The organism is Streptomyces sp. NPDC006174 (genome assembly GCF_040614075.1).
GTDB lineage: Bacteria > Actinomycetota > Actinomycetes > Streptomycetales > Streptomycetaceae > Streptomyces.
Genome location: NZ_JBEXTJ010000006.1, coordinates 227,528 through 455,281, shown reverse-complemented (window position 1 = coordinate 455,281; position 227,754 = coordinate 227,528). Strand labels below are relative to the sequence as shown.

Below are 227,754 nucleotides of genomic sequence, written 5' to 3'. Positions count from 1 at the left end.
CAGCGGCAGCCGGTACGCCACCCACTCGGAGGTGTAGCCAGCACCACCTCCGCACCTGGTGCCGGCCCCTGGTGAACGGGGGTTCCGACGGCTGGGGCGGATCGGGCCCGGTCCCTAGATTCGAGGCCTTCCGACGCTCAGCTCATCTATTCCTGGGGGAGAATCCGCATGAAGCGCGACGGCATGAAGCGCGACGGTACGAGGCGCGACGGTACAAGGCGTGACCGCACGAGACCTGAGGGCATGAGGCAGGGCTGTGCGAGGCGCAACCTCGCGGCACGCGTCGGTGTGTGGAGCACACACCACCGTAAGACGGCCGTTCTCGGCTGGTTGCTCTTCGTCGTGCTCGCCGCCGGCATCGGCGGCGCGACCGGCATGGTCGAGATGTCCGACGCGGAGAACGGCGCCGGCGACTCCGCCCGCGCCGAGCAGATCCTCCAGGACGCCGGTCTCGCCAAGCCCGCCAGCGAACTGGTCATGGTCTCCGCTTCCGCCGCCGGTGACTGGAAGGCTGCGGCCGAGGCCCTGACCGACGCCGTACGCGACACCGGCGAGGTACGCGATCTGGCCCCGCCCGTCCCTTCCGCCGACCGCAAGGACGCCCTGATCACCTTCGCGATGAGAGGCGACGCGCGGACCGCACCCGACCGGGTCCAGCCCGTCCTGGACGCCGTCGCGGCCGTGGCGAAGGAGCACGGGAGCGTCGAGATCCACCAGTTCGGCGAGGCCAGCGCCGGCAAGTGGCTCGGCGACCTGCTGGCCGACGACTTCCGGCGGGCCGAGTTCACCGCCGTACCGCTCGCCCTCGGCATCCTGCTCGTCGCCTTCGGCGCCGTCGTCGCGGCCCTGCTCCCGGTCGGCCTCGCGCTCACCGCGTGCCTGGCCGCCTTCGGCCTGCTCTCCGTCGCCAGCCACCAGCTGCACCTGTTCCAGACGACGTACTCGGTGATGTTCCTGATGGGCTTCGCCGTCGGCGTCGACTACTGCCTCTTCTACCTGCGCCGCGAGCGCGACGAACGGGCGGCGGGCCGGGACGCCGAGACCGCGCTGCGGATCGCCGCGGCCACCAGCGGCCGGGCGGTGCTCGTCTCCGGGCTGACCGTGATGGTGGCGATGGGCGGCATGTTCCTGTCGGGGCTCCTGCTGTTCAAGGGCTTCGCGCTCGCCACGATCATCGTCGTGTTCATCGCCATGCTCGGCTCGGTGACCGTCCTGCCCGCGCTGCTGTCATGGCTCGGCGACCGGGTCGACGCGGGGCGCATCCCGTTCCTGAACCGGCGCGCGCGCCACAACGGCCAGGGCAGCGGCCGCATCGTCGGCCGGGTCCTTCGCCCCGTCCTCACCCGGCCCCGCCTCTTCGCCGTCGCCGCCACCGTCCTCCTCCTCGGCCTGGCCGCCCCCGCGCTCGGTATGAAGACCGAAACCCTGGGCCTGGAGAAGCAGTTCGGCTCCGACTCCGCACTCTCCGTCGCCCACCGCACCATCACCGAGAGTTTCCCCGGCGGCCCCGCCCCCGCACTCGTCGTCGTCCGGGCCCCCGACATCACCGCCCCGGACATCGGCAAGGCCCTCGCGGGCTTCGACGACGTCACCGTCCACCGCGCCGAGAACGTCGCCGAGATCGAGATCCCCCTCCCGAACGGCACCGCCGGCCTCACCCACCTCCGCGAGCAGCGGCTGCCCGCCGCCTTCACCGGCACGGGAGCGGAAACGTACGTCACCGGCGAGACCGCCTCCTCCGTCGACTTCAACGACCAGCTGCGGCGCGGCATCGTGCCGGTCTTCGCGTTCATCACGGCGGTGACCTTCCTGCTGATGCTGTTCTGCTTCCGCTCCTACGTCATCGCCGTCACGTCCATCGTCCTCAACCTGCTCTCCGTGGCGGCTTCCTACGGCGTGATGACCGCCGTCTTCCAGCACGGCTGGGGCGCCTCGCTGATCGGTTCGGAGGGGGTCGGCGCGATCGAGGCGTGGATGCCGCTGTTCGTCCTGGTGGTCCTGTTCGGCCTCTCCATGGACTACCACGTCTTCGTGGTCTCCCGGATCCGCGAGGCGCGCGGCGCCGGACTGGACAACCGGGCGGCGATCGAGACCGGCATCCGTCGCACGGCCGGAGCCGTGACCGGCGCGGCGGCGATCATGGTGGCGGTCTTCGCGGTGTTCGGCACGCTCTCCATGCAGGACATGCAGCAGATGGGCGTCGGCCTCGCGGTGGCGGTGCTGCTGGACGCCACCGTCGTACGGATGGTGCTGCTGCCCTCCGTGATGCTCCTCCTCGGCGAGCGCAACTGGCGTACACCGAGGGGCCTTTCGCGGCTGCCGAGCCTGGAGGACGGTGAGCCGGACCAGAAGGCGGAGGCCACCCCCGTACCTCAGAAGGTGTGACACGCGGGGACGGCCCCGGACCGCGGTACGAGACCGTGGTCCGGGGCCGCCGGATGCGTAACGGGCCGGTCAGGGAGTGTACTTGTACCCGACCCGGCGGACCGTCTGGATCGAACGGCGGTGCTCCGCACCGAGCTTGCGGCGCAGCCGGGCGACATGGACGTCGACGGTGCGCCCGTCGCCCACGTGCCCGTAGCCCCACACCGTCGTCACCAACTGGTCGCGCGTGTGCACCCGGTGCGGGTGCGCCACCAGGTGGGCCAGCAGCTCGAACTCCAGGTACGTGAGGTCGAGCGTGACGCCGTCGACGGAGGCCGTACGCCGCGTCGAGTCGATCCGGACCGGCCCGGGCGCCGCCGCCTCCTCGGCCGGCTTCGGCGCCGGCTGCCGGGCGAGGGACGCGCGGCCCTGCCGGTCGAGCTGGCGGCCGTGCTGCGAGGCGGCGACCGCACCGGCGAGCGCCGGCTGCTGGTCGGCCGGTACGAGCACCAGGTAGCCGATCATCGGCGGCTGGCCCGGAAGCGCCGGCAGCGTGTGCTGAGGGGCCGGCAGCCAGGTCGCGCCCGGCGGCAGGAAGTCGGCCACGTCGGAGAGCCGGGCGACCTCGTCGCGGTCGACGGCGCGCAGACGGTGGCGGTTGGGGGAGAGGGAGCGAGCGGTGGGGTTGGCCGCAGCGGGCGCCGGGGAGGCTGCGGTGGCAGCGGAAGCGGCGGAGAAAGTACGGGTGTTCGCCATGGAGGGTCAGCTCTTTCGCGCGAGGAGTCGTCGAGGACGGACTTACGTCGTGCGCGCGGACCGAAGGCCGGGGTGAGCGGCTTTAGAGGGCCTGCGCGTTCCACGCGCGGCAACACACCCGGTCGAAATCATGGTGCTGACGGGAAGGCCAGAACGGCTCAAGGTCGCTGCGACCCGACGCGATGTACTGGAAGCTGGCCATGGCTCCATTGAAGCAGACATTGCGGCAGTGCATCAGACTCCTCTCACCCGTCGATACGGCCTCTTGGCGTTACCTTCCTCACGCTGCGTTTTTTCTTGCTCACTTTTCCTTCCTCCGGTCTCGAACGAGCGGGGAAACACACGGAAAAGGGCCCGCCGGTGTGAACCGGCGGGCCCTTGGGACATCCGTGGCGTCGGGATCAGACCTGGTCGGCCTTCTCCAGCGCGGTGCAGCAGGTGTCGACGATGAGCCGCGTGACGACGTACGGGTCGACGTTGGCGTTCGGCCGGCGGTCCTCGATGTAACCCTTCTGGTCCTGCTCGACCTGCCACGGGATACGGACCGAGGCGCCGCGGTTGGAGACGCCGTAGCTGTACTCGTTCCACGGGGCGGTCTCGTGCAGGCCGGTGAGCCGGTCGTCGATGCCGGCGCCGTAGTTCTTCACGTGGTCCAGCGGCTTGGAGCCCTCACCGAGCGACTCGCACGCGGTGATGATCGCCTCGTACCCCTCGCGCATCGCCTTGGTGGAGAAGTTGGTGTGCGCGCCCGCGCCGTTCCAGTCGCCCTTGACCGGCTTCGGGTCCAGCGTCGCGGAGACGTCGAAGTCCTCGGCGGTGCGGTAGAGCAGCCAACGGGCCACCCACAGCTGGTCGGAGACCTCCAGCGGCGAGAGCGGGCCCACCTGGAACTCCCACTGGCCCGGCATGACCTCGGCGTTGATGCCGGAGATCCCGAGGCCGGCGGCCAGGCAGTTGTCGAGGTGCTTCTCCACGATCTCGCGGCCGAAGATCTCGTCCGCGCCGACCCCGCAGTAGTAGCCGCCCTGCGCGGCCGGGAAGCCGCCCTCCGGGAAGCCGAGCGGCCGGTGGCCGTCGAAGAAGGTGTACTCCTGCTCGATGCCGAAGATCGGGGCCTGGCCCGCGAACTGCTCGGCGACCGGACGCAGCGCGGCCCGCGTGTTGGACTCGTGCGGCGTCATGTCGATGTTGAAGACCTCGCACAGGACGAGGATGTCGTCGCCGCCGCGGATCGGGTCCGGACAGGTGAAGACGGGCTTCAGCACCCGGTCGGAGGCGTGGCCCTCGGCCTGGTTGGTGCTGGAACCGTCGAATCCCCAGATCGGCAGATCCGCCACGTCGCCCGACGGCGTGCCGTCCATGATCTTCGTCTTGGAGCGAAGCTTGGCGGTCGGCTCGGTGCCGTCTATCCAGATGTACTCAGCCTTGAACGTCACGGACGCCATCCTTTGCGGGTGCAGCGGTCTATGCCGCGCAGCTTGGCAAGACGCGATTTCCCGTCCGTTGCCCGAGTGTGAACCCCGTGTTACCGAGGCTTCCTGCGTTAGAAGGCAGCCTTGTCGGGACTCGTCATACGTTGCCCTTGAGGAGTTCCGAGAACCCGGCCGCGCGGATCCGCCGTACCAGTTCCTCCCGGCTCGACCCCAGCACCTCGGCCGCCCGGGACAGCTCCCAGGCCGCGCCCGCGAGGACGTGCAGCAGAAAGCCGCGCCGGATCTGGGCGTCGGAGAGCCGGAACGTCTTCAGGTAGGCGACCCGCCCCTTGTGGTCGGTGACCGTCTCTCCGATGTGCTGCCCGCTGCCGTCCCGGACGAACGGCGGCAGGAACCGCCACAGCGTGAACGACCCCATCCGGTACACCCGGTCGAACCCGTACGACGAGTCCAGCAGCTCCCGCGCGAACAGTCCGTCGTACGCCTCCTCCCACGCCCGCTCCTGCCCCCGCGCCGCCGCCCGCAGATCGGCGAGCGTACGGATGTGCTCCCCGCTCCCGAGCCGCGCCCCGAACTCCGCCACCGGCGCCCCGTACAGCGCGTACTGGTGCACCAGCTCCCCGTACAGGTCCTCCACCAGCGTCGCGTGCAGCAGCCGGTAGTCGTCCGGGTGCGGCACCACGAAGGCGGCGGCGAGCGCGTCGGAGACGTAGACCATGACGCCGCACTGGCCCGGGTGGATCTCGAAGATCCGCAGCGCCTCTCCGAGCCCGCGCACCGACCACCCGAGGTACGCGTCCTCCGCGCGCGGCGAGAGCCCGTCGCGCAGCGCCCGGCGCGACCACTCCTCCCAGGCGGTCGACGGCCCGCCGAAGTGCAGCGCGAGGTACCCCTCCAGGGCCAGGTGGAGCGGCAGGAACCGCAGCCGGTCGCCGGGACGGCGCTTGGCCATGCGGTGGAGGGGAGGCCGGGGCAGCCGGAGCGTACGCGGCGCGTCCGGCCCGCCGAACTGGGTCCCGTACGCGGCCGACCGCCCGCCGCCGCCCGGCACTTCGGGGCCCCCGCCCTCGCCGGACCAGTCGGCGACCAGCCCGTGCGGGATGTACGAGACGTAGTGGTCACGGGGCCCGAGCTCGACGATCCCCGCCCCGAGCCGCTCGTACACCTTCCGGTGCAGCCGGAGCCCCTCCACCGGCGCCTCACGCACCAGCGGTACGAGCCGGACGCCGCCCCACACCTGCGCGGGCCGGGTGGTGAGCCCGGTGAGCTCCAGCCGGTTCACGACACGGCCTCCTTCTCTTCCTCCCGGTCGTCCTCTCCCAGGAACAGTGCCACCCGCCGGTCCAGATACGCGTGCAGCTCCGCCGCCCCGGTCCGGCCCTCCGCGAACCGGGCGATCTTCACCAGTGCGGGCAGATCCTCCGCATCCCGGATCCCGGCCGTCGGAACCCCCGCCGCGAGCCGCCGTACGTCGAAACCGGCCGCGTCGTATACGGGGTTGACGTGCACCACCGCCGTCCGCCGCCCCGGATCCAGCCGCGCGCGCCACACCCGCAGCACCTCGCCCGCCAGACCCGCCGGGGCGTTGTCCCAGCCGTCCGAAACGATCATCAGCCGGTCCGGGGCCGCGCCGCCCGGCCCGGGCTCCAGCGCGTCCAGGACCCGCATCCCGAGCGGGGTCGGCCCCCACGGACGTACGAGCAGGGCGTCTCCCCGCCCCGAGGTCCACACCCCCCGGTACGCGCCCGGCGCGGCGAGTACCTCCAGCAGGTGGTGGCAGGCCAGGGCCACGGCGAGCGGCCGCCGCCGCTTCTGCCCCGACCCGGACGAGGAGAAGCTGTCGTCCAGCACGGCGTGGACCCGGCCCCAGCTCCCGGCGTGCCGGCCCGCCGCCCGGCGCGCGGCCGTGCGCAGGGCACCGGTCAGCTCGGTGCGGCGGGCGGCACGCTGCTCGAAGGGGAGCGCGAGGACGTACAGCGCCAGCCGGGTCAGCGGCATCGCAGCCAGGTCGACGTCCACCCGCTGAGTCACGGCGTGGGTACGCAGCCGCTCCAGCCGGGTCATCCGGGGCGCGGCCCGCTTCAGGAACGCCTCCCGCTTCATTCCGTGCCGGGCCGCGAACCCCTCCGCGACGGTGAACGGCAGCTCGGCCACGGCCCCCTGCTCGTAGTGCGCGCGCCGCCAGGCGTCCAGCAGCGGGTGCTCGTACCGCGGCAGCTTCCCCGGCCGGAACAGGAACGCCCCGACCTCGGCGAGCGGCTCCGCCCCTTGCGGGCAGCGCAGATGAACGTGGCGGGCGGCCGTCTTCACCCCGCTCCGGTACTTGACCGCGTCGTGCCCCAGATCGGGCCGGGCCGCCAGCCAGTCGCGCATGATCGCCCGGGTGCGCCGGTTGTTGATCCCGGCCCGGCGCACTTCGCCGAAGAGGCGGTAGACCCGCTGCGGAGGCAGCAGCGCCAGCCGGGCGGCGATCAGCCGGCCCTCGGTGCGCCGCTCCTCGGCGCTCGCCTCGCCCGCGGTCTCCAGGAGGCCGAGCACGATGCGGGCGGCATTGTGGTCGTTGATGTCGAGGGCCAGCGAAGCGGCGTACACACGGCGGTAATTGACCCGTACGTAGGCGTGCAGGAAGTCCAGCGACAGTTGCTGGTCGAGGACGCCGGAACGGAACTCGCGCTGTCCGGTCGCGGTGATCGCCGCATTCGCGAAGAGCAGGACGTCTTCGGCGGCGACGAGATCGGCAAGGGTCTCGCGGAGATCGGCAAGGGGCTCGGGCGGCGTGTTCATGGACTTCCCCCGGTGAAGACTGCGGATGCCGGCCGGGGAATGGAGGCGCGAACAACGAAAGCATCGCTTCACAGGCACGTCTCGGAAGTCGCAGCCGAAGTCCCGCGGCCGGCCCAGGAAACGTAACCTTGCCCGCCCGCTCTTCGCCACCGCATTCGGGTGGCACCTCACCGTCGCGGCACACCAGGCACACTGACCCCCATGACGACACCCGCCGACACCACCAGCACCACGAGCACGGCCACCCCCTCCACCCCCCTCCGCATCGGCCTCCTCGGCACCGGCCCCTGGGCGCGGAACACCCAGGCCCCCGCGCTCGCCGCCCACCCCGGCGTCGAGCTGAGCGGCGTGTGGGGCCGCCGGGCCGAGGCGGCGGAGGCCCTCGCGACGGCCCACGGGACCCGGGCGTACACGGGGGAGGCGGGGATCGACGCGCTGCTGGAGGCGAGCGACGCGGTGGCCTTCGCGCTGCCGCCGGACATCCAGGCGCCGCTCGCGGTCCGGGCGGCGGAGGCGGGCTGCCACATCCTGATGGACAAGCCGGTCGCCACGACGGTCGAAGGGGCCCGCGCGGTCGCGGAGGCGGCGGAGAAGGCCGGGGTCGCCTCGGTCGTCTTCTGCACGCTCCGCTTCGCGCCCGAGACCTCCGCGTGGATCGCCGAACAGACGGCGCTGGGCGGCTGGTTCACCGCCCGCGCCCAGTGGCTCGGCTCGCTGTACGCGGAGGGCTCGGCCAGCGAGTACGCCGACTCGCCGTGGCGGCGCGAGAAGGGCGGCCTCTGGGACGTCGGCCCGCACGCGCTCTCGGTGCTGATCCCGGTGCTGGGCGAGGTCGAGCACCTGACCGCCGCTCGCGGCCCCGCCGACACCACCCATCTGATCCTGCGCCACACCTCCGGCGCCTCCAGCACGGTGACCCTCGGCCTCAGCGCCCCGCCGGCCGCGGCGGGCATGGACATCGAGGTGCGGGGCGAGCACGGGGTCGCCGCGGTGCCGGGCTGGGACGGCGCGGCGGCGGCGTTCCGGGGAGCGGTGGACGCGCTGTCCGAAGCGGTACGTACGGGGGTCCCGCACGCCTGCGACGCCCGCTTCGGCCTCCGGCTGACGGAGCTGCTGGCGGAGGCGGAGAGCCAGGCGGCCCGGTAGCCGGTTGGCTCACGCCGGCGGAAGCGCCCGGCACAGGGCCTCCAGCGCTTCCGGGTAGGCGTGTTCGGCAGGCGTCGCGTATCCCACGACGAGCCCGTCCCGCTCGTCCGCCGCCGGCTCCGCCCCCGGGTGCCGGTAGTCGGCGAGCCCCTCCACCGCGAGCCCCTGCCAGGCCGCCGCCCGGACCACCGAACGCTCGGTGCCGGGCGGCAGCTCCACCACCGCGTGCAGCCCCGCCGCGATCCCGGTGACGCGGACGTGCGGGGCGCGCAGCTCCAGCGCCGCCACCAGCCGGTCCCGGCGCCGCCGGTGGCGCTGGCGCATCCGGCGTACATGACGGTCGTACGCGCCCGAGTCCACGAAGTCCGCCAGCGTCAGCTGGTCCGTGGTGCTGGAGAACTGCTCGCGCTCGCCCTTCGCCGCGACCACCGGCGCCACCAGCCGCTCGGGCAGCACCATCCAGCCGATCCGCAGGGCGGGGGAGAGGCTCTTGCTCACCGACCCCAGCAGCACCACATGCTCGGGATCGAGCCCTTGAACGGCGCCCACGGGCTGCCGGTCGTAGCGGAACTCCCCGTCGTAGTCGTCCTCCACGACGAGCCCGCCCTGGGACCGCGCCCAGTCGACCACGGCGGCCCGCCGCGCGGGGTGCAAAGGTCCGCCGGTGGGGAACTGGTGGGCGGGCGTGAGGAGTACGGCCCGGTCGCGGCGGGTCAGTTCAGCCACCCGGGCCCCGTCGCCGTCCACGCCCACGGGCCGGGTGCCGACACCGTGCGAGGCGAGCAGCTCGCGGTGGAACGGCAGCCCGTAGGCCTCCGCCACCCACGGCCCGCCCACCACCTGCGCCAGCAGCCGCAGCCCGTGCGCGGCGCCGGAACAGATCACGATGCGCTCCGGCGCGGCCCGTACGCCGCGTACCCGGGCCAGATAGTCGGCCAGCGCTTGCCGCAGCTCGGGCCGCCCGTGCGGATCGCCGGGCCCGAACGCGTCGTTGGGCGCGGTGGCGAGCGCCCGGCGTGCCGAGGCCAGCCAGGCGGTACGCGGGAAGGCGGCGGGGTCCGGCCGGCCCTGGACCAGGTCGTGGACGGGGCGGGAGGGGCGTTGCGGGGTGCGGGGGCGGTGGACCGGGGTGACGGGCGCGGCCCGCTCGGCGACCCGGGTGCCGGAGCCCTGGCGGGCGGCGAGCCAGCCTTCCGCGACGAGCTCCGCGTAGGCGTCGGCGACGGTGTTGCGGGCGAGGCCGAGGTCGACGGCGAGGGACCGGTACGGCGGCAGCCGCGTACCCGGGGAGAGCCGCCCGCTGCGGACGGCCTCACGGAGGGCAGCCATCAGGACGGCCCGGCGATTCCCCGTACCGGAGAGCTCCAACGGCAGATCACTGCCCAGGATCTCCGCCGAATTGACCCACGATTCAGCCATCGGAATGCACCTCACAACCAGTCGCCTGCCCTCATAGATTCGTACCCATGACGACGACAGAGATCAAGACGAACGACCGCACGGGCACCTCCGCCCCCACCGCCCGGCTCAATTTCGCGAAGGCGGCGCCGAAGGTGTTCCGGGCCGTGATCGGCCTGGACGCGGCGGCCCGCGAGGGCCTGGACCCGACGCTGGTCGAACTGGTCCAGATCCGCTCCTCGCACCTGAACCACTGCGCGTACTGCCTCCACATGCACACGACGGACGCGCGGAAGGCGGGCGAGAGCGAGGAGCGGCTGCACATGGTGGCGGTCTGGCAGGAGGCGGAACACTTCTTCACACCGAGGGAACAGGCGGCCCTGGCCCTGACGGACGCGGTCACGCGCGTCGCGGACGCGGGCGTCCCGGACGAGGTCTACGCCAGGGCGGCGACCCACTTCGCGGAGGAGGAGCTGGCCCAGCTCCTCGCCCTGATCCTCACGATCAACACCTGGAACCGCATAGCCCTCGCCACGGCGAAGCGAGCGGGCACGGACGAGCGCTGAGGGCCCGATCCCTTGATGGTCACCGCCCCAGCGCGTTCCGTACTGCCTCATCGCTCCGCGCCACCACGGCGGTCCCGTCCTCGGCGGTGATGATGGGCCGCTGGATCAGCTTGGGGTGCTCGGACAGAGCGGTGACCCACCGCTCCCGCGAACCGGCGTCCCGAGGCCACTCCTTGAGCCCCAGCTCCTTGGCCGCCGCTTCCTGCGTCCGCGTGATGTCCCAAGGCTCCAGGCCGAGCCGATCCAGAACATCCTGGATCTCCTCTGCCGACGGCACGTCCTCCAGGTAGCGCCGGACGGGGTAGTCAGCCCCTTCGGCGTCCAGCAGACCGACCGCGCTGCGGCACTTGGAACAGGCCGGATCGATCCAGATCTCCATGGGGCCAAGGTTACGCGAGGGGTTGCCGAAATGGCCTCTGGCCAGGGGCGATTGTCAGTGGGGGGCAGTAAAATGGAGGGAGTTCGTGAGGGTTCCACCACCCTGCCAGGAGGATGCCGATGGCCGTTGCCGCAGTCACGACCGAGCCGCTCGACCGACAGCTCCCGATGCCCTTCCACCCGCCGCTGCCGACCCCGCCGACGAAGAAGCGCCTGCCCGCGGGCCGCCCCCGCGAGTGGTACGTCTCGCACAACCGCCGCCTGAAGGCCATGCGCCTGGCGATCGCCCTGCTCGACAGCGGGGTCTACCAGCCGGCCAGTGCCGGAAACCACAAGATACGGACCACGGCCGAGCGCCTCGGCATGCACCCGCCGTCCGACACCACGTGCCGCATGGTCCGCGCCCTGATCCGCTACGGCCGCTGACACCACCTGCCCATCCGCCGACAGCCCTGTGCCTCCGGTCCGCACGGTCCGGGGGCACAGGTGTAGGTCTGCGTCGACGTCAGAAGCCGCTGCACGAGGCGCTGGCGAAGGCGCCCGATGCCGCCACTCGATGCCTCCGGTCGGTGTACGCGGGTGCCGGTGCCTCTACTGTGACCCGGTGACGACCGAGGCGATCATGCAAAAGGGCGGCCCCGGCACCGCCCGCCGCCTCCGGGCGAGGGGAGTGCGATGAGCGACCTGTGGACCGGCGAGAGGGTACGCCTGCGAGGCATCGAACCATCGGACTGGGAGGGCTTCCGGGCCCTGGCCCTGCACACCGTGGACGCCCGCAACGCCGACGTGGTCGAACCGCCGCGCTCCGACGAGAGCTTCCGCACCTGGGTCGCCGAGCGCGCCGACCGCACCCCGAACCCGGCCGCGTACCAACTGGTCATCGAGACCCGCTTCGAGCACGCCTTCGTCGGCGCGGTGTCGGTCGGCGAGACGGACGCCCGCGCCGGCCGCTTCCGTACGGGCATCGAGGTCACCCGCGAACACCGCCGCCAGGGCTACGCGGCCGAGGCCACCGAACTGGTCCTCACCTACATGTTCGCCGAACAGCGCAGCCACAAGTGCGAGGTGGAGGTCTACGCCTTCAACGACGCCTCCCTCGCCCTCTACCGCAAACTCGGCTTCGTGGACGAGGGCCGCCTGCGCCAGCACGAGTTCTTCGCCGGGGCCTACCACGACGTGGTGCTGCTGGGCATCACGGCGGACGAGTACTGGGCTGGGCGGGCGCGGCCTTCGCTGCGGTGAGGGAGAGACGGCGACCGGCCGCCCGGCGCCTGTAATCGGCCGAAACGCGCGGGGCGGCGGTCGTGGGAGTTCAGCTCCTCTCAAGCGTCTCCCAGATGCTGCCCTGGTTGCCGACCGCCTCCAGCAGGATGCTCTGGGAGCGCAGGGGAATGTCCTGGATGTACGGCAGGGCATCGGTGTTCCACGCCGCCAGATCGTCCACGACCATCTGGACGGGTCGACGAGCGTGGCGCAGCTCTCGGCCCGTTGTCGCCACAGGGCGCTCTGCCTACGCCCGGCCGCTTCCGACTCCATGTGGCTGATGAACTGGAAGCCCTTGGTGACGGCCATGGTGAACAGTCGGTCGGCGAGCACCGCCCGGTTCTCCGCCGTGTGCGGGTAACCGGCCGAGGTCAGGGTGTCCTCGACGAGGGTGTGGGGCACGGTGGGTGCGGTCAGGGCGACCGATCTCTCCGGGAAGGTGCCGACGGAACTCAGCGATCGTCGCGCATCTTGAGGTTCCCGATGAGCGGCATCTGGAGCCGCTCGTGTCCGGATCCCAGCGGGAAGACGCCGAGCAGCGTGCCCCGGCCGGTTCGGCCGAAGGTGAGGAGGAGGAAGTCGCCTGCCTGGTCCTGGCTCGCGTACACGGCCGCCGGTGCCTCCTCCGCCGGGCCGTGCCAGATATGACCTGCGGGTACGAGGTGGGGGAGGCGCGGGTACGCGCGGTCGCGGTAGCTGTCCATCAGGTCTTCCACGCACTGCACGGCGGCGCCGAGAGGCAGCGAGCTGGTCAGTTTCCGGTCGGAGCCGAGCATGGCCGTCGGAGCGGTGCGGCCTGCCCGGGACGGCTTGCCGCGTCGGTTGAAGAGACCCATCGTGTGATCCTTCCGTAGGTGTTCCGCTGTTCCGCCGGTACGTCCGCACCGTCACCGGCGCGGCGCCTCACTTCCTGAAGCGGGCCCGGCCCGACAGCCCGACCGCCGACGAGCAGACGGCCGCGGCCGCCAGTGACCACGGCACGGGCGCGGCGTGCCGGTCGTACAGGTAGAACGCGACGGTCATCAACAGCCAGCCGAGCACGCCACCGAGCAGCGCCAGCCCCGCGAGATCGAAGAGGACGGGTGTCGTCCGCTGCTCGCCTCCCCGCAGCATCCGCACCCCACCTGTGGGCAGCACCACGGCGAGCAGGGCGGACAGCAGGATGACCGGGGCGTCGAACCAGCCGGGCAGGTGGACCTCGTACTCCAATGACTGGACGGCGGTGAGGAGGGCGAGCAGGCCGGCGACCACAGCGCCCTGCCGGAGGCGTACGACCTCTACCGGAAGGCCATCTCGCGGACCGTCGGCGAGCGTGGGGCCGCGCTGCACCGGTACAACCTCGCCTCGATGCTCGGCGAGTTCGGCGAAGTGTTCGCGCCGGCGCTGTCGATGTCCGAGGCGGAGGTGCTCGACCTCGCCGTCGAGGAGGCACAACGCGCCGTGGAAGCCTTGCCTGTGGAGGACGCGCAGCGCCGTAGGTACGTCCTCGGTCTGGTCGCCCAGCTGGCCCGCCGGTACGAGCGGGAGCACCGCCGGGAGGACTTCGCGAGGGCCGTGGGGCTTCTGGAGGAGAACCTGGTGGCCGGGGTGGCAGCCATGACGGAGACCGAGGCGGCCCGGTGCCGCCTCGGCATCGCCTGGCTCTGGCGGACGCGCGCCTTCCACACGGTCGACCCGTCCGACCTCACCGTCGCGGAGAGGGTGCACCGGCAGGCCTTGGACGTTTACGGGGGAGCCTTCCCGCAGTTGGAGGTTCACCTCAAGTACGGCCTGGCGGTGCTGCTCGTACTCTCCGCCGAGAGCTGGATCGTGGGCGGGCGCCCCTTCACGGACGCTTTCGTCAGCCGGTTCCGGGAGGCGACAGAGCTGTATCGGTGGTGCGCGCTGCACGCCGACGGCCTCGTGCAGGACCGCATCCGCCGCGCCGACACCTGGGGGCGGGCCGCCGCGCGTCTGAAGAACTGGCGAGAGGCGCTCGCGGCCTACCGGCTCGCCTTCTCCTTCGTCCCGCTGCTCGCCCCTCAGCACCTGGCCAGGCCGGACCACGAAGAGCTGCTCACGACCCTGGACGGGGTGGCCGCCGACGCCGCGGCCTGCGCGCTCTCCGTGGGCGACCCGTACACCGCGCTGGAATTCCTGGAGAGCGGCAGAGGACTGTTCCTCACCGAGTCGCTCGGGCTCAGGGAGGAGCTGGCGAAACTCGACACGCACGCGCCCCTGCTGGGGAGCCGGTTCCTTCGGCTGCGGGCCGAAGCAGCCGCGTCGGCCGGCGGTGCCGGGTGGCGGCGCGACGGCTCGGAAGAGGCGGTCGAACCCGGCTTCTCGGAAACCGATGTGTCGGCCAAGCGCGCCTCGGCGGCAGAACTCAAGGAGGTACTGGGAGCTCTGCGCCTAGTACCGGGGCTGGAGCGGTTCCTGCTGCCACCGGACATCCGGGCCTTCGTCGAAGCATCGGCGGACGCGACCGGCCCCGTGGTCGTGGTCAACGTCTCCGCGGTGCGCTGCGACGCGCTCATCGTCCGCGACGGTACGGTCCGGGTGCTGCCTCTGCCCGAACTGACCTGGTTCGAGGCTCTGCGGCGGGCGGAAGACCTGCAGCGGTCCACCTGGCAGGCCTCGGATCGCGGTCTGTCGCTGGATGAGCGGGCCTCGGCCGAGCAGGAGCTCTCGGTCGTCCTCGACTGGCTCTGGCGCACCGTCGCCCGCCCGGTGCTGGACGACCTCGACCGGCCACGGCCGGCTTCCCGCCGGCGTCCGGCCGCCCTGCCGGGTGCGGGGCACCGGCGACCACGCGTCTGGTGGTGTGCGACGGGACCGCTGAGCGGTATGCCGCTCCACGCGGCCTCGCCTCTCCCCGACCCGGCGCGACCGGCGGACACGAGCACCGCCGCCACGGACTCCGTCATCGACCGCGTGGTGTCCTCCTACGCCCCGACGCTGAGCGTGCTGGCGTACTCCCGGGACACCACCCTCGGCAACGCTCCCAAGGTGCTCGCCGTCGGGCTCAACCCCGGGACAACCGAAGCTGGCCGGCGCCTGCTTGGAGGTGGACGCCGTGTGCCGCTGGGCGCCGGACGCCATGCCGCTCCGGGACGAGGAGGCGAGCCGCGCGGCGGTCCTCGCCGGGCTGCGGACGCACGACTGGGTGCACTTCGCGGGCCTCGCCGCACAGGATCCGTCGGCCGACGACAACGGACACCTGATCTGCCACGACCACGCGGCCGAGGGCCCCCTGACCACCTCCGACATCGCGGACGCCCAGTCGGCGTCCCGGTTGTTCCTCGCCTACCTCGCCGCCTGCGACACCGCCCGGGGCCGCGCCAACCTCATCGACCAGGCGATGCACCTCGCGGGCGGCGTGCAGTCGGCGGGCTTCGCCCATGTCGTCGCGTCGTTCTGGCCCCTGCAGAGCACCACGTCCCTGCTGATGACCAAGACCTTCTACACGTATCTGGAAGGGCGTCCCGTCTCCCACGACACCGTCGCCCGAGCCGCCGATCACGCGGCCCGCGCCGCCCGCGAGAGCAGCCCCGGACGCCCCTCGTGGTGGACCTCCTTCCACCACATGGGGCCCTGAGGCCCGCGCAGCACGAGCGAGGGCCGCCACCTCCCGGAAGGAGGTGGCGGCCCTCAGCCGTCTTCAGGCGCTGCAGCGAGTGCGCCCCGCGGCCTAGATGTCGAAGTAGAGCTCGAACTCGTGCGGGTGCGGCCGCAGCTGGATCGGGGCGATCTCGTGCGTGCGCTTGTAGTCGATCCACGTCTCGATCAGGTCCGACGTGAAGACGCCGCCCGCCTGGAGGTACTCGTTGTCCGCCTCCAGGGCGTCGAGCACGGCCGGGAGGGACGTCGGGACCTGCTGGACGTTGGCGTGCTCCTCGGGAGCCAGCTCGTAGAGGTCCTTGTCGATCGGCTCGGCCGGCTCGATCTTGTTCTTGACGCCGTCCAGGCCCGCCATCAGCAGCGCGGAGAACGCGAGGTACGGGTTGGAGGACGGGTCCGGGGCGCGGAACTCGACGCGCTTGGCCTTCGGGTTCGAGCCGGTGATCGGGATGCGCATCGCGGCGGAACGGTTCCGCTGCGAGTACACCATGTTGACCGGGGCCTCGAAGCCGGGCACCAGGCGGTGGTACGAGTTCACCGTCGGGTTGGTGAAGGCCAGCAGCGACGGCGCGTGCTTCAGGATGCCGCCGATGTAGTAGCGCGCCATGTCCGAGAGGCCCGCGTAGCCCTGCTCGTCGTAGAAGAGCGGCGAGCCGCCCTGCCACAGCGACTGGTGCACGTGCATGCCCGAGCCGTTGTCGCCGAAGATCGGCTTCGGCATGAAGGTCGCGGTCTTGCCGTTGCGCCAGGCGACGTTCTTCACGATGTACTTGAAGAGCATCAGGTCGTCGGCCGCGGCGAGCAGCGTGTTGAACTTGTAGTTGATCTCGGCCTGGCCGGCGGTGCCGACCTCGTGGTGCTGGCGCTCGACCTGGAGGCCGTTCTTGTCCAGCTCCAGGGAGATCTCGGCACGCAGGTCGGCGAAGTGGTCCACCGGCGGGGCCGGGAAGTAGCCGCCCTTGTAGCGGACCTTGTAGCCGCGGTTGTTCTCGACCGCACCGGTGTTCCAGGCGCCGGCCTCGGAGTCGATGTGGTAGAAGCTCTCGTTCGCCGACGTCTGGAAACGGACGTTGTCGAAGACGTAGAACTCGGCCTCCGGGCCGAAGTACGCGGTGTCCGCGATGCCGGTCGAGGCGAGGTAGGCCTCGGCCTTCTTGGCGATGTTGCGCGGGTCGCGGCTGTACTGCTCGCCCGTGATCGGGTCGTGGATGAAGAAGTTGATGTTGACGGTCTTGTCACGGCGGAAGGGGTCCACCCGAGCCGTCGACAGGTCGGCGCGCAGCGCCATGTCGGACTCGTGGATCGCCTGGAAACCGCGGATCGACGAGCCGTCGAAGGCGAGTTCCTCGGCCGGGTCGAAGGTCGCTGCCGGGATCGTGAAGTGCTGCATCACCCCGGGCAGGTCGCAGAACCGGACATCGATGAACTTGACGTCGTTGTCCGCTACGTACTTCTGCACTTCGTCGGCGTTCTGGAACATCCAACTCCTCCTACTCCCGACCCGGGACGGGCGGGGTTGTAGCTCGTGGTGCGGCCAGTGCGGTGGCACACGCTGGTCCCGACCATAGGCAGGCGTGATTTCTCAAGCATGACCCATTTGTTTCGCCCAAGTTAACCGGGGCGAGGGTGACCGGCATCTCAGCGGCTGTCTCCGCGCGGCTGTTTCCGTGCCCCGCCCGGCCGGGCTCAAACACGGGCGCAGTACCGTGGACGGGTGGACAACAGGCAAGCAATCGGATCGTGGCTCTCGGGGCCCCGCGCGGCCGCCGAAGAGATGGGTGCCGACTTCGGCTACCGCGGCAAGCGGCTCGGGCTGCCCGAGGAGGGGCCGGGGGCCATCGCGCCGCTCGGACGCCGCTTCGGGGCCATCTTCATCGACTGGTCGCTCTGCATGGTGATCGCATACGGGCTGCTCGCTCGCGGTGACCAGCAGGCGGCGGGGAACTGGGCGCTCGGCGTCTTCCTCCTCATGAGCGCCCTCACCGTCGGCACCATCGGCTGCACGCCCGGCAAGCGCCTCCTCGGGCTCCGCGTGGTCTCCGAGGACGGCGGCCGTCTCGGCTTCGTACGCGTCGTCGTACGGACCGTCCTGCTGCTGCTCGTCATCCCGGCCCTCGTCTGGGACCGCGACGGGCGCGGCCTCCACGACCGCCTCGGCCACGCCGTACAGGTCCGGATGTAGTCGCTCGTACGAACCTCGCGGAACACAGCGGCCCCGGACCTCGTCGGTCCGGGGCCGTCCTGTGTACCTCGCGTACGTCCGCGGTCAGCGCATCTTTCCGCCGCGCGGCATCCGCATGCCCTTGGGCATCGGGCCCTTCGGCAGCGGCATGTTGCTCATGAGGTCGCCCATCGCGCGCAGCCGGTCGTTGGTGGCGGTCACCTGCGGGCCGGTCAGGACGCGGGGGAGCTTCAGCATCTTGGTGCGGACCTTCTTCAGGGGCACCTGGCCTTCGCCGTTGCCGACGATGATGTCGTGGACCGGGACGTCCACCACGATGCGGGCCATCTTCTTCTTCTCGGCCGCCAGCAGGCCCTTCACCCGGTTCGGGTTGCCCTCGGCGACCAGGACGATGCCGGCCTTGCCGACCGACCGGTGCACGACGTCCTGGCTGCGGTTCATCGCCACCGCGGGGGTCGTGGTCCAGCCGCGTCCGATCCGGTCCAGGACGGCGGCCGCCGCACCGGGCTGGCCCTCCATCTGACCGAAGGCCGCTCGCTCGGCCCGTCGTCCGAAGACGATCGCCATCGCGAGGACGGCCAGGACGAAGCCCAGGATGCCCAGGTAGACCGGGTGGCCGATCACGAAGCCGATGCCGAGGAGGACACCGAACGTGGCGATTCCCACGCCCGCGACGATGAGCCCGATCTTGCTGTCGGACCGCCTGGTCATCTTGTAGGTCAGAGCGATCTGCTTGAGCCGCCCTGCGTTCTCGGCGCTGTCCGCGCCTTCGGTTTTTGCCTTCCTCGCCATGTACCGAAGTTTACGTGGCGTGGAAGCGGCCTAGTAACGGTGGTCGGCCACCGCGTCCGGTACGTAAGGGGACTCCACCCGGTCCTCGGCCCGGCGGCGGTCCTCCAGGACGGCCGTCCAGGCGTTGCGGCGGGCGGTGCGCTGGCCGCTGCTCAGGAGCAGCGACTCGACGGCGCGCAGGGCGGTGGTGACGGACGGAAGGGCGTGGGCGCGGACCGGTGCGGCCTGCATGGTGTTCCCCCTCGGAACGGATGCGCCACGCGGGGCGCGGACTGAGTACGGGAAGCGGTGACGGCGGCGGCGCGGGAGCTGCCGCCGCACATGTACCTAGGGTCACCGCTTGGTGTTACCAGAGCGTGACCGGTGGGTCAAACACCAATGAACCCTTCATTCCGGTGCCCCGCACGCCGAAGCGGCCCATCCGCGCCCCTCACCTGCGGGGAGCGTACGAGCCGCCTCGGCCTTGCGGTTACTGCTCGGTGGACCGGGTGAGCGGACTCACACGGCTCCTCACACGGCCTGGGCCGTCGGCACGCCGGTCGCGGCAGCGCCGCGCGCCTCCATCGCCTGCTGGAAGAGACGGCCCGCGCGGTACGAGGAGCGCACCAGCGGCCCCGACATCACGCCGGAGTAGCCGATCGCGTCGGCCTCGTCCTTCAGCTCCACGAACTCCATCGGCTTCACCCAGCGCTCGACCGGGTGGTGGCGCACGGTGGGCCGCAGATACTGCGTGATCGTGATGAGCTCGCAACCCGCGTCGTACAGGTCCTGGAGCGCCTCGCTGACCTCTTCGCGGGTCTCGCCCATGCCGAGGATCAGGTTCGACTTGGTCACCAGGCCGGCCTCGCGGGCCCGCGTGATGACTTCCAGGGACCGCTCGTAGCGGAAGCCGGGGCGGATGCGCTTGAAGATGCGCGGCACCGTCTCCACGTTGTGCGCGAGCACCTCCGGACGCGAGGAGAAGACCTCGGCGAGCTGCTCGGGCTCGGCGTTGAAGTCGGGGATCAGCAGCTCGACCTTGGTCGCGCCCGCCTCCCGCTCCGCCGTCAGCGTGTGGATCTGGCGCACGGTCTCCGCGTACAGCCAGGATCCGCCGTCCTCCAGGTCGTCGCGGGCGACGCCGGTGATGGTGGCGTAGTTCAGGTCCATCTTCACGACGGACTCGCCGACCCGGCGGGGCTCGTCACGGTCCAGCGCCTGCGGCTTGCCGGTGTCGATCTGGCAGAAGTCGCAGCGCCTCGTGCACTGGTCGCCGCCGATGAGGAAGGTGGCCTCGCGGTCCTCCCAGCACTCGAAGATGTTGGGGCAGCCCGCCTCCTGGCAGACCGTGTGCAGCCCCTCGCCCTTCACGAGATTCTGCAGCTGCTTGTACTCGGGGCCCATCTTCGCCCGCGTTTTGATCCACTCGGGCTTGCGCTCGATGGGGGTCTGGCTGTTTCGGACCTCCAGGCGCAGCATCTTGCGCCCGTCGGGTGCGACAGCGGACACTCCGGCTCCCCTTTGCTTTCTGCTGCGTGGGATTCGCATGGGATTCTTCGGCGAACACCAGGGTACGCCCGTAAATCAAACGGCCTTGCGTCTGGGCAACCTGCGGCCGACGGGGCCTATTCCCCGGCCGGTGGCGGCGGTCGGAGCTACTGACCGGTACTACCTTCCGGTAATACACCGCGTTACGCCGGGGCTGCGGCCCTCGGCTGCCCGACCGGCTCCACGGCTGGTTGCGCGACCGGCCGCTCGACTGCGCGGGGCGCGAGCTCCGCGTTCTCCAGGATGTTCCGCAGGTGCTTCTCGGCGACCGGCAGCACCTCCTCGATGGTGATCTCCCGGCCCAGCTCGTTCGAGAGCGAGGTGACCCCCGCGTCCCGGATGCCGCACGGCACGATCCGGTCGAACCAGGTGTTGTCCGGGTTCACGTTCAGTGCGAAGCCGTGCATGGTCACGCCCTTGGCGACCCGGATCCCGATCGCGGCAAGCTTGCGGTCCTCGCGGCGCTGGCCGGCGTTGGACGGTGCGTACTCCGGTCCGTTCAGCCGCGGGTCGAACTCCTCGTCCTGGAGTCGCGGGTCGAAGTCCAGCGAGAGCCCGCCGAGCGCCTGGCGCCGCTCGACCGGGTCGCCGAGCACCCAGACACCGCTGCGGCCCTCCACCCGCGAGGTCTCCACCCCGAAGTCGGCGGCCGTACGGATCAGCGCGTCCTCCAGGCGGCGGACGTGCGCGACGACGTCGACCGGGCGCGGCAGCTTCTGGATCGGGTAGCCGACGAGCTGACCCGGGCCGTGCCAGGTGATCTTGCCGCCGCGGTCCACATCGATGACCGGGGTGCCGTCCAGCGGACGTTCGTTGTCGGCGGTACGACGGCCCGCCGTGTAGACCGGCGGGTGCTCCAGGAGCAGGCAGGTGTCCGGCACCAGGTCCTCGAACCGGGCCGCGTGCACCTCACGCTGCTTCTGCCAGGCCTCCGTGTACTCGACGGCCTCGTCACCGAAGCCCAGACGGACGAACCGCAGCTCGCTCACGACAGATGCCTCCCTACGTCGGACGCCGTGTGCCCGAAGGGGTGTCCCCGGGATGACGGCACCCTGCACTGATCGCGCCCTCAACCACTGTACGGCCGTCACCCGTCCGGCCCTCCGGCAGGTGGAGGAGGCGCCTCCTGGCTGCGTGTTTCGACCTGAGAGAGGTCTGGTCCCTTCTGTCAGCTCTGTCCGCAATCCTCACACGATCGGATGAACGTGGAGCAAAGGGTGGCTCCGACCGCCCCGGCGGACGCTAAATTCGCGCCGTTCCCCAGGGGCTGCCCGGGCCCCCGAAGGCAGGAGACCGTACAGCTGATGTCGGAACGACCCCCGCAGCGCACGCCCAACCGCCGCCTCGCCGCACTCATCGCGGAAGCCGGGTTCTCCCATGCGGGCCTCGCCCGCCGGGTCGATCAGCTCGGCCTCGAACACGGCCTCGACCTGCGGTACGACAAGACCTCGGTCACCCGCTGGCTGCGGGGACAGCAGCCGCGCGGCACCACGCCCGCCCTGATCGCCGAGGTCTTCACCCGGCGTCTCGGACGGCGGCTCTCGGCCCAGGACCTCGGCCTCGACGCCTGCGCGCCCGTCTACGCGGGCCTGGAGTTCGCGGCCACACCCACCGAGGCCGTCGACATCGTCAGCGGCCTCTGGCGCAAGGACTCCGGTACGCACACCGAGCTGCGCAAGATCGCCTTCACGCCCGCCGGTCTGGTCGTCCCGAGCCGCGACTGGCTGATCGGCCGCGCCGACGAGTGGGTGGCCCGCGACGGCGGCGCGGCCCAGCCGCCCGCCGCGCACCGCAGAGGCGGTGCCGGAGCTCCGGCACCGGCACACGGCCGTACGGACGGGGCGGCAGGGGCCCAGTGCGCCGACGCCCGCGGTGTGGCCCGTCCCGGCGGGCCCGTGCGCCCGGTCGGCAGGCCCACCACCGGCCATCCGGTCCCGGCCGGCGGCCGGCCCTCGACGGTGACGGACCCGTCCGGTACGGCCCGCCCAGCAGCGGGGCCGGGAGCGGGAGCCCTGCCCGGTTCCGGAGCGTCATCCGGTACGGAGACGCTCCCCGTCGTCCCGCGCCAGCGGCAGACCGAGCGCGGGCCCGGCCTCCGGGTCGGCAACGGTGACGTCGCGGCGCTGCGCTCGGTCGGCGAGCTCTTCCGCACCCTCGACCACACCTACGGCGGCGGCCACGCCCGTCAGGCCCTCGTGCGGTATCTGGAGCACGAGGCCGAGCCGATGCTCCGCGGGAGTTACGGCGAAGCCACCGGGCGCCGCCTCTTCGCCGCGGTCGCCGACCTGACCCGGCTGGCCGGCTGGACCTCCTTCGACATCGCCGCCCACGGCCTGGCCCAGCGGTACTTCGTCCAGGCCCTGCGACTCGCCCAGGCCGCCGGTGACCGCGGCTACGGGGCGTACGTCCTGATCACCATGAGCCGCCAGGCCGTCTACCTCGGCCACGGCAGGGAGGCCGTCCAGCTCGCCCGGGTCGCGCAGCAGGGCATCGGCTCCGCCGCACCGCCGCTCGTCCAGGCCCTGCTCCACTCGGTCGAGGCGCGCGGCCACGGGATCCTCGGCGAGGCGCGGGCCTGCACCGCCGCGCTGACCCGGGCCGAGCACGCCCTGGAGACCGCGCGCCCCGGCGACGAGGCGCCGCCGTGGGCCCGCGCCTTCGACGAGGCCCAGCTCGCCCACGAGCTCGGCCACTGCCACCGCGACCTCCAGCAGTACCGGGCCGCCGCCCAGCACGCGGAGCGATCGCTCCAGCTGCGCGCTCCGGCGTACGCCCGTAGCCGGCTGTTCTGCCGGGTGGTACTGGCCTCCGCGCGGCTGGGCCTCGGCGAGCTGGAGCAGGCCTGCCGGCTGGGGGCCGAGGCGGCTCAGCAGGCCTCCGAGATGCGCTCGGTCCGGGCCGCCGAGTACGTACGCGCCTTCGAGCGCAGCCTGGAGCCGTACCGGGACGCCGCGCCGGTACGCGGCTACCGCGACCGGGTGGCGGCGCTCGGCTGAAACCGCGCGGGCTCCGCCGGAAGCCGGAAGCCGGAAGCCGGAAGGCGAACTTGGGAAGGCGGAGCCCGCACACCTCGCTACGACACCTACGCCGCTTCCGGCACCCGTGTACCCCTCTGACGCGCCGGAGCCACCCCCAGGTCCGTCAGGATCGCCTCCGCCGCCCGCCGCCCCGAGTGCAGCGCCCCCTGGACCGAGCTGGTGTCCCGGTGGTCGCCGCACACGTACAGTCCCGCCAGTACCCGCACCGGCCGGCGCGGGTCGTGCGGGGCCTCCATCGCGGGGACCGCCTCCGGGTCGTGGTGGGCGGCCAGCAGTTCCCAGTCGTCCGTCGGCATCCCGTACAGCGCCGCCAGCTGCCTCCGTACGGAACGGTCCAGGTCCGGCGGCGGCGTCCCGAGCACCGTCGACGTGATCAGCGTCCGGCCCTCCGGAGCGCGCGACGGGTCGACCGCGCTCATCACCGCCGTGTACGCCACCGGCCCCGACCGGTCGCCGTCCAGCACCAGCGACCTGCCGGTCGGCGGCGGCGCGGGCGCCGTGTGGTGAAGGACCGTCACCGGACGGAAGGCCGGCACCCGCAGCCCCGGCAGCAGCTCGGCCGCCGCTCCCGCACCGGTGGCCAACAGCAAGGAGCGGCAACCGAGTTCGCCGTGCTCCTTGGTCCGTACGCTGGTGATATCGGCGGCCGTCACATGCACTCCGGTCCGTACCGTGCCGGGCGGCAGTGCGGCGGCCAGCAGATCCGGCAGCGTTCCCGAACCGCCCGCCGGTACACACAGTCCGCCCCGCGCATAGTCGCGCAGCGCCAGATCCGCGTACCGGCTCGACGTGGTGAGACCGGGGTCGCCGAGGAGCGCAGAGAGCAGCGGGCGCAGGACGCCGTCCACCGTACGGGCGGGCATCTGGCCGGCCCGCAGTGCGGCCAGCGCCGTCCGCTCGGGGCGGGCCAGGATCCGGGCCGTCGGGGTGGCGGCCAGCCGGGAGAGCGCGGCGCCGAGCCGGGCCCGGTCGATCGCGTCGGACACGGTGGCGGTGGAGCGGAGGCCTGAGCCCTTCACGCCCAGGCCGCTCCGGGACGCGAGCCGCAGGTGGCTCCCGTACCCGCCCGGCGAGGCGTGGGGGGCGCTCGATCGGGTGCGTACGGCCCTGAGTGCGCCCCTCGCGCTCCGTATGTCGCCGGTGCGGTGGCGACGACCCTCGCTGTGCACCAGGACGCCGGGCGCGAACTCCCGCAGTTCCGGCGTACCGAGTCCCGGCGTGGCGGTCAGCTCCGGCCAGGAGGCGCAGAGCAGGGGGCCGAGCTGGTCGAGGCGGAAGCCGTCCACCTCACGGGTGGCCAGCCGGCCGCCCACGGTGGGGGCCGCCTCCAGAACACTGACGCCGACTCCGGCGCCGGTCAGCAGATGGGCCGCTGAGAGGCCGGCGATCCCGGCCCCGATGATGATCACGTCCGCGTGGTGTGCCGTGCTGCGCACGAGGCCCTCCCCGAGTCGGTGCGACTGGTGGGGGCTTCTTGCCCCCAACAGGTCCCCGGAATGCCGGAGTTCGCATCGAGGTTAGGAGGATGGCTGATAGTGGGTCAGACGCGCGTGGCCGGGAGCACCGGGGCACGGGGTCGCACACCCGGCCCGCCGCGAGCGGGCGCGGCTCAGCGCAGTGCCGCGCGGATCGCCGCGTCGATGCCGGGGAACGCGAACGAGAAGCCGGAGTCCAGCAGCTGACCGGGGATCACGCGCTGACTGCCCAGCACGTCGTCGGCGAACTCACCGAGCGCGGCCCGCAGCGCGGGCGCCGGGGCGGTGAACAGGGTCGGGCGGCGCAGGACGCGGCCCATCGCGGCGGTCACTTCCGCGTTGGTGACCGGGTCGGGGCCGGTCAGGTTCACCGGGCCGGTCAGCGAATCGGTGTCCAGGATGTGGCGCAGGGCCGCGACCTCGTCGTGCAGCGCGATGAAGCTCCAGTACTGGCGGCCGTTGCCCATCCGCCCGCCGAGCCCCGCCTTGAACAGTGGGAACAGCCGTCCCCACGCGCCACCCTCGCGGGCCACCACCAGTCCGGTTCGGGCGTGCACCGTACGGATGCCGCGCTCCTCGGCGGCGGCCGTCGCGGCCTCCCACTCCTCGCAGACGGAGGGCAGGAAGCCTTCTCCGGGCGGCGCGCTCTCGTCCACCGCACGGTCTCCCGTATCGCCGTAGTAGCCGATGGCAGAGCCGGAGAGCAGGACCTTAGGCGGGGTGTCGAGCGAGGCGACGGCCTCGGCGATCGCGGCCGTGCCCAGCGCCCGGCTCTCGCGGATCTCCCGCTTGTAGTCGTCGGTCCAGCGGTGGTCGCCGACCCCGGCCCCGGCGAGGTGGACGACCGCGTCGCAGCCCACGAGCCCGGCCACGTCCACGTAACTCCGCTTGGGATCCCACGCCACCTCGTCCCCGGACCTGGCGGGCCGCCGCACCAGGCGGGCCACCTCGTGCCCGTCGGCGCGCAGCGAGCGCACGAGCGCCGCTCCGATGAGTCCGGACGATCCAGTGACGGCGATACGGGAGGTCGGCATGGTGCCATCCTGCCCCACGGAATACGGGAAACACGGCAGCAGCCGCCAGGGGAGAACCCGGCAGCGGCCGCTACGGGAGACCCTGCAGCCGATACGGGGGAAAGCCGGCGCGGATACGGGGGAAAACACCATGGAGTGCGAAGAACCCGGCATGGGACAGTGACGTCATGTCCGCAACCACCACCCTCCACGCCGTCTCCGTCCGTCCCGCTCTGCCCGCCGACGAGGAAGCCCTCGGCGAGCTCGACCGCTCCACCTGGTCGACGCTGCACGCGGTGGTGCCGCGGCCCCAGCCTCCGTACGAGCCGTTCTTCGACGAGCGCCACCAGCCCGAGGACTTCCTGGTGGTCGAGGCCGAGGCCGCGACCGACGCGGACGGGACGCGCATCGCCGGTTACATACGCCTGGTCCCGCCCACGCCCCTCGCCTGCAACGCTCATGTCCGCCAGATACAAGGCCTCGCGGTGGCGTCCTGGGCGCGCGGAGCCGGGGTCGGGCGGACCCTGCTGCGGGCCGCGTGCGCCGAGGCACGGCGCCAGGGAGCCAACCGGATCACGCTGCGCGTGCTCGGCCACAACACTCCGGCCCGCGCGCTGTACGCCTCCGAGGGGTTCGCCGTGGAAGGCGTGCTGAGCGGGGAGTTCTTCCTGCACGGGCGCTATGTCGACGACGTGCTGATGGGCCGTTCGCTGGCCCCCTGATCGTCCTGATCGACGGCCGGGCGGCTCAGCGCGGTGCGAAGCGGTCCCAGAGCTCCGGGTAGCGGGCGGCCAGCGCCTCCTCGTCCTCGAAGTCGACCGGGGAGCCCAGCGGCTCGGTCGGCTGCGGCGGCAGTCCCAGATCGGGCGCGACCGCGCCCGTGAGCTGCTCGTACGCCTCGTCGGCGGCGTAGCCCAGCTCCTCGCCGTCGCCGTCGATCTCCTCGTCGAAGTCGTCCAGCAGTTCCGCCAGACCGTCCGGGTCGTGCAGCGCGCCCTCGAAGACCTCCCGGCCCTGGCCGATCAGCCAGCACCGGAAGTAGTCGAAGGCGTCGTCGCTCGCGCCGCCGAGCAGTACGGCGGCCGCGCCCCACAGGTCCCAGCCATAGGCGCGGTTGTAGCGGGCCTCGAAGTGCCGGGCGAAGTCCAGCACGGAATCGGGGTCGAGCCGCACCAGCCGTTCCACGAGCAGGTCGGCCTGCTCCTCGGGGTCGCCCTCGGCTCCCGCGCGGCTGCTGTCGATGAGCTCCCAGAATTCCGTCTCGTCCATCACGGGTCCAGCATCCAGCCTGCCGGGACCCCTCGCACGCTCAGACGGCGAAAAGAAGCCTTTCAGCGATAAAGGTCACGCAGGCGTTCGACCGCCTCGGCGAGTCGGCGACGCAGCTCGTCCGGCGCCACGACCTCCAACTCGGGACCCAGCGAAAGGAGCTGGCTGTATGCCACGTCCAGTGATTCCACGGGAAGGACCACCGTGCGCCACCCGTCCGGACCGGCGGGAGAGGCCTCGGAGAGGGCCGTAGCGGCGGCCGCCCGGTCGCCGGTGTACGCGAGCTGCCGCGCACCGCTCTCGGACACCCGTACGGTCACCTCGGTACGGAGGAGGGACCGGGCGAAGTCGGCGGCCCGCTCCTCCCAGAACGCGGGCAGGTCGAAGCTCTCGTCCCGGTCGAAGCGCTCGTCGGCCGGCTCCACCGAGGTGAACCGGTCGATCCGGTAGACCCGGAAGTCGTCCGCGCCCCTGGCGCAGAGGTACCAGACACCGGCCTTGAGGACGAGTCCGTACGGAGCGAGCTCCCGCGCCACCTCCGTTCCGTTCCGTCCGTTCTCGCGGCCTCCGCCCTTGCGGTAGCGGGCCCGGAGCAGGCGGTCGTCCCAGACGGCGTCGGCGATCACGGGCAGGAGGTCGGGCGGCTCGGGCTCGTGGTACCAGGACGGGGCGTCCAGGTGGAAGCGCTGGGCGGCGGAGGCCGAGGCGTCACGGAGGGAGGGAAGGAGGGCGGCCGAGACCTTGAGGCGGGCGGCCGACGCCGCGTCCTCCAGGCCCATCTCGCGCAGTGCGGAGGGCAGGCCGGAGAGGAAGAGGACCTCCGCCTCGTTGCGGGCGAGGCCGGTCAGCCGGGTGCGGTAGCCGCCGATGAGCCGGTAGCCGCCCGCCCGGCCGCGCTCCGCGTAGACCGGGACACCGGCCTCGGAGAGCGCCTGGGCGTCGCGGGTCACCGTGCGCTCCGACACCTCCAGCTCCGCCGCCAGTTCGGCGGCGGACATGACGGGACGGGACTGAAGAAGGAGGACCATCTTGATCAGCCGAGCAGCACGCATGCGCCCATTGTGGCGGCAGCGAGGCCCATGGGCCGCAGCCCGGCCGTCCGCGCCGAAACCCCCGGCCGCCGGGGCGGGCACGTTGTCGGACGCGCTCGCCCCGGTGACCGGGGGTCTCGGATCTGTACGGGAGTGGGGCTCAGAGGCCGTAGCGCTCCCGGGCCTCCTTGACCGCCGAGGCCGGGACCTCGCCGCGCTTGGCGAGCTGGGCCAGCGAGGCGACGACGATCGACTGCGCGTCGACGCCGAAGTGGCGGCGGGCCGCCGCGCGGGTGTCGGAGAGGCCGAAGCCGTCCGTGCCGAGCGAGGACCAGTCCTGCTCCACCCACTGGCTTATCTGGTCCGGCACCTGGCGCATCCAGTCGCTGACCGCCAGCACCGGGCCCGGCGCACCGGAGAGCGCCTGGGTCACGTACGGGACCTGCACCTCACCGCGGAGGAGCGCCTCGTCGGCCTCCAGCGCGTCGCGGCGCAGCTCGCCCCACGAGGTGGCGGACCAGACGTCGGCCGTGACACCCCAGTCGGCGGCCAGCAGCTCCTGGGCCTCCAGGGCCCAGTGGATCGCCGTGCCGGAGGCCAGCAGCTGCAGGCGCGGCGCGTCCGCCTTGGCGGGCGTGCCCTCCTTGAAGCGGTACAGGCCCTTGACGATGCCCTCCTCGACGCCCTCGGGCATCGCGGGCTGGGGCTTCGGCTCGTTGTAGACCGTCAGGTAGTAGAAGACGTCCGAGTCCTCGCCGGGGGCCGCCTGGCCGTACATCCGGCGCAGACCGTCCTTGACGATCACCGCCACCTCGTACGCGAACGCCGGGTCGTAGTTGAGCGAGGCCGGGTTGGTGGCCGCGATCAGGTGCGAGTGGCCGTCCGCGTGCTGGAGGCCCTCACCGGTCAGCGTCGTACGGCCCGCCGTGGCGCCGACGATGAAGCCCTTGCCGAGCTGGTCGGCGAGCTGCCACATCTGGTCGCCGGTCCGCTGCCAGCCGAACATCGAGTAGAAGATGTAGAACGGGATCATCGTCTCGCCGTGCGTCGCGTACGACGTGGCGGCGGCGATGAAGTCGGCCATGGCCCCGGCCTCGGTGATCCCCTCGTTGAGGATCTGGCCGTCCTTGGCCTCCTTGTAGTACATCAGCTGGTCGCGGTCGACCGGGTCGTACGTCTGGCCCAGCGGCGAGTAGATGCCGGCGGACGGGAAGAGCGACTCCATACCGAAGGTACGGGCCTCGTCCGGGACGATCGGCACCCAGCGTTTGCCGGTCTCCTTGTCCCGCATCAGGTCCTTCACCAGGCGGACGAAGGCCATGGTGGTGGCCATCTCCTGCTTGCCGGACCCCTTGTACAGCGCCTTGAACGCGCGCTCCTCCGGCTGCGGCAGCGGAGCGGAGGCGTGCATCCGGCGAGCCGGTGCCGGACCGCCGAGGGCCGCGCGGCGCTCCTGGAGGTAGCGGACCTCCGGCGAGTCGGCGCCGGGGTGGCCGTAGGGGACCAGACCGTCCTCGAAGGCGCTGTCGGGGATCGGGAGGCCGAGCAGCTCGCGCATGCTCTTGAACTCGTCGATCGACAGCTTCTTCATCTGGTGGTTGGCGTTCTTGGACTCGAAGCCCTTGCCGAGCGTGTAGCCCTTGACCGTCTGGGCCAGGATCACGGTCGGCGCGCCCTTGTGCTCGACGGCCGCCTTGTACGCCGCGTACACCTTGCGGGCCTCGTGGCCGCCACGCGAGGTGTAGAAACACTCGGCGATCTTCGCGTCGGTGAGCAGCTTCGCCAGCTCGGCGAGGGCGGGCTCGGCGCCGAAGAAGTGGTCGCGGATGTAGGCGACGTCACGGGTGGCGTACGTCTGGAACTGCGCGTCCGGGACCTCGCGCAGGCGGCGCAGCAGCGCGCCCGTGGTGTCCAGCTGGAACAGCTCGTCCCACGCGTTGCCCCAGAGCGTCTTGACGACGTTCCAGCCGGCCCCGCGGAACTGCGCCTCCAGCTCCTGGACCACGCGGAAGTTGGCGCGGACCGGGCCGTCGAGCCGCTGCAGGTTGCAGTTGATGACGAAGGTCAGGTTGTCGAGCTGCTCACGGGCCGCGAGGGCCAGGGCCGCGGTCGACTCCGGCTCGTCCATCTCGCCGTCGCCCAGGAAGGCCCATACGTGCGAGTTGGCGGTGTCCTTGATGGAGCGGTTGGCCAGATAGCGGTTGAAGCGCGCCTGGTAGATCGCCGAGAGCGGGCCGAGGCCCATCGACACCGTGGGGAACTCCCACAGCCAGGGCAGCCGCCGCGGGTGCGGGTAGGAGGGCAGGCCCTCGCCACCGGACTCCTGGCGGAAGTTGTCGAGCTGCTGCTCGCTCAGGCGGCCGTCGAGGAAGGCGCGGGCGTAGATGCCGGGGGAGGCGTGGCCCTGGATGTAGAGCTGGTCGCCGGAGCCGTCCCCTTCCTTGCCGCGGAAGAAGTGGTTGAAGCCGGTCTCGTAGAGCCAGGCCGCCGAGGCGAAGGTGGCGATGTGGCCGCCCACCCCGTACCGGGCGCCACGGGTCACCATCGCGGCCGCGTTCCAGCGGTTCCACGCGGTGATCTTCGACTCCATCTCCAGGTCGCCGTCGAACGCGGGCTCGGCGGCGGTCGGGATGGAGTTGACGTAATCGGTCTCCAGCAGCTTGGGCAGCGCGAGACCGGCGCCCTCGGCGTGCTGCAGCGAGCGGCGCATGAGGTACGCGGCGCGGTGCGGGCCGGCGGCCTTGGTGACGGCGTCCAGGGAGGCCGCCCATTCGGCGGTCTCCTCGGGGTCACGGTCCGGGAGCTGGTCGAGCTCGCTCGGAAGCTTTCCTACGGGGTCGGTCATGATCGCCGCCTTCCGGAGAGGAGGGGGGTGGAGAAGGCTCTATCTGGCAGGACAGAGCGATGGGGCCGGTGGGCCCGCGAAGTGAACTGTAAGACGCTGATCGATGATCGATCAAAGGATTGAAGGCAAAACTTCTCGATACGAAGAAAAGTGGCATGGGGTGCCTCGAAACAGGGCACGGAGTGACGCGAAATAGCGCGCAAATGGGGCGGTGACCTGCACGGAAGAGCAGGTCGCACGCCAAATGATCCAGTGGCTCAGGCTCGTGGTGCGCAGCCCAGCACATGCGCCTTCACCAAGGCGCCGATCTGCGGGTCCCCGGCGAGGAACGCGTCGATGAGGGCCTGGTGCTCCTCCGCGTACGACTTCTGCACCGTGCCGAGCCAGCGGATGGAGAGAGCCGTGAACACCTCGATGCCGAGCCCTTCCCAGGTGTGCAGCAGCACCGCGTTCCCGGCGGCCCGGACCATCTCGCGGTGGAAGCCGACCGTGTGCCGGACCTGCGCCTCGCCGTCGGCCAGCCGGTCCGCCTCGTACAGCGCGGCCACATGCGGTTCCAGCGCCGAGCAGTCCTGGCCGAGCAGCGGGGCCGCCAGCTCGGCGGCGATCTGCTCCAGGCCGGCCCGTACCGGGTAGCTCTCCTCCAGATCGGCGGCGGTGAGGTTGCGGACCCGGACGCCCTTGTTCGGGGCCGACTCGATCAGGCGGAGCGTCTCCAGCTCACGGAGCGCTTCGCGTACGGGTGTCTGGCTCACCTCCAGCTCGGTGGCGATGCGGCGCTCCACGATCCGCTCACCCGGCTTCCAGCGCCCGCTGACGATCCCCTCCACGATGTGCTCGCGGATCTGTTCGCGCAGCGAGTGGACGACGGGCGGGGTCATGTGGTGCTCCTTCAGGGCAGACCGGTGCTGCCTACATCATCACGGTGGCGGTGGGCCTCCCGGGCTGTTTAGACAATACGGCGGCGCCCCCGCCCGGAAGAGTTCCGGACGGGGGCGCCGCTGGTGAGGCTGGTTACAACCGGAGCGTTCAGAGGCCGAGCTCGACCTCGAACTCACCGGCCTCCAGGATCGCCTTGACCGACGTCAGGTAACGGGCGGCGTCCGCACCGTCCACCAGGCGGTGGTCGTAGGAGAGCGCGAGGTACGTCATGTCGCGCACCGCGATGGTCTCGCCGAGGTCCGGGTGGTCGATGACCACCGGGCGGCGGACCGTGGCACCGATGCCCAGGATGGCTGCCTGGTTCGGCGGCACGATGACGGTGTCGAAGAGCGCACCGCGCGAACCGGTGTTGCTGATGGTGAAGGTGGCACCGGACATGTCGTCCGGGGTCAGGCCGCCACCGCGGGCCTTGCCGGCCAGCTCGGCGGTCTTCTTCGAGATGCCGGCGAGGTTCAGGTCGCCCGCACCCTTGATGACCGGGGTCATCAGGCCCTTCTCCGCGTCCACGGCGATGCCGATGTTCTCCGCGTCGAAGTACGTGATGGTGCCTTCGCCCTCGTTGATCCGGGCGTTGACGACCGGGTGGGCCTTCAGCGCCTGGGCCGCCGCCTTCACGAAGAACGGCATCGGGGACAGCTTGACGCCCTCACGGGCGGCGAACGCGGCCTTCGCCTGGTTGCGCAGCTTCATCAGCTTGGTGATGTCGACCTCGACGACCGAGGTCAGCTGGGCCTGCGAGTGCAGCGCCTTCATCATGTTGTCGCCGATGACCTTGCGCATGCGGGTCATCTTGACCGTCTGACCGCGCAGCGGGGAGGCCTCCAGCTTCGGCGCCTTCGCGACGGCGGCATGGCCTCCGCCAGTCACAGCGGCGGGTGCCGGAGCAGCGGCAGCGGCCTTGGCGGCCTCCGCGGCGGCGACGACGTCCTGCTTGCGGATACGGCCACCGACGCCGGTGCCCTTGACCGAGCCCAGGTCCACGTTGTTCTCGGACGCGAGCTTGCGGACCAGCGGCGTGACGTAGGCGCCGTCGTCACCGGAAGGCGCGGCCGGAGCGGCCGGTGCCTGGGCGGCGGCGGGAGCGGGCTGCGCCGGAGCGGCCGGAGCCGGTGCGGGAGCGGCGGGGGCCTCCTGCTTCGGCGCCTCAGCCTTCGGGGCCTCCTGCTTCGGGGCCTCCTGCTTCGGCTCCTCGGCCTTCGGCTCCTCGGCCTTCGGCGCCTCGGCCTTGGGAGCCTCCTGCTTCGGAGCCTCCTCCTGCTTGGGCTCCTCGGCCTTCGGGGCCTCCTGCTTGGGGGCCTCCTGCTTCGGGGCGGCGCCCGGAGCACCGATGACGGCGAGCTTGGCGCCGACCTCGGCGGTCTCGTCCTCGCCGACCACGATCTCCAGCAGCACACCGGCGACCGGGGCGGGGATCTCGGTGTCGACCTTGTCCGTGGAGACCTCGAGCAGCGGCTCGTCCTCCGCGACCTCCTCGCCGACCTCCTTCAGCCAGCGGGTGACGGTGCCCTCGGTGACGCTCTCGCCGAGCGCCGGGAGGGTGACGTCGGTGCCTTCGGCGGACGAACCGCCGGTGGCCGCCTCAGCGGTCGGGGCCTCGGCAGGAGCCTCGGTCTCGGTCGACGGGGCGGTGGGCGCCTCTTCGGCGGCCGGGGCCGGAGTGGCGGCCGGCTCGGTGGACTCGGCCTCGGCCGGAGCCTCGTCCTGCGCCGGAGCGCCGGAGCCGTCGTCGATGACGGCCAGTTCGGCGCCGACCTCGACGGTCTCGTCCTCGGCGACCTTGATGGAGGACAGAACACCGGACGCGGGGGCCGGGATCTCGGTGTCGACCTTGTCGGTCGAGACCTCGAGCAACGGCTCGTCGGCCTCGACGCGCTCGCCCTCGGCCTTCAGCCAACGGGTGACAGTGCCCTCGGTGACGCTCTCGCCGAGCGCCGGAAGGGTTACGGAAACCGACATGGTTTCAGTTGCTCCTTACGAAAATGCGGAAGTGGTCGGTCGTCGCGCCCGGAACGGGGAGATCAGTCGTGGGCGTGGAGGGGCTTGCCCGCCAGCGCCAGGTGGGCCTCGCCCATCGCCTCGTTCTGCGTCGGGTGGGCGTGGATGAGCTGGGCGACCTCGGCGGGCAGCGCCTCCCAGTTGTAGATCAGCTGGGCTTCACCGACCTGCTCGCCCATGCGGTCGCCCACCATGTGGACGCCGACCACGGCACCGTCCTTGACCTGGACGAGCTTGATCTCGCCCGCGGTCTTCAGGATCTTGCTCTTGCCGTTGCCCGCCAGGTTGTACTTGAGGGCGACGACCTTGTCCGCACCGTAGATCTCCTTGGCCTTGGCCTCGGTGATACCGACGGAGGCGACCTCGGGGTGGCAGTACGTCACCCGGGGCACACCGTCGTAGTCGATCGGGACGGTCTTCAGGCCGGCGAGACGCTCCGCCACCAGGATGCCCTCGGCGAAGCCGACGTGGGCGAGCTGGAGGGTCGGGACGAGGTCGCCGACGGCCGAGACCGTCGGGACGTTGGTCTGCATGTACTCGTCGACCAGGACATAGCCGCGGTCCATCGCGACGCCCTGCTCCTCGTAGCCGAGGCCCTGCGAGACCGGGCCTCGGCCGATCGCGACGAGCAGCAGCTCCGCCTCGAAGGTCTTGCCGTCGGCGAGGGTGACGCGGACGCCGTCCTGCGTGTACTCGGCCTTCTCGAAGAACGTACCGAGGTTGAACTTGATGCCGCGCTTGCGGAAAGCGCGCTCAAGAAGCTTCGAGCTGTTCTCGTCCTCGACCGGGACGAGGTGCTTGAGGCCCTCGACGACGGTGACCTCGGTGCCGAAGGACTTCCACGCCGAGGCGAACTCGACGCCGATGACGCCGCCGCCCAGCACGATCGCCGACTTCGGGACGCGGTCCAGCTTCAGCGCGTGGTCCGAGGAGATGATCCGGTCGCCGTCGATCTCCAGGCCCGGCAGCGACTTCGGCACGGAGCCGGTCGCCAGCAGCACGTGGCGGCCCTGGACGCGCTGGCCGTTCACATCCACCGAGGTCGGCGAGGAGAGCTTGCCCTCGCCCTCGATGTAGTGGACCTTGCGCGAGGCGATGAGACCCTGGAGACCCTTGTACAGGCCCGAGATCACATCGTCCTTGTACTTGTTGACGGCCTCCATGTCGATGCCCTCGAAGGTGGCCTTCACGCCGAACTGGGCCGACTCGCGGGCCTGGTCCGCGATCTCGCCCGCGTGCAGCAGTGCCTTCGTGGGGATGCAGCCGTTGTGCAGGCAGGTGCCGCCGACCTTGCCCTTCTCGATCAGGGCGACGTCCAGGCCCAGCTGCGCTCCGCGCAGGGCCGCGGCGTACCCGCCACTGCCACCGCCGAGGATCACTAGGTCGAAAACGGTGCTGGCGTCGTTCGCCACGTCACGTCCTCCATGCATGTGCGCCGTACGCCGGGCCCCGTCGCTGGGGTGTGACCGGCCGGTCGGCTGGTGTTCGGCCGCTTTTGTCTTCGGCCCTGTGGTGGGGGCCCTGTCCTGCCGAGAACCCATCTTCGCACTTGTCGACGGCGGGCGGGACGCGGGGCCCGGGTCCGGGACGGATGATCGTCCGTTCCGGAGGGTTACTGCTGCGTAGATACCTACGGATTCGACCGGTGTTCGTCGAGAGCGAAACCCTGCCTCCTCCGGCGAGAGCGAACCGGTCTCTTCGGACGAGAGCGAAACCTTGTCTCTTCTTACCGGTCCCGCCCGGACAACACGTACGGCCCCGGACCTATGCCCGGGGCCGTACGGATCGGTCACTCAGCCCAGGTCGCCGTCGGCGGTCCGCTCGGCGAGCCGCACCAGGGTGCGGACGGCGGAGCCGGTGCCGCCCTTGGGCGTGTAGCCGTACGGAGCGCCCTCGTGGAAGGCCGGGCCTGCGATGTCCAGGTGCGCCCAGGCGATGCCCTCGCCCACGAACTCCTTCAGGAACAGGCCGGCCACCAGTCCGCCGCCCATGCGCTCGCCCATGTTGGCGATGTCGGCGGTGGGTGAGTCCATGCCCTTGCGCAGGTCGGCGGGGAGCGGCATCGGCCAGGAGGCCTCGCCGACCTCCTCGGCGATCTCGTGGATCGACGTACGGAAGGCGTCGTCGTTGGCCATGATCCCGAAGGTGCGGTTGCCGAGCGCCAGCACCATCGCGCCGGTCAGCGTCGCCACGTCGACGATCGCGTCCGGCTTCTCCTCCGAGGCGCGGGTCAGCGCGTCGCCCAGGACGAGCCGGCCCTCGGCGTCGGTGTTGAGGACCTCGACGGTCTTGCCGCTGTACATGCGCAGCACGTCACCGGGGCGGGTGGCGGTGCCGGAGGGCATGTTCTCGGCGAGCGCCAGCCAGCCGGTCACGTTGACCTTCAGGCCGAGGCGGGCGGCCGTGACGACGGCGGCGAACACGGCGGCGGCGCCGCTCATGTCGCACTTCATCGTCTCGTTGTGGCCGGCCGGCTTCAGCGAGATGCCGCCCGAGTCGTAGGTGATGCCCTTGCCGACGAGGGCCAGGGTCTTCTCCGCCTTCGGGTGGGTGTAGGCGAGCTTCACCAGGCGCGGTCCGTTCGCGGAGCCCTGGCCGACGCCGAGGATGCCGCCGAAGCCGCCCTTGACCAGGGCCTTCTCGTCGAGCACCTGGACCTTGATGCCGTGCTCCTTGCCGGCGGCGGTGGCCACGGCGGCGAAGGACTCGGGGTAGAGGTCGTTGGGCGGGGTGTTGATCAGGTCGCGGGCGCGGTTGATCTCCTCAGCCAGCGCGAGGGCGCGCTCGACGGCCGCCTTGTACGCCTTGTCGCGCGGCTTGGCGCCGACCAGGGTGATCTCGGCGAGCGGGAGCTTCGGGCCGCTGTCCTTGGCGTCCTTGGGCGCGAGCTTGTTCTCGCCGCCCTGGTAGGCGGTGAAGGCGTACGCGCCGAGCAGGGCGCCCTCGGCGACGGCCGCGGCGTCCTCGACGGAGCCGGCGGGCAGCGCGAAGCCGGCCTTCTTGAAGCCGGAGAGTGCACGGGCGGCGGTGCCGGCGGCGCGGCGCAGCGCCTCGGCGTCGTACGCGTCCTCCTTGTCCGGGACCGGACCGAGGCCGACCGCGATGACGACCGGGACCTTGAGGCCGGACGGCGCGGGCAGCTTGGTCAGTTCGCCCTCGGCACCCACGGCCCCCAGGGTCGCGAGAACGGAGGCGAGCTTTCCGCCGAACGCCTTGTCCACGGCCTCGGCGCCCGGTGCGAGGACCAGGTTCCCCGACTTGGATCCAGCGGTCTTCGCGACGCCGACGACGAGGGCGTCGGCGCGCAGCGTCGCCGCACCGGCAGTGCTGAGAGTGAGAGCAGTCACGGTGGTGAAATCTCGCTTCCGTTGAGTTCCAGTTCGGTCGAGGGGTGGGCCGACCGTGCCCGGCGCATCGTGGACGCCTCCGCGATGTGCCGGGATCGAGCCTACGCGCGCCGTTCGCCGGGAGTTACGGCGGCGGGCCGTTCCGGACCGGTACGGCGGTCGGTTCCGGCCGTACGGAGAGCCTGGTGGGCCGGAGGCGCGGCGGTCAAGGGCCGAGCGCCAGCACCACCAGCGCCGCCGTGGCCGCCGCCTCCGCCACCCCGCCGAACACATCCCCGGTGACCCCGCCGAACCGCGTGACGCAGTGGCGCAGCAGGAGTTCGGCGGCGGCCAGGGCCCCGAGCACCGCGAGCGCGTGGTGCAGCGCACCGTACGGCCCGAACACCGCACCCGCCGCCGCGCACAGACCCACCGTCACCACCGCCACCAGCACCGCCCGCCCCACCGGGACCGTGGCCGCCACCACCGCGCCGAGCCCCTCCGGCCGGGCCGCCGGGACGCCCTGACGGGACGCCAGGGTCAGCACGAGCCGGGCCGCGACGGACGCCACGACCGCCCCGAGCGCGCCCTGTGCCCAGCCCCCGTCCCCGTACAGCTCGAAGAGGACGGCGACCTGCGCCAACAGCACCAGCAGCAGCGCGATGACACCGAACGGCCCAATGTCCGACTGCTTCATGATCCGCAGCGCGTCCTTTGCCGGTTTCCCGCTGCCGAGCCCGTCCGCCGTGTCCGCGAGCCCGTCCAGATGCAGCCCTCGGGTCAGGACGGCCGGCACCGCGACGGAGGCGACCGCCGCGAGCAGCGGACCGGACCCGGCCAGCAGCGACAGCGCGCCGAGCGCGCCGGCGAGCAGGCCGACGACGAGCCCGGCGAGCGGAGCGAGGACCATGCCGGTCCGGGCGGTCGCGCGGTCCCAGCGGGTCACGCGGACGGGCAGCACGGTGAGGGTGCCGAAGGCGAAACGCAGGCCGTGGCTGTTCAGGGAGGTCACCGCGGGCAGGTTAGCCGCTCCCGTGCGCGGATAGATTGGCCGAAACGTCGGAAAAGCCGCAGAGCTGAGCAGATCGGGAGCGGGTGGCATGGGCAACTGGTGGCACACCAACATCGCCGAACCGGGCAAGCTCCCGCTGCTCCTCGCGCTGGCCGCCTTCGTCCTGACCTTCGCGGTCACGCGCACGATCACGCGGATGATCCGCGCCGGGAAGGGCCCGTTCCGTAACGTCACACCGGGCGGGATCCACATCCACCACGTGGTGCCCGGCGTCGTGCTGACGGTCGTCGGCGGCTTCGGCGCGGTGGCCGCGGGACGGCACGGAGTGGCCGCCGGGATCTGTGCGGTGATCTTCGGTGTCGGGGCCGGTCTGGTGCTGGACGAGTTCGCGCTGATCCTGCATCTGGACGACGTGTACTGGACCGAGGAGGGCCGCCAGAGCGTCGAGGTGGTCGTGCTGACGGCCTCACTGGTGGCGCTGGTTCTGGCGGGGTTCTCGCCGCTCGGCGTGGACGACGTGACCGACGAGGAGCAGCAGAGCAGGCTCGGCGTCATCACCTCGTACGCGGTCAACTTCTGCTTCGTCCTGATCGCGCTGTTCAAGGGCAAGACCCGGATGGCGGTGCTCGGCACACTCGTCCCGTTCGTCGCGCTGATCGGCGCGCTCCGCCTGGCCCGTCCCACCTCACCGTGGGCCAAGCGCTTCTACCGCAACCGCCATCGGGCCCGCTCCAAGGCGGTGCTGCGCGCCTACCACCACGATGTGCGGTGGGTGGGGCCGCGCCGGAAGTTTCAGGACCTCATCGGCGGCACTCCGGACCGCCTCCCGCTGCCGCCCGCCCGCAAGCCCTGACCCCGGCCCTCCCGCCGCCGCCCGAGCAACTCCCGTACGGCGCAGATCACCAGGACCGCGGCGATGGAGGCCAGATGTTCCCGGCCCGCCAGGTTGTCCTTGACCAGGACCTCCACCACCATCGCGAGGACCACCAACGCTCCGGTGAACCAGGCCCGGTAGGCGTGGCAGACGTACACCGCGAGCCCGACCACCGCCGCGGAGGGCCCGGTGTCCACCACCTGCGCGTCCGAGGCCGGCAGCCCCAGGAACGCGTCCGGGCCGAGCGCGATGCCGGCCCGTGCGTACAGCGTCCCCGCCAGCGTGGCCACGTACGCGATCGCCAGCGTCCGCCATCGGCCCAGGCACAGCTCCGCGATGCCGAAGACCAGCAGGATCTGCGCCAGCGCACCCCACACCGGCAGGTCGAGAGCGGGCACGAACAACGACAGCGGTGTACGGAGCAGAGCCGGCCAGACCGGGTCCTCGGCCCGTACCGCGCCCAGCTCCTGCACCGGGCCGTAGCCCCATGACTGGTTCTGGACCAGCTGGACGGTCGCGGTCAGCGTCACCGCCGTCAACGTCAGTGCGAGCGCCCGTACTCTGTGGTCGTGCAGCCCGGTCCGTACGGTGGTGAAGAGCGGGCCCCACTCCCGCGGCGCGGCCCGGCGCAGCGCCGGGAGGCGGCTCATCTATGCGCGCCGAGACGCGCGCGGTGCAGCCACTTCGGCAGCCCCGGCGCTTCCAGGAACCCTTCGGCGCGGCCCGCCGCGATGGAGATGCGCGCCAGGTCGGCGCTCTTCTCGAACAGCATGAAACGCGGCTCCCAGATCGGTCGGTACTTGGCGTTGGCCCGGTAGAGCGACTCGATCTGCCACCAGCGCGAGAAGAAGCTCAGCAGCGCACGCCACAGCCTCAGCACCGGTCCCGCGCCGAGCCGCGATCCCCTCTCGAAGACGGACCGGAACAGGGCGAAGTTGAGCGAGACCTGAGTGATCCCGATCTCGCCGGAGCGCTGGAGGAGCTGGATGACCATGAACTCCATGAGGCCGTTCTCCGCCTCGCGGTCGCGGCGCATCAGGTCCAGCGAGAGGCCGTGCGGGCCCCACGGGACGAAGCTGAGGACCGCGCGGAGTTCGCCGCTCTCGCCGTCCTCGCTCGCGTTCCGGCACTCCAGCATCACGCACCGGCCGTCGGCCGGGTCGCCGAGGCGGCCGAGCGCCATGGAGAAGCCGCGCTCGGTCTCGCCGTCGCGCCATGCGTCCGCGCGCCGGACCAGCTCGGCCATCTCGGCCTCCGGGATGTCCGCGTGGCGGCGGATGGTGACCTCGTAACCGGCGCGCTTGACCCGGTTGTAGGCCTGCCGCACGCCGCGCATCGCCCGTCCGTCGAGCGTGAACTCCGCCGTCTCCACGATCGCCTCGTCACCGAGCTCCAGCGCGTCCATCCCGTGCCGGGCGTAGACCGTGCCGGCCTCCTCGCTCGCGCCCATCACGGCCGGGATCCAGCCGTGTTCGCGGGCCTCGGCGAGCCACGGTTCGATCGCGCCGGGCCAGGCCTCCGGGTCGCCGATCGGGTCGCCGGAGGCCAGCGAGACCCCGCCGACGACCCGGTGGACCACGGCGGCCTTGCCGGTCGGCGACCAGACGGCGCTCTTCTCGCGGCGCAGCGAGAAGTAGCCGAGCGAGTCCCGGTCGCCGTGCTTGTCCAGCAGCGCGCGCAGTTTCGCCTCGTCCTCGGCGGTGAGCGGGTCGACGGCGCGGCGGGAGCGGAACGCGGCGTAGACGACGGCGATCAGGAGCAGCGTCGAGAGGATGTTGATGATGACGTTCACCCAGCCCGGTGTGGTGATCCCGGGGGAGCGCGAGTCGTCGGCGGCCACCGAGACCAGCCGCAGCGCGCCGTAGCGCCACCGGTCCAGGAAGGTGGAGCGGTAGTCGTCAGGGGCGGTGTTGGTGACGGTCACCAGGGCCGTCGCGATCAGCGAGGTGACCAGCAGCCCCACCACGGCGACCAGGGACGCCAGCTTCGGGTTGGAGCGGTCACCCTTGGCGTAGAACTCCCGGCGTCCCAGCACCAGCGCCACGACGAAGGCGGCCGTCAGCGCCAGCGAGATCCAGTTCTGCGCATGCTGCCGGATCTCCGCGAAGAAGAACGCGAGGATCAGCGCCAGGAGGACGAGCCCGCCGAGGACCATGTTCACGATCCACGCGGCCCGTTTGCGGCGGCGCATCGTGACCGCCAGGAAGAGCGCGATCACGCCGGAGGAGAACCCGGCCGTGAGCAGGTACGGCGTGAAGTAGTTCTCGGTGTTGTGGCGGCGCAGGTCCTGGCCGAGAGCGACCCAGACGGCGCTCAGGAGATTGATGAACGAGACGACGCGCAGGTACCAGATGGCGAACGCCGCGCTGCGCCGGGACCGGACGGTGCTGTTCCGGGCTGCCTCTTCTGCCGATCGAACCTCTCCCATGAGAGATGATCATATGGCGCATTACGGACACAGGGGCGGCGGTGGACATACGGTGAGGCCGCCCCGGCCCGGCTCGCTCGGCCCGCCCGGCCTCAGGTCGCGTCGAGAGCCTGTACGTCGTACTCCTCGCTCCCGGAAGGCCCGGCGTCCTCCTCCTCGTCCTTCTCCGGCGTACGCTCCGGCAGCTCGGCGGCGAGCGCGGCCGCGGCCTGCACCAGCGGCAGGGCCAGCAGCGCGCCCGTGCCCTCGCCCACCGTCATCCCGTGGTCCAGCAGCGGCGTCAGCGCCATCCGGTCCAGCGCCTTCGCCTGCGCCGGCTCTCCGCTGACCTGCCCGGCCAGCCACCAGTCCGGCGCCCGGAACGCCGCCCGCTGCGCCACCAGCGCACAGGCCGCCGCCACGACCCCGTCCAGGATCACCGGCATCCGCCGCACCGCCGACTGGAGCAGGAACCCCGTCATCGCCGCCAGATCCGCCCCGCCCACCGTGGCCAGCAGCTCCAGCTGGTCACCGAGCACCGGCCGGGCCCGGCGCAGCGCGTCCCGGATCGCGGCGCACTTGCGCATCCAGGCCAGATCGTCGATGCCCGCACCACCGCGCCCCGTCACCACCGACGCGTCCGTCCCGCAGAGCGCGGCGACCAGCGTGGCGGCGGCCGTGGTCCCGCCGACGCTCAGGTCACCGAGCACCACCAGATCGGTGCCGGAGTCGGCCTCCTCGTCGGCGACGGCCACGCCCAGGCGGACGGCCCGTTCGGCCTCCTCCGCACTCAGCGCGTCCTCGATGTCGATGCGCCCCGACCCGCGCCGCACCCGGTGACGTACGACGGACTCGGGCAGCAGCTCCGGGTCGCAGTCGATTCCGGCGTCCACGATCCGCAACGGCACGGAGAACCGCCGGGCCAGCACCGCCACCGGGCTCGCGCCGTCGAGCGCCGCCCGCACCAGCTCATGCGTGGTGCCCGCCGCCCGCCCGGAGACGCCCAGCTCCGCCACACCGTGGTCACCGGCGAAGAGGACCACGCGCGGCTGCGATACGGCCTTGACCGGTACGGACTGCTGCGCGGCGCTGAGCCACTCGCCGAGCTCGTCGAGCCGGCCCAGCGCGCCCGGCGGGACGATCAGCCGCTCCCGCCGTTCCTCGGCGTCGCGCCGCACGCCTCCGTCGGGGCGTTCGATCAGGTCGGAGAAGTCGTCCAGGTTCACGGAGGTCTGCCTCGCGGGTCGTCACGTCGGTTTCCGGTCCGGGTACCCGGCGGGTCCCTGCCGGAACAGTACCGGTCGGCCCGGACGGCCCGAGCGGTAGCGATGACGCCCCCTCACCCCGCGAGACCCACAGGACCGGCCCCCTCACCCCCGCACCACCACCGCCTGCCCCGCCACCACCAGCAGCACCTCCTCGCACTCGGCCGCCACCGCCGCGTTTAGCCGCCCCAGCTCGTCCCGGAACCGCCTCCCAGCCGCAGTCGCCGGCACCACCCCCGCACCCACCTCGTTCGTCACCAGCACCACCTGACGCCGGGCCCCGCGCACCGCCGCCACCAGCTCCCGGGCCCGCGCCCGCAGCGCCTCCTGGCCGCCCTTCCGCCACCGCGCGTCCTCCCAGGCGCCCACCCGGTCCATCGCGTCGGTCAGCCACAATGACAGGCAGTCCACCAGCAGCGGCGGCCCCTCCGCGCCCAGCAGCTCCGCCACCTCACAGGTCTCCTCGGTCCGCCACGCGCCCGGCCTGCGCTCCCGGTGCAGCGCCACCCGCGCCGCCCACTCCGGATCCCCTTCGCGCCGCCCGCCGGTCGCCACGTACACCACCTCCGGGAACGTCTCCAGACGCCGCTCCGCCTCCAGCGACTTCCCCGACCGCGCGCCTCCGGTCACCAGCACCCGGCGCGGCACGTCCGGCACCACCGGATACTCACCGACCACCAGCGTCGTCCCGTCCGGCACCGCCCGCGCACCGGCCGCCGCCAGCAGCCGGTCCAGGGCCGGGCCCGGCGGCGCGTCGTGGTCCAGGTGGACCGCGATCACCTCGGTGGCCGGGCCGACCGCGCCGACCGACCGCAGCCGCGCCACCGCGTCGGGCCGCCCGACCACATCGCAGAGCACCAGGTCGTACGGGTGCTCGGCCCGTCCGTCGAGACCGGCCGGCGCGGCCCCTGGCGGCAGGTACAGCAGCCGCTCACCGTCCGGTGAGCCGACCTCGTAACCCGTCCCCGGCGCGTCCATCGGCACCGCCCGCACCCGGTGGCCGCTGATCAGCGTCAGCACCTGGCCGTCCGGCACCCGTCCGGCCGGCGGCAGCGTGGGCGGCAGTTCGACGGCGGGCCCGTCGTGCGGATGGGTCAGCAGCACCTGGCGCACCGCGCCCAGCGAATGGCCCGCGCGGGCGGCCGCGAAGACCGCGCCCGGAGTCAGGTCGAGCAGCAGCGCGTCGTCGACCAGCAGAGCGGTCGCGGCACGCGCCCACGGGCCACGGGCCGTCGCACAGGCCGCACAGGGGCAGGAAGGGCGCGGCAGCCCGTCAGGGGCTCCGGTGCCGAGCAGAGTCAGTTCCACACCTTGATCCTCCCGCGTCCCCCGGCCTGGTGCGCGCCCGGCTAGGCTTCGGGCAGCAACTGACCCAGGAGCGGCGACGGGCCCAGGAGTCGGTCGGCAACGTGACCCAGGAGGCGCACATGGCGTGGACGTGGCGGTTCGAGAAGTCCGACGGTACGGAGACGGAGCCGGCGCTGCAGCCGGAGGAGTTCACCACCCAGGGTGACGCGGAGTCCTGGATCGGTGAGTACTGGAAAGAGCTCCTGGAGGGCGGCGCCGCCCAGGTGACGCTCTTCGAGGACTCGACCAAGATCTACGGTCCGATGAGTCTGCAGGCCGACGGCGCCTGAGGGCTGCGAGAAGGGGCGGTACGGGGACTCCCGTACCGCCCTTTCCCCATGCGGGTCTCAGATCTCCCCGAGCGTGACCTCCGCCGTCCTGCTGTCGTCGTCCCGTGTGTACGTCACGGTCACCTTGTCGCCCGGTTGGTCGCCCGCCAGGGCCTCGGAGAGCGAGGTGATGGTGGTGACGGCCGTGTCGCCGATCTTCGTGATGATGTCCCCGGCCCGCAGCCCCGCCTCGTCCGCGGCCCCGCCCCGGTCCACGCTCACCAGCGCCACTCCGGCCGGCCGGTAGGAGTCGTCGACGACCGTACGGCCGGTGATGTCGAGCGCCGCCCGGCCCGAGTCGGTGACCCGGCCGTCCTTGACGATCTGGTCCACGACCGTCCGCACCATCGAGACCGGGATCGCGAAGCCGATGCCCGGCGCCGCGCTGTCGCCCATCTGCGGATCGGTCGCCGCGAGCGTCGGGATGCCGATCACCTCGCTGTCCAGGTTGACCAGCGCCCCGCCGCTGTTGCCCGGGTTGATCGCGGCGGAGGTCTGCACCATGTTGGCGATCGTCGCGCCCGTCCCGCCACCCGCCCGGCTCTCGCTCACCGTCCGGCCGAGCGCCGAGACGATGCCCTGGGTGACGCTGCTGGAGAGACCGAGCGGCGAGCCCATCGCCAGCACGATCTGGCCCACCTCGACCTTCTCCGCGTCGCCGAACTTGGCGGGCTTCAGGCCCTCGGGCACGTCGTCCAGCTTGATGACCGCCAGGTCCTGCTCCGGATAGGAGGAGACCAGCGATGCGTTCAGCACCGCCTCGCCGGTGGCGGCGGTGACCTTGAACTTCTTCTCGTCGCCGATCACATGGGCGTTGGTGACGATATGGCCCTTGCCGTCGTAGACGATCCCGGAACCGAGGCTGTTCGACGCGTCGATCTGGACGACCGACGGCAGGACGTCGTTGATGACGTCCTGATAGGCGCTCTCCAGGTCGTCGGTGGCGCGGGCCGCCGCACCCTGGGCCGTACCGGAAGGGCTGGCCTGCGGTGCGGGAGCGGCCGCCGGGGTCGCGCCGGAACAGCCTGCCGTCGCCACCAGGGCGATGGCACAAGCACCCGCGGTGAGCGGCAGCAGCAGACGGCGCGCGGAGCGGCGGGAGAGGGATGCGTCCATATCCGGAGTCTGGTGGACCCACCCTTTCGGGTGCCTGTGCTGATGGGCCGAACGAGGCCCGTACGGTCGCCTAGCCGCGCACTCCGCACAGATGCAGCAGCGCCGCCACACCTCGGTACGGGTCGGTCCGCGCGGCCCGGTCCTCCAGGGTCAGCACCCGCTCCAGCTCTCCGGCGGGCAGCTCGGTCCCGTCGGCCACGTTGTCCGTGAAGACCCGCACGCCGTACCAGGCGTGCAGCGGCGCGGCGATCCCGGCCAGCGTGGCCCGCAGCGCGTCGAGCCGGTCGGCCCGCACGGCGAGGCCGAGGTGGTTCGTGTACGTGGCCGAGTCGAAGGCCGCCAGCGCCGCACCGAAGTCGCCGGTGAGGCCGGGGCGCATCGCGAGCGCGTCCGCGTTCCGTACGAGCAGCGAGAGCAGGCCGCCCGGCGCCAGCATCCGGGCCAACCCGGCCAACATCGGGTCGGGCTCCTCGACGTACATCAGGACGCCGTGGCAGAGCACCACGTCGAAGCTGCCCGGCAGGAAGTGCGCACCGGTCTCCCGGCCGTCCCCCTCGATCAGCCGGACCCGCTCCCGGATCCCTTCGGGCTCGCCTGCCAGCTCCTCGCGGGCCACCCGCAGCAGCTCGGCGTCCGCCTCCAGACCGGTCACGGAGTGACCGGCCCGCGCGAGCCGCAGCGCCTGGACGCCGCGGCCCATGCCGACGTCCAGGACGCGCAGCCGCTGACCGACCGGGAACCGCCCGGCTATCTGCTCGTCCAGCTGCCGGGCCACGAGCTCCTGGCGGACCGTGTCACGTACGCCTACGGCAGCACGCTCCCCGTCCGGGCCCGCCGGACTGACCCCGGTGGAGCCGGAGGTCTCCGTGCTCAGGGCCGCTCTCCGCGCTTGACCTGCGGCTTCGGGAGCCGCAGGCGGCGCATCTGGAGCGTACGCATCAGGCCGTAGGCGACGGCGCCGCGCTTGGGCGTGTCCGGGAAGCGCTCACGCAGCTGCTTCTTCAGCCGGATCGCCAGACCGATCGAGTCGAGCACGATCAAGATGATCACGCCCATCCAGAGCATCAGCGAGATGGTCTGGATGTTCTGCACCTGGATCACGCTGAGGATCAGGATGACCACGGCGAGCGGCAGGAAGTACTCAGCGATGCAGAAGCGCGAGTCCACGAAGTCACGGACGAAGCGCCGCACCGGGCCCTTGTCACGGACCGGGAGGTACCGCTCGTCGCCCGAGGCCAACGCCTCACGCTGGCGGGCCAGGTCGGCCCGGCGCGCTTCGCGCTGGCGCTTCATGGCCGACTTGCGGTCGGCCGGAGCGCTGGACGCGGCACGTCGGCGCTGCGTCTGGGCCTCGCTGCGCTTGGGGGTGGGGCGACCCTTGGGAGCCTGCGGGTCGCGGGGCTGCTGGGAGAGATCCGCCGTCACCTTGTCGGTGGGGGTCTGCTCTGTCTTGGCACGGCTACGGAACACAAAACCCAAGGGTACGGGGTCGGCATCCGGGTTCGCGGACCCGGGCGGGAACGATCCGGCAACGGAGCGCGGCCTGGTAAGCACCCCGACAGGGTCAGAACGGTCATTTACCGCCGGTTTCCCTGACCGTCACCTACACCCTGGGCGGGAGCGTCAGCAGGGCGCAGTCGTCCTTGGGGAGGAGCACATCGGGACTCGAACAGTGCGGTAATAGAGACAGGGCCCGTACTGTGGGTTCTATCGGGAGTGCTGGAGCTCAGTCCGTCAGAAGGGGGCGCGCGAAGCCCATGAGCGGTGTCATGAAGCGTATGGGGATGCTTTTCCGCGCGAAGGCAAACAAGGCCCTTGACCGGGCCGAGGATCCGCGCGAGACCCTGGATTACTCGTATCAGAAGCAGCTGGAGCTGCTTCAGAAGGTGCGCCGCGGCGTCGCCGACGTCGCGACGTCCCGTAAGCGGCTGGAATTGCAGCTGAACCAGCTGCAGGGCCAGTCGTCCAAGCTGGAGGACCAGGGCCGCAAGGCGCTGGCGCTCGGCCGCGAGGACCTGGCGCGTGAGGCGCTGTCCCGGCGCGCCGCCCTCCAGCAGCAGGTCACCGACCTGGAGACGCAGCACACGACGCTGCAGGGCGAGGAGGAGAAGCTCACCCTCGCGGCCCAGCGGCTGCAGGCCAAGGTCGATGCCTTCCGCACCAAGAAGGAGACCATCAAGGCCACCTACACGGCGGCCCAGGCGCAGACCCGGATCGGCGAGGCCTTCTCCGGCATCTCCGAGGAGATGGGCGACGTCGGCCTCGCGATCCAGCGGGCCGAGGACAAGACGCAGCAGCTCCAGGCGCGGGCCGGCGCCATCGACGAGCTGCTCGCCTCCGGCGCCCTGGACGACCCGACCGGCACGGCGAAGGACGACATCGCCGCCGAGCTGGACCGGATCTCCGGCGGCTCGGACGTGGAGCTGGAGCTCCAGCGCATGAAGGCCGAGCTGGCCGGTGGCTCCTCGTCCTCGCAGCAGGCGATCGAGGGCGGCGGCCAGGACGGCACGCAGCAGTCGCAGCAGTCTCCGCACAAGTTCGACAAGCAGTAGTGAGGGCGGCGTCATGATCGTACGGATCATGGGGGAGGGCCAGGTCAAGCTGGCCGACAGTCACTTCGTCGAACTCAACGAGCTCGACGACGTCCTGCTCAAGGAGATGGACACCGGGGACGGTCCCGGCTTCCGCGCCACGCTCCACGCGCTCCTCGACAAGGTGCGCGAGCTCGGCACTCCGCTGCCCGACGACTCCCTGGAGCCGTCGGAGCTGATCCTGCCGGCGCCCGACGCCACCCTCGAAGAGGTGCGCGCCATGCTCAGCGACGACGGCCTCATCCCGAACTAGACGGACCTGCTCCACCAGCACTCGTCCGCACGCCTGTGCCCCGCGCCCGGTCCGCCGGCGCGGGGCACAGGCGTGACTGCTCCCGTACGGTTCCGTGGCCGTTCCGGCACACCGCGGAGTCGGATCCGTACGCGACACGCCGTACCGTTGCTGGATGTGACCACCCTTCCCTCCGGGTTCGCGCGCGCCCGCCGCTGGCTTCGGGACCACTCGCTCGCGTTCGACGCGGCCCTGGCGTTCTGCGTGCTGATCGCGATGATCTGTGGTTCGTTCGCGGACCCGGGCAAGGGCCACGGGCCGACGTTCGGGACCCGCACGCCCGAGGCCTTCAGCGTGCTGCTGATGGTGCTCGCCGCCTCGGCGCTCGTCCTGCGCCGACGGCACTCCGTGCCGGTCCTGGCGGTGACCGGTGGCCTCGCGGCCACCGAGTACATCTTCATGGACCCGCCGGCCCCGGTCGTGATGAGCACCGTCATCGCGCTCTACACCGTCGCCTCGCGCACCGACCGGCCGACCACCTGGCGGGTCGGCCTGCTGACCATGGGAGTCCTGACGGTGGCCGCGATGGTCTTCGGCTCGACGCCCTGGTACAGCCAGGAGAACCTCGGCGTCTTCGCCTGGACCGGGATGGCGTCGGCCGCCGGTGACGCCGTACGCAGCCGCCGCGCCTTCGTCGACGCGATCCGGGAGCGCGCGGAGCGGGCCGAGCGCACGCGCGAGGAGGAGGCCCGCCGCCGCGTCGCGGAGGAGCGGCTGCGGATCGCCCGGGACCTCCACGACGTCGTCGCCCACCACATCGCGCTGGTCAACGTGCAGGCCGGCGTCGCCGCCCACGTCATGGACAAGCGCCCGGACCAGGCCAAGGAGGCGCTGGCCCACGTACGCGACGCCAGCCGCTCCGCGCTCAACGAGCTACGCGTCACCGTCGGCCTGCTCCGCCAGTCCGGCGACCCCGAGGCCCCCACCGAACCGGCCCCCGGCCTCGCGGTCCTGGACGAGCTGGTGGCCACCTTCCGCAACGCCGGCCTCCCGGTCGAGGTGGTCGGCGCCGACGGGGCCCCGCGCCTCCCGGCCGCCGTCGACCTGGCCGCGTACCGGGTCATCCAGGAGGCCCTGACCAACGTACGCAAACACGCGGGCGCCGACGCCAGGGCCGAGGTCAGCGTCGTACGGGTCGGGACGACCGCCGAGATCACGGTGCTGGACAACGGCCGGGGCAGCGCGGCCGGACGCGCGGCCGCCGAAAGCACAGGAGACACAGGGGACACAGGAAGCACAGGGGACACAGGAAGCCCAGGAAGCACAGGAGGCACCGGCGACTCCGGCTCTCCGGACGGCGGCGGTCACGGCCTCCTCGGCATGCGCGAACGCGTCACCGCTCTCGGCGGCGCCCTCACGGCGGGACCTCGCTACGGAGGCGGGTTCCGGGTCCATGCGATCCTGCCCATCGAGGCCCGCACGGATGAGCCGGAACCGTCCGGCCCGGCGGCCACGACGGGGGAGCGCCGATGACACGGCCCGCGGAGACACCTGAGGCACCTGAGGCACCTGAGGCACCTGAGGCACCGATCAAGGTGCTGCTCGCCGACGACCAGGCCCTGCTGCGCAGCGCGTTCCGGGTGCTGGTGGACTCCGAACCCGACATGGAGGTCGTCGGCGAGGCGGCCGACGGCGCTCAAGCGGTCGAGCTGGCCCGGGAGACCGGCGCCGATGTGGTGCTGATGGACATCCGGATGCCGGGCACGGACGGGCTCGCCGCCACCCGCATGATCAGCGCCGATCCGGCGCTGGCGGCGGTACGGGTGGTCATGCTCACCACGTTCGAGGTCGACGAGTACGTGGTCCAAGCCCTGCGCGCCGGAGCCTCCGGCTTCCTCGGCAAGGGCGCGGAGCCGGAGGAACTGCTCAACGCGATCCGGATCGCCAACGCGGGCGAGGCGCTGCTCTCGCCGGCGGCGACCAAGGGGCTCATCGCCACCTTCCTTGCGCAGGGCGGGAGTTCGGGGGAGGGACCGGACAGCGCGGAGTACGCGGAACGGCTGGCCGCACTCACCGTGCGCGAGCGGGAGGTGCTCGTCCTGGTCGCTGGCGGCCACTCCAACGACCGGATCGCCGAGCGGCTGGCGGTCAGCCCGCTCACCGTCAAGACCCATGTGAACCGGGCGATGGCGAAGGTGGCGGCCCGGGACCGGGCCCAGCTGGTGGTCATCGCGTACGAATCGGGCCTGGTACGTCCCCGGGTGGAGTGACGGGCGGCCGGAGGACGCGGAGGGTGGAGAGACGGCGTACTCCACCTGCGGTATGCGCGGCATAAGAAGGCAGCCCGGGGACCGACGTATGTACGGGCCGGGTCGGAGATCGTATAAGCGGGCGGGACATGTCCCCGTACTGCCCCGTTTTCTCCCTCCTCCCGCCCTTCCGTCTCGCACGCCACAGAAGAGAGACCCACCCATGTCCTGGCTGTCCAGATTCAGCCTCGCGCAGCGGGCCCTGATCGGGCTGATCTCGATCGTCGCGCTCGTCTTCGGCGCGATAGCGATCCCGCAGCTCAAACAGCAGCTGCTGCCCACCATCGAACTCCCGATGGTCTCGGTCCTGGCCCCGTACCAGGGTGCGTCTCCCGATGTGGTCGAGAAGCAGGTCGTCGAGCCGCTGGAGAACTCGCTCAAGGCCGTGGACGGCGTCGAGGGCATCACCTCCACCGCCAGCGAGGGCAACGCCCTCATCATGGCCACCTTCGACTTCGGCGACGAGGGAACCAAGCAGCTCGTCGCGGACATCCAGCAGGCGGTGAACCGGGCCCGCGCCCAGCTGCCGCCGACCGTCGACCCGCAGGTCATCGCCGGTTCCACGGACGACATCCCGACCGTGGTCCTCGCCGTCACCTCCGACAAGGACCAGCAGGCGCTCGCCGACCAGCTGGACCGTACGGTCGTCCCGGCCCTCCAGGACATCGACGGCGTCGGCCAGGTCACGGTGGACGGTGTCCAGGAGCTCCAGGTCTCCGTCGTCCCCGACGACAGGAAGCTCGCCGCGGCCGGTCTGAACGCGGGCGCGCTCGCCCAGGCGCTCCAGGCGGGCGGCGCCACGCTGCCGGCCGGCTCCTTCTCCGAGGCCGGCAAGAACCGCACCATCCAGGTCGGCGGCGGCTACACCACGCTGAAGCAGATCGAGGATCTCCAGATCGTCCCCCAGGGCCCGGCGGGCGCCTCGGACGGCCCGGCCGAGCCCGTCCGGCTCGGTGACGTAGCCGAGGTGAAGCAGGAGCCGTCCACCGCGGTCTCCATCACGCGGACGAACGGCAAGCCGAGCCTCGCCGTGATGGCCACGATGGACAAGGACGGCAGCGCCGTCGCCATCTCCGACGCCGTCCAGGAGAAGCTCTCCGACCTCCGTAAGGACCTCGGAGCGGGCGCCGAACTGACCGTCGTCTCCGACCAGGGCCCGGCCGTCTCCAAGTCGATCTCGGGCCTCACCACCGAGGGCGCGCTCGGCCTGGTCTTCGCGGTCCTGGTGATCCTGGTCTTCCTCGCCTCGATCCGCTCGACCCTGGTGACCGCGGTCTCGATCCCGCTCTCGGTCGTCCTCGCGCTGATCGTGCTCTGGACCCGTGACCTGTCGCTCAACATGCTGACGCTCGGCGCGCTGACCATCGCGATCGGCCGCGTCGTCGACGACTCGATCGTGGTCCTGGAGAACATCAAGCGTCACCTCGGCTACGGCGAGGAGCGCCACGCGGCGATCATCACCGCGGTCAAGGAGGTGGCCGGAGCGGTCACCTCCGCGACGCTCACCACCGTCGCCGTGTTCCTGCCGATCGGTCTGGTCGGCGGCATGGTCGGCCAGCTCTTCGGCTCGTTCTCGCTGACCGTCACCGCCGCGCTTCTCGCCTCGCTGCTGGTCTCGCTCACGGTGGTCCCGGTCCTCTCCTACTGGTTCCTCCGCGCCCCGAAGGGCACGCCCGAGGACGCGGAGGAGGCCCGCCGCCTGGCCGAGGAGAAGGAGGCGGCGAGCAAGCTCCAGCGCCTGTACGTCCCCGTCCTGCGCTTCGCGACCCGCCGCCGGATCACCAGCCTGGTCATCGCCGTCGCCGTACTCATCGCCACCTTCGGCATGCTTCCGCTCCTCAAGACCAACTTCTTCGACGCGGGCGAGCAGGAAGTCCTCACCGTCAAGCAGGAGCTGGCGCCCGGCACCAGCCTCCAGGCCGCCGACGAGGCAGCGCGCAAGGTCGAGGAGGTCCTCTCCGAGGACAAGGGCGTCAAGGACTACCAGGTCACCGTCGGCTCCTCCGGCTTCATGGCGGCCTTCGGCGGCGGTACCGGCTCCAACCAGGCGTCCTACCAGGTCACGCTGAAGGACGCGGCGGACGGCGAGGCCGCCCAGGACCGCATCTCCGAAGCCCTCGGCAAGCTCGACTCCATCGGTGACACGACCATCGCCGCCGGCGACGGCTTCGGCTCCCAGGACCTGAGCGTCGTGGTCAAGGCCTCCGACGGCGACGTCCTGAAGAAGGCGGCGGAGGCGGTCCGGACCGAGGTCGCCACGATCAAGGACGTCACCGACGTCCAGAGCGACCTGGCCCAGAGCGTCCCGCGCATCGCGGTCACTCCCAACGACAAGGCGGCAGCCGCCGGATTCGACTCCACCACCCTCGGCGGCATCGTCGCCGGAGCCGTACGCGGCACACCGGCCGGCTCCGCGATGCTGGACGACACCGAGCGCGACATCGTCATCAGGTCAGCCCGACCGGCGGTCACCATGGCCCAGCTCAAGGCCCTGCCGCTCGGCCCGGTGAAGCTCGGCGACATCGCCACGGTCGAACTGGTCCCCGGCCCGGTCTCCATGACCCGCATCGACGGCCAGCGCGCGGCGACGATCACCGCCAAGCCGGTCGGCGACAACACCGGCGCGGTCAGCACCACGCTCGCCACGAAGATCGACGCGCTGGACCTCCCGGAGGGAGCCACCGCCACCATCGGCGGCGTCACCGAGGACCAGAACGAGGCGTTCGCCCAGCTCGGCCTCGCCATGCTGGCGGCCATCGCGATCGTCTTCATGCTGCTGGTGGCCACGTTCCGCTCGCTCGTCCAGCCGCTGATCCTGCTGGTCTCGGTCCCGTTCGCGGCGACCGGCGCCATCGGCCTCCTGCTCATCACGGGCACCCCGCTGGGCGTCCCGGCGATGATCGGCATGCTGATGCTCATCGGCATCGTGGTCACCAACGCGATCGTGCTGATCGACCTGATCAACCAGTACCGTGCCCGCGGCCTCGGCATCGTCGAAGCCGTCATCGAAGGCGGCCGCCACCGCTTCCGCCCGATCCTGATGACGGCCCTGGCAACGATCTTCGCGCTGCTCCCGATGGCGCTCGGCGTCACCGGCGAGGGCGGTTTCATCTCGCAGCCGCTGGGCGTCGTGGTGATCGGCGGCCTGCTCAGCTCGACGGTCCTGACCCTGGTCCTGGTCCCGACGCTGTACGCGATGGTCGAACTCCGCAAGGAACGCCGAGCCAGGAAGAAGGCCGCCAAGCGCGCGGCCAAGGCGGCTGTTCCGGAGCAGGCCGAGCCGGAGGAGGAGGCCAAGGAGGCCGAGCCCGCGAAGGCCTGAGGACCTGACACGACACAGGGGCCTGTCCCGCGCGGGTTGCGCGGGGCAGGCCCCTGTCCGTCAGGCGTCCCCGCCGAGGGCCCGGATGATCCGGCGCAGCGTCTCACCGTGCCGTTCCGGGTGGCGGGCGCCGACGGCGATGGTCTCCTTCAGCAGGCGGATACGGGTCTCCTCGTCGGACCTGTGCCGGAGCGCGGCCAGGTCGCCGGGGTCGAAGCCCTTGCTCTCGCCCGAAAGGACCAGGGCCACCTGGGCGTGGGTGAGGGAGGAGAGGCGGTCGCCGAAGACCTGGCCCTCGATGCCTCCGCCGTGCATCAGCGCGGTGCCGTCGCCGGCCTCCAACGACCGGTCCACGTAAGCCTGGAGGGCCTCGCGGTCCGCCACCAGGCGGTACGCCGCGTCCAGGCCCTCCGCGCGGCCGATGTCGAGCATGGCCACGTGGGCCAGCGGGGTGTCCTGCGGCGGCTTCACGGTCAGCAGGCGCGGGTGCTCCTCCAGGTAGGCCCGCGACTCCGTCCAGTCCGCGCACTCCAGCCACTCCGCCAGCTGCTCGTTCAGGATCAGCGGATCGTAGGCGGCGGTCACCCTGTGCACGAGTACGGCGTCGCGGAGCGCGGCGTGCCGCCCTGCGCCGTGCGGGTCCAGGACCGCCAGCTCGTCCAGGGCCGTCGCCGCCTCCCGGCCGCCGAGGACCTCCGCGTTCTCGGACCAGAAGTCACGCGAGCGGGGCCAGTTCGGCGCGAACATCCAGGCGCTGACCAGGTCCAGCGTCTCCGGCCGCAGCGCGAGCCAGTCCGGCAGAGGCGTGAACGTCTCCTCCTCCCACGCCGTGCGCACCGCCGCCGGGTCACCGTACGCACGCAGCGCCTGCCGGGCCCGTACGGTCACGGTGTCCGCGCTCACGCCGCCCTCCGCCTCGCGGTCCAGCCACGCCACCAGCTCGGTCAGCCCGTTCCCGGGCCAGGGTTCGGGGCAGCGCAGCAGGAAGATGTCCCGCTCCACGCCCAGGCGCCGCGCGGTCGCCGGGTCGGCCTCGGTGAACTCCTCGACGGTCTCCTCGTACTCCTCGATCGCCGCCATGTGCTCGCCGGTACGTGCCAGAGCCCGGGTCAGGTCGTCGAGCGCGGAGACCAGTTGGTCGGTCGGAGAGCCGGAGGCCTCCAGCGCCAGGGACCTGTGGAGCGCCACGGCCTCCCAGAACGCCTCCACCGCTCCCTCGGTGTCACCGTTCAGCTCCACGTACGTACCGAGCACCTGAAGGCAGTCGGCCAGCTCCGGCAGGAAGCCGTCCCCCTGTTCCCGCAGCAGGTCGACGGCCTCCCGCACCGGAGGCAGGGCGCCCACCGGGTCGCCGGTCGCGGCCAGGCACCGGGCCAGGGTGAGCAGAGCGGCGGCGAGACCGGGGCCGTCCTGCACGGCCGGCTCGCGGTGCAGGGTGACGGCCTCCTCCGCCGCCCGCAGGCCCTCCGCCGGATCGCCGGCCTTGGAGAGGTGACCGGCGAGGCCGTCGAGCGCCGTGGCCAGCTCCGGGCGGAAGACGTCCGGCCGCCGATCGGCGAGCTCGCGGAACAGATCGCCGGCCTCCCGGGCCGCCTCCAGCGCTCCCGAGGCGTCGCTCACCGCCGCCCGGTGGTTGCCCAGCGCGTGCAGAGCCGTGGCCAGCTCGGGCCGGAACGCCTCCGGGTCCTCGGCGGCGAGGCTCCGGAGATGGCCGACCGCCTCCTCGGCCCGGGGCACGGCCTCCACCGGCTCCCCGGCGGCCGCCAGATGCCGGGCGTAGTTCAGCAGGTACTCCACGAGCGCCGGCACGGACGCGTCCGGCTGCTCCTCCTCCACCAGCTCCCGCTGGAGCCGTACGGCCTGCTTCGCGAACGGCACCGGCGTGGTGGGGTCACCGGTGTCGGCGATCCGGTCGCCCAAGGTGTTCATGGCCTCGGCCAGCTCCGCCTGGTAGCGGTCCGGGCGCTTCATGCCGAGCTCGGCGTACAGCTTCGCGGCCTCCTTCGCCGGAGGCAGGGCGGCCGCGTGGTCCCCGGTGGCGGCGATCCGGTTCGACAGCTGGTGCAGGGCTCCGGCCAGCGTGGGTACGAAGCCGTCCTCGGGGTTCTCGCTGAGCAACCGGTAGATCTCGACCGCCTCCCGGGCCGGAGCCACCGCCGCTTCCCGGTCACCGGCCTCGGCCCGGAGCGCGGAGAGGACAGCGAGAGCGGCCGCCAGGCCGGGCCGACCGGCGGCGGGATCGCGCTCGGCCGCGCCACGCCGACTCCGTACCTCCTCCTCGGCCTCCTCGGCCTGAGCAAGGCCACCAGCGCCGCGCGTCTCGGCCTGAGCAAGGCCACCCGGATCGGCGGCTTCCGTCTGCGCAAGGCCCCCGGCCCCACGCGCCTCGTCGCCCGCACCCGTCACACGGTCCTCGTAACTCATGCCCGCCCCACTGTTCTCGCCGTTCCATCCGGTCAAGTCCCGCGTACGCCAAGGCCACTGCGGTGAGTAGCAGCGTAGTTACGGGGAGGAGGGGTCGGAGGCCGTATGGAGAAGATTCAGCCTCTTCGCGAGTGCGCGAAAAGCCCGGCTCAGCAGCGAAAAGCCCGGGTATGCCGCACCTGCGGCATACCCGGGCTTCTGCTGGCGGACGGGGCCCGCTGCTACGGCAGCGCCAGCATCCGCTCCAGCGCGAGCTTCGCGTACTTCTCCGTCTCCGGGTCGACCTCGATCCGGTTCACCAGCTTGCCGTCGGCCAGCGACTCCAGCGTCCAGACCAGGTGCGGCAGGTCGATGCGGTTCATCGTCGAGCAGAAGCAGACCGTCTTGTCGAGGAAGACGATCTCCTTGTCCTCCGAGGCGAAACGGTTCGCCAGGCGGCGGACAAGGTTCAGCTCCGTGCCGATGGCCCACTTCGAACCGCGCGGAGCCGCCTCCAGGGCCTTGATGATGTACTCCGTCGAGCCGACGTAGTCCGCCGCCGCCACGACCTCGTGCTTGCACTCCGGGTGCACCAGCACGTTGACGCCGGGCATCCGCGCGCGGACGTCCTCGACCGACTCGACCGAGAAGCGGCCGTGGACCGAGCAGTGGCCGCGCCACAGGATCATCTTCGCGTTCCGCAGCTGCTCGGCGGTGAGGCCGCCGTTCGGCTTGTGCGGGTTGTAGAGGACGCAGTCCTCCAGGCTCATCCCCATGTCCCGTACCGCCGTGTTGCGGCCCAGGTGCTGGTCGGGCAGGAAGAGGATCTTCTCGCCCTGCTCGAAGGCCCACTCCAGGGCCCGCTTCGCGTTGGACGAGGTGCAGATCGTGCCGCCGTGCTTGCCGGTGAAGGCCTTGATGTCGGCGGAGGAGTTCATGTACGAGACGGGCACCACCTGGTCGGCGACCCCGGCATCCGTCAGCACGTCCCAGCACTCGGCGACCTGCTCGGCGGTGGCCATGTCGGCCATCGAGCAGCCCGCCGCCAGGTCCGGCAGCACGACCGCCTGGGCGTCGGTGGTCAGGATGTCCGCGGACTCGGCCATGAAGTGGACACCGCAGAAGACGATGTACTCCGCCTCCGGGCGCGCGGCCGCGTCCCGCGCGAGCTTGAACGAGTCGCCGGTCACGTCCGCGAACTGGATGACCTCGTCGCGCTGGTAGTGGTGGCCGAGGACGAAGACCTTGTCCCCGAGCTTCTCCTTGGCCGCGCGGGCGCGGGCGACCAGGTCCGGGTCGGAGGGGGAGGGGAGGTCGCCGGGGCACTCGACGCCTCGCTCGCTCCTCGGGTCGGCCTCGCGGCCGAGCAGCAGCAGCGCGAGGGGTGTCGGCTGTACGTCCAGGGGCTGGGCCGTGGTCACGTCACGCACCCTTTCTTCTCTGCGTTCTGCTCTGCGCTTCTGCGAACGCGCCTTTTCGTCTATTTGACGCTATCTATCATAGCTCCTTCGTGTCACTTTGACGATGCCGATAGCGTCGATGTGACGCATCCCCCGGGCGGCCGGGTGTGCGAGCATGAAAAGGAACAGACAAGCGCTTGGCCCGGAATGAATCCGCGGCTCTGGCGGTTGAACCGTCGGCAAGCAGTCCGTACAACCCGGGAGAGAAGCAGATGTCCGTATCGGACGAGACCACCACCGTGAGCGACGGCATCCTCCTGTCCGACGCCGCCGCAGCCAAGGTCAAGGGCCTGCTGGAGCAGGAAGGCCGCGAGGACCTGGCGCTGCGCGTCGCCGTCCAGCCCGGCGGCTGCTCGGGCCTGCGCTACCAGCTCTTCTTCGACGAGCGTTCGCTCGACGGTGATGTCGTCAAGGACTTCGACGGCGTCAAGGTCGTCACCGACCGGATGAGCGCTCCGTACCTGGGCGGCGCCTCCATCGACTTCGTCGACACCATCGAGAAGCAGGGCTTCACGATCGACAACCCGAACGCCACCGGCTCCTGCGCCTGCGGCGACTCGTTCAGCTGACCGCTGCGAGAACGCGTACGTACGAGGGCGGCCCCGGGAATCACTCCCGGGGCCGCCCTCGTACGTTCACCGTGTGCTCAGCTACGCGGCACCGCCGCCCCGCTCTCCGCGTCGATCACTGTCCGGTCGCCCAGCGGCTTCTCCAGCGTCACCGTCTGCTTCAGCTCCTTGGCGATCATGATGCAGGCGCCGCCCTTCTGCGGCTTCTCCGTGATGGTGACCCGCACCTGGCCCGCGCTCGCCTCGGCGCTCGCCGTGTACGTGGAGCACACGCTGCCCCAGAACGTCACCTCGAGCGTCCGGCCGTCGGCCGCGTACGAGGTCGCCTTCCGGTCGCCCGAAGGCGTCGGCTCGGCCGGCTTCTCGACGAACTCCGGCGCCACCGCGATCTGCGTCACCGTGCTCTCCGGTCCGGCCGGCGCCTGCCGGACGTGGAAGAGCCAGGACGGTACGAGGGTCTGCCGGCCGTCCACGTAACTCAGCGCAAGACCGAACACCGCGTCCTCGACCGTCTGCGTCACCGGCGCCCGGTTGCCGTTCGCCGGCACGCACTGCGGGTCCGACGGCTTCGGCTCACCTTCCAGCGGTACGGGAGTGGCGCAGCCGCCGATGTCCTTGCCGCCGTCCCCCTTGGCCGCGCTCGCCTCGTTGAGCTGCTTCAGCGCCGCGTCCGCCCCGATCACCGGGTACGTGGCGCCCTTCTCCAGCGCCTTCAGCTGTCCGCTGCCTCCGGCCACCTTGCCGTCCGGCCCGATCTGCACACCGGTCGACCAGCCGTACGTCGGCAGCCCGTCCACCTTCGGATCGGCGTTCACCACGCGTACGTCGTCCATGAGCTGGCCCGCGTTGAGCGCCGCGTCGTCCTGGCCGACGGCCTTGAGCACCGGCACCGCGGCGGCCTTCGCCGCCTGCTCGCTCACCGGCTGACCGTCGGCCTCCGGCGGGCTCTGGTTCGCGCACAGCTGGCCCGGGTCACAGGGCTTGGAGGGCGTGGTGCGGGCGAACGTCCAGGTGCCCGGGGCCTGCTTGGTGACCTTCAGCAGCGCACCGGGCCCGTCCTCGTCACCGACCACCCAGGACGCGTCCACGGTCCTCGGCGTCCCCGGAATGCCGAGCGCCTTGGCCAGCCGGGCCACCTCCGCCGACGCGACCGTCCCGGTGGCGCGGTGCACCGCCGCCTCGTCCGGCCCGTCGGGAAGCTGGCCCGCCGCACGGTAGACCACCGGCGGACCGCCCGGATCCGGCTCACCCGGTGCGATGCCCGGCGGCGGGCTGCTCGGGTCGCCGGGCGTGGCCGGGGCCGCCTCGGCGGCATCCAGCGCCAGCACCGGGGTCTTGTCGCGGGAGGCGGAGCCGCTGTCCGCCGCGCTGCCGTCGCCGGAGGCGGTGGCGGCCCAGTAGGCCCCGCCGCCTCCGGCCAGCAGCACCGCCGCTGCCACCGAGGCCACCGCGAGCGGCGGACGCCGCCGCCGGGGGCCGGTCACGTCGTTGTCGGGTCGCTCGGTGCTCACCGGATCGCTCCTTCGACTGCGTTGCCGTCGCGTTCACTACCGCGTGCCCCCGGACGGGGACACCGATGGGACGGAGCGGAGCAGGATGCGGTTCCCGTGCGGCGGTGAACCGGGCGCGGAGCCCGTACGGTTCCGGCCGAAAAACGCGCCGAAGCGCTCAGTCCCCGTACTCGGACGTCGCGTCGATCAGCCGCGCCGAAGCCGGCGGCACCGTCACTCCGTGGATCAGGGACGGCTTCACCGGCGTGGTCACGGCCTTCTCGGGCGCGGCCCAGTGCGGAGCCATGCGCGCGCAGTCCCCGCGCAGCTCGGCCAGGCTCACTTCGGACTCTCGCGATGCGGTGTGGTTCGACATATCCGCACCGTAACCACGGTCACGCTCAGGTAGAAAGACCTACTATCGGGTAGTTTTCCCTTTTCCCGCCCGGAGGAGTCACCCGGTAGCGTGAACTGTCACGCCGTCCCGGAGGGCGCACCTCGGCCCTTCGCCTTCCGCAGGAGAAGCCTCCCCGTGCGTATCGCAGTCACCGGCTCCATCGCCACCGATCACCTCATGACCTTCCCCGGCCGCTTCGCCGACCAGCTGGTCGCGGATCAGCTGCACACGGTCTCCCTCTCCTTCCTGGTCGACAACCTCGATGTGCGCCGGGGCGGTGTCGCCGCCAACATCTGCTTCGGCATGGGCCTGCTCGGCACCGAGCCGATCCTCGTGGGCGCCGCGGGCTCCGACTTCGACGAGTACCGCGCCTGGCTCGACCGGCACGGCGTGGAGACCGGCTCGGTCCGGATCTCCGAGGTCCTGCACACCGCCCGCTTCGTCTGCACCACCGACGCCGACCACAACCAGATCGGCTCCTTCTACACGGGCGCGATGAGCGAGGCCCGCCTCATCGAGCTGAAGAGCGTCGCGGACCGTGTCGGCGGCCTCGACCTCGTCTCGATCGGCGCGGACGACCCGGAGGCGATGCTCCGGCACACCGAGGAGTGCCGCGCGCGGAACATCCCGTTCGCCGCGGACTTCTCGCAGCAGATCGCGCGGATGAACGGCGAGGAGATCCGCATCCTGCTGGACGGCGCGACGTACCTCTTCTCCAACGAGTACGAGAAGGGGCTCATCGAGTCCAAGACCGGCTGGAGCGACGAGGAGATCCTCGCCAAGGTCGGCCACCGGGTCACCACGCTCGGCTCGCGCGGTGTGCGGATCGAGAAGGCCGGCGAGCCGGTCATCGAGGTCGGCTGTCCCGAGGAGGACACCAAGGCCGACCCGACCGGCGTCGGCGACGCCTTCCGGGCCGGGTTCCTCTCCGGTCTCGCCTGGGGCGTCGGCCTGGAGCGCGCGGCCCAGGTCGGCTGCATGCTCGCCACGCTGGTGATCGAGACGGTCGGCACCCAGGAGTACACCCTGCGCCGCACCAACTTCATGGACCGCTTCACCAAGGCGTACGGCCACGAGGCCGCCGCCGAGGTCCAGCAGTACCTGGCGTGATCAGCTGAGCCGGCGGACCACATAGGCCGAGCCCCGGTCCGCCGGCTCCTCGCCCACGTACTCCTGCTCGCGCATCTCGCACCAGGCCGGGATGTCGAGCCGCGCCGCCTCGTCGTCGGCGAGGACCGTCACCGTGGCGCCCACCGGTACTTCTCCGATCACCTTTGCGAGCTCGATCACCGGGATCGGGCAGCGCCGGCCGAGCGCGTCGACCACCAGCGAGGCGGCCGGGGAGGAGGGCGGAGGCGCGGCGACCGGCGCGCCGAGCCGCTCCCGTACCTCCGCGACCACGCAGGGCACCACCTCCAGGAAGCGGTCCACATCCGCCTCCGCCGTGCCCATCGGCAGCGACACCCGCACGTTCCCTTCCGACAGCACACCCATCGCCTTGAGCACATGGCTCGGCTCCAGCGTGCTGCTCGTGCAGGACGAACCGGACGATACGGAGAAACCGTGCTGGTCCAGTTCGTGCAGCAGGGTCTCTCCGTCGACATAGAGACAGGAGAAGGTGACCAGATGCGGCAGCCGCCGAGCCGGATCGCCGACCACCTCCACATCGCCGACCCGCTCGGCCACCACCGTCCGGATCCGGTCGACCAGTCCGCGCAGCCGCACCGTCTCGGCCGCCGCCTCGTCCCGTACCGCGCGCAGCGAGGCCGCCGCCGCCACGATCGCCGGCAGGTTCTCGAACCCCGGCGCCCGGCCCGACTCCCGCTCGCCGGCCGGTCCTTGCGGCGCGAACCGCACTCCCTTCCGTACCGCCAGCAGCCCCACCCCGGCCGGCCCGCCCCACTTGTGCGCGCTCGCCGTCAGTACCGACCAGCCGCCGGCCACCGGCCCCCACCCCAGCGACTGCGCGGCGTCCACCAGCAGCGGCACACCGGCCTCGGCGCAGAGAGCGGCCACCTCGGCCACCGGCTGCTCGGTCCCCACCTCATGGTTGGCCGACTGGAGGCAGGCCAGCGCGGTATCGGGCCGCAGCGCTCCGGCGTACGCCGCCGGGTCCACCGCGCCCGACCGCTCCACCGGCACCTCCGTGAACGAGCCGCCCGCCGCCTCGTGCGCCGCCGCCGTATGGAGTACGGAGGAGTGCTCGACGGCCGAGAGGGCCAGATGGCGGCCGACACGCCGACGACCCGAAAGAGCTCCGGCAATTCCGGCGTGGACGGCGGTGGTCCCCGAAGAGGTGAAGACCAGCTCGTCCGGACGGCAGCCGACCGCGTCCGCCGCGGCCTCCCGGGCGGCGTCCAGCAGCAGCCGGGCGCGCCGGCCCTCGCGGTAGAGCCTGGCGGGATCGGCCCAGCCCTCGTCCAGCGCGGCAAGCAGCGCCTGGCGTGCGACGGGGTGCAGAGGGGCGGCGGAGGCGGCGTCGAAGTAAGGCACACCGTCACGCTAGCCCGCACCGCCTCCCGCCTCGGCACCCACCTGCCCGGCCGCCTGTCCTAAGGGGTGTCAGATGACGGCCGGAGGCCCGGATTCCACCCCTTCGGGGAGTCGGGCGGCGCGTTGGGCACCCTCCCCGCGCGACCCCAAATAGCGTCCAGTAGGGTTTGGTCCGCATAAACATCCAAACCCCTGCCCGCGACAGGGACGGCGACCGACCAGAGAGACGGGCGCGCCGACCGTGCGGGCGAGACTCTCGGGAAGGCGCTACGTGAGTCCCAACGGCTCCGACCGCTCGTCGCGGCGCCCGATGCGGCGGAAGCTGCCGCAGGTGCTGACTGCGGGCCTGGTCCTGGCGACGGCCTCCGGTTGTTCATACAACTGGGAGGATTTTCCCCGCCTCGGTATGCCCACCCCGGTGACGGAAGAGGCCCCACGGATCCTCTCCCTCTGGCAAGGCTCGTGGGCGGCAGCGCTCGTCACGGGTGTCCTTGTCTGGGGGCTGATCCTCTGGAGCGTCTTCTTCCACCGGCGTAGCCGCACCAAGGTGGAGGTACCTCCGCAGACCAGGTACAACATGCCCATCGAGGCGTTGTACACAGTGGTCCCCCTCATCATCGTCTCGGTGCTCTTCTACTTCACCGCGCGTGATGAGTCGAAGCTCCTCGAGCTCTCCGACAAGCCGGCCCACACCATCAACGTGGTCGGCTACCAGTGGAGCTGGGGCTTCAACTACATCGAGAAGGTGGAAGGCCAGCCCGCTGCGGGCAACGAGATCCCCAAGGAACTCGACGCCATCCCCCAGAAGTACCAGGACGACTTCCCCGCGGACGCCACCGGCGTCTACGACGCGGGAATCCCCGGGACGCGCAACCCCCAGAACGGCAACCCGGGCCCGACCCTGTGGCTGCCGAAGGGGGAGAAGGTCCGCTTCGTCCTCACTTCGCGTGACGTCATCCACTCCTTCTGGGTGGTGCCGTTCCTCATGAAGCAGGACGTCATCCCGGGCCACACCAACGTCTTCGAGGTCACTCCCAACCGGGAGGGCACCTTCATGGGCAAGTGCGCCGAGCTCTGCGGCGTCGACCACTCCCGGATGCTCTTCAACGTCAAGGTCGTCTCCCCGGAGCGGTACCAGCAGCACCTCAAGGAGCTGGCTGAGAAGGGTCAGACGGGCTACATGCCGGCAGGCATCGAGCAGACCGACCCGGCCAGGAATTCGGAGAAGAAGCAACTGTGAGCATCCTCAACGAACCTCAGGGTGCGGCACCGGCAGACGACTCGTACGAGGATGAGCTGCCCGTGCGCCGCAAGGAGCCGGGAAACGTCGTCATCAAGTGGCTGACCACCACTGACCACAAGACGATCGGCTCGCTCTACCTGGTCACGTCGTTCGCCTTCTTCATCATCGGCGGACTCATGGCGCTCTTCATGCGCGCCGAGCTCGCTCGTCCCGGCACGCAGATCATGTCGAACGAGCAGTTCAACCAGGCGTTCACGATGCACGGCACGATCATGCTGCTGATGTTCGCGACGCCGCTGTTCGCCGGATTCGCGAACTGGATCATGCCGCTGCAGATCGGCGCGCCCGACGTGGCGTTCCCGCGGCTGAACATGTTCGCGTACTGGCTGTACCTCTTCGGCTCGCTCATCGCGGTGGCCGGCTTCCTCACGCCGCAGGGCGCCGCCGACTTCGGCTGGTTCGCCTACGCGCCGCTGAACGACGCCGTCCGCTCGCCGGGCATCGGCGCCGACATGTGGATCATGGGTCTGGCCTTCTCCGGCTTCGGCACGATCCTCGGCTCGGTCAACTTCATCACCACGATCATCTGCATGCGCGCTCCCGGCATGACGATGTTCCGCATGCCGATCTTCACCTGGAACGTCCTGCTGACCGGTGTCCTGGTCCTGCTGGCCTTCCCGGTTCTCGCCGCCGCGCTCTTCGCGCTGGAGGCGGATCGTAAATTCGGTGCGCATATCTTCGACTCCGCCAATGGCGGCGCGTTGCTGTGGCAACACCTCTTCTGGTTCTTCGGACACCCAGAGGTGTACATCATCGCCCTGCCGTTCTTCGGAATCATTTCCGAGGTCATCCCGGTATTCAGCCGCAAGCCGATGTTCGGCTACATCGGTCTGATCGCCGCGACGATCGCCATCGCCGGTCTTTCGGTGACGGTGTGGGCGCACCACATGTATGTGACGGGCGGCGTGCTGTTGCCGTTCTTCTCCTTCATGACGTTCCTCATCGCGGTGCCGACCGGCGTGAAGTTCTTCAACTGGATCGGCACCATGTGGAAGGGCTCGTTGTCCTTCGAGACACCGATGCTCTGGGCCGTCGGCTTCCTCATCACCTTCACCTTCGGTGGTCTGACCGGCGTCATCCTGGCCTCGCCGCCGATGGACTTCCACGTCTCCGACTCGTACTTCGTCGTCGCGCACTTCCACTACGTCATCTTCGGCACCGTGGTCTTCGCGATGTTCTCCGGATTCCACTTCTGGTGGCCGAAGTTCACCGGCAAGATGCTGGACGAGCGGCTCGGGAAGATCACCTTCTGGACGCTGTTCGTGGGCTTCCACGGCACGTTCCTGGTGCAGCACTGGCTCGGTGCCGAGGGAATGCCGCGTCGCTACGCGGACTACCTCGCCGCCGACGGCTTCACCGCGCTGAACACGATCTCCACGATCGCGTCCTTCGTGCTCGGCCTGTCGATGCTGCCGTTCTTCTACAACGTCTGGAAGACCGCCAAGTACGGCAAGAAGGTCGAGGTCGACGACCCGTGGGGTTACGGCCGCTCGCTGGAGTGGGCGACCTCCTGCCCGCCGCCGCGGCACAACTTCCTCACCCTGCCGCGGATCCGTTCCGAATCCCCGGCGTTCGACCTGCACCACCCGGAGATCGCGGCGCTCGAACAGCTCGAGCACCACTCCGAGTCGGACAAGGCCCTCGCTGGCGGCAAGGAGGCAGGCAAGTGAAGATCCAGGGACAGATGTTCATCTGGCTGAGCGTCTTCATCCTCGGCATGGCCGTCGTGTACGGCGTGTGGTCGAAGGAGCCGGTCGGCACCACGGCCCTCTTCCTGGCCTTCGGGCTCTCGGTCATGATCGGCTTCTACCTGGCCTTCACGGCCAACCGGGTCGACGCCATGGCCCAGGACAACAAGGAGGCCGACGTCGCCGACGAGGCGGGCGAGCTGGGGTTCTTCTCCCCGCACAGCTGGCAGCCGCTCTCCCTGGCGATCGGTGGCGCCTTCGCCTTCATGGGCGTCGTCTTCGGCTGGTGGCTGATGTACTTCTCGGCTCCGCTGCTCCTGATCGGCCTCTTCGGCTGGGTCTTCGAGTACTACCGGGGTGAGAACCGCACCCAGTGACACCCTCCCGAGGGTGACACCGCACTACCCCACGAGGGGCCCGCGTCGCAAGGAAGCGACGCGGGCCCCTCGCTCGTTCGGAGTCATTGAACGCGCTGGATCGGATGAATCTTCTTAGCGTGAGGTCATGAACCACACGCCGCGCATCCGCACCGTAGTGAGCTGCACTCTGCTGGTCGTGACCCTTGGCGCGGGTGCGACCGCCTGTGGTGAGCCCGACGGACACCCGCTGTCGACGAAGCCGTACGACGCCGGGGACCAGGTCTCCTTCAACGGCCCCTCCAAGAACGAGAAGGCCGATCCCGACAAGCCGCTCGAAGTCACCGTCAAGGGCGACGACAGCCGGATCACCGACGTCAGCGCCGTGGACACCGGCGGCCGCCACCTCGCCGGCGAGCTCTCCGCCGACGGCAGGCGCTGGCGCTCCACGGCCCCGCTGGCCGCCGGTACCGGATACACCGTCAGGGTCTCCACCGAGAACGGCGACGGCGCCCCCGGCACCCGTACGCTCTCCTTCGACACCTCCTCGCCCAAGAAGCTGCTGAAGGTCGCCTTCGGCCCGCAGGCGGGCACCTACGGCGTCGGACAGCCCATCACAGCGGAACTCAGCGCTCCGGTCACCGACAAGGCATCCCGCGCCACCGTCGAGCGCGCCCTGAAGGTCCGGTCCACCCCGGCCTCCACCGGCTCCTGGTACTGGGTTGACGACAAGAAGCTGCACTACCGGCCCAAGGAGTTCTGGCCCGCCAACGCCACCATCGAGGTCCGCTCCAACCTCACCGGCATCAAGGTGACCAACGCGCTCTACGGAGCCGAGGCCAAGCCCTTGAAGATCACCACCGGCGACCGGGTCGAGGCCCTCACCGACGCCTCGACCCACACCATGACGGTCCTGCGCAACGGAGAAGTGATCAACACCATTCCGGTCACCACCGGAAAGCCCGGCTTCTCCACCCGTAACGGCGTCAAGGTGGTCCTCGCCAAGGAGCAGTTCGTACGGATGCGCGGAGAGAGCATCGGCATCGCGGCCGGCTCCTCGGAGTCGTACGACCTGCCGGTCTACTGGGCCACCCGGGTGACCTGGAGCGGTGAGTACGTCCACGCCGCGCCGTGGTCCGTCGGCTCGCAGGGCAGCGCCAACGTCAGCCACGGCTGCACCGGCATGAGCACGAGCAACGCCGAGTGGTTCTTCGACACCGTGCGCCAGGGCGACATCGTCAAGGTCGTCGGCAGCGCCGGCGAGACCATGACCCCGTTCGACAACGGGTTCGGCGAGTGGAACCTCTCCTGGGCGAAGTGGCAGGAGGGCAGCGCCCTCAACGAAGGGGTGCCGGACAGCCCGCAGACGCTCCAGGCCGCCCGGCTGCGCCCGCACGTATGAGCAGGCCCGTGAGGGGCGCCCCGCCGCGCGGGGCGCCCCTCACGGGCCCACAGGCATGGCTCAGGCCTCCACGGCGAGCCGGGCGCGCAGCAGCGCCGCCAGCGCGTCGGCGAACTCCACCGGGTCCACCGGCAGCGTCACGGCGGCCTCGGCGCGGCTCCAGGTGGCCAGCCAGGCGTCCTGCGGGCGGCCGATCAGCAGGAGGACCGGGGGGCAGTGGAAGATCTCGTCCTTGATCTGACGGCAGACGCCCATGCCGCCGATGGGGGCCGTCTCGCCGTCCAGGACGCAGACGTCGACCCCGCCGCCGTCCAGCGCCGCCAGCACGGCCGGAAGCGTCGCGCACTCCAGGAACTCCACCGGTGGCACGTCGGCGGCAGGCCTGCGACCGGCTGCCAGCTTCACCTGCTCGCGGATGTTGGCGTCGTCGCTGTAGACCAGGACCGTGGCGGTCGCCTGCATTGTTCCTCCGTGACATCTGTGTCTTCGGGGCTCTCGGGGCATGAACCGATGCGCGGATCGTACTCCGGTCGACCGGCCGTCAGCACCGGTAAGGACACCGATTCGCTGGGCCGTTCGGGCAGGACACACGCCACTGACACACCGAACGGCACCCCCCGGAGTGAGGGCGGGATAAGCGACCGACATAATGTCGGTCGTGGCGACAGCAACGACAGTAGAAACCGGGCACGCGCACCCGTCGGTCAATCGGCCGAACCTCACCAGCGTCGGAACCATCATCTGGTTGGCGTCCGAGCTGATGTTCTTCGCGGCCCTCTTCGCGATGTACTTCACCCTTCGATCGGTGATGGGACCCGATTACTGGAAGGAGATGGCCGGGCATCTGAACTTCCCGTTCTCGGCCACGAACACCACGATCCTGGTGCTCTCCTCACTCACCTGCCAGCTCGGCGTCTTCGCCGCCGAGCGGGGCGACGTGAAGAAGCTCCGCACCTGGTTCATCGTGACGTTCGTGATGGGCTCGATCTTCGTCGGCGGCCAGGTCCTGGAGTACGTGGAGCTGGTCAAGGAAGCGGGGCTCTCCCTCTCGTCCGACCCGTACGGCTCGGTGTTCTACCTGACCACCGGCTTCCACGGTCTGCACGTGACGGGCGGTCTCATCGCCTTCCTGCTGGTCCTCGGCAGGACGTACGCGGCCAAGAGGTTCACCCATGACCAGGCCACCGCAGCCATCGTCGTGTCCTACTACTGGCACTTCGTGGATGTGGTGTGGATCGGCCTGTTCGCAACGATCTACATGATCAAGTAACCGGGCTCGCACCCACCCACCATCGACGCAGAAGATCCTGACACCGGGGTAATCCGTGAAAAAGCTCTCCGCACGACGACGCCATCCGCTGGCGGCGGTCGTCGTACTACTCCTCGCGCTGGCGGCTACCGGGGGGCTGTACGCCGCGTTCGCGCCTGCGGGTAAGGCGCAGGCCGAAGAAACCGCCCAGTCCCTCGCCATCGACGAGGGCAAGAAGCTCTACACCGTAGGCTGCGCCAGCTGCCACGGAACCGGCGGTCAGGGCACCACCGACGGGCCGTCCCTCGTGGGCGTGGGCTCCGCCGCCGTCGACTTCCAGGTCGGTACGGGCCGCATGCCCGCGCAGCAGCCGGGCGCCCAGGTACCGAAGAAGCCGGTCATCTACACCCAGGCGGAGATCGACCAGCTCGCGGCGTACGTCGCGTCGCTCGGCGCCGGTCCGATCACGCCGACCGACAAGCAGGTCGACCCGGCCGGCGCGGACGTCGCCAAGGGCGGCGAACTGTTCCGCAACAACTGCGCCCAGTGCCACAACTTCACGGGCAAGGGCGGCGCGCTGACCAACGGCAAGTACGCCCCGGACCTCGAAGGCGTGAGCCCGAAGCACATCTACGAGGCCATGCAGACCGGCCCGCAGTCCATGCCCTCCTTCCCGGACACGACGATGCCGGAGCAGGAGAAGAAGGACATCATCGCGTACATCGAGACCGTGAACGGTTCGGAGTCGGAGAGCCCCGGTGGCCTCGCCCTCGGCGGCCTGGGTCCGGTCAGCGAAGGTCTGTTCGCCTGGATCTTCGGACTCGGCGCGCTCGTCGCAGTTGCCATTTGGGTCGCGGCCCACACCGCTAAGGCCAAGAAGTCATGAGTAGCCAACAGATTCCAGAAGACAACCTGCCCGTAGTGCAGGAGACCGCGCACGGCGCGGTGGAGGTCAAGGACGACCCGTTCGCCGACCCTGGGCTGCCGGCCCACAAGCCGCGCATCCAGGACCTCGACGAACGCGCCGCGAACCGCTCGGAGCGGGCCGTCGCGTTCATGTTCGTCCTCTCGATGCTGTCGACGGTCGGCTTCATCGCCTCCTACGTCATCTTCCCGGTGGACAAGATCGTCTTCATCTGGCCCTTCGGCCATGTGAGCGCGCTCAACTTCTCCCTGGGACTGACGCTCGGCTTCGCGCTCTTCTTCATCGGAGCGGGCGCCGTCCACTGGGCGCGCACCCTGATGTCCGACGTCGAGGTCGCCGCCGAACGGCACCCGATCGAGGCGCCGGCCGAGGTCAAGGCCCAGGTCATGGCCGACTTCAAGGCCGGTGCCGAGGAGTCCGCGATCGGCCGTCGCAAGCTCATCCGCACCACGATGTTCGGCGCGCTGGCCCTGGTGCCGCTCTCCGGTGTGGTGCTGCTGCGCGACCTCGGTCCGCTCCCGGAGAAGAAGCTCCGGACCACGATGTGGGCCAAGGGCAAGCTGCTCGTCAACATGAACACCGGTGAGCCGCTCCGTCCCGAGCACGTGGCCGTGGGGTCGCTGACCTTCGCCAAGCCCGAAGGGCTCGAGGACGACGCGCACGACTTCCTGACGCAGATCGCCAAGGCAGCCCTGATGATCGTCCGCATCGAGCCGGACGACATCAAGGACCAGCGCCAGCGCGACTGGGCCCACGAGGGCATCGTGGCCTTCTCCAAGATCTGCACCCACGTCGGCTGCCCGATCAGCCTGTACGAGCAGCAGACACACCACGTGCTCTGCCCGTGCCACCAGTCCACCTTCGACCTCTCCGACGGCGCCCGCGTCATCTTCGGTCCGGCCGGCCACGCGCTCCCGCAGCTGCGGATCGGCGTGAACAGCGAGGGCAACCTCGAGGCGCTCGGTGACTTCGACGAGCCCGTCGGCCCTTCCTTCTGGGAGCGCGGATGAGTACTGCAACAACGAACGAGCCCGCCGGCCAGACAGGTCAGCGCAAGGCACCCGCGGGCGAGCGGGTCGCCGACTGGGCGGACGGCCGGCTCGGCATCTACGGCCTGGCCAAGGCCAACATGCGCAAGATCTTCCCGGACCACTGGTCGTTCATGCTCGGTGAGGTCGCGCTCTACAGCTTCATCATCATCATCCTCACGGGTGTGTATCTGACGCTGTTCTTCCAGCCGAGCATGAACGAGATCGTCTACCACGGTCCGTACGAGCCCATGCAGGGCATCCGGATGTCGGAGGCCTACGCCTCCACGCTGAAGATCAGCTTCGAGGTCCGCGGTGGTCTGCTCGTCCGGCAGATCCACCACTGGGGCGCGCTGATCTTCCTGGCCGCCATGTTCGTGCACATGTGCCGTGTCTTCTTCACGGGCGCCTTCCGCAAGCCGCGCGAGATCAACTGGCTCTTCGGCTTCCTGCTGTTCGTGCTCGGTATGTTCACCGGCTTCACCGGCTACTCCCTCCCGGACGACCTGCTCTCCGGTACGGGTGTCCGCTTCACGCAGGGCGCCATCCTGTCCGTGCCGATCGTCGGTACGTACATCTCGATGTTCCTGTTCGGCGGCGAGTTCCCCGGCCACGACTTCGTGGCCCGGTTCTACTCGATCCACATCCTGCTGCTGCCGGGCATCATGCTCGGGCTGCTGGTGGCCCACCTGATCCTGGTCTTCTACCACAAGCACACGCAGTTCGCGGGTCCCGGCCGGACCAACAAGAACGTCGTCGGCATGCCGCTGCTGCCGGTCTACATGGCGAAGGCCGGAGGCTTCTTCTTCCTGGTCTTCGGCATCATCGCGATCATCTCGGCCATCGCCACGATCAACCCGATCTGGGCGCTCGGTCCGTACCGCCCGGACCAGGTGTCCACCGGCGCCCAGCCCGACTGGTACATGGGCTTCGCCGAGGGTCTGGTCCGTGTCATGCCGGGCTGGGAGATCGTCTTCTGGGGTCACACGCTCAACCTGGGTGTGTTCATCCCGCTGGTCCTCTTCGGCCTGGTGCTCACGCTCCCCGCGGTCTATCCGTTCATCGAGTCCTGGGTCACCGGGGACAAGCGCGAGCACCACATCCTGGACCGCCCGCGCAACGCCCCGACCCGTACGGCTCTCGGTGTCGCCTGGATCACGGCGTACTTCATCGGCCTCGTCGGCGGTGGTAACGACCTGTGGGCGACGCACTTCCATCTGTCGCTGAACGCCATCTCCTGGTTCGTCCGGATCTTCTTCTTCGCCGGACCGGTCATCGCGTTCATCGTCACGAAGCGGATCTGCCTCGGCCTCCAGCGCCGCGACAAGGAGAAGGTGCTGCACGGTCGCGAGACCGGCATCATCAAGCGCCTGCCGCACGGTGAGTTCGTGGAGATCCACGAGCCGCTCTCGCCCGGTCAGCTGCACACGCTCACCGCGCACGAGCAGTACCAGCCGGTCGAACTCGGCCCCGAGGTCGACGAGAACGGCGTCAAGCGCAAGATCTCCCCGGTCCAGAAGGTGCGGGCCAAGCTCAGCAAGGGCTACTACGGCGAGAACAGCCAGATCGCCAAGCCCACCGCCGAGGAGTACAAGGAGATCACCTCCGGCCACGGCCACCACTGATCACCTGACCTGATCGCCACCGTGGGAGCCCCGTCCATTCGATGGACGGGGCTCTTCGCGGTCCCGGTGGCTGGATAGGGTGGAGCCGTATCTCTTCCGGCTGTGGACCCCCTGGAGCGGACCATGAACGTTGTGACCCCGAGCGGCGGCGACAGCGTGGCGGACCGTTCCTGGCCCGGCCTGCTGAACCCTCTGCTGCGCGGCGAGAACCTCTCCACCGAGGAGACCGCCTGGGCGATGGACCGCATCATGAGCGGCGAGGCGACCGACGCGCAGATCGCCGGCTTCGCGGTCGCGCTGCGGGCCAAGGGTGAGACCGTCGAGGAGGTCACCGGTCTCGTGCGCGCGATGTACGCGCACGCCAACACCATCCATGTGCCCGGCCGCACCGTCGACATCGTCGGCACCGGCGGCGACCTCGCCAAGACGGTCAACATCTCGACCATGTCCGCGATCGTCATCGCCGGGACCGGCGCCAAGGTCGTCAAACACGGCAACCGGGCCGCCTCGTCGGCGAGCGGCTCCTCCGACGTACTGGAGAAGCTCGGCGTCAACCTGGAGCTGACGCCGCAGCGGGTGGTCGAGGTGGCCGAGGCGGCGGGCATCACCTTCTGCTTCGCCGTGAAGTTCCACCCCGCCCTGCGGTACGCGGCCAAGGCCCGCCGCGAACTCGGCGCGCAGACCACGTTCAACATCCTGGGCCCGCTCACCAACCCGGCCCAGGTACGCTCCCAGGCCATCGGCGTGGCCGACGCCCGGATGGCACCCATCGTCGCGGGCGTCCTCGCGGAGCGCGGCAACTCGGCGCTCGTCTTCCGCGGCGACGACGGGCTCGACGAGCTGACCACCACCGCCACCTCGCGGGTCTGGGTGGTCCGGGACGGGAGTGTCCGCGAGGAGCCGTTCGACCCGCGCGACGTCGGCCTCCCGCTGGTCCCCGTCGAGGCGCTGCGCGGCGCCGACGCCTCGTACAACGCCGATGTGGCCCGCCGCCTGCTGGACGGCGAGGCCGGCGCGGTACGGGAGGCGGTGCTGCTCAACTCGGCGGCGGCGCTGGTCGCCCTCGACCCGGGCACCGGCACGCTGACCGAGCAGATCGCGGCGAAGATCCAGGTGGCCGCCGAAGCCGTCGACTCCGGTGCGGCGAAGCACGCGCTGGAGCGGTGGGTGGCGGCCAGCAACGCCTGAAATCGGTCAGGGGCGCAGTCCGGATGCCGGACTGCGCCCTTGCGCGTGCGCATACATATGGCAAGATGCTGCGCAGGTCATGAGTGACAGCGACTACGGCCCCGGCCCGCTGTCCGGCAACCCTCCGTCCGTGGCGGGGTGCCCCGGGTGAAGACCAGGCCGTAGGCAGCGAGGTCTGCGGCAAGCGCGGGCCCCTCGGCGTCCAGTGGACGTCAGCCCCCGGGGTCCTGGTCCCTAGGGAGCCTTCTGTGAGCAAGCGAATGCGTTAGGGCTCGTCCCAGGGCTTTTTCCTGCCCTGAGCTGACCGCCCTTCTTCAGCGCGCCTTCTTTTCCTTCCTTCTCCGCGCCGCCGCGTATCCGCAGGCGCGCGGATTTCGCCTGCCTGTTACGGGAGTTCGCCATGTCTGTCTCCACCGCTGCCATCGACCCGTCGGTTTGTGCCCCGCTGCCCGTTCTGGGGCAGGATGTCACTGTTCCGCTCGTCACCGGCGGTGAAGTCACCTACGCCGCACTCGACTACGCCGCCAGCGCCCCGGCCCTCCAGCGGGTCTGGGACGACGTCGCCGCGTACGCCCCGTACTACGGCAGCGTCCACCGTGGTGCCGGATACCTCTCGCAGCTCTCCACCGACCTCTTCGAGAACAGCCGCCGCACGGTCGCGGAGTTCCTCGGCTGCCGCGCGGAGGACCAGGTCGTCTTCACCCGCTCGACCACCGACTCGCTCAACCTGCTGGCCGCCGCGGTCCCGGCGAACTGCCAGGTCTTCGTGTACGAGACCGAGCACCACGCCTCGCTGCTGCCCTGGCGCGACGCCCAGGTCACCTACCTCAACGCGCCCCGTACGCCGGGTCAGGCGGTGGAGACCCTGGAGCGCGCGCTCGCCGACCGCGACCCCTACGGCCCGGCCCTCGTCTGCGTCACCGGTGCCTCCAACGTGACCGGCGAGCTGTGGCCGGTGAAGGAGCTGGCCGCCGCCGCTCACGCGCACGGCGCCCGGATCGTCCTGGACGCCGCGCAGCTGGCCCCGCACCACCCCGTGGACATCGCCGAACTGGACGTCGACTGGGTCGCGTTCTCCGGCCACAAGGTCTACGCGCCCTTCGGTTCCGGCGTCCTCGCGGGCCGCGCCGACTGGCTCCAGGCGGCCGAGCCGTACCTCGCCGGCGGCGGCGCCTCCCGCAAGGTCGCCCGGCGCGCGGACGGTGGCGTGGACGTCGACTGGCACACCACGGCCGCCCGCCACGAGGCCGGTTCGCCCAACGTCATCGGCGTCTACTCCATCGCCTCCGCCTGCAAGGCCCTCACCGAGGCCGGCTTCGACAGCCTGGTCGCCCGGGAGCAGGAGCTGGTGAGCCGGGTCCGCGAAGGGCTCGCCGAGGTTCCCGAGGTCCAGGTGCTCTCGCTCTTCGGCGACGACGCGCCCCGCGTCGGCGTCATCTCCTTCGTGGTGCGCGGCTGGAACAGCTCGCACTTCGCCGCCGCGCTCTCCGCCGAGTACGGCATCGGCGTCCGCGACGGCCTCTTCTGCGCCCACCCGCTGGTCCGTACCCTCCTCGGCAGCGACCCGCAGGACCCGGGCGAGTGCGGCGCGCCGGAGGCCGAGCCGGGCGAGCGGTCCCTCAACGCGATCCGGGTCAGCTTCGGCGCCGGTACGCCGGACGAGCACGTCGAGCGGTTCCTGCGCGCGGTCTCCGAGCTGGTCCGCGAGGGCGCCCAGTGGAAGTACCGCACCGAGGACGGCCGTTGCGTCCCGGACCGCGGCGAGGCCGCACAGATCTGAGGCCGGCAAACACGTCGGCCGGGAACAGGCAGCGCGCCTGTCCCCGGCCGACGTACGTCGGACGTTACGCGTCCAGGCCGATGGCGAACGCCGCTTCCAGGTCGTGCTGGGAGTACGTACGGAACGCCACATGCGTGTCCGTGCCCTCGACGCCCGGGATCTTGCTGATCCGGCCGGGGATGACATCGGCGAGGTCGTCGTGCCGGGCGACCCGGACCATGGCGATCAGGTCGTAGGTGCCGGTGACGGAGAAGACCTCGCTGACACTGTCCAGCGCGGCGATGGCCTCGGCGATCTCCGGAATCCGGTCCACGCTGGTCTTGATGAGCACGATCGCGGTGATCACGGCTGTCTGTCTCCCTCGGTCGCCGTGGCTGGAACCTTCACCTTAGGGCCTCCCGCTCGGATCATGCCGGGCTCGCGGGCCCCGGCACGCACTCCCCCAAGCTCTCGGCTTCGCTCGAGCAGGGGAGACCCCATCCGCGTTGCCTCAATCCTCCGCCTTGCAGCTGCACGCACCGGACCCCGCTCCCTTTCCGGCCTGATCCGAGCGGGAGGCCCTGGTCCTACCCCGATACCGCCCCCAGGCGTACAGGAACCCGGCCGCGAACCCCGCCACATGCGCCAGATACGCCACCCCCGGCCCCGCGTCCGCCGCCTGGGCCGCCGCCCACTGGAGCCCGAACCAGAAGACGAGCACGATCCAGGCCGGAAAGCGCAGCGGCAGGAAGAAGAGGAACGGGAACAGGCTGGTCACCCGGGCCTTCGGGAACAGGTACAGGAAGGCGCCGAGCACCGCCGAGATCGCGCCCGACGCGCCGACCAGCGTCTGCTCCGAGTCCGCGTGGACCGCCGCGTAACAGACCAGCGCCAGGTAGCCGCACCCCACGTAGAAGAGCGCGAAGTGCACCCGGCCCATCCGTTCCTCGGCCATCGCTCCGAACACGTACAGGAAGAGCAGGTTGCCCAGCAGGTGCAGCCAGCTGCCGTGGACGAACAGCGCGGTGAACGGCGTGGCCAGCGCGCGCGCCGAGCCCTCCCGCAGCTCGGCCGGAATCACTCCCCACCGCTCGAAGTACCCGGCCTGCGCGGCGAGCAGTGCGTCCTGGCTGCCGTAGGAGGCACCACCGAACCCGGAGAGCGGGCTGATCAGGAAGATCGCGCAGCACACGGCGATCAGCCCGTACGTCACCGGCGCCCCGCCCACCGTCCCGCCCGCCGCGCTCTCCCGGACCTTCCCGGCCGTGGTCCGCCAGTCGAACCGCCGTACGTCGATCATGTACAGAGCATGACGTACCGGCGGAGAACGGGACGGAGCGCCTCGCCGTGCCGATGCCTATACGCGAGGCCGTAGGGTTACGCCAGGACTTCCGCAGTTCGACGGCGCACCGCGAGATCCTTGACGTAGGACAGGAAGCGACACGGCGGCACGCCTTGCGCGCGCTGTCGGAGACGACGAAAGAGGACGCAACGATGACGACGGTTCCCCTGCCGACCGACGGGACCCGCTGGCGCTGCACCCTGTGCGGCAATCTCACGCGCTTCGACGTGACGCGGTCCTCCAAGGTCGTGGAGTACGTGCACCTCGACCTGGCCGGTGAGTCCAGTGTCGAGGAGCGGGAGGTGGTCAGTGAGACCATCGAGTCGGTCCGCTGTCGTTGGTGCAACGCGGTGGACCAGATCGAACTGGTGGACAGGCCGGGTGCCGCCTCCTGAGGGAGCGCGCCGACAGACATATCTATGGGGTGACGGACGGTGGATCAGCCGACCAGCGGCGCCGAACCGGCCGATGCGGCCGACGGCGGTGCCGAGGCGCTCGACCGCCCGCTGCCCGAAGGCGTGCGGCGGCGGGTCGTCGCCCTGGTCGCGGACGCCTTCGGCGGCCTGACCGTCGCCGAACTGCCCGCACAGCTGCGGCAGTACGCCCGGTTCACCCCGACCCGGCGGGCCAAGTTCGCCGGGAACGCGATGGCCGCAGCCCTGGAGAGCGACGCGCTCTTCCGGCAGCGCATCGGTGAGCGGCTGAGCCAGGCCCAGCCGGAGCTGGCAGGTGCGCTGGAGGCCGGTTCGCCGCCCGCCGCCGCCGATCCCGTCGATGTGGCCGCCGCCGCCTATGTGCTGCGTCCGGTCGGCTGGGTCAAGCTGGTCGAGGCGGCCGGCGAGGAGGTCCAGCGGGCCGACGCGGAGCGGGTGGACGAGGAGACCCGGCGCGAACTGGCCCAGCTGCGCGAGGAGCTGGAGCGGGCGCGCGCCCACACCCGCAGCGAGACCGAGCGGCTGCGCGCCGAGCTGGACGCGGCCCGCAAGGAGTCCGAGTCGCTCCACCGCAAGCTCCGCTCCGCGCAGAGCGAGGTCAAGCGCGGCGAGGCCGCCCTGCGCCGCTCCACCGCCGAGGCGGAGACCCAGCGCGCCGAGGCGGCCGCCCAGCTCTCCGCCGTCGAGAGCGAGTCGCGCCGGCTCAAGCACCGGCTCGGCGAGGCCGAGGCGGCCCTGGAGGCGGGCCGCAGGGCCTCGCGCGAGGGCCGTTCGGTGGAGGACATGCGGCTGCGGCTGCTCCTGGACACCGTGCTGGACGCGGCCTCGGGGCTCCGCCGCGAGCTGGCCCTGCCGCCGGTGACGACCCGGCCGGCCGACAGCGTGGACGCGGTGGAGCCCGGCCGGATGTCGCCCAAGGACATTGCCGCCAGAGCGCTTTCGGACACCGATCCGGCCCTGCTCGACCAACTGCTGGCACTCCCGCAGGCGCACCTCATCGTGGACGGCTACAACGTCACCAAGACCGGCTATCCGCAGATGCCGCTGGAGAAGCAGCGGTTGCGGCTGCTCGGCGGCCTCTCGGTGCTCGCCGCGCAGACCGGCGCCGAGATGACCTGTGTCTTCGACGGCGCCGAGCTGGCCGCGCCGGTGCTGCTCGCGCCGCCGCGCGGGGTGCGGGTGCTGTTCAGCAAGGCGGGCGTCACGGCGGACGAGCTGATCCGTCAACTGGCCCGCGCGGAACCGCCGGGACGGCCCGTGGTGGTCGTCTCCACCGACCGCGAGGTGGCGGACGGCGTGGCCAAGGCCGGTGCCAGGCCCGTCGCGTCTGTCTTGCTCCTCAAGCGGCTTTCGCGCGTCTAGGTACAGATGTGCGACATGTGTGGCATGCCGGATTTTTGGGAACGTACCGTCAAGTCGTCGCTACACGTGGTGGAGTGAGAGTAAAGAAGTGCCTGGTGTGACAAGAAAAATCCTGTGAGGATTTGAACTGATCACAAGTTGGTCACTAGGGTCAGGCCTCGAACCTTCGCACGGTTGATCACCCATTGGGGGTGACGGCGAAGGAACCGCCGAGTCCGTGAGTGCACGGAGCCGGGGATTCTTCCCCACAGCCCGGTAGGCGGCTCTGAGGAAGAAGGAGCTCGCCTTCGTGGCGTCCCACCGTCGTCCCAAGCAGCCGAGCCGCACCCGCGTGACCGTGCTCACCGCGACCGCCGCCGCGGCCGTGGCCCTGACCTCCCAGGCCGCCCACGCCGACCCGAAGCCGACCAAGAACGAGGTCAAGGCGGAGGTCGACAAGCTCTACCACGAGGCCGAGGCCGCCACCGAGAAGTACAACGGCGCCAAGGAGCAGCAGGACAAGCTCAAGAAGCAGGTCGACGCGCTGCAGGACAAGGTCGCCCGCGGTCAGGACGAGCTCAACACCCTGCGCGGCGAGCTGGGTTCGATCGCCACCGCGCAGTACCGCTCCGGCGGTATCGACCCCTCGGTCGCGCTCTTCCTCGCCTCGGACCCGGACAGCTTCCTCGACCAGGCCTCCGCGCTCGACCAGCTGACGGTCAAGCAGACGGAGTCGCTGCACGAGATCCAGGGCAAGCAGCGCACCCTCGCCCAGCAGCGCAAGGAAGCCCAGGACAAGCTCGGCGACCTCGCCGACGTCCGCAAGCAGCTCGGCGAGAACAAGAAGAAGTACCAGGGCAAGCTGGCCGAAGCGCAGCGGCTGCTCAACAGCCTGACCGCCGCCGAGCGGGCGAAGATCGCCCAGGAGGAAGAGGCGAAGGACCGCGCCAGCCGCGCCACCAGCGAGCGGGTCGAACTCGGCAACGAGGCCCCCGCGTCGGGCCGCGGAGCCGCCGCCCTCAGCGCCGCCGCCACCCAGCTCGGCAAGCCCTACGTCTCCGGCGGCTCGGGCCCCAACTCCTACGACTGCTCCGGGCTGACCCAGTGGGCCTTCGCCCAGGCCGGTGTCGGCATCTCCCGGACCACGTACACCCAGCAGAACGACGGCACGAAGATCGGCCGCAGCCAGCTCAAGCCCGGCGACCTGGTCTTCTTCAACGGCCTGTCGCACGTCGGCTTCTACGCCGGCAACAACCAGATCCTGCACGCCCCGAAGCCGGGCACCGTCGTCCGCTACGAGTCGATGGACTACATGGGCACCTTCCAGTTCGGTGTCCGCATCTGACGCGTACGCACGGACGCTTCCGACGCGTACGCACCTGACGCATCCGACGCCACGCCCGCCCGGAGCGACGCCCGAACGAGGGAATCGCCCCACCCCGCGCTGACGCCCTGCCCCGCCCGGAGACCGAGGTCACCGGCGGGGCAGCACTGTTTCGACGCCTCTTCCGCCACCGGCGAGGTCTTTGGCCGCCCGGTAGTCGTCCGATTACTGTCTGGCTGCTGCGCGGCTCCCGGTACGGACCCGCGCGTTCCTGCGTCAACTGCGTCAGCGGAAGGAAGTGCGGCTTCCTGTGGTGTCCCATCGCCGTCCCACCCAGTCCGGCCTCCATCGGAGCGTCCGCGTCACGGTCGTCTCGGCGGCCGCCGCCACCGCGGCCGCGACCCTGACCGGAGCCCCGGCGAACGCCGACCCGAAGGACACCCGCGCGAGCGCGAAGGCGGCCGTCGACCGGCTGTACGGCGAGGCCGAGCGGGCCACCGAGCTCTACAACGAGGCCGGCGAGCGGGTGGAGCGGCTGCGCGGCGAGGCGGACCGGGCCCAGGACGCGACCGCCCGCGGCCAGGAGGCCGTCAACCGGATGCGGAACTCGCTCGGCGCGATGGCGGGCGCCCAGTACCGCACCGGCTCCATCGACCCGGCCCTCGCGCTGCTGCTCTCCTCCGACCCGGACACCTACCTGGAGCGGGCCGCCGCGCTCGACCGGGCCGGTGTCCGCCAGGCGCTGACCCTGGACAAGCTCCGGCACGCCCAGCGCAAGGTGGCCCAGACCCGCGCCGAGGCCGGCCGCGCCCTCGCCGAGCTGGAGCGCGACCGGGCCGCCGTCACCCGTCACAAGCGGACCGTCGAGGCCAAGCTCCGCCAGGCCCGCCAGCTGCTCAACTCGCTGCCGGCCCAGGACCGCGCCTCCTTCGACCGAGCCTCCCGCTCCGGCCGCGACGCCGCTCCCGACCTCTCCGGCGTCGCGCCCGGTTCGGCCCGCGGGATGTCGGCCGTCGCCGCCGTACGCCAGGCGCTCGGCAAGCCGTACGTGTGGGGCGCCAACGGGCCCTCCGGCTTCGACTGTTCCGGCCTCATGCAGTGGGCCTACGCCCAGGCCGGCGTGAGCCTGCCGCGCACCTCGCAGGCCCAGCGGTACGCCGGCCGCATGGTGCCGCTCTCCCAGGCCCAGCCCGGCGACCTGGTCGCCTACCGCGCCGACGCCAGCCACATCGGCATGTACGTCGGCAACGGCCAGGTCATCCACGCCCCGTACCCGGGCGCCGCGATCCGCTACGACCCCGTCGGCATGATGCCGGTCTCCTCGGTCACCCGGATCTGACCGTACGATCGGCAGGATGGCCGTACGAGGACGTGGTGCGCGACGGGGACGACCCCGGTCTCCTCGGCGTGCGGCGGGCCTGGTGCTCGCCGCTCTGCTGACCGCCTCCGGCTGTGTGGCCCCGGCCGATGCCGACACCTCGCTCACCGTCCGCGAGATCGACGCGAGCCTGGAGCGCCGGGCCGCCGCCGTCCTCGCCCGGGACCCGGCGGGCTACCTGGACGCGCTGGCCCCGGACGCCGTGAAGCTGCGGGCCGCCCAGCGCACCGAGTTCGCCAACCTCGCCGACGTACCGCTGAAGTCCTGGACGTACGAGGTGAAGGGCATCACCGAGGAGGACGGCGACTGGGCCACCGCCGAGGTGGAGCTGCGCTACCGGATCGACGGGTACGACACCGCGCCCGTCGCCACCCGCCGCACGCTGGAGCTGATGCGCGACGGCGAGAAGTGGTACGTCAGCGCCGACCGGCCCGCCAAGGGCGCCTCGGAGCAGCTGTGGCACCAGGGAGAGGTGGAGGTCGTGCGAGGCGCTCACAGCCTCGTCCTGGGCGTCGGGCGGCCGCAGGAGGAGCTGCGCCAGGTCGCGGACACCGTGGACCTCGCCGTACCGGCCGTCTCCGGCGCCTGGCCGGGGTCCTGGGCGCGCCGCGTGGTCGTCCTCGTCCCGGAGTCCACGGAGTCCATGGCGGGGCTGCTGGGCTCGCCGGAGACCAGCTACCGGGGCATCGCCGCCGTCACCACCGGCGAGGCCGGCTCCACCGGTGAGCGGCCGGCCCTCGCGGACCGGGTGATCGTCAACCCGCAGGCCTACGCCACGCTCGGCAGCTTCGGCCAGCGCGTCGTCCTGACCCATGAGACGACCCATGTCGCCACCCGGACCAGCACCTCCACGGCCACGCCGGTCTGGCTCTCCGAAGGGTTCGCCGACTGGGCCGCTTACCAAGGCGAGGACCGCACGCCCGACCTCATCGCACCCGAGCTGACCGGCGCGGTCCGGGCCGGTGACGTACCGGCCGAGCTGCCCGTCGACAAGGACTTCGGCTTCGACGGCGACCCGGCCAAGCTGTCGCGGGCCTACGAGAGCGCCTGGATGGCCTGCGAGCTCATCGCCGAGCGGTGGGGCCAGGAGAAGCTCACCGCCTTCTACGCGGCGGTCGGCGCCCATCCCGGGCGGGACGGGTCGGTGGAGCAGGCGCTGGGGTCGGTGCTCGGTACGACGCCGGAGCGGTTCACCGCCGACTGGCGCGACTACCTGAGCGCCCGGCTCGGCTGATCCCCGCCGACAGCGGGCATGGAGGCCACCGTCCTCGGCACCGTCTCCCGCCACAGCCGCCGCGCGGCCATCACCGAGGCCGCCACCAGCAGCCCGTTCCGTACGACAAGGAGCGCCACGCCCCACGCGTCGCTCGCCACCACCTCGGCGAAGTACACCGGGAACTCCAGCACCGTCACTCCGGCCGCCACCAGCACCAGCACGGCGGGCCGCACCATGCCGCCGTTCCGGAAGGCGAGGCAGACGGCAGCCAGCCCGACCAGCCACACCACGTACTGCGGGCTGATCACCCGGCTCGTCGCGGTGAACAGCAGCACCGCCGTGAACGCGGCCTGCGCCGGCGTGTGCGCGGCGAACGTACGGGCCCGCAGCCGCCACACCAGCAGCCAGCCCAGCGCGAGCGCCGCCAGCCCCAGCGCGAGCGTCGAGACCAGCTCCACCCGCGGGCCGAGGAACTCCATCGAGCCGTAGTGCAGCTCCACCCGGCCCTCCCAGCCGACGTGACGCGCGAGGTGGAAGTACAGCGCGCCCAGCGACTCGATCTCCAGGCCCCGGTCCCGCTGGAACGCCAGGAACGCGTACGCGCCCGGCATCCACAGCGCGAACCCCACCGCCAGACCGGCCCCGGTCAGCACCGCCGCCGACCACGCGGCCCGGGTCGGCCGCCCGCGCCGCACTCCGACCAGCACCAGCGCCGGCCACACCTTCAGCAGCGCCCCGAACGCGGCCAGCGCCCCCAGCACCTTCGGATGGCGCACCCCGGCCAGCAGCGCCGCCACCGCGACCGCCGTCACCATCAGGTCGTAGCGCGCGTACACCGTCGGCCCCAGCAGCGGCACCCCCACGATCCACACCCACGCGCCCGCCGCCCTTATCCCGGGCCGCCGGCCCGCGTACAGCAGCATCCCGAAGATCACGGCGTCGCAGAGCAGGACGAGGGCGTAGAAGGCGCTCGCGTACTCCCAGAAGGGCAACAGGGCGGGAGAGAGGACGGCCAGGGCGGCACCTGGCGGGTACTGCCAGGTGACGTCGTCCAGCGGATACGTGCCGGTCAGCAGCGTCTCGTACCAGCCCCGGTAGATCACCGACACGTCCACGGTGACGTCCGGGCCCGGGACGGTGAACACGTGCACCACGCAGAGCAGCAGCGCTCCCCGGGTCAGCGCCCAGGCCACGTACGGCAGGAGTCCCGTGCCCCTGGATGGTTGACCCGTCATCGCCGCCGCCCTGGATCGTCTCCGGCTCTCGTCCGGCGGCCCATGATGCCGGTGGGTGAGGGCGTGGGCCGTGAAGCGCGGCCGTTCGGTACTGTCAGCCGCGATGGACAAGACCTTGATCGTGACCAACGACTTCCCGCCCCGCCCCGGTGGCATCCAGGCGTTCCTGCACAACATGGCGCTCCGCCTGGACCCCGAGAGGATCGTCGTCTACGCCTCCACCTGGAAACGCGGCGAGGAGGGTACGGCGGCCACCGCCGCCTTCGACGCCGAGCAGCCGTTCACCGTGGTGCGCGACCGGACGACGATGCTGTTGCCGACCCCGCGCACCACCCGGCGGGCCACCGACCTGCTGCGCGAACACGGCTGCACCTCCGTCTGGTTCGGTGCCGCCGCTCCGCTCGGCCTGATGGCCCCGGCGCTGCGCCGCGCGGGCGCGAAGCGGCTGGTGGCCACCACGCACGGCCACGAGGCCGGCTGGGCCCAGCTTCCCGCCTCCCGGCAGCTGCTGCGGAGGATCGGCGAGTCCACGGACACGATCACCTATCTGGGTGAGTACACCCGCTCCCGGATCGCCGAGGCCCTCACCCCGGACGCGGCCGCCCGCATGGTCCAACTGCCGCCCGGCGTCGACGAGAAGACCTTCCACCCGGCCTCCGGCGGCGACCAGGTCCGCGCCCGCCTCGGCCTGACCGACCGGCCCGTGATCGTCTGCGTCTCCCGGCTTGTCCCGCGCAAGGGCCAGGACACGCTGATCCTGGCCATGCCGGCGATCCTGGCGCAGATCCCGGACGCGGTGCTGCTGATCGTCGGCGGCGGACCGTACGCCAAGGAGCTGGAGCGGCTCGCGGTGGAGACCGGGGTGGCGGACTCGGTGCGGTTCACCGGGCCGGTGCCGTGGGCGGAGCTGCCCGCGCACTACGGGGCCGGAGACGTCTTCGCCATGCCGTGCCGGACCCGGCGGCGCGGGCTCGACGTGGAGGGGCTCGGGATCGTCTACCTGGAGGCGTCCGCGACCGGGCTGCCGGTGGTGGCGGGCGACTCGGGCGGCGCGCCGGACGCGGTGCTCGACGGCGAGACCGGCTGGGTGGTGCGCGGCGGCAGTGCCGAGGAGTCGGCGGACCGGATCGTGACGCTGCTCGGCGACGCGGAGCTGCGGCAGCGGATGGGGGAGCGGGGGCGGGCCTGGGTCGAGGAGAAGTGGCGCTGGGACCTGCTGGCGGAGAAGCTCAGAACGCTGCTGTGAGTACGCAGAAGGGGCCCGCGCTCTCGAAAAGCGCGGGCCCCTTCGTACGCGTAACACTCAGGCGCGGTAGATCGACTCCACCTCGTCCGCGAAGTCCTTCGCCACCACGTTCCGCTTCAGCTTCAGCGACGGTGTGATGTGGCCCGCCTCCTCGGTGAACTGGGCCGGCAGGATCCGGAACTTGCGTACGGACTCGGCCTTGGAGACCGCCGCGTTGCCGTCGTCCACCGCCCGCTGCACCTCGGCCAGCAGTTCCGGGTCCTCCCGCAGCGACAGGGCCGTCGAACCGGCCGGCTTGCCGTGCTCCTCGGCCCAGCGGCCCAGGAAGTCCTCGTCCAGCGTGACCAGCGCGCCGACGAACGGGCGGCCGTCGCCGACCACCATGCACTCGGCGACCAGCGCGTGGGCGCGGATGCGGTCCTCGATCACCGCCGGTGCGACGTTCTTGCCGCCGGCCGTGACGATGATCTCCTTCTTGCGGCCGGTGATCGCGAGGTAGCCGTCCTCGTCGAGCGTGCCGATGTCGCCGGTGTGGAACCAGCCGTCGGCCAGCGCCTCGGCGGAGGCCGCCTCGTTCTTCCAGTACCCGGTGAAGAGGTGTTCGCCGTGGAGCAGCACCTCGCCGTCGTCCGCGATCCGGACCACCGAGCCGGGCAGCGGCTGGCCGACCGTGCCGATCTTCTGCCGGTCCCACGGGTTGAAGGCGGTCGCCGCGCAGCTCTCGGTGAGGCCGTAGCCCTCCAGGACCGTGAAGCCGATACCCCGGTAGAAGTGGCCGAGCCGCTCACCGAGCGGTGCGCCGCCGGAGATCGCGAACTCGCCCTTGCCGCCGAGGACGTTGCGCAGCTTCCCGAAGACCAGCTTGTCGAAGAGCCTGTGCTTCAGTTTCAGCCCGAGCGAAGGGCCCTGCGGAGTGGACAGCGCCCGGCTGTAGGCGATCGCCGTGTCGGCGGCCCGGTCGAAGATCTTGCCCTTGCCGTCCGCCTGCGCCTTGGCGCGCGCCGCGTTGTAGACCTTCTCGAAGACGCGCGGCACGCCGAGGATCAGCGTCGGCCGGAACGAGGCCAGTTCATCGGTGAGGTTCTTGATGTCCGGGACGCAGCCGAGCCTGATCGGAGCCATCACCGAGGCCACCTCGACCATCCGGCCGAAGACGTGCGCGGCCGGCAGGAACAGCAGCACCGAGCACTCGCCCGTACGGAACAGCGGCTTCAGCCGCTCCACCACGTTGCCGCACTCCGCGAAGAAGCTGCGGTGGGTGAGCACACAGCCCTTGGGACGGCCGGTCGTGCCGGAGGTGTAGACGATGGTCGCCGGGTCGTCCGCCTTGGCGCTGACCATCCGCAGGTCCATGGTCTCGTCCGAGACCTCGGCGCCCGCCTCGCCCAGGGCCGCCACCGCGCCGGCCTCGATCTGCCAGACGTGCGCGAGATCCGGCAGGCCCTCCCGTACGGAGGCGACCGCCGCCGCGTGCGCGTCGCTCTCCACGAACACCGCCACCGCGCCGGAGTCGCCGAGGATCCACTGCACCTGCTCGGCGGAGCTGGTCTCGTACACCGGCACGGTCACCGCGCCCGCGCTCCAGATCGCGAAGTCCAGCAGCACCCACTCGTACCGCGTGCGCGACATCAGCGCGACCCGGTCGCCGGGCTGCACGCCCGAGGCGATCAGCCCTTTGGCGGCGGTGCGCACCTCGGCCAGGAACTCGGTGGCGGTGACATCGGACCACGCACCGGCCACCTTGCGGCTCATCACCGCGACTTCGGGATGCTGAGCGGCGTTGCGGCGGATCAGATCCGTCAGATTGCCGTCCGTCGGGACCTCGTACAGGGCCGGAAGGCTGAACTCGCGCAAGACTGCTGCTCCTCATCGGGCTCCGGTGCCACGGCTCTGTGTGACGCACCGGCTGCGGTCCGAGAATGGCGGGTGCTCGGTGGGGTGAGCACGACTGGACTGCCCGGACGTTACCCACCGGTACCAGGTTCCCGATAGGGGGGTCCGGTCAGATGTCTTATGCATCACACATGTAAATGGCCCTTTTCGCGCACACTAGTCCACCGGCCCGACGACTCGAAAGTAACCGCAGGTCCGGCCGGATCTACCCGCACGCGGGCAGCCGTCCTAGGGTGATCCGTATGCGAGGCAGCGAAGCGGACGGGTCGGCGGCCGGCACCCGGCGCGCCAACCGGGTCCACGTGGTCAGCGATGTGCACGGCAACACCGAGGCCCTGGCCCGCGCCGGAGACGGCGCCGACGCGCTCATCTGCCTCGGTGACCTGGTGCTTTTCCTCGACTACGCCGACCACTCGCGCGGCATCTTCCCCGACCTGTTCGGCAAGGAGAACGCCACCCGCATCGTCGCGCTGCGCACCGCCCGCCGCTACGAGGAGGCCCGCGCCTTCGGCCGCGAGCTCTGGGCCGGCCGTGACCGCAACACCGAGATCATCGGCGCCGTACGCAAGCAGTACGCCGAACTCTTCGCCGCCTTCCCCACTCCGACGTACGCCACCTACGGCAACGTCGATGTCCCCCGCCTCTGGCCCGAGTACGCCCAGCCGGGCACCACCGTGCTGGACGGCGAACGGGTGGAGATCGGCGGCCGGGTCTTCGGCTTCGTCGGCGGCGGTCTCAAGACGCCGATGAACACTCCGTACGAGATCAGCGACGAGGAGTACGCCGCCAAGGTCGAGGCGCTCGGCCCGGTCGACGTGCTCTGCTCGCACATCCCGCCCGAGGTCCCGGAGCTGACGTACGACACCGTCGCCCGCCGCTTCGAACGCGGCTCCACCGCGCTGCTGGAGGCCATCCGCACCACCCGTCCCCGGTACGCGCTTTTCGGCCATGTTCACCAGCCGTTGGTCCGCCGGATGCGGATCGGTACCACCGAGTGCGTCAACGTCGGCCACTTCGCCTCCACCGGCACGCCGTGGGCGCTGACCTGGTGACCGGAAGGGCCCGGGGCGTGGACCGGAGTGCGGCGGGCACGCGATAGCCTGCACAGCGGCAGGCTCCTGCCGAAAGCGACCGGTAACACCGCACTGGAGGGCCACGGCGATGGCTGAACACACCAGCTCGAGCATCACGATCGAGGCGGCACCGGCCGACGTCATGGCGGTGATCGCCGACTTCGCCCGCTATCCGGAGTGGACCGGCGAGGTCAAGGAGGCCGAGGTCCTGGCGGTGAACGACCAGGGCCGCGCCGAACAGGTCCGCCTCGTCCTGGACGCCGGAGCCATCAAGGACGACCACGTCCTCAAGTACAGCTGGCTCGGCGACAAGGAAGTCAGCTGGACCCTGGTCAAGTCCCAGATGCTCCGCTCGCTGGACGGCACCTACGCTCTCGCGTCGATGGCCGGCGGCGTCCGCACCGAGGTCACCTACAAGCTCGCCGTCGACGTCAAGATCCCGCTGCTCGGCATGATCAAGCGCAAGGCCGAGAAGGTCATCATCGACCGCGCGCTCGCCGGTCTGAAGAAGCGCGTCGAGTCCGTCCCGCAAGGCTGAGAGCGATGCGTACGGTCCTGACCACCGGTCCCGGCGGTGCGGGCCGTACCACGCTCGCCGCGGCGACCGCCCTGGCCGCCGCCGCGCACGGCAGCCGCACCCTCCTGGTCTCCGCCGATCCCGTACCCGGCATCCCCGCAGGACCGGAACCCACCGCCGTCACCGACCGCCTCGACCACGTCCGGATCGACTCCGGCGCCCACTTCCGCGCCGAACTCACCGAGCTCCAGGAGCGCGCATCCGGCGTCCTGGACCTGCTCGGCGCCGGGCGCCTGGACGGCGAGGAGCTCACCGAACTCCCCGGCGCCCCGCAGCTCGCCCTCCTCCACACCCTGCACCGGGCCGCCGCCGGCGACTGGTCCACCGCCGGCTACGACACCCTCGTCGTGGACCTCCCGCCGCTCACCGAAGCCCTCGCGCTGCTGGCCCTGCCCGAGCAGCTCCGCCGCTACCTGCGCCGCCTGCTGCCCGCCGAACGCCAGGCCGCCCGCGCCCTGCGTCCGGTCCTCGCCCAGCTCGCCGGGGTCCCGATGCCCGCGCAGTGGCTGTACGAGGCCGCCGCCCGCAAGGACGAGGAGCTGGCCGCCGTCCAGGCCCTGGTCGAGGACGGCTCCACCACGCTCCGCCTGGTCGCCGAGCCGGGCCCCGCCGCCGAGGACGCCCTGCGCACCGCCCGCACCGGCCTCGCTCTGTACGGCCTCCGCGCCGACCTGCTGGTGGCCAACCGGGTCCTGCCGCGCCACTCCTCCGACCCCTGGTTCGCCGATCTCGCCGCCCGGCAGGAGAAGTGCCTGGGCCACTGGCACGAGGAGTGGGCCCCGCACGTCCCGGTCCACGAGGCCGCGCACCTCGGCCGCGACCCGCGCTCCACCGACGACCTGGCCGAGCTCGGAGTCCCGGCGCCGGACGAGCGCGAGCCGGGCCGGTCACAGGACCCGTGGCGGATCGAGGAGGAGCCGGGCGAGGAAGGCCGTCCGTCCGTGCTGGCCTGGTGCCTGCCGCTGCCCGGCGCGACCAAGGAAGACCTGCGCCTGGTCCGCCGCGGCGAGGAACTGCTCCTGACCGTGGGCCCGTTCCACCGGATCCTCAAGGTCGCCCCGGCCCTGCGCCGCTGCACCGTCACCGGCGCGGCCCTCACCGACGGCGTCCTGCGGATCCGCTTCACACCCGACCCGGCGCTCTGGCCGCGCACCTCGTGACCCGTCTCTCCTGAACGGTCCGCGGCCGTTCGGGTAACGTCGGTGGTACGAGTTCGAGCCCGGCCGGCCGGTGCCGGCAGCCTCCACCCCGCGTCGCAGGAGTCCGCCATGAGTGAAGCCACCGATCGTCCCGTCGACGGCGACGCGTGGGCCGACGCCTGCGCCGAGGACCTCGCGGAGGAGAAGGCCCGCCGCCGCGCCCAGTACGGCTCGCAGCCCGGCTCCGCCGCCGAGGAGCTGCGCAAGCTGGTCGACGCGGTCGCCGACAAGGTCTCCTCGCTCCAGTCGCCGCTGCTCGGCGTCGCCGCCCAGGGCGCGGTCCAGCAGGCCATCCGGCAGGCGAAGTCCGCCGTGGAGCCGGTCATCGAGCGCAACCCGCAGGTCTTCGACCACCTCGCCGCCGCGGGCAACGAGCTGCTCGCCGCCTACCGCTCGGCGGTGGAGGGCCAGGAGAGCCGCTGGACCCGCACGGCCGCCGACCCCACCAAGCCCGCCTCCACGGAGAAGGCCGCCGACGACCCGTCCGACCCCCGCGACGAAGGCCGCGGCGAAGGCCCCGCCGGCACCGAACGCATCGACCTGGACTGACCGGGACACACCACCCGGCGGCCCGCTCCACATCGGCCGGGACCGACCGGTCCCGGCCAGGCCGGGCGCTGCCTCGGGTACGGTTGGCCCTAGCGGGGCTCGACCGAAACTGAGGGATTCATGGGACTCACCATCGGCGTCGATATCGGCGGCACGAAGATCGCGGCTGGAGTGGTCGACGAAGAGGGCCGGATCCTCTCGACGTTCAAGGTGGCGACGCCCCCGACGGCCGAAGGCATCGTCGACGCGATCTGCGCGGCGGTGGCCGGCGCGAGCGAGGGCCACGAGGTGGAGGCCGTCGGCATCGGCGCCGCCGGTTACGTCGACGACAAGCGCGCCACCGTGCTCTTCGCACCGAACATCAACTGGCGCCACGAACCGCTCAAGGACAAGGTCGAGCAGCGCGTCGGCCTGCCCGTCGTCGTCGAGAACGACGCCAACGCGGCCGCCTGGGGCGAGTACCGCTTCGGCGCCGGCCAGGGCCACGACGACGTCATCTGCATCACGCTCGGCACCGGCCTCGGCGGCGGCATCATCATCGGCAACAAGCTGCGCCGCGGACGCTTCGGTGTGGCCGCCGAGTTCGGCCACATCCGGGTCGTCCCGGACGGTCTGCTCTGCGGTTGCGGCAGCCAGGGCTGCTGGGAGCAGTACGCCTCCGGCCGCGCGCTCGTCCGGTACGCGAAGCAGCGCGCCAACGCCACCCCGGAGAACGCCGCCATACTGCTCGGCCTCGGCGACGGCTCGGTGGACGGCATCGAGGGCAAGCACATCAGTGAGGCCGCCCGCCAGGGCGACCCGGTGGCCATCGACTCCTTCCGCGAGCTGGCCCGCTGGGCCGGCGCCGGACTGGCCGACCTCGCCTCGCTGTTCGACCCGTCCGCGTTCATCGTCGGCGGCGGCGTCTCGGACGAGGGCGAGCTGGTCCTCGGCCCGATCCGCAAGTCGTTCCGGCGCTGGCTGATCGGCGGCGAGTGGCGCCCGCACGCCCAGGTGCTCGCCGCCCAACTCGGCGGCAAGGCAGGCCTCGTGGGCGCGGCCGACCTGGCCCGCCAAGGCTGAGTCCACCGTCGTACGACGCACCAGGCGCCCGTCGCCGCCCTCCGGGGCAGCGGCGGGCGTCCGTCGTATCGTGGCCCGCATGGTCCTGACGCCACTGCCCGACTCCCGTACCGAGCCGGACGGTTCAGCCGTGATCCGGGTGCTGAGCTACAACGTCCGCTCGATGCGTGACGACACCGCGGCCCTGGCCCGGGTCATCCGCGCCTGCGCACCCGACCTCGTCCTGGTCCAGGAGGCGCCGCGCTTCTTCCGCTGGCGCAAGGCCGCCGCCCGGCTGGCCAAGAGCAGCGGCCTCGTGGTCCTCGGCGGCGGCGCCACGGCAGCCGGACCGCTGCTGCTCTGCTCGCTGCGAGCCACCGTCGAGCGCACCGAGGACGTCCTGCTGCCGCTCACTCCGGGCCTGCACCGCAGAGGTTTCGCCACGGCCGTCGTACGGATCGGTGGGGCCCGGCTCGGCGTGCTCAGCTGCCATCTGAGCCTCCAGCACGACGAGCGCCTCGCCCAGGCCGATCTGCTGCTGGAGCGGCTGGCGTCCATCGGCGTCCAGCACGCCGTGGCGGGCGGCGACCTCAACGACGTACCGACCGGAAAGGCGTTCCAGCACCTGGCCGGCCACCTCCAGGACTGCCGGGCCGCCGCTCCGTGGGGCGGCGAGCTGACGTTCCCGCCCGACGAGCCCCGTAAGCGCATCGACGCCGTCTTCGCGACGCCGGGCATCGAGGTGCTCGGCTGCGGAGTCCCGGCCGGCCTTCCCGGGATCAGCGACGCAGACCTGAGGGCGGCCACGGACCATCTGCCGGTCCTGGCCGCCCTCAGAGTGCCTGCCGGGTGAGCTAGGGGGTGTCTTGCCGGCCATGCCGGGCTCGCGTGCCCTGGTGCCGCACCTCGCGGCGTTGTCGTCACTCGCCGACGCTCCGCGTCGACTCCCTCCTCCGCCTTGCGATGCACGGCACCAGGCCCCGCTCCCTGATCCGGCCTGACCGACAAGACACCCCCTACACGACCGCGCCGCGGCCCGGGTCGCCGTAGGTGTCGTCATCGTCGTCGTGCGGCATCCGGGCCACCAGCGTGGCGAAGCCGCCGAGGAAGCCGCCGATGCAGATCGTGGTGAGCCACCACGTCATCTCCCACTGGAGCAGCACCGCGAGCAGCATCAGCACCGGCCCGCCGAGCACCGCGAGCCAGGCGAACTTCGCCGTGGTGTCGGCCTCCGGCAGCGGCGGCGGCTCCGGAGGCACGAAGTGGCCCTCCTCGCCGTCGTCCGGCGCGTCGACGCCGTCGTCCTTGGACTCGGGCAGCTCGTAGTCGCGCGGACCGGCGACACCGGGCGCGAAGACGACGGAGCTGCCGAGCGGCTTCTTCTCCGGCGGCTTCGGCGACTTCCCGGCCCCCTTGTCCGCCGGACTCCCGGCCCGGCCCTCCTCCGGCCCGACCACATTGCGCTGGTCGTCCTCCAGCAGGGCCAGATCCTCGATGGACTTGAACGGCTTGGCCCCCGGCGGGTCCGGCGGCTCCTCCCCGTACCCCGCGACGATCGCGGCCCAGGCCGCGTCCTCGTCGATCACCCGCTCCTCGTCCGGCTTCTTCTCCGGCTCGGCCCCTTCCGGGACAGCCGGCTTCGTCGTCCCCTCCGGGACGGCCGCGCTCTCCGTGGGGCGCGGTTCGCGCTCCTCGTCGCTGCCTGTGCGTTCCGCGTCGTGCTCAGCCACCGGACGTGCTCCCCTTCATCCCGACGCTCGGTGCGAGACGGCCGATGAACCGGTAGCTCTCATCGAAGATCCGCTCCGCATCATGGTCCAACGTCGCCACGTGGTAGCTCTGTTCCAGGAGGATCTCGGAAACATCCGTGGAGGAGATCCGGCTCAGGATCCGCGCGCTGTCCGCGGGCGGTACGACATGGTCCTGCGGGCTGCGCAGCAGCACCACCGGCTGGGTCACCTGCGGCAGCTCGCCGTCGACCAGCCGGAAGAACTTCCGCACCGAGTGCGCCGCGTGCAACGGCACCTTGGTGTAGCCCACCTCGTGCGAGCCCGGCAGCGCGATGTCGTCGGCCACGCCCTTCGTCGTACGCACCAGATGACGGGCGACCGGCAGCGCGTACGCCGAGAGGCCGTGCACCTTGTTGGCCGGGTTGACCAGCACCAGACCGCTGATCGCGTCCCCGTGCTTGGCCGCCAGCCGCAGGGACAGCGCGCCGCCCATGGAGAGGCCGAAGACGAAGACCCGCTCGCACTTCTCACGCAGCAGCCGCAGCTCGCGGTCCACCTCCGCGTACCAGTCCTGCCAGCCGGTGACCGTCATGTCCTCCCAGCGCGTGCCGTGACCGGGCAGCAGCGGCAGCGAGACGGTCAGCCCGCGCTCGGCGAGGTAGTCGGCCCAGGGACGCAGGGACTGCGGCGAGCCGGTGAAGCCATGACAGAGGAGGACGCCGACCTCTCCGCCCTCGTGGCGGAACGGCTCGGCTCCAGGGAGGACCGGCACCGGGGTCTCCTGTTCGTGAGGTGAGGCGGGGGCGGGGGCGCGCACCGGGGGGGTGCTTGACGGATGACTTCACCGTACGCGACCGGACCGACACCGACCAGGGCCGTCACGGACCCCGCGCACGCCCCGGGACACGGACCCCGCGCACGCCCCGGGATAGGGTCTGAGCCACAGCACACAGGAGGCAGAGCAGTTGATCTACGGCGCAATGAAGTTCTCCATCGGCGGCTCCTTGAAGCTCGCCTTCCGGCCGTGGGTGGAGGGCCTGGAGAACATCCCCGAGCGGGGGCCGGCGATCCTCGCGAGCAACCATCTCTCCTTCTCCGACTCGTTCTTCCTTCCGGCCGTCCTGGACCGCAAGGTCACGTTCATCGCCAAGGCCGAGTACTTCACGGCTCCCGGTGTGAAGGGCAAGCTCACCGCCGCCTTCTTCAAGGGCGTCGGCCAGCTGCCCGTCGACCGCTCCGGAGCCCGAGGCGCCGGTGAGGCCGCGATCAAGGCGGGCATCCAGGTCGTCGAGAGCGGCGGCCTCTTCGGCATCTACCCGGAAGGCACCCGCTCGCCCGACGGCCGCCTCTACCGCGGCAAGCCCGGCGGCCTGGCCCGGGTGGCGCTGGCCACCGGCGCGCCGGTCATCCCGGTCGCGATGATCGACACCGAGAAGATCCAGCCGCCCGGCCAGGTGGTGCCCAAGCTGATGCGTCCCGGTATCAAGATCGGCAAGCCGCTGGACTTCAGCCGCTACCACGGCATGGACGGCGACCGCTTCATCCTGCGCTCGGTGACCGACGAGGTCATGTACGAGATCATGAAGCTCTCCGGCCAGGAGTACGTGGACATCTACGCCACCGCCGCCAAGCGCCAGATCGCCGACGAGGCGAAGGCGAAGGCGGAGGAGGCCAAGCGCGACCGCAAGCAGGCACCGGCCGCGAATGACGAGAGCGGGCGCGCGCAGAGCCAGGGGCGCGCGGACGACGAGAGCGGAACGGAACGGTCCGGCGCGTAAGCGCGTCGTACACCGTCGGGGGGTGGGCGAAATGGCCGAGCGTGAGCGGGTCGTACGGATGTCGGTCGAGCAGCCGCTGTGGCGTGCGCTGACGGGCTACCGCGTACTGACGATGGTCTACGCGGTGCTGCTCGCGCTCTTCGGCAAGGACCACCAGGGCCGGCAGCCGTTCGAGCGGCCCTGGGTGGCCTTCGCCTACCTCGCGTTCCTCGCCGTGTGGACGCTCGCCACGCTGCCGAAGGTCCGCTCGGCCGCGAGCTGCACCAAGCGCTTCCTCGGCGCGGACCTGGTCGTCGCGCTGGCCGGGATCATGCTGACCCCGGTCGCCGACATCCACTCCCAGACCTTCGACGGCCCGACGCTGCCGTCGATCTGGACGGCCGGAGCGGTCCTCGCCTTCGCCATCAAGGGCGGCTGGCGGTGGGCCGCCTTCGCCTCCACCTTCGTCGCCGTCGCCAACATCATCCAGCGCGGCGAGCCCAGCCGGGACACCTTCCACAACGTCCTGCTGGTCTGGGTCGCCTCCATCGCCATCGGGTACGTCGTCGAGGTCGCCCGCGCCAGTGAACGCACCCTGGCCCGCGCCCTGGAGATCGAGGCCGCGACCCGCGAACGCGAGCGTCTGGCCCGGGACATCCACGACAGCGTGCTCCAGGTCCTGGCCATGGTGCAGCGCCGGGGCACCGCGATGGGCGGTGAGGCGGCGGAGCTGGGCCGGATGGCCGGCGAGCAGGAGGTGGCCCTGCGCACCCTGGTCTCCAGCGGCCTGGTCCCGCCGACCCGGGTCTCCGAGGACGCCGCCGAGGGAGCCGTCGTCCGCACGGTCGACGTGGACGAGGAGAGCCCGGACGACGGCGCCACCTGCGACCTGCGCGCTCTCCTCGCGCCGCACGCCGGCTCCCGTACCAGCTTCGCGGAGCCCGGCGCTCCGGTGGTCCTGCCGGCGGAGGCCGCCCGTGAGCTGGCCGCCGCTGTCAGTGCCGCGTTGGACAATGTGCGGGTGCACGCCGGCGACGGGGCGCAGGCGTGGATCCTGGTCGAGGACGAGCCCGGCGAGGTCATCGTCACGGTCCGGGACGACGGCCCCGGCATCCCGGAGGGCCGCCTCGCCCAGGCGGAGGGGGAGGGGCGGATGGGGGTCGCGCTCTCCATCCGTGGTCGGCTGCGCGATCTCGGCGGCACGGCCGAGGTGATCTCGGTGCCGGGACAAGGCACCGAGGTCGAGTTGAAGGTTCCGAAAGCACAGGTTTCCCGGGGGAAGGCAGGATCGGCCCGATGAGCACGCAGAACGCACCACAGGACGCGGCGGCGCAGAACGTACCGAAGCAGGACGGCGCGGAGGCCGCCGACCGGCCGATCAAGGTCATGGTCGTCGACGACCACCCGATGTGGCGCGACGCCGTCGCCCGCGACCTCGCCGAGTCCGGCTTCGACGTCGTCGCCACCGCCGGCGACGGCCCGCAGGCGGTCCGCCGCGCCAAGGCCGTGGGCCCGGACGTCCTGGTCCTCGACCTGAACCTGCCCGGCATGCCCGGCGTCCAGGTCTGCAAGGAGCTGGTCCCCTCCCACCCGGGCCTGCGCGTCCTGGTCCTCTCCGCGAGCGGCGAGCACGCCGACGTCCTGGAGGCCGTGAAGTCCGGCGCCACCGGCTATCTCCTCAAGTCCGCCTCCACCCAGGAGCTGACCGACGCCGTCCGCTCCACCGCCAACGGCGACCCGGTCTTCACTCCGGGCCTCGCGGGCCTGGTCCTCGGCGAGTACCGCAGGCTCGCCTCCGACCCCGCACCCGCCGCTTCCGACGAGCCCAAGGCCCCGCAGCTCACCGACCGGGAGACCGAGGTGCTGCGGCTGGTCGCCAAGGGACTCTCGTACAAGCAGATCGCCGAACGCCTGGTCATCTCGCACCGCACCGTCCAGAACCATGTGCAGAACACCCTCGGCAAGCTCCAGCTGCACAACCGGGTGGAGCTCGTGCGGTACGCGATCGAGCGCGGCCTCGACGACGTCTGACCGGGACCTCCGGCCCGGACGGCGGCCCGCAGGCGCGCCCCGGAGCGGAGCCTTATATTCGCGCTATGGAGATCCTGGCGTTCGGTGTGCAGTCAGACGAGAAGCCCCTGATCGAGAAGGCCTTCGCCGGGCTGCACGAGGTGCGCTGCCTGGACGTCTTCCTGAACCGGGACACCGCTCCCATCGCGGCCGGCTACGAGATCATCTCCACCAGCGTCAACGCCGACCTCGGCTCCCAGGTCCTCCAGACCCTGGCCACCGGCGGCACGCAGATGATCGCCCAGCGCTCCACCGGCTTCAACAACATCGACCTGGACGTGGCCGAGCGGCTGGCCCTGCGCGTCGCCCGGGTCTCGTACTACTCGCCGTACTCGGTCGCCGAATTCGCCTGGACCCTGGCCATGGCGGCCAACCGGCGCGTGATCCGGGCCGCGAGCCGCACCCGCGACTTCGACTTCCGGCTCGACGGGCTGCTCGGCCGCGACATGCACGGCCGGACCGTCGGCGTGGTCGGCACGGGCAAGATCGGTGAGGCGTTCGCCAAGATCGCTCACGGCTTCGGGATGAAGCTGCTCGGCTGGGACGTCGTGGAGAACCCGGCCTGCCTGGAGCTGGGCATGGAGTACGTGGAGAAGGAGCGGCTCTTCGCCGAGGCCGACCTGATCAGCCTCCACGTGCCGCTGCTCCCCGCCACCCAGCACATCATCAACGAGGCCGCTCTGAAGTCGATGAAGGACGACGCGATCCTGGTCAACTCCAGCCGTGGCGGCCTCATCGACACCGCCGCGCTGGTCACCGAGTTGCGGGCCGGACGCTTCCTCGGCGTCGGACTCGACGTGTACGAGGCGGAGGCCGGGCTCTTCTTCCTGGACAAGTCCCTGGAGGGCGTCGACGACGACACGCTGGCCCGCCTGGTGACCTTCCCGAACGTCATCGTCACCTCACACCAGGCGTACTACACCGAGGACGCGGTGGGCCAGATCATCGACGCGACCGTACAGAACGTCACCGACTACCTGGCCCGCCGCCACAGCGAGAACGTGCTCGTGCCGCGTAGGTGAACGTGGAAACTCAGCTCAGCACCGGCAGCCCCGCCAGCAGCTCCGTCACGATCGCGGCCCCTCGCACGGTCAGCACCGACTCCGGATGGAACTGCACCGAGGCGAAGCCGGGTCCGCGCAGCGCGTGCAGCTCACCGTTCTCCTCGTCCCGGCTCACCTCGATGCCGTGCGCGGCCAGCTCAGCGGCGGCCGGACCGTCGCACCGAGCGGTGAAGCTGTTGTAGAAGCCGACCGTCTCCGGCCGCCCGAACAGTTCGATCCGCGTCTGCGCGCCTTGGTACGGCACCGCCTTGCGCACGATCTCCATGCCGAGCTCCGCCGCGATCAGCTCGTGGCCGAGGCAGACGCCCAGCAGCCCGTGCCGGTGCTCCCGGACCAGCCCGGCCGCCAGCTCCCGCAGCAGCCGCATCTTCGGGTCCGCGAGATCACCGGGATTCCCGGGACCGGGGCCCAGCACGACCGGCCCGGCATGCGCCCGCACCACCTCGCGCAGCCCCGGCTCGTCGTACCGGCGCACCGAGACATCGAGGCCGGACGAGCGCAGCAGATGGGCCAGCATCGCGGTGAAGGTGTCCTCGCCGTCCACCACCAGCGCGTGGCCGGTCAGCTCCTGGGTCCGCTCCTGCATCCGCAGCCAGAACGGCGCGAGCCCGCCGCGCCGGTCGTCCAGCGCCGCCTGCACCCGAGGATCGGCGGCCAGCTGCGGACGGCCCGCCTCCGCCTCCGGCCGTCCGGGCCGCACGCCGAGCGCCGCCAGCACTCCGGCGGCCTTGGCGTGGGTCTCGGCGACCTCGCTCTCCGGGTCGGAATGGCGTACGAGCGTGGCGCCGACCGGCACCTTGAGCGAGCCGTCCGAGGCGATGTCGGCGGTCCGGATGAGGATCGGCGAGTCCAGCGTCTGCGCTCCGTTCGCGTCCCGGCCCAGCAGCGCCAGCGCGCCCGCGTAGTAACCGCGTCCGCCGTGCTCGTACCGCTCGATGACCCGGCAGGCGTTCTGCACCGGTGAGCCGGTGACGGTCGCCGCGAACATGGTCTCGCGCAGGACGTCCCGTACATCCAGCGAGGAGCGGCCCCGCAGCTCGTACTCCGTATGAGCGAGGTGGGCCATCTCCTTGAGCCGTGGCCCGACGACCACGCCGCCCATGTCACCGACCGTGCACATCATCTTCAGCTCCTCGTCGACCACCATGGACAGCTCCTCGCTCTCCTTGCGGTCCCCGAGGAAGGCCAGCAGGCTCTCGGCGGTCGGTCCTTCGGCCGGGTAGCGGTAGGTCCCGCTGATCGGGTTCATCACGACGGTCCCGCCGGACATCCGCACATGCACCTCAGGGCTGGCCCCGACCAGCACGCGCCCACCCGTCGCCCGCCGCCGCCCCGAGACGGAGGCCCCTTCGGGCCCGCTGCCTCCCGTGTGCACCACGAACGTCCAGTACGCGCCCCGCTCGCCCGCCAGCAGCCGCCGGAACAGCGCCAGCGCATCGGCCCGCCCGAACCCCGGGATCTCGCCGCGGAACGTCCGCCGGATCACGAAGTTCGCGCCCTCGCCCTGACCGATCTCGTCCCGGATCACCCGCCGCACGATCTCCGCGTACTCCGCGTCCGGCACGTCGAACCCGCGGTCCTCCACCTGTACGTCATGCGCCGGCAGCGCGGCCAGCACGTCCGAGAGCTCCAGCTCGTGACTCTCCTCCGCGACCAGCACGCTCAGCGGCGTCCCGTCGTCCCGTACGTCGAAGCCGCGCTCGGCGATCTGCCGGAACGGCACCAGAGCGAGCGCGGGCCGCTCGCCCACCGGTAGATCGGCCAGCCGCTCCGCCTGACGCACCTGGCCGATCAGCACCTCCACGTGATCGTGGTCACGACCGGGCGTACGCCGGCGCAGCAGGGCGAACGGCGGAGCGTCGTCGGCGAGCAGGCGGCTCACCAGGCCGGAGGCGGCGGCGGTGCGTGGCGCGGCGGTACGGGACATGGGCGGGTTCCTTCCGGGCGGGTCCGTACGAGGAAGGCCCGTACGGGATTCACGGGGGAGAGGAACGGCCCGGAAACGCAGGAAGGCCGCCCCTCGGGCGGCCTTCGCGGTGTCTGTCAGCGCGATGATTCAGCGGGCCGCCGGATGAGCGGTCCACCACCAGTTCTGGATCGAGATCTGGATCTGTTGCGTCGACATGCTGCGACCCTAGCGGACGTTCCGGGCATCGGAGCGGGTGTCTCAACTATTGAGCGCTCGAATGGACGCCCCGCGCGACCCCGTAATGTGGTCCATGTGACCGTGAACGCCAATACCTCCGTCGCCGGTGGCAACACCTGGCGAGACCTTCCCGCGGCGCAGCAGCCCGAGTACCCCGACTCCGAGGCCCTGCGCGATGTACTCGCGGACCTCGCGTCGTATCCGCCGCTCGTCTTCGCGGGCGAGTGCGACCAGCTGCGCGCCCGCCTGGGAGCCGTCGCCAAGGGCGAGGCGTTCCTGCTGCAGGGCGGCGACTGCGCCGAGGCCTTCGACGCCGTGTCCGCCGAGCACATCCGGGCCAAGCTGAAGACGCTGCTCCAGATGAGCGCCGTCCTGACCTACGCGGCCTCCGTGCCGGTGGTGAAGGTCGGCCGGATCGCGGGCCAGTACAGCAAGCCGCGCTCCAAGTCGACCGAGACCCGCGACGGCGTGACCCTGCCGACCTACCGCGGCGACTCGGTGAACGGCTTCGCCTTCACCGAAGAGGCCCGGATCCCGGACCCGGCGCGGCTGAAGCAGATGTACCACGCGTCCTCCTCCACACTGAACCTGGTCCGCGCCTTTACCACCGGTGGTTACGCCGATCTGCGCCAGGTGCACGCCTGGAACCAGGACTTCGTGAAGTCGTCCCCGGCCGGCCAGCGCTACGAGGCCCTGGCCCGCGAGATCGACAACGCGCTCAACTTCATGAAGGCGTGCGGCACCGACCCGGCCGAGTTCAAGGCGGTCGAGTTCTACGCCTCGCACGAGGCGCTGCTGCTGGACTACGAGACGGCGCTGACCCGCACCGACTCGCGCACCGGCGAGCTGTACGACACCTCCGGCCACATGGTCTGGATCGGTGAGCGCACCCGCCAGATGGACGGCGCGCACATCGAGTTCGCCTCCAAGGTCCGCAACCCGATCGGCATCAAGCTCGGCCCGACGACCACGGTCGACGAGGCGCTCGGCTACGTCGACCGCCTGGACCCGGAGCGCGAGCCCGGCCGGCTGACCTTCATCGTCCGCATGGGCGCCGACAAGGTCCGCGACAAGCTGCCCGAGCTGGTCGAGAAGGTCACCGCATCCGGCGCCACCGTGGCGTGGGTGACCGACCCGATGCACGGCAACACCTTCGAGGCCGCCTCCGGCCACAAGACGCGCCGCTTCGACGACGTCCTGGACGAAGTGAAGGGCTTCTTCGAGGTCCACAAGGGCCTCGGCACCCACCCGGGCGGCATCCACGTGGAGCTGACCGGCGACGATGTCACCGAGTGCGTGGGCGGCGGCCACGAGATCTTCGTGGACGACCTGCACCAGCGCTACGAGACGGCCTGCGACCCGCGGCTCAACCGCAGCCAGTCGCTCGACCTGGCCTTCCTCGTCGCCGAGATGTACCGCGACCAGTAAGCGGTCCGGCGGGTGTTTCCGCCGGTCGCACCTGTGGGGCACGGATCCATGTGATCCGTGCCCCACAGGCCGTTCCCGGGCTTTTGCGCGGCTCGCCAGACGGGTAAGGTTAGGTTAGCCTCACCGACGAAGACGGGGACGGCATCAGCGACCGGCCCGCAGGGAGGTGAACCGCATGTACGTCTGCTCCTGCTTCGGCATCACCGAGGCGCAGGTCAAGAAGCACGCGGACGCCGGGGCCTGCACCCCGCGCCAGATCGCCTCGGCCTGCAAGGCCGGCACCGACTGCGGCGGCTGTGTCCGCCGGATCCAGGCCATCCTGGGGCGCGACTGCTCGCGCCGCGACCTCGTGAGCCAGCAGCGGGAACCCGCGGCGGCCTCCGTCGCCCACCCGATGGTCCTGCCGGTGGCGGCCCAGGACACCCGGCTTCCCGACGCCGCCTGACCGTTTCTCCGGCGTTCCGGATCTCTCCGACCGGCCCGGTTCAGCTCTCCGGCTGCTCGATCAGCTGCGCGATGTACAGCGGCTCACCGAGCTTCTCCACCAGCTCCAGCTGGGTGTCGAGGTAGTCGATGTGGTGCTCCTCGTCCGCCAGGATGGACTCGAAGATGTTCGCCGAGGTGATGTCCCCCTTGGCGCGCATCACCTCGATCCCGCGCTTGAGGCGGTCGATCGCCTCCACCTCGACCTGGCGGTCAGCCTGGAACATCTCGGTGACCGTCTGGCCCACCCGGACGTGGAAGAGCCGCTGGTAGTTCGGCAGCCCGTCCAGGAAGAGAATCCGGTCCGTGAGGATCTCGGCGTGCTTCATCTCGTCGAAGGACTCGGCCCGGGTGTACTTGGCGAGCTTGGTCCAGCCGAAGTTGTCCTGCATCTTCGCGTGCAGGAAGTACTGGTTGATAGCGGTCAGTTCGGCGGTCAGCTGTTCATTGAGGAACTCAAGGACCTCGGGGTCGCCCTGCATCGCAGAGGCTCCTTCCAAGCGTGATCGACAAGGTGGCCGCATCCTCGCACCGCACTCACCGGCCGTCCAGTAAGTGCACGCTTAGTACGAGTTGACCCCGTGGAGGTCTGCCCTGGTCATGACCACCCCTGCCTGTCTGTCACCATGGAGACATGGGTCAGCCGGAAAGCCGGGAAAACCGCGAATCAGAGCAGTCCGAGCTTCCGCCGGGACAGCGCCTGCAGCGCGGATGGCCGGTCACCCACTACGGGCCCGTTCCCAAGTTCAAACCGGAGCGCTGGGAGTTCCGGGTCTTCGGGGCCACCGGCGACGGCGACAAGCACTGCTGGAACCACCACGACTTCTCGGCGCTGCCGTTCTCCTCGGTCGTCGCCGATCTGCACTGTGTGACGAAGTTCAGCATGATCGGCGCCGAATGGGGCGGGGTCCTCGCCCGTACGGTGCTCGACCTGGCACCACCGGCGCCGGACGTCACCCATGTGATGGTCTGGGCCGAGTACGGCTTCTCCTCGAACCTGCGCCTGGCCGACTTCGCCTCCGAGCGCACGCTCTTCGCCACCCACAAGGACGGCGACCTCCTCACCGCCGAGCACGGCTTCCCGCTCCGCCTCGTCGTCCCGCACCTGTACGCCTGGAAGGGCCCGAAGTGGGTCCGGGGCGTGGAGTACATGACGGCCGACCGGCGCGGATTCTGGGAGGAGCGGGGCTACCACAACATCGGCGACCCCTGGAGCGAGCAGCGCTACTCCTACCAGGAGGAGCCCGGGGACGGCCCCGAACTCTAGGGCTTCTGCAGCTCCAGGGCTACTTCCGGACGCCCTTCCGGAGCTCCTTCAGCCGGGCCACGTCCGCCGCGTGGCCCTCCTTGCCGCCGGGCGTCTCGATGATCAGCGGTACGCCTTCGGTCGCCGGGTGCCTGAACAGCTCCCGGAACGGCTCGGCGCCGATGTGACCGGAGCCGATGTTCTCGTGCCGGTCCTTGTGCGCGCCGACGACGTCCTTGGAGTCGTTGGCGTGGATCAGCTTCAGCCGGCCCTCGCCGACCGTCTCCACCAGCAGATCGAGCGTCTGCCGCATCCCGGACGGGCCGGTCAGATCGTGGCCCGCCGCGTAGATGTGGCAGGTGTCCAGGCAGATGCCGAGCTTCGGGTGGGCGTCCAGCGCCTCGAAGTACGGCCCGAAGTCCCACGTACGGGAGCAGAGCGAGGAGCCCTGGCCCGCCGTGGACTCCAGCAGCAGATACGGGTCGTCGTCATGGGTCAGCTCGTCCAGCAGCGGCCGCATGTGCTCCCGCACCTGCGCCAGCGCCTCGGAGCGGGGCCGTCCGCCGGTCGCCGATCCGGTGTGCACCACCACGCCCAGAGCGCCGATCTGCCGGGCCCGCCGCAGCGAGTGGCGCAGCGACTCCACGGACTTCTCGACGGTCGCCTCGGTGTGCGAGCCGAAGTTGATCAGATACGGGGCGTGGACGTACGCCGGTATCGACGCGGCCGCGCACTCCGAGCGGAACAGCTCGTCCTGCGCCGGGTTCCCGGCGGGCGTCGCCCAGCCGCGCGGATTGGCGACGAAGACCTGCACGGTCTCGGCCGCCAGCTCACGGGCGTAGGAGAGGCCGACCTTGGCGAGACCGCCGGCCACGGGGACGTGTCCGCCTACAGGGTTACGCATGTATGGCTTCCGGCTTTCGCATGTCGTTCTAGAGCCCTCTGGTCCTGATGGTGATGGTCGAGCCTTCGGGCGCCTGTTCGCCGCCGTCCACGGACTGGCTCGCGATCGTGTTGCTGAAGGAGAGGAACGGCCGGTCGACCTTCACGTCGAAGCCCGCCTCCTCCAGGGTGGCCCTGGCCTCGTCGACGTCCCGGCCGGTGACATCGGGGACGTCCAGCATCCGCGGGCCCTTGGAGACGGTCAGCTCGATCGTGTCGCCTTCCGCCGCCTCGTCGCCGGCGCCCGGGGACTGCTTGGCGATGTCTCCGTCGGCCTCGGCGGAGTTGACCCGGCCGGGCAGCACCTCCACCTTCAGCCCCGCTCCTTCCAGCTCCACGCCGGCGTCCTCGACCGAGAGGCTGGTGACGTCCGGCACGTCGATCGGGCTGCCCTTGCCGACGACCAGGGCCACGGCGGTGTCCGGGTTGCGGTCGGTACCCGCGCGCGGCTCCGTACGGATCACCTCGCCGCGCGCCACCTCCTCGCTGAACTCCTTGGTCACCATGCCGGGGAGCAGGCCCACCTTCTTCAAGGAGCGCTTGGCGTCCGCGAGGGAGGAGCCCGCGACATCGGGGACCCGGACGATCTCCGGGCCGCGCGAGACGACGAGCTTCACCGAGCCGTTGCCGCGGATCCGGTCACCGGAGGCGGGATCGCTGCCGACCACCGAACCTCGCTCGACGGTGTCGCTGAAGACCCTCTCCACGCCTTTCAGCCCGAGCCCCTCGTCCGAGAGCCGCTGCTCCGCCACCTTCTGGGTCTGGCCGAGCAGCGCGGGGACCTGTGTGAACTGGCCGGAGTTGATGTACCAGACGCCCACGCCGACGCCGAGCGTCACCAGGACGGCGGCGATGATCGTGATCAGCTTGCGGTGCGGTCCGCCGAACGGGCCGCGCCGGGCGGCCCTGCGCCGGGGCGGTGCGACCGGCGGTGGCATCTCCAGCCGGCTGGTGCGGTGCACGCCGTCGCCCGGCCCGTCCGCCGGAAGGGCCCGCGGGATCACGCTCGTACGGTCCTGTGCGCCGTCGTGCCTGTCCGAGAGCGCCTGCGGCGGTACGGCGTCCAGCTCGGCCTCGGTCAGCCCGGCACGGGCCTCACGGGCCTCGGCCAGCAGCAGCACCGCGTCGTGCGGACGCACCTCGGGATTGCGGGCGGTGGCGCTCGCCACCAGGCTGTCCAGCGCGACCGGCAGCCCCGGCACCATGGCGGACGGGGCCGGGACGTCGTTGTTGAGGTGCTGGTAGATGACCTGGGCGGCGTTCTCGCCGGTGTGCGGCTTGGCGCCGGTCAGCATCTCGTACAGCACGACGCCGCAGGCGTACACATCGCTGCGGGTGTCGGCGCTGCCGTGCTCGATCTGCTCCGGCGCCAGATACGAGACCGTGCCGAGCAGCGATCCGGTGGTGTCGGTGGCCGTGCCGACCGCCCTGACCAGCCCGAAGTCGGCGACCTTGACCCGGCCGTCGTCGCCTATCAGGACGTTCTCCGGCTTCATGTCGCGGTGCACGAACCCGGCCCGGTGCGCGGCGCCGAGCGCGGCGAGGACCGGCTCCAGGATGTCCAGCGCGGCCCGGGGCTGGAGGGCGCCGCGCTCGCGCAGGACGTCGCGCAGGGTGCAGCCCGACACGTACTCCATCGCGAGATAGACGTACGCACCCTCCGCGCCCTGGTCGAAGACCGCGACGACGTTGGGGTGCGCGAGCCGGGCCACCGACTTGGCCTCGCGGATGAACCGCTCGACGAAGGCGACGTCGACGGCGAGCGCCGGATGCATCACCTTGAGGGCGAGCACCCGGTCCAGGCGGGTGTCCACGGCCCGGTAGACCGTGGCCATCCCGCCGACGGCGATGCGCGCCTCAATGCGATACCGGCCGTCGAGCAGCTGCCCGACGAGAGGGTCCTGGAGGGTCGTGTCCACCCCGAGAGTCTACGAGCCGCCACCGACAGCCCGGACGGGCCGGGGCATTCCCGGGGCCGTTCTGCAGCCGATCCGTGACAGGGACACGTCCCAGGTCGGGAGGTGATTCAAGCCCCTCCGGCGTTTGAGGAGCGGGGGCCCGGGGGCAGCGCCCCCGACCACGTACCGGCGCTCAGAAAGCCGGCCGCTCCGGGTCGAGCGCCGCCCGCCCGTCCACCGGCGACGACGCCTCGGCGAAGTGGCGGCGCGGGATGCGCCCCGCCCGGTACGCCAGCCGACCGCCCTCCACCGCGTGACGCATCGCACCCGCCATCAGCTCCGGCTCCTGCGCCCGGGTCACCGCCGAGGCGAGCATCACCGCCGCGCACCCGAGCTCCATCGCCAGTGCCGCGTCCGACGCCGTCCCGGCCCCGGCGTCCAGGATCACCGGCACTCCGGCCCGCTCCACGATCAGCTCGAAGTTGTGCGGGTTGCGGATGCCGAGCCCGGAGCCGATGGGGGAGCCGAGCGGCATGATCGCCGCGCATCCGACGTCCTCCAGCTTCCGGGCCAGGACCGGGTCGTCGTTGGTGTACGGCAGCACGGTGAACCCGTCGTCGACCAGGATCTCCGCCGCGTCCAGCAGCTCGATCGGGTCCGGCAGCAGCGTCCGCTCGTCGGCCACCACCTCCAGCTTGACCCAGTCGGTCCCGAGCGCCTCCCGGGCCAGCCGTGCGGTCAGCACCGCCTCGCCGGCCGTGAAGCAGCCCGCCGTGTTCGGCAGCACCTGGATGGAGAGCCGCTCCAGCACGGAGAGGACCGAGCCCTGCACGGTCGGGTCGAGCCGCCGCATGGCGACGGTGGTCAGCTCGGTCCCGGAGGCGATCAGCGACCGCTCCAGCACCTCCAGGCTCGGCGCTCCGCCGGTGCCCATGATCAGCCGGGAGCCGAAGGTGGCCGGTCCCAGCGTGAAGACGTCGTCGGACATGGTCAGCCTCCCTGGACGGCGGTCAGGACCTCGACGCGGTCGCCCTCGCCGAGCGTGGTGGCGGCCCACTGGCCGCGTGGCACGACGCTCTCGTTGACGGCGGCGGCGACCCCGGAGGGCGCGGCGGTCAGCGAGGCGACGAGCCGGTCCAGCGCGGTGCCCGCGTCGAGCGTGCGCGGCTCCCCGTTGACCGAGACGGATACCTGTGGGGTCATGCGGACTGCTCCTGGAGTACGGGGGTGGCGACGGCGGACGTGAACCGGCCCGGCGCGAAGGGGCGGGCCACCTCGGGCAGCTCGCCGGTGGTCAGCGCTTCGGCCATCGCGTCGCCGGTGACGGGCGCCAGCAGGACGCCGTTGCGGTGGTGGCCGGTGGCGAGGAGGAGACCGGGCAGGGCGGTCGGGCCGAGCAGCGGGGCGTTGTCGGGCGATGCGGGTCGCAGGCCGGCGCGGGTCTCGGTGAGCGGCAGTTCGGTGATGCCGGGCACCAGCTCGTGGGCGTCGCGCAGCAGCTCGTAGACCCCGCCGGCGGTGACCGTGGTGTCCCAGCCCATCTCCTCGCTGGTGGCGCCGACGACCAGCTCGCCGTTCTCGCGCGGTACGAGGTAGAGGTGGCCGCCGCGGACGACGGCACGCACCGTCCGGCTGAGAAAGGGGGCGTACGCCGGTGGCACGGAGAGCCGCAGGACCTGGCCCTTGACCGGGCGGACCGGCGGCAGGACCTCCTCGGGCACGCCCGCGAGCCGCCCGCTGAGGCTGCCCGCCGCGAGGACGACCTGGTCGGCCTCGACCTCCGTACCGTCACCGAGGGACGCTCCGGAGGCCCGGCCTCCGGCGACGCTGAGCCGCTCGGCGGACGCCCTGCGGAACACCACGCCGGCCCGCTCGCACGCGGCCAGCAGCGCCGTGGCCAGCCGGCGCGGATCCACCTGGTGGTCACCGTCCACCCGCAGCCCGCCCCGGACACCCGGCGCGAGCATCGGCTCCAGCCGGCGGCACTCACGGCCGCTCAGCCAGACCGACTCCAGGCCCGAGCGCTCCTGGAGCGCGTGCAGCTCCCGCAGATGCGCCCGGTCGTCGGAGTCCAGCGCCACGGCGAGCGTCCCGCAGGTACGGAAGCCGGTCTCCCGGCCGCTCGCCGCCTCCAGCTCCGCGACGAACTCCGGATAGCGGGCGGCGGAGGCCAGGTTGAGGCCGAGGAGCAGCTCCTCGCCGTAGTGCAGTTCGGTGACGGCGGCCAGCATCCCCGCCGCGACCCGGGCGGCGCCGCCGCCCGGATCGGGATCGGCCACGGTGACGGTCAGCCCGCGCTGGGCCGCCCGCCACGCGGTGACCAGGCCGATGATGCCGCCACCGATGACGAGGACATCGGTTCCTGAGTTTTCCGCCGGGATTCCGGAGGTCTTCCCCGAGACGCGCATGGGTGTCCAGCCCCTCCCTTCGCCGGCATGACCCGGATCAGGTTCGTACGGTCGGAGGCGCTTCAGCCTCCCTCTCAGCCCGGTGCGTCCGGGCTCCCGCGAGTGTTCTACCTTGGCCACCCTAAACCCACCCGCCTCTCACCCAGCAAGGGAGCAGCCACCGTGGCCCGTTCGCTCGACGGACTCGTCCTCTCACCCGTCGCCGACCAGGCCCCGGGCCAGGTGGGCACCCGGACCCGCTTCACGTACCACGAGCAGGACGGCGTGATCTGGGCCGAGTACACGGGCGGTGACGTGGTCCGAGGCCGGCTCATCGGCACCCGCGAAGGAGATGAACTCGACTTCCGCTACGTCCAGCTCAAGCAGGACGGAACCACCTCTTCCGGACACTGCCTCTCCACCGTCGTGGACCTCGCGGACGGCCGCGTGCGGCTGGCGGAGCGCTGGGAATGGGAGTCACAGGAAGGCAGCGGGACAAGTGTGGTGGAAGAAGTCACCCATTGACGTCGCGTCAGCTGAATAGAGTGGGACACGTGAGCGAGCAGACGGAAGAGCACATGGCTGGGCAGCCGGCACGGAACGTCGTGATCGTCGGAGCGGGCATGGCGGGCGTACAGACCGCCGTCGCTCTGCGGGAAGCCGGCTTCACCGGTCCCGTCACCCTGATCGGCGCCGAACCCCACCAGCCCTACGACCGGCCGCCGCTGTCCAAGGCGGTGCTGCTCGGCAAGGCCGAGGACTCCGCCTTCGACGTCGACTTCGAGGCGCTGGAGATCACGCTGCGCCTCGGCCTGGACGTCAGCGCTCTGCGCGCCGCCGACCACGTCCTGGACACCGCCGACGGCCCCGTCCTTTACGACGTCCTGGTCCTGGCGACCGGTGCCGAGCCCATCGCCCTGCCCGGCACCGAAGGCGTCCCCGGCGTCCATCTGCTGCGCACGCTGGACGACGCCGCCCGGCTGCGGCCCGTCCTGGAGGAGCAGCACGACGTGGTGGTCGTCGGCGCCGGGTGGATCGGCGCCGAGTTCGCCACCGCGGCCCGCGCCGCCGGCTGCGCGGTCACTGTCGTCGAGGCCGCCGCCCGCCCGCTGGCCGGAACCCTGCCCGCCGAGGTCGCCGCGCCGATGGCCGACTGGTACGCGGAGAGCGGCGCCGTACTCCTCACCGACGCCCGCGTCGAGCGCGTCGAGCACGGCACGGTGGTCCTCGCGGACGGCCGCGCCCTGCCCGCCGGAGCCGTGGTCGTCGGCATCGGCGCCCGCCCCGCCACCGGCTGGCTCGCCGGCTCCGGGATCGAACGCGGCCCGGACGGCTCGATCACCGCCGACAGCGCGCTGCGCACCTCGCTGCCCGACGTTTACGCGGTCGGCGACTGCGCCTCCTTCCCCTCCGCCCGCTACGGCGAACGCCTGCTGATCCACCACTGGGACAACGCCCTCCAGGGCCCGCGCACCGCGGCCGCCGCGATCCTCGCCACGGAGAGCGGTGCTCCGCTGCCGGTCCACGACCCCGTCCCGTACTTCTGGTCCGAGCAGTTCGGCCGCTTCGTGCAGTACGCCGGCCACCACGCCCATGCCGACACCTTGGTGTGGCGCGGCGACGGCACCGAGGACACCTGGTCGGTGTGCTGGCTGGAGGCCGGCGCGCTGGTCGCCGTCCTCGCGGTCGGCCGCCCGCGCGACCTCGCCCAGGGCCGCAAGCTCATCGAGTCCGGGGCCGTCCTCGACCCCGGGCGGGTCGCCGACCCGGCCGTACCGCTGAAGTCCACCGCCTTGTGACACCCCGGGCCGACCCCCGTACGGTCGGCCCGGCTACCGGCTGTCAGTCCGGGATGGCACGCTTGTCCATGTGACCGAGATTGACGCAAAGACCGATGCTCTCGTCCCCGCCTGGCTCCACCTCCCCGACATCGCGGAAAAGCTCGATGTCGAGGTGACGCGTGTTCGGCAGCTGGTCAGGGATGGCCAGCTCATCGCCGTACGCCGTGGGGAGAAGCGGACGCTCCAGGTGCCTGCCGCCTTCATCGACGGCGACAAGGTGGTCAAGGGCCTCTCCGGCACCCTGACCCTCCTGAGGGACGACGGCTATTCCGACGAAGAGATGCTGGAGTGGCTCTTCACTCCCGACCCGACCCTGCCCGGCACGCCCGCACAGGCGCTGAGCGAGAATCGCGGTACGGAGGTGAAGCGCCGCGCCCAGGCGCTCGCCGTCTGACCGAGAACGACACGAAGCGGCGTACGGGCCCCGCGAGGTGCGCGGCCCGTGCTCCGCCACGACCACGGGGGGACTCCACCATGCCCACGCCTCGCGAGCAGCTGTCCGACGCCCGGCTCTACCTTTGCACGGACGCCCGTAAGCGCCAGGGCGACCTCCCGGCCTTCCTGGACGCCGTGCTCTCCAGTGGCGTCGACATCGTCCAACTCCGGGACAAGGGCATGGAGGCCGCCGAGGAGCTGGAGCACCTCGCGGTCTTCGCCGACGCCTGCCGGCGCCACGGCAAGCTTCTCGCCGTCAACGACCGCGCCGACGTCGCCCACGCCATCGGCGCCGACGTCCTCCACCTCGGCCAGGGCGACCTGCCGGTGGGCGCCGCCCGCGCGATCATCGGCCAGGAGAAGGTGATCGGCCGGTCCACGCACGCCGAGTCCGAGGTCGACGCCGCCGTCGCCCAGGACGGCGTGGACTACTTCTGCACCGGCCCCTGCTGGCCCACCCCCACCAAGCCCGGCCGCCACGCCCCCGGCCTGGACCTCGTGCGGTACGCTGCCTCCCTGGCACAGCCGCGCCCCTGGTTCGCGATCGGCGGGATCGACGCGGGCAACCTGGACGAGGTGCTGGAGGCCGGCGCCCGCCGCATCGTGGTCGTCCGGGCGATCACCGAGGCGGACGACCCGGCGGCCGCCACCGCCGACCTGGCGGAGCGGATCCGGGCGCACACCCTCTGAGCAGGTCTTACGAGCTCTCCGGGGCGCCTTTGTCCCAAGGGGTGGACGGCAAACCGGCAAAACGAGACAATCTCGGCCGCTCTGGTTGGGGGAGTGTCCACCCCCTGGTTAACCTCGCCATATGGCCCTTGGGACAGCTTCCACCAGGACGGACCACGCACGCACGGTGCGTGACCTTCTCGCGACCGGCAAGACCTCGTACTCCTTCGAGTTCTGGGCGCCCAAGACCGAGAAGGGCGAGCGCAACCTCTGGAACGCGCTGCGCCGGATCGAGTCGGTGCGCCCGAGCTTCGTCTCGGTGACCTACGGGGCCGGTGGTTCCACCCGGGCCGGGACCGTGCGCGCGACGCAGCAGATCGCCGCCGACTCCACGCTCACCCCGGTCGCCCACCTCACCGCCGTCAGCCACTCGGTGGCCGAGCTGCGCAACATGATCGGCCAGTACGCCGACGCCGGGATCAGGAACATCCTCGCGGTCCGCGGCGACCCGCCCGGCGACCCGATGGGCGAGTGGGTCGAGCACCCGCAGGGCGTGACGTACGCGGCCGATCTCGTCCGCCTCATCAAGGAGTCCGGCGACTTCTGCGTCGGCGTCGCCGCGTTCCCCGAGATGCACCCGCGCTCCACCGACTGGGAGACCGACATCGGTCACTTCGTCGACAAGTGCCGGGCCGGGGCCGACTACGCGATCACCCAGATGTTCTTCCGCCCGGAGGACTATCTCCGGATGCGTGACCGGGTGGTCGCCGCCGGTTGCGATACACCGGTGATTCCCGAGGTCATGCCGCTCACCAGTGTGAAGCAACTGGAAAGATTCTCGCAGCTCAGCAACGCGACCGTCCCGGAGCCGCTTAAAGAGCGCATCCTCGCGGTCAAGGACGATCCGGCCGCTGTACGCTCCATCGGTATCGAGTTCGCAACGGAGTTCTGCGCGAAACTGCTGTCCGAGGGTGTACCCGGGCTGCACTTCATCACGCTCAACAACTCGACGGCAACGCTCGAAATCTACGAGAATCTCGGACTGCACAAGCAGTCGTGACCGGCCGTACCCGCCCCCGAGCGGCTGCGGCCGCAGGAGGGGGCGGGCGTGGGCTGGACGGTCCTCTACATCGCATTCGGTCTGGTGGCGCTGTGGCTGCTGGGTGAGGTGCTGCTGCAGTACAAGGCGCGGCTGCGCTGGCGGCTCCTCGCCTTCGGCGGCTTCCTCGGCGTCGTCATGGGCGTCCTGCTCGCCTCCGTCCCGGTCATCGTCGTCGGCACTCTCGCCTTCGCCACCGGCCAGACCTATGTGACGCTCTCCTTCCGGCGCGGCTTCTCCACCGGCTGGGCCATAGGCGGCAGCCCGGGCGAGAGCCGCCGCCGAAAGGGCCGCGACCGCGCGGCCGCCAAGGAGCCCACGCTGGAGGTCTCCGGCCTGGAGGTCTCGGACCCCGCCGCCGACTCCGGCTTCGACTCCTTCGGCCACGGAACCGGGACCCCGGCCGCCGTGTCCGACGAGCCGACCTCGGTGTACGAGCCGCAGCCGATGCCCGACGACACCGGCCAGTACGGCGTGTACAGCGACTCGGGCTACGGGACGAACGGCTCCGGCGGCCAGGACCAGCACGCATACGAGCCGGACCAGGCGGGCCCGCCGCAGTTCGCCGCGTACGACCCGTACACCGGCTACGACCCGCAGCAGGCCCAGGACACCTACACGGGCCCGTACGACTACGGCACGACCGGCCAGCAGAGCTACGCCGCCTACTCCGACCCGTACATCGGCACCACCAACGGGACGTCCTCCTACGCCGGTTACGACGCCTACGGCAACGGCGGCAACGGCTACGACAGCCAGGGGGGCCAGCAGGACCACGTCGACCCCTACGCACAGAGCTACGGCGCGGACGCCTACACCACCGACACCCCGCCCGGCGGCGTCTGGGTCCCGCAGCAGCGCGACGCCGAGCAGTACCCGCCGGTGGAGCCCGAGCAGCCGGCTCCGTACGGCCGGAGCAACGGCAACGGGTACGACACCGGCCAGAACGAGCAGTACCGCTACTGAGGCGGGCCCTTGGGGGCGGCGGCGCTCACTGGGAGCCGCGGAAGCCGTCGCCCTCCACCACGAGTCCGGCCACCAGCGTCCCCGACATCCCGGCGTGCGCGAGCCCGCCGCCCGGGTGCGACCAGCCGCCCGCCAGATAGAGCCCCGGCAGCCGGGTGAGGTTGCCGGGGTGCAGATACGCGCCGTGCGCACCGGCCAGCGCCGGCGGCGGCACGGCACCACCCTCGGCCCCTGTATCCGCCTCCGTCTCCGCAGGCGTACGGACCTCCATGTGCAGGATCCGCTCCCGCAGCCCCGGAACCGCAGCCTCCGCCCGCTCCACCAGCGCGTCCGCGAACCGCCGCCGCACCGCCGGGTCCATCCATTCCACCGGGCCCTGCGGAGCCACCACCGCGCTCAGCGTCACCGCCTCGTGCGCCTCGTCCGGCCGGGTCGCCGGGTCGTCGGGACGCAGCACCGTCACCGTCGGGTGCGCGGCGACCCGGCCGCCGAACACCGCCTCCTGCTCCGCCGCCGCGTCGGTGCTGTGCACCACGGTCCGGTGCACCGCGTCCGCCTCCCGGCCCCCGCGCAGCGACAGCAGCACCACGAACCGCCCGGGCACCGCCGCACCCGCCCGGACCCGCACATCGTCCGCGCCCCACACCTGCTGACCCGGCACCAGATCCGCGTGCGGCCGTGTTCCGAGCACCACCCGGTCCGCCTCGGCCACCTCACCGCCGGCCAGCTCCACGCCCGCCGCCCGGCCGTCCTTCTCCACGACCCGGACCACCTCGGCCCCGAACAAGAACTCCACCCGCCGCGCCACACATCGCTCGTACACCGCCCGGGCCAGCTCCCGCATCCCGCCCATCACGTACCAGCTGCCGAAGGACTGCTCCATGTACGGCAGCAGCGCGGCGCTCGCGGGCGCGGTGCGCGGGTCGAGGCCGTACGACAGGGCGTACGCGTCGAGCAGAGCGGCCAGCCGCGCGTCCGCCAGCTCCCAGGCGCCGATCTCCGCCACGGTGGCCGCCTGCCGGGTGCGCAGGAGCCGCCGCTGCTTGAGCGCGGGATACGGGTCGCGGCCCAGCACCTGGTGGTCCGCCCGCAGCGGCTCCTCCAGCAGCGGCCGCCGCGACCGGTCCCAGGCGTCCCTGGCCCGCTCCAGGAACCCGCTCCACCGCTCACCGGCACCGGCTCCGAGCGCCGCGTCCAAGGCGGAGGCCACTTTGGCGCGGGAGGCGTTGGGCAGGGACACCGCCGTGCCGTCGGCGAAGAGGTGACGGCTCGCCGGGTCGACCTGGGTCAGCGTCACGCACTGCTCCAGGGACTCCTTGCCGGTCTTGACGAAGAGGTCGCGCTGGACGGCGGGCAGATGCAGCAGCCCGGGCCCGGTGTCGAAGACGAAGCCCTCGTGCTCATGGCGGCCGAGCGAGCCGCCGTAGCTCGCGGACCGCTCGTACACCGTCACCTTGTTGCCCGCGACGGCGAGCCGGGCGGCCGCCGCCATGGCGCCCGTCCCGGCGCCGATCACCGCAATTCGTGCCATGCCGGTGACTCTATCGACCGCCACCGACAGCTCAGCCGGGAGGCCAGGGCCCACCGGCTGACAGCTCAACCAGGAGGCCAGGGCCCTTCGGTGCCGGCCAGGCGTCTCTCCTCGCGGCGCTGGGCCCGGCGGCGCAGGAAGCGGCGGATCCGCGAGGCCAGGAAGATCACGACGACGATCCCGAGCACCAGCAGCACTCCGGCGATGACGGCCGCCGCCACCGGATTGAATATGGCGAACGTGACGACGCCGGCGACCCCGAGATCCTCGGCGATGCTCATCGCGATGTTGCTGAAGGGCTCCGGCGAGGTGTTGATGGCCATCCGCGTGCCGGCCTTCACCAGGTGGCTCATCAGCGCCGTCGACCCGCCGATCGCTCCGGCCGTCAGCTCCGGCAGCGAACCGCTCTCTCCGGCGAGCAGCGCGGCGATCACCGCTCCCGCCACCGGGCGGATCACCGTGTGCGCGGTGTCCCAGACCGAGTCCACGTACGGGATCTTGTCGGCCACCACCTCGCAGAGGAAGAGCACACCGGCCACGATCAGCACATCGGTGCGCTGCAACGCGGCGGGCACCTCGTCGGAGACGCCGGTCGCGCCGAAGATGCCGAGCAACAGGACCACCGCATAGGCGTTGATCCCGCTCGCCCAGCCACTTGTGAACACCAGAGGGATTACGGACACGCGGGAGATCGTAACGACCCGGTCCGACAACGGGCTGAGGTCGGGTGCGCAGCCCTGAGTACCCGTACTCAGGACGCGAGATGAGTAGGTGCGCGGATAGGCCCGGACCTGCGGGGACGGAAGAGTGGTGACCACGGAAGGGGCGCGGCGCCCGGACCGCCGACACGGGGCGGCGGACCGGCGCGGCCCCTGACGGAACGGGGGTGCACGACGTCAGGACCCGGGGGCCACGGGGGACATACGGGGTCACGGGGAACGGGTCGGACGGATGCACGGAAGACGCCGGTCCGGTGGCGTTCGCAGGGGGATGCGAACGCCACCGGACCGGCGTCTTCGTGTTGCGCGGGGCCTTATGCCCTCAGTGGCCGCTGACCCGTCCGTGCAGCAGCAGGGACAGCGCCGAGTGGACCTCGTCGATCGACCGCTCCGGCTGGAACGCCTGCCAGTCCAGCGCCGCCACCAGCACCATTCCGACCAGGGCCGCGGCCGTCAGCGGGATGTCGACCTCCTCGCTCAGCTCACCGCTGCGCACCGCCTCGCGCAGCACGTCCTCCACCACCGCGACGGCCTCCTGCCGCACCACCAGCAGCGTGGACTGCCAGGCGCGGTTGGTGCGCCAGAGCTCGGCCACGTACAGCTGGGTGAAGGCCGGATAGCGGTCGATGAAGGCGAGGCCGGCCCGGATCATCGCGTCCAGCGCCTCGACCCGGGTGCCGCCGCGCTCCTCGGACTCCTCGGCAGCGGCCCGCAGCGAGGCGGTGAGCAGCCCGACGCCGTGCCGGAGCAGCTCCTCGAACAGTTCGGTCTTGCTCTTGAAGTTGTAATAGACCGTGCCCTTGGCGACCCCGGCCCGCTCGGCGATCTCGTCGACGGTGGTCGCCGAGAACCCCTTCTCGGCGATGAGGGTCACCGCCGCCTCGTAGAGCCTCTGCCGGGTGGCCTGGCGGCGCGTGGTGCCACTGCTTTCCATGCGGCCGATTCTCCCAGCTTCCGGCGCGCTCACAGGCTCAGCTCCGGGTGCAGCCGGCTCAGGCTCCACACCTGCTTGCGGCGCGCGGTCCAGGCGGTGAGGGCGAGCGCGCCGACGGTGAAGGCGGCCAGCACCGCGCAGCCCAGCCAGACCGGGCCGAGCGGGCCGCCGGTGATGAGCCGGCGCAGCCCCTCGACGACGTACGTCATGGGCAGGAACGGGTGGATCGCGCCGAAGAAGCCGGGGCTGGTCTGGACGGGGTACGTGCCTCCGGCCGAGGTCAGCTGGAGCATCAGCACGACCAGCACCAGGATGCGTCCCGCCGCGCCGAAGCAGGCGTTCAGCCACTGCACGATCGCTCCGAAACAGCAGGTCACCAGGGCCAGGAAGGCGATCGTCCCGGCGGAGCGCGCCATCTGGAGGCCGAGGCCCCAGTGCAGGACGGCCATCAGCGCGCCGACCTGGAGGATGCCGATCGCGGCGACCGGGAGCCAGCCGGCGAAGGCGATCCGCCAGGCGGAGGCGCCGGTGGAGAGCGCCCGCTTGTTGAGCGGTTGGATGATCATGTAAGCGACCATCGCGCCGACCCAGAGGGAGAGCGGGATGAAGTACGGGGCGAAACCGGTGCCGTAATTGGGCGCAGCGTGAAGAGACTTGGAGGCCAGCTTCACCGGGTCGGCCATGACGTCGGTCCGGGCGTCACGGTCCTTCTTGCCGTAGTCCGGGATCTTCTGTACGCCGTCGTTGAGGCCCTGCGCGAGGTCGGCCGAACCGTCGCCGAGCCGGAACAGGCCGCCGTCCAGGTTCTCGGCGCCCGTCTTGAGCTTGCCCATGCCGGTGTCGAGGTCGGCGGAGCCGGTACGGGCGTTGCCGAGGCCGCTGTGCAGGTCCTCGGCGCCCTTGGCGACCTTGTGGGCGCCGGTGTTGAGGGCGTTGACGTCCTTGACGGCCTTCTCCAGGTCGTCGTCCAGGGTCGGGGCGCGCTGCGCCAGCGTCTCGGCCTGCTTCTGGAAAGCGGCCAGGTGCGTGCTGAGCTTCTTCAGTTCGCCGCTCTCGCCGCTCACCACCTTGTTGACGTCGGCGGCGACCACGGCGACGTCGGACGCCGCCTCACCGGCCTTCTTCAGCGCCGGGCAGGACGCCTCGTCCGGCTCGGCGGCCTCCTCGCACCGGGTGCGGTACACGCCGGCCAGCTCGTCGGACGCCGTGCGGGCGTCGGCGGCCGCGGTCGGGGCGGCTGCCACCAGCCGGTCCAGCTCCGCGCGCCAGGTCTTCGAACCCTCGGCGACCAGGCGGGCCGTGTCCCCGATGGCCTTGCCGTTGTCCTGGAAGAAGGGGCGGACATCGCCGGCGATCTTGTTGACCTTGTCGGCCAGTTCCTGGGTGCCGCCGGCCACCTGCCGTGACCCGGAGGCGAGTTCGCCCGCCCCGGTGTTCAGCTTCACGATCCCGTCGGAGAGCCGCTTGCTGCCCGCCTTGGAGTCCTTGAGGCCGTCCGCGAGCTCCTTGGAGCCCTTCTTCGCCTTCGATATCCCGCCCTTGAGCTCGTCGGCGCCCTTGGCCGCGTCGGCGGTCTTGTCGTGCAGATCAGAGAAGTTGATGAAGATGCGGTCCAGGAAGCCGCGCGAGGCGTTGGTGGAGGCGGCGTTGCGCACCTCGCCGAAGACCGTCTTGGAGATCTGGCCGACGATGTAGTTGTTGGCGTCGTTCGTCCGCACCTGGAGCGCGCCCGTCTCCGGGGAGTCGCCGCCGCTGGACGCGATCTTCCTGCTGAAGTCGGCCGGCATCGTCAGCGAGAGGTAGTACGTCCCGTCCTCGACGCCCTTGTCCGCTTCCGCGGAGCTCACTTCATGCCACGAGAACACCTTGGAGTCGAGCAGCTTGTCGCTGATCTCGTCTCCCGCGTTGACGCGCTTGCCGTCATCGGTGGCTCCCTTGTCGTTGTTGACCAGAGCGACGGGCAGCTTGTCGAGATTCCCGTACGGGTCCCAGAACGAGAACAGGTACAGGGCGCCGTAGAGCAGCGGCAGGAGCAGCAGGGCGACCAGCGCGGCGGCCGGCAGCTTCCCCCTGCGGAACCGCCTCAGCTCAAGCGCGGCCAGCTTCGGCGATCGCATCGGCGCTCTCCTTCTCGGTGGTGGGTGCGGTCGGGATGTCTTCGGCGGCGGGCGTGGTACGGACGACCTGGGCGTCCTTCGGCGCCTCGCTGCACACGGCGAGCACGGTGGTGCCGGAGCCGGCGATGGACCGCAGCAGCGTCCAGGCGTCGGCGCGTTCGGCCGGGGAGAGCTTGAGGTCGGCGTCGTCCAGGGCCAGCAGCTGCGGGGTGCCGATCAGGGCCAGGGCTACGGAGAGCCGCAGCGCCTCGATCCGCTCCAGATCCCGTACGGAGGTCCGCTCGGCCTTCGGCAGCGTGGCGGGGTCGAGCCCCGCGGCTTCCAGGGCCGCGTCGATCCGGGCCCGTGCGGCGGCCCGGCGTTCGGCGCGCGGGCGGAGCAGGGTGCGCAGGGAGGCTCCGTAACGGCCCTGGAGCAGGGCCCGTTCGCGCAGATGCTCGGCGACGGTGAAGGCCGGGTCCAGCTCGCTGACGCCGGGCACCGGGCCGAGGGCCGCGATCTTGCGCACCGGCGCCGCCTTGCGGGGCAGTTCGAGGCCGCCGACCCGCGCGCTGCCCTCGGTGGCACGCATACGGCCGGTCAGAGCGAGCAGAAGGCAGGTACGTCCGGAGCCGGAAGCCCCTTCGACGGCGATGAGCGACCCCGGCGGAGCGCTGAACTCCACGCCGCGAAAGGCCCAGCCGCGTGGCCCCTTGAGTCCGAAGTCCTCGGCGCTGACTGCGGCACCGTGCGAGGTCTCCACAGACCCTCCCCTGATCTCGTCCGTGCTGCGGTCTTTTGAACTGACTGGTCAGTGCAAAAAGTTAGCCGGAACTCGCGCTCGAAGCAAAACGGCAGGTCAGGAACCGTTTCTGACCGATTGTCAGTGGTGGCCGTCACCATGGACACAGATGGCCACGGAGCCGTCACACGACGACAGGAGGTTCGTCATGGCCAGCTCGTCCGCAGCCGCCGCCCCGCGGCGCCGCGCAGGCAGCCCTGCCCCCTCACTGACCGGTCCCGCCGACGATGTGCACCCCGTGCTGCGCCGCACCACGGCACCGCCCGCCGCCCTCGACCTGCTCGCCAAGGCCCGCACCGGCCTGGACGAGGCCGCCGTGCTGCGCGAACCGAACGAGCGCTACGCCACCGCCCACCTCGCGGCCCTGCGCACGGCGGCCGCCGTGCTGGCCGCCCGTGGCCGCCCCGAGACGAACAAGCGCCACCGCGACCGCATCCGGAGCGTCTGGGAGGTCCTCCCGGAGATAGCTCCGGAGCTCACCGACTGGAGCGACCTCTTCGCCTCCGGAGCGACCCGCCGGGCCCGTGCCGAGGCGGGCATGCCCGGAGCCGCCGACGACCGGGACGCGGACGGGCTGCTGCACGACGCCGCCCGGTTCCTGCGCCTGGTGGAGCGGCTGCTGGTCCTCCAGCCGGTCCTCCCGCAGCCGAGGCCCGGGAGGCCGGCCACGGGGTGAGACGGGCCGGTGCCGGATGACCGGGACGGCGGTGCGAGGCAATAGGGTGGTCAACGCTCACATCACCACCCGCACTGTTCACGCTCCGCCGTCCCAGGCGGCACCGTGCCGAGGAGTCATCTGCCGTGTCGGACCAGCCGCGCCCCCGCGCCTCCCTCCGTACCGCCGTGGTCTGGGAGATCCTGAAGGACGCTCTGGACCGTCAGGTCAAGGCGGCCGGCCGGGACGCCCTGGATGTCCTGGACACCGGCGGCGGCACCGGCAACTTCGCGGTGCCCGCCGCCCGGCTCGGCCACCGCGTCACCGTCGTCGACCCCAGCCCCAACGCGCTCTTCGCGCTGGAGCGCCGCGCCGCCGAGGCCGGGGTCGCCGACCGGGTCCGTGGCGTCCAGGGCGACATCCTCGGCCTCTTCGACGTCGTGGAGCGCGGCAGCTTCGACGCGGTGCTCTGCCACGGCGTCCTGGAGTACGTCGACGAGCCCGCCGAGGGCGTACGGAACGCGGTGGAGGCCCTGCGCCCCTCCGGCGCCCTCAGCCTGCTCGCCGCGGGGCTGGGCGGGGCCGTTCTGGCCCGCGCGCTGGCCGGCCACTTCACCGAGGCCCGGCAGGCGCTCACCGACCCGGCGGGCCGCTGGGGCGAAGGCGACCCGGTACCGCGCCGCTTCACCGCCGAGCAGCTCACCGAGCTGGTCTCCGGCGCCGGCCTGGAGGTCGGCGCCGTGCACGGCGTTCGGGTCTTCGCCGACCTCGTACCCGGCGTCCTGGTGGACACCGAGCCCGGCGCCGTGGACGCGCTCCTCAAGCTCGAAGCCGCCGCGGCCGAGCTGCCCGCCTTCCACTCCGTCGCGACCCAGCTGCACGTTCTCGGCGAGAAGCGCGCCTGAACCGACCGCACGGACCGGCCCCCGGAAGCCCCCGCGAGGGCTGGTACGGGGCTGATCAGCAACGAAGCTGCGAACGGAGTAGGACTCGGGACCCCCGTAGCGGGCAGGAGCCCCGTATGATCGGGTGACACCATCCGGCATGACGGATCGGTCGTCGGGGAATCTACGCCTCAGCAGCCGAGCCGACATAGCGGTCCGGACTGGCTGAACGCTAGAGGGCGGGTTTCACGGGGGCGAATCCCTGCCTATCCTGGAAGGGCCGCATACCGGTCGCCCCCGCGGCCGACGACGAGGAGGATCCCGTGCCGCTCTCGGAGCACGAGCAGCGCATGCTCGAGCAGATGGAGCGAGCGCTGTACGCCGAAGATCCCAAGTTCGCGACAGCGCTCGAGGGAAGCGGGCTGCGTACGTACACCCGTAAAAGGGTCTACCAGGCGGTCGCTGGCTTCCTGGTGGGTATCGCGCTCCTCATGGCCGGAATGGTCGCCCAGCAGATCTGGATCAGCGTGGTGGGGTTCCTCGTCATGCTCGGCTGCGCCGTGCTCGCGGTCACCGGATGGCGCAAGGCGCCGAAGCCCGGTGAACAGCAGCAGGCCGCCGCGGACGGCGGGGACGGCGGCGCGCGCCGACGACCCAGACAACGCCGGTCGGTGATGAACCGCATCGAGCAGCGGTGGCAGCGCCGCCGCGACGAGCAGGGCCAGTAAGAAACTTTCCGGCCCGGCCCCGGCGCACATGTGGGGCCGGGCCGCGCTCGGCACGACGTACGACACCGATGGCTGAGGGGCGTCCGCATTTCTGCGGACGCCCCTCAGCCATCGGCGCCACGGCAGCCGTCGCGTTGTCGGTTCCATGAAATCTGTGTGACGGATGAGGCCCGGCCCCGGCCGGAACCGTGTGGTCCTGGCCGGGGCCCTCGCCTCCGTCCCTCGGCTGTCCCTCAGCCGTGCTGGCGTGACAGCCGGCGCCAGCGAGCCGTCCAGCGGCCGCGACCCGGACGGTCCGTCCACCGCTGGACGAGCGTCGCCCACCGGTCCGAGACCGCCCACACCACCCGGACGGCCGAGCGCGGTGCCAGCTTCGCCCGCAGCCGTGCGCCCCGGCCCGCGTTGGCCTCCAGCCCGGCCCGTACCGCCAGCGCGTCCTCGGTCAGCCCGGCCGCGAGGCGCGGCTCCGGGGCGTACAGCACCTGCTCCACCGCACCCGCGATCCGGTGCACGGCCTCGGCCGCCATGATGTCGAGCCCGCCCAGCCGCACGATCCGGGCTGCCGCCTTCCGAGGCGTCAGCGACTCGTCCGGCGCGATGCCGTAGTCCCAGGCGCAGTCGGTGACCTCCTGCCAGGCCGCCAGAGCTCTGGCCTCCGCGTCCGCCGACGTACGCCCTCCGGAGCCGAGCCGCCGGTTCCTGGCGCGGGTGCGCCAGAGCAGCGGCAGCAGAGGAAGCAGCAGGACCACGAGCGCACCGGCACCCACCAGCAGGACCGTGCCGACCGGCGTGCCCTTGTCGGTCGGGACCGATGGTCCGGGCGCGGCGGAGACGCCACACTCACCCTGTCGGCGCACCTGCGGCGAGCAGCTTTCCGGCGTCGAAGGGACCGCGGACGGCGCGGTGGAGGCACCGGCCGACGGCTGCGCCGGATCGCTCGCACCGCCCGTGGGCGTCTCCGGCAGCGTGTACGTCGGCGTGGTGCCGCGGCTCGGCGTCGGCTCGAACCGGGTCCATCCGACGCCCTCGAAGTACAGCTCGGGCCAGGCGTGCGCGTCGCGCAGCCCGACCGAGTACGAGCCGTCGCCCTGGAGCGCGCCCGGAGTGAAGCCCACCGCGACCCGGGCCGGGATGTCCAGGGTCCGGGCCATCGCGGCCATGGTGAAGGAGAAGTGGATGCAGAACCCCTCCTTGTCCCGGAGGAACCGCGCTATGGCCGAGGAGCCCGTCCCGGAACTGACCGAGGTGTTGTACCGGAAGCCGCCCTCGGAGGTGAACCAGCTCTGGAGCTTCACCGCCCGCTCGTAGTTGTTGGCCGAACCCTCGGTGATCTCCTGGGCCTGCTCGGCCACCACACCCGGCAGTGAGTCGGGGACCTGCGTGTACTCGTCGAACAGCTTCTGCGGCGGCGACCCGGCCGCCGCCAGCTGGGCCGCGGTCGGCTCGACGACCAGCGAGGAGACCTCGTACTGCGCGCCGCCGGTGTTCTGCCCGTCGTCGCCGATGAGCGTGCGGCCCTCCGGCTCGTACCGCCAGCGGCCCTCGACCTCCACCTCGCTCGCCGGGTAGGGGAGCGGCAGATAGTCCTGCTGGTACGAGGGCGAGGAGGAGATGTTCGTCCGGATCTCCGTGACGGCGGTGTCCCGGCCCAGACCGACCGGTTGCGGGAGACGGTCCGGCACGTCCGTCACACGGCGGGTCGAGGAGCGCCAGTCGCTGCCGTTGAACTCGTCCAGGGAGAGGATCCGCAGGTAGAGGTCGCGCGGGTCCTCGACGTTGGAGCGGTACGTCATCACCTGCCGGTTCTCCGGCTGGTTGAGATTGTCCTTGAGGGAGACCAGCGGGTTAACCGCGGAGATGGTGCCGCCACCGCTGCCCTTGCCGTTCCCGCCGCCCCGGCCGCCCAACAGGCCGCTGTCCATGGCGGGCAGGGCCAGCGGGACCACCAAGGCGATACCGAGGGCCAGCACACCGATGCGCCGCCCGGTACGGACCGGCGCGGAGGCTCCGCCGCCTCGGCCGGAGAGACCGTCCGACAGTCCTCCCGGGGACCGGTTGGCGCCGCCGAAGACGCGTCCCCACTGGGAGAGCCGGTCGCGGCCCTCGGCCAGCAGGAGCAGCAGATAGCCGCAGGCGGCCAGCAGGAACCAGAGCCAGCCCGTCGTGCCGTCGCCGAGCCCGGCGGCGATCGAGTACAGCGCGAGCAGCGGCAGTCCGGCCGGGGCCGCGCTGCGGAAGGTCACCGCGAGCGCGTCCACGATCAGCCCGATCACCAGCACTCCGCCGACCATCATCAGCCGGATGCCGTCCGTCATCGGGGCCGGGATGGCGTACGTACCGATGTCCTCGCCGCCCGCCACCAGCAGCTCACCGAGGCGCGCGAGGGCCTGCGGGCCCGGGACCACGCCGAACAGGGCCTGGTCGCGGGCGAAGACCACGGTCAGCAGCAGCAGGGTCACCAGCGTCTGGGCCGCGATGGTCAGCGACCGGGCCAGCGGAACCCGGCGCGCGAGCGCGCCCACTCCGCTCTGCACCGCGAGCAGCAGCGCCGCCTGCGGGAGCCAGCCGGCCCCTTCCACCAGCGGGAGCAGAGCTCCCGACGCCAGGAGTGTCGCCGCGAAGGCGCACAGCGCCAGCCGGGCCCGCCCGCTCATGACCATCCCCCCGCAAAACCTGTCGAACCGCCGTTACCGGCGGCCTGGGTGTCGGTGCGCATCTGGCCCGCGAGCTGCCACAGCGCGGGCAGCTCGGTCCCGGGCGGGACGGTCACCACGATCCAGCCGGCCTCGCGCAGCTGCCGCAGCCGCTCCTGGGCCGCCGGGCCGTCGGCGTCGGTGGTGCCGGACCAGCGGGCGCTGTCCAGGACGAAGGCGACCGCCGCGCCGGCGCGCTGCCGCATCCGGGCCGCGACCGAGGTCTGCTCCTCGTCGAGATCGCCGAAGAACGCGACCAGCAGCCCTTCGTTGCCGCCGCGCAGCACGTCGTGGGCGCGCGAGAGCCCGCCGCCGTCGGAGTGGCCGACGACCGCGAGGGTGTCGAGCATCAGGCCCGCCGAGTCCGCGGACTCCTGGGTCGAGCCCGCGAAACCGTCCGATCCCTCGCCGGGCACCGCGTTTCCGTCGTCGGTGAGCAGCCGTACGGCGAAGCCGCGCTCCAGCATGTGCACCAGCGCGGAGGCCGCACCCGAGACGGCCCACTCGAACGCCGAATCGGGTCCGGCGCCCGTGTACCCGACCTGACGGGTGTCCAGCAGCACCGTGCACCGGGCCCGTTGCGGCTGTTCCTCGCGACGGACCATCAGCTCGCCGTAGCGCGCGGTGGAGCGCCAGTGGACCCGGCGCAGGTCGTCGCCGTGGCGGTAGCCGCGCGGAATGATGTCGTCCTCACCGGCCAGCGCGAGCGAGCGCTGGCGTCCGTCGCCGTACCCCGACGCCTCGCCCGCCAGCCGCAGAGCGGGCAGCGGAACCGTGCGCGGGACGACGACGAGCGTGTCGTACGCGCTGAAGGAACGGGTCAGCTCGCACATCCCGAACGGATCGCTCAGCCGCAGCTGCAACGGGCCCAGCGGATAGCGGCCGCGCAGGTCGGAACGGACCCGGTAGGACACCTCGCGCCGCCCGCCCGCCTCCACCCGGTCCAGCACGAACCGGGGCCGTGGCCCCAGCACGTACGGCACGCGGTCCTGGAGCATCAGCAGGCCCGTGGGCAGCCGGGACACGTTGTCCATCCGCAGGTGCACCCGAGCCTCCGAGCCCGCGGGCACCCGGGACGGCGTCAGCCGCCGGGTCCCCGTCACCCGGTAGCGGGTGCGGTAGAGCACGGTCACGCAGACCAGCGGCAGCACGGCCAGCAGCAATCCGACGCGCAGCAGGTCGGCCTGGCCCAGGACGTACGCGCAGACGGCGGCGGCGACTCCGGCGGCGAGGAAGGAGCGCCCCCGGGTGGTGAGCCCGCCGAGAGCCGCGCGCAGGCCGCCCTTGCTGGAGCCGTCCTCCACCGCGCCGGGCTCGCCGCCCGCCATCACAGCCGCCGGGTGCCGGGCTGCTGCTGGCCGTAGAGCGGGCGGCCCGGCTCGTGCGCGCCCTGGACCGGAGGCACGGGGCCGCCGGGCGAGGTCGGGACCGGGGTGCGCTGGATGATCTCCAGCACCACCTGCTCCGCCGTGCGGCGGTTGAGCTGGGCCTGTGCGGTAGGCAGCAGGCGGTGGGCGAGGACGGGCGCGGCCAGGGCCTGGACGTCGTCCGGCAGTGCGTAGTCGCGGCCGCTGAGGGCCGCCGAGGCCTTCGCGGCGCGCAGCAGGTGCAGGGTGGCGCGCGGCGATGCGCCGAGTCTGAGGTCCGGGTGGCTGCGGGTGGCCCCGACCAGCTCCACCGCGTACCGCCGGACGGCGTCGGCGACGTGCACCGTACGGACCGCGTCGATCAGCTTCACGATGTCGTGGGCGTGCGCCACCGGCTGGAGGTCGTCCAGCGGTGAGACGCCGCCGTGCACATCGAGCATCTGCAGCTCGGCCGCCGGGCTCGGATAGCCGATGGAGACCCGCGCCATGAACCGGTCGCGCTGGGCCTCGGGCAGCGGGTAGGTGCCCTCCATCTCCACCGGGTTCTGGGTGGCCACCACCATGAAGGGGTCGGGCAGCTCGTACGTCTGCCCGTCGATGGTGACCTGGCGCTCCTCCATCGACTCCAGCAGCGCCGACTGCGTCTTCGGCGAGGCCCGGTTGATCTCGTCGCCGATCACGATCTGCGCGAAGATCGCACCGGGCTTGAACTCGAAGTCGCGCCGCTGCTGGTCGAAGATCGACACACCGGTGATGTCGGACGGCAGCAGGTCCGGCGTGAACTGGATCCGGCGCACCGAACAGTCGATGGACCGCGCCAGCGCCTTGGCCAGCATGGTCTTGCCGACCCCGGGCACATCCTCGATGAGGAGATGTCCCTCCGCGAGCAGCACGGTCAGCGAAAGCCGTACGACCTCAGGCTTGCCCTCGATCACACCCTCCACCGACCTGCGCACCCGCTCCGCTGTGGTGGTCAGATCTGTGAGGCTCGCTCGATCGTCATAGGTCGTCACCCGGCCCTCCTCGGCCCTTTTCTGCGCACCGGCCGGCGAACTGCCCGCCCGGCCCACCCCGAAGTTCGCGACGCTCCTCCGGAAGGCCCGGTGGAGGTCACCCCCGCATTCTTGTTGCCGTTACCGCTTCGTGTCACTCGCCTGTGGACAAGTGGGTGTGATTTGTCAGTCTCTGCCGTGTTTCGCGGAGGTGGACCGGGGTGGGCCGAGCGGGCGGGAGGTCAGGAAGCGGGCTTGATCTCGCGGAGCAGACCGGTGGTCACGTCGAAGACGAAACCGCGGATGTCGTCGGTGTGCAGGAGGAACGGCGAGGTCCGCACCCGCTGCATCGACTGACGTACGTCCTGGTCGGCGTCCGTGTACGCCTCGACCGCCCAGACCGGCCGCTGGCCGACCTCGCGCTCCAGGTCCTGCCGGAACTCCTCGGTGAGGGATTCCAGGCCGCAGCCCGTGTGGTGGATGAGGACGATGCTGCGGGTGCCGAGCGCCCGCTGACTGATGGTGAGCGAGCGGATCACGTCGTCGGTGACGACACCGCCGGCGTTGCGGATGGTGTGGCAGTCGCCGAGTTCGAGACCCAGCGCGGCGTGGAGGTCGAGCCGGGCGTCCATGCAGGCGACGATGGCGACCTGGAGGACCGGCTTGGCGTCCATACCGGGATCGCGGAAGCTCTTCGCGTACGTGGAGTTCGCCTCGACCAGCTGATCGGTGACCTGGCCCCCCTCGCGGACCGTCACGGACTCGGCGGGGGAGTGAGCGGAAGTCGACATGGCTACGACGTTAGCCTTCCCACCTGGCCAGGGTGGGCTGTGAGAGCGGACAAAGAAAATCAACGTGTCTTGTTGTGAGCTAACCCACAAGCACCAGAGGACGCGGCCGTTCGGGTGAGGTCGCCGCTTCCGGACGGGTGGTGCGACTCGCTGCCCGGTTCGTTGATCGTGCATCGATCGAATGGCAGGGTGGACTAAAGTAACGCGAAGTCACCATCCTGAACCCGTATCACCCACTCCGCACACCCTGCACCTCCTGCATATTCCGTTTTCCCCCCGTGATGTGCGGCGTACGTGCGGCCCGGCCCTCTCCCGCTCCCGGTCCGCCGACGCCCCTTCCCCGGCGCCGGCGGACCTCCCCTTCGGAGCGGGCGGGGACCAGGACGTACGTACCGGCCGCGCGGGACAGAGCCTGAGAGGGCGCATTGAGCCAGACCCGACACGTCCCGGTGATGCTCCAGAGGTGTCTGGACCTGTTGGCCCCGGCTCTCCAGGACCCGGCCCACTCCGAGCCCGTGGTCGTCGACTGCACCCTCGGCCTCGGCGGCCACAGCGAGGCGCTCCTCGAAGCCTTCCCCACCGCCCGGCTGATCGCGCTGGACCGCGACAAGGAGGCCCTGCGCCTCTCCGGCGAGCGGCTCGCCCCGTACGGCGACCGCGCCACCCTCGTCCACGCCGTCTACGACGAACTCCCCGACGTACTCGCCCGGCTCGGCATCCCCAAGGTGCAAGGCGTCCTCTTCGACCTCGGCGTCTCCTCCATGCAGCTCGACGAGGCCGACCGAGGCTTCGCGTACGCCCAGGACGCCCCGCTCGACATGCGCATGGACCAGACGACCGGGATCGGCGCCGCCGAGGTGCTCAACACCTACCCGCCCGGCGAACTCGTGCGGATCCTGCGGGCGTACGGCGAGGAGAAGCAGGCCAAGCGGATCGTCTCCGCCGTCGTGCGCGAGCGCGAGAAGGAGCCGTTCAGCAACAGCGCCCGGCTCGTCGAGCTGATCCGCGACTCCTTGCCGCAAGCCGCCAAGCGCACCGGCGGCAACCCGGCCAAGCGGACCTTCCAGGCCCTGCGCATCGAGGTCAACGGCGAGCTGAGCGTGCTGGAGCGGGCCGTTCCGGCGGCGGTGGCGAGCCTCGCCGTCGGCGGCCGGATCGCCGTGCTCTCGTACCACTCGCTGGAGGACCGGCTGGTCAAGCAGGTCCTCGCGGCCGGCGCCGCCAACACCGCGCCGCCCGGCCTGCCCGTCGTCCCCGAGCGCTACCAGCCCCGCCTGAAGCTCCTCACCCGGGGCGCCGAGCTGCCCACCGAGGAGGAGGTCGCCGAGAACCGCCGCGCCGCCCCCGCCCGGCTGCGCGGCGCCCAGCGCATCCGCAAGGACGAGCGATGAGCACCACGGGGGGCGCGCGGTGAGCAGGCCGGCCGCACCGCTGAAGGGGCGGGCCGGACGGCTCGCCCGGCTGATGCCGTCCGCGTCCCCCAGCAGCGCGGCCCGCACTCCCTTCGTGCTGCTGGTCGTGCTTCTCCTGGGCGGCGGGCTCATCACGCTGCTCCTGCTGAACTCCGCGCTCAACGAAGGATCGTTCAGGCTCAGCGAGCTCAAGCGGGACACCACCGAGCTCACCGACGAGCAGCAGGCCCTCCAGCGCGACGTCGACAGCTACTCCCAGCCCGATGCCCTGGAGCGCCGCGCCCGGGAGCTCGGCATGGTCCCCGGCGGCAGCCCCGCCTTCCTCGACCCGGACGGCACCGTCCGCGGAGTCCCCACCGAGGCCACCGCCCCACCGCCCCCGCCCAGCCCGGAGCCGACCCCCGAGGACGGCGCGCCGGCCGACGCGGCGGACGCCGACGCACCCGCGGCCACGCCCTCCGCCTCCGCGGACCCCCAGGCGCAGAGCGCCCCGGCGGAAGCCGAGGCAGAGGCCGACACCGCTCCCGCCACGGAGAACACCCCGACCCCGACCACCCCCGGCAGGTGACGCAGTGCCGCCCCAGGAACCGCCGCGCCGCCGCGTACCCGGCCCCGCGCGCCCCCGTAACGGAGCCAACGGCCGCTCCGGCGCGCGCCTCCCGGCCCGCCGTCCCCGCCCCCGTCCCGCACCCGGGCGCACCACCGCACGCGGGCGCGCGCCCCGCACCCTGCGCCTGGGCAGCCCGCGACCCCGGCTCCGGCTGGTCAGCCTCGGGCTGACGCTGGTCATGCTGCTCTTCGTGGCCCGGCTCCTCCAGGTCCAGGCCGTCGACGCCACCGCGTACGCGGCCAAGGCCGAGAAGAACCGTTACCTGGAGTACACGGTCGCCGCCGAGCGCGGTGAGATCACCGACCGCCGGGGCGTCGCGCTGGCCACCAGCGTGGACGCGCACAACATCACGGCCGACCCGAAGATGTTCACGCCCGAGGACAGCAAGGCCCCCGACGCACCGCAGCAGGCCGCCGCGCTGCTCGCGCCGATCCTCGGCAAGGACGTCGACGAGCTGGTCAAGAAGCTCTCGGCGCCCAAGAGCCGCTACACCGTGCTCGCGTACCGGCAGACCCCTCAGGTCTGGAAGCAGATCAAGGACCTCAAGGCGGTCTTCGCGGAGAAGGCCCTGGAGGACGAGCGCAACGGCGGTACGGGCGCCAACGTGCTGGCCGGCGTCCTCCAGGAGCCGACCACCAAGCGGGTCTATCCCAACGGAGACCTCGCCGCCGGGATACTGGGATTCGTCAGCGCCGACGGCAAGGGCGGCGGCGGCCTCGAATCGCAGCTGGACGAGGAGCTGGCGGGCGAGGACGGCAAGATCCGCTACGCCCAGTCCGGCGGCCGCCGCGTTCCGACCGCCGGCGGCAGCGAGGTCCCGGCCGTGCCCGGCTCCGACATCGAGCTGACCATCGACCGTGACATCCAGTGGGCCGCGCAGAAGGCCATCAGCGACCAGGTTGCCGCGTCCAAGGCCGACCGCGGCTACGTCATCGTGCAGAACACCCGCACCGGCGAGCTGCTGGCCATGGCCAACGCGCCCGGCTACGACCCCAACGACCTCTCCCAGGCCACCTCGGCCTCGCTCGGCAACGCGGCCCTCCAGGACGTGTACGAGCCCGGCTCCACCAGCAAGGTCATGTCGATCGCCGCCGTGCTGGAGGAAGGTGCCGCCACGCCCGGCACCCATGTCACCGTCCCCAACCGGCTGCACCGCGGCGACCGGCTCTTCAAGGACGACGTCGACCACCCCACCTGGTACCTCACGCTCAACGGCGTCCTCGCCAAGTCCAGCAACATCGGCACCATCCTGGCGACCGGTCAGCTCGGCAAGACCCAGGCCGAGTCGAACAAGGTGCTCTTCGACTACCTGCGGAAGTTCGGCCTCGGCAAGAAGACCGGACTCGGCTACCCCGGCGAGTCGCCCGGCCTGCTGGCCCATCCGAAGGACTGGTCGACCTCGCAGCAGTACACGATCCCGTTCGGCCAGGGGCTCTCCATCAACGCCGTCCAGGCCGCCTCGGTCTACTCCACGGTGGCCAACGGCGGCGTCCGCATCGCCCCGACGCTCGTACGCGGCACCAAGGGCGCCGACGGCCGCTTCACCGCGGCCGACGCTCCCGAGGAGACCCGGGTGGTCAGCGAGAAGACCGCCAAGACCCTGGCGGCCATGCTGGAATCCGTCGTCGGCGACCAGGAGGGCACCGGCACCAAGGCCGCCATTCCCGGCTACCGGGTCGCGGGCAAGACCGGCACCGCCAACCGGGTCGACCCGGTCCGCGGTGTCTACAAGGGGTACACCGCCTCCTTCGCCGGCTTCGCACCGGCCGACGATCCGCAGATCACCGTCTACTGCGCGATCCAGAACCCCACCAAGGGAAGCTACTTCGGCGGCCAGATCTGCGGCCCGATCTACAAGCAGGTCATGGAGTTCGCGCTCAAGACGCTCCAGACCCCACCGTCCGGCAACAAGCCGCCCCGGCTGCCGGTGTCCTTCAAACCCGGCGAGTGAACACGGGGATGCGCGAGCATCTCCTCCAAGGAAACCCTCAGTGACAACCATCACCCCCGATCCCTGGAACCGGAACGAGAACTTCCCGGCACCCGGTCCCTCGCTTCGCGAGAGCCCGCACCGGCCCGGTACGCTCACCGCCGTGCCCCACGCTGATCAGTCCCAAACCTCTCAGAAGGACGCGCCTGTGACCTACCCGGGAGCGCCCCGACCGGACCGGCTCCGGCCCACCCCCCTCGGCGAGCTGGCCGGCCGGCTCGGCGTCGAAGCGGCCGGGGACGGCGAAGTCACCGGCATCACGCACGACTCACGGGCCGTGCGACCCGGTGATGTGTACGCGGCCCTGCCCGGCGCCCGCCTCCACGGCGCCGACTTCGCTGCCCAGGCCGCGGGCCTCGGCGCCATCGCCGTCCTCACCGACCCGACCGGCGCCGAACGCGCCGCCGCCACCGGCCTGCCGGTCCTGGTCACCGAGGACCCGCGCGCCGTGATGGGCGAGCTGGCCGCCGACATCTACAGGCGGCCCGGCATCGGCCTCCTCCAGATCGGCATCACCGGAACCTCCGGCAAGACCACCACCGCGTACCTGGTCGAAGGCGGACTGCGCGCCGCGGGCCGGCCCACCGGGCTCATCGGCACCGTCGAGATGCGCATCGGCGACGAGCGCATCAAGTCCGAGCGCACCACGCCCGAAGCCACCGACCTCCAGGCCCTGTTCGCCGTCATGCGCGAACGCGGCGTCGAGGCCGTCGCGATGGAGGTCTCCAGCCACGCCCTCGTGCTCGGCCGGGTCGACGGCTGCGTCTTCGACGTCGCCGTCTTCAACAACCTCAGCCCGGAGCACATGGAGTTCCACTCCGGCATGGAGGACTACTTCCAGGCCAAGGCGCAGCTCTTCACGCCCGAGCGCAGCCACCGCGGTGTCGTGAACTTCGACGACGAGTACGGCCGCCGGCTCATCACCGAGTCCGGCGTCCCGGTCACCACCTTCTCCGCCGAGGGCCACTCGGACGCCGACTGGCACGCAGAGGACGTCCAGGTCGGCCCGCAGGACAGCACCTTCACCGCCGTCGGCCCGAAGGGCGAGCGGATCGCCGCCCGCGCTCCGCTGCCCGGCCCGTTCAACGTCGCCAACACCCTCGCCGCGATCGTCACGCTGGCCGTCGCGGGCGTCGACCCGCAGACCGCCGCCGACGGCATCGCCGCCGTCCCCGGCGTCCCGGGCCGGCTGGAGCGGGTGGACGCCGGACAGCCGTACCTCGCCGTCGTCGACTACGCGCACAAGACCGACGCCGTCGAGTCCGTCCTGCGGTCGCTGCAGAAGGTCACCGAGGGCCGGGTGCACATCGTCCTCGGCTGCGGCGGCGACCGCGACACCACCAAGCGCGGCCCGATGGGCGCCGCCGCGGCCCGCCTCGCCCACACCGCCGTACTGACCTCCGACAACCCCCGCTCCGAGGACCCGCTCGCGATCCTCGCCGCGATGCTCTCCGGCGCCGCCGAGGTCCCCGTCCACGAACGCGGTGACGTCCTGGTCGACGCCGACCGGGCCTCGGCCATCGCCGCCGCCGTCGCGCGCGCCGAACCGGGCGACACCGTCCTCGTCGCGGGCAAGGGCCACGAGCAGGGCCAGGACATCCACGGAGTCGTACGCCCCTTCGACGACCGCAAGGTCCTGCACGACGCCATCGAGCGGTCCCTGGGGCGCACCGGCGCCGCCGGCCGCGCCCCTCACCACGAGAACAACAGTCAGGGATGACCAAGTGATCACCCTTTCCCTCGCCGAGATCGCGGACATCGTCGGCGGGCAGCCGCACGACATACCGGATCCGGCAGTCACCGTCACCGGCCCCGTCGTCATCGACTCCCGCGAGGTCGCGCCCGGCAGCCTGTTCGCCGCGTTCGCCGGCGAGCGCGTGGACGGCCACGACTACGCGCAGCGCGCCGTCGAGGCGGGCGCGGCAGCCGTGCTGGCCGCCCGCCCCGTCGGCGTTCCGGCGATCGTCGTGGACGACGTCGTCGGCGCGCTCGGCGCGCTCGCCCGTACCGTCGTCGAACGCCTCGGCACCACCGTCGTCGCGCTCACCGGCTCCGCGGGCAAGACGTCCACCAAGGACCTGATCGCGCAGCTCCTGCAGCACAAGGCGCCCACGGTCTGGACGCCCGGCTCCCTCAACAACGAGATCGGCCTGCCGCTCACCGCCCTGACCGCCACCTCCGAGACCCAGCACCTGGTCCTGGAGATGGGCGCCCGCGGCATCGGGCACATCCACTACCTCGCCGAGCTCACCCCGCCCCGCATCGGCCTGGTCCTCAACGTCGGCTCCGCCCACCTCGGCGAGTTCGGCAGCCGCGAGGCGATCGCCCAGGCCAAGGGCGAGCTGGTCGAGGCGCTCCCCGAGGACGGCTGCGCCGTGCTCAACGCCGACGACCCTCTCGTACGCGCGATGGCTTCGCGCACCAAGGCCCGCGTCCTGCTCTTCGGAGAAGCCCCGGAAGCGGACGTACGGGGCGAGAAGGTCCGCATGACCCCCGACGGGCGGCCCGCGTTCGAGCTCCACACACCCACCGGGTGCAGCGACGTGACCTTGCGCCTGTACGGTGAGCACCACGTGTCGAACGCGCTCGCCGCGGCCGCCGTCGCCCATGAGTTGGGCATGTCCGTGACCGAGATCGCCGAGGCGCTCTCGGAGGCGGGCACCCTCTCCCGCTGGCGCATGGAGGTCACCGAGCGTCCGGACGGTGTGACGGTCGTCAACGACGCCTACAACGCGAACCCCGAATCCATGAGAGCCGCACTGCGTGCGCTGGCTGCCATGGGCCAGGCCCGAGCGGCCGACGGGGGGCGCACCTGGGCGGTGCTCGGTCAGATGGCCGAGCTCGGTGACGCGTCGCTCGCCGAGCACGACGCGGTCGGACGGCTCGCCGTCCGGCTCAACGTCAGCAAGCTCGTCGCTGTCGGGGGGAGAGAAGCCTCCTGGCTGCAACTGGGCGCATATAACGAGGGTTCGTGGGGTGAGGAGTCGGTGCACGTGTCCGACGCACAGGCGGCCGTCGACCTGTTGCGCAGTGAACTGCGCCCGGGAGACGTCGTGCTGGTGAAGGCGTCCCGGTCGGTCGGCCTGGAGAAGGTCGCCCAGGCACTGCTGGAGAACTCGACCGAGGGCGAGGTCGCCGGCCGATGAGGCAGATCCTCTTCGCGGGGGCCATCGGGCTCTTCCTGACCCTGGTCGGTACCCCGCTGCTGATCAAACTGCTGGCCCGCAAGGGGTACGGGCAGTTCATCCGGGACGACGGCCCGCGCACCCACGGCAGCAAGAAGGGCACGCCCACGATGGGCGGCATCGCCTTCATCCTGGCGACGATCATCGCGTACCTCCTCGCGAAGGTCATCACGGATGAGGACATCCGCTACTCCGGCGTCCTCGTGCTCTTCCTCATGGCGGGCATGGGCCTCGTCGGCTTCCTCGACGACTACATCAAGATCGTCAAGCAGCGCTCGCTCGGTCTGCGGGCCAAGGCGAAGATGGCCGGACAGCTGATCGTCGGCATCGCCTTCGCGGTGCTCTCGCTCCAGTTCCCCAACTCCATGAACCACACCCCGGCCTCCACCCGGCTCTCGTTCGTCGAGGACTTCGGCTGGTCGATCGGCCCGGTGCTGTTCTGCGTCTGGGCGCTGTTCATGATCCTCGCCATGTCCAACGGCGTGAACCTCACCGACGGCCTCGACGGCCTGGCCACCGGCGCCTCGGTGATGGTCTTCGGCGCCTACACCTTCATCGGCCTCTGGCAGTTCCAGGAGTCCTGCGCCAACGCGGACAACCTGACCAACCCCAGCGCCTGTTTCGAGGTACGCGACCCGCTCGACCTCGCCGTCGTCGCCGCGGCCCTCATGGGCGCCTGCTTCGGCTTCCTGTGGTGGAACACCTCGCCCGCCAAGATCTTCATGGGTGACACCGGCTCGCTCGCCCTCGGCGGCGCGCTCGCGGGCCTCGCGATCCTGTCCCGCACCGAGTTCCTGCTCGCCATCCTCGGCGGCCTCTTCGTGATGATCACCATGTCCGTGGTCATCCAGGTCGGTTCCTTCAAGATGACCGGCAAGCGGGTCTTCCGGATGGCGCCGCTCCAGCACCACTTCGAACTCAAGGGGTGGTCCGAAGTCCTTGTCGTGGTCCGCTTCTGGATCATCCAGGGCATGTGCGTGATCGTCGGCCTCGGCCTCTTCTACGCGGGATGGGCAGCCAAGAAGTGAGCACCGTGGACTGGCAGGGCAAGCACGTCACCGTCGCCGGACTCGGCGTCAGCGGCATCCCCGCGGCCCGTGCCCTGCACGAGCGCGGCGCGGTCGTCACCGTCGTCAACGACGGCGACGACGAGCGTGCCCGCGCGCAGGCCGCCGAACTGGAGGCGCTCGGCATCACCGTGCGCCTCGGCGACGGCGCCACCCTGCCGCCGTCCACGGAACTCGTCGTCACCGCCCCCGGCTGGCAGCCGGACAAGCCGCTCTTCCTGGCTGCCGCCGAGGCGGGCGTCGACGTCTGGGGCGACGTCGAACTCGCCTGGCGGCTGCGCGGGACGAACGGCCGCAAGGCCGCGCCCTGGCTCGCCGTCACCGGCACCAACGGCAAGACCACCACCGTACGGATGCTGGCATCGATCCTTCAGGCGGCAGGCCTGCGCACCGCGGCGGTCGGCAACATCGGCGTCTCGCTGCTGGACGCGGTGCTCGGCGAGCAGGAGTACGACGTCCTCGCCGTCGAACTCTCCAGCTACCAGCTGCACTGGGCACCCTCCCTGCGCGCCCACTCCGCCGCCGTCCTCAACCTGGCGCCGGACCACCTCGACTGGCACGGCTCGATGGAGGCGTACGCGGCCGACAAGGGCCGGATCTACGAGGGCAACACGGTGGCCTGCGTCTACAACGCGGCCGACCCCGCCACCGAGGACCTGGTCCGCGAGGCCGACGTCGAAGAAGGCTGCCGGGCCATCGGCTTCACCCTCGGCCCGCCCGGACCCTCGCAGCTCGGCGTGGTCGACGGCATCCTCGTCGACCGGGCCTTCGTGGCCAACCGCCAGAAGCAGGCCCAGGAGCTGGCCGAGGTCTCCGACGTCAACCCGCCGGCCCCGCACAACATCGCCAACGCGCTCGCCGCCGCCGCCCTCGCCCGCGCCTTCGGCGTGGAACCGGCCGCCGTCCGCGACGGCCTGCGCACCTTCCGGCCCGACGCCCACCGCATCGAACACGTCGCGGACATCGCCGAAGTCGCCTACGTCGACGACTCCAAGGCCACCAACACCCACGCCACCGAGGCCTCGCTGGCCGCCTACGACTCCATCGTCTGGATCGCCGGCGGCCTCGCCAAGGGCGCCACCTTCGACGAGCTGGTCACCGGCGCGGCGAAGCGGCTGCGCGGCGTCGTGCTGATGGGCGCCGACCGCGCGCTGATCCACGAAGCCCTGACGCGACACGCCCCGGAAGTACCGGTGGTCGACCTCGACCGCACCGACACTGGGGCCATGTCCGAGGCGGTCGAACAGGCCGCACGGCTCGCGCGGCCGGGCGATACGGTACTGCTGGCCCCGGCCTGCGCCTCGATGGACATGTTCACCAACTACATCAAGCGGGGCGAGGCGTTCGCGGACGCGGTCCGCGCACGCACCGAGACGAGCGCCTGACCGACCGGGCTCCGCGCCGGGGCCGCGCCCTGGGGCACGAGCAGTGGAGGGGACAGCGACAATGCCGGCCGAGAAGAGCTCCGCCGTACGCAGCCGCCGGCCGGCGCCGTCCCGCGGCGCGGGACGCGGCTCCCCGGCACCCAGGACCCCGCGCGGCGGCGGGGTCCGGCGCCTCTACGAGCAGGCACGCCGGGCCTGGGACCGGCCTCTGACCGCCTACTACGTGATCCTCGGCTCCAGCCTCCTGATCACCGTGCTGGGCCTGGTGATGGTCTACTCCGCCTCGATGATCAAGGCGTTGAGCATCGACAAGTCGTCGACGTACTTCTTCGGCAAGCAGTTCGTCGCCGCCGTCATCGGCGGCGCGCTGATGATGATCGCCTCCCGGATGCCGGTGAAGCTCCACCGCGGGCTGGCCTATCCGATGCTGATGATCACGGTCTTCCTGATGGTCCTGGTCCAGGTGCCGGGGATAGGGATGTCGGTCAACGGCAACCAGAACTGGCTCTACCTCGGTGGCCCGTTCCAGGTCCAGCCGAGCGAGTTCGGCAAGCTCGCGCTCATCCTGTGGGGCGCCGACCTGCTCGCCCGCAAGCAGGACAAGCGGTTGCTGACGCAGTGGAAGCACATGCTCGTCCCGCTCGTCCCGGTCGCCTTCGTGCTCCTCGGGCTGATCATGCTCGGCGGCGACATGGGCACCGCGATCATCCTCACGGCCATCCTCTTCGGCCTGCTCTGGCTGGCCGGCGCTCCCACCCGGCTCTTCGCCGGCGTGCTCGGATTCGCCGCCGCCATGGCGTTCCTCCTGATCTGGACCAGCCCCAACCGGATGTCCCGGCTCTCCTGCATGGGCATCATCGGCGAACCCGACCCGGACGACGGCTGCTGGCAGGCGGCGCACGGAATCTACGCTCTGGCCTCCGGTGGATGGTTCGGTTCCGGGCTCGGTGCGAGTGTGGAAAAATGGGGTCAACTCCCGGAACCCCACACCGACTTCATCTTCGCGATCACCGGTGAGGAACTGGGTCTGGCGGGGACGCTGTCCGTGCTCGCCCTCTTCGCGGCTCTAGGCTATGCGGGTATCCGCGTGGCCGGACGCACGGAGGACCCCTTCGTCAGGTATGCCGCGGGAGGCGTGACCACCTGGATCATGGCCCAGGCCGTGATCAACATCGGTGCGGTGCTCGGCCTGTTGCCGATCGCCGGTGTCCCGCTCCCGCTGTTCTCCTACGGAGGATCCGCCCTGCTGCCGACGATGTTCGCGGTCGGGCTCATGATCGCCTTCGCGCGGAACGATCCCGCCGCGAAGGCGGCCCTGGCCATGCGGAGGCCCGGGGTGAGATGGAAGACGATGAGACGGCGCGTCACGAAGCGTCCGTCCGGAGAGCGGTGAATTTCGGTGCATGTCGTACTCGCCGGCGGGGGGACCGCCGGACACATCGAGCCCGCGCTTGCCCTCGCAGACGCCCTGCGCAGGCAGGACCCGACCGTGGGAATCACGGCCCTCGGCACGGAACGCGGCCTGGAGACCAGGCTCGTACCCGAGCGGGGGTACGAGCTGGCGCTCATCCCGGCCGTACCGCTGCCGCGTAAGCCCACGCCCGAGCTGATCACCGTCCCGGGCCGGCTGCGCGGCACCATCAAGGCGGCCGAGCAGATCCTGGAGCGCACCAAGGCGGACTGCGTGGTCGGCTTCGGCGGTTACGTCGCGCTGCCCGGCTACCTCGCCGCCAAGCGCGTCGGCGTGCCCATCGTCGTCCACGAGGCCAACGCCCGCCCGGGCCTCGCCAACAAGATCGGCTCGCGGTACGCCCACGGGGTCGCCGTCTCCACGCCGGACAGCAAGCTGCGCGGCGCGCGCTACATCGGCATCCCGCTGCGCCGCACCATCGCCACCCTGGACCGCGCCCGGGTCCGCCCGGAGGCCCGCGCCTCCTTCGGCCTCGACCCCAACCTGCCCACGCTGCTGGTCTCCGGCGGCTCGCAGGGCGCGCGCCACCTCAACGAGGTCGTCCAGCGGGTCGCGCCGCTGCTCCAGCGCTCCGGGATCCAGATCCTCCATGTGGTCGGCCCGAAGAACGAATTGCCGCGGATCGACAACATGCCCGGGATGCCGCCGTACATCCCGGTACCGTACGTGGACCGGATGGACCTCGCGTACGCCGCGGCCGACATGATGCTCTGCCGCGCGGGCGCGATGACCGTCGCCGAACTCTCCGCCGTCGGGCTTCCCGCCGCCTACGTCCCGCTGCCCATCGGCAACGGCGAACAGCGGCTCAACGCCCAGCCGGTGGTCAACGCCGGCGGCGGTCTGCTGGTGGACGACGCGGCGCTGACGCCCGAGTGGGTGCAGGGCAACGTGCTGCCGGTGCTGTCGGACCCCCACCGGCTGTACGAAATGTCCCGTGCCGCGGCCGAGTTCGGCCGGCGCGACGCCGACGACCTGCTCGTCGGCATGGTGTACGAAGCGATTGCCTCCCGCCGCCAGGCGTGAGGCGGTGCGGACCCGGGGCGGGCGCCCCGGGTCCGGCGAAGGAGCGAGCGTGGCCGGACCGACGACCGCCCAGCGCGGCGCAACGGGGCGGGCGGACACCACCGCCCGCCCGCCGCACATCGGCCCCGAGGGGCACCGGCTCAGCCGCCGTACGCTCCTGATCCTCATCGGCGTCGCGGCGGCCCTGCTCACCGCGTTCGCGCTCTGGGCGCTCTACGGCTCCTCCTGGCTCCGCGTCGAACGCGTCTCCACCACCGGTGTCGAGGTGCTGACCCGCGAAGAGGTGGAAGCGGTCGCCGCGGCGCCGATCGGAGCTCCGCTGATCTCCGTGGACACCGGCGCCATGGAGGCGAGGTTGCTCCAGAAGCTGCCTCGTATCGACTCGGTGGATGTCGTGCGCTCCTGGCCGCACGGCATCAGCCTTAAGGTGACCGAACGCGAGCCGGTCCTGCTGATCGCCAAGGGTGCGAAGTTCGTCGAAGTGGACGGAACGGGCTTCCGTTTCGCCACGGTGGACCGGGCGCCCAAGGGCGTACCGCTGCTGGAGCTCGATCCGGAACGGTCGGCGAGTCTGCGCCGGTTCGGCAGTGACCGTCTGTTGCACGAAGCGGTGACGGTCGCGGATGACCTGCCCAAGGGCGTGGCCAAGGACACCGAGGCGGTACGGATCACCTCCTTCGACGCGATCTCCTTGCGCCTCACCCGTGATCGGCGGGTGACCTGGGGCAGTAGTGAGGACGGGGCGGTGAAGGCGGACGTCCTCACCGCTCTGATGAAGGCGGTGCCCAAAGGGGGACAGTTCGACGTGAGTGCCCCCACCGCCCCTGCGGTATCGGCGAGTTGACGTGCATTTGTGCTGGCCAGCACCCTGGTTGGTCAGCGCTACGGGTGATCACATAGGGTGAAAAGAAAAACGGGAGGTTCGGCGTGTTCGTTGAACGTGCGCCACTTGTCGACTTAGTGTCCTGTTCGGAAGAGTCCAGGAAGCAGACACACTGGTAACCCTAAACTTGAACGTTAGGGTTTGGGTCGGCGTTCGGACCGTCCCCATCGACATCAGTCGTCGCCGCGGATCAACCGCAGAGCGACGACACGTAACTCGAGGCGAGAGGCCTTCGACGTGGCAGCACCGCAGAACTACCTCGCAGTCATCAAGGTCATCGGTGTCGGCGGCGGTGGTGTCAATGCCATCAACCGAATGATCGAGGTCGGTCTCAAGGGCGTCGAGTTCATCGCGATCAACACGGACGCACAGGCCCTGTTGATGAGCGACGCCGACGTCAAGCTCGACGTCGGCCGCGAACTCACCCGGGGCCTCGGCGCCGGGGCGAACCCGGCCGTCGGTCGTAAGGCGGCAGAGGACCACCGTGAGGAGATCGAGGAGGTCCTCAAGGGGGCCGACATGGTCTTCGTCACCGCCGGAGAAGGCGGCGGCACCGGCACCGGCGGCGCACCCGTCGTCGCCAACATCGCGCGCTCGCTCGGCGCCCTGACGATCGGTGTGGTCACCCGCCCGTTCACCTTCGAGGGCCGGCGCCGCGCGAATCAGGCGGAGGACGGCATCGCCGAGCTCCGCGAAGAGGTCGACACCCTCATCGTCATCCCCAACGACCGCCTGCTGTCCATCTCGGACCGTCAGGTCAGCGTGCTCGACGCCTTCAAGTCGGCCGACCAGGTCCTGCTCTCGGGTGTCCAGGGCATCACCGACCTGATCACCACGCCCGGCCTGATCAACCTCGACTTCGCCGACGTCAAGTCGGTCATGTCCGAGGCCGGATCGGCGCTGATGGGCATCGGCTCGGCGCGCGGCGATGACCGCGCGGTCGCCGCGGCGGAGATGGCGATCTCCTCGCCGCTCCTGGAGGCGTCCATCGACGGCGCCCGCGGTGTCCTGCTCTCCATCTCCGGCGGCAGCGACCTCGGTCTCTTCGAGATCAACGAGGCCGCCCAGCTGGTGAGCGAGGCGGCACACCCCGAGGCCAACATCATCTTCGGCGCCGTCATCGACGACGCGCTCGGCGACGAGGTCCGGGTCACCGTGATCGCGGCGGGCTTCGACGGCGGACAGCCGCCGGCCCGGCGCGAGAGCACGCTCGGCGCCAGCACGAACAAGAGGGAGGAGCCGGCCGTCCCGGCCAGGTCCTCCGCCGAACCCGCGCGTCCGTCGGGTGGACTCGGTTCCGTACCTCCGCGCGAGGAGAGCCCGGCCCCGGCCGAGCCCGCTCCCGCGTCGGCTTCGAGCGAGAGCCCGCTGTCGCCGGTCTCTCCGCCGCACGTCCCGCCGGCCCGTCCCTACCAGGACACCCAGGCCGAAGAGCTGGACGTACCGGACTTCTTGAAGTGATAGGTCAGCACCGGGCGGAACCCGTCACGGGCAGCGCTCACTTCGCCTTCACCGACCGGTGGGGCGGGGTGAGCGCCGCTCCGTACGGTGAGCTCAACCTCGGCGGCGCGGTCGGTGACGACCCCGCCGCCGTCGGCGCGAACCGCGAGCGCGCGGCCCGCCGGCTCGGCCTCGACCCGATCTCGGTCGTCTGGATGAACCAGGTGCACGGCCGGGACGTGGCGGCGGTCGACGGGCCGTGGGGCGCGGAGGCGGAGATCCCGGCCGTGGACGCGCTGGTGACCACACGGCGCGGACTGGCGCTGGCCGTCCTCACCGCCGACTGCACTCCGGTCCTCCTCGTCGACCCGGTCGCCGGAGTCGTCGGAGCGGCGCACGCCGGGCGGCCGGGGCTGGTCGCCGGGGTCGTCCCGGCGGTGGTCGAGGCCATGACCGCGCGGGGCGCACGCCCGTCCCGGATCACCGCGCACACCGGACCGGCCGTCTGCGGACGGTGTTACGAAGTGCCCGAGGAGATGCGGGCCGAGGTCGCCGAGGCGGTCCCCGGAACCTGGGCCGAGACCAGCTGGGGGACACCGGCGGTCGACGTCACCGGCGGAGTCCACGCCCAGCTCGCCGCTCTCGGCGTGAGCGACCTGCACCGTTCGCCGGTCTGCACCCGTGAATCGGGCGATCACTTCTCGTACCGCCGCGACCGCACCACCGGGCGGCTCGCCGGATATGTCTGGTTGGACTGATAGGGCATGACGGACCGTAAGGCTCAACTCGCTGCGAATCTGGCGCAGGTGGAGGAAAGGATCACCTCCGCCTGTGCCGCGGCCGGCCGCGATCGCGAGGACGTGACCCTGATCGTGGTCACCAAGACCTACCCCGCGAGCGACGTCCGCATGCTGCATGAACTCGGTGTGCGCCATGTCGCCGAGAATCGTGACCAGGACGCGGCACCGAAAGCCACCGCTTGTGCGGATCTTTCACTGACATGGCACTTTGTCGGACAATTGCAGACGAACAAGGTTCGTTCTGTGACGAGTTATGTCGATGTCGTGCAGTCGGTCGACCGGATCAAGCTGGTCACCGCCCTCTCGGCCGCCGCGGTCCGCGCGGAGCGCGAGCTCGGCTGTCTGATCCAGGTCGCCCTGGACGCGGAGAGCGGCGAGCGCGGTGAACGCGGCGGGGTCGCACCGGACGGGATCGAGGAGTTGGCGGCCGCGGTCGACGCGGCGGAGGGGCTGCGGCTGGACGGTCTGATGACCGTGGCGCCGCTGGCCGGACCGTTTGCCGACAGGCAACGGGCCGCGTTCGACCGGCTGATGGGATTCGCCACCCGCCTGCGCGCCGCTCATCCGGCTGCGAACATGGTCTCCGCAGGTATGAGTGCGGATCTGGAGGACGCGGTGGCGGCCGGAGCGACACATGTACGCGTCGGTACGGCGGTACTCGGAGTCCGACCCAGGCTCGGGTAACGTCGCGAAGCAAGTCGGACCACAGCAGAAAATATGGTCATTGCCCGGCAGGACGGGGCGGACCACCGTGGATCGCGGGCACTTGGTGACGAATGCCGATCCACCACAGAGCGGAGGACTCGGAGCATGGCCGGCGCGATGCGCAAGATGGCGGTCTACCTCGGCCTCGTGGAGGACGATGGGTACGACGGTCCGGGGTTCGACCCCGATGACGAATTCGAACCTGAGCCGGAGCCCGAGCGGCGACGGCATCAGCCCCCGCACCAGGTGGAACGCGAGCGTGAGCGGGAGCGCGAAAGGGATGAACCGGTACGAGTAGTACAACCGCCCGCCCAGCGCGAGCCGGTTCAGCTCCCCGCGGAAAGCGGGCGACCCGCCCGAATCGCACCCGTGGCATCCATCACACCTGAACGTCCGAACATGGAGAAGAACGCACCGGTGATCATGCCTAAGGTCGTGTCCGAGCGGGAGCCGTACCGCATCACCACGCTGCATCCCAGGACCTACAACGAGGCCCGTACCATCGGGGAACACTTCCGTGAGGGCACTCCGGTGATCATGAATCTCACGGAGATGGACGATACCGACGCGAAGCGACTTGTCGACTTTGCCGCAGGACTCGTCTTCGGGCTCCATGGCAGCATTGAACGCGTGACGCAGAAGGTGTTCCTGTTGTCGCCTGCTAACGTCGATGTCACGGCGGAGGACAAGGCCCGCATCGCAGAGGGCGGATTCTTCAACCAGAGCTGAGAACACGACACCGGGAACAACCCGGCCGCGAGGCCGGAGCTACGAGAGCCAGGGGAGAGGGAAGCGCGGGACATGGGCGTCGCACTGGATGTGGTCTATATCGCGCTGATGTGTTTCCTCATCGTGCTGATCTTCCGGCTCGTCATGGACTACGTCTTCCAGTTCGCACGTTCATGGCAACCCGGCAAGGCGATGGTGGTCGTACTGGAGGCCACCTACACTGTCACCGATCCACCGCTCAAGCTTCTGCGGCGGTTCATTCCGCCGCTGCGTCTCGGGGGCGTGGCACTCGACCTGTCCTTCTTCGTTCTGATGATCATCGTCTACATCCTGATCAGCGTTGTGGTCAGGTTGTGAGCGATACGGTCTTGCCGACTGCCGACGACTACGTAGAGGTGAAGAAGAGATGCCGTTGACCCCCGAGGACGTGCGGAACAAGCAGTTCACGACCGTCCGCCTCCGAGAAGGCTATGACGAGGACGAGGTCGATGCCTTTCTCGACGAGGTCGAATCGGAGCTGACCCGTCTGCTCCGTGAGAACGAGGACCTGCGCGCCAAGCTGGCCGCCGCGACGCGTGCCGCCGCGCAGAACCAGCAGCAACAGCAGCAGGGTATGCGCAAGCCGCCGGAGCAGCAGGACCGCCCGGGTGCTCCCGTACCCGCCGCCATATCTGGACCGCCGCAGCAGCAGCCCCCGCAGATGGGTCCGCCCCAGCTGCCCGGTGGCGCGCCGCAGCTGCCTGCCGGCCCCAGCGGTCACGGTCCCCAGGGCGGCCACGGCGGTCCGCAGGGCCAGGGCCCGATGCAGGGCGGTCCCATGGGTGGCCCGATGGGCGGCCCCATGGGTCAGCACCCCCAGCAGCAGCAGATGCAGCAAATGCAGCAGATGCAGCAGCCGCAGATGCAGCAGCAGGGCCAGGGCCCCGGTGGCGACAGCGCCGCCCGTGTCCTCTCGCTCGCGCAGCAGACCGCCGACCAGGCGATCGCGGAGGCCCGTTCCGAGGCCAACAAGATCGTCGGCGAGGCGCGGAGCCGTGCCGAGGGTCTGGAGCGCGACGCGCGTGCCAAGGCGGACGCCCTGGAGCGGGACGCGCAGGAGAAGCACCGCGTGGCGATGGGCTCGCTGGAGTCGGCCCGCGCGACGCTGGAGCGCAAGGTCGAGGACCTGCGTGGCTTCGAGCGCGAGTACCGCACGCGACTGAAGTCCTACCTGGAGAGCCAGCTGCGTCAGCTGGAGACCCAGTCGGACGACTCGCTCGCGCCGCCGCGGACGCCGGCGACGGCCTCGCTGCCGCCGTCCCCCTCGCTGGCTCCGGCCGGTGCGGGTGCGATGGGTCACTCCATGGGCAGCTCCAACCACGGTGGCCACGGTGGCCAGCAGATGGGTGGCGGCCAGTCCATGGGCGGTGCGCCGTCCTACGGTGGGCAGCAGCAGATGTCGCCCGCGATGACGCAGCCGATGGCGCCGGTTCGGCCTCAGGCGCCGCAGCCGATGCAGCAGGCGCCGTCGCCGATGCGTGGGTTCCTGATCGACGAGGACGACAACTGATCGGTACGCGCTCGCTGAGCGCGTAGCCGTCGGCAGTCAAAGGGCCGGGCCCCGGGGTTTCCCCGGGGCCCGGCCCTTTGCGTGGGCGGCCGCCGCCGTTGCCGGGTACGGGTGGGGCGTCTGCGGCGGGCCTGTTCCCCTACCCGCCCCTTCCCGAAACCGGGGCTGCGCCCCGGGCCCCCTTTGTCCTCAAGCGCCGGACGGGCTATTTGTAGCCTCGCCGGCGTTTGAGGCGCGGGGGTTCGGGGGCGGAGCCCCTGAGGTGGGTACGCGGAAGGGCCCGGCCGGAATGTACCGGCCGGGCCCTCCCATACGTACCGGCTACCGCTTGCGCAGGCGGAACGTCAGGGACAGGCCCTCGTCCTCGAACGGCGCGCCGTACGTGCCGTCCGCCTCGCCCTCCGCGTAGTCCACGGCCAGGACCTCCTCGGAGATCAGAGGGGCGTGTTCCGTGAGGGCCTCCGCCGTTGCCGGGGACGTCGTCGTCCAGCGGACGGCGATGCGGTCCGCCACGTCCAGGCCGCTGTTCTTGCGGGCCTCCTGGATCAGGCGGATCGCGTCACGGGCCAGGCCCGCGCGGCGCAGCTCCGGGGTGATCTCCAGGTCCAGGGCCACCGTCGCGCCCGAGTCCGAGGCGACCGACCAGCCCTCGCGCGGGGTCTCCGTGATGATGACCTCGTCCGGGGTGAGCGTGATCCGCTCGCCTTCCACCTCCACCGACGCCGTACCCTCGCGCAGAGCCAGGGAGAGCGCCGCCGCGTCCGCCTCGGCCACCGCCTTGGCCACCGCCTGCACGCCCTTGCCGAACCGCTTGCCCAGCGCCCGGAAGTTCGCCTTCGCCGTCGTGTCGACCAGCGAGCCGCCCACCTCGGAGAGCGAGGCGAGCGATGTGACGTTCAGCTCTTCGGTGATCTGCGCCCGCAGGTCCGCAGCGAGCGACTCGAAGCCGCTCGCCGCCACCAGCGCGCGCGACAGCGGCTGGCGCGTCTTCACGCCCGACTCCGCACGCGTCGCCCGGCCCAGCTCCACCAGGCGGCGCACCAACGCCATCTGGGAGGAGAGAGTGGGGTCGATCGCCGAAACCTCTGCCTCGGGCCACGACGACAGGTGCACCGACTCCGGCGCGTCCGGCGTGACCGGTGCGATCAGGTCCTGCCAGACCCGCTCCGTGATGAACGGGACCAGCGGCGCCATCAGCCGCGTCACCGTCTCCACGACCTCGTGCAGCGTCCGCAGCGCCGCCTTGTCGCCCTGCCAGAAGCGGCGGCGCGAGCGGCGTACGTACCAGTTGGAGAGGTCGTCCACGAACGCCGAGAGCAGCTTGCCGGCGCGCTGGGTGTCGTAGCTCTCCATCGCGACCGTCATCTGGTCGACCAGCACGTTGAGTTCGCTCAGCAGCCAGCGGTCCAGGACCGTGCGGTCCGCCGGGGCCGGGTCGGCCGACGACGGAGCCCAGCCCGACGTGCGCGCGTACAGGGCCTGGAACGCGACCGTGTTCCAGTACGTCAGGAGCGTCTTGCGGACGACCTCCTGGATCGTGCCGTGGCCCACGCGCCGTGCCGCCCACGGGGAGCCGCCCGCCGCCATGAACCACCGCACCGCGTCCGCCCCGTGCTGGTCCATCAGCGGGATCGGCTGGAGGATGTTGCCCAGGTGCTTGGACATCTTGCGGCCGTCCTCGGCGAGGATGTGGCCCAGGCAGACCACGTTCTCGTAGGACGACTTGTCGAAGACCAGCGTGCCGACCGCCATCAGCGTGTAGAACCAGCCGCGGGTCTGGTCGATCGCCTCCGAGATGAACTGCGCCGGGTAGCGGCTCTCGAAGACTTCCTTGTTCTTGTACGGGTAGCCCCACTGCGCGAACGGCATCGAACCCGAGTCGTACCAGGCGTCGATGACCTCCGGGACGCGGTACGCCTCCAGCTGGCAGTTCTCGTGCGTGCAGGTGAAGGTGATCTCGTCGATGAACGGGCGGTGCGGGTCGAGCGCCGACTGGTCCGTGCCCGTGAGTTCTGTGAGTTCCGCGCGGGAGCCCACGCACGTCAGGTGGTTGTCCTCGCAGCGCCAGATCGGCAGCGGAGTACCCCAGTAGCGGTTGCGGGACAGTGCCCAGTCGACGTTGTTGTTCAGCCAGTCGCCGAAGCGGCCGTTCTTGACCGAGTCCGGGAACCAGTTGGTCTTCTCGTTCTCCTGGAGGAGGCGGTCCTTGATCGCGGTCGTCCTGATGTACCAGGACGGCTGCGCGTAGTAGAGCAGCGCCGTGTGGCAGCGCCAGCAGTGCGGGTAGCTGTGCTCGTACGGGACGTGGCGGAAGAGCTTGCCGCGCGCGTCCAGGTCCGCGGTGAGCGCCTCGTCGGCCTTCTTGAAGAACACGCCGCCGACCAGCGGGAGGTCTTCCTCGAAGGTGCCGTCGGGACGGACCGGGTTGACCACCGGCAGGCCGTACGCACGGCAGACCAGGAGGTCGTCGGCGCCGAACGCGGGGGACTGGTGGACCAGACCCGTACCGTCCTCGGTCGTGACGTACTCGGCGTTGACCACGTAGTGCGCCTCGGCCGGGCTGTGTCCATCGCTTCCCTCGCTGACGCTCGGGAAGTCGACGAGGGTGAAGGGGCGCTCGTACGTCCAGCGCTCCATCTCCGCACCGGTGAACGACTGGCCGGTCGCCTCCCAGCCCTCGCCGAGCGCCTTCTCCAGGAGCGGTTCGGCGACGACGAGCTTCTCCTCGCCGTTCGTCGCGACGACGTACCGGACCTCGGGGTGCGCGGCGACCGCGGTGTTGGAGACCAGCGTCCACGGCGTGGTCGTCCAGACCAGGAGCGACGCCTCGCCGGCCAGCGGGCCGGAGGTGAGAGGGAAGCGGACGAAGACGGACGGGTCGACGACCGTCTCGTAACCCTGCGCCAGCTCGTGGTCGGAGAGGCCCGTGCCGCAGCGCGGACACCACGGGGCGACGCGGTGGTCCTGGACGAGCAGGTCCTTGTTGAAGATCTCCTTCAGCGACCACCAGACGGAGTCCACGTACTCCGGGTCCATCGTGCGGTACGCGTCGTCCAGGTCGACCCAGTACCCCATACGGGTCGTGAGCTCGGCGAAGGCGTCGGTGTGCCGGGTCACCGACTCACGGCACTTGGCGTTGAACTCGGCGATGCCGAACGCCTCGATGTCCTTCTTGCCGTTGAAGCCCAGTTCCTTCTCCACCGCCAGCTCGACCGGCAGGCCGTGGCAGTCCCAGCCGGCCTTGCGGCCCACGTGGTAGCCCTGCATGGTGCGGAAGCGCGGGAAGACGTCCTTGAAGACGCGGGCCTCGATGTGGTGGGCACCGGGCATGCCGTTGGCGGTGGGCGGGCCCTCGTAGAAGACCCATTCCGGGCGGCCCTCGGACCGGTCCAGGCTCTTGGCGAAGACCTTGTTCTCGCGCCAGAAGTCGAGCACGGCGTGCTCCAGCGCGGGCAGGTCGACCTGGGCGGGTACCTGGCGGTACTGCGGCGATGTCATGTGCGGCTTCCTCCGGCGGACGTCTTCCACTTCCGTCGGAGGGACGAGAGCGTCCGGCGCTCCCGCGGTACCACCCTCCTTGGCCCCGGGCGTGCGCCCGTGGCCCCCTCATTGGGGTCGCGATGCCGGGTCTAGTGGCCTGGTGCTCGTGGGCGGGCCCACGAGCACGGCGTTCTTCCGGCGGCTCCGGGGTGATCTTCACGACGCGCTCGCCCCCGGGCTCCCACCGTCCCCGGGTCGCTGCTGGCTGCGTACGACGCTACTCGTCCCATCCATGCCTCTCGCTGGGCCCAGTGTACGGGCCCGTACGGCTGACGGCCGACCGGTTTAACCCGGCGCCCGGGCGTGACCCGAATGGCCAGTCGGAGGCGTACGGAGTTGGCCGCGGCGGTGCGGGGGCGGCGAGGGGCGGATTACCGGGCGGGGAGCTGGGAACAACGGATGCAGACGCGCCACGACCGGGCAGGGGGAGGGGCGAAAGGGCGGCGTGCCCCGTTGCCGCGGGGCTGGGGTCGATTTATCGTCCCAGCACGATTCGCGAGCAAGATCACAATGTGTGAAGGGGCCGCGGCCATGGTGGCGAAGAAGACGGCGGAAGAGACCGCGGCCGGGCAGAAGGCCGACGGGAAGCCACCGGCCGGCGAGACGTCCCAGGACGGCACGGCTGCCGGGAGAACGGCCGCCAAGAAGGACGTCGCGACGAAAACGCCTGCCAAGAAGGGTGCGGCGAAGAAGACCGCAGCCAAGAAGAGCACGACGAAGAGCAGCGCGAAGAAGAGCGCGGCCAAGAAGGCTTCGAAGACGGCCGCAGAGACGGCCACGGGGGCGGCTGCGGCCGCCGAGGAGACGGGAGCCCACACGGTGGTAGCCAAGAAGAGCGCGAGTCGCCCCGCAGCCGGTACGGACGAGGCGGCCGTGCCGCCGGCCCGGGCCGCCGCGACCGCTCCCGGCGAACTGGCGGTACGGCCCGGCGAGGACCCCTGGACGCCCGAGGAGGTCACCGAGGCGCGCACGCTGCTGACCAGCGAGATCGCGCGGCTGCGCAGCGAGCTGGAGGCCTCGGGCGCCGCGCTCGCCGGGCTGATGCGGGACTCCGGTGACGGCGCCGGCGACGACGAGGCCGACACGGGCACCAAGAACATCACGCGGGAACACGAGCTGGCGCTCGCCGCCAACGCCCAGGAGATGCTGGAGCAGACCGAGCGGGCGCTGGCCCGGCTCGAAGCGGGCACCTACGGGCTCTGCGAGATCTGCGGCAAACCGATCGGCAAGGCACGGATGCAGGCATTTCCCCGCGCCACCCTCTGCGTCGAGGACAAACAGAAGCAGGAGCGGCGCGGCTGACCCGTACAGCTGTGTCGTACCCTCGTCCTCAGTCAGGCACCTAGGTTGAGGGACTCACGTGGCAGAGGCGGAGCGCATCATCGGTACGCCGGACAATCCCGAGGCCGAGCACACGGACGAAGGCGGCTCCACGGCCGCCGACGCCGCCGTGAACACGGGTGTGGGCAAGCGCAAGATCCTGGCGCTCGTCGGCGTCGCGATCGTCGCCTATCTGCTGGACCTGGTCTCCAAGCTGATCGTGGTCGCCAAGCTGGAGCACCAGCCGCCGATCGACATCATCGGTGACTGGCTGCAGTTCCGGGCGCTGCGCAACCCGGGCGCCGCGTTCGGGTTCGGCGAGGCGTTCACGGTGATCTTCACCATCATCGCGGCCGGCGTGATCGTGGTCGTGATCCGGCTGGCCCGCAAGCTCTACAGCCTGCCGTGGGCCATCGCGCTGGGGCTGCTCCTGGGCGGTGCGCTCGGCAACCTCACCGACCGGATCTTCCGGGCGCCCGGCGTGTTCGAAGGGGCGGTGGTCGACTTCATCGCCCCCAAGCACTTCGCCGTCTTCAACCTCGCCGACTCCGCGATCGTCTGCGGCGGCATCCTCATCGTGATCCTCTCCTTCAAGGGCCTGGACCCCGACGGGACCGTCCACAAGGACTGACCGTCCACAGGGACCGACCGGGCTGCGCGGGGAGCGTCCGGCGCAAGGCATACTCGACAGGTGAGTACGCACCCCGAGATCCGCACCCTGCCCGTACCGGACGGCCTGGAAGGCGAGCGTGTCGACGCCGCCATCTCCCGGATGTTCGGTTTCTCCCGCACCAAGGCCGCCGAGCTGGCCGCCGCCGGGAAGGTCCAGGTGGACGGTTCGGTGGCCGGCAAGTCCGAGCGCGTGCACGGCGGTGCCTGGCTGGAGGTCGAGATGCCGGGCGCTCCCGCACCGGTCCAGATCGTCGCCGAGCCCGTCGAGGGCATGGAGATCGTCCACGACGACGACGACATCGTGGTCATCATGAAGCCGGTCGGCGTCGCGGCCCACCCCAGCCCCGGCTGGACCGGCACCACCGTCATCGGCGGCCTCGCCGCCGCCGGATACCGGATCTCGACGTCCGGCGCCGCCGAGCGCCAGGGCATCGTGCACCGCCTGGACGTCGGCACCTCCGGCCTGATGGTCGTCGCCAAGTCCGAGCGCGCCTACACGCTGCTGAAGGCCCAGTTCCGCGACCGGGTCGTCGACAAGAAGTACCACGCGCTCGTCCAGGGCCACCCGGACCCGATGAGCGGCACCATCGACGCCCCGATCGGGCGCCACCCGAACCACGACTACAAGTGGGCCGTCACCGCCGAGGGCAAGCCGTCGGTGACCCATTACGACCTGATCGAGGCGTACCGCGCCGCCAGCCTCCTGGACATCAAGCTGGAGACCGGCCGCACCCACCAGATCCGGGTCCACATGTCCGCCCACCGCCACCCGTGCGTCGGCGACCTGACGTACGGCGCCGATCCGACCCTGGCCAAGCGGCTCGGGCTGACCCGGCAGTGGCTGCACGCGGTGCGCCTGGGCTTCGAGCACCCGAGCGACGGCTCCTGGGTGGAGTTCTCCAGCACCTACCCGGCCGACCTCCAGCACGCCCTCGACACCATCGCGGCGGAGAGCCAGTGACGTCGTACACCACCCGCAGGGCTGTGGAGGAGAGCGACCTGGCGGCCTGCTTCCAGGTGCGCAAGGAGGTCTTCGTCGGCGAGCAGAACGTGCCCGAGGAGATCGAGTACGACGCCTACGACGCCGCCGCCGTGCACGTCCTGGCTGTCGCGGCCGACGGCACCGCACTCGGTACGGGCCGGCTGCTGCACGGCGCCGACGCGGCCGGGAAGACCGGCGGCGACCTCACCACCGGCTCGCTCGGACGGCTCGCGGTGACCCGCCAGGCGCGCGGCCTCGGCGTCGGCGCCGCACTCGTGCGGGCCATCGAGGACGAGGCGGCCCGGCTCGGCCTGGCCGCCGTCGACCTCCACGCCCAGACCCACGCCCTCGGCTTCTACGAACGGCTCGGATACGTCGCGTACGGCCCCGAGTTCCCGGACGCGGGCATTCCGCACCGGGCGATGCGCCGGGAGATCGGCGCCGGCTGACCCCGCGCGCGAAGGATCCGGCTCCGCCCAGCGGGAGGTCCGAGCCCCGCGCACGGGGGGTCTCGCCTTCCGCGTGAGCCTCGCATGGCAGGGTGGAGGACCGCCCGGCCGGTGATCCGGCCGGGCTTCCTGACGGCCGTTCACCCGGGGGTGTCCTGGAGGACACGGTGAGCGGCCCGGAACCGTACGCTCCGGAAGGCGCCTCCCGTGGATCAAATGGCCCTGCTGCTCCTGCTGCTGCTCGGAGCCGTGGTCACGGTGCCGCTCGGCGCCCGGCTGGGGCTGCCGGCACCGGTGCTGATGACGCTGGCCGGGGTCGCGATGGCGTTCGCGCCGTTCGTGCCGAACGTCGACATCCCGCCCGAGATCATCCTCCCGGCCCTGCTGCCGCCGCTGCTCTACGCCTCGGTGCAGCGGACCTCCTGGCGCCAGTTCGCCGCCAACAGACGGCCGATCTTCCTGCTGGCCGTCGCCTTGGTCTTCGTCACCACGGCCGCCGTCGCCGCCGTCGCCAACTCGATCGTGCCCGGGCTGCCGATCGCCGCCGCCGTGGCGCTCGGCGCGCTCGTCGCACCGCCCGACCCGGTCGCCGCGACCGCCGTGGCCGGCTCGGTCGGACTGCCGCGCCGACTCGTCTCGATCCTGGAAGGCGAAGGGCTCTTCAACGACGTCACCGCGATCGTGCTCTACCACGTGGCCATCGCCGCGGCGGTGAGCGGCACCTTCTCGGTGCCCGAGGCCTTCGGCCTGCTGATCCTCTCCGCCGTGGTCGCGGTCGCCGTCGGCCTCGCACTCGGCTGGCTCACCATCAAGCTGATGGGCTTGCTCGGCGACGCCACCCTCCAGGTCGGCCTGAGCCTCCTGGTGCCGTTCGCCGCCTACGTCCTGGCGGAGGAGCTGATGGGCTCCGGCGTGCTCGCCGTCCTGACCATCGCGCTCTACCTCGCCGAGCACACCGCCGACGCCGACGACGTGCTGGGCCGGCTCACCGGACGTACCTTCTGGGAGATCGTCGACACCCTGGTCACCGGCGTGGCCTTCGGGCTGATCGGCCTGGAGCTGCACAGCGTGTTCGGCACCTCCGGCGGGCGCGAGTTCCAGATGGTCGGCTGGGGGCTCGCGATCGTCGCGGTCGTCGTCGGCGTACGGCTGGCCTGGCTGCTGCCCGCCACCTGGCTCGCCAAGAAGCTGCACACCAGGCGGGACGTGAGCGAGGAGATCCCGACCAGCTGGCGGGAGACCGTCGTCATGTGGTGGGCCGGGATGCGCGGCGTGGCCTCCGTCGCGCTGGCGCTCGCCATCCCACTGGAGACCGACGACGGACAGCCCTTCCCCGGCCGCGACGAGATCATCTTCATCGCCTTCTGCGTGATCATGGTCACCCTGGTCTTCCAGGGCCTCACCCTGCCGTGGCTGGTCCGCAAGCTCCGGGTGCGCGCCGACGCCGCCGCCGAGGAGGCCCTGGAACGGGACCTCGCCCTGCGCGCCGCCAAGGCCGCCAAGTACCGGCTCAAGGAGATCCAGGAGGTCGAGGAGTTCCCGGAAGAGGTCGTGGAGCGGCTCCAGAAGGCCGCGTACGACATCGGCGCCCGGATCAACCCGGAGATCGTCAGCGAGGAGCGGCGCGCGGCGTACGCGAAGCGGGCCGAGCGGTTCCAGGCGGTCAGCCGGATCCAGCGCGAGATGATGTCGGCCGCCCGCCACGAGGTGCTCTCCGCCCGCAACGAACCCGGCTCCGACCCGGAGGTCGTGGACCGGGTGCTGCGCCAGCTGGACTTCCGCTCGCTGCGCTGAGCATCTCGGGGCGCCCTGAGCCTTCAGAGCGCCCCCGGATCCTCAGCCGCGCCCGGTCCGGGGCATCTTGGAGCCGTCCAGGTCGCCGGCGGGGCCGGAACCGTTGCGGCCGGGCCGTGGCCGCGCGCCCGTCAGCTCCGCCCACTGCTCGCCCGGCGGCAGTGCGGCGGGAGAGCTGGCGATGCGCGGCAGCGCGTACGGGTGGTGGTCGCGCAGCCAGCCGATCAGCTGCTCGCGCACCGCGCACCGCACCGTCCAGATGTCGTCCGCGTCCTTCGCCGTGACCACCGCGCGCACCTGGATGGTGGTCGGGGTCGTGTCGGTGACGGCCAGGGACCAGTCGCGGCCGTCCCACGCGGCGATGTCACCGAGGATGTCCCGCAGCCTCTTGCGCATCGCGGCCACCGGCGCCGCGTGGTCGAGGTGGAAGAAGACCGTGCCGGTCATCTGGACCCCGCCGCGCGACCAGTTCTCGAACGGCTTGCTCGTGAAGTACGAGACCGGCATCGTGATCCGCCGCTCGTCCCACGTCCGTACCGCCAGGAACGTCAGCGTGATCTCCTCGATCGTGCCCCACTCGCCGTCCACCACCACGGTGTCGCCGAGCCTGACCATGTCGCCGAAGGCGATCTGCAGCCCGGCGAAGAGGTTGCCGAGCGTCGACTGGGCGGCCACACCGGCGACGATGCCGAGCACACCGGCCGAGGCCAGCATCGAGGTGCCGACTCCGCGCATCGCCGGGAACGTCAGCAGCATCGCCGCGATCGCGACGACCGTCACCACCGCGATGACGACCCGCTGGATCAGCGTCACCTGCGTACGGACCCGGCGGACCCGGGCCGGATCGCGGGTGGACGTCGCGTACCGCGCGTAACTGGACTCCACGACCGTCGCGGCGGCCCGCACCACCAGCCAGGCCGAGGCACCGATCAGCACCAGCGAGAGGGCCTGGCCGATCCCGACCCGGTGCTCCCATACCCAGGCGATGCCCGACTGGCGGTAACTGCCGCGCAGCAGCGCGGTGATGACCACCACTTGCAGCGGTGGCCGGCAGCGCCGCAGCAGACCCCAGAGCGGGGTCTCGTGGTGGCGGCTGTCGGCCCTGCACAGCAGCCGGTCGACCAGCCAGCCGATCAGCAGGGTGATCACCACGGATCCGCCGAAGACGATCAGCGGGCGCAGCACGTTCTCCATCGTCCGGTCCTCCAAGCATTGAGGCGTAACTGGCACCATGGGCCTCATGAACATCATGCTTTTCCACTCGACCTACGGGCTCACGCTCGCAGTGCACGCCGCGGCCGCACGTCTGAGGGACGCCGGCCACGAGGTGCGCGTGCCCGATCTCTTCGAGGGGCACACCTTTGACACGGTGGAGGAGGGCATGGCTTTCAAGGAGGAGGTCGGCAAGGAGGAGCTGCTGAAGCGCGCGGTCCTGGCCGCGGCGCCCTACTCCGACCAAGGGCTCGTCTACGCCGGTTTCTCCCTCGGCGCGGCGACCGCGCAGACCCTGGCGCTCGGCGACGCGAAGGCGCGCGGGCTGCTGCTCTTCCACGGCACCTCGGACATCGCGGAGAACGCCGCGGTGGAGGAGCTTCCGGTCCAGCTGCACGTCGCGGACCCGGACCCCTTCGAGTCCCACGACTGGCTGAACAGCTGGTACCTCCAGATGCAGCGCACCGGCGCGGACGTGGAGATCTACCGTTATCCCGGGGCCGGCCACCTGTTCACCGACCCCGACCGCCACGACTACGACCAGGCGGCCGCCGAGCAGACCTGGAAGGTCGCGCTCGGCTTCCTGGCCACGCTGTAGGGGCCTGACGGCGGGCGAACAGGGCACGTGCCGCCCGCCCGGAGGCGTTACGCCTTCAGCGCCTTGTCCACCGCCGCCGTGAAGTCGGCCGCCGTCATCGGAGCGTTGTCGCTGCCCTCCGCCGTGACCTTCTTGCCGTCCATCTTCAGCGTCGGCGTGCCCTCCACGCCGCTCTTGCCGAACGCCTCGGACATCTTCATCGCCCAGCCGTCGTACGTACCGTCCTCCACGTCCTTCTGGAAGGCCTTGTTCCCCTTCAGCGCGTCCACCGAGTCGGCGACCTCGATGAGGTAGCCGTCCTTGGCGAACTTGTCCTCGCTCTCCTGCGGGTGGAACTTCGCGGAGTACAGCGCGGCCTTGTAGTCCATGAACGCCTCGGGGCTCACGTTCAGCGCGGCGCCGAGCGCGCTGAGGGCGTTCTTGGAGCCCTCGCCGTTGTCGGTGTTGTCGATGAAGGTCGCACCGACGTACTTGACCTTGTACTTGCCGGCCTCGACGTCCTTCGCGACGGTCTCGCCGACGCCCTGCTCGAACGTGGCGCAGACCGGGCAGCGGGAGTCCTCGTACAGCTCCAGCGTCTTCTTGGCGTCGGACTTGCCGATCACCACGGTGGTGCCGTCGGTGCCCGAGGTGTTCTTCGGCGCGCTGACGTTCTTCGCGTCGGCGGCGGCCTCCCAGGCGGACGGCTTGTTCAGCTGCATCACGCCGTAGCTGATACCGCCGACGACGGCGAGGGCCGCGACGACCGAGACGCCGACGACGAGCTGCTTGCGGGTCCTGTCCTTCTTGGCCTGCGCCTCGCGCTCGGCGCGCAGCCGCTCACGGGCCGCTGCCTTGTTCTGGTGGGTGTTGCGCTTGCTCATGATCGTTCTCCGTGAAGTGTGGGGAGTGGAAGGGGTGCTGCTCGGCGCCGGCCGTGCTGCCCTCAGGCAGCGGCGGCGTACGCGGTGAGCGGCGGCCCCCTCCGTCCCACGGAGTGCACGGGGAAGCGGGCCGGGGAGAGCGGGTGCACGCGCCCGGCGGCGCGCGGGAGACGGGGAGCGGACCGGACGGTTCCGCGCACCACGGCGACCGCGGTGAGCAGCGGCCGGAACGCCACCAGCGCCGCCGTGCGCACCAGACCCGCCAGCGCCGCCTCGCCGCGCCGCAGCCAGGCGGCGGCGAGTAGTCCGACGGCCACATGCGCGGCGAGCAGCAGCCACGGCACGGCCGGACCCGGCTGCGCCAGCAGGGCCGCCGCGCGGTCGCCCGCGCCGGTCATCCCGGCGAGCGGCGTGCCCACCGCGCCGACGCCCGCGATCCGCGCCCCGGTCGCGCCGACCTCGCCGCCTCCGCAGAGCACGTCGAAGCCCACCGCGCGCAGCGGGCCCGCGATGGGCCCGCCGGCCGCCCCGTAACAGAGGTGCTGGCCGGTGGTGAAGAGCGTGTCGGCCGCGAGCTCCAGCGGCACGAGCAGCCCGGCGATGGCGCCGAAGCCGCGCTCCCGGCCGGCCAGCGCGTACGCCACGGTGAAGACGACGGCCGCGAGGAGTGCCACCGCGGTCAGCGGCAGCGGCACTCCGGAGAGCAGCACATGGGACGCGGTGGACAGGGTGACGACGAGCGCGGCGAACAGCGCCGCGCGCACCACCCTGAGCTGCGTACCTGAGATGTCCATCGCCGGAAAGTGTGTCATGTGCGGAGGTAAGCGGACCTTAAAAGAAGCTGAGAGTCACGGCACGGCCAGGTGCGCGCGGCCTACAGCCCCGGAATCCTGCCGTTGCGGAACAGATCCACGAAGATCTGGTGATCCGCGCGGGCCCGGGCCCCGTAGCTGTGGGCGAAGTCGACCAGCAGCTCGCCGAACCCCTCCTCGTCGGCCGCGATGGCCGCGTCGATCGCGCGCTCCGTGGAGAACGGCACCAGCGAGTGACCGCTCTCGTCGTCCGCCGCCGCGTGCATCGTCGCCGTCGCCCGGCCGAGGTCGGCGACGACCGCCGCGATCTCGTCCACCTCGTCGATCTCGGACCAGTCCAGATCGACCGCGTACGGCGAGACCTCGGCGACCAGCTGGCCGGCGCCGTCCAGCTCGGTCCAGCCCAGCCACGGGTCCGCGTGCGCCTGGAGCGCGCGCTGCGAGATCACCGTGCGGTGCCCCTCGTGCTGGAAGTAGTCCCGCACGGCGGCGTCCGTGATGTGCTGGGAGACGGCCGGGGTCTGCGCCTGCTTGAGGTAGATCACCACATCGTTCTCCAAGGCGTCGGTGTTGCCCTCCAGAAGGATGTTGTACGACGGCAGCCCCGCCGATCCGATGCCGATGCCCCGGCGGCCCACCACGTCCTTGACCCGGTAGGAGTCGGGACGGGTCAGGCTCGACTCCGGCAGCGTCTCCAGATAGCCGTCGAACGCGGCCAGCACCTTGTACCGCGTGGCGGCGTCCAGGTCGATCGCGCCCCCGCCGTCCGCGAAGCGGCGCTCGAAGTCGCGGATCACCGTCATCGAGTCCAGCAGCGAGAACCGGGTCAGCGAGCGGGCGGCGCGCAGCGCGTCCAGCAGCGGGCCCTGGGCCGTGTCCAGCGTGAAGGGCGGCACCTCGTCGTTCTTCGCACCCGTCGCCAGTGCGTGGATCCGCTCCCGGTAGGCGGCGGCGAAGATCCGGACCAGGTCGGTGATCTGCTCGTCGGCCAGCGCCTTCGCGTACCCGATGAGCGCGACGGAGGCGGCGAACCGCTTCAGGTCCCAGGTGAAGGGGCCCACGTACGCCTCGTCGAAATCATTGACGTTGAAGACGAGGCGGCCGTTGGCGTCCATGTAGGTGCCGAAATTCTCCGCGTGGAGATCACCGTGGATCCAGACCCGGCCCGTGCGCTCGTCCAGATACGGGCCGCCGCGCTGCTCACGCTCCAGGTCGGTGTAGAACAGGCAGGCCGTGCCCCGGTAGAAGGCGAAGGCCGAGCCCGCCATCTTGCGGAACTTGACCCGGAAGGCGGCCGGATCGGCGGCCAGCAGCTCCCCGAAGGCGGTGTCGAGAACGGCGAGAATCTGCTCCCCGCGCTGCGCTGCGCCGGTCTGCGTTTCCGACATCTCTTGCTGCCTCCTGCTGTCGTTGGCGTGGCTGGCCGGGCCCGGGTCCGCCCGATGGCGAGCGTGACCGAGTGCATGACAAAACGGACACCCGTCCCGCTCTCTCCAACGCTCGGCGGAAGCCGGGAGTGCCCGTCGCCGGACTCCGTCACGTCGTAGACTTCCACGCTGTCCCCCCGTCCGTCATCGCCCGACTTCCCGGAGGCCCGACGCCGTGACCAAGCCGCCCTTCACGCACCTGCACGTTCACACCCAGTACTCGCTGCTGGACGGTGCGGCGCGGCTCAAGGACATGTTCGAAGCGGCCAACGAGATGGGCATGACGCACATCGCGATGACCGACCACGGCAACCTCCACGGGGCCTACGACTTCTTCCACTCGGCGAAGAAGGCGAACGTCACACCGATCATCGGCATCGAGGCGTACGTCGCTCCGGAGTCGCGCAAACACAAGCGGAAGGTGCAGTGGGGACAGCCGCACCAGAAGCGCGACGATGTGTCCGGATCCGGTGGTTACACCCACAAGACGATCTGGGCGTCGAACAGGACCGGGCTGCACAACCTCTTCCGGCTCTCCTCCGACGCGTACGCCGAAGGCTGGCTCCAGAAGTGGCCCCGGATGGACAAGGAGACCATCTCCCAGTGGTCCGAGGGCCTCATCGCCTCCACCGGCTGCCCCTCCGGCGAGGTGCAGACCCGGCTGCGGCTCGGCCAGTTCGACGAGGCGGTGCAGGCGGCCTCCGACTACAAGGACATCTTCGGCGAGGGCAAGTACTTCCTGGAGCTGATGGACCACGGCATCGAGATCGAGCGCCGGGTCCGTGACGGGCTGCTGGAGATCGGCAAGAAGCTCGACATCCCGCCGCTGGTCACCAACGACTCCCACTACACGTACGCGCACGAGGCCACCGCCCACGACGCCCTGCTCTGCATCCAGACCGGCAAGAACCTCTCCGACCCGGACCGCTTCCGCTTCGACGGCACCGGCTACTACCTCAAGACGACGGACGAGATGTACGCCGTCGACTCCTCCGACGCCTGGCAGCAGGGGTGCGCCAACACCCTTCTGGTCGCCGAGCAGATCGACACCTCCGGCATGTTCGAGGCGAAGAACCTCATGCCGAAGTTCGAGATCCCGGACGGCTTCACGGAGGTCACCTGGTTCCAGGAGGAAGTGCGCAAGGGCATGCAGCGCCGCTTCCCGGCCGGCGTCCCCGACGACCGGCAGAAGCAGGTCGAATACGAGATGGACATCATCATCCAGATGGGGTTCCCGGGATACTTCCTGGTCGTCGCGGACTTCATCATGTGGGCCAAGAACAACGGCATCGCGGTGGGCCCCGGCCGGGGTTCGGCGGCCGGTTCGATCGTGTCGTACGCGATGGGCATCACCGACCTCGACCCGATCGAGCACGGGCTGATCTTCGAGCGGTTCCTCAACCCCGAGCGCGTCTCCATGCCGGATGTCGACATCGACTTCGACGAGCGCCGGCGCGTCGAGGTGATCCGGTACGTGACCGAGAAGTACGGCGCCGACAAGGTCGCCATGATCGGCACGTACGGCAAGATCAAGGCGAAGAACGCCATCAAGGACTCGGCCCGCGTGCTGGGCTACCCGTACGCGATGGGCGACCGCCTCACCAAGGCGATGCCGGCCGACGTCCTCGGCAAAGGCATCGACCTCAACGGCATCACCGACCCCAAGCACCCGCGCTACAGCGAGGCGGGCGAGATCCGGGGGATGTACGAGAGCGAGCCGGACGTCAAGAAGGTCATCGACACCGCGAAGGGTGTCGAGGGCCTGGTCCGGCAGATGGGCGTGCACGCCGCCGGCGTCATCATGTCCAGCGAGCCGATCGTCGATCACGCACCGGTCTGGGTCCGGCACACCGACGGCGTCACCATCACGCAGTGGGACTACCCGCAGTGCGAGTCGCTCGGCCTGCTGAAGATGGACTTCCTCGGCCTGCGCAACCTGACGATCATGGACGACGCCATCAAGATGGTGAAGTCCAACAAGGGCATCGACCTGGAGATGCTCTCGCTGCCGCTGGACGACCCGAAGACGTACGAACTGCTCTGCCGCGGTGACACACTCGGCGTCTTCCAGTTCGACGGCGGGCCGATGCGCTCCCTGCTCCGCCAGATGCAGCCCGACAACTTCGAGGACATCTCCGCCGTCTCGGCCCTCTACCGGCCGGGCCCGATGGGTATGAACTCGCACACGAACTACGCGGAGCGCAAGAACGGCCGCCAGGAGATCACGCCGATCCACCCGGAGCTGGAGGAGCCCCTCAAGGAGGTCCTCGGCCTCACCTACGGCCTGATCGTCTACCAGGAGCAGGTCCAGAAGGCCGCCCAGATCGTCGCCGGCTACTCGCTCGGCGAGGCCGACATCCTGCGCCGCGTGATGGGCAAGAAGAAGCCCGAGGAGCTGGCGAAGAACTTCGTCCTCTTCGAGAAGGGCGCCAAGGAGAAGGGCTTCTCCGACGCGGCGATCAAGGCGCTGTGGGACGTCCTGGTGCCGTTCGCCGGATACGCGTTCAACAAGGCGCACTCCTCGGCGTACGGCCTGGTCACCTACTGGACCGCCTACCTCAAGGCGAACTATCCCGCCGAGTACATGGCCGCCCTGCTGACCTCGGTCAAGGACGACAAGGACAAGTCCGCGGTCTACCTCAACGAGTGCCGCCGCATGCGCATCAAGGTGCTGCCGCCGAACGTCAACGAGTCGCTGTCCAACTTCGCCGCCCAGGGCGACGACGTGATCCTCTTCGGCCTGACCGCCATCCGCAACGTCGGCCAGAACGTCGTGGACTCGATCATCCGGTCCCGCAAGGCGAAGGGGAAGTACAGCTCCTTCCCCGACTTCCTGGACAAGGTCGAGGCGGTCGTCTGCAACAAGCGCACCGTCGAATCGCTGATCAAGGCCGGCGCCTTCGACGAGATGGGCCACACCCGCAAGGGCCTCGTCGCGCACCACGAGCCGATGATCGACAACGTGGTGCAGGTCAAGCGCAAGGAGGCCGAGGGACAGTTCGACCTGTTCGGCGGCGGCGAGGAGGAGAGCGGCGAGCCGGGCTTCGGTCTCGACGTGGAGTTCTCCGACGTCGAGTGGGAGAAGGCCTATCTGCTCGCCCAGGAGCGGGAGATGCTCGGCCTGTACGTCTCCGACCACCCGCTGTTCGGTCTGGAGCACGTGCTGTCCGACAAGGCCGACTCCTCGATCTCGCAGCTCATGGGCGGGGACTACGGCGACGGCGCGATCGTCACCGTCGGCGGCATCATCTCCGGCCTCCAGCGCAAGATGACCAAGCAGGGCAACGCCTGGGCCATCGCCACCGTGGAGGACCTGGCGGGCTCCATCGAGTGCATGTTCTTCCCCGCCACCTACCAGCTGGTCTCCACCCAGCTCGTCGAGGACACCGTCGTCTTCGTCAAGGGACGGCTCGACAAGCGCGAGGACGTACCGCGGCTGGTCGCCATGGAGATGCAGGTCCCGGACATCTCCAACGCCGGCACCAACGCACCGGTCATCCTCACCATCCCGACCGTGAAGATCACCCCGCCCATGGTCACCCGGCTCGGCGAGGTGCTCAGCCACCACCGCGGCGACACCGAGGTACGCATCAAACTCCAGGGCCCCCGCAAGACCACCGTGCTCCGGCTCGACCGGCACCGGGTCAAGGCCGATTCGGCCCTCTTCGGCGATCTGAAGGTGCTGCTCGGCCCGTCCTGCCTGGCCGGCTGAGCTTTTTCAGGACGGCATACGACGAGAGGGGCGTCCCGCACCTGCGGGACGCCCCTCTCGTTTCTCGTCCTGTGACCGCGAGCGGTCGACGCGGTCAGTTGTGACCGAAGCGCCGCTGGTGCTTGCGCGCCACGTCGGACGGGCTGCCCTGGGACTGCGTCTGCGGCTGGGTCTGCGACTCGTACGCCGTCGACTTGGCCTGCTCGGCGCTACGCTCCGACGCGGACGAGCGATCGTGCTGGCTGCCCTGCTTGCGGTTCTTGTTCTTGGCCATGGTGAATGCCTCCTGTGGGGAATCCTGGGGGGCCAGGACCATCGTCAGACTCACATAGCGCCGCAAACCGTGCATGTTGGATCATTACCGTGCGTAGCGGTATCCGCAGTGAGGACCGTTCGGCCTCCCGCCCCAGACCTTTTCCAGCCCTTTCCCTATTCGCCACGCCGATGATCGAGTTCCGGCCGTTAACCCTTGTGCGGTCGGGCAGACTCGAAGAAAACCCTGGGTAAGCGGACCCGGTCATCGAGGGGCGGGCCGCTGAACCGTTCCCGAACTCCTGGAAGAGGGTGGAACGCGTGGACCGTTGCGTCGTCCTGGTGGACGCCGGCTACTTGCTGGGCGCAGCCGCGAGTCTGCTGGCCGGAGAGCCCGCCCGTTCCCGGATCACCGTCGACCACGCGGCCCTCATCCAGGGGCTGCGCGAGCGCGCCGAGGCCGATACGCAGCAGCCGCTGCTGCGGATCTACTGGTTCGACGGCGCCCCTGACCGCGTGCCCCAGCCCGAGCACCGCAGGCTCCGGGTGATGCCCCGGGTGACCGTACGGCTGGGAGCCCTGACCCGCAGCGACGGACGGTGGGCGCAGAAGGGCGTGGACGCCGCCATGCACGCCGAGCTCACCGAGCTGGCCAGGAACCGGGCCTGCTCGGACGTGGTCCTGGTGACCGGCGACGGCGACCTGCTGCCGGGCCTGATGTCCGCCAAGGAGCACGGCGTCGCCGTCCACCTCTGGGCCGTCCAGGCCGCCGACGGCGACTACAACCAGTCCGAGGACCTCGTCGCCGAGGCGGACGAGCGCCGCGTCCTCGACCGGGCCTGGATCACCAAGGCCGTCCGCGCCAAGGACACCGGCGGCAGCTGCCCGCCGCCGCCCGCCCCGCGCCCCGAGATCGCCGCCATCCTCTCCGCGCCGCTGCCGGAGGCCGCGCTCGCAGCCTCCGCCGAGCGGGCCTCCGAAGCGGCCCAGGCCGCCGCCGCCCGCAACGGCCCCGCCGCACCCGCCGAGACCGAACCCTCCGAAACCCCGCCGGTCCCCGGCCACAAGACCGTCCCCACCCCCAAGGACCTCGCCGCACTCCGCGCCCACGCCACCCACCCGGACCGGACGGCCGCCCAGAACGCGACCCCCGCCAACGCGACCCTGCGCTGGTCCTCCGACAAGGGCTGGGTCGAGCGCGGCGGCCCCCTCGGCGAACCGGCCGAGACCGCCTCCCTGCCGACCCTCGCCCAGGTCACCAGCGCCGAACAGCGCTGGGCCGACCGGGAGGAGGACATCACCACCGTCGGCGGCGACCCCTTCGAGGTGGGACAGGTCTTCGCCCGGCGCTGGATGGAACGGCTCCCGGAGACCGTCCACCTGCAGAAGCTCTCCACCATGTACCCGCGCATCCCGCACCGCATCGACGGCGAACTCCTGCGGTACGCGGCCCGCTTCGGGCTCCTCGCGCACAAGGACGACCAGATCGACGAGCACGACCGCTATGCGATCCGGGCCGGTTTCTGGCGCGAGATCGACGTGCGCGCGGCGGCGGAGCACGTGCCCGCCGCGGAGTAGGGCCTATGCCTCGGATCCTGCCGGGTCCCGCGACGCGTGACGGCCCCGGACGCGAACCGGGGCATGTGACCCCGTACCCTCGTACCTCGTGAGTACGGGCACAGCACAGGCGCAGAGCGACACCGGCACCGTGTGCGCGGTGCGTGACCTCGTCAAGACCTATCCCGCCGTCCGGGGCCGCCGCGGCGCGCCCGCCACGCCCGAGGTACGGGCCACCGACGGGATCAGCCTCGACGTCGAGCGCGGCGAGATCTTCGGACTGCTCGGCCCCAACGGCGCCGGCAAGTCCACGCTGGTCCGCCAGCTCACCGGGCTGATGCGGCCCGACTCCGGCTCCGTCGAAGTCCTCGGCCACGACCTCGTACGCCATCCCGAGCGGGCCTCCCGGCTGATCGGCTACCTCGGGCAGGAGTCCACCGCCCTGGACGAGCTGACCGTCTCGCTGGCCGCCGAGACCACCGGACGGCTGCGCGGCCTCCACGTCCGCGAGGCGCGCGCCGAACGCGACGCCGTACTGGAGGAGCTCGGCCTCACCGAGCTGGCCGGGCGGCCCCTGAAGAAGCTCTCCGGCGGACAGCGCAGGCTCGCCTGCTTCGCCGCCACGCTCGTCGGGGACCGGCCGGTGCTGGTCCTGGACGAGCCGACGACCGGCATGGACCCGGTGGCCCGGCGGGCCGTCTGGGCCGCCGTCGACCGCCGCCGGGCCGAGCGCGGCGCCACCGTCCTGCTGGTCACCCACAACGTCATCGAGGCCGAGACCGTCCTCGACCGGGTCGCCGTCCTGGAACGCGGCCGGGTCATCGCCTGCGACACCCCTTCCGGCCTCAAGGAGAAGGTCGCCGGCGAGGTCCGCGTCGAGCTCATGTGGCGCGAGCGCGCCCCGCTGGACGTCCCGGAGGTCGCGGCGCTGCGCCCGTCCGCCCAGGAGTCCGGCCGGCGCTGGGTGCTGCGGCTCGGCCCCGACGAGGCCCGGGCCGCGGTCGCCGCAGTGACGGGCGGCGCGGCCTTCGCCGCGCTCGACGATTTCACCCTGGCCACACCCAGCCTGGAAGATGTGTACCTGGCGCTCGGCGGGGACGCGGCCAATGCGAGCAAGGGGCTGGTGAAGGCGTGAGGATCCGGGGACGCGGGGCGCGGGTGCTGAACGGTGCGCAAGCGCTGTGCGTAATGCGGTATGTGGCGGTGGGCGCGGTGGACGCGCCGGACGGGTGTAAGGGGAGCGGCCTCAGGTGACCAGCATCATTCCGGCCAGGACCGCACCCTCGCGCGTCCGGCCCCTGCCCCGCCCCTCCGGTCCCGGCGCCGCCGCGCGGACCGTGCCCGCACCTCTCGCGCCGCGCGCGCGGCTGCTGCCCTCGCTGGCCGCCGTCTACCGCGCCCAGCTCTCCCGGGCCCGGGTCGCCCGGATCCCGCTGCTCTTCGTGGCGACCTTCCAGTCCGTCGGGATCATGGTCCTGATGCGCGGTGTCGTCGACGGCGGGGCCGAGGCGCGTGCGGTGGTCGCCGGCTCCAGCGTGCTGGTGGTGGCGTTCGTCGCGCTCAACCTGCTCGCGCAGTACTTCGGCCAGCTGCGGGCCGGCGGCGGGCTCGACCACTACGCCACGCTGCCGGTGCCGCCGGCCGCGGTGGTGCTGGGGGCGGCGGCCGCGTACGCCTCGTTCACCGTGCCCGGCACGGTCTTCACGGCGATCACCGGCAGCGTGCTGTTCCAGCTCCCGATGACCCATCTCTGGGTCCTGGTCGCCGTCATCCCGCTCTCCGGCGCCGCACTGGCCGGCCTCGGCGCCGCGCTCGGACTGCTCGCACCGCGTCAGGAGCTGGCCACGCTGCTGGGCCAGCTCGGCATGTCCGCCGCGCTGCTGCTCGGTGTGCTGCCGGCCGACCGGCTGCCGGAGCCGGTGGGGTGGGCGCGTGACCTGTTGCCTTCGACGTACGGGGTGGAGGCGCTGGCCCGCTCCTTCGACGCCTCGCCGGACTGGGGCATGATCGGGCTCTTCCTCGCGGTCTGCGCGGCGGTGGGTGTGCTGTCGCTGGCGGTGGCCACGTGGGCGTATCGGCGGGCGGCGGTGCGGTAGGGGCGGTTCGTACGTCGGTGGCGTGCGGTACGCCGGTGGTGTGCCGTGCGTACGCGTGCGGCAGCCGGTGAGGCGCCGCACAGGGTGGCCTGGCACGATGGCACGGTGACCGCACCTCTGACGCCGCCTCACCAGCCGGACCCCTACGATCCGTGGCAGGCCCCGCCCTCGGGCTCCCACCTCGCGCCCGCGTTCGATTCGCCCGACGACCCGGACACGGCGACGGAGCTCCGCCAGGCCGCCGTGGTCACCGTGCTCGTGGCGCTCGCCGGTGTCGCGCTCGGGCTGCTGTGGCTGTGGCTCGCGCCCCGAGTGCCGCTGGTCTCCGACGGCAGCGCCGTCTTCCTGGAGAACAGTGAGGGCGAGGAGGCGATCGGCGCGGACGGAACGTTTGTCCTGCTGGCGGCCGGATTCGGCGTACTGTCGGCGGCCACCGTCTTCTGGCGGCTGCGGCGGGGCGGGGTCCTCGTGGTGATCGGTCTCGCGCTCGGCGGTGTGCTCGGCTCGCTGGCGGCCTGGCGGGTCGGGGTCTGGCTGGGACCGTCCTCCGACGTGGTGGCCCGGGCGCGGGAGGCCGGCAAGGGTGTCGTCTTCGACGCGCCGCTGGAGCTGCACGCGGTGGCGGCGGCGGTGCTGGTGTGGCCGTTCGTGGCGCTGGCCCTGCATGTCCTGCTGACGGCGGCGTTCGGGGAGCGGGAGCCGGAGCCGGAGTGGGCGGGGCAGGGGTGGGGGTCGTATTACGGGGAGCCGGGGGAGGGGGCGGCTGGGGGTGGACCGACTGGGTCCCCCGGCGGGTCGCCGCCGCCTCCGCCGGTGGGTGGGGGGCCGGGCGCGTCGTAGCGGCGCGGGCGGGGGCGCCTGCGGCGGGCTGTTCCCCTACCCATCCCCAAGCTCTCAACTTCGTTCGAGCAGGGGAGACCCCACTCTTCCCGAAACCGGAGCGCTGCCCCGGGCCCCGTTCGTCCTCAAGCGCCGGACCGGCTGGTTTCGGGGCTCCGCCCCGGACCCCGCTCCTCAAACGCCGGAGGGGCTGGATTCGCCGGGCGGCATGCCCAGCCCGTTTGGCGCTTGAGGCGTGGGGGTTCGGGGGCAGCGCCCCCGGCAGGGCCTAGGGGCGCCCGATCTCCGCAAATACCGCCCCCGTCAGCCCCGCCAAATCCTCCGCCGCCAGCTCCACCTCCAGGCCCCGGCGCCCAGCCGAGACGCAGATCGTGGCGTGCGAGCGGGCCGACGCGTCCAGCACCGTACGCAGGCGTTTGCGCTGGCCCAGCGGGGAGATGCCGCCGCGGACGTAGCCCGTGGTGCGTTCCGCCGCTGCCGGGTCCGCCATCGTGGCGCGTTTGCCGCCCACTGCGGACGCCAGGGCCTTGAGGTCCAGGGAGCCGGCCACCGGGACGACCGCGACCGTCAGTTCGCCGTCGACGTCGGCGACCAGGGTCTTGAAGACCCGGTCGGGGGAGACGGCCATGGCCTCGGCGGCCTCCTCGCCGTAGGAGGGGGCCGCTGGGTCGTGGTCGTAGGCGTGGACCGTGAAGGCGGTGCCTGCCTGGGTCAGGACGACCGTGGCGGGAGTTCCGCCCGACTGCTTCTTCGGCTTCTTCGCCACCGGTGCGGAGTCCTCGGTCAGTTGGGGTGCGTCGGGGCGCGGGTCAGGTCCGGCGCGGGGAGCGACGGAAGGTGGCGGATGACCGCGGTCTCCCGGCGCAGCAGCGTCAGCTCCTCGCGCAGGCGGGTCGCGGTGTCCGGGGCCTGGAGGAGGCGCTGCTTGGTCGGGACGTCCAGGACGGTGGCGGCCGCGACCAGGTAGGAGACGACGGACGGGTCGTCCGGCAGTTCGGAGCCGGTGGCGAGCGAGCGCTCGGTCGCTCCGGCCAGCCGCTTCTGGTAGGCGCGGAACGCCCGCAGCACGCCTTCGGCGAGGGCTCCGGCTTCGTCGGCCTCGTCCTCGGCGGGCGGCTCCTCGGTCACTTCCTCGATCTCGGCGCTCAGATACGGGCCGCTCGCGTCGACCGAGATCAGCCGGACCCGGGTGGTGCCGGTGGCCAGGATCTCGAAGCTGCCGTCCGGGCGCTCGCGGATGGTCGTCGCGTCGGCGACGCAGCCGACCCGGTGGAAGGTCTGGATCGGGTCGGGGCCGAAGCCCTCGGCCGGAGCGCGCTCGGCGGGAGGCGCGGAGGCGACGGGGTCCGGCATGCCGGTGCCCGTCACCGCGGTCTCGCGGCCGTCGCGGATCGCGACCACGACGAAGCGGCGAGGTTCGTCCTCGTCACTCTTCAGCAGCTCCCGCATCATGGCGCGGTAGCGCTCCTCGAAGACGTTGAGCGGCAGCACGAGGCCCGGGAACAGCACCGTGTTGAGCGGGAAAAGGGGGAGACGGGCGGTGGTCACAACGCTCAAGCGTAATGGCCACGCGGACGTCCGCGGTCGGCCCGGCCGCGCAAGGGGGTCACGGAGGCCACCTGGAGCCGTGCGCCGTCCCGTGCGTCGAGGAACCGGCCCAGGGCGTCGTCGGAGACCGAGGACCACGGGAACGACGTCGCGTGCTGTCCGATCAGCGTGAACTGCTCCAGCGCCTCGGCCCAGCGCCCGCGGGCGAGGAGCACGTACGCGAGGAGGTTGCGGACCTCGGCGGGCCACGGGTCGCCGGGCCGGTAGGCGGCCGACAGCCGGATGGCCGCGTCCGCCGCCGCGTCGATCCGCTCCTCCAGTACGGAGGTGGTCCGGCCCACCGCCTGGGCGTCCAGGAGCAGCGCGAAGGCGGCCCGGACCGGCAGGGCCTGCACCAGCGAGTGCGGTACGGCGTCCTCGGCGGCCCGCTCGGCGAAGTCGAAGCACTCGCGGTGCGAGCCGTACCAGGCGGCGGAGAGGTAGCGCAGCGCCGCCACATGGCAGCCGTAGTGGTGCGAGGAGCGCCGTATCGCCTGTTCCCACAGCGACTCGAAGGCGGTGTGGGTGGCGTGGCTGCCGCGCGCGTGGTCCAGCGCGAGCCGCCACGGCACCGGGTCGCGCGGGTCCGCCTCGGCGGCGGCCGTGATCAGCGGGCCGACCTCGTGGAGCCGCTCCGCGCGTGCGGGCGACTCCCAGGCCCGGCGGACCGCGAGCTCCGCCTTGACCAGCAGCGCGTCCGGGTCGCGCGGGGCCGTGGCCAGCCAGTCGGTGAGCCAGCCGTCCCGGTGGCGGGCGAAGGTGACGAGTCTGCCGAGGTAGCGGTCGCGGTTCTCCCAGTCGGCGGCGTCCCGGGTGGTCGCCAGCAGTTTGGCGGCCGGTTCGTGGTCGCCGAGGGCGGCCGCCACCAGCGCCGGGGAGAGCTGCTCGTCGGGGGCGTCGAGCAGCACGGCGTCATCCGCGGGCAGTCCGGCGGACAGCGGAGGGCTGTGCCGGATCATGCGCGCGGTACTGAGCAGAGCGCGAAGGAAGGCCATGGTGCAGACCATTGAAAAGCGCTGGTGAGGGCCGCGCCAGGGGTGCGCTGTGAAGCTTCTGTGCCGAGTGGATGGGTTGTATCGGGCCGGGTCAAGAAAAGGCAAAGGAAATGTCCGGTGGTGGCTTGAACACGACCCTCCGGTCACCTCGTCACTGCCGCCACAGTGGCCCCGCAGATCTCTCGGACCTGCCGGTCCCGGCCACCCCCACCCCGTACGAGCTGCCCTTTGGTCAGCCTCTGCGCAGCAGACGGGAGGCTCCGGCGGCCACCGTCGTGGCCAATATCCATCCCACGAGCACCAGAGCGGCCGCGGCCCACTGCCAGCCGCCCTCCATCCGCCAGTAGCCGTCCTGGCCGAGGTTGACCACGGGGATGAGGAGGTCCAGCGCGTAGAGCGCCGGATTCCACAGCGGCGACTCGTCGTTCTTGATCGTCAACGGGTCGTACTGCGAGAAGGCCGCCGTGCCCGCCGCCCACAGCACCGCCATCCACACCGCCGCCCGACCCGGCCGGTACCCGTACGCCACCGTCCAGTCCTGGAGATACCCCCACGCCTTCGCGGCCGGCGGCAGCGTCTCCCGGCGGCGCCGCTGCTTGGCCAGCAGCACCTCCCGCGCGTCGGAGTCCTCGCCGCTGCCGCGCAGCACCGTCGCGAGGCGCTCGTACGGCTCGGGGACGTACTCCGGCGTCGCCGCCGACACCCACTCCAGCCGCCGCGAGAGCGGGAAGTGGCCGTACGGGACGAGGTTCTCGTAGACGAAACCGCCCATCGCCAGACCGCCGGGCCCCGGCCAGCTGGTGGACAGGTCGATCAGCGTCACCACCTTCGCGCCGTTCAGCACGACCCGGCCCTCCTCCGGCCGCTCCGCGTTGAACCGCAGCTCCGGCGTGACGATCCTGCGCAGCGACAGCTCCTCCTGCCGCGTCATCGAGAACCGCGCCTTGTGCAGGTCCACCGCGTCCCCGAACCGCCCGTCGTCCAGCCGCACCCCGCCATTGCACTCGAAGATCTGCGACCGCGTCCCGCGCGCCGGCGTCGGTGCGTAGACCACGCCGTACGGAGGTGTCGTGCCCTGGTTCCCGGTGTCGACGCTCACCCACGCCTCGGTCATGTACAGCGTGCGCTCCACCGTCAGCTGCGGCGCGTTCAGCGCGCGCCGGTCCTCCGCCGCCCGCAGATGGCTGCCGCGCAGACTCAGCGAACCGCCCACCTTCGCGCCGCGCAGACTCAGCTCACCATGCGTCTCGATCATCTCGGCCTGAAGGTCCTGGGCCACCGACATGCCGTCCCCGACGAAGGCCCGGCCATGCCGGTCGGGCCCGACGCTCAGCTGGTTGATCAGCAGATCCGTGCCGATCTGCGCGTCGGTCAGCCGGATGCCCCGGTCGATCCGGCAGCGCGGCAGATGCAGATCACCCTCCGTGTGCAGCCGGGCCGCCTCCAGCCGCGGCAGCAGACAGCCGACCATCCGCAACGTCGTGAAGTGGCACTCCGGCAGCACCACCTCCTGCTCGAAGCGGCACCCGGTCAGCTCCACGTACGGCGAGACCCGCCCGCCCGCCAGATCCAGCTTCCCGGTGATCCGCACCCCGCGAAGCTTGAGCGCCGCCACCCGGCCCGGCCGCGCCGGCGGCCCGCTCAGCAGCAGCCGCGCCACCGTCCGCGCGCCCACACTCCGCTCCGGCCCCCAGGAGTGCGGGCCGAACGGATCGTTGCGGGCGGAGTCGTACGTACGTAAGTCATAGGTCGTCCCGTTCCGGAAGGACTGCCACATGCCCAGCTCCGCCGCGCTGAGCCCGTCCGGGATATCGCCTTCGTGCGGCTCGGTCACGGCCGCTCCCTCCGTGCACACATGCTGTAGTGCTGTTCTTCCCTCTGTGTGACGGTATGAAAGCTATAGGTCAGCAGTGACAAGGGAGCAGGCCCGAGTTGGCCGAGAGATGTACCGAGACATGTATCAGCCAGTGATACGGGCGACCGGGCGTCCCGAGCGGTCTGCGAGAATTGCGGTGTGATCTCTCGAATCGATCTGCGCGGCGACACCCTCCCCGAGGGTGCGGCCCTGCGCGACCTGCTGCCCCGTGCCGAGTTCGACGTGGAAGCCGCCCTGGAGACGGTGCGGCCCATCTGCGAGGACGTACGCCATCGTGGCTCCGCGGCAGTGATCGAGTGGGGGGAGAAGTTCGACGGTGCCCGGATCTCGTCGGTCCGCGTGCCCGCCGAGGCGCTGACCAAGGCGCTGGACGAGCTGGACCCAGCCGTCCGCGCCGCGCTGGAGGAGTCGATCCGCCGCGCCCGCCTCGTCCACCGCGAGCAGCGCCGCACCACGCACACCACCCAGGTCGTTCCCGGCGGCACCGTCACCGAGAAGTGGGTCCCGGTCGAGCGCGTCGGGCTCTACGTCCCCGGCGGCCGCTCGGTCTACCCGTCCTCCGTCGTGATGAACGTCGTCCCGGCCCAGGAGGCGGGCGTCGAAGGCATCGCCGTGGCCTCGCCGCCGCAGAAGGACTTCGACGGCCTCCCGCACCCGACGATCCTCGCCGCCTGCGCCCTGCTCGGCGTGGACGAGGTGTACGCGGCGGGCGGCGCCCAGGCCGTCGCGATGTTCGCGTACGGCACCGAGGAGTGCGCCCCGGTCAACCTGGTCACCGGCCCCGGCAACATCTACGTCGCCGCCGCCAAGCGCCTCCTCAAGGGCCGCATCGGCATCGACGCCGAGGCCGGGCCCACCGAGATCGCGATCCTCGCCGACGCCACCGCCGACCCGGCGCACGTGGCCGCCGACCTGATCAGCCAGGCCGAGCACGACCCGATGGCCGCCGCCGTCCTGGTCACCGACTCCGAGGAGCTGGCCGCCGCCACCGAGGCGGAACTGGTCCCGCAGGTCGCCGCCACCAAGCACGTCAAGGACCGGATCGAGCCCGCGCTCGCCGGCCGCCAGTCCGCGATCGTCCTGGTCTCCTCCATCGCGGACGGCCTCAAGGTCGTCGACGCGTACGGTGCCGAGCACCTGGAGATCCAGACCGCCGACGCGGCCGCCGTCGCCGACCGGGTCCGCAACGCCGGAGCGATCTTCGTCGGCCCCTGGTCGCCGGTCTCGCTCGGCGACTACTGCGCCGGCTCCAACCACGTCCTGCCCACCGGCGGCTGCGCCTGCCACTCCTCGGGCCTCTCCGTGCAGTCCTTCCTGCGCGGCATCCACATCGTCGACTACAGCCGCGACGCGCTCGCCGAGGTCACCCACCACGTCGTGACCCTCGCCGAGGCGGAGGACCTCCCCGCCCACGGCGCCGCGCTCAAGGCACGGTTCGGATGGAAGGTCCCCCAGCAGTGACGAACGCCGGCACCACCCCCCGCAACTCCTGGGACGAGCTCCCCATCCGCGACGAGCTGCGCGGCCAGTCCCCGTACGGAGCGCCGCAGCTCGACGTCCCCGTACGCCTCAACACCAACGAGAACCCGTACCCGCTTCCCGAAGCCCTGGTCGACCGGATCGCCGAGCGCGTCCGCGAGGCCGCGCGCGACCTCAACCGCTACCCGGACCGGGACGCCGTCGAGCTCCGCACCGAGCTGGCCCGCTACCTGACGCGGACCGCCGGACACGAGGTCACGGCGGCCAACGTCTGGGCCGCCAACGGCTCCAACGAGGTCCTCCAGCAGCTGCTCCAGACCTTCGGCGGGCCCGGCCGCACCGCGATCGGCTTCGAACCCTCGTACTCGATGCACGCCCTGATCTCGCGCGGCACCGGCACCGGCTGGATCTCCGGGCCGCGCAACGAGGACTTCACCATCGACGTGGACGCCGCCCGCGCCGCCATCGCCGAGCACCGGCCCGAGGTCGTCTTCATCACCTCGCCCAACAACCCGACCGGCACCGCCGTGGCCGCCGGGACCGTCCTCGCGCTGTACGACGCCGCGCAGGCCGCCGGACCGTCGATCGCCGTCGTCGACGAGGCGTACGGCGAGTTCAGCCACCACGCCTCGCTGCTCCCGCTGATCGCGGGCCGCCGCAACCTGATCGTCTCGCGGACCATGTCCAAGGCGTTCGGTGCGGCCGGGCTGCGCCTCGGCTACCTCGCCGCCGACCCGGCCGTGGTCGACGCGGTCCAGCTGGTGCGGCTGCCGTACCACCTCTCCTCCGTCACCCAGGCCACCGCGCTCGCCGCCCTGGAGCACACCGATACGCTGCTGGGATACGTCGCGCAGCTCAAGAGCGAGCGCGACCGGCTGGTGGCCGAGCTGCGCGCCACCGGCTACGAGGTCACCGAGTCGGACGCCAACTTCGTCCAGTTCGGCCGCTTCGACGACAGCCACGCCGTCTGGCAGCGGATCCTCGACCGGGGCGTCCTGGTCCGGGACAACGGCGTACCGGGATGGCTGCGGGTCACCGCGGGAACCCCGGCAGAGAACGACGCGTTCCTCGATGCGGTACGCGAACTCAAGAAGGAGCACGACGCATGAGCCCCCGCGTAGGCCGCGTGGAACGCACCACGAAGGAAACGTCCGTGCTGGTCGAGATCAACCTCGACGGCACCGGAAAGGTCGATGTCGCCACCGGGGTCGGCTTCTACGACCACATGCTCGACCAGCTCGGCCGCCACGGTCTCTTCGACCTCACGGTCAAGACCGAGGGCGACCTGCACATCGACAGCCACCACACCATCGAGGACACCGCGCTCGCGCTCGGCGCCGCCTTCAAGCAGGCCCTCGGTGACAAGGTCGGCATCTACCGCTTCGGGAACTGCACCGTCCCGCTGGACGAGTCGCTCGCCCAGGTCACCGTCGACCTCTCCGGCCGCCCGTACCTCGTGCACACCGAGCCCGAGAAGATGGCGCCGATGATCGGCGAGTACGACACGACGATGACCCGCCACATCCTGGAGTCCTTCGTCGCGCAGGCGCAGATCGCGCTGCACGTCCACGTGCCGTACGGGCGCAACGCCCACCACATCGTGGAGTGCCAGTTCAAGGCGCTCGCCCGCGCCCTGCGGTACGCCAGCGAGCACGACCCGCGCGCCGCCGGCATCCTGCCCTCCACGAAGGGCGCGCTGTGACCGGCCTCAACACCATCCTGATCGTCGTCGGCCTCTTCCTGGCCGGCGGCGTCTACTCCTTCGCCAAGCAGGGGATGCCGAAGGGCGTCATCGTGCTGCTGTCGATCGGCTCCGTGATGTGCCTGGTGGCGGGCATCCTGCGGATCCAGGGCCTGTGGGACTGAGGACAGGTACGTCATGAGTGAGAACCAGAAGAAGGTCGTCGTCTTCGACTACGGCTTCGGCAACGTCCGCTCCGCCGAGCGGGCGCTGGCCCGCGTCGGCGCGGACGTCGAGATCACCCGCGACTACGACCGCGCGATGAACGCCGACGGGCTCCTCGTCCCCGGCGTCGGCGCGTTCTCCGCCTGCATGGACGGGCTGAAGCGGGCGCGCGGCGACTGGATCGTGGGCCGTAGGCTCTCCGGCGGCCGTCCCGTGATGGGCATCTGCGTCGGGATGCAGATCCTGTTCGAGCGCGGCATCGAGCACGGCGTGGAGACCGAGGGCCTGGACGAATGGCCCGGTACGGTCGGCCCGCTGAAGGCCGACGTCGTCCCGCACATGGGCTGGAACACCGTCGACGCCCCCGAGGACTCCCGGCTCTTCGCCGGCCTGGACCCCGAGGCCCGGTACTACTTCGTGCACTCCTACGCGGCGCACGACTGGTCCCTCGAAGTCACCAACGCCAAGATCCGTGCCCCCAAGGTCACCTGGGCCACGCACGGCGAACGGTTCGTGGCCGCCGTGGAGAACGGCGCGCTGTGGGCCACCCAGTTCCACCCCGAGAAGTCCGGCGATGCCGGCGCCCAGCTGCTGACCAACTGGATCGAGACGCTGTAATGCCGAAGCTTGAACTGCTCCCCGCCGTCGACGTCCGCGACGGCCAGGCCGTCCGCCTCGTCCACGGCGAGTCCGGCTCCGAGACCTCCTACGGCTCGCCGCTGGAGGCCGCCCTCGCCTGGCAGAGCGCCGGCGCCGAGTGGCTGCACCTGGTCGACCTGGACGCCGCCTTCGGCACCGGCGACAACCGGGATCTGATCGCCGAGGTCGCCGGGGCCATGGACATCAAGGTCGAGCTCTCCGGCGGCATCCGTGACGACGCCTCGCTCTCCGCCGCGCTCGCCACCGGCTGCCGCCGCGTCAACCTCGGCACCGCCGCCCTGGAGACCCCGGAGTGGGTCGCCAAGGTCATCGCCGAGCACGGCGACAAGATCGCCGTCGGCCTCGACGTCCGCGGCACCACCCTGCGCGGCCGCGGCTGGACCCGCGACGGCGGCGACCTCTACGAGACGCTCGCCCGCCTCGACACCGAGGGCTGCGCGCGGTACGTCGTCACCGACATCGCCAAGGACGGCACGCTCCAGGGCCCCAACCTCGGCCTCCTGCGCGACGTCTGCGCCGTCACCGACCGTCCGGTCGTCGCCTCCGGCGGCGTCTCCTCGCTCGCCGACCTCCGCGCGATCTCGCTCCTCGTCCCCGAAGGCGTCGAAGGCGCGATCGTCGGCAAGGCGCTGTACGCCAAGGAGTTCACGCTCGAAGAGGCGCTGAAGGCGGTAGCCGCATGACGGAGCCCACCACTTCGGCCTCCGTACGCCGGATCTCCACCGGCGCGCCCTGGGAGGAGAAGTTCGGCTACTCCCGCGCGGTCGAACTCCCGGGCGGCCTCGTCCTGGTGGCCGGCTGCACCTCCGTGATCAACGGCGAGATCTCCGCCGGCTCTCCGTACGAGCAGGCGATCACCGCCTTCGACGTCGCGTTCGCGGCGCTGGAGCAGGTGGGCCTCGGCCGCGAGGACGTCGTCCGCACCCGGATGTACCTCACGCACGCCCGGGACGTGGACGACATCGGCCGCGCCCACAAGGAGCTGTTCGACGCGGTACGTCCCGCCGCCTCCATGATCATCGTGTCCGGGTTCGTCGACCCGAGCCTGGTCGTCGAGGTCGAGATCGAGGCCTACCGAGGAGGCGCGAAGTGACTCTCGCCGTACGGGTCATCCCCTGCCTGGACGTCGACAACGGCCGGGTCGTCAAGGGTGTCAACTTTCAGAACCTGCGTGACGCGGGCGACCCGGTCGAGATGGCCAAGCTGTACGACGCCGAGGGCGCGGACGAGCTGACCTTCCTCGACATCACCGCCTCCAGCGGCGACCGCGAGACGACGTACGACGTGGTCCGCCGCACCGCCGAACAGGTCTTCATCCCGCTCACCGTCGGCGGCGGCGTCCGCACCCCGGACGACGTGGACAAGCTGCTGCGCGCCGGAGCGGACAAGGTCGGCGTCAACACCGCCGCCATCGCCCGCCCCGACCTCATCCGCGAGATCGCCGAGCGCTTCGGCCGCCAGGTCCTGGTGCTCTCGGTCGACGCCCGCCGCACTCCGGAAGGCACCTTCGAGGTCACCACCCACGGCGGCCGCAAAGGCACCGGCATCGACGCCGTCGAGTGGGCCCACCGGGCCGCGGAGCTGGGCGCGGGCGAGATCCTGCTCAACTCGATGGACGCGGACGGCACGAAGGACGGCTACGACACGGAGATGATCGAGGCGGTACGCAGGCACGTCACCGTCCCCGTCATCGCCTCCGGCGGCGCGGGCCGCCTCGCCGACTTCGCCCCGGCCATCGAGGCGGGCGCGGACGCGGTGCTGGCCGCGTCGGTGTTCCACTTCGGCGACCTGCGGATCTCGGAGGTCAAGGACGCGCTGCGGGAGGCCGGAAAGCCGGTCCGCTGAGGCATGTGATCTCTTTCGGCGGTATCACCGGTCCGCCAAGACCGGTGATACCGCCGATGCGTGCGCACGGGACGCACCGTGAGAGTGGCGACCGCCGACGAACGACGACGGCAGCCACGCGGTGCACCCCGACAGCCCCCGGACGACGGGCTCATGGGCCTTCGCGTGGTGTGGTTCCCCCCGCCACCACCGAGAGGATCCCCCGTGCAGCAGCACCTCCTCGCACGCCGACAGGCGCCACGCCCGAGCCGCTCCCGTACGCTCACCGGCCTGTTGACCTCCGCCGCGGCCACCGCCGGCCTCCTGCTGACCGGCCTGGCACCCGGCGCGCAGGCCGTCGCAGCCAACCCCTACGAGCGCGGCCCGGCCCCCACCAACGCCTCCATCGAGGCGAGCCGCGGCTCGTACGCCACCTCCCAGACCTCCGTCTCCTCGCTCGCGGTGAGCGGATTCGGCGGCGGCACGATCTACTACCCGACCTCCACCGCCGACGGCACCTTCGGCGCGGTCGTCATCTCGCCGGGCTTCACCGCCTACCAGTCCTCCATCGCCTGGCTCGGCCCGCGCCTGGCGTCACAGGGCTTCGTGGTCTTCACCATCGACACCAACACCACGCTCGACCAGCCCGACAGCCGGGGCCGCCAACTCCTGTCCGCGCTGGACTACCTGACCCAGCGCAGCTCGGTTCGGACGCGGGTCGACGCGAGCCGGCTCGGTGTGATGGGCCACTCGATGGGCGGCGGCGGCTCTCTGGAGGCCGCCAAGAGCCGGACGTCGTTGAAGGCGGCCATCCCGCTGACCGGCTGGAACACCGACAAGACCTGGCCCGAACTGCGCACGCCCACCCTGGTGGTGGGCGCGGACGGTGACACGGTCGCGCCGGTGGCCTCGCACTCCGAGCCGTTCTACGAGTCGCTGCCCGGCTCGCTGGACAAGGCGTACCTGGAGCTGCGGGGCGCCTCGCACTTCACGCCGAACTCGTCCGACACCACGATCGCGAAGTACAGCCTTTCGTGGCTGAAGCGCTTCATCGACAACGACACCCGCTACGAGCAGTTCCTCTGCCCGATCCCGCGGCCGAGCCTCACCATCGCGGAGTACCGGGGCAACTGCCCGCACGCGTCGTAGAACGGATCCTTCCGGCGGCTCCGGTCCTGTGCCCGCGCACAGCACCGGAGCCGTCCGGCTGGGAGTCCGCACCGCTGACCGGACGCGCGCCTTCCTCCGTCACTCGGGCGACCGTACCGTGCCGATGTGACCTCATCGACGACCGTGCACAGTCCGCTCCGGCTGTACGGCCGCAGCGGTGAACTCGCCATCCTGGAAGGCCTGTTGGCCCGGCTGTGGCAGGGCGACGGCGGAGCCCTGGTGCTGGCGGCGCCGCCCGGCCTCGGCCGCACCTCACTGCTCCACGAGGCGGCCGCCGTCCACCGCACCCGAGGCCCGGTGCTGCACGCGGACGAACGCGGCCTGCCCGGCCCCGAGGCGCTGCGCGAACTGGCCGCCGGACGCCCGCTCCTGGTCTGCGCCGACGACGCGCACACCTGGGACCGGCCTTCCCGTACGGCCCTCATCTCCGCGGCCCGCGGCCTCGACACGGCCGGCCGGCTCGCGATCCTGATCACGGCGGACGACGGCCCGGCCTTCGCAGATCTGCCCACACTCCGCCTCGGCCCACTGGACGAGGACGCGTCGGCGGCGTTGCTGGACCGGCTGGCCGGAGGTGCGGAGGGCCGCCTCTGCGGTGCGCCAGGGGTTTTCGGCGTTACGGAGGGACTCGACCCGGTCGTCCGCGCCGAGCTCCTCCGGGAGGCGGCCGGCAACCCGCGCCTCCTCACCGCGCTCACCGGCCGCCTCACCCCGGACCAGCTCGCCGGGCGTACCCCGCTGCCGTGTCCGCTGCCCGGCGCCGAGGAGGTGCTGGCCGCGCACGCGGAGCGGCTCGACGGGCTCCCGGCGCACACCAGGGCGCTGCTCCTGCTGGCCGCCGCCGCGCAGGAGCACGAGCCCGCCGGCGCCGGGGCGGACGCGTTGCTCCTGTTGCGCGCCGGCACGCGGACCGGGCTGCCCCGGGACTTCCTGGACGGCGTCCTGTTCGGCGCGGCCGCCACCGACGGGTTCCTCCAACGGGCGGGCAGCCGGCTCCACTTCAGCCGCCCGCTGTACGCCCGTGCGGTCCTGCACCACGCTCCGCCCGCCCGCCGCCGAGCCACCCACGAGCTGCTGGCCGCCCTGCTGGCGGAGTCCGGAGACCATCCCGTCCCCCTCGCCTCCCTCGTCCAGCTCGCCTGCGCGGCCCCCGGCCCGGACCACGCGCTCGCCACCCGCCTGGAGGCCGCCGCGGCCTCCCCGTACCCCCACGGCCAACGCTCCTCGGCCCTCGCGCGTGCCGCTGGCCTCACCGGCGACCAGCTCGCGCGGTCGGCCCGGTTCGCGGCGGCGGCCGAGCAGGCGGCTCTCGCCGGCGACCCGGCCCTCGCGCGCGCCCTCCTGGCCCGGACCGGTCCCTCCGCAGGCGAGCCCCGCCACGGTCTCGCCCCTTACGTGCACGGCCTGCTGGCCCTGCGCACCGGGCCCGCCGCCGATGCCCACGAAGCCCTCCTCGCCGCCGCCGAACTGCTCGGCCCGTACGACCACCGGCGGGCCCTCGACGCGCTCGTCGGTGCGGCCGAGGCGGCCTGGGTGACGGGCGACGCGGTCGGTTACCTGGAGGCCATGGGGCGCGTCGGGCCGGGCCCGTACGACCGTGCCTTCGCCGCCTACCGCGGCGGGATGTGCGCGGTGCTCGCCGGACGCACGGAGGCCGGCCACGCGCTGCTCCGGCAGTGCCTGCAGCCGGCGGACCGGACCGCCGAACCCGCCGCCCTCCTCCGCGCCGGAGTCGCCGCGCTCGTCCTCGGAGAGGTCGCCGTCGCTTGCCGGACCGGGGCGCGGGCGCTCGCCGCCGTACGGACCAAGGGGCCCGACGCACTGCTGCCGCAGGCGCTGGAGCACCTCGCCTACGCCGAGCTGCGGGCCGGGTGCCACGCCGCCGCCCGCGCCCATGCGCTGGAGGGGCTGCACGCCGCACGCCGTACCGGGCAGCCCAACAGCTCCGTCCACCTCCACGCCGTCCTGGCCCTCGCCGCCTCCGTGGAAGGGCCCGCCGAGGCATGCGCCGCCCACAGCGACGCCGCACTGGCCGGTGCGGGACCGCACGGGCTCGCCCAGGCCGCGACCCTCGCCACCTGGGCCAGGGCCCGCGCCGACCTGGCCGCCGGCCGCTCCGAAGAGGCCGCCGCCCGGCTCGGACCGCTGGTGCGTCCGGGACCACGGCAAGGCCACTTCGCCGCGCGGATGCTCGCCGTTCCTTGCTATGTCGAGGCCGCCGTCCTCGCAGGCCGGGCCGTCGAGGAGGCGGGTGAACTCCACGCCGCCGTGGCCGAGTTCGCCCGGTGGACCACCCGTACCGCCGACCCCCAGGCCCCCGCCCAACTGGCCCGCTGCCGCGCTCTGCTGGCACCGGCCGAGGAGGCCGACGCCCGGTACGCCGAGGCCCTCGGCCACCACGAACGAGCCGGCGGCGACTTCGAACGGGCCCGCACCCAGCTCCTGTACGGCCAGTGGCTGCGCCGCCGCCGGCGTACCCGCGAGGCCCGCACCCCGCTGCGTGACGCCCTGGTCGCCTTCCAGCGCTGCTCGGCCCGCGCCTGGGCGGAGCGCGCGGCCGGTGAGTTACGGGCGGCGGGGGAGCAGGGCCCGTTGGTGCGGCCCGCCGCGGACGGCGTGCTCGCCGCCCTCACCCCGCAGCAGCAGCGCATCGCCCGCTGCGTCGCCGAAGGGGCCACCAACCGCGAGGTCGCGCTCCGGCTCTCGCTCAGCCCGCGCACGGTCGACCATCACCTCCGTAACGTCTTCGCCGCCCTCTCCATCCGCTCCCGCACCGAACTGGCCCGGCTGCTGGGCCCCGAGGGCCCGTGAAAGTCGGTGGTTGCGAGACCGTGATGACAAGTTCCGCGCAGACCCTAGGTACCGACCGGGCGGTATGCCATTCTGCGGGCGTCAGGATCGCCCGGTCGATCTCCGGTGGAGGCCGCCATGCCACAGGTCGTACGTCCGCGGTTCGCGGTGCTGCACGGCACCCACGCCGCGGCGCCGTTGCCCCAGCGCTTCCGTTCCCTGGCCGACCGCGAAGCCGTCGAGGTGCTGCACCGGGCCGCCCGGGTCCTCGTCGCCTCGCTCCCGGTCCTCACCGACCGGCTGGTCGAGGCCCTGTACGAGCAGGAGCCCGGCTACCGGGCGGCCATCGACTCCGACCGGGCCGAGGTCTGGCAGGAGGTCCACCACTCGCTGCGCCACAACGTCGGCTCGCTGCTCCAGCCCAAGGAGTTCCGCGACGCCGCCCACCGCACCTCCCGCTGGATCGGCGAGATCCGGGCCGCGCAGGGCGTACCGCTCGACGCCGTCCTGCACGCCTTCCGGATGGGCGGCGCGATGGTCTGGCAGGACCTGGTGGACGAGACGGCCCGCCGCGACCCCGACGACGTACGGCTGCTCGTCCATGTCGCCGCCGATGTGTGGAACTTCGTCGACGAGCACTGCGGGATCGTCGCGGACGCCTACCGGCAGGCCGAGCGCCGGCTCTCCTGGCGGCGCGAGAACCAGCAGCGGCTGATGATCGCGGCGCTGCTCGACGGAACCGCCCGGATCGCGGACCTCTGCGAGGCGGCGGAGATGCTGGGCCTGCCGGAGCAGGGTCGGTACGCCGTACTCGCGGTGGCCTCCGTACGGTCCGGCGGTGCGATGGCCTCCGTACGGTCCGGCGGACCGCGGCAGTCGGCGTCTGCCCGGCCGCGCGTCACGCTGCCGGTCGCGCTGTCACCGGGCGCCGCCCCGTACGGACAGAGCGGACGTACGGACGTGGCTCAGCGCCCGCACGCGGGACCGACCGCAGGATCGGCTGCGGGACCGGAAGCGGCCTGGCACACAGGGCCGACCTCAGGACCGGAAGCGGTCCCGCAGCCGGCCACCGCACCCCTCTGGCACACCGGCCCCGACGCCGAGTTCGCCATCCTCCGGCTCACCGGCGATTCCGGTGACCCCGGCGAACTGCACGCCATCGCCGCCGCTCTGGACGCTCCCGCCGGCACCCGGATCGGCATCGGCTCCGCCGTCGAGGGCCTGGCCGCGCTCGGCGACGCCCGGCGGCTGGCGGAGACCGCTCTGCGCGCCTGTCCGGCCTCCGGCGGCACGGTCCTGCTCGACGAGCACCTCCCGGACGCCCTCGTCGTCTCCTCACCGGCCCTCGGCTCCGCACTCGCCGACCGGGTGCTCGGGCCGCTGGACCGGCTCGACCCCTCGGACCGGGACGTCATCCTGGAGACGCTGACCGCCTGGCTGGACGCGGACGGCTCGGCGCAGCGGGCGGGCGCGCGGCTCTACTGCCACCGCAACACCGTCCTCAACCGGCTACGCCGCTTCGAACAGCTCACCGGCCGCTGCCTCACCCGGCCCAAGGACGCCGTGGAGGTCTCGCTGGCCCTGGCGGCCCGGCGGCTGCTGGGACCGTAGAAGCCGCTACATCCCCAGCTCCGCCCGGTGCAGCCGGTCCACCGCGTCCTTCTCGCCCTCCACCTGGACGTCCGCCGTGTCCTGCCGGCCGAACGCGAACAGCAGCAGCTCCGAAGGCTCCCCGGTCACCGTCACCACCGGGGTGCCCTTGCGGGCCACCGCCGTCCGGCCGTCCGGGCGGCGCAGCACCAGGCCCACCGGGGACTTGCGGCCCAGCATCCGGGCGGTCTTCTCGACGTTGGACCAGAGCGCATCGGCGAAGACCGGGTCCAGCTCGCGCCGCGACCAGTCCGGCTGGGCCCGGCGTACGTCCTCCGCGTGGACGAAGAACTCCACCGTGTTCGCCGCCTCGTCGATCTGCTTGAGGGACATCGGCGAGAACCGCGGCGGGCCCGTCCGGATCAGCTGGATCAGTTCTTCGTACGGCTTCGCCGCGAACTCGGCCTGCACCCGCTCCAGCCGGTTCTTCAAGGCGGAGATCACCAGCCCGCCCGCCGCGTCGGCGCGGCGCTCACGGACCACCACATGGGCCGCCAGATCGCGGGTCTTCCAGCCCCCGCACAGTGTCGGGGCCTCGGGGCCGGCCGCTTCCAACAGATCGGCGAGCAGAAGACGTTCACGCTTCGCATGGGTCGACATGCCCGCCAGCGTACGACTGTCACCCGTGGTCCGCCCAGTGGACGTCCGCCCGGAGACCGGTCGTGGCCACGGCACAATGGGCCCATGACCAGCACGCCCGGCCCCACGCCGCCCGCCAGCAGCCTCGACCCCGCCATCGCCGCCCGCCTCCGGCGCGGCGCCGACGGTCTGGTCCCGGCCATCGCCCAGCAGTACGACACCGGCGAGGTGCTCATGCTCGGCTGGATGGACGACGAGGCGCTGCACCGCACCCTCACCACGGGCCGCTGCACCTACTGGTCGCGCAGCCGCCAGGAGTACTGGGTCAAGGGCGACACCTCCGGCCACATCCAGCGGGTGAAGTCCGTCGCTCTGGACTGCGACGCCGACACCGTGCTGGTCAAGGTCGACCAGACGGGCGCCGCCTGCCACACCGGCGACCGCACCTGCTTCGACGCCGACGTCCTCACCCTCCTCGACAGCTAAGGTCCGGCCATGGATCTCGACACCTTCCGCAAGCTGGCCGTCGACCGGCGCGTCGTCCCCGTCAGCCGCCGCCTCCTCGCGGACGGCGACACCCCGGTCGGCCTGTACCGCAAGCTCGCCGCCGAGCGCACCGGCACCTTTCTCCTGGAGTCCGCGGAGAACGGCCGGACCTGGTCGCGCTACTCCTTCATCGGCGTACGCAGCGCCGCCACCCTCACCGCCCGCGACGGCGCGGCCCACTGGCTCGGCACTCCGCCGGTCGGCGTCCCGGTCGACGGTGACCCGCTGGACGCCCTGCGCGCCACCGTCGAGACCCTCCACACCCCGCGCGACCTGGTCGGCGACGCGGGGCTGCCGCCGTTCACCGGCGGCATGGTCGGCTACCTCGGCTACGACGTCGTCCGCCGCCTGGAGAAGATCGGCGAGCACGGCGGCGACGACCTGAAGCTGCCCGAGCTGACCATGCTCCTCACCTCGGACCTCGCCGTCCTCGACCACCAGAACGGCACGGTCCAGCTGATCGCCAACGCGATCAACCACAACGACCTCTCCACCGGCGTCGACGAGGCGTACGCGGACGCCGTCGCCCGGCTCGACGCGATGGAGCGGGACCTGCGCCGCCCGGTCGAGAACGCCCCCGCTGTTCTGCCGCCGTCCGAGCTGCCGCCGTACACCGCGCTCTGGGGCGGCGAGGCCTACCAGGAGGCCGTGGAGGACATCAAGGAGCGCATCCGCGCCGGCGAGGCCTTCCAGGTGGTCCCGTCGCAGCGGTTCGAGACGCCGTGCACCGCGAGCGCCCTGGACGTCTACCGGGTGCTGCGGGCCACCAACCCGTCGCCGTACATGTATCTCTTCCGCTTCGACGGGTTCGACGTCGTCGGCTCCAGCCCGGAGGCCCTGGTCAAGGTCGAGGACGGCCGTGCCATGGTCCACCCGATCGCCGGGACCCGGCACCGCGGCGCCACCCCGCAGGAGGACCAGGTGCTCGCCGAGGAGCTGCTCGCCGATCCCAAGGAGCGCGCCGAGCACCTGATGCTCGTCGACCTCGGCCGCAACGACCTGGGCCGGGTATGCGAACCGGGCAGCGTGGAGGTCGTCGACTTCATGTCGATCGAGCGCTACTCCCACGTGATGCACATCGTCTCCACCGTCACCGGCCGCGTCACCGAGGACCGCACCGCCTTCGACGTCCTCACCGCCTGTTTCCCGGCCGGCACCCTCTCCGGCGCCCCGAAGCCGCGCGCCATGCAGATCATCGAGGAGCTGGAGCCGAGCCGGCGCGGACTGTACGGAGGCTGCGTCGGCTACCTCGACTTCGCCGGGGACTCCGACACCGCCATCGCCATCCGCACCGCGCTGCTGCGCGACGGTACGGCGTACGTGCAGGCGGGCGCCGGTGTCGTCGCGGACTCGGACCCGGTCGCGGAGGACACCGAGTGCCGCAACAAGGCGGCCGCCGTGCTGCGCGCGGTCCATACGGCCAACCGGCTCCACGACCGCTGAGGCGGTAGGGGATAGTGGAACGCGTGAGTGCTGTTCCCGTACCCCAGCCCCGTACCGTCACCGCCGACCCCGCGCCCGACTCCTCGGGCGGCCGAGGCAGCCGCCGGTCCCTCGCGGCCGGGCTGTTCCTCGGCGCGGCCGGCGCGACCGTCGTCCTCCTGGCCTCCGGCCAGACCTGGGCCGAGGGCCGTGCGGCCACCGGCGGCGGCGCCCTGCCGCTGACCGCCGACGGCCAGGACGTCACCGGCGCCCCGGCCGCCCTGGCGATCGTCGGCCTGGCCGCCCTCGTCGCCGTCTTCGCCGTCCGTGGCGCGGGCCGCCGCCTCGTCGCCGTCCTCCTCGCGCTCAGCGGCCTCGGGGCCGCGCTCAGCGCCTGGGCGGGCGCGACCGACAGCACGGCCCTCGACGAGCAGGCCGCCCGCACCACCGGTGACACCGCCGCCACCATCGACGCCCTCACCCACACCGCCTGGCCGTACGTCACCGCCGCCGGCGGTCTGCTGATCCTGGTCGCCGGGCTGCTCGCCCTCCGCTTCGGCAGCCGCTGGCCCGTGATGTCGGGCCGGTACGAGCGCGACGGCACCCCGCGCCCCCGCAAGGCGCCCCGCACCGCCCCGGACCCGGACCGGCCCGAGGAGCTGTGGAAGGCCCTGGACCGCGGCGAGGACCCGACGGGCTGAACGCTGCCGAGGGGTGGACCCCCGGCGTCGCTCCGGTGCTCCCGTACGGGACAATGGAGGCGAGCCGTCCCCCGAGCGACAGCTGCAGCGACACCCAACGCGATACCCACCGCGCAACATCAACAAGGAGCAACTCATGGCGGGCACGAGCCACGGACACACCCCGGCCGCCTGGACCGGTGTCATCATCGCCTTCATTGGCTTCTGCGTCGCAGGCGTCTTCATGGTCGCGGCCAACCCGCTCGGCTTCTGGGCCGGTATCGCCCTGATCTTCGCCGGTGGCATCGTCGGTTACGCCATGAAGCTGGCCGGCTTCGGCATGCCGAAGGAGTCCACCGAGCTGGTGGAGGCCCGGGCGCGCGCCGGAGAGGCCCAGGTCTCGCACTGACCCGCGCGGCCGACACGCAGCAAGGCGCAGCCCCGGGTGGGCTGCGCCTTTCCGTATGACCGGCGACAATCACCGGGTGGACGCCACCCCGACCCCGAACCCGAACCCCGAAGCCGAGCCCCAGGGCGTCGGCCCCTGGAACATGCCGCTGACGGTCTGCCCGACGCCTGACATGGCCGTACCCACCTCAGCCCGCCCGACGCCTGAGGACGGAACCCGCGCCATTTCAGCCCGTCCGGCGTTTGAGGACGGAACCCTTTCCGGGGTGGGCCCGGAACTCACTGACCCCTCGGGCGAGGATCCCTCGCAGGCGCCCGGCCCTCACAGCCACGGTTCCGTCCTCAAACGCCGGACGGGCTGGGCAGGGCCCCCGACGGACCCGGCAAGGCCTCCGACGGGCCGGCGGGGCCTCGTCACCCCCCTCGGCATCCTCGCCACCGTCACCGCCGCCTTCGCCTACGTCGGCACCGTCGACCCCAACGAGCCCGGCCACTACCCCGTCTGCCCGCTGCTCAAGATCACCGGCGCCTTCTGCCCCGGCTGCGGCGGCCTCCGGAGCGCCCACGCCTTCATCCACGGCGACCTCGGCGCCGCCTTCTCCGCCAACGCCGTCGCCACCACCGGCTACTTCCTCCTCGCCGCCGTGTGGGTCCTCTGGCTCGTCCGGGCCTGGCGCGGCCGGCCGCTCCGGATCGCCCTGGCACCGGCCTGGTGGTGGAGCATCGGTGCGCTGCTCCTGGTCTTCACCGTCGTCCGGAATCTGCCGTTCGGCTCGGCCCTGGCCCCCTGAATGCCCAGGTAGTGGGACGCGGCGTGGCCGGATGCGGGCCCCAGGGCCTCCTGCGGATACCATCGGTATGGCTGATCCTGTTCACCGTCAACCGTTCCGGAAGGGGGCCGCTCGCGTGAGTGTGCTCGACGAGATCATCGACGGCGTTCGCGCCGACCTCGCGGAGCGGCAGGCGCGCGTCAGCCTCGACGAGCTGAAGGAGCGCGCCGCCCGCGCCCCCCAGGCCAAGGACGGAGTCGCCGCCCTGCGCGGCGAGGGCGTCACCGTCATCTGCGAGGTCAAGCGCTCGTCCCCGTCCAAGGGGGCCCTGGCCGCCATCGCGGACCCCGCCGCCCTCGCCGCGGACTACGAGGCCGGTGGCGCGTCCGTCATCTCGGTCCTCACCGAGGAGCGCCGCTTCGGCGGTTCGCTCGCCGACCTGGAGGCCGTCCGCGCCAAGGTCGACACCCCGATCCTGCGCAAGGACTTCATCGTCACCTCGTACCAGCTGTGGGAGGCCCGGGCATACGGCGCCGACCTCGCGCTGCTGATCGTCGCCGCCCTCGACCAGGAGGCGCTCGTCTCCCTGATCGAGCGCGCCGAGTCCATCGGGCTCACCCCGCTCGTCGAGGCGCACGACGAGGAGGAGGCGGAGCGCGCCGTGGACGCCGGAGCGAAGATCATCGGTGTCAACGCGCGCAACCTGAAGGACCTCAAGGTCGACCGCTCCACCTTCGAGCGCGTCGCCCCCGAGATCCCCGACCACATCGTCAAGGTCGCCGAGTCCGGCGTCCGCGGCCCGCACGACCTGATCGCGTACGCCAACGCCGGCGCCGACGCCGTCCTGGTCGGCGAGTCCCTGGTCACCGGCCGCGACCCGCGCGGAGCCGTCGCCGACCTGGTCGCCGCCGGCGCCCACCCGGCGCTCCGCCACGGCCGCGGCTGACCGGGAGCCCGACGACCATGACCGACCGTCCCGTGGACCGCATCCGGCCGGGCCTGTGCCCCGCCGGGGCTCCGGCCCGGGATCCGCACGCCCCGCCGGCGCGCGGCTGCCGCCCACCCGTCTCCCACCACCACCCTCAACCGAGGCGCTGCGCGCCGCCCTTCTGGCACCGCGGCTGCCGCGCTCCCGCCCGGCGCGTGCACGGACGGCGTGTGCGGTACGTGATCGGTGACGAGCCCGGCCAGGTGAACGGGATGCGATGGCGCCCGGGGTCCGCGCAGTAGCGAGCCCCGGCCGACGTACCGCAGTACGCACTCTCGTACGTACGACCGCACCACCCCGACCGCACGCCGGTCCCGGTGGCGCTCGCTCTGAGGCACACCCGGCGGATCATGACCGGGGTCACGACGTCTGGCACTTCCCCAAGCTCTCGGCTGCGCTCGAGCAGGGGAGGCCCCATCCCTCGCGGGGTTGCCGAAACGTCCGAATCGCTCCGCGATGAGGACGCTCCGGTGCCCTGCGGCGCACCACACCGGACGCCGCGCCCTTACCGGCCCTGATCCACCGGGCACCCCTCCGCGCATACGGTGAACCCACCCGTTGCCATGCACGCCAAGGAGTACGTCGCATGACGTCCGAGTTCTTCATTCCGGACCCCGAGGGTCTGACCCCCAGCGCCGAAGGCTATTTCGGCGCCTACGGCGGCAAGTTCATCCCGGAGGCGCTCGTCGCCGCCGTGGACGAGGTCGCCGTCGAGTACGACAAGGCCAAGTCGGACCCGGCCTTCGCCGCCGAGCTCAACGAGCTGATGGTGAACTACACCGGCCGGCCCAGCGCGCTGACCGAGGTCCCGCGCTTCGCCGAGCACGCCGGCGGTGCCCGGGTCTTCCTCAAGCGCGAGGACCTCAACCACACCGGCTCGCACAAGATCAACAACGTGCTCGGCCAGGCGCTGCTCACCCGGCGCATGGGCAAGACGCGGGTCATCGCCGAGACCGGAGCCGGTCAGCACGGCGTCGCCACCGCGACCGCCTGCGCGCTCTTCGGCCTCGACTGCACCATCTACATGGGCGAGATCGACACCGAGCGCCAGGCGCTGAACGTGGCCCGGATGCGGATGCTCGGCGCCGAGGTCGTCGCGGTGAAGTCCGGCAGCCGGACCCTCAAGGACGCCATCAACGAGGCGTTCCGCGACTGGGTCGCCAACGTGGACCGTACGCACTACCTCTTCGGTACGGTCGCGGGTCCGCACCCCTTCCCGGCGATGGTCCGCGACTTCCACCGCGTCATCGGCGTCGAGGCCCGCCGCCAGCTCCTGGAGCGCACCGGCCGCCTGCCGGACGCGGCGGTCGCCTGTGTCGGCGGCGGCTCCAACGCCATCGGCCTCTTCCACGCCTTCATCCCGGACGCCGGTGTCCGCCTGGTCGGCTGCGAGCCCGCCGGACACGGCGTGGAGACCGGCGAGCACGCGGCGACCCTGACGGCCGGTGAGCCGGGCATCCTGCACGGTTCGCGCTCCTACGTCCTCCAGGACGACGAGGGCCAGATCACCGAGCCGTACTCCATCTCGGCCGGTCTGGACTACCCGGGCATCGGCCCGGAACACGCGTACCTGAAGGACATCGGGCGCGGCGAGTACCGCGCGGTCACCGACGACGCCGCCATGCGGGCTCTGCGCCTGCTCTCCCGTACCGAAGGGATCATCCCGGCCATCGAGAGCGCCCACGCGCTCGCCGGTGCGCTGGACCTCGGCAAGGAGCTCGGCAAGGAGGGGCTGATCCTCATCAACCTGTCCGGCCGCGGTGACAAGGACATGGACACCGCCGCCCGCTACTTCGGGCTGTACGACACCGACGCCGCCGTCGAGGCGGACGCCGACAGCGACTGCGCCGAGATCGAGGAGGACGCCAAGTGAGCGGCAACATCGAGCTGTTGAGCACCACGCTCGCCGCCGCCAAGGCCGAGGACCGGGCCGCGCTCATCGCCTACCTGCCGGCCGGCTTCCCGACCGTCGACGGCGGCATCGAGGCGGTCAAGGCCGTCATCGCGGGCGGCGCCGACGTCGTCGAGATCGGGCTCCCGCACAGCGACCCGGTGCTCGACGGACCGGTCATCCAGACCGCCGACGACATCGCCCTGCGCGGCGGCGTCAGGATCGCCGACGTGATGCGTACGGTCCGTGAGGCGTACGAGGCCACCGGCGTGCCGATCCTGGTGATGACGTACTGGAACCCCATCGACCGGTACGGCGTCGAGCGCTTCGCCGCCGAACTGGCCGAGGCGGGCGGCGCCGGGTGCATCCTGCCCGACCTGCCGGTCCAGGAGTCCGCGCTGTGGCGCGAGCACGCCGACAAGCACGGCCTCGCCACCGTGTTCGTCGTCGCGCCCAGCAGCCAGGACGCCCGCCTCGCCACCATCACGGCAGCGGGCAGCGGCTTCGTCTACGCGGCGTCCCTGATGGGCGTCACCGGCACCCGCGCCTCCGTCGGGGCCCAGGCCCAGGGGCTGGTGGGACGCACCCGCGCCACCACCGACCTGCCGGTCTGCGTCGGCCTCGGTGTCTCCAACGCCGAGCAGGCCGCCGAGGTCGCCGGATTCGCCGACGGCGTGATCGTCGGTACGGCCTTCGTGAAGGCGATCCTGGACGCTCCGGACGAGGCCGCCGGCCTCGACGCCGTCCGCTCGCTGGCGGGCGAGCTGGCGCAAGGCGTTCGAAAGCGCTGAGCGTCGGCGTCACCTGAATGGGTGGAATATGGACCGGGGAGGCGCGTACGTGCCTCCCCGGTTCGTTGCTGCGGGTGTGAGCGACAAGATTCCTGAGGGAAACCGAAGTGCGCGTGAGCGCCTGGCCCAGCAGCGCGAGCGGGACAAGGGCCGCGACAAGCGCCGCCGTACGCTGATCGTCTCCTCCGCCGTGGTCGGCGTCCTGGCGCTGGCCGCCGTGGTCGGCCTGATCGCGGCCAACGTCGGCAAGGACAGCGGTGGCGACACCGCCTCCGGCCCCGCCATCACCCCGTCCGGAGCGACCGGCGAGGACTCCCTGACCCTGCCGGTCGGCGCCTCCGACGCCCCGTCCACGCTCACGATCTGGGAGGACTTCCGCTGCCCGGTCTGCGCCCAGTTCGAGAACGCCTTCCGGGACACCATCACCGAGCTGGTGGAGGCGGGCCGGCTGAAGGTGGAGTACCACCTGGCCACGATCATCGACGGCAACCTCGGCGGCAAGGGCTCGCTCCGCGCCGCCAATGCGGCCGCCTGTGCCCAGGACGTCGGCAAGTTCGCGCCGTACCACGACGTCCTCTTCCGCAACCAGCCTCCCGAGCCGGACGACGCCTTCGCCAAGAACAGCCGGCTGATCGAGCTGGCCGGTGAGGTCGAAGGGCTCGACACGCCCGCCTTCCGCAGCTGTGTGGAGGACGGCGAGCACGACAGCTGGGTCCAGAAGTCCGACACGGCGTTCCGCGAGGGCGGCTTCCAGGGCACTCCGACCGCGCTCCTCAACGGCGAGTCGATCTTCCCGAAGAAGGGCGACGAGCAGATCTCCGTGGAGAACCTGAAGAAGTGGGTCGCCGAGGCGAACAAGAGCAAGAAGCCCGGCACCGCCGCCCCGTCCGCGCCGGCTTCCTGAGCGGCCGGAGGAGCGGCCGGAGGAGCAGGCGGAGGAGCAGGCGGAGAGGCGGTGCGTGCGGGCCGGTGACAGGGCCCTCGTTATCCAGACGTTGCCGGGTGGCTTGCCGTACCCACCGCCCGGCAGGGTAGCGTCGACCTCGCCATGAACCTTGCCTCCATTCCCAGCCCGTCGACCGGCGTGATCGAGCTCGGCCCGATCCCGCTGCGCGGCTACGCGTTCTGCATCATCGTCGGTGTCTTCGTCGCCGTCTGGATCGGCAACAAGCGCTGGGTCGCCCGTGGCGGCAAAGCCGGCACCGTCGCCGACATCGCCGTCTGGGCCGTGCCCTTCGGCCTCGTCGGTGGCCGGCTCTACCACGTGATCACCGACTACCAGCTCTACTTCAGCGATGGCCAGAACTGGGTCGACGCCTTCAAGATCTGGGAGGGCGGCCTCGGCATCTGGGGCGCGATCGCGTTCGGCGCGGTCGGGGCCTGGATCGGCTGCCGCCGCCGCGGCATCCCGCTGCCCGCCTGGGCGGACGCGCTGGCCCCCGGTATCGCCGTCGCCCAGGCCATCGGCCGCTGGGGCAACTGGTTCAACCAGGAGCTGTACGGCAAGCCGACCGACCTGCCGTGGGCGCTGGAGATCAGCGAGGGCCCGAACCGGGTCGCCGGGACGTACCACCCGACCTTCCTCTACGAGTCGCTGTGGTGCATCGGCGTCGCGCTGCTGGTCATCTGGGCCGACCGCCGCTTCAGGCTCGGCCACGGACGGGCGTTCGCGCTGTACGTCGCCGCCTACTGCGCCGGTCGCGGCTGGATCGAGTACATGCGGGTCGACGAGGCCCACCACGTCCTGGGCCTCCGCCTGAACGTGTGGACCGCGATCATCGTCTTCGTCCTCGCCGTCGTCTACATCGTGATCTCCGCCAGGCTCCGCCCGGGCCGCGAGGAGATCGTCGAGCCGGACAAGGACGCCGAGGCCGCGAGGAAGGACGACGACGCGGAGGCCGCCGACAAGGACGCGGACCCGTCCGAGGCCGGCGCCGACGGCAGCGACCCGCTGAAGAAGAAGGGCACCGCCACCGAGGCAGCCGACAAGAGCTGACCTCCCGCGCGCATCACCGCCCGATCGCCGGGCGGACCTGAGAAACCTCAGGACCGCCCGGCGATCGCCAGTGTGCGGCGCGCCGACGCCACCACCGCCGCGTCCACGAACCGCCCGTCCGGCAGCGCCAGCGCGCCCGCCTCCACCGCCGACGCCGCGACGATCTCCTCCGCCGCCGCGATCTCCTGGGCCGTCGGCCGGAACGCCCGCTCGATCACCTCCAGCTGACGCGGATGGATCGCCGCCCGCCCCAGCAGCCCGAGCCCCCGCCCTCGTACGCAGGACGCCCACAGCCCGTCCAGGTCCCGCACGTCCGGGAAGACCGACTGTGCGGGCGGCGGCAGTGCGGCCGCGCGGGCCGCCACCACGAGCCGGCTGCGCGACCAGTCCAGCCCGCTGTCCTCCCGTACGCCGAGATCGGCACGGAGATCCGCCTCGCCCAGCGCGATGCCCCGGACGGCGGGGTCGGCCGACGCGATCGAGTACGCGTGCTCCACGCCGAGCGCCGACTCCAGCAGCGGATAGAGCGGTACGCCGGGGGCCACCGCCGCCACATGGTGCACGGAGACCGCGTGCGTGATCTTGGGCAGGCGGAAACCGGAGAGGCCCGGCAGGTGCGTCAGCGCGCGGATGTCGTCCTCGCCGTGCACCCGGACATGGACCGGTACGGCGTCGGGAGCGGCGGTCACCGGGTCGGCGAGGAGCTCGGCGGTGGCGGCCCGCGCGTACTCCTTACGGTCGGGTGCGACCGCGTCCTCCAGGTCGACGATCACCACGTCCGCCCCGCAGCCGAGCGCCTTGGCCACCACCTCCGGCCGGTCTCCGGGGACGTACAGCCAGGTCAGCGGCGGTCGGCCGAGGGGTGGCGGCGGGCCTTCCGGCAGCGGCGGGCCCGGGATCGGACGGCCGGTCACAGCGCCCCCTGGTCGCGCAGCGCGGCGATCCGGCTCTCCGAGAGGCCGAGCCCGGCCAGGATCTCCTCGGTGTCCGCGCCGTGCGGGCGGCCCGCCCAGCGGATGGCGCCCGGTGTCTCGGAGAGCCGGAAGAGGACGTTCTGCATCCGCAGCGGCCCGAGCTCCGGATCGTCGACCTCGGCGAGCGTGCCCAGCGCCCGGTACTGCGGGTCCTCCATCACCTCCCGTACGTCATGGATCGGCGCCACGGCAGCCTCCGCCTTCTCGAAGCCGTTGAGCACCTCCTCGCGGCTGTGGCGGGAGATCCAGTGGCCGACGGCCCCGTCCAGCTCCTCGGTGTGCTCGGCCCGGGTGGTGCCCGATCCGAACCACGGCTCCTCGATCAGCTCCGGCCGGCCGATCAGCCGCATCACGCGCTCCGCGACGGACTGCGCGGAGGTGGAGACCGCGACCCAGTGACCGTCGGCGGTGCGGTAGGTGTTGCGCGGCGCGTTGTTGCGGGAGCGGTTGCCGGTGCGCGGCTGGACGTAGCCGAGCTGGTCGTACCAGAGAGGTTGTGGCCCCAGCACGGTCAGGATCGGCTCGATGATCGCCAGGTCCACCACCTGCCCCTCGCCCGTCTTCTCCCGCCCGGCGAGCGCGGCCATCACCGCGTACGCCGTGGCCAGCGCCGCGATCGAGTCCGCCAGCCCGAACGGCGGCAGCGTCGGCGGCCCGTCCGGCTCGCCGGTGATCGCCGCGAACCCGCTCATCGCCTCCGCCAGCGTGCCGAAGCCGGGCCGGTGCGCGTACGGCCCGAACTGGCCGAACCCGGTGACCCGGGCCAGCACCAGCCGCGGGTTGACCGCGTGCAGCTCCTCGGGACCGAGGCCCCAGCGCTCCAGCGTCCCGGGCCGGAAGTTCTCGATGATGACGTCGGTCTCGGCGGCCAGCTGGAGCAGCACGTCCCGGCCACCGGGCGCGGAGAGGTCGAGCGTCAGGTTGCGCTTGTTGCGGCCTAGCAGCTTCCACCAGAGGCCGACGCCGTCCTTGGCGGGTCCGTGGCCGCGTGACGGGTCGGGTGTACGAGGATGCTCGACCTTGATCACGTCGGCGCCGAAGTCGCCGAGCATGGTGGCGGCGAGCGGCCCGGCGAAGAGCGTGGCGAGGTCGATGACCTTCAGCCCGGTCAGAGGTCCTGCTGCTGTCGTACTCATGCTGCCTCGATCTCGCTGCGGTACGGCATGGACGTGGACGCGCCCGGCTTCTGGACGCAGAGCGCGGCGGCCGAGGAGGCGAACGCCAGCGCCTTCGCCACCGGCCGCCCCTCACCGAGCGCCACCGCCAGCGCCCCGACGAACGTGTCCCCGGCGCCGGTCGTGTCGACGGCGCTCACCTCGGGCGCCGCGAAGAGCACCGGCTCGCCGCCACGGGCCGCGTACAAGGAGCCCTTCGCGCCGAGCGTGATGATCACCTCCGGCACCTGACGCAGCAGGATCTGCGCGGCCGCGTGTGGTTCGGCCTGTCCGGAGAGTTCGGCGGCCTCGTGCTCGTTGGGGATCAACAGGTCGATGTGGTCCAGGAGTTCATCGGGAAGTGGTTGTACGGGAGACGGCGTGAGGATGGTCCGTACGCCTTGGGACCTGGCGGCTCGGGCGCCCTCCACGACGGCGGAGAGCGGGAGTTCGAGCTGCATCAGCAGCAGTTCGGCGGCGGCGATCGCCGCGATCTCGCCGGGGCCGAGCGCGGTGACGACGCCGTTGGCACCGGGGATCACCACGATCGCGTTGGCCCCGGCGTCGTCGACCACGATGTGCGCGGTGCCGCTGGGGCCTTCGGCGGTGTGGAGCAAGTCCGTTTCCACTCCGGCGTGTTCGAGGCCGTCGCGCAGTCGGACGCCGTACGCGTCGTCGCCGACCGCGCCGATCATCGTCACCTCGCCGCCCGCGCGGGCGGCGGCGACGGCCTGGTTGGCGCCTTTGCCGCCGGGGATCGTGCGGAACTCCCGGCCTGTGACGGTCTCTCCGAGACCCGGGGCTCGGGCGGTGTAGGCGACGAGGTCCATGTTGGTGCTGCCGAGCACCGCGATACGGGTCATGGGCGCAGAGCCTCCTGGTGGGTCAGTGCGGCGAGGGTGTCGAATCCGGCCTGGTCGTAGCCGGGTACGGAGGTGGCGAGGCGGTTCTTCAGCGGGGCCGTCCAGTGGTCGGGCAGAGCGGTCGGGGCGCCGGCGAGGAGTCCGGCGAGGGAGCCCGCGGTGGCCCCGTTGGAGTCGGTGTCCCAGCCGCCGGAGACCGCGTTACCGATCGACCGGGTGAAATCGCCGTCGGCGTGGGTGAGTGCGGCGGCGAGCAGTGCGGCGTTGGGCAGCACGTGTACCCAGTGGTGGGTGTCGGCATACGCGGCGTGCAGCTGGTCCACCACGGTGTCGAACTCGCCTTCCGTACGCGCCGTTTCGACCCCGAGCCGGACCGCGCGGGCGTACCGCGAGTGCGGCGGCACGACCCGCAGCCCGGCTGCCAGGCAGCCGTGCACATCGCTCTCGCCGCCCGCCGCCACGGCGAGCGCGGCCGCCGTGAACATCGCGCCGTACACCCCGTTGGCGGTGTGGGTCAGGATCGCGTCGCGGTGGGCCTGGGCGGCGGCTCCGGCCGGGTCGCCGGGATGGGTCCAGCCGTGCACGTCGGCCCGGATCTGAGCGCCGATCCACTCGCGGAACGGGTTGCGGAAGCGGGCCGTCTCCGGTGGCTCGACGCCCGCGAGGAGATTGCCGTACGCGATCCGCTCGGCGGTGAAGGCGCGGCCCGCCGGGAGTTCGTCGAGCCAGAGGCGGGCCAGGTCGGCGGTGGTGAAGGCGCGGCCGTGCCGTTGGAGCAACAGCAAGGTGAGGAGCGCGTAGTTGAGGTCGTCGTCCTCCGGCATGCCGTCGATGTTCTCGGCGAGGGAGGTCGGGGCCGAGCGGCGGTTCCAGGGGTGGGCGGCGAGGAGGTCCGGAGGCACGCCGCGTGCGGTGAACCAGGTGGTGAGGGGCCAGTTGCCGGCGGCGCGGGCGAGTGCGCGGATGCCGTCGAGCGGCACCTTCTCGACCGGTTTGCCGAGCAGGCAGCCCGCCGCCCGGCCGAGCCAGGCGGCGTGCAGGCGGTCGCGGTCGACGGAAGGCGTCCGGTCCCGGCCGGCGGCGGGCCGCCTGTCCTGGCCGGTCAGAGCCGGCCCGGTCTCCGGCGGCCCCGGCCACTGCGGGCAGGCGGCCGCGATCTCGGCCAGGCCGGTCGGCTCGTCCGCCGCCAACGGCGATTCCAGCGCGGCCAGTTCGTCCAGCAGCTCACCGGCCAGCTCGCGCAGACGCGGCGGTGCGGGCGGCTCGGACGCGCCCGCGCGGTCCGGTGCGGGGCTGCCTCCGGCCGCGTACCACCGCTCCGCGATCTCCCGCGCGTCCCGCCCGTCCTGCGCGGCCTGCCGCAGCTCGTGCCCGACCAGATCCTCGGCCTGCACCCAGGTGAGGCGGACGCGCGGGTCCTCGGACTGAGTCCGGCAGGTGCTCGGGCCCTGCGCACGGTGCAGGCGCGGGTCCTCCGGCAGCTCCCGCGCCGGGAGGACGATCACCGCTCACCGGCCATCGCGGTGAACGCCTTTTCGTGGGCCGCGCGGCGCTCCAGGTCACGGGCGAAGACCTCGCGGGCCACCTGCGCCAGGGTCCGGGCCGGGGCCTCCAGGTCCAGTCGGCTCGCCTCCGCGACCGTATCCGCCCAGTCGGCCGGGACCTCACTGCCCAGCGCGCCCGCGAGCGCGCCGCTCATCGTGGCGATGGAGTCGCAGTCCCGGCCGTAGTTGACCGAACCGAGCACCGTACGCCGGTAGTCGCCGCCGCTGATCAGCAACATGCCCAGTGCGATGGGCAGTTCCTCGATGGCGTGCAGCCGGGACGGGCGGCGGGCGCCGAGCGTGGGGGAGCGGTAGTCGGGGCCGACCGTGTCGAACGGCTCCACCGCCGCCCGCAGCGGCGCGAGCGCGGACTCGAAGTCGCCGTGGTGCGAGGCGACTTCGCAGACCTCCTCGATCGCGGACCGGGTGCCGTCCTTGGCCAGCGCGAGGGCCGCGTCGATCACCGCGTCCGGCGTCGCGCCCGGGTGGCAGGCGGCGGCGACGGCGGCCGCGAAGACTCCGGCGGCCTCGCGTCCGTACGAGGACTGGTGAGGCGCGGCGACCTCCAGCGCCTCGGCGTACGCGGCCTCCGGATGACCGGCGTTGACCAGGCCGACCGGTGCCATGTACATCGCGGCCCCGCAGTTGACGATGTTGCCCGCACCGGCCTCGCGCGGATCGACGTGCCCGTAGTGCAGCCGGGCCACGAGCCACTTCTCCGCCAGGAAGATCCGCTGGAGCGGCAGCGCCTCGGCCTCCAGCTCCGGGATCCAGCGTGGCGAGAGCAGATCCGGGACGAGGTGGTCGGCGACGGCGTACGCGTCGAGGTGGTCGCGGACCTTCTCATAGACCCGGATCAGCGCATGGGTCATCAGGGTGTCGTCGGTGACGTGCCCGTCGCCCTTGTGGTACGGCGCGATGGGCCGGGCGGTGCGCCAGTTCTCGCCGTGCCAGGGGCCGACGATGCCGGTCACCCGGCCGCCGTGGCGCTCGGCGATCTGCTCGGGCGTCCAGCCTTCGACCGGGCCGCCGAGGGCGTCTCCGACGGCGGCGCCGACGAGGGCGCGGCTGATGCGGTCATCGAGTGTGGGCGTGGTCGGGGAGGTCTGCGGGATCGAGGTGGCGGGAGCCGTGGCCGTTGTGGGCGTCATGCCGGAATTGTCCACCCGGAGTAGCCGGTTCCGTGGCTGCCAGCAGCCCGGCGAGTTCGACCAGATCCGTGCCCGCGAGCCGAGGCAGCGCACAGCCCGCGAGCGTCCGGCACGCCTCGCGCCAGCCCGCCGGTACGGCGGTGACCGAGCCGATCGTCCCGGTCAGCGCACCGGCCAGCGCGGGCGCGGAGTCCGCGACCCGGGAGAGGCAGGCGGCGGCCGGGAGCGCCTGGGCGATCTCGCCGCGCGCGGCGGTGGTGAGGGCCAGGGCCACGGGTACGGTCTCGGCGGCGGCGATCCCGTAGCTGTAGACGTGGTCCACGATCTGGTGCTCCAGGACCGGGACCAGGGCGAACGCCCCGGCCGGCTCGTCGGCGAACTCCCGGGCCAGGCGGACCGCGTGCGCGGCGTTGCGGGCGATCTCGGTGCCTTCGGGGAGCTGGGCGAGGGCGGCGTTCACCACCGCGTCGACGTCCGCTCCGGTCAGCGCCACGGCGATCGCGGCGGCCATGGCCCGCGCGCCGTGCACCCCGTCGCCGTCCTGGGTGTAGCGGGCGTCGAACTCCGCGAGCGCCGCCGCCTCCCCCGGATCGCCCGGGTGGACGACGGCGAGGACGGCGGCCCGCACGCAGGCGGCGTCGTCGAAGTAGTGCGGGTTGTCGTGGCCGGTGGCGGGCGGCCGCAGCCCGGCGGCCAGGTTGCCGAGCCCGGCCCGTACCGAGATCCGGGCGCGCAGCGGGAGCACCGCCGCCTCCACCTCGGGGGCCCGGGCACTCGCGGCTGCGACGGTGGCGGCCAGCGCGTTCCAGGCCCGGTCCACCGCGTCCCGCATCCGGCGGCCGGTGGAGAGCCCGTCCGCGTCGGCCGCCGCCGCCAGCACCGTACGGCCGGCGAACGCGGCCCACTCGGCGTCGTCGGACGGCCCGAGCCGCAGGGGCTCCGGCGGCTGGTTGAGCGCGATGGGCACCGGGAGCGTGGTGGTGGCGTTCTGCTCGGCGAAGGTGTCCAGCTCCCTGGTGAGCCGCCGGGTCCACTCGGGCATCCGGGCCGCCCGGTGCCGCGCGGCAGGCCACCCGGCGGCGTCTCCGGAGGCGAGGCCGAGGAGCAGGCCTTCGATCCGGGCGCGTCGGGAGGGTGCGGCGGCGCTTGCGGACAGCCCGGTCGTCGTCATCGCCGCTCCTCCCGTACGGGCTCGAAGGACGCGGCCACCGATGCCATGTCCCGTACGGCGGAAGGCTCACGCCCGCCGCCACGGCCCTGGCTCTCCGCCGCCTCCGTGCTCTCCGGTGTCAGCAGGTCGGCGATGTCCAGCACGTGGTAGCCGCGCATCGACGGCAGGCAGCTTCCGCGCACCGGCCCGATCGCCGCCGCCCACTCCGCCGGGATCGCGTCCGAACCGTGCAGCGCACCGGCCAGAGCCCCCGCCACCGCCGCCGTCGTGTCCGCGTCGCGGCCCATGTTCACAGCGGTCAGCACGGCGGTACGGAAGTCGCCGCGCGCCGCCGTGAACGCGCCGAACGCCAGGCCCACCGCCTCCGGCGCCAGGTCCGTCCACGGATAGCCGCCGATCACCACGGCCGACCGTACGGCCCGCTCCATCGTGAGCCGGTCCGGGTACGGGCGCTGGGCCGCCGCCACCGCGCGGCGCAGCGAGCGGGCCGTCCAGGAGTCCATCGGGACCACCGAGAGCGCGGCCGCGATCACCGAGGCGAGGCCCGCGCCGACCATCGCCGCCGCCACGCCGGCCGCCACCGCCTGGCCCCCGTAGATCCCCTCGCCCTCATGGCTGACCCGGCCGTCCACCGCGACCAGCCGGGCCGCCTCGGCGGGACGTCCGGCCGCGAAGACTCCGAAGGGCGCCGCGCGCATCGCCAGGCCGTCGCTCCAGGCGTGCCGGTGCTGGGCCGAGATCGGTGCGGCGAGGCCCCGGCGCAGGTTCTCCAGCGTGCCGCGCTCACTGAACCCGGCACCCCGGAACGGGCCCTCGTCCAGGTCCGCGATCCAGTGGTGCCAGGCCCGCTCCACGTGCGAGACGGTGAGCGCGGAGCCGTGCCGGGCCAGCAGCAGCCCGGAGAAGATCGCGTACTCCGTGTCGTCGGTCCCCGCCGGGTCCTCGCTCACGAACCCTTCGATCCGTCCCCAGCGGCGGCGGATCTCCGAAGGCCGCAGGTTCTCCGCCGGGGCGCCGAGCGCGTCCCCGACCGCGAGACCCAGCAGCGCACCTCTGGCCCGTTCCTTGCCGACGGCCGTGTCCATCGCGTCGCCCTCCGTCCGCGGGACCCGGGCCCAGAGCCGGGCCCGGTCCGTATCTCCGCACCTCTGCGTCTCCGTATCTCTGCATCTCTGCCACGCGGAGGACCGCCGACGGCCGGACCGGCGCCGAAAGGGGCTGTTCGGATGACTGGCCGGAAGGCGAGCCTGGCCTTTCTTCGCAGGCCAGAGCGGTGGTAAGGCAGGACTGCCTTTCTGGCGAAGATCGTGCGGCAGGCGTACTTTGGACTTTGTCGAAAGTTGTACGGCAAGGGAGAAGTGAGCAGTGGCCATCATCGAGACCGACGCCGTTCTGCACGAGGCGCACCGGGACAACCACACCCACCGGGATGTGAACGGCGGCTGGCTGCGCCCCGCCGTCTTCGGCGCCATGGACGGTCTGGTCTCCAACCTCGCTCTGATGACCGGTGTCGCCGGTGGTGCGGTCTCACAGCAGACCATCGTCATCACCGGACTCGCGGGACTCGCGGCCGGTGCGTTCTCCATGGCGGCCGGTGAGTACACCTCCGTCGCCTCCCAGCGCGAGCTGGTCGAGGCCGAGCTGGCCGTCGAGCGTCGCGAGCTGCGTAAGCACCCTATGGATGAGATGGCCGAGCTGGCCGCGCTCTACGAGGCCCGGGGCGTGGACGCTCCGCTGGCCGGCGAGGTGGCCCGGCAGCTCTCGCGCGACCCGGAGCAGGCGCTGGAGATCCACGCCCGCGAGGAGCTCGGCATCGACCCGAACGATCTGCCGTCCCCGCTGGTGGCCGCCGTCTCCTCCTTCGGCGCCTTCGCGCTCGGTGCTCTGCTGCCCGTGCTGCCGTATCTCCTCGGCGCGAGCGCGCTGTGGCCCTCGGTACTCCTCGCGCTGCTCGGCCTCTTCGGCTGCGGTGCGGCGGTGGCCCGGGTGACGGCCCGCAGCTGGTGGTTCAGCGGGCTGCGGCAGCTCGCCCTCGGTGGTGGCGCGGCGGCGCTGACGTACGGGCTCGGCACCTTGTTCGGTGTCGCGGTCGGCTGACGGAGAGACGTGTTCGGGGCGGGGTGCACGGCGTAACGAACCCGCCCGAACGGCTTAACCGTGCGGCAACCCGTGTGACGTACGTCTTGGCACCGCCCCCTGGGCGGGAGCGGTCCCGCGGCCGTAAAATGAGTCTCTATGCAGGGCTGCACATAAGTAGCCGTTACTCGGTGGTTTCGTTTCCCTTGCCGCCGGGCATGAGCCGTAGGCACCGCAGGCAACGACGCCTGCCCTCTGCGGGTCCCCGGGCGCCGACCATCCGACAGCGACCCACCTCCGGTCAGCGGTCACCTCTGGTCACCCAGTCACTTCCGGTCACCGTGGTGTCCGTATGTTGGAACGCGCCTTCCGCTTCTTGAGAAGCGCCCCATCATGTAACCTGCACGAAATTTCGCAGAGGGCCAACGTCGTCCCTCGGCACCGCAAATGCCACGACGACGACGGGAGAGCCGATGCGTATCGACGCCTGGTCGCCCATGGACGGTCGCCCCGCCCAGCAGGGGATGTACGACCCCCGTAACGAGCACGACGCCTGTGGCGTCGGGTTCGTGGCCACTCTGACCGGTGTGGCCAGCCATGAGCTGGTCGAGCAGGCGCTGACCGTACTGCGCAACCTCGAACACCGCGGCGCCACCGGCTCCGAGCCCGATTCCGGCGACGGTGCCGGCATCCTGTGCCAGGTCCCCGACGCCTTCCTGCGCGCCGAGACCCCGTTCGAGCTTCCCGAGGCGGGTTCGTACGCCGTCGGTATCGCCTTCCTCCCCGCCGACGGCTCCACCGAGGCCGTCCGCACGATCGAGGAGATCGCCACCCAGGAGGGCCTCTCCGTCCTCGGCTGGCGTGACGTCCCGGTCACCCCCGCACTTCTCGGCAACGGCGCCCGCGCCACGATGCCCGAGTTCCGCCAGGTCTTCGTCGCCGACGGCGAGTCCGCCGGCATCGTCCTGGACCGCAAGGCGTTCGTCCTGCGCAAGCGTGCCGAGCGTGAGGCCGGGGTGTACTTCCCCTCGCTCTCCGCCCGCACCATCGTCTACAAGGGCATGCTCACCACCGGGCAGCTGGAGCCGTTCTTCCCGGACCTCTCCGACCGCCGCTTCGCCTCCACGGTCGCGCTGGTCCACTCCCGCTTCTCCACCAACACCTTCCCGAGCTGGCCGCTGGCCCACCCGTACCGCTTCGTCGCGCACAACGGCGAGATCAACACGGTCAAGGGCAACCGCAACTGGATGAAGGCCCGCGAGTCCCAGCTGGCCTCCAGCCTCTTCGGCGAGGCCCAGCTCGACCGGATCTTCCCCGTCTGCACCCCGGACGCCTCCGACTCGGCCTCCTTCGACGAGGTCCTGGAGCTGCTCCACCTCGGCGGCCGCTCGCTGCCGCACTCGGTGCTGATGATGGTTCCCGAGGCGTGGGAGAACCACGACTCGATGGACCCGGCCCGGCGCGCCTTCTACCAGTACCACTCCGCGATGATGGAGCCCTGGGACGGACCGGCCTGCGTCACCTTCACCGACGGCGTGCAGGTCGGCGCGGTCCTCGACCGCAACGGTCTGCGCCCCGGCCGCTACTGGGTCACCGACGACGGCCTCGTCGTCCTCTCCTCCGAGGTCGGCGTCCTGGACATCGACCCGGCCAAGGTCGTCCGCAAGGGCCGCCTCCAGCCCGGCCGGATGTTCCTCGTCGACACCGCCGAGCACCGCATCATCGAGGACGACGAGATCAAGGCGTCCCTCGCCGCCGAGCAGCCGTACCAGGAGTGGCTGCAGACCGGCGAGATCGAGCTGAGCGACCTGCCCGAGCGCGAGCACATCGTGCACACCCACGCCTCGGTCACCCGTCGCCAGCAGACCTTCGGTTACACCGAGGAAGAGCTGCGCATCATCCTCGCGCCGATGGCCCGCACCGCCGGTGAGCCGCTCGGCTCCATGGGCACCGACTCGCCGATCGCCGCGCTCTCCGAGCGTCCCCGGTTGCTCTTCGACTACTTCACCCAGCTCTTCGCCCAGGTCACCAACCCGCCGCTGGACGCCATCCGCGAGGAGCTCGTCACCTCGCTGCGCTCCTCGCTCGGCCCGCAGGGCAACATCCTGGAGCCGACCGCCGCCGCGGCCCGCAGCGTCACGCTGCCGTTCCCGGTGATCGACAACGACGAGCTCGCCAAGCTGATACACATCAACGCCGACGGCGACATGCCCGGCATGCGCGCCGCGACCCTCTCCGGCCTCTACCGGGTCAGCGGCGGCGGCGACGCGCTGGCCGCGCGGCTGGAGAAGATCTGCGACGAGGTCGACGCCGCCATAGAGGACGGCGCCCGCCTCATCGTCCTCTCCGACCGGCACTCCGACGCCGAGCACGCGCCGATCCCGTCGCTGCTGCTCACCTCCGCCGTCCACCACCACCTCATCCGCACCAAGCAGCGCACCCAGGTGGGCCTACTGGTCGAGGCCGGTGACGTCCGCGAGGTCCACCACGTCGCGCTGCTCATCGGTTACGGCGCCGCCGCGGTCAACCCGTACCTCGCCATGGAGTCCGTCGAGGACCTGGTCCGCGCCGGCACGTTCATCGAGGACATCGAGGTCGAGCAGGCCATCCGGAACCTGATCTACGCGCTCGGCAAGGGCGTCCTCAAGGTCATGTCCAAGATGGGCATCTCCACCGTCGCCTCCTACCGCGGCGCCCAGGTCTTCGAGGCCATCGGCCTGGACGAGGCCTTCGTCGCGACGTACTTCAACGGCACCGCCACCAAGATCGGCGGCGCCGGCCTGGACGTCGTCGCCAAGGAGGTCGCCGCCCGGCACACGAAGGCGTACCCGGCCTCCGGCATCGCGGCCTCGCACCGCGCGCTGGAGATCGGCGGCGAGTACCAGTGGCGCCGGGAGGGCGAGCCGCACCTGTTCGACCCGGAGACGGTCTTCCGCCTCCAGCACGCCACCCGCAACCGCCGCTACGACATCTTCAAGCAGTACACGGACCGGGTGAACGAGCAGTCCGAGCGCCTGATGACGCTCCGCGGCCTCTTCGGCTTCGACTCCGGCCGCGAGCCGATCTCCATCGACGAGGTCGAGCCCGCCTCCGAGATCGTCAAGCGGTTCTCCACCGGCGCCATGTCGTACGGCTCGATCTCCCGCGAGGCGCACGAGACGCTCGCCATCGCGATGAACCAGCTCGGCGGCAAGTCGAACACCGGCGAGGGCGGCGAGGACGCCGACCGCCTGTACGACCCGGCGCGCCGCTCGTCCATCAAGCAGGTCGCCTCCGGCCGCTTCGGTGTGACCAGCGAATACCTGGTCAACGCGGACGACATCCAGATCAAGATGGCGCAGGGCGCCAAGCCCGGCGAGGGCGGCCAGCTGCCCGGCCACAAGGTCTATCCGTGGGTCGCCAAGACGCGTCACTCGACGCCCGGCGTCGGCCTCATCTCGCCGCCGCCGCACCACGACATCTACTCCATCGAAGACCTCGCCCAGCTGATCCACGACCTGAAGAACGCGAACCCGCAGGCGCGGATCCACGTGAAGCTGGTCTCCGAGGTCGGCGTCGGCACGGTCGCCGCCGGTGTCTCCAAGGCCCACGCGGACGTCGTCCTGATCTCCGGCCACGACGGCGGAACGGGCGCATCGCCGCTCACCTCGCTCAAGCACGCGGGCGGCCCCTGGGAGCTCGGTCTCGCCGAGACCCAGCAGACCTTGCTGCTCAACGGCCTGCGCGACCGCATCGTCGTCCAGACCGACGGCCAGCTCAAGACCGGCCGCGACGTCGTCATCGCCGCGCTGCTCGGCGCCGAGGAGTTCGGTTTCGCGACCGCGCCGCTCGTCGTCTCCGGCTGCGTCATGATGCGCGTCTGCCACCTGGACACCTGCCCGGTCGGCATCGCCACGCAGAACCCGGTGCTCCGCGACCGGTTCTCCGGCAAGGCCGAGTACGTCGTCAACTTCTTCGAGTTCATCGCCGAAGAGGTCCGCGAGATCCTCGCCGAGCTGGGCTTCCGCTCCATCGAGGAGGCCGTCGGCCACGCCGAGCTGCTCGACACCGACCGGGCCGTCACCCACTGGAAGGCGCAGGGCCTCGACCTGGCCCCGCTCTTCTACGTCCCCGACCTGCCCGACGGCGCGGTCCGCCACCGGATCGTCGAGCAGGACCACGGCCTGACCAAGGCGCTCGACAACCAGCTGATCAAGCTGGCCGCCGACGCGCTCGGCGCGATAAGCCCCGAGGCCGCCCAGCCGGTCCGCGCGCAGGTCGCCATCCGCAACATCAACCGCACGGTCGGCACCATGCTCGGCCACGAGGTGACCAAGAAGTTCGGCGGTGCGGGCCTGCCCGAGAACACCATCGACATCACCTTCACCGGCTCCGCCGGCCAGTCCTTCGGCGCCTTCCTCCCGCGCGGCGTCACGCTGCGCCTGGAGGGCGACGCCAACGACTACGTCGGCAAGGGCCTCTCCGGCGGCCGTGTGATCGTCCGCCCGGACCGCGGCGCCGACCACCTCGCCGAGTACTCCACCATCGCCGGCAACACCATCGGCTACGGAGCGACCGGCGGCGAGCTCTTCCTGCGTGGCCGCACCGGCGAGCGCTTCTGCGTCCGCAACTCCGGCGCGACCGTCGTCTCCGAAGGCGTCGGCGACCACGGCTGCGAGTACATGACCGGCGGCCACGCCGTCGTCCTCGGCGAGACCGGACGCAACTTCGCCGCCGGTATGTCGGGCGGCGTCGCGTACGTCATCGACCTGAACCGCGACAACGTCAACGTGGGCAACCTCGGCGCGATCGAGGAGCTCACGGACACCGACCGGCAGTGGCTGCACGACGTCGTGCGCCGCCACCACGAGGAGACCGGCTCCACCGTCGCGGAGAAGCTCCTCGCCGAGTGGGACACCGCGGTGTCCCGCTTCAGCAAGATCATCCCGTCCACGTACAAGGCAGTGCTCGCCGCCAAGGACGCCGCTGAGCTCGCCGGTCTCTCCGAGCAGGAGACCACCGAGAAGATGATGGAGGCGGCGATCAATGGCTGACCCCAAGGGCTTCCTGACCACCGGACGCGAGGTCGCCCAGACCCGCCCCGTGGCCGAGCGCGTCAAGGACTGGAACGAGGTCTACGTTCCGGGCTCGCTGCTCCCGATCATCAGCAAGCAGGCCGGCCGCTGCATGGACTGCGGCATCCCGTTCTGCCACAACGGCTGCCCGCTCGGAAACCTCATCCCCGAGTGGAACGACTACGCCTACCGCGAGGACTGGACCGCCGCCTCCGAGCGGCTGCACGCCACGAACAACTTCCCGGAGTTCACCGGGCGGCTCTGCCCGGCGCCGTGCGAGTCGGCGTGCGTGCTCGGCATCAACCAGCCGGCCGTCACCATCAAGAACGTCGAGGTCTCCATCATCGACAAGGCGTGGGAGAGCGGCGACGTCACCCCGCAGCCGCCCGAGCGCCTCTCCGGCAAGACCGTCGCCGTCATCGGCTCGGGCCCGGCGGGACTCGCCGCCGCCCAGCAGCTGACCCGGGCCGGCCACACCGTCGTCGTCTACGAGCGCGCGGACCGCATCGGAGGCCTCCTCCGCTACGGCATCCCCGAGTTCAAGATGGAGAAGTCGCACATCAACCGCCGCATCGAGCAGATGCGCCTGGAAGGCACCAAGTTCCGTACCGGTGTGGAGATCGGCCAGGACATCGACGCCGCCAAGCTCCGCCGCCGCTACGACGCGGTCGTCATCGCGGCCGGTGCCACCGTCTCCCGCGACCTGCCGGCCCCCGGCCGTGAGCTGGGCGGCATCCACTTCGCGATGGAGTACCTGCCGCTCGCCAACAAGGTGCAGGAGGGCGACCTGACCGTCGCCCCGATCCACGCCGGCGGCAAGGACGTCGTCGTCATCGGCGGCGGCGACACCGGCGCCGACTGCGTCGGCACCGCCCACCGCCAGGGCGCGGCCTCCGTCACCCAGCTGGAGATCATGCCGAAGCCGGGCGAGGACCGGAACCCGAACCAGCCGTGGCCGACCTTCCCGATGCTCTACAAGGTCACCTCCGCGCACGAGGAGGGCGGCGAGCGGGTCTACTCCGTCTCCACCACCCACTTCGAGGGCGACGAGGACGGAAACGTCGCGGCCCTCCACCTGGTCGAGGTCGAGTTCAAGGACGGTAAGCTGGAGCAGAAGCCCGGCACGGAGCGGCGCATCCCCGCGCAGCTCGTCACCCTCGCCATGGGCTTCACCGGAACCGACCAGTCCAACGGTCTGGTCCAGCAGTTCGGCCTGGAGCTCGACGCACGTGGCAACGTCGCCCGCGACGAGAGCTACGCGACCAACGTCGACGGCGTCTACGTCGCCGGTGACGCGGGCCGCGGCCAGTCGCTGATCGTCTGGGCGATCGCCGAGGGCCGCTCCGCCGCCCGCGGTGTGGACCGCTTCCTGACCGGGACCAGCGCCCTGCACGCGCCGATCCGCCCGACGGACCGGTCCCTGCTGGTCTGAGCACCACCCGGGTTCCCCCTGGGCCACGCGGCCCGGGGGTGAGCCCCCACGAAACGTCCCGTACAACGGCGTACGGAACTGAACGCGGCGCCCGCCTGTCCCCGACCGGACTCAGTGGGCGCCGTGGCGCGTCCGGGGCCGGTTTCCTCCAGCGGGCCTGGTTTCCTCCGGAGGTCCTCAGCCGCCCAGCCGGACCGCGCCGCCCGTCAGCTCCGTGGTCTGCACCACCACCGCCACCGCGAACAGGACCACCAGCACCACCGCGCCCGCCAGCTGGACCGGCCGGGTTCGCAGCCGCGCCGGCGCGTAGGCGAGTCCGTACGTCACCACCGCCCCGGTCACCAGCCCGCCCAGGTGCCCCTGCCACGAGGTGAACAGCGCCGAGAGCACCATCCAGAGCAGGAACCCGGCCATGAACCGGTTCACTGCCGCCATGTCATGGCCGAGCCGCCGGTTGATCACCCAGTACGAGGCCGCAAGACCGAACACCGCACCCGAGGCGCCCACGGTGGAGGTGTCCGGCGCCAGCAGATACACGGCGACGGAACCGCCCACCGCCGACAGCAGATACAGCGCCAGATACCGGGCCCGGCCGAGCTGACCCTCCACCACCCGGCCGATGTTCCACAGCGCGAACATGTTGAACAGCAGGTGCATCACGCCGAACGAGGCGTCCGGCGGCAGATGCAGGAAGGCCCCGGTCACCAGCCGGTACCACTCGCCGTCCGCGATGCCCGTCAGCTCGTACCCGGCGAACGTCTCGCCCCGGTAGTAGTACTGCTCGCCGTCCGGCCCGGTCAGCGCCGCACCGAGCACCGCGAACCGGTCCACGATCTCGGGCCGGACCACTTCGGCGACGTACGCCACCACATTGAGCGCCATCAGTACGTACGTCACCGCCGGCGCCACCGCTCCGGCCACCGCACCGCCGAACACCGTCCGGGCCTGCCGCACCGAGCGCCGGCCCTCCTTCACGCACTCCGCGCAGTGGTAGCCCACCGAGGCCTCGTGCATGCAGTCGGGGCAGATGGTGCGCTCGCAGCGGGTGCAGCGGACATACGTCTCGTACGACGGATGGCGGTAACACGTGGTGGCGGCGGCCTCCATGACCGGCTCCTTCACTGGGAGTGCGCTGCGGGGCCGGCGCAGGTCGGCGGCGATCAAGATAGCGAACCGGTACGGGCACCTCCGGCGCCGGGGCACCCCTATGCTCTAGGTCCGCAGAGCACGGACCGCACAGAGGGGGCGCCATGCACGGCGTGAACACGGCGGCCGCCACCTGCCCGGCCATCAGCCTGGAGAAGGTACGGGAGACGGCTCCCGGGCTCGTCAGCCTGTACAAGAGCGCCGGCGTCTCGCTGGAGAAGCACGGACTGAACGGCCGGCGCGCGGCCGTCTACCTCGTCCTCGACCACTCCGGTTCGATGCGTGACTACTACAAGGACGGCAGCGTCCAGGCGCTCGCCGACCGGGTGCTGGGCCTCTCGGCCAACCTCGACGACGACGGCCGCGTGCCCGTCGTCTTCTTCTCCACGGACATCGACGCGGTCACCGACATCGCGCTCGACAACCACCGCGGCCGGATCGACCAGATCGTGGCGGGCCTCGGGCACATGGGGAAGACCAGTTACCACCTGGCGATGGACGCGGTCATCGACCACTACCTCGACAGCGGCTCCACCGCGCCCGCCCTCGTCGTCTTCCAGACGGACGGCGGACCGATCAGCAAGCCGGCCGCCGAGCGCTACCTCTGCAAGGCCGCGAAGCTGCCGCTGTTCTGGCAGTTCGTCGGCTTCGGCGACACCCGCAGCAGTCAGTTCGACTTCCTGCGCAAGCTGGACGAGCTGGCCGTCCCGGCCAAGCGGGTCGTGGACAACGCCGGATACTTTCACGCCGGGCTCGACCCGCGGAAGGTCTCGGACACCGAGCTGTACGACCGGCTGCTCACGGAGTTCCCGTCCTGGCTGGCCGCCGCCGAGGCTCAGGGGATCGTCCGATGAGTACGCGGATCCTGCGCGCCGCCGACCGTACGCCCGTCCCGTGGAAGAACGCCGGCGGCCTGACCCGCGAGGTGGCGGCCGCGCCCGCAGGAGGCGACGGGTTCGACTGGCGGGTGAGCCTCGCCGACGTCACCGCCGACGGCCCGTTCTCGCTCTTCCCGGACGTCGACCGCACGCTGACGGTGGTCGAAGGCGCGGGCATGGACCTCGTCGTCGGCGGCGAACACCACATCGTCGACGAGCCGCTGTGGCCGCACGACTTCGCCGGCGACACGCCGACCGACGGCTTCCTGCTGGCCGGTCCCGTCGTCAACCTGAACGTCATGTACCGCAGAGGGCGTACGCGGGCGGAGACCGCGGTCGTCTGCGGCACCGTACGCCTCATGGCGCCGCCGGGCGGCGCGGTGCTCGCGCTCTCGCTGGACGACGGCGCCGTGCTCGACGGGACGGACATCCGGCTCGACCGCTACGACGCGGTGCTCGCCGAGGACGGATCGCCGGGCGTGCTGCGGACGATGGGCCAGGCGGTGGTCATCACGTTCTCGGACGTGTGAGCGGCCGGAGAAGGTCAGCGATACCGGACAGAAGGTGTCGGGTATCAGGTGTTCCATGGCGGCCATGACGTCTTCCTCACCTCTCTCCTGGAGTGGCTTCGCCGCCGCCGAGCCTGTCTTCGCCGACACCGTGCGCCGGCGCTTCCAGCTCTACAAGCACCACGTCCTCGCCACCGTGCGCGCGGACGGCTCGCCGCGCGCCACCGGCCTGGAGGCCGACTTCCGCTTCGGCGAGCTGCTGCTCGGCATGATGCCGGACTCCCGCAAGGCCCTGGACCTGCGCCGCGACCCGCGCTTCGCGCTCCACGCCAACCCGGGCCCCGACGCCGAGATGGGCGACGGCGATGTCCGGGTCAGCGGCCGGGCCGTCGAGGTGACCGACCCGGAGTTCCTCGCCCGCGTCATCGAGGACGCCGACCCGCCCCAGCCCTTCCACCTCTTCCGCGCCGAGCTGACGGAGGCGGTCCGCATCGGTCTGGACGGTGACTTCCTGGTCATCGAGTCCTGGCGGCCCGGACAGCCGCTGCGTACGGTACGCCGGAAGTGACGCCGCTCCGGACCTGAGAGGTTCTCAACCCTCCAGCACCCGCGCCCGGCACGCCGACGGCGTCCCCCACGCGTCCCGCAGCGGCCGGGCCCGGCGCAGCCACCACGCCAGGTCCAGCTCCTCGGTGTAACCGACCGCGCCGTGCAGGTGCACCGCGGTGCGGGCCGCCGCGTACGCCGCCTCGCCCGCCGCCACCTTCGCCGCCGCCACCGCCGCCCCGGCCCCGGGCGCGTCCTCGGCCAGCTCCACCGCTGCCCCGTACAGCAGCGGTCTCGCGAACTCCAGGCCGAGCAAGGTGTCCGCGAGGCGGTGCTTGACGGCCTGGAAGGAGCCGACGGGCGCGCCGAACTGGGTGCGCTGCTTGACGTACGCCACCGTCGCCCGCAGCAGCGCCTCGCCGCAGCCGAGCGCCTGGGCCGCCGTCGCGAAGGTGGCCCGGGTGCCCGCCGCCCTTGCCGCCTCGCGCACCCGGGCCCCGGAGGCCACCACCTCGCCGCCCGCCGCCGGACGGAAGAGCCGCCGGGCCGGGTCCATGGAGGTCATGGGCTTTCCGGGATCCCGCGTCAGTCGCAGCTCGTCCCCGGTCACCACGAACACCGCCTCCGCCACATCGGCGTCCAGCGCGTACGGCCTGTACGCCTCCAGGACCAGCGATGCCACCGCCGTACCGTCCGCGATCCTCGGCAGCCACTCCTCGGCCGCCGGACCGCCCACCGCGCCCAGCAGCACCGCCACCGCCACGCTCTCCACCACCGGCCCCGGCACTCCATGGCGGCCCAGCTCCACGAACGCCACGGCCGTCTCCACCGGGAGCGGGCCCGCACCTCCGTACGCCTCCGGCACCGCCAGCGCGAACACTCCCGCCTCCGCCAGCCGCCGCCACAGATCCAGCCCCGGTCCGTGATCACCGGCGGCCCACGCCCGTACCACCGCAGGCGTATCGGCCGCCGTCAGCAGCGCGTCCAGCGAGCGCGCGAACTCCCGCTGCTCGCCGGTGAGGAGGAAACGCATCAGCGCCGTCCCTTCGGCAGGCCGAGCAGCCGCTCGGCGACGATGTCGCGCTGGATCTCGTTGGTCCCGGCGTAGACCGGTCCCGCCAGCGCGAAGACGTATCCCTCCGCCCAGGGCCCGTCCGCCTCCGCGTCCGGGCCGAGCAGGTCGAACGCGGTCTCGTGGAGCGCGATGTCGTACTCCGACCAGAAGATTTTGTTCAGGCTCGACTCAGCTCCCAGCGGCGTCCCCGCCGCGAACCGGGACGCGGAGGCGGCCGTGAACAGCCGGTACGCCCGCGCGCCGATCACCGCGTCCGCCACCCGGTCCCGTACGGCGGTGTCCTCCGGGTCGCCCGCCGCGCGCCACAGGGCCGTCAGCCGGTCGGCGGCGGCCAGGAAGCGGCCGGGGGAGCGGAGGGTGAGGCCGCGTTCGTTGCCGGTGGCGGCCATGGCGATGTGCCAGCCGCGGCCCGGCTCTCCGATGACGTCCTCGTCCGGTACGAAGACCTCGTCCAGGAAGATCTCGGCGAACGCGGGCTTCCCGTCCAGCCGCCCGATCGGCCGGACCGTGACCCCGGGCGCCCGCAGTCCGAACATCAGGTACGTGAGCCCTTGGTGCGGTTTCGCCGCCGCCGGGTCCGTACGGAAGATGCCGAACGCCCGGTCCGCGAACGCCGCCCGCGACGACCACGTCTTCTGTCCCGACAGCAGCCAGCCGCCCGCCGTCCGCACCGCCCGCGACCGCAGCGCCGCCAGATCCGATCCGGCCTCCGGCTCCGACCAGGCCTGCGCCCAGATCACCTCACCGCTCGCCATCGCCGGCAGCACCCGGGCCCGCTGGTCGGCGGTGCCGTGCTCGAAGAGGGTCGGCGCGAGGAGGCTGATCCCGTTCTGCGCGACCCGGCCCGGCGCGCCCGCCGCCCAGTACTCCTCCTCGAACGCCAGCCACCCGAAGAGATCCGCGCCCCGGCCTCCGTACTCCTCGGGCCAGGAGAGAGCCGACCACCCGCCCGCGTACAGCTCCGCCTCCCACGCCCGGTGCGCGGCGAACCCCTCCGCCGTCTCCAGCGACGGGAGCGGCCGGGCGGGCACATGGTCGCGGAGCCATTCCCTCGCCCCGGCTCGCAGCGCTTCCGTCCGTGGTGTCCGCGCCAGATCCATGAGGGGCCTGCCTTCCGTGAGGGCGTCGCTGTCGCCGAGGCTGTTCCCTAACAAGTGTTTGGTAGGTTAACGTACGGCCCAAGCACCGTCGAGGAGTCGTCGAGACGCGAGGGACGGGCCGATGAGCGCACCGCACTACCTGCCGGGCCACGGCCTGCTGACCGGCCGCACCGCCGTCGTCACCGCCGCCGCCGGAGCCGGCATCGGCGGTGCCACCGCCCGCCGCTTCCTGGAGGAAGGCGCCCGCGTCACCATCGGCGACGCCCACGCCAGGCGGTTGAAGGAGAGCGCGCACGCCCTCGCCGACGAGTTCGGCGCCGACCGCGTCACCGCGCTGACCTGCGACGTAACCGACGAGAACCAGGTCCAGGCCCTCTTCGCCCACGCCGAACGCACCCACGGCGGCCTCGACATCGTCGTCAACAACGCCGGCCTCGGCGGCACCGCCGAACTCACCGAGATGACCGACGACCAGTGGACGAAGATCCTCGACGTCACGTTGAACGGCACCTTCCGCTGCACCCGCGCGGCCCTGCGCTCACTCAAGGCCGCCGGAACCGGAGGCGTGATCGTCAACAACGCCTCCGTCGCCGGCTGGCGCGCCCAGCGCGGTCAGGCCCACTACGCCGCCGCCAAGGCCGGCGTCATGGCCCTCACCCGCTGCGCCGCGCTCGAAGCCGCCGACTACGGCGTACGCGTCAACGCCGTCGCTCCGAGCCTCGCCATGCACCCGCACCTGGCCAAGGTCACCTCCGCCGACCTGCTCACCGAACTCACCGAGAAGGAGGCCTTCGGCCGGTACGCCGAGCCCTGGGAGATCGCCAACGTCATCGTCTTCCTGGCGAGCGGCTACTCGTCCTACATGACCGGCGAGGTCGTCGCCGTCAGCAGCCAGCATGCGTGAACACCCAGGCCGCGGGCGGACAATGGACCGGTGCCTACCAAGAAGAAGCCCCAGGTGACCCCCACCCCCGAACGGCGCCGCGAACTCCTCGCCACCGCCGCCGAGGTCTTCGCCGCCCAGGGATACAACGCCACCACCGTCCGCCGCATCGCGGACGAGGCGGGGATGCTCGCCGGCAGCCTCTACTACCACTTCGATTCCAAGGAATCGATGATCGACGAGATCCTCTCCGCCTTCCTCGACGAGCTCTGGCAGGGGTACGACGCGGTCCTGGCGGCCGGACTCGGCCCGCGCGAGACCATCGAGGCACTGGTGACCGAGTCCTTCCGGGAGATCGACCGGCACCGACCGGCCGTCGCGATCTACCAGAAGGAGTCCAAGCACCTCGCCACCCAGCCGCGCTTCGCCTACCTCACCGACTCGCAGACGAAGTTCGAGAAGGCCTGGCTCTCCACGCTGGAACGCGGCGTCGCCGAAGGCGCCTTCCGCGCCGACCTGGACATCCGCCTCACCTACCGCTTCGTCCGCGACACCGTCTGGGTCGCCGCCTCCTGGTACCGGCCCGGCGGACACCACAGCCCCGAGGAGATCGCCCGCCAGTACCTGTCGATGGTGCTGGACGGGATCGCTCTGCGCACCTAGCCACCTCCTGACGACCGAGGAGCAGCAGCCATGGCCGAGGCCTACATCGTCGAAGCGGTACGGACACCTGTCGGACGGCGCCGAGGAGGCCTCGGGGCCGTCCATCCCGCAGACCTCGGCGCCCATGTGCTGCGGGAGCTGATCGCCCGCTCGGGTGTCGACCCGGCGGCCGTGGAGGACGTCGTCTTCGGCTGCCTGGACACCGTCGGACCGCAGGCCGGCGACATCGCCCGTACGTCCTGGCTGGCCGCCGGGCTGCCCGAGGAGGTGCCGGGCGTCACCATCGACCGGCAGTGCGGCTCCTCCCAGCAGGCCCTCCACTTCGCGGCCCAAGGCGTCCTCTCCGGCACCCAGGACCTCGTGGTGGCGGGCGGCACGCAGAACATGACCCAGATCCCGATCGCCTTCGCCTCCCGCCAGGCCGCCGAACCGCTCGGCCTCACCGAGGGCCCGTACGCGGGCAGCGTGGGCTGGCGCGCGCGGTACGGCGACGCGCCCGTCAGCCAGTTCCACGGCGCGCAGCTCATCGCGGAGAAGTGGAACATCGGCCGCCGGGACATGGAGGAGTACGCGCTCACCTCCCACCGGCGCGCCGTCCGCGCCATCGACGAGGGCCGCTTCACGCGCGAGACCGTCGCGTACGGGAAGGTCACCGTGGACGAGGGCCCGCGCCGCGACACGACCCTGGAGAAGATGGCCGCACTGAGCCCCGTCCTGCCCGGCGGCACGATCACCGCCGCCTGCTCATCGCAGGTCTCCGACGGGGCCGCCGCGCTGCTCATCGCCTCGGAGCGGGCCGTCGCCGAACACGGCCTGACCCCGCGCGCCCGGATCCACCACCTCTCCGTACGAGGCGAGGACCCGATCCGCATGCTCTCCGCGCCGATCCCGGCCACCGCGTACGCCTTGAAGAAGACCGGCCTCACGATCGACGCCATCGACCTGGTCGAGATCAACGAGGCCTTCGCGCCGGTGGTCCTCGCCTGGCTGAGGGAGACCGGCGCGGACCCCGAGCGCGTCAACGTCAACGGCGGGGCCATCGCGCTCGGCCATCCGCTCGGCGCGACCGGCGCCAAGCTGATGACCACGCTCCTGCACGAGCTGGAACGCACCGGCGGCCGCTACGGGCTCCAGACCATGTGCGAGGGCGGCGGCCAGGCCAACGTCACCGTCGTCGAGCGCCTGTGAGGCCCCTTCCCTCCCACGGCGTGGCGTGATCCACCACCGGAAGGGAGGACGTGCTACGGTGTTCCCGTTGCAGTTTTGGTACCCATGAACTTTATGTGCGCCTGACGGGAATGCTTCCTCAGGCGCTTTATTGTTTTCCGGCTTTCTCCGGATGGGGCTCAATGCGGCGACTTGGAATCCGTAAAGTGCGGATTCTCGGCACTGCACCTGTTTTAGGAGAATGACATGGCCACCGGTACCGTGAAGTGGTTCAACTCGGAAAAGGGCTTCGGCTTCATCGAGCAGGACGGCGGCGGCGCCGACGTCTTCGCCCACTACTCCAACATCGCCACCTCGGGCTTCCGTGAGCTCCAGGAGGGCCAGAAGGTCTCCTTCGACGTCACGCAGGGCCAGAAGGGCCCGCAGGCGGAGAACATCGTCCCGGCCTGATTGCCGCGACGCGTACCTCGCTGACCGGGGCCCGCACCGTACAGGTGCGGGCCCCGGTTTGTGCTGTCCGACCTTTTTGAGCTGTCCGAATCTTTGAGCTGTCCGAGAGAACCATCCGCTTTGTGCGCGCATCCTGGGGGCGCACGACCAGCGGTCGGACAAGCACACCGGCGGCCATCCGCATCCGTAGTTGCCCAGGAATCCCCCAGGAGGGCAATTCCGTATGACCCGCTTCGAACGCCAGGACCGCACCCCCCGCTCCCGCCCGGCCCGTGGCCGCGGCCAGGGCTCCTCCGCCCAGGCGCCGTCGGGCAACCGTGGCGGTGGCGCTCAGGCAGCGTCGGGCAACCGTGGCGGTGGCGCCCGCTCCAAGGCTCCGGCCCGTCGCCGCGCCACTCCGCCGCAGGGCGAGTTCGCGCTGCCGGAGACGGTGACCCCGGCGCTGCCTTCCGTCGAGGCCTTCGCCGACCTCGACATGCCGGCCGCGCTGCTGAAGACCCTTGCCGCACAGGGCGTCATCGAGCCGTTCCCGATCCAGGGCGCGACCCTGCCGAACTCGCTGGCCGGCCGGGACATCCTCGGCCGTGGCCGCACCGGCTCCGGCAAGACCCTCGCCTTCGGCCTGGCCCTGCTCGCCCGCACCGCCGGGCGCCGCAGCGAGCCGCGTGCCCCGCTGGCCATGGTCCTCGTCCCGACCCGTGAGCTGGCCCAGCAGGTCACCGACGCGCTCACCCCGTACGCCACCGCCGTGAACCTGCGGCTCGCCACGGTCGTCGGCGGTATGTCGATCACCCGGCAGTCCGCCACGCTGCGGCGCGGCGCCGAAGTGCTCGTCGCCACGCCGGGCCGGCTCAAGGACCTCATCGAGCGCGGTGACTGCCGGCTGGACGAGGTCTCCATCACCGTCCTCGACGAGGCCGACCAGATGGCCGACATGGGCTTCATGCCGCAGGTCGTCGCCCTGCTCAAGCAGGTCGAGGCGGACGGGCAGCGGATGCTGTTCTCCGCGACCCTGGACAAGAACATCGACCGCCTCGTCAAGATGTTCCTCACCGACCCGGTCGTCCACTCCGTCGACCCGTCCGCCGGTGCGGTCACCACGATGGAGCACCACGTGCTCCACGTCCTGGACGAGACGGACAAGAAGGCCGTCGCCACGAAGATCGCCGCCCGTGAGGGCCGCGTGATCATGTTCGTCGACACCAAGCGCGCCGCCGACCGCTTCGCCAAGCGGCTTCTCGCCAGCGGTGTACGGGCTGCCGCGCTGCACGGCGGGCGCTCGCAGCCGCAGCGCAACCGGACGCTTGACCAGTTCAAGAACGGCCAGGTCACCGCGCTCGTCGCGACGAACGTGGCGGCCCGTGGCATCCACGTCGACGACCTCGACCTCGTCGTGAACGTGGACCCGCCGACCGACCACAAGGACTACCTCCACCGTGGCGGCCGCACGGCGCGCGCCGGTGAGTCCGGCAGCGTCGTCACGCTGGTGCTGCCCGAGGAGAAGCGGGAGATGACCCGGCTGATGCAGGACGCGGGCATCGCGCCGCGCACCACGCGGGTCACCTCCAGCGACGAGGAGCTGTCCCGCATCACGGGCGCGCGTGAGCCGTCGGGTGTCGCGATCGTGATCGAGGTCCCGCAGCCGACGCCGCCGAAGCAGCGGACGAGGTCGGGCGGTTCCGGCTCGGCCGGCTCCGGCGGCGGCACGGTGCGTTCCGGGAGCCGGGGTCGGGGGCGGCGGGGGTCCGGTGCGGGTGCCGGTGGCACGGCCGGCGGTGGCGCGGGCCGTGCCGGCGGTGCGGCGCGGTCCGGTGCGCCTGCGCGGGGGCGTCGGGCCGCGTAGAGGTGGCCTGTCCCAGCCGTTCGGCACTTCGAGTGCCGGGCGACGCATAGTGAGCCGTCCGGGCGATTGAGGACCGGGGTCCGGGGCAGAGTCCCGAAAGGGCCCCGGCCTCGGCCGCCGGTCTCCGTGGGTGTCCTCGATCGCCGGACGGGCTGGAAGTGTCGGGCCCGTCCTCAAGCGCCGGGCGGGCTTGAGTCGGCAGCCGGGCCGGAAGGCGCCACCGAGCCGGAACGCGCCGCCGAGTCGTTGCGCTCGCGCAACGGCAGCGATGCCAAGGCGTCATCCGCCTCCGCCATCACCCGCCCCACCAGCATCCCCACGCTCGGCAGGTCCTCGATCAGGGCCGCGACCTGGCCGGACGCCATGATGCCCACATCCACGCGGCCCTCCACCATCGCCGCCCTCAGCAGCATCGGCGTGTTCGCCGCCAGCAACACCTGGCCCCAGGTCAGCTCTTTGCCGTGCCGCAGCGCCAACCCGTCCCGCACCATCCCCGGCCAGCTGTGCCCGGAGATCCGCCGGAAGCGGGCGGCCTGCCGCACCGCCCGGGACAGCGCACGCATCCGTCCCGCTCCCTCCAGCTCCGCCACCATCTCCGTACGGAGCATCCGGTGCGGGAGCCCGTCCACGGCGGTCGTCAGCGTGATGTCCCGGACCGTGGCCGCCAGATACCGCGCCTTCACCGCATCCGGCACCGTCGAGTCCGAGGTCAGCAGGAACCTGGTCCCCATAGCCACGCCCGCCGCCCCGTACGCCAGCGCCGCCACCAGCCCGCGCCCGTCGTGGAAGCCGCCCGCCGCGATCACCGGGATGTCCACCGCGTCGACCACCTGCGGCAGCAGCACCGTCGTCGCCACGCTCCCGGTATGTCCGCCGCCCTCGCCGCCCTGCACGATCACCGCGTCCGCGCCCCACGCCGCCACCTTCTCCGCATGCCGCCGGGCCCCCGCCGACGGAATGACCACCACCCCGGCGTCCTTCAGCTCCGCGATGAGCTCCTTCGACGGGGCCAGCGCGAACGAAGCCACCCGGACACCCTCCTCCACGATGATCCGCACCCGCTCCCGCGCGTCTCCGGCGTCCGCGCGCAGGTTCACGCCGAACGGAGCGTCCGTCCGGGACCTCACCTCCCTTACGGCGGAACGCAGTTGGTCCGGCGTCATCGTCGCGGAAGCCAGGATGCCGAGCGCGCCCGCCCGCGCGGTCGCCGTGACCAGGCGAGGACCGGAGACCCATCCCATACCCGTCTGCACGATCGGGTGGCGGACACCGGTGAGGTCCGTGAGCGCTGTACGCATCAGGCCCGCACCTCGCGGTCACGGGTGCCCGCCGGGTCGATGACCTCGCGGATCAGGTGGAGTTCGGCGGGGGAGGGGTCGCGGGTGTACGGGACGTCGTCGGGCACGGTGAGGGTGAAGCCCGTCGCTTCGCGGACCTGGTCCACCGTGACGCCCGGGTGGACCGAGGCCAGCCGCATCGAGCGGTCCGGGGTCGCGAAGTCGAACACGCCGAGATCGCTGACGACTTGAGGGATGCGGTGGAAGCGCGTGGCCGAGTGTCCCGCTGCCTCGGCCCGGTCGTGTCCGACCCCGCAGACCATGTCGACCCGCTCGACGAAGACCCGGGTCGAGTGCCGGGGGATCCAGTAACTCACCGGGTTGTTGAGCGTGTTGACCGGCGCTCCGCGTACGCCCAGGAGCTGGCGGTCGGGCCGTTCCCAGGCGCCGATGCAGGAGATGTTCTGGTTGCCGAACCGGTCGATCTGGCTCGCGCCCATCATCACGTGCCGCCGCCCGCCGGTCACCAGAGTGAGGTGCTTGCGGTACGGGAGCCAGCCCTCCGTCTCGCCGTCCGCGTCCACGATCATCGCCTCGCCGTCGGTGAGCAGCAGTTCGGGCGCGAAGGTCAGCCGGGCCAGCCGCGCGCCGACGGACGGGACCGCGCCCATCGGGCTCGCCAGCACCTCGCCGTCGCCACGCCAGGCCTCCGCGCAGGCGATCACGCAGTACTCGGCGCGGGTGATGCCCTTGAAGGCGGATGGGGTCATTTCCGCTCCTCGTGCCAGGTGCGGACCGCCTGGTGGTAGCTCTTCTCGTCGCCGTCCGGAGGCAGGAAGCGTGCGCTGAACTCCGCCCAGGCCGCCGGGTCCGCCGCCGCGGCCGCGTACGCCTTCTGGAACGGCTCATCGCGCGGCTGGTCGGGAACGCAGGAGGTGAAGTGCGCGCCGCCCGGTGTCTCCACCACACCGGTGACGGAGTGCCGCTGGACGAGGAGGGTCTGCGGCGCCACGGATCCTTTCGTCAACTCCGCCGTCTCCAGCAGGCGTTCGCAGGAGACATACGCCTCGTCCGCCGCCTCGCAGAACAGGTCGTCGAAGTACGGGTCGGGGCCCAGGTATTGGCCGTTGCCCAGCCGGTCCGCCCGGTTCAGGTGGACCAGCGCCGCGTCCATCCGCAGGGCCGGCACCGCGACGAACTCCTCGCCGTCCTCGTACGGTGAAGTCACCGTCCGCAGCTCCGGGTTGACCCTCATCACATCGGAGCCGAGCCCCGCCCGCACCGGCAGGAACGGCAGCCGGTTGGCCGCCGCGTGCAGCCCCCACATGAACATCGCCTCGTCGATCTCCGTCAGCGCGAACGCACCGCGCTGCCGGGCCGCCCGGTAGTGCGGCTCCAGCGGGATGGAGTCGAGCGTCACGAACGCCGTGACCAGGCGGGCGATCCGGCCCTCGGCGGCGAGCAGCCCGACGTCCGGGCCGCCGTAGGAGATCACCGTCAGGTCGGTGACGGAGGACCGGAGCAACGCCCGTACCAGGGCCATCGGTTTGCGCCGCGAGCCCCAGCCGCCGATGCCGATCGTCATGCCACTGCGCAGCCGGCCGACGACCTCCTCCGGCGTCATGGTCTTGTCGCGCGCGGCGGACACCGTACTCATGGGCCGGTCTCCTTGCCGAAGGCGGAACGGACCCGGTCGGCGGTCCCGGCCAGGCTCGCCTCGAAGGTGAAGCCCTGTTCGTAGCGGTAGCTCCGGCGTACGTCGACGGGATCGATGCCGTTGAGCGCGACCTTGGCCAGCCGCAGCAAATGGCCGTCCTTACGCGCGATCTCCGCTGCCAACTCCAGTGCTGCGTCCAGCAGTTCATTCGGCGGCACGACCCGCCAGACCGAGCCGTGGGCCAGCAGTTCGGCCGCCGTCACCGTGCGCGCGGTGTAGTACAGCGTCCGCATCAGATGCTGCGGGACCAGCCGGGCCAGATGGGTCGCCGCGCCGAGCGCGCCCCGGTCCAGCTCCGGCAGGCCGAAGACGGCGTCCTCGCTCGCCACGATCGCGTCGGCGTTCCCGACGAGGCCGACACCGCCGCCGAGGCAGAACCCCTGTACGGCGGCGACGACCGGGACCTCGCACGCGTACACGGCCTCGAACGCCTCCGCGCAGCCCCGGTTGACGCCGATCAGGGAGCCGGCTCCCGGGTCGCGCTGCAACTCCTTGATGTCCACACCGGCGTTGAAGCCGCGTCCGGCGGCGGCCAGGACCACGCACCGCACCTCCGGGTCGCGGCCCGCCGCCCGGACGGCGTCGGCCAGGTCGTACCAGCCCTGCACGGGAAGCGCGTTGACGGGTGGACGGTCGACGGTGACGACGCACACGCCCTCGGTATCGGCCGGATATGCGGTGGAGACAGTCATCGGAGGATCAGCTACCTTTCCACCAAACATTTGTTAGGTAGACGGTAGCAGTCAGGCCTCCGGCCGCCAACCAGGCCCACACGAACGGGAGATGCGATGACCTCACCCACCACCGGGCGGCTCTGCGGGGGCCGGGTCGTCGCCGTCACCGGTGCCGGACGCGGCCTCGGCCGGGCCCACGCGCTCGCCTTCGCCGCCGAAGGCGCCCGGCTCGTCGTCAACGACCTCGGTGTCGGCCCCGGCGGCGACGGCACCTCCGCAGGACCCGCCCGCCGGGTCGTCGAGGAGATCGTGGCGGCGGGCGGCGAAGCGGTCGTCCACGACGGCGACATCGCCACCGCCGAAGGCGCCGCCTCCCTGGTCACCACCGCACTGGACACCTTCGGCCGTCTCGACACCCTGGTCAACAACGCGGGCTTCCTCCGCGACCGGATGCTCGTCAACCTGGAGGAGGACGACTGGGACGCGGTCATGCGCGTCCACCTCAAGGGCCACTTCCTGCCGCTGAAACACACCGCCGCCCACTGGCGCGCCGAGGCCAAGGCGGGCCGCCCGCCCGCAGCCCGGGTGATCAACACCAGCTCCGGCGCCGGACTCCTCGGCAGCGTCGGCCAGAGCAACTACGCGGCCGCCAAAGCCGGAATCGTCGCCCTGACCCTGGTCGCGGCCGCCGAACTCGGCCGGTACGGAGTCCACGTCAACGCCATCGCTCCGGCAGCCCGGACCCGGATGACCGAGCAGACCTTCGCCGCGACCATGGCGGCCCCGGGAGAAGGCCGGTTCGACGCGATGGCCCCCGAGAACGTCTCGCCTCTCGTCGTCTGGCTCGGCTCAGCGGCCAGCGACGGCGTGACCGGCCGCGTCTTCGAGGCCGAGGCGGGCCGCATCACCGTCATGGAGGGATGGCGCCCCGGCCCCACCGACGACCGAGGCGCCCGCAGGTCCCCGGCCGAGGCAGGAGAGGCGGTGCGCCGGCTGCTGGCGGACGCGGAGGTTCCGCAGCGGGTGTACGGGACGCCGTAGCGGTTCCGTACGAGGCACGGCAACAGGCCTTGCGGGAGAAACCCGCTTGCGCGGGCGTCCGCTTTCCCGGTATCCAGCACAGGACACCGAGGAGCGCACGATGACACGGCACGGCCCGCTGAACGAGTTCTGCTGGATGGACCTCAAGACCCGTGATCCCTCCGGCACCGCCGCCTTCTTCTCCTCGGTGCTGGGCTGGGAGTCCGCCGTGGATGAGACGGACTGGCGCCGGGCCGTGAAGTTCTCCGCGGGAGGCCATCGGATCGGCGGGATCAGCGACCTCGCGCAGCCTGTCTACCCGCCGGGGACGCCCGCCCATATCGCCTGTTACCTGGCGGTCGACGACGTGGACCACCGTACGGCCGTGGCGGCGGAGAACGGGGCGCGGATCGTCGTACCGCCGTTCGACGCGGAGGACCAGGGGCGGATCGCCACGCTGACCGACCCGGTGGGCGCGGTCTTCTCCCTCTGGCGGCCGTCCGGGTTCGCGGGGTGGCCGGTCGCGCCTCCGGACGGCGGCGGGGCCGTTCCGCATCACCTGGTCCTGGCGTGCGAAGACCCTGAGCGAGTGCGGCAGTTCTACACGGAGACGGTCGGGAGTCCGCTCGCCCGGGCCGTGTTCGTCGAAGCTTCCGCCGTCACCTCGCCGCAGTGGGAGCTGGTCGTCGCCGTCGATGATCCGGATGGTGCCGCAGGCCGGGCCCGTGATCTCGGCGGCGAACTCGTCACCATCTCCGAAGGGTTGGCGCGGTTGTCGAGCCCGGAAGGGCTGACCTTCCTCCTCAAGGTGCCGAAGCGCCCCTCCACTTTCCTGGAGACCGACCGGCTCGTGCTCCGCCCGTTCACCGACGCCGACGCACCGCACCTGCTCGCCCTCGACAACGACCCCGAGGTCATGCGGTACATCAACGGCGGCCGGCCCGCCACCGCCGACGCCATCCGGGACCGGACCCTGCCGAGGCTCCTCCACGACCACCCGTGCACCGGGACCCGCGGGTTCTGGGCCGCGGAGGAGAAGGCCACCGGCACCTTCCTCGGCTGGTTCGAACTCCGGCCCCTCGCCGACCACGACGCCACCGTCGTCGAACTCGGCTACCGGCTCAACCGGGCCGCCTGGGGCCGTGGTTACGCCACCGAGGGCGCGCGGGCCCTGGTGGACAAGGGTTTCGCCGACCTCGGCGCGGAGCGCGTCACCGCCAACACCATGGCCGTCAACGCCGGGTCCCGGCGGGTGATGGAGAAGACCGGCCTGACGTTCCTCCGCGCCTACACCGAGGACTGGCCGGACGCCATCGAAGGCTCGGAGCACGGCGAGGTGGAGTACGTCCTCACACGGGCGGAGTGGGAGGCGCGCCAGGCGTAGGTCTCCGGAGCTGGGAGTGCGCCCTCACCCGAGCCGAGTGGGAGGCGCGCCGGCCGGACCGGTAGCACCGCCGGCCGGACCGGCGGCACCGCCACGCATGACCTCCTCCAGCAGCACCGCGACCTCCGCATGCCCCGTGTGCCGGTCCACGCCCGCCGCCGGCTCCCCGTCCCGCAGCAGCTCCACGGCCACCGTCTCCTCGCCGTCGACCACCTCCCGCCGCACCACCGCGTCGAGCTCGGTCCCGTACGCCTCCTCCAGCTGTCCCAGCAGCTCCCGTTCCAGGTCCACCCCGGCCAGCCGCCGCGCCTCGGCCAGCGCCACCCCGACCACCGCTTCCTGGCCCCGCGCCCCGGCCCCGTACTCCAGCAGCGCCCGTACCGTCCGCACCGAACCCCGCTGCGCCGCCAGGACCAGCATCGGCTCGCCCTGCGGGCCCGGCAGCAACGGGTCCGCGCCCCCGGCGAGCAGCGCCTCCACCGTGGCGGCGTGGCCGAGACCCGCTGCCCAGCGCAGCGCCGTGAACCCGAACTCCTCCCGCAGATCCGGCCGCGCACCGGCGGCCAGCAGCGCCTCCACCACCTCGGTGTGCCCGCCGCACGCCGCTCCGCACAGCGGCAGGTCGCCCGTCTCGGGGCCGCTCGCCCGGTCGGGGTCGGCGCCCGCCGCGAGCAGCAGCCGTACCGTTCCGGGCAGGTCCTGGACCGCCGCCAGATAGAGCGCCGTCGTGCCTTCCTCGTCGCTCGCCTCGGCCCGCGCACCCGCGCGCAGCGCCCGTACGACGGCGTTCTCGTCCTCGTACAGCGCATCGAACAGGCTTGGTTCGTCCCTGATCGGCTCGTTCGTCATGCTTCGACCCTACGGTGGCCGAAATGATGCTCAGGTGTCGCACTCCAGTCGCGTACGACACAGCCCGCACCGCGCGACCACCCGGCCCCGTACCAGGAGCCGGATGCGCTGGTGGCAGGTGGGGCACGCGAAGGAGACCCGCAGGCCCTCGCCGCCGGACTCGAAGGCGTACGGAACACCCGGGTCCGCGCCCGTGCCGGGGTGGTCCTGGGCGTACCGGCGGTCCTTGGCGTACCGCCGCCGTCCCGCCCAGCCGGCCTCCGTCAGCGGAGGCCGGCGCAGATCGTGCAGCGCCTGCGCCCGGCCCTTGGTGTACGCCGTGTACGCCTGCGGGCTGGTGAACCACGGCGAAGGGTCCTCGTCGAAGGCCGACGCCCGCTTGGCCAGGACGTATCCGAACTCCTCCGGTGTCAGATAGCCCAGCTTCTGCCGGGAGGTGGCGTCCTCCCGGAAGGCGTCCAGCAGCAGCCAGCCCGCGCCGAGGTACGTGGTCACCGTGTCGGTCAGGATCTCGTTGGCGCGGGTGCCGGCGAACTCCAGGCCGAGCCGGTGCAGCAGGACATGGGTGATCTCGTGGGCGAGCGCCGCGCCGATGTCCCTGCGGTGGGTGCGGAAGCGGTCGTTCAGCTCGATGAAGTACTCGGGTCCCGCGGTCAGTTCCACGCTCGCCGCGTGCTCCATCGTGCGGAAGCCGACGATCATGCGGGCGTCGGGCAGATGGAGGTGCTGGACCAGGGCCCGGGCCACCCGCTGGGCGCCGAGGTGGAGGTCGTCCGCGTCGGAGAAGGCGGCGTCGGCCGGGACGAGGCTGGTGCCGTAGGAGTGGACGCCGTCGGGCGAGAGGCGCCGGTACAGCGCGGTGATCGCGGACCGGACCGTCTCCAGATGCGGAAAGCCGTGGACGACCGGTGTGCCCGGACTGCCGTTGCTCACGTCCGTACCCCCATCCGCTCCGGCCGAGAACCCCCGCCCTCGGCCGGTCTCCACTGTAGGCCGGGCCGTCCGAAGGGTGCGGAATGTGCGGTGAAGAAATTGGCCGAGAAGTGCTTCTTGTGGCAGCGGTGACCGCATCCCGATAATCGGATGGCATTGACGGGTTCATGACTAGTACGACTCTGTGTCCCGTCATGGTTCCCACCGCGACCCCCCACGAAAGAAGGCAGACCGTGAAGCAACTCCTGCGTGCGCTGAAGAGATGTTCCGTCGTCGTCGCCACCGTCGCGATCGCCGTCGTCGGCCTCCAGCCCGTCACCGCCTCGGCCGCCCCCAACCCCATCGTCGGCGGAACCCGCGCCGCCCAGGGCGAGT

Annotated in this window: 206 protein-coding genes, 1 pseudogene and 2 riboswitches (1 of these 209 running past the window's edge); of the genes and pseudogenes, 120 read left to right on the top strand and 87 right to left on the bottom strand. The window is 71.6% G+C overall.

The features are described 5' to 3' along the window. Window positions 1-243: 243 nt before the first annotated feature. Window positions 244-2,385 (top strand): MMPL family transporter, encoded by a 2,142-nt coding sequence (locus ABZ267_RS16740; protein ID WP_356751668.1) that lies wholly within the window; start codon window positions 244-246, stop codon window positions 2,383-2,385. A 69-nt stretch (window positions 2,386-2,454) separates the two neighbouring features. On the opposite strand, the gene ABZ267_RS16735 is transcribed toward ABZ267_RS16740, so the two are convergent. The 4 genes from ABZ267_RS16735 to ABZ267_RS16720 form a co-directional block, all read right to left on the bottom strand. Beyond that, window positions 2,455-3,120, bottom strand: coding sequence for a winged helix-turn-helix domain-containing protein (locus ABZ267_RS16735; RefSeq protein ID WP_356751670.1), 666 nt, complete (start codon window positions 3,118-3,120; stop codon window positions 2,455-2,457). Window positions 3,121-3,521: 401 nt separating this feature from the next. Then, the gene (gene glnII, locus ABZ267_RS16730) at window positions 3,522-4,556 is read right to left on the bottom strand and encodes a glutamine synthetase (RefSeq protein ID WP_327217878.1); all 1,035 of its coding nucleotides are present in this window, start codon (window positions 4,554-4,556) and stop codon (window positions 3,522-3,524) included. 133 nt (window positions 4,557-4,689) lie between these two features. Next, window positions 4,690-5,835: a hypothetical protein gene (locus tag ABZ267_RS16725; protein ID WP_356751672.1), complete on the bottom strand. Its 1,146-nt coding sequence runs from the start codon at window positions 5,833-5,835 to the stop codon at window positions 4,690-4,692. Continuing rightward, the gene (locus ABZ267_RS16720; protein WP_356751674.1) at window positions 5,832-7,337 is read right to left on the bottom strand and encodes a hypothetical protein; all 1,506 of its coding nucleotides are present in this window, start codon (window positions 7,335-7,337) and stop codon (window positions 5,832-5,834) included. The genes ABZ267_RS16725 and ABZ267_RS16720 overlap by 4 nt, the downstream gene beginning before the upstream one ends. A 201-nt stretch (window positions 7,338-7,538) precedes the next feature. On the opposite strand from ABZ267_RS16720, the gene ABZ267_RS16715 reads away from it, so the two are divergent. Continuing rightward, entirely contained in the window at window positions 7,539-8,483 is a 945-nt protein-coding gene (locus tag ABZ267_RS16715; protein ID WP_356751676.1) for a Gfo/Idh/MocA family oxidoreductase, read from the top strand. Window positions 8,484-8,492: 9 nt separating this feature from the next. On the opposite strand, the gene ABZ267_RS16710 is transcribed toward ABZ267_RS16715, so the two are convergent. Then, window positions 8,493-9,902, bottom strand: coding sequence for a PLP-dependent aminotransferase family protein (locus ABZ267_RS16710; RefSeq protein ID WP_356751678.1), 1,410 nt, complete (start codon window positions 9,900-9,902; stop codon window positions 8,493-8,495). 47 nt (window positions 9,903-9,949) lie between these two features. Here ABZ267_RS16710 and ABZ267_RS16705 point away from each other — a divergent pair, with 47 nt between their 5' ends. Next, window positions 9,950-10,447, top strand: coding sequence for a carboxymuconolactone decarboxylase family protein (locus ABZ267_RS16705; protein WP_356751680.1), 498 nt, complete (start codon window positions 9,950-9,952; stop codon window positions 10,445-10,447). 19 nt (window positions 10,448-10,466) lie between these two features. On the opposite strand, the gene ABZ267_RS16700 is transcribed toward ABZ267_RS16705, so the two are convergent. Then, complete coding sequence (locus ABZ267_RS16700) at window positions 10,467-10,826, bottom strand: ArsC/Spx/MgsR family protein (RefSeq protein ID WP_356751682.1); 360 nt, start codon at window positions 10,824-10,826, stop codon at window positions 10,467-10,469. A 119-nt stretch (window positions 10,827-10,945) separates the two neighbouring features. Here ABZ267_RS16700 and ABZ267_RS16695 point away from each other — a divergent pair, with 119 nt between their 5' ends. Together ABZ267_RS16695 and ABZ267_RS16690 are read left to right on the top strand one after the other, a co-directional pair. Then, complete coding sequence (locus ABZ267_RS16695) at window positions 10,946-11,251, top strand: hypothetical protein (protein ID WP_356751684.1); 306 nt, start codon at window positions 10,946-10,948, stop codon at window positions 11,249-11,251. Between the two features lie 249 nt (window positions 11,252-11,500). Continuing rightward, window positions 11,501-12,067, top strand: coding sequence for a GNAT family protein (locus ABZ267_RS16690; protein ID WP_356751686.1), 567 nt, complete (start codon window positions 11,501-11,503; stop codon window positions 12,065-12,067). Window positions 12,068-12,137: 70 nt separating this feature from the next. Here the strand turns inward: ABZ267_RS16690 and ABZ267_RS16685 are convergent, their stop codons facing one another. The 3 genes from ABZ267_RS16685 to ABZ267_RS16675 form a co-directional block, all read right to left on the bottom strand. Beyond that, window positions 12,138-12,323, bottom strand: coding sequence for a hypothetical protein (locus ABZ267_RS16685; RefSeq protein ID WP_356751687.1), 186 nt, complete (start codon window positions 12,321-12,323; stop codon window positions 12,138-12,140). Between the two features lie 217 nt (window positions 12,324-12,540). Then, a complete protein-coding gene (locus tag ABZ267_RS16680) occupies window positions 12,541-12,924 on the bottom strand; it encodes a hypothetical protein (protein WP_356751689.1) in 384 nt (127 codons plus the stop codon). A gap of 67 nt (window positions 12,925-12,991) precedes the next feature. Next, entirely contained in the window at window positions 12,992-13,618 is a 627-nt protein-coding gene (locus tag ABZ267_RS16675; RefSeq protein WP_356751691.1) for a hypothetical protein, read from the bottom strand. Between the two features lie 1,495 nt (window positions 13,619-15,113). Between ABZ267_RS16675 and ABZ267_RS16670 the strand changes: the two genes are divergently transcribed. Continuing rightward, the gene (locus ABZ267_RS16670) at window positions 15,114-15,665 is read left to right on the top strand and encodes a CHAT domain-containing protein (protein ID WP_356751848.1); all 552 of its coding nucleotides are present in this window, start codon (window positions 15,114-15,116) and stop codon (window positions 15,663-15,665) included. A 93-nt stretch (window positions 15,666-15,758) separates the two neighbouring features. On the opposite strand, the gene glnA is transcribed toward ABZ267_RS16670, so the two are convergent. Further along, window positions 15,759-17,168, bottom strand: coding sequence for a type I glutamate--ammonia ligase (gene glnA / locus ABZ267_RS16665; protein ID WP_356751693.1), 1,410 nt, complete (start codon window positions 17,166-17,168; stop codon window positions 15,759-15,761). A 294-nt stretch (window positions 17,169-17,462) separates the two neighbouring features. Here glnA and ABZ267_RS16660 point away from each other — a divergent pair, with 294 nt between their 5' ends. Continuing rightward, entirely contained in the window at window positions 17,463-17,870 is a 408-nt protein-coding gene (locus ABZ267_RS16660; RefSeq protein ID WP_356751850.1) for an RDD family protein, read from the top strand. An 84-nt stretch (window positions 17,871-17,954) separates the two neighbouring features. Here the strand turns inward: ABZ267_RS16660 and ABZ267_RS16655 are convergent, their stop codons facing one another. From ABZ267_RS16655 to lipB, 4 genes are all read right to left on the bottom strand, one after another. After that, a complete protein-coding gene (locus ABZ267_RS16655; protein WP_356751695.1) occupies window positions 17,955-18,662 on the bottom strand; it encodes a DUF4191 domain-containing protein in 708 nt (235 codons plus the stop codon). Between the two features lie 30 nt (window positions 18,663-18,692). Beyond that, a complete protein-coding gene (locus ABZ267_RS16650) occupies window positions 18,693-18,893 on the bottom strand; it encodes a hypothetical protein (RefSeq protein WP_356751697.1) in 201 nt (66 codons plus the stop codon). A 279-nt stretch (window positions 18,894-19,172) separates the two neighbouring features. Then, window positions 19,173-20,150 carry a lipoyl synthase gene (gene lipA, locus ABZ267_RS16645; RefSeq protein WP_356751699.1) on the bottom strand — a complete coding sequence of 326 codons (978 nt, stop codon included), beginning with the start codon at window positions 20,148-20,150 and terminating at the stop codon, window positions 19,173-19,175. A 182-nt stretch (window positions 20,151-20,332) separates the two neighbouring features. After that, entirely contained in the window at window positions 20,333-21,178 is an 846-nt protein-coding gene (gene lipB, locus ABZ267_RS16640; RefSeq protein WP_356751701.1) for a lipoyl(octanoyl) transferase LipB, read from the bottom strand. 315 nt (window positions 21,179-21,493) lie between these two features. On the opposite strand from lipB, the gene ABZ267_RS16635 reads away from it, so the two are divergent. Next, the gene (locus ABZ267_RS16635; RefSeq protein ID WP_356751703.1) at window positions 21,494-23,185 is read left to right on the top strand and encodes a regulator; all 1,692 of its coding nucleotides are present in this window, start codon (window positions 21,494-21,496) and stop codon (window positions 23,183-23,185) included. Window positions 23,186-23,271: 86 nt separating this feature from the next. Here the strand turns inward: ABZ267_RS16635 and ABZ267_RS16630 are convergent, their stop codons facing one another. Next, window positions 23,272-24,663 (bottom strand): NAD(P)/FAD-dependent oxidoreductase, encoded by a 1,392-nt coding sequence (locus ABZ267_RS16630; RefSeq protein WP_356751705.1) that lies wholly within the window; start codon window positions 24,661-24,663, stop codon window positions 23,272-23,274. A 173-nt stretch (window positions 24,664-24,836) separates the two neighbouring features. After that, the gene (locus tag ABZ267_RS16625; RefSeq protein WP_356751707.1) at window positions 24,837-25,736 is read right to left on the bottom strand and encodes a TIGR01777 family oxidoreductase; all 900 of its coding nucleotides are present in this window, start codon (window positions 25,734-25,736) and stop codon (window positions 24,837-24,839) included. 167 nt (window positions 25,737-25,903) lie between these two features. Between ABZ267_RS16625 and ABZ267_RS16620 the strand changes: the two genes are divergently transcribed. Next, entirely contained in the window at window positions 25,904-26,437 is a 534-nt protein-coding gene (locus ABZ267_RS16620) for a GNAT family N-acetyltransferase (protein WP_356751709.1), read from the top strand. A 25-nt stretch (window positions 26,438-26,462) separates the two neighbouring features. On the opposite strand, the gene ABZ267_RS16615 is transcribed toward ABZ267_RS16620, so the two are convergent. The 8 genes from ABZ267_RS16615 to ABZ267_RS16580 all read right to left on the bottom strand — a co-directional run bounded on the left by ABZ267_RS16615 (window position 26,463) and on the right by ABZ267_RS16580 (window position 38,135). Further along, window positions 26,463-26,984, bottom strand: coding sequence for a DUF4240 domain-containing protein (locus ABZ267_RS16615; protein WP_356751711.1), 522 nt, complete (start codon window positions 26,982-26,984; stop codon window positions 26,463-26,465). Between the two features lie 62 nt (window positions 26,985-27,046). Then, window positions 27,047-28,036 carry a YafY family protein gene (locus ABZ267_RS16610; protein ID WP_356751713.1) on the bottom strand — a complete coding sequence of 330 codons (990 nt, stop codon included), beginning with the start codon at window positions 28,034-28,036 and terminating at the stop codon, window positions 27,047-27,049. 139 nt (window positions 28,037-28,175) lie between these two features. Beyond that, window positions 28,176-30,860 (bottom strand): pyruvate dehydrogenase (acetyl-transferring), homodimeric type, encoded by a 2,685-nt coding sequence (aceE, locus tag ABZ267_RS16605; RefSeq protein WP_356751715.1) that lies wholly within the window; start codon window positions 30,858-30,860, stop codon window positions 28,176-28,178. Between the two features lie 257 nt (window positions 30,861-31,117). Further along, window positions 31,118-31,741 carry a GntR family transcriptional regulator gene (locus ABZ267_RS16600; RefSeq protein ID WP_018511906.1) on the bottom strand — a complete coding sequence of 208 codons (624 nt, stop codon included), beginning with the start codon at window positions 31,739-31,741 and terminating at the stop codon, window positions 31,118-31,120. A 148-nt stretch (window positions 31,742-31,889) separates the two neighbouring features. Continuing rightward, the gene (gene sucB / locus ABZ267_RS16595) at window positions 31,890-33,758 is read right to left on the bottom strand and encodes a 2-oxoglutarate dehydrogenase, E2 component, dihydrolipoamide succinyltransferase (RefSeq protein ID WP_356751717.1); all 1,869 of its coding nucleotides are present in this window, start codon (window positions 33,756-33,758) and stop codon (window positions 31,890-31,892) included. Between the two features lie 62 nt (window positions 33,759-33,820). Next, window positions 33,821-35,209 carry a dihydrolipoyl dehydrogenase gene (lpdA, locus tag ABZ267_RS16590; RefSeq protein ID WP_356751719.1) on the bottom strand — a complete coding sequence of 463 codons (1,389 nt, stop codon included), beginning with the start codon at window positions 35,207-35,209 and terminating at the stop codon, window positions 33,821-33,823. A 381-nt stretch (window positions 35,210-35,590) separates the two neighbouring features. Further along, complete coding sequence (locus ABZ267_RS16585) at window positions 35,591-37,144, bottom strand: leucyl aminopeptidase (RefSeq protein WP_356751721.1); 1,554 nt, start codon at window positions 37,142-37,144, stop codon at window positions 35,591-35,593. Window positions 37,145-37,349: 205 nt separating this feature from the next. After that, window positions 37,350-38,135 carry an adenosylcobinamide-GDP ribazoletransferase gene (locus ABZ267_RS16580; protein ID WP_356751723.1) on the bottom strand — a complete coding sequence of 262 codons (786 nt, stop codon included), beginning with the start codon at window positions 38,133-38,135 and terminating at the stop codon, window positions 37,350-37,352. 88 nt (window positions 38,136-38,223) lie between these two features. Here ABZ267_RS16580 and ABZ267_RS16575 point away from each other — a divergent pair, with 88 nt between their 5' ends. Beyond that, entirely contained in the window at window positions 38,224-38,988 is a 765-nt protein-coding gene (locus tag ABZ267_RS16575; protein ID WP_356751725.1) for a hypothetical protein, read from the top strand. Here ABZ267_RS16575 and ABZ267_RS16570 read toward each other — a convergent pair. From ABZ267_RS16570 to ABZ267_RS16555, 4 genes are all read right to left on the bottom strand, one after another. Beyond that, window positions 38,928-39,659, bottom strand: a complete 732-nt coding sequence (locus tag ABZ267_RS16570; RefSeq protein ID WP_356751727.1) for a hypothetical protein — start codon at window positions 39,657-39,659, stop codon at window positions 38,928-38,930. The two genes, ABZ267_RS16575 and ABZ267_RS16570, sit on opposite strands and share 61 nt — an antisense overlap. Then, the gene (locus ABZ267_RS16565; RefSeq protein ID WP_356751729.1) at window positions 39,656-41,437 is read right to left on the bottom strand and encodes a phosphatidylglycerol lysyltransferase domain-containing protein; all 1,782 of its coding nucleotides are present in this window, start codon (window positions 41,435-41,437) and stop codon (window positions 39,656-39,658) included. The genes ABZ267_RS16570 and ABZ267_RS16565 overlap by 4 nt, the downstream gene beginning before the upstream one ends. Window positions 41,438-41,529: 92 nt before the next feature. Further along, window positions 41,530-42,642 (bottom strand): nicotinate-nucleotide--dimethylbenzimidazole phosphoribosyltransferase, encoded by a 1,113-nt coding sequence (gene cobT / locus ABZ267_RS16560; RefSeq protein ID WP_356751731.1) that lies wholly within the window; start codon window positions 42,640-42,642, stop codon window positions 41,530-41,532. 144 nt (window positions 42,643-42,786) lie between these two features. Then, window positions 42,787-43,989, bottom strand: a complete 1,203-nt coding sequence (locus ABZ267_RS16555) for a bifunctional adenosylcobinamide kinase/adenosylcobinamide-phosphate guanylyltransferase (RefSeq protein ID WP_356751733.1) — start codon at window positions 43,987-43,989, stop codon at window positions 42,787-42,789. Window positions 43,990-44,108: 119 nt separating this feature from the next. Between ABZ267_RS16555 and ABZ267_RS16550 the strand changes: the two genes are divergently transcribed. Beyond that, on the top strand, window positions 44,109-44,318 hold the full coding sequence (locus ABZ267_RS16550; RefSeq protein ID WP_006123939.1) for a hypothetical protein: 210 nt from the start codon (window positions 44,109-44,111) through the stop codon (window positions 44,316-44,318). Between the two features lie 57 nt (window positions 44,319-44,375). Here ABZ267_RS16550 and ABZ267_RS16545 read toward each other — a convergent pair whose 3' ends face one another. The 3 genes from ABZ267_RS16545 to ABZ267_RS16535 form a co-directional block, all read right to left on the bottom strand. After that, a complete protein-coding gene (locus tag ABZ267_RS16545) occupies window positions 44,376-45,473 on the bottom strand; it encodes a trypsin-like peptidase domain-containing protein (protein ID WP_356751735.1) in 1,098 nt (365 codons plus the stop codon). 70 nt (window positions 45,474-45,543) lie between these two features. Continuing rightward, the gene (locus tag ABZ267_RS16540) at window positions 45,544-46,248 is read right to left on the bottom strand and encodes a methyltransferase domain-containing protein (RefSeq protein ID WP_356751736.1); all 705 of its coding nucleotides are present in this window, start codon (window positions 46,246-46,248) and stop codon (window positions 45,544-45,546) included. Window positions 46,249-46,343: 95 nt separating this feature from the next. Beyond that, window positions 46,344-46,943 (bottom strand): DUF3043 domain-containing protein, encoded by a 600-nt coding sequence (locus tag ABZ267_RS16535; RefSeq protein ID WP_356751738.1) that lies wholly within the window; start codon window positions 46,941-46,943, stop codon window positions 46,344-46,346. 299 nt (window positions 46,944-47,242) lie between these two features. Here ABZ267_RS16535 and ABZ267_RS16530 point away from each other — a divergent pair, with 299 nt between their 5' ends. The 5 genes from ABZ267_RS16530 to ABZ267_RS16510 all read left to right on the top strand — a co-directional run bounded on the left by ABZ267_RS16530 (window position 47,243) and on the right by ABZ267_RS16510 (window position 53,927). Beyond that, window positions 47,243-48,025, top strand: coding sequence for a PspA/IM30 family protein (locus tag ABZ267_RS16530; protein WP_356751740.1), 783 nt, complete (start codon window positions 47,243-47,245; stop codon window positions 48,023-48,025). Between the two features lie 13 nt (window positions 48,026-48,038). Further along, complete coding sequence (locus ABZ267_RS16525; protein ID WP_356751742.1) at window positions 48,039-48,317, top strand: hypothetical protein; 279 nt, start codon at window positions 48,039-48,041, stop codon at window positions 48,315-48,317. A gap of 156 nt (window positions 48,318-48,473) precedes the next feature. Beyond that, the gene (locus tag ABZ267_RS16520) at window positions 48,474-49,829 is read left to right on the top strand and encodes a histidine kinase (RefSeq protein ID WP_356751744.1); all 1,356 of its coding nucleotides are present in this window, start codon (window positions 48,474-48,476) and stop codon (window positions 49,827-49,829) included. Continuing rightward, complete coding sequence (locus ABZ267_RS16515) at window positions 49,826-50,566, top strand: response regulator transcription factor (RefSeq protein ID WP_356751746.1); 741 nt, start codon at window positions 49,826-49,828, stop codon at window positions 50,564-50,566. Before ABZ267_RS16520 ends, ABZ267_RS16515 begins: the two co-directional genes overlap by 4 nt. A 202-nt stretch (window positions 50,567-50,768) precedes the next feature. Next, entirely contained in the window at window positions 50,769-53,927 is a 3,159-nt protein-coding gene (locus ABZ267_RS16510) for an efflux RND transporter permease subunit (RefSeq protein WP_356751748.1), read from the top strand. A gap of 60 nt (window positions 53,928-53,987) precedes the next feature. Here ABZ267_RS16510 and ABZ267_RS16505 read toward each other — a convergent pair whose 3' ends face one another. Together ABZ267_RS16505 and nadA are read right to left on the bottom strand one after the other, a co-directional pair. Then, window positions 53,988-56,351: a tetratricopeptide repeat protein gene (locus ABZ267_RS16505; RefSeq protein WP_356751750.1), complete on the bottom strand. Its 2,364-nt coding sequence runs from the start codon at window positions 56,349-56,351 to the stop codon at window positions 53,988-53,990. 221 nt (window positions 56,352-56,572) lie between these two features. Then, a complete protein-coding gene (nadA, locus tag ABZ267_RS16500; protein ID WP_356751752.1) occupies window positions 56,573-57,751 on the bottom strand; it encodes a quinolinate synthase NadA in 1,179 nt (392 codons plus the stop codon). 251 nt (window positions 57,752-58,002) lie between these two features. Between nadA and ABZ267_RS16495 the strand changes: the two genes are divergently transcribed. Beyond that, a complete protein-coding gene (locus ABZ267_RS16495) occupies window positions 58,003-58,359 on the top strand; it encodes an iron-sulfur cluster assembly accessory protein (protein ID WP_003969624.1) in 357 nt (118 codons plus the stop codon). A gap of 77 nt (window positions 58,360-58,436) precedes the next feature. Here the strand turns inward: ABZ267_RS16495 and ABZ267_RS16490 are convergent, their stop codons facing one another. After that, window positions 58,437-59,870 carry a hypothetical protein gene (locus ABZ267_RS16490; protein ID WP_356751754.1) on the bottom strand — a complete coding sequence of 478 codons (1,434 nt, stop codon included), beginning with the start codon at window positions 59,868-59,870 and terminating at the stop codon, window positions 58,437-58,439. A 157-nt stretch (window positions 59,871-60,027) separates the two neighbouring features. Continuing rightward, complete coding sequence (locus ABZ267_RS16485) at window positions 60,028-60,225, bottom strand: hypothetical protein (RefSeq protein ID WP_356751756.1); 198 nt, start codon at window positions 60,223-60,225, stop codon at window positions 60,028-60,030. A 156-nt stretch (window positions 60,226-60,381) separates the two neighbouring features. Between ABZ267_RS16485 and ABZ267_RS16480 the strand changes: the two genes are divergently transcribed. Then, complete coding sequence (locus ABZ267_RS16480; protein WP_356751758.1) at window positions 60,382-61,356, top strand: carbohydrate kinase family protein; 975 nt, start codon at window positions 60,382-60,384, stop codon at window positions 61,354-61,356. Here the strand turns inward: ABZ267_RS16480 and ABZ267_RS16475 are convergent, their stop codons facing one another. Continuing rightward, window positions 61,357-62,739, bottom strand: coding sequence for an aminotransferase class V-fold PLP-dependent enzyme (locus ABZ267_RS16475; RefSeq protein WP_356751760.1), 1,383 nt, complete (start codon window positions 62,737-62,739; stop codon window positions 61,357-61,359). It lies immediately after the preceding gene. A 271-nt stretch (window positions 62,740-63,010) separates the two neighbouring features. Here ABZ267_RS16475 and coxB point away from each other — a divergent pair, with 271 nt between their 5' ends. The 4 genes from coxB to ABZ267_RS16455 all read left to right on the top strand — a co-directional run bounded on the left by coxB (window position 63,011) and on the right by ABZ267_RS16455 (window position 67,488). Further along, window positions 63,011-63,979 carry a cytochrome c oxidase subunit II gene (gene coxB / locus ABZ267_RS16470; RefSeq protein ID WP_356751761.1) on the top strand — a complete coding sequence of 323 codons (969 nt, stop codon included), beginning with the start codon at window positions 63,011-63,013 and terminating at the stop codon, window positions 63,977-63,979. Beyond that, window positions 63,976-65,712, top strand: coding sequence for a cytochrome c oxidase subunit I (gene ctaD / locus ABZ267_RS16465; protein ID WP_093692999.1), 1,737 nt, complete (start codon window positions 63,976-63,978; stop codon window positions 65,710-65,712). Before coxB ends, ctaD begins: the two co-directional genes overlap by 4 nt. Then, window positions 65,709-66,107, top strand: a complete 399-nt coding sequence (locus ABZ267_RS16460; protein ID WP_356751764.1) for a cytochrome c oxidase subunit 4 — start codon at window positions 65,709-65,711, stop codon at window positions 66,105-66,107. Before ctaD ends, ABZ267_RS16460 begins: the two co-directional genes overlap by 4 nt. Before the next feature lie 127 nt (window positions 66,108-66,234). Continuing rightward, window positions 66,235-67,488, top strand: coding sequence for an Ig-like domain-containing protein (locus ABZ267_RS16455; protein WP_356751766.1), 1,254 nt, complete (start codon window positions 66,235-66,237; stop codon window positions 67,486-67,488). 60 nt (window positions 67,489-67,548) lie between these two features. Here the strand turns inward: ABZ267_RS16455 and ABZ267_RS16450 are convergent, their stop codons facing one another. Beyond that, a complete protein-coding gene (locus tag ABZ267_RS16450) occupies window positions 67,549-67,950 on the bottom strand; it encodes a hypothetical protein (protein WP_356751768.1) in 402 nt (133 codons plus the stop codon). A 187-nt stretch (window positions 67,951-68,137) separates the two neighbouring features. Between ABZ267_RS16450 and ABZ267_RS16445 the strand changes: the two genes are divergently transcribed. The 6 genes from ABZ267_RS16445 to ABZ267_RS16420 all read left to right on the top strand — a co-directional run bounded on the left by ABZ267_RS16445 (window position 68,138) and on the right by ABZ267_RS16420 (window position 75,283). Then, the gene (locus ABZ267_RS16445) at window positions 68,138-68,758 is read left to right on the top strand and encodes a heme-copper oxidase subunit III (protein WP_026241469.1); all 621 of its coding nucleotides are present in this window, start codon (window positions 68,138-68,140) and stop codon (window positions 68,756-68,758) included. A gap of 55 nt (window positions 68,759-68,813) precedes the next feature. Further along, window positions 68,814-69,623 (top strand): c-type cytochrome, encoded by an 810-nt coding sequence (locus ABZ267_RS16440; RefSeq protein WP_356751770.1) that lies wholly within the window; start codon window positions 68,814-68,816, stop codon window positions 69,621-69,623. Continuing rightward, window positions 69,620-70,672: a Rieske 2Fe-2S domain-containing protein gene (locus tag ABZ267_RS16435; RefSeq protein WP_356751772.1), complete on the top strand. Its 1,053-nt coding sequence runs from the start codon at window positions 69,620-69,622 to the stop codon at window positions 70,670-70,672. Before ABZ267_RS16440 ends, ABZ267_RS16435 begins: the two co-directional genes overlap by 4 nt. Then, window positions 70,669-72,315 carry a cytochrome bc complex cytochrome b subunit gene (locus ABZ267_RS16430; protein ID WP_356751774.1) on the top strand — a complete coding sequence of 549 codons (1,647 nt, stop codon included), beginning with the start codon at window positions 70,669-70,671 and terminating at the stop codon, window positions 72,313-72,315. Before ABZ267_RS16435 ends, ABZ267_RS16430 begins: the two co-directional genes overlap by 4 nt. A 123-nt stretch (window positions 72,316-72,438) precedes the next feature. Next, window positions 72,439-73,503, top strand: a complete 1,065-nt coding sequence (gene trpD, locus ABZ267_RS16425) for an anthranilate phosphoribosyltransferase (protein ID WP_356751776.1) — start codon at window positions 72,439-72,441, stop codon at window positions 73,501-73,503. A 75-nt stretch (window positions 73,504-73,578) separates the two neighbouring features. After that, a riboswitch (SAM riboswitch) is annotated at window positions 73,579-73,696 on the top strand. 207 nt (window positions 73,697-73,903) lie between these two features. After that, entirely contained in the window at window positions 73,904-75,283 is a 1,380-nt protein-coding gene (locus tag ABZ267_RS16420; protein ID WP_356751778.1) for an aminotransferase class V-fold PLP-dependent enzyme, read from the top strand. A 64-nt stretch (window positions 75,284-75,347) separates the two neighbouring features. On the opposite strand, the gene ABZ267_RS16415 is transcribed toward ABZ267_RS16420, so the two are convergent. Continuing rightward, the gene (locus ABZ267_RS16415) at window positions 75,348-75,629 is read right to left on the bottom strand and encodes an Lrp/AsnC ligand binding domain-containing protein (protein WP_003969641.1); all 282 of its coding nucleotides are present in this window, start codon (window positions 75,627-75,629) and stop codon (window positions 75,348-75,350) included. A gap of 144 nt (window positions 75,630-75,773) precedes the next feature. Further along, the gene (locus ABZ267_RS16410) at window positions 75,774-76,562 is read right to left on the bottom strand and encodes a rhomboid family intramembrane serine protease (RefSeq protein WP_356751780.1); all 789 of its coding nucleotides are present in this window, start codon (window positions 76,560-76,562) and stop codon (window positions 75,774-75,776) included. A gap of 194 nt (window positions 76,563-76,756) precedes the next feature. On the opposite strand from ABZ267_RS16410, the gene ABZ267_RS16405 reads away from it, so the two are divergent. From ABZ267_RS16405 to ABZ267_RS16385, 5 genes are all read left to right on the top strand, one after another. Continuing rightward, window positions 76,757-76,999, top strand: coding sequence for a hypothetical protein (locus ABZ267_RS16405; RefSeq protein ID WP_015608051.1), 243 nt, complete (start codon window positions 76,757-76,759; stop codon window positions 76,997-76,999). 39 nt (window positions 77,000-77,038) lie between these two features. Then, the gene (locus tag ABZ267_RS16400) at window positions 77,039-78,400 is read left to right on the top strand and encodes an NYN domain-containing protein (protein WP_356751782.1); all 1,362 of its coding nucleotides are present in this window, start codon (window positions 77,039-77,041) and stop codon (window positions 78,398-78,400) included. Window positions 78,401-78,689: 289 nt separating this feature from the next. Next, window positions 78,690-79,724 carry an NlpC/P60 family protein gene (locus ABZ267_RS16395; protein WP_356751784.1) on the top strand — a complete coding sequence of 345 codons (1,035 nt, stop codon included), beginning with the start codon at window positions 78,690-78,692 and terminating at the stop codon, window positions 79,722-79,724. Window positions 79,725-80,013: 289 nt separating this feature from the next. After that, on the top strand, window positions 80,014-81,042 hold the full coding sequence (locus ABZ267_RS16390; protein ID WP_356751786.1) for an NlpC/P60 family protein: 1,029 nt from the start codon (window positions 80,014-80,016) through the stop codon (window positions 81,040-81,042). Window positions 81,043-81,058: 16 nt separating this feature from the next. Continuing rightward, on the top strand, window positions 81,059-82,315 hold the full coding sequence (locus tag ABZ267_RS16385; protein WP_356751788.1) for a hypothetical protein: 1,257 nt from the start codon (window positions 81,059-81,061) through the stop codon (window positions 82,313-82,315). On the opposite strand, the gene ABZ267_RS16380 is transcribed toward ABZ267_RS16385, so the two are convergent. After that, window positions 82,291-83,532 carry a glycosyltransferase family 87 protein gene (locus ABZ267_RS16380; RefSeq protein WP_356751790.1) on the bottom strand — a complete coding sequence of 414 codons (1,242 nt, stop codon included), beginning with the start codon at window positions 83,530-83,532 and terminating at the stop codon, window positions 82,291-82,293. The two genes, ABZ267_RS16385 and ABZ267_RS16380, sit on opposite strands and share 25 nt — an antisense overlap. Window positions 83,533-83,635: 103 nt before the next feature. On the opposite strand from ABZ267_RS16380, the gene ABZ267_RS16375 reads away from it, so the two are divergent. After that, a complete protein-coding gene (locus tag ABZ267_RS16375; RefSeq protein ID WP_356751792.1) occupies window positions 83,636-84,778 on the top strand; it encodes a glycosyltransferase family 4 protein in 1,143 nt (380 codons plus the stop codon). A 57-nt stretch (window positions 84,779-84,835) separates the two neighbouring features. Here ABZ267_RS16375 and ABZ267_RS16370 read toward each other — a convergent pair whose 3' ends face one another. Next, window positions 84,836-86,632 carry an AMP-dependent synthetase/ligase gene (locus tag ABZ267_RS16370; protein ID WP_356751794.1) on the bottom strand — a complete coding sequence of 599 codons (1,797 nt, stop codon included), beginning with the start codon at window positions 86,630-86,632 and terminating at the stop codon, window positions 84,836-84,838. 281 nt (window positions 86,633-86,913) lie between these two features. On the opposite strand from ABZ267_RS16370, the gene ABZ267_RS16365 reads away from it, so the two are divergent. From ABZ267_RS16365 to ABZ267_RS16340, 6 genes are all read left to right on the top strand, one after another. Then, window positions 86,914-87,723, top strand: coding sequence for a metallophosphoesterase (locus ABZ267_RS16365; RefSeq protein ID WP_356751796.1), 810 nt, complete (start codon window positions 86,914-86,916; stop codon window positions 87,721-87,723). A 109-nt stretch (window positions 87,724-87,832) separates the two neighbouring features. Continuing rightward, window positions 87,833-88,282 carry an SRPBCC family protein gene (locus ABZ267_RS16360; RefSeq protein ID WP_356751798.1) on the top strand — a complete coding sequence of 150 codons (450 nt, stop codon included), beginning with the start codon at window positions 87,833-87,835 and terminating at the stop codon, window positions 88,280-88,282. Window positions 88,283-88,287: 5 nt separating this feature from the next. Continuing rightward, a complete protein-coding gene (locus ABZ267_RS16355) occupies window positions 88,288-89,481 on the top strand; it encodes an ArsA-related P-loop ATPase (protein ID WP_356751800.1) in 1,194 nt (397 codons plus the stop codon). 108 nt (window positions 89,482-89,589) lie between these two features. Beyond that, on the top strand, window positions 89,590-90,069 hold the full coding sequence (locus tag ABZ267_RS16350) for a DUF5304 domain-containing protein (RefSeq protein ID WP_356751802.1): 480 nt from the start codon (window positions 89,590-89,592) through the stop codon (window positions 90,067-90,069). Between the two features lie 120 nt (window positions 90,070-90,189). Beyond that, the gene (locus tag ABZ267_RS16345) at window positions 90,190-91,131 is read left to right on the top strand and encodes an ROK family glucokinase (RefSeq protein ID WP_356751804.1); all 942 of its coding nucleotides are present in this window, start codon (window positions 90,190-90,192) and stop codon (window positions 91,129-91,131) included. Between the two features lie 79 nt (window positions 91,132-91,210). Further along, a complete protein-coding gene (locus ABZ267_RS16340) occupies window positions 91,211-91,963 on the top strand; it encodes an endonuclease/exonuclease/phosphatase family protein (RefSeq protein WP_356751806.1) in 753 nt (250 codons plus the stop codon). A 163-nt stretch (window positions 91,964-92,126) separates the two neighbouring features. Here ABZ267_RS16340 and ABZ267_RS16335 read toward each other — a convergent pair whose 3' ends face one another. Next, window positions 92,127-92,840, bottom strand: a complete 714-nt coding sequence (locus tag ABZ267_RS16335) for a hypothetical protein (RefSeq protein WP_356751808.1) — start codon at window positions 92,838-92,840, stop codon at window positions 92,127-92,129. Next, a complete protein-coding gene (locus ABZ267_RS16330; protein ID WP_356751810.1) occupies window positions 92,833-93,612 on the bottom strand; it encodes an alpha/beta fold hydrolase in 780 nt (259 codons plus the stop codon). Before ABZ267_RS16330 ends, ABZ267_RS16335 begins: the two co-directional genes overlap by 8 nt. A 208-nt stretch (window positions 93,613-93,820) precedes the next feature. Here ABZ267_RS16330 and ABZ267_RS16325 point away from each other — a divergent pair, with 208 nt between their 5' ends. The 4 genes from ABZ267_RS16325 (at window position 93,821) to ABZ267_RS16310 (ending at window position 97,689) form a co-directional block, all read left to right on the top strand. Next, window positions 93,821-94,618, top strand: coding sequence for a lysophospholipid acyltransferase family protein (locus ABZ267_RS16325; RefSeq protein WP_356751852.1), 798 nt, complete (start codon window positions 93,821-93,823; stop codon window positions 94,616-94,618). Window positions 94,619-94,649: 31 nt separating this feature from the next. After that, the gene (locus ABZ267_RS16320; protein WP_356751812.1) at window positions 94,650-95,897 is read left to right on the top strand and encodes a DUF5931 domain-containing protein; all 1,248 of its coding nucleotides are present in this window, start codon (window positions 94,650-94,652) and stop codon (window positions 95,895-95,897) included. Beyond that, a complete protein-coding gene (locus tag ABZ267_RS16315) occupies window positions 95,894-96,628 on the top strand; it encodes a response regulator transcription factor (RefSeq protein ID WP_356751813.1) in 735 nt (244 codons plus the stop codon). Before ABZ267_RS16320 ends, ABZ267_RS16315 begins: the two co-directional genes overlap by 4 nt. A gap of 65 nt (window positions 96,629-96,693) precedes the next feature. Further along, on the top strand, window positions 96,694-97,689 hold the full coding sequence (locus ABZ267_RS16310; RefSeq protein WP_356751815.1) for a 2-hydroxyacid dehydrogenase: 996 nt from the start codon (window positions 96,694-96,696) through the stop codon (window positions 97,687-97,689). A gap of 10 nt (window positions 97,690-97,699) precedes the next feature. Here ABZ267_RS16310 and ABZ267_RS16305 read toward each other — a convergent pair whose 3' ends face one another. Together ABZ267_RS16305 and ABZ267_RS16300 are read right to left on the bottom strand one after the other, a co-directional pair. Then, window positions 97,700-99,658: an anthranilate synthase family protein gene (locus tag ABZ267_RS16305; protein WP_356751817.1), complete on the bottom strand. Its 1,959-nt coding sequence runs from the start codon at window positions 99,656-99,658 to the stop codon at window positions 97,700-97,702. A gap of 129 nt (window positions 99,659-99,787) precedes the next feature. Then, the gene (locus tag ABZ267_RS16300; RefSeq protein ID WP_106429850.1) at window positions 99,788-99,856 is read right to left on the bottom strand and encodes a trp operon leader peptide; all 69 of its coding nucleotides are present in this window, start codon (window positions 99,854-99,856) and stop codon (window positions 99,788-99,790) included. A gap of 102 nt (window positions 99,857-99,958) precedes the next feature. On the opposite strand from ABZ267_RS16300, the gene ABZ267_RS16295 reads away from it, so the two are divergent. Together ABZ267_RS16295 and ABZ267_RS16290 are read left to right on the top strand one after the other, a co-directional pair. Then, entirely contained in the window at window positions 99,959-101,305 is a 1,347-nt protein-coding gene (locus ABZ267_RS16295) for a class II 3-deoxy-7-phosphoheptulonate synthase (protein ID WP_026241475.1), read from the top strand. Between the two features lie 175 nt (window positions 101,306-101,480). Beyond that, window positions 101,481-101,750, top strand: coding sequence for a (2Fe-2S)-binding protein (locus ABZ267_RS16290; RefSeq protein WP_356363864.1), 270 nt, complete (start codon window positions 101,481-101,483; stop codon window positions 101,748-101,750). A gap of 40 nt (window positions 101,751-101,790) precedes the next feature. On the opposite strand, the gene bfr is transcribed toward ABZ267_RS16290, so the two are convergent. Next, window positions 101,791-102,270 carry a bacterioferritin gene (gene bfr / locus ABZ267_RS16285; protein WP_356363861.1) on the bottom strand — a complete coding sequence of 160 codons (480 nt, stop codon included), beginning with the start codon at window positions 102,268-102,270 and terminating at the stop codon, window positions 101,791-101,793. Between the two features lie 152 nt (window positions 102,271-102,422). Between bfr and ABZ267_RS16280 the strand changes: the two genes are divergently transcribed. Further along, window positions 102,423-103,055, top strand: a complete 633-nt coding sequence (locus ABZ267_RS16280) for a sulfite oxidase-like oxidoreductase (protein WP_356751819.1) — start codon at window positions 102,423-102,425, stop codon at window positions 103,053-103,055. 19 nt (window positions 103,056-103,074) lie between these two features. On the opposite strand, the gene ABZ267_RS16275 is transcribed toward ABZ267_RS16280, so the two are convergent. The 5 genes from ABZ267_RS16275 to thiO form a co-directional block, all read right to left on the bottom strand. Then, on the bottom strand, window positions 103,075-103,938 hold the full coding sequence (locus ABZ267_RS16275) for a deoxyribonuclease IV (protein WP_356751821.1): 864 nt from the start codon (window positions 103,936-103,938) through the stop codon (window positions 103,075-103,077). 28 nt (window positions 103,939-103,966) lie between these two features. Beyond that, a complete protein-coding gene (pknB, locus tag ABZ267_RS16270) occupies window positions 103,967-105,895 on the bottom strand; it encodes a Stk1 family PASTA domain-containing Ser/Thr kinase (protein ID WP_356751823.1) in 1,929 nt (642 codons plus the stop codon). Between the two features lie 172 nt (window positions 105,896-106,067). Beyond that, window positions 106,068-106,862 (bottom strand): thiazole synthase, encoded by a 795-nt coding sequence (locus ABZ267_RS16265; protein WP_109977368.1) that lies wholly within the window; start codon window positions 106,860-106,862, stop codon window positions 106,068-106,070. A 2-nt stretch (window positions 106,863-106,864) separates the two neighbouring features. Further along, window positions 106,865-107,077, bottom strand: a complete 213-nt coding sequence (thiS, locus tag ABZ267_RS16260) for a sulfur carrier protein ThiS (RefSeq protein WP_356751825.1) — start codon at window positions 107,075-107,077, stop codon at window positions 106,865-106,867. Further along, window positions 107,074-108,282 (bottom strand): glycine oxidase ThiO, encoded by a 1,209-nt coding sequence (gene thiO, locus ABZ267_RS16255; RefSeq protein WP_356751827.1) that lies wholly within the window; start codon window positions 108,280-108,282, stop codon window positions 107,074-107,076. The genes thiS and thiO overlap by 4 nt, the downstream gene beginning before the upstream one ends. Further along, a riboswitch (TPP riboswitch) is annotated at window positions 108,280-108,392 on the bottom strand. It overlaps the preceding gene by 3 nt. A gap of 52 nt (window positions 108,393-108,444) precedes the next feature. Here thiO and ABZ267_RS16250 point away from each other — a divergent pair. The 6 genes from ABZ267_RS16250 (at window position 108,445) to ABZ267_RS16225 (ending at window position 113,271) form a co-directional block, all read left to right on the top strand. Then, window positions 108,445-108,786: a hypothetical protein gene (locus ABZ267_RS16250; protein WP_356751829.1), complete on the top strand. Its 342-nt coding sequence runs from the start codon at window positions 108,445-108,447 to the stop codon at window positions 108,784-108,786. 29 nt (window positions 108,787-108,815) lie between these two features. Beyond that, a complete protein-coding gene (locus ABZ267_RS16245; protein WP_356751831.1) occupies window positions 108,816-110,060 on the top strand; it encodes an FAD-dependent oxidoreductase in 1,245 nt (414 codons plus the stop codon). A 70-nt stretch (window positions 110,061-110,130) separates the two neighbouring features. Continuing rightward, window positions 110,131-110,496, top strand: a complete 366-nt coding sequence (locus ABZ267_RS16240) for an Rv2175c family DNA-binding protein (protein ID WP_128847804.1) — start codon at window positions 110,131-110,133, stop codon at window positions 110,494-110,496. A gap of 80 nt (window positions 110,497-110,576) precedes the next feature. After that, window positions 110,577-111,227, top strand: a complete 651-nt coding sequence (thiE, locus tag ABZ267_RS16235) for a thiamine phosphate synthase (protein WP_356751833.1) — start codon at window positions 110,577-110,579, stop codon at window positions 111,225-111,227. Window positions 111,228-111,348: 121 nt separating this feature from the next. Further along, complete coding sequence (metF, locus tag ABZ267_RS16230; protein ID WP_356751835.1) at window positions 111,349-112,266, top strand: methylenetetrahydrofolate reductase [NAD(P)H]; 918 nt, start codon at window positions 111,349-111,351, stop codon at window positions 112,264-112,266. 48 nt (window positions 112,267-112,314) lie between these two features. Beyond that, a complete protein-coding gene (locus ABZ267_RS16225; protein ID WP_356751837.1) occupies window positions 112,315-113,271 on the top strand; it encodes a hypothetical protein in 957 nt (318 codons plus the stop codon). Between the two features lie 25 nt (window positions 113,272-113,296). Here the strand turns inward: ABZ267_RS16225 and ABZ267_RS16220 are convergent, their stop codons facing one another. The 5 genes from ABZ267_RS16220 to ABZ267_RS16200 all read right to left on the bottom strand — a co-directional run bounded on the left by ABZ267_RS16220 (window position 113,297) and on the right by ABZ267_RS16200 (window position 119,314). Beyond that, the gene (locus ABZ267_RS16220; RefSeq protein WP_356751839.1) at window positions 113,297-114,802 is read right to left on the bottom strand and encodes an NAD(P)/FAD-dependent oxidoreductase; all 1,506 of its coding nucleotides are present in this window, start codon (window positions 114,800-114,802) and stop codon (window positions 113,297-113,299) included. A 65-nt stretch (window positions 114,803-114,867) separates the two neighbouring features. Beyond that, the gene (locus tag ABZ267_RS16215; RefSeq protein WP_356751841.1) at window positions 114,868-115,485 is read right to left on the bottom strand and encodes a DUF4126 domain-containing protein; all 618 of its coding nucleotides are present in this window, start codon (window positions 115,483-115,485) and stop codon (window positions 114,868-114,870) included. Between the two features lie 358 nt (window positions 115,486-115,843). Then, entirely contained in the window at window positions 115,844-116,455 is a 612-nt protein-coding gene (locus tag ABZ267_RS16210; protein WP_356748895.1) for a TetR/AcrR family transcriptional regulator, read from the bottom strand. A gap of 29 nt (window positions 116,456-116,484) precedes the next feature. Continuing rightward, window positions 116,485-118,572 carry a YhgE/Pip domain-containing protein gene (locus tag ABZ267_RS16205; protein WP_356748893.1) on the bottom strand — a complete coding sequence of 696 codons (2,088 nt, stop codon included), beginning with the start codon at window positions 118,570-118,572 and terminating at the stop codon, window positions 116,485-116,487. Beyond that, window positions 118,544-119,314: an ATP-binding cassette domain-containing protein gene (locus ABZ267_RS16200; protein ID WP_356748891.1), complete on the bottom strand. Its 771-nt coding sequence runs from the start codon at window positions 119,312-119,314 to the stop codon at window positions 118,544-118,546. The genes ABZ267_RS16205 and ABZ267_RS16200 overlap by 29 nt, the downstream gene beginning before the upstream one ends. 187 nt (window positions 119,315-119,501) lie before the next feature. On the opposite strand from ABZ267_RS16200, the gene ABZ267_RS16195 reads away from it, so the two are divergent. The 3 genes from ABZ267_RS16195 to ABZ267_RS16185 all read left to right on the top strand — a co-directional run bounded on the left by ABZ267_RS16195 (window position 119,502) and on the right by ABZ267_RS16185 (window position 121,620). Beyond that, on the top strand, window positions 119,502-120,029 hold the full coding sequence (locus ABZ267_RS16195; RefSeq protein WP_356748889.1) for an SAV_6107 family HEPN domain-containing protein: 528 nt from the start codon (window positions 119,502-119,504) through the stop codon (window positions 120,027-120,029). Between the two features lie 125 nt (window positions 120,030-120,154). Then, window positions 120,155-120,913: a methyltransferase gene (locus ABZ267_RS16190; protein ID WP_356748887.1), complete on the top strand. Its 759-nt coding sequence runs from the start codon at window positions 120,155-120,157 to the stop codon at window positions 120,911-120,913. A gap of 302 nt (window positions 120,914-121,215) precedes the next feature. Next, window positions 121,216-121,620 carry a DUF3040 domain-containing protein gene (locus ABZ267_RS16185; RefSeq protein ID WP_356748885.1) on the top strand — a complete coding sequence of 135 codons (405 nt, stop codon included), beginning with the start codon at window positions 121,216-121,218 and terminating at the stop codon, window positions 121,618-121,620. Window positions 121,621-121,853: 233 nt separating this feature from the next. Here the strand turns inward: ABZ267_RS16185 and ABZ267_RS16180 are convergent, their stop codons facing one another. The 4 genes from ABZ267_RS16180 to ABZ267_RS16165 form a co-directional block, all read right to left on the bottom strand. Next, window positions 121,854-124,274 (bottom strand): DUF3488 and transglutaminase-like domain-containing protein, encoded by a 2,421-nt coding sequence (locus tag ABZ267_RS16180; RefSeq protein WP_356748884.1) that lies wholly within the window; start codon window positions 124,272-124,274, stop codon window positions 121,854-121,856. After that, the gene (locus ABZ267_RS16175; protein ID WP_356748882.1) at window positions 124,271-125,641 is read right to left on the bottom strand and encodes a DUF58 domain-containing protein; all 1,371 of its coding nucleotides are present in this window, start codon (window positions 125,639-125,641) and stop codon (window positions 124,271-124,273) included. The genes ABZ267_RS16180 and ABZ267_RS16175 overlap by 4 nt, the downstream gene beginning before the upstream one ends. Beyond that, window positions 125,641-126,693, bottom strand: coding sequence for a MoxR family ATPase (locus ABZ267_RS16170; protein WP_356748880.1), 1,053 nt, complete (start codon window positions 126,691-126,693; stop codon window positions 125,641-125,643). The genes ABZ267_RS16175 and ABZ267_RS16170 overlap by 1 nt, the downstream gene beginning before the upstream one ends. A 221-nt stretch (window positions 126,694-126,914) precedes the next feature. Next, a complete protein-coding gene (locus ABZ267_RS16165) occupies window positions 126,915-127,463 on the bottom strand; it encodes a carbonic anhydrase (RefSeq protein ID WP_356748879.1) in 549 nt (182 codons plus the stop codon). Between the two features lie 425 nt (window positions 127,464-127,888). On the opposite strand from ABZ267_RS16165, the gene rsmH reads away from it, so the two are divergent. The 16 genes from rsmH (at window position 127,889) to ABZ267_RS16085 (ending at window position 145,712) form a co-directional block, all read left to right on the top strand. Beyond that, the gene (gene rsmH, locus ABZ267_RS16160) at window positions 127,889-128,854 is read left to right on the top strand and encodes a 16S rRNA (cytosine(1402)-N(4))-methyltransferase RsmH (protein ID WP_356748877.1); all 966 of its coding nucleotides are present in this window, start codon (window positions 127,889-127,891) and stop codon (window positions 128,852-128,854) included. A 19-nt stretch (window positions 128,855-128,873) separates the two neighbouring features. Next, on the top strand, window positions 128,874-129,443 hold the full coding sequence (locus tag ABZ267_RS16155) for a septum formation initiator (RefSeq protein WP_356748875.1): 570 nt from the start codon (window positions 128,874-128,876) through the stop codon (window positions 129,441-129,443). A 4-nt stretch (window positions 129,444-129,447) separates the two neighbouring features. Next, a complete protein-coding gene (locus ABZ267_RS16150; RefSeq protein WP_356748873.1) occupies window positions 129,448-131,436 on the top strand; it encodes a penicillin-binding protein 2 in 1,989 nt (662 codons plus the stop codon). Window positions 131,437-131,623: 187 nt separating this feature from the next. Further along, a complete protein-coding gene (locus ABZ267_RS16145) occupies window positions 131,624-133,195 on the top strand; it encodes a UDP-N-acetylmuramoyl-L-alanyl-D-glutamate--2,6-diaminopimelate ligase (RefSeq protein ID WP_356748871.1) in 1,572 nt (523 codons plus the stop codon). Between the two features lie 4 nt (window positions 133,196-133,199). Beyond that, complete coding sequence (murF, locus tag ABZ267_RS16140) at window positions 133,200-134,621, top strand: UDP-N-acetylmuramoyl-tripeptide--D-alanyl-D-alanine ligase (protein ID WP_356748869.1); 1,422 nt, start codon at window positions 133,200-133,202, stop codon at window positions 134,619-134,621. After that, the gene (mraY, locus tag ABZ267_RS16135) at window positions 134,618-135,688 is read left to right on the top strand and encodes a phospho-N-acetylmuramoyl-pentapeptide-transferase (protein ID WP_356748867.1); all 1,071 of its coding nucleotides are present in this window, start codon (window positions 134,618-134,620) and stop codon (window positions 135,686-135,688) included. The genes murF and mraY overlap by 4 nt, the downstream gene beginning before the upstream one ends. Further along, entirely contained in the window at window positions 135,670-137,112 is a 1,443-nt protein-coding gene (gene murD / locus ABZ267_RS16130; protein WP_356748865.1) for a UDP-N-acetylmuramoyl-L-alanine--D-glutamate ligase, read from the top strand. The genes mraY and murD overlap by 19 nt, the downstream gene beginning before the upstream one ends. 61 nt (window positions 137,113-137,173) lie before the next feature. After that, window positions 137,174-138,505: a putative lipid II flippase FtsW gene (ftsW, locus tag ABZ267_RS16125; RefSeq protein ID WP_356748863.1), complete on the top strand. Its 1,332-nt coding sequence runs from the start codon at window positions 137,174-137,176 to the stop codon at window positions 138,503-138,505. A gap of 6 nt (window positions 138,506-138,511) precedes the next feature. Beyond that, on the top strand, window positions 138,512-139,606 hold the full coding sequence (gene murG / locus ABZ267_RS16120; protein WP_015607995.1) for an undecaprenyldiphospho-muramoylpentapeptide beta-N-acetylglucosaminyltransferase: 1,095 nt from the start codon (window positions 138,512-138,514) through the stop codon (window positions 139,604-139,606). A 49-nt stretch (window positions 139,607-139,655) separates the two neighbouring features. Further along, window positions 139,656-140,450 (top strand): FtsQ-type POTRA domain-containing protein, encoded by a 795-nt coding sequence (locus tag ABZ267_RS16115; RefSeq protein WP_356748861.1) that lies wholly within the window; start codon window positions 139,656-139,658, stop codon window positions 140,448-140,450. A gap of 276 nt (window positions 140,451-140,726) precedes the next feature. Continuing rightward, window positions 140,727-141,950, top strand: coding sequence for a cell division protein FtsZ (gene ftsZ, locus ABZ267_RS16110; protein ID WP_356748859.1), 1,224 nt, complete (start codon window positions 140,727-140,729; stop codon window positions 141,948-141,950). After that, window positions 141,947-142,687, top strand: coding sequence for a peptidoglycan editing factor PgeF (gene pgeF, locus ABZ267_RS16105; protein ID WP_356748857.1), 741 nt, complete (start codon window positions 141,947-141,949; stop codon window positions 142,685-142,687). The genes ftsZ and pgeF overlap by 4 nt, the downstream gene beginning before the upstream one ends. 6 nt (window positions 142,688-142,693) lie before the next feature. Beyond that, window positions 142,694-143,413 carry a YggS family pyridoxal phosphate-dependent enzyme gene (locus tag ABZ267_RS16100; RefSeq protein WP_356748855.1) on the top strand — a complete coding sequence of 240 codons (720 nt, stop codon included), beginning with the start codon at window positions 142,694-142,696 and terminating at the stop codon, window positions 143,411-143,413. Window positions 143,414-143,539: 126 nt separating this feature from the next. Continuing rightward, the gene (sepF, locus tag ABZ267_RS16095; RefSeq protein WP_093686663.1) at window positions 143,540-144,163 is read left to right on the top strand and encodes a cell division protein SepF; all 624 of its coding nucleotides are present in this window, start codon (window positions 143,540-143,542) and stop codon (window positions 144,161-144,163) included. Window positions 144,164-144,235: 72 nt separating this feature from the next. Next, entirely contained in the window at window positions 144,236-144,520 is a 285-nt protein-coding gene (locus ABZ267_RS16090) for a YggT family protein (RefSeq protein ID WP_006123846.1), read from the top strand. 49 nt (window positions 144,521-144,569) lie between these two features. Continuing rightward, entirely contained in the window at window positions 144,570-145,712 is a 1,143-nt protein-coding gene (locus ABZ267_RS16085; RefSeq protein WP_356748853.1) for a DivIVA domain-containing protein, read from the top strand. A 321-nt stretch (window positions 145,713-146,033) separates the two neighbouring features. Here ABZ267_RS16085 and ileS read toward each other — a convergent pair whose 3' ends face one another. Next, window positions 146,034-149,210: an isoleucine--tRNA ligase gene (ileS, locus tag ABZ267_RS16080; RefSeq protein ID WP_356748851.1), complete on the bottom strand. Its 3,177-nt coding sequence runs from the start codon at window positions 149,208-149,210 to the stop codon at window positions 146,034-146,036. A 573-nt stretch (window positions 149,211-149,783) separates the two neighbouring features. On the opposite strand from ileS, the gene ABZ267_RS16075 reads away from it, so the two are divergent. The 5 genes from ABZ267_RS16075 to ABZ267_RS16055 all read left to right on the top strand — a co-directional run bounded on the left by ABZ267_RS16075 (window position 149,784) and on the right by ABZ267_RS16055 (window position 154,469). Then, the gene (locus tag ABZ267_RS16075; RefSeq protein ID WP_356748849.1) at window positions 149,784-150,554 is read left to right on the top strand and encodes a TraR/DksA C4-type zinc finger protein; all 771 of its coding nucleotides are present in this window, start codon (window positions 149,784-149,786) and stop codon (window positions 150,552-150,554) included. Between the two features lie 58 nt (window positions 150,555-150,612). Further along, window positions 150,613-151,203, top strand: coding sequence for a signal peptidase II (gene lspA / locus ABZ267_RS16070; RefSeq protein WP_356748847.1), 591 nt, complete (start codon window positions 150,613-150,615; stop codon window positions 151,201-151,203). 60 nt (window positions 151,204-151,263) lie between these two features. After that, on the top strand, window positions 151,264-152,205 hold the full coding sequence (locus ABZ267_RS16065) for an RluA family pseudouridine synthase (RefSeq protein ID WP_093686668.1): 942 nt from the start codon (window positions 151,264-151,266) through the stop codon (window positions 152,203-152,205). After that, on the top strand, window positions 152,202-152,675 hold the full coding sequence (locus tag ABZ267_RS16060; RefSeq protein ID WP_356748844.1) for a GNAT family N-acetyltransferase: 474 nt from the start codon (window positions 152,202-152,204) through the stop codon (window positions 152,673-152,675). The genes ABZ267_RS16065 and ABZ267_RS16060 overlap by 4 nt, the downstream gene beginning before the upstream one ends. Before the next feature lie 207 nt (window positions 152,676-152,882). Next, window positions 152,883-154,469 (top strand): Na+/H+ antiporter, encoded by a 1,587-nt coding sequence (locus ABZ267_RS16055; protein WP_356748842.1) that lies wholly within the window; start codon window positions 152,883-152,885, stop codon window positions 154,467-154,469. Window positions 154,470-154,511: 42 nt separating this feature from the next. Here the strand turns inward: ABZ267_RS16055 and ABZ267_RS16050 are convergent, their stop codons facing one another. Then, window positions 154,512-155,663, bottom strand: a complete 1,152-nt coding sequence (locus ABZ267_RS16050; protein WP_356748841.1) for a mechanosensitive ion channel domain-containing protein — start codon at window positions 155,661-155,663, stop codon at window positions 154,512-154,514. Window positions 155,664-155,700: 37 nt separating this feature from the next. On the opposite strand from ABZ267_RS16050, the gene ABZ267_RS16045 reads away from it, so the two are divergent. After that, window positions 155,701-156,279, top strand: coding sequence for a dienelactone hydrolase family protein (locus ABZ267_RS16045; protein ID WP_356748839.1), 579 nt, complete (start codon window positions 155,701-155,703; stop codon window positions 156,277-156,279). A 47-nt stretch (window positions 156,280-156,326) separates the two neighbouring features. Here the strand turns inward: ABZ267_RS16045 and ABZ267_RS16040 are convergent, their stop codons facing one another. The 3 genes from ABZ267_RS16040 to ABZ267_RS16030 all read right to left on the bottom strand — a co-directional run bounded on the left by ABZ267_RS16040 (window position 156,327) and on the right by ABZ267_RS16030 (window position 159,342). Continuing rightward, window positions 156,327-157,142, bottom strand: coding sequence for a DsbA family protein (locus ABZ267_RS16040; protein WP_356748837.1), 816 nt, complete (start codon window positions 157,140-157,142; stop codon window positions 156,327-156,329). A gap of 62 nt (window positions 157,143-157,204) precedes the next feature. After that, the gene (locus tag ABZ267_RS16035; protein ID WP_356748835.1) at window positions 157,205-157,936 is read right to left on the bottom strand and encodes a hypothetical protein; all 732 of its coding nucleotides are present in this window, start codon (window positions 157,934-157,936) and stop codon (window positions 157,205-157,207) included. A gap of 80 nt (window positions 157,937-158,016) precedes the next feature. Continuing rightward, complete coding sequence (locus ABZ267_RS16030; RefSeq protein ID WP_356748833.1) at window positions 158,017-159,342, bottom strand: DUF2252 domain-containing protein; 1,326 nt, start codon at window positions 159,340-159,342, stop codon at window positions 158,017-158,019. Between the two features lie 214 nt (window positions 159,343-159,556). On the opposite strand from ABZ267_RS16030, the gene dnaE reads away from it, so the two are divergent. After that, on the top strand, window positions 159,557-163,093 hold the full coding sequence (gene dnaE, locus ABZ267_RS16025) for a DNA polymerase III subunit alpha (protein WP_356748831.1): 3,537 nt from the start codon (window positions 159,557-159,559) through the stop codon (window positions 163,091-163,093). Between the two features lie 94 nt (window positions 163,094-163,187). Here the strand turns inward: dnaE and ABZ267_RS16020 are convergent, their stop codons facing one another. Beyond that, on the bottom strand, window positions 163,188-163,367 hold the full coding sequence (locus ABZ267_RS16020; RefSeq protein ID WP_356748829.1) for a hypothetical protein: 180 nt from the start codon (window positions 163,365-163,367) through the stop codon (window positions 163,188-163,190). 290 nt (window positions 163,368-163,657) lie between these two features. On the opposite strand from ABZ267_RS16020, the gene ABZ267_RS16015 reads away from it, so the two are divergent. The 4 genes from ABZ267_RS16015 (at window position 163,658) to ABZ267_RS16000 (ending at window position 167,838) form a co-directional block, all read left to right on the top strand. Next, window positions 163,658-164,923, top strand: a complete 1,266-nt coding sequence (locus tag ABZ267_RS16015; protein WP_356748827.1) for an NYN domain-containing protein — start codon at window positions 163,658-163,660, stop codon at window positions 164,921-164,923. Between the two features lie 130 nt (window positions 164,924-165,053). Further along, window positions 165,054-166,037 (top strand): ABC transporter ATP-binding protein, encoded by a 984-nt coding sequence (locus ABZ267_RS16010; protein ID WP_084753379.1) that lies wholly within the window; start codon window positions 165,054-165,056, stop codon window positions 166,035-166,037. A 115-nt stretch (window positions 166,038-166,152) separates the two neighbouring features. Then, entirely contained in the window at window positions 166,153-166,998 is an 846-nt protein-coding gene (locus tag ABZ267_RS16005) for an ABC transporter permease (protein ID WP_356748825.1), read from the top strand. A gap of 84 nt (window positions 166,999-167,082) precedes the next feature. Next, window positions 167,083-167,838 carry an ABC transporter permease gene (locus ABZ267_RS16000; RefSeq protein ID WP_356748823.1) on the top strand — a complete coding sequence of 252 codons (756 nt, stop codon included), beginning with the start codon at window positions 167,083-167,085 and terminating at the stop codon, window positions 167,836-167,838. A 268-nt stretch (window positions 167,839-168,106) separates the two neighbouring features. On the opposite strand, the gene ybaK is transcribed toward ABZ267_RS16000, so the two are convergent. From ybaK to ABZ267_RS15980, 4 genes are all read right to left on the bottom strand, one after another. Next, a complete protein-coding gene (gene ybaK, locus ABZ267_RS15995; protein ID WP_356748822.1) occupies window positions 168,107-168,604 on the bottom strand; it encodes a Cys-tRNA(Pro) deacylase in 498 nt (165 codons plus the stop codon). A 17-nt stretch (window positions 168,605-168,621) separates the two neighbouring features. After that, window positions 168,622-169,386 carry an LON peptidase substrate-binding domain-containing protein gene (locus ABZ267_RS15990; RefSeq protein WP_356748820.1) on the bottom strand — a complete coding sequence of 255 codons (765 nt, stop codon included), beginning with the start codon at window positions 169,384-169,386 and terminating at the stop codon, window positions 168,622-168,624. Between the two features lie 5 nt (window positions 169,387-169,391). Then, entirely contained in the window at window positions 169,392-170,432 is a 1,041-nt protein-coding gene (locus ABZ267_RS15985) for a hypothetical protein (protein WP_356748818.1), read from the bottom strand. Between the two features lie 220 nt (window positions 170,433-170,652). Beyond that, window positions 170,653-172,254: an oxidoreductase gene (locus ABZ267_RS15980; RefSeq protein ID WP_356748816.1), complete on the bottom strand. Its 1,602-nt coding sequence runs from the start codon at window positions 172,252-172,254 to the stop codon at window positions 170,653-170,655. Between the two features lie 180 nt (window positions 172,255-172,434). Between ABZ267_RS15980 and hisD the strand changes: the two genes are divergently transcribed. The 11 genes from hisD to ABZ267_RS15925 all read left to right on the top strand — a co-directional run bounded on the left by hisD (window position 172,435) and on the right by ABZ267_RS15925 (window position 183,736). Further along, on the top strand, window positions 172,435-173,757 hold the full coding sequence (gene hisD, locus ABZ267_RS15975; RefSeq protein WP_356748814.1) for a histidinol dehydrogenase: 1,323 nt from the start codon (window positions 172,435-172,437) through the stop codon (window positions 173,755-173,757). Further along, the gene (locus ABZ267_RS15970; RefSeq protein WP_356748812.1) at window positions 173,754-174,884 is read left to right on the top strand and encodes a histidinol-phosphate transaminase; all 1,131 of its coding nucleotides are present in this window, start codon (window positions 173,754-173,756) and stop codon (window positions 174,882-174,884) included. Before hisD ends, ABZ267_RS15970 begins: the two co-directional genes overlap by 4 nt. Beyond that, window positions 174,881-175,477 (top strand): imidazoleglycerol-phosphate dehydratase HisB, encoded by a 597-nt coding sequence (gene hisB / locus ABZ267_RS15965; protein ID WP_015607963.1) that lies wholly within the window; start codon window positions 174,881-174,883, stop codon window positions 175,475-175,477. Before ABZ267_RS15970 ends, hisB begins: the two co-directional genes overlap by 4 nt. Beyond that, window positions 175,474-175,641: a hypothetical protein gene (locus tag ABZ267_RS15960; RefSeq protein ID WP_003969742.1), complete on the top strand. Its 168-nt coding sequence runs from the start codon at window positions 175,474-175,476 to the stop codon at window positions 175,639-175,641. The genes hisB and ABZ267_RS15960 overlap by 4 nt, the downstream gene beginning before the upstream one ends. A 13-nt stretch (window positions 175,642-175,654) precedes the next feature. Further along, on the top strand, window positions 175,655-176,299 hold the full coding sequence (gene hisH, locus ABZ267_RS15955; protein WP_356748810.1) for an imidazole glycerol phosphate synthase subunit HisH: 645 nt from the start codon (window positions 175,655-175,657) through the stop codon (window positions 176,297-176,299). Beyond that, window positions 176,299-177,024: a bifunctional 1-(5-phosphoribosyl)-5-((5-phosphoribosylamino)methylideneamino)imidazole-4-carboxamide isomerase/phosphoribosylanthranilate isomerase PriA gene (priA, locus tag ABZ267_RS15950; protein WP_356748808.1), complete on the top strand. Its 726-nt coding sequence runs from the start codon at window positions 176,299-176,301 to the stop codon at window positions 177,022-177,024. Before hisH ends, priA begins: the two co-directional genes overlap by 1 nt. Next, the gene (locus tag ABZ267_RS15945; protein ID WP_356748806.1) at window positions 177,021-177,434 is read left to right on the top strand and encodes a RidA family protein; all 414 of its coding nucleotides are present in this window, start codon (window positions 177,021-177,023) and stop codon (window positions 177,432-177,434) included. The genes priA and ABZ267_RS15945 overlap by 4 nt, the downstream gene beginning before the upstream one ends. After that, the gene (hisF, locus tag ABZ267_RS15940; protein ID WP_356748804.1) at window positions 177,431-178,186 is read left to right on the top strand and encodes an imidazole glycerol phosphate synthase subunit HisF; all 756 of its coding nucleotides are present in this window, start codon (window positions 177,431-177,433) and stop codon (window positions 178,184-178,186) included. The genes ABZ267_RS15945 and hisF overlap by 4 nt, the downstream gene beginning before the upstream one ends. 204 nt (window positions 178,187-178,390) lie before the next feature. After that, on the top strand, window positions 178,391-179,314 hold the full coding sequence (locus ABZ267_RS15935; protein ID WP_356748802.1) for an alpha/beta hydrolase: 924 nt from the start codon (window positions 178,391-178,393) through the stop codon (window positions 179,312-179,314). Between the two features lie 126 nt (window positions 179,315-179,440). Further along, window positions 179,441-182,146, top strand: coding sequence for a LuxR C-terminal-related transcriptional regulator (locus tag ABZ267_RS15930; RefSeq protein ID WP_356748801.1), 2,706 nt, complete (start codon window positions 179,441-179,443; stop codon window positions 182,144-182,146). Between the two features lie 117 nt (window positions 182,147-182,263). Next, complete coding sequence (locus ABZ267_RS15925; RefSeq protein ID WP_356748800.1) at window positions 182,264-183,736, top strand: helix-turn-helix domain-containing protein; 1,473 nt, start codon at window positions 182,264-182,266, stop codon at window positions 183,734-183,736. 6 nt (window positions 183,737-183,742) lie between these two features. Here the strand turns inward: ABZ267_RS15925 and ABZ267_RS15920 are convergent, their stop codons facing one another. Beyond that, window positions 183,743-184,375, bottom strand: coding sequence for a TIGR03085 family metal-binding protein (locus ABZ267_RS15920; RefSeq protein ID WP_356748798.1), 633 nt, complete (start codon window positions 184,373-184,375; stop codon window positions 183,743-183,745). Window positions 184,376-184,459: 84 nt separating this feature from the next. On the opposite strand from ABZ267_RS15920, the gene hisI reads away from it, so the two are divergent. From hisI to lgt, 11 genes are all read left to right on the top strand, one after another. Next, window positions 184,460-184,840, top strand: a complete 381-nt coding sequence (gene hisI / locus ABZ267_RS15915) for a phosphoribosyl-AMP cyclohydrolase (protein ID WP_109166180.1) — start codon at window positions 184,460-184,462, stop codon at window positions 184,838-184,840. A gap of 9 nt (window positions 184,841-184,849) precedes the next feature. Beyond that, complete coding sequence (locus ABZ267_RS15910; RefSeq protein WP_356748796.1) at window positions 184,850-186,343, top strand: anthranilate synthase component I; 1,494 nt, start codon at window positions 184,850-184,852, stop codon at window positions 186,341-186,343. A 14-nt stretch (window positions 186,344-186,357) separates the two neighbouring features. Then, window positions 186,358-187,023 carry a TIGR02234 family membrane protein gene (locus ABZ267_RS15905; protein ID WP_356748794.1) on the top strand — a complete coding sequence of 222 codons (666 nt, stop codon included), beginning with the start codon at window positions 186,358-186,360 and terminating at the stop codon, window positions 187,021-187,023. Window positions 187,024-187,159: 136 nt separating this feature from the next. Beyond that, window positions 187,160-187,411, top strand: a complete 252-nt coding sequence (locus ABZ267_RS15900) for an HGxxPAAW family protein (RefSeq protein WP_356748792.1) — start codon at window positions 187,160-187,162, stop codon at window positions 187,409-187,411. Between the two features lie 265 nt (window positions 187,412-187,676). Further along, window positions 187,677-188,201, top strand: coding sequence for a DUF2752 domain-containing protein (locus tag ABZ267_RS15895; RefSeq protein WP_356748912.1), 525 nt, complete (start codon window positions 187,677-187,679; stop codon window positions 188,199-188,201). 115 nt (window positions 188,202-188,316) lie between these two features. After that, a complete protein-coding gene (trpC, locus tag ABZ267_RS15890; RefSeq protein WP_356748790.1) occupies window positions 188,317-189,126 on the top strand; it encodes an indole-3-glycerol phosphate synthase TrpC in 810 nt (269 codons plus the stop codon). A 17-nt stretch (window positions 189,127-189,143) separates the two neighbouring features. Further along, on the top strand, window positions 189,144-189,410 hold the full coding sequence (locus ABZ267_RS15885; protein WP_356748788.1) for a tryptophan synthase subunit(beta): 267 nt from the start codon (window positions 189,144-189,146) through the stop codon (window positions 189,408-189,410). 344 nt (window positions 189,411-189,754) lie between these two features. Beyond that, on the top strand, window positions 189,755-191,041 hold the full coding sequence (gene trpB, locus ABZ267_RS15880; RefSeq protein WP_356748786.1) for a tryptophan synthase subunit beta: 1,287 nt from the start codon (window positions 189,755-189,757) through the stop codon (window positions 191,039-191,041). Next, window positions 191,038-191,850 carry a tryptophan synthase subunit alpha gene (gene trpA / locus ABZ267_RS15875; protein WP_356748784.1) on the top strand — a complete coding sequence of 271 codons (813 nt, stop codon included), beginning with the start codon at window positions 191,038-191,040 and terminating at the stop codon, window positions 191,848-191,850. The genes trpB and trpA overlap by 4 nt, the downstream gene beginning before the upstream one ends. 76 nt (window positions 191,851-191,926) lie before the next feature. After that, complete coding sequence (locus tag ABZ267_RS15870; RefSeq protein ID WP_356748782.1) at window positions 191,927-192,754, top strand: thioredoxin domain-containing protein; 828 nt, start codon at window positions 191,927-191,929, stop codon at window positions 192,752-192,754. A gap of 144 nt (window positions 192,755-192,898) precedes the next feature. Then, a complete protein-coding gene (gene lgt / locus ABZ267_RS15865) occupies window positions 192,899-193,846 on the top strand; it encodes a prolipoprotein diacylglyceryl transferase (protein ID WP_356748780.1) in 948 nt (315 codons plus the stop codon). Window positions 193,847-193,893: 47 nt separating this feature from the next. Here lgt and ABZ267_RS15860 read toward each other — a convergent pair whose 3' ends face one another. From ABZ267_RS15860 to ABZ267_RS15830, 7 genes are read right to left on the bottom strand one after another with little or no spacing between them, the layout of a single operon-like run. Next, on the bottom strand, window positions 193,894-194,760 hold the full coding sequence (locus ABZ267_RS15860) for an aldolase/citrate lyase family protein (RefSeq protein WP_356748778.1): 867 nt from the start codon (window positions 194,758-194,760) through the stop codon (window positions 193,894-193,896). Continuing rightward, complete coding sequence (locus ABZ267_RS15855) at window positions 194,757-195,956, bottom strand: CoA transferase (protein ID WP_356748776.1); 1,200 nt, start codon at window positions 195,954-195,956, stop codon at window positions 194,757-194,759. Before ABZ267_RS15855 ends, ABZ267_RS15860 begins: the two co-directional genes overlap by 4 nt. Next, window positions 195,953-196,837 carry a ribokinase gene (gene rbsK / locus ABZ267_RS15850; protein WP_356748774.1) on the bottom strand — a complete coding sequence of 295 codons (885 nt, stop codon included), beginning with the start codon at window positions 196,835-196,837 and terminating at the stop codon, window positions 195,953-195,955. Before rbsK ends, ABZ267_RS15855 begins: the two co-directional genes overlap by 4 nt. Then, window positions 196,834-198,300: an ADP-ribosylglycohydrolase family protein gene (locus tag ABZ267_RS15845; RefSeq protein ID WP_356748910.1), complete on the bottom strand. Its 1,467-nt coding sequence runs from the start codon at window positions 198,298-198,300 to the stop codon at window positions 196,834-196,836. The genes rbsK and ABZ267_RS15845 overlap by 4 nt, the downstream gene beginning before the upstream one ends. 38 nt (window positions 198,301-198,338) lie before the next feature. After that, window positions 198,339-199,532: an ADP-ribosylglycohydrolase family protein gene (locus ABZ267_RS15840; protein WP_356748772.1), complete on the bottom strand. Its 1,194-nt coding sequence runs from the start codon at window positions 199,530-199,532 to the stop codon at window positions 198,339-198,341. Then, window positions 199,459-200,703: an ADP-ribosylglycohydrolase family protein gene (locus ABZ267_RS15835; RefSeq protein WP_356748770.1), complete on the bottom strand. Its 1,245-nt coding sequence runs from the start codon at window positions 200,701-200,703 to the stop codon at window positions 199,459-199,461. Before ABZ267_RS15835 ends, ABZ267_RS15840 begins: the two co-directional genes overlap by 74 nt. Next, on the bottom strand, window positions 200,700-201,788 hold the full coding sequence (locus ABZ267_RS15830; protein ID WP_356748768.1) for an ADP-ribosylglycohydrolase family protein: 1,089 nt from the start codon (window positions 201,786-201,788) through the stop codon (window positions 200,700-200,702). Before ABZ267_RS15830 ends, ABZ267_RS15835 begins: the two co-directional genes overlap by 4 nt. A 280-nt stretch (window positions 201,789-202,068) precedes the next feature. Here ABZ267_RS15830 and ABZ267_RS15825 point away from each other — a divergent pair, with 280 nt between their 5' ends. The 3 genes from ABZ267_RS15825 to ABZ267_RS15815 all read left to right on the top strand — a co-directional run bounded on the left by ABZ267_RS15825 (window position 202,069) and on the right by ABZ267_RS15815 (window position 209,265). Continuing rightward, window positions 202,069-202,800, top strand: a complete 732-nt coding sequence (locus tag ABZ267_RS15825) for a VIT1/CCC1 transporter family protein (RefSeq protein ID WP_356748766.1) — start codon at window positions 202,069-202,071, stop codon at window positions 202,798-202,800. 452 nt (window positions 202,801-203,252) lie between these two features. Beyond that, on the top strand, window positions 203,253-207,812 hold the full coding sequence (gene gltB, locus ABZ267_RS15820) for a glutamate synthase large subunit (RefSeq protein ID WP_356748764.1): 4,560 nt from the start codon (window positions 203,253-203,255) through the stop codon (window positions 207,810-207,812). After that, entirely contained in the window at window positions 207,805-209,265 is a 1,461-nt protein-coding gene (locus tag ABZ267_RS15815) for a glutamate synthase subunit beta (RefSeq protein WP_356748762.1), read from the top strand. The genes gltB and ABZ267_RS15815 overlap by 8 nt, the downstream gene beginning before the upstream one ends. 177 nt (window positions 209,266-209,442) lie before the next feature. On the opposite strand, the gene ABZ267_RS15810 is transcribed toward ABZ267_RS15815, so the two are convergent. Further along, window positions 209,443-210,372 carry a rhomboid family intramembrane serine protease gene (locus ABZ267_RS15810; RefSeq protein WP_356748760.1) on the bottom strand — a complete coding sequence of 310 codons (930 nt, stop codon included), beginning with the start codon at window positions 210,370-210,372 and terminating at the stop codon, window positions 209,443-209,445. Between the two features lie 143 nt (window positions 210,373-210,515). On the opposite strand from ABZ267_RS15810, the gene ABZ267_RS15805 reads away from it, so the two are divergent. Genes ABZ267_RS15805 through ABZ267_RS15795 form a run of 3 tightly spaced genes read left to right on the top strand, consistent with a single transcriptional unit; the run spans window position 210,516 to window position 212,366 of the window. Further along, window positions 210,516-211,265 carry a VWA domain-containing protein gene (locus ABZ267_RS15805; RefSeq protein ID WP_356748759.1) on the top strand — a complete coding sequence of 250 codons (750 nt, stop codon included), beginning with the start codon at window positions 210,516-210,518 and terminating at the stop codon, window positions 211,263-211,265. Then, the gene (locus tag ABZ267_RS15800) at window positions 211,262-211,819 is read left to right on the top strand and encodes a HutD family protein (protein ID WP_356748757.1); all 558 of its coding nucleotides are present in this window, start codon (window positions 211,262-211,264) and stop codon (window positions 211,817-211,819) included. The genes ABZ267_RS15805 and ABZ267_RS15800 overlap by 4 nt, the downstream gene beginning before the upstream one ends. A 55-nt stretch (window positions 211,820-211,874) precedes the next feature. Further along, window positions 211,875-212,366, top strand: a complete 492-nt coding sequence (locus tag ABZ267_RS15795) for a pyridoxamine 5'-phosphate oxidase family protein (RefSeq protein ID WP_356748755.1) — start codon at window positions 211,875-211,877, stop codon at window positions 212,364-212,366. Between the two features lie 24 nt (window positions 212,367-212,390). Here the strand turns inward: ABZ267_RS15795 and ABZ267_RS15790 are convergent, their stop codons facing one another. Next, a complete protein-coding gene (locus tag ABZ267_RS15790; RefSeq protein ID WP_356748753.1) occupies window positions 212,391-213,377 on the bottom strand; it encodes an acyl-CoA dehydrogenase family protein in 987 nt (328 codons plus the stop codon). Then, on the bottom strand, window positions 213,377-214,519 hold the full coding sequence (locus tag ABZ267_RS15785; RefSeq protein ID WP_356748751.1) for an acyl-CoA dehydrogenase family protein: 1,143 nt from the start codon (window positions 214,517-214,519) through the stop codon (window positions 213,377-213,379). The genes ABZ267_RS15790 and ABZ267_RS15785 overlap by 1 nt, the downstream gene beginning before the upstream one ends. Before the next feature lie 121 nt (window positions 214,520-214,640). Here ABZ267_RS15785 and ABZ267_RS15780 point away from each other — a divergent pair, with 121 nt between their 5' ends. From ABZ267_RS15780 to ABZ267_RS15760, 5 genes are all read left to right on the top strand, one after another. After that, window positions 214,641-215,423, top strand: a complete 783-nt coding sequence (locus ABZ267_RS15780) for an SDR family oxidoreductase (protein WP_356748749.1) — start codon at window positions 214,641-214,643, stop codon at window positions 215,421-215,423. A 30-nt stretch (window positions 215,424-215,453) separates the two neighbouring features. Continuing rightward, complete coding sequence (locus ABZ267_RS15775) at window positions 215,454-216,065, top strand: TetR/AcrR family transcriptional regulator (RefSeq protein ID WP_356748747.1); 612 nt, start codon at window positions 215,454-215,456, stop codon at window positions 216,063-216,065. 30 nt (window positions 216,066-216,095) lie between these two features. Then, window positions 216,096-217,253: an acetyl-CoA C-acetyltransferase gene (locus ABZ267_RS15770; protein ID WP_356748745.1), complete on the top strand. Its 1,158-nt coding sequence runs from the start codon at window positions 216,096-216,098 to the stop codon at window positions 217,251-217,253. 225 nt (window positions 217,254-217,478) lie between these two features. Next, window positions 217,479-217,682 carry a cold-shock protein gene (locus ABZ267_RS15765; protein WP_003969786.1) on the top strand — a complete coding sequence of 68 codons (204 nt, stop codon included), beginning with the start codon at window positions 217,479-217,481 and terminating at the stop codon, window positions 217,680-217,682. A gap of 223 nt (window positions 217,683-217,905) precedes the next feature. Continuing rightward, window positions 217,906-219,525 (top strand): DEAD/DEAH box helicase, encoded by a 1,620-nt coding sequence (locus tag ABZ267_RS15760; RefSeq protein ID WP_356748743.1) that lies wholly within the window; start codon window positions 217,906-217,908, stop codon window positions 219,523-219,525. A 173-nt stretch (window positions 219,526-219,698) separates the two neighbouring features. Here the strand turns inward: ABZ267_RS15760 and ABZ267_RS15755 are convergent, their stop codons facing one another. From ABZ267_RS15755 to ABZ267_RS15740, 4 genes are read right to left on the bottom strand one after another with little or no spacing between them, the layout of a single operon-like run. Continuing rightward, a complete protein-coding gene (locus tag ABZ267_RS15755) occupies window positions 219,699-220,823 on the bottom strand; it encodes a nitronate monooxygenase (protein ID WP_356748741.1) in 1,125 nt (374 codons plus the stop codon). Further along, window positions 220,823-221,572 (bottom strand): CoA-transferase, encoded by a 750-nt coding sequence (locus ABZ267_RS15750; protein WP_356748739.1) that lies wholly within the window; start codon window positions 221,570-221,572, stop codon window positions 220,823-220,825. Before ABZ267_RS15750 ends, ABZ267_RS15755 begins: the two co-directional genes overlap by 1 nt. Then, complete coding sequence (locus ABZ267_RS15745; protein ID WP_356748737.1) at window positions 221,569-222,459, bottom strand: CoA-transferase; 891 nt, start codon at window positions 222,457-222,459, stop codon at window positions 221,569-221,571. Before ABZ267_RS15745 ends, ABZ267_RS15750 begins: the two co-directional genes overlap by 4 nt. After that, the gene (locus tag ABZ267_RS15740; protein WP_356748735.1) at window positions 222,456-223,211 is read right to left on the bottom strand and encodes an enoyl-CoA hydratase family protein; all 756 of its coding nucleotides are present in this window, start codon (window positions 223,209-223,211) and stop codon (window positions 222,456-222,458) included. Before ABZ267_RS15740 ends, ABZ267_RS15745 begins: the two co-directional genes overlap by 4 nt. Window positions 223,212-223,307: 96 nt before the next feature. On the opposite strand from ABZ267_RS15740, the gene ABZ267_RS15735 reads away from it, so the two are divergent. The 3 genes and pseudogenes from ABZ267_RS15735 (at window position 223,308) to ABZ267_RS15725 (ending at window position 225,597) form a co-directional block, all read left to right on the top strand. Continuing rightward, a complete protein-coding gene (locus ABZ267_RS15735) occupies window positions 223,308-224,234 on the top strand; it encodes an SDR family oxidoreductase (RefSeq protein WP_356748733.1) in 927 nt (308 codons plus the stop codon). 100 nt (window positions 224,235-224,334) lie between these two features. Further along, window positions 224,335-224,643, top strand: a pseudogene (locus tag ABZ267_RS15730) (VOC family protein); the annotation flags it as partial. A gap of 378 nt (window positions 224,644-225,021) precedes the next feature. Then, the gene (locus ABZ267_RS15725) at window positions 225,022-225,597 is read left to right on the top strand and encodes a GNAT family N-acetyltransferase (RefSeq protein WP_356748908.1); all 576 of its coding nucleotides are present in this window, start codon (window positions 225,022-225,024) and stop codon (window positions 225,595-225,597) included. 24 nt (window positions 225,598-225,621) lie between these two features. Here the strand turns inward: ABZ267_RS15725 and ABZ267_RS15720 are convergent, their stop codons facing one another. Together ABZ267_RS15720 and ABZ267_RS15715 are read right to left on the bottom strand one after the other, a co-directional pair. Next, on the bottom strand, window positions 225,622-226,446 hold the full coding sequence (locus ABZ267_RS15720; RefSeq protein WP_356748731.1) for an ankyrin repeat domain-containing protein: 825 nt from the start codon (window positions 226,444-226,446) through the stop codon (window positions 225,622-225,624). Between the two features lie 30 nt (window positions 226,447-226,476). After that, window positions 226,477-227,379 (bottom strand): hypothetical protein, encoded by a 903-nt coding sequence (locus ABZ267_RS15715; protein WP_356748729.1) that lies wholly within the window; start codon window positions 227,377-227,379, stop codon window positions 226,477-226,479. A gap of 233 nt (window positions 227,380-227,612) precedes the next feature. On the opposite strand from ABZ267_RS15715, the gene ABZ267_RS15710 reads away from it, so the two are divergent. Continuing rightward, window positions 227,613-227,754, top strand: partial view of a serine protease gene (locus ABZ267_RS15710; protein WP_356748727.1) — the 5' end (the start) only. The gene runs 638 nt beyond the window's last position; 142 of the gene's 780 nt are visible here — the first part of the coding sequence; its start codon is at window positions 227,613-227,615; its stop codon lies off the right edge, out of view.

What these genes read in the sequence shown, in the direction of transcription:
- ABZ267_RS16740 (WP_356751668.1), top strand. Translation starts at nt 244, where the DNA reads ATGAGGCAGGGCTGTGCGAGGCGCAACCTCGCGGCACGCGTCGGTGTG.
- ABZ267_RS16735 (WP_356751670.1), bottom strand. Translation starts at nt 3,120, where the DNA reads ATGGCGAACACCCGTACTTTCTCCGCCGCTTCCGCTGCCACCGCAGCC.
- ABZ267_RS16720 (WP_356751674.1), bottom strand. Translation starts at nt 7,337, where the DNA reads ATGAACACGCCGCCCGAGCCCCTTGCCGATCTCCGCGAGACCCTTGCC.
- ABZ267_RS16715 (WP_356751676.1), top strand. Translation starts at nt 7,539, where the DNA reads ATGACGACACCCGCCGACACCACCAGCACCACGAGCACGGCCACCCCC.
- ABZ267_RS16710 (WP_356751678.1), bottom strand. Translation starts at nt 9,902, where the DNA reads ATGGCTGAATCGTGGGTCAATTCGGCGGAGATCCTGGGCAGTGATCTG.
- ABZ267_RS16705 (WP_356751680.1), top strand. Translation starts at nt 9,950, where the DNA reads ATGACGACGACAGAGATCAAGACGAACGACCGCACGGGCACCTCCGCC.
- ABZ267_RS16700 (WP_356751682.1), bottom strand. Translation starts at nt 10,826, where the DNA reads ATGGAGATCTGGATCGATCCGGCCTGTTCCAAGTGCCGCAGCGCGGTC.
- ABZ267_RS16695 (WP_356751684.1), top strand. Translation starts at nt 10,946, where the DNA reads ATGGCCGTTGCCGCAGTCACGACCGAGCCGCTCGACCGACAGCTCCCG.
- ABZ267_RS16690 (WP_356751686.1), top strand. Translation starts at nt 11,501, where the DNA reads ATGAGCGACCTGTGGACCGGCGAGAGGGTACGCCTGCGAGGCATCGAA.
- ABZ267_RS16680 (WP_356751689.1), bottom strand. Translation starts at nt 12,924, where the DNA reads ATGGGTCTCTTCAACCGACGCGGCAAGCCGTCCCGGGCAGGCCGCACC.
- glnA (WP_356751693.1), bottom strand. Translation starts at nt 17,168, where the DNA reads ATGTTCCAGAACGCCGACGAAGTGCAGAAGTACGTAGCGGACAACGAC.
- ABZ267_RS16660 (WP_356751850.1), top strand. Translation starts at nt 17,463, where the DNA reads ATGGGTGCCGACTTCGGCTACCGCGGCAAGCGGCTCGGGCTGCCCGAG.
- ABZ267_RS16655 (WP_356751695.1), bottom strand. Translation starts at nt 18,662, where the DNA reads ATGGCGAGGAAGGCAAAAACCGAAGGCGCGGACAGCGCCGAGAACGCA.
- ABZ267_RS16650 (WP_356751697.1), bottom strand. Translation starts at nt 18,893, where the DNA reads ATGCAGGCCGCACCGGTCCGCGCCCACGCCCTTCCGTCCGTCACCACC.
- ABZ267_RS16635 (WP_356751703.1), top strand. Translation starts at nt 21,494, where the DNA reads ATGTCGGAACGACCCCCGCAGCGCACGCCCAACCGCCGCCTCGCCGCA.
- ABZ267_RS16625 (WP_356751707.1), bottom strand. Translation starts at nt 25,736, where the DNA reads ATGCCGACCTCCCGTATCGCCGTCACTGGATCGTCCGGACTCATCGGA.
- ABZ267_RS16620 (WP_356751709.1), top strand. Translation starts at nt 25,904, where the DNA reads ATGTCCGCAACCACCACCCTCCACGCCGTCTCCGTCCGTCCCGCTCTG.
- ABZ267_RS16615 (WP_356751711.1), bottom strand. Translation starts at nt 26,984, where the DNA reads ATGGACGAGACGGAATTCTGGGAGCTCATCGACAGCAGCCGCGCGGGA.
- ABZ267_RS16610 (WP_356751713.1), bottom strand. Translation starts at nt 28,036, where the DNA reads ATGCGTGCTGCTCGGCTGATCAAGATGGTCCTCCTTCTTCAGTCCCGT.
- aceE (WP_356751715.1), bottom strand. Translation starts at nt 30,860, where the DNA reads ATGACCGACCCCGTAGGAAAGCTTCCGAGCGAGCTCGACCAGCTCCCG.
- ABZ267_RS16600 (WP_018511906.1), bottom strand. Translation starts at nt 31,741, where the DNA reads ATGACCCCGCCCGTCGTCCACTCGCTGCGCGAACAGATCCGCGAGCAC.
- sucB (WP_356751717.1), bottom strand. Translation starts at nt 33,758, where the DNA reads ATGTCGGTTTCCGTAACCCTTCCGGCGCTCGGCGAGAGCGTCACCGAG.
- ABZ267_RS16575 (WP_356751725.1), top strand. Translation starts at nt 38,224, where the DNA reads ATGGGCAACTGGTGGCACACCAACATCGCCGAACCGGGCAAGCTCCCG.
- ABZ267_RS16570 (WP_356751727.1), bottom strand. Translation starts at nt 39,659, where the DNA reads ATGAGCCGCCTCCCGGCGCTGCGCCGGGCCGCGCCGCGGGAGTGGGGC.
- ABZ267_RS16565 (WP_356751729.1), bottom strand. Translation starts at nt 41,437, where the DNA reads ATGGGAGAGGTTCGATCGGCAGAAGAGGCAGCCCGGAACAGCACCGTC.
- ABZ267_RS16550 (WP_006123939.1), top strand. Translation starts at nt 44,109, where the DNA reads ATGGCGTGGACGTGGCGGTTCGAGAAGTCCGACGGTACGGAGACGGAG.
- ABZ267_RS16545 (WP_356751735.1), bottom strand. Translation starts at nt 45,473, where the DNA reads ATGGACGCATCCCTCTCCCGCCGCTCCGCGCGCCGTCTGCTGCTGCCG.
- ABZ267_RS16530 (WP_356751740.1), top strand. Translation starts at nt 47,243, where the DNA reads ATGAAGCGTATGGGGATGCTTTTCCGCGCGAAGGCAAACAAGGCCCTT.
- ABZ267_RS16525 (WP_356751742.1), top strand. Translation starts at nt 48,039, where the DNA reads ATGATCGTACGGATCATGGGGGAGGGCCAGGTCAAGCTGGCCGACAGT.
- ABZ267_RS16515 (WP_356751746.1), top strand. Translation starts at nt 49,826, where the DNA reads ATGACACGGCCCGCGGAGACACCTGAGGCACCTGAGGCACCTGAGGCA.
- ABZ267_RS16510 (WP_356751748.1), top strand. Translation starts at nt 50,769, where the DNA reads ATGTCCTGGCTGTCCAGATTCAGCCTCGCGCAGCGGGCCCTGATCGGG.
- ABZ267_RS16505 (WP_356751750.1), bottom strand. Translation starts at nt 56,351, where the DNA reads ATGAGTTACGAGGACCGTGTGACGGGTGCGGGCGACGAGGCGCGTGGG.
- ABZ267_RS16495 (WP_003969624.1), top strand. Translation starts at nt 58,003, where the DNA reads ATGTCCGTATCGGACGAGACCACCACCGTGAGCGACGGCATCCTCCTG.
- ABZ267_RS16485 (WP_356751756.1), bottom strand. Translation starts at nt 60,225, where the DNA reads ATGTCGAACCACACCGCATCGCGAGAGTCCGAAGTGAGCCTGGCCGAG.
- ABZ267_RS16455 (WP_356751766.1), top strand. Translation starts at nt 66,235, where the DNA reads ATGAACCACACGCCGCGCATCCGCACCGTAGTGAGCTGCACTCTGCTG.
- ABZ267_RS16450 (WP_356751768.1), bottom strand. Translation starts at nt 67,950, where the DNA reads ATGCAGGCGACCGCCACGGTCCTGGTCTACAGCGACGACGCCAACATC.
- ABZ267_RS16445 (WP_026241469.1), top strand. Translation starts at nt 68,138, where the DNA reads ATGTCGGTCGTGGCGACAGCAACGACAGTAGAAACCGGGCACGCGCAC.
- ABZ267_RS16435 (WP_356751772.1), top strand. Translation starts at nt 69,620, where the DNA reads ATGAGTAGCCAACAGATTCCAGAAGACAACCTGCCCGTAGTGCAGGAG.
- ABZ267_RS16430 (WP_356751774.1), top strand. Translation starts at nt 70,669, where the DNA reads ATGAGTACTGCAACAACGAACGAGCCCGCCGGCCAGACAGGTCAGCGC.
- trpD (WP_356751776.1), top strand. Translation starts at nt 72,439, where the DNA reads ATGAACGTTGTGACCCCGAGCGGCGGCGACAGCGTGGCGGACCGTTCC.
- ABZ267_RS16420 (WP_356751778.1), top strand. Translation starts at nt 73,904, where the DNA reads ATGTCTGTCTCCACCGCTGCCATCGACCCGTCGGTTTGTGCCCCGCTG.
- ABZ267_RS16410 (WP_356751780.1), bottom strand. Translation starts at nt 76,562, where the DNA reads ATGATCGACGTACGGCGGTTCGACTGGCGGACCACGGCCGGGAAGGTC.
- ABZ267_RS16405 (WP_015608051.1), top strand. Translation starts at nt 76,757, where the DNA reads ATGACGACGGTTCCCCTGCCGACCGACGGGACCCGCTGGCGCTGCACC.
- ABZ267_RS16385 (WP_356751788.1), top strand. Translation starts at nt 81,059, where the DNA reads ATGGCCGTACGAGGACGTGGTGCGCGACGGGGACGACCCCGGTCTCCT.
- ABZ267_RS16380 (WP_356751790.1), bottom strand. Translation starts at nt 83,532, where the DNA reads ATGACGGGTCAACCATCCAGGGGCACGGGACTCCTGCCGTACGTGGCC.
- ABZ267_RS16375 (WP_356751792.1), top strand. Translation starts at nt 83,636, where the DNA reads ATGGACAAGACCTTGATCGTGACCAACGACTTCCCGCCCCGCCCCGGT.
- ABZ267_RS16365 (WP_356751796.1), top strand. Translation starts at nt 86,914, where the DNA reads ATGCGAGGCAGCGAAGCGGACGGGTCGGCGGCCGGCACCCGGCGCGCC.
- ABZ267_RS16360 (WP_356751798.1), top strand. Translation starts at nt 87,833, where the DNA reads ATGGCTGAACACACCAGCTCGAGCATCACGATCGAGGCGGCACCGGCC.
- ABZ267_RS16355 (WP_356751800.1), top strand. Translation starts at nt 88,288, where the DNA reads ATGCGTACGGTCCTGACCACCGGTCCCGGCGGTGCGGGCCGTACCACG.
- ABZ267_RS16350 (WP_356751802.1), top strand. Translation starts at nt 89,590, where the DNA reads ATGAGTGAAGCCACCGATCGTCCCGTCGACGGCGACGCGTGGGCCGAC.
- ABZ267_RS16345 (WP_356751804.1), top strand. Translation starts at nt 90,190, where the DNA reads ATGGGACTCACCATCGGCGTCGATATCGGCGGCACGAAGATCGCGGCT.
- ABZ267_RS16340 (WP_356751806.1), top strand. Translation starts at nt 91,211, where the DNA reads ATGGTCCTGACGCCACTGCCCGACTCCCGTACCGAGCCGGACGGTTCA.
- ABZ267_RS16325 (WP_356751852.1), top strand. Translation starts at nt 93,821, where the DNA reads ATGAAGTTCTCCATCGGCGGCTCCTTGAAGCTCGCCTTCCGGCCGTGG.
- ABZ267_RS16320 (WP_356751812.1), top strand. Translation starts at nt 94,650, where the DNA reads ATGGCCGAGCGTGAGCGGGTCGTACGGATGTCGGTCGAGCAGCCGCTG.
- ABZ267_RS16315 (WP_356751813.1), top strand. Translation starts at nt 95,894, where the DNA reads ATGAGCACGCAGAACGCACCACAGGACGCGGCGGCGCAGAACGTACCG.
- ABZ267_RS16310 (WP_356751815.1), top strand. Translation starts at nt 96,694, where the DNA reads ATGGAGATCCTGGCGTTCGGTGTGCAGTCAGACGAGAAGCCCCTGATC.
- ABZ267_RS16305 (WP_356751817.1), bottom strand. Translation starts at nt 99,658, where the DNA reads ATGTCCCGTACCGCCGCGCCACGCACCGCCGCCGCCTCCGGCCTGGTG.
- ABZ267_RS16290 (WP_356363864.1), top strand. Translation starts at nt 101,481, where the DNA reads ATGTACGTCTGCTCCTGCTTCGGCATCACCGAGGCGCAGGTCAAGAAG.
- bfr (WP_356363861.1), bottom strand. Translation starts at nt 102,270, where the DNA reads ATGCAGGGCGACCCCGAGGTCCTTGAGTTCCTCAATGAACAGCTGACC.
- ABZ267_RS16280 (WP_356751819.1), top strand. Translation starts at nt 102,423, where the DNA reads ATGGGTCAGCCGGAAAGCCGGGAAAACCGCGAATCAGAGCAGTCCGAG.
- ABZ267_RS16275 (WP_356751821.1), bottom strand. Translation starts at nt 103,938, where the DNA reads ATGCGTAACCCTGTAGGCGGACACGTCCCCGTGGCCGGCGGTCTCGCC.
- ABZ267_RS16265 (WP_109977368.1), bottom strand. Translation starts at nt 106,862, where the DNA reads ATGTCCGACGACGTCTTCACGCTGGGACCGGCCACCTTCGGCTCCCGG.
- thiS (WP_356751825.1), bottom strand. Translation starts at nt 107,077, where the DNA reads ATGACCCCACAGGTATCCGTCTCGGTCAACGGGGAGCCGCGCACGCTC.
- thiO (WP_356751827.1), bottom strand. Translation starts at nt 108,282, where the DNA reads ATGCGCGTCTCGGGGAAGACCTCCGGAATCCCGGCGGAAAACTCAGGA.
- thiE (WP_356751833.1), top strand. Translation starts at nt 110,577, where the DNA reads ATGCCCACGCCTCGCGAGCAGCTGTCCGACGCCCGGCTCTACCTTTGC.
- metF (WP_356751835.1), top strand. Translation starts at nt 111,349, where the DNA reads ATGGCCCTTGGGACAGCTTCCACCAGGACGGACCACGCACGCACGGTG.
- ABZ267_RS16220 (WP_356751839.1), bottom strand. Translation starts at nt 114,802, where the DNA reads ATGGCACGAATTGCGGTGATCGGCGCCGGGACGGGCGCCATGGCGGCG.
- ABZ267_RS16210 (WP_356748895.1), bottom strand. Translation starts at nt 116,455, where the DNA reads ATGGAAAGCAGTGGCACCACGCGCCGCCAGGCCACCCGGCAGAGGCTC.
- ABZ267_RS16205 (WP_356748893.1), bottom strand. Translation starts at nt 118,572, where the DNA reads ATGCGATCGCCGAAGCTGGCCGCGCTTGAGCTGAGGCGGTTCCGCAGG.
- ABZ267_RS16195 (WP_356748889.1), top strand. Translation starts at nt 119,502, where the DNA reads ATGGCCAGCTCGTCCGCAGCCGCCGCCCCGCGGCGCCGCGCAGGCAGC.
- ABZ267_RS16180 (WP_356748884.1), bottom strand. Translation starts at nt 124,274, where the DNA reads ATGAGCGGGCGGGCCCGGCTGGCGCTGTGCGCCTTCGCGGCGACACTC.
- ABZ267_RS16175 (WP_356748882.1), bottom strand. Translation starts at nt 125,641, where the DNA reads ATGGCGGGCGGCGAGCCCGGCGCGGTGGAGGACGGCTCCAGCAAGGGC.
- ABZ267_RS16165 (WP_356748879.1), bottom strand. Translation starts at nt 127,463, where the DNA reads ATGTCGACTTCCGCTCACTCCCCCGCCGAGTCCGTGACGGTCCGCGAG.
- mraY (WP_356748867.1), top strand. Translation starts at nt 134,618, where the DNA reads ATGAGGCAGATCCTCTTCGCGGGGGCCATCGGGCTCTTCCTGACCCTG.
- murD (WP_356748865.1), top strand. Translation starts at nt 135,670, where the DNA reads ATGGGCAGCCAAGAAGTGAGCACCGTGGACTGGCAGGGCAAGCACGTC.
- ftsW (WP_356748863.1), top strand. Translation starts at nt 137,174, where the DNA reads ATGCCGGCCGAGAAGAGCTCCGCCGTACGCAGCCGCCGGCCGGCGCCG.
- ABZ267_RS16100 (WP_356748855.1), top strand. Translation starts at nt 142,694, where the DNA reads ATGACGGACCGTAAGGCTCAACTCGCTGCGAATCTGGCGCAGGTGGAG.
- sepF (WP_093686663.1), top strand. Translation starts at nt 143,540, where the DNA reads ATGGCCGGCGCGATGCGCAAGATGGCGGTCTACCTCGGCCTCGTGGAG.
- ABZ267_RS16090 (WP_006123846.1), top strand. Translation starts at nt 144,236, where the DNA reads ATGGGCGTCGCACTGGATGTGGTCTATATCGCGCTGATGTGTTTCCTC.
- ABZ267_RS16085 (WP_356748853.1), top strand. Translation starts at nt 144,570, where the DNA reads ATGCCGTTGACCCCCGAGGACGTGCGGAACAAGCAGTTCACGACCGTC.
- ileS (WP_356748851.1), bottom strand. Translation starts at nt 149,210, where the DNA reads ATGACATCGCCGCAGTACCGCCAGGTACCCGCCCAGGTCGACCTGCCC.
- ABZ267_RS16075 (WP_356748849.1), top strand. Translation starts at nt 149,784, where the DNA reads ATGGTGGCGAAGAAGACGGCGGAAGAGACCGCGGCCGGGCAGAAGGCC.
- ABZ267_RS16050 (WP_356748841.1), bottom strand. Translation starts at nt 155,663, where the DNA reads ATGGAGAACGTGCTGCGCCCGCTGATCGTCTTCGGCGGATCCGTGGTG.
- ABZ267_RS16045 (WP_356748839.1), top strand. Translation starts at nt 155,701, where the DNA reads ATGGGCCTCATGAACATCATGCTTTTCCACTCGACCTACGGGCTCACG.
- ABZ267_RS16040 (WP_356748837.1), bottom strand. Translation starts at nt 157,142, where the DNA reads ATGAGCAAGCGCAACACCCACCAGAACAAGGCAGCGGCCCGTGAGCGG.
- ABZ267_RS16035 (WP_356748835.1), bottom strand. Translation starts at nt 157,936, where the DNA reads ATGGACATCTCAGGTACGCAGCTCAGGGTGGTGCGCGCGGCGCTGTTC.
- ABZ267_RS16030 (WP_356748833.1), bottom strand. Translation starts at nt 159,342, where the DNA reads ATGTCGGAAACGCAGACCGGCGCAGCGCAGCGCGGGGAGCAGATTCTC.
- ABZ267_RS16020 (WP_356748829.1), bottom strand. Translation starts at nt 163,367, where the DNA reads ATGGCCAAGAACAAGAACCGCAAGCAGGGCAGCCAGCACGATCGCTCG.
- ABZ267_RS15985 (WP_356748818.1), bottom strand. Translation starts at nt 170,432, where the DNA reads ATGGTCTGCACCATGGCCTTCCTTCGCGCTCTGCTCAGTACCGCGCGC.
- hisB (WP_015607963.1), top strand. Translation starts at nt 174,881, where the DNA reads ATGAGCCCCCGCGTAGGCCGCGTGGAACGCACCACGAAGGAAACGTCC.
- hisH (WP_356748810.1), top strand. Translation starts at nt 175,655, where the DNA reads ATGAGTGAGAACCAGAAGAAGGTCGTCGTCTTCGACTACGGCTTCGGC.
- priA (WP_356748808.1), top strand. Translation starts at nt 176,299, where the DNA reads ATGCCGAAGCTTGAACTGCTCCCCGCCGTCGACGTCCGCGACGGCCAG.
- ABZ267_RS15945 (WP_356748806.1), top strand. Translation starts at nt 177,021, where the DNA reads ATGACGGAGCCCACCACTTCGGCCTCCGTACGCCGGATCTCCACCGGC.
- ABZ267_RS15925 (WP_356748800.1), top strand. Translation starts at nt 182,264, where the DNA reads ATGCCACAGGTCGTACGTCCGCGGTTCGCGGTGCTGCACGGCACCCAC.
- ABZ267_RS15920 (WP_356748798.1), bottom strand. Translation starts at nt 184,375, where the DNA reads ATGTCGACCCATGCGAAGCGTGAACGTCTTCTGCTCGCCGATCTGTTG.
- hisI (WP_109166180.1), top strand. Translation starts at nt 184,460, where the DNA reads ATGACCAGCACGCCCGGCCCCACGCCGCCCGCCAGCAGCCTCGACCCC.
- ABZ267_RS15910 (WP_356748796.1), top strand. Translation starts at nt 184,850, where the DNA reads ATGGATCTCGACACCTTCCGCAAGCTGGCCGTCGACCGGCGCGTCGTC.
- ABZ267_RS15900 (WP_356748792.1), top strand. Translation starts at nt 187,160, where the DNA reads ATGGCGGGCACGAGCCACGGACACACCCCGGCCGCCTGGACCGGTGTC.
- ABZ267_RS15885 (WP_356748788.1), top strand. Translation starts at nt 189,144, where the DNA reads ATGACCGACCGTCCCGTGGACCGCATCCGGCCGGGCCTGTGCCCCGCC.
- trpB (WP_356748786.1), top strand. Translation starts at nt 189,755, where the DNA reads ATGACGTCCGAGTTCTTCATTCCGGACCCCGAGGGTCTGACCCCCAGC.
- lgt (WP_356748780.1), top strand. Translation starts at nt 192,899, where the DNA reads ATGAACCTTGCCTCCATTCCCAGCCCGTCGACCGGCGTGATCGAGCTC.
- ABZ267_RS15855 (WP_356748776.1), bottom strand. Translation starts at nt 195,956, where the DNA reads ATGAGTACGACAGCAGCAGGACCTCTGACCGGGCTGAAGGTCATCGAC.
- rbsK (WP_356748774.1), bottom strand. Translation starts at nt 196,837, where the DNA reads ATGACCCGTATCGCGGTGCTCGGCAGCACCAACATGGACCTCGTCGCC.
- ABZ267_RS15840 (WP_356748772.1), bottom strand. Translation starts at nt 199,532, where the DNA reads ATGACGCCCACAACGGCCACGGCTCCCGCCACCTCGATCCCGCAGACC.
- ABZ267_RS15835 (WP_356748770.1), bottom strand. Translation starts at nt 200,703, where the DNA reads ATGACGACGACCGGGCTGTCCGCAAGCGCCGCCGCACCCTCCCGACGC.
- ABZ267_RS15830 (WP_356748768.1), bottom strand. Translation starts at nt 201,788, where the DNA reads ATGGACACGGCCGTCGGCAAGGAACGGGCCAGAGGTGCGCTGCTGGGT.
- gltB (WP_356748764.1), top strand. Translation starts at nt 203,253, where the DNA reads ATGCGTATCGACGCCTGGTCGCCCATGGACGGTCGCCCCGCCCAGCAG.
- ABZ267_RS15815 (WP_356748762.1), top strand. Translation starts at nt 207,805, where the DNA reads ATGGCTGACCCCAAGGGCTTCCTGACCACCGGACGCGAGGTCGCCCAG.
- ABZ267_RS15810 (WP_356748760.1), bottom strand. Translation starts at nt 210,372, where the DNA reads ATGGAGGCCGCCGCCACCACGTGTTACCGCCATCCGTCGTACGAGACG.
- ABZ267_RS15805 (WP_356748759.1), top strand. Translation starts at nt 210,516, where the DNA reads ATGCACGGCGTGAACACGGCGGCCGCCACCTGCCCGGCCATCAGCCTG.
- ABZ267_RS15800 (WP_356748757.1), top strand. Translation starts at nt 211,262, where the DNA reads ATGAGTACGCGGATCCTGCGCGCCGCCGACCGTACGCCCGTCCCGTGG.
- ABZ267_RS15795 (WP_356748755.1), top strand. Translation starts at nt 211,875, where the DNA reads ATGGCGGCCATGACGTCTTCCTCACCTCTCTCCTGGAGTGGCTTCGCC.
- ABZ267_RS15790 (WP_356748753.1), bottom strand. Translation starts at nt 213,377, where the DNA reads ATGCGTTTCCTCCTCACCGGCGAGCAGCGGGAGTTCGCGCGCTCGCTG.
- ABZ267_RS15785 (WP_356748751.1), bottom strand. Translation starts at nt 214,519, where the DNA reads ATGGATCTGGCGCGGACACCACGGACGGAAGCGCTGCGAGCCGGGGCG.
- ABZ267_RS15780 (WP_356748749.1), top strand. Translation starts at nt 214,641, where the DNA reads ATGAGCGCACCGCACTACCTGCCGGGCCACGGCCTGCTGACCGGCCGC.
- ABZ267_RS15770 (WP_356748745.1), top strand. Translation starts at nt 216,096, where the DNA reads ATGGCCGAGGCCTACATCGTCGAAGCGGTACGGACACCTGTCGGACGG.
- ABZ267_RS15765 (WP_003969786.1), top strand. Translation starts at nt 217,479, where the DNA reads ATGGCCACCGGTACCGTGAAGTGGTTCAACTCGGAAAAGGGCTTCGGC.
- ABZ267_RS15760 (WP_356748743.1), top strand. Translation starts at nt 217,906, where the DNA reads ATGACCCGCTTCGAACGCCAGGACCGCACCCCCCGCTCCCGCCCGGCC.
- ABZ267_RS15755 (WP_356748741.1), bottom strand. Translation starts at nt 220,823, where the DNA reads ATGCGTACAGCGCTCACGGACCTCACCGGTGTCCGCCACCCGATCGTG.
- ABZ267_RS15750 (WP_356748739.1), bottom strand. Translation starts at nt 221,572, where the DNA reads ATGACCCCATCCGCCTTCAAGGGCATCACCCGCGCCGAGTACTGCGTG.
- ABZ267_RS15745 (WP_356748737.1), bottom strand. Translation starts at nt 222,459, where the DNA reads ATGAGTACGGTGTCCGCCGCGCGCGACAAGACCATGACGCCGGAGGAG.
- ABZ267_RS15740 (WP_356748735.1), bottom strand. Translation starts at nt 223,211, where the DNA reads ATGACTGTCTCCACCGCATATCCGGCCGATACCGAGGGCGTGTGCGTC.
- ABZ267_RS15735 (WP_356748733.1), top strand. Translation starts at nt 223,308, where the DNA reads ATGACCTCACCCACCACCGGGCGGCTCTGCGGGGGCCGGGTCGTCGCC.
- ABZ267_RS15720 (WP_356748731.1), bottom strand. Translation starts at nt 226,446, where the DNA reads ATGACGAACGAGCCGATCAGGGACGAACCAAGCCTGTTCGATGCGCTG.